Consider the following 229956-nt stretch of genomic DNA (forward strand, 5'->3'; position numbering starts at 1 on the left):
TCGATCGCGTCCCTTACCACCCCAGAGGTGACATACCCCAGTGGCTCCACGTCTTTGGGGTTCTGTGATTGGCCCTCACCGCGTACATTGTGATGAAAAAGATATCGCGCAGATGCATTGGCGATACTCTCACCATCGACAGAGTGCACAAACCGCAAACCCAGATCAGTCGCTGCGGAACCCCCGCAACAAGTGAACATCTTTCCATCCATAACAATCATGTTCTCTGACACTGTGGTATCATGGGCCATTTCAGCAAAGGCATCGATGTGCTCATAGTGAACCGTCGCTGTCTTGCCTTTAAGCAGTCCAGCAGCCGCAAGAACAATCGCACCAGTATCCAAGCCGCCAACGATTGCTCCGCACGCCTCCCACTTCTGAAGGGCCACCTTAAACTGAGAGGTTCCGTGACGTTCAGGTGACCAACTTGTACTCACCAGAACCAGCCAGGGCTTGCGCCCGGTCACGACCGCCAATGGGGCAGTGTCAACGACTAGGCCGCTGCTAGACTCAACTGGTCCACCGAGGTCCGAGACATAGGTCCAAGAAAATCGAGCCGAACCTGTCAGGTAATTGGCTATTCTGAAAGGGTCCACGAAAGACGTAGTCGCCGAAACATTGAAATGTGGACTCACCAGGACAACGATATCTAGCTTGCGATCAATTGGATGGATCATGGCCGATTCTGTAAAATGGAGTCCAAAATTGTCAATTGTGTTTCGCAGGAGTGCAAAAGTCACCAATTCATGGGCTCAGTGTCGTGATGCACACCATGACGGAATGCCTCAAATACATTGATGACGTGAAAGCGTTTGTTTGCGCGCAACCCGCGTCCATCAATGTCATGTCAAAGGTATCGTTGGACGCGATGGGGCTGGGCGCGTTTCATAACGTTCTGGGCGAAGAGATTGAAAAGATTAGTGGCTTGCCCTTGGACAAATGACCCCTCATCTTCACGCCAAAAACGTCACCATGCCGACATACATTGTGCAGAACAAGGATGATGTCTGGACGATCCCCGAAGACGTTCAGACCACTTTTGACCTGATTCCGGGTGAAGAAAAGAAGCTACACTGGATTGAAAACGGCGATACGCGACGCTTCATTGGATACAATTTCTTCGGTGAACATCCTGAAACAACGATTGAGTTTTTCGACAATCACATGCGGTGACGTCAAGGTTCTTTCGGAACCGGCCAAGCGATCCCGAAATTCATCATTCAAAATGGCAGAGGTCACGTAGTGACCTCTGCCTTATCAGTTTATCTGCCAAAGAACTCGGCAACTGCATCGGTCGACGCTTTCACAGCCTCCGGCTTGTAGTAAAAGTCCACGTGGCTGAATTCATCGAAAGCCAACTCCTCATGTTCATTCGTCAACTTCGCGACAAATTGGGTGGAGCACGGCGCTGTAAAGGCCGTGCTGCTGTAAATTGTCAGGGACGGTTGCACGATCTTATCGGCATAAGCCTCTCCAATGGAAATCAGAGACTGCATGCCCTGATCTCCGATATGCATATTGGTGTAGGTCGGAACCGCAACCGGGCCTTTTGCCCCATCACGCCCGTAATAGTCATAGGATTCTCCTGCCATCGGGTTGACACCCGATCCAACAAATTCTTCTCGGGTTTGCTCATCATTGAGGCCAAAGGGAGCGACATAATCCGGCTCGCCTGTTTCATACATCTTCTGCATCGAGGCGTTCGAGGCCGCGATTTGCTGATTAACCATGTCGCGGTCGGTCCATTGGAAGCCATCGGCTGCCATCATGCCGGAAACCATGGCAATCTTCTTGATCCGGTGATCGGTCACGGCGGCGGATGCGATGATCGAGCCGCCTTGGCAAACACCCAGACCGTAAATCTCGTAAACGAAAGGAAGCGTGCCCAGGTAGGAAACAGCGTCCCAGGTGTTTTCGATCAGCCGGAACATGTAGCGGGATTGCTTGTACTCTCCGGGCAGCGCAGGGGACGAGCCCATGCCGAGGTAATCGAATCCGAGGTAGATGAAACCCCGCGCGGCCATTTCCGGCCCGTAAGTAGCCGGAATCTGATCTTTGACCTGAGGGAACGGGCTGGCCCCCACGATGGCCTTGTAGGTCTTGGTCTCATCAAAGCCTTCGGGCAGGTAGAGATCGCCCGCCAGATCCACGCCAAAGGATTTGAAGGTAACTTCGTTTTTGCCCGCGGTGAGATTTTGGGTCGTCATGGTCTTGGTCCTTTCGGGGTCAGGAAGCTTTGCGCCTTGCTAAAGTAAATTGTTTTGTTTACTTATGGTGGGGAGGTAGCTCTTGTAAACACATCTTTTTACTTTTTGAGGTAGAAATCTTGAAACGCACTGAAAAAAAACGAAAAGATATTATCGATGCGGCCATCGATGAGTTCAAAGAGCAGGGGTTTCTGGGGGCAAAGACCACTTCAATCGCCAAAAAAGCCAACGTATCGAGTCGCACGCTCTACAATCACTTCGAGAGCAAGGAGGCCCTTTTCGAGGCGATCTCACAGATCATGCTGGAGCAAAACCGGAGCATGGAGCCAGCGCCCTATGATCCGGATCGTGACTTCGTCGAACAATTGAAGGAAGCCTTGTGGCGTTACATTGGGGTGATCACCGATGAGACCGCCATCGGATTGAACCGGATGGTCATCTCAGAATTGATCCGTGACCTTGACCGATCCCGGCAATTCTTCACTGAAACAGCAACTCACGATTACCCAATAACGAGGCTGATCAGCGAAGCCATGGATGCAGGCGTGATCCGCAAGGCGGATCCGGTTTTTGCGACCAACCAGCTTCTGGCGCTCATCAAAAACTTCTTTTTCTGGCCAGAGTTCTTCCTTGGCGAGAACCCGACGCCCAAAGATGTATTGGACGATTGCGTCGCGATGTTTCTGGCACACTACAAAGCAGACGTTTGATCGATCATCACCGAAACAGATCTTGGATGGCGGGTTCTTGCACCCACCGGGTGAATGACGGCATAGTGATGAACCGAGTAGCTCGCTGGTCATAATGTCTGATGCGAGATCTGGTTGTACCTCAGGTAAAGAGCAAGGCATCTGAAAAGCACCCCCAGTTTGAACGCTTAGCGTTTAGTTTCAAAAGGGTTACACTCCCTTTTTGCGATGCGTGTCGTGCCAAGATCATCGTCCTCAGGCCTACCGGAACTTTCAACTGCGACAAATGCGAGACCCTTTGGGATCAAACACTTGATCGATGAACATTTGACTGGATTTCGATCAAACGACTGATAACTTGCCTCGCAGCGGTTTTTGGTTGCAACAGCGTTGCACAGAAAATCTATTGGAGCGTGCTATTGGTAATTCCGTTTCATGTCCGGGAAATGCTTCAACGCATAAAAGCACGATTTGATGCTGACCAGATACCTCAGCAGATGGCGCCAAGCGATGCTGAGTTTTCAACCTTACGCCCATCTCGCAAGCCGACCAAGGAGATGGTCGCACGATTCTGGGAAAAGTTGAAACCAACGGCCAGCGACAAGGATCAGGCACAAATTGCAGATTCGGCGGCTATCGAAGATGCCGAAACCTATGGCACCAATATCGAGAATTTCATCGGGACGGTTAAGCTTCCAGTCGGGGTTATTGGCCCCTTACGCCTGAACGGAATGAACGCCAACGGCGACTTTCATGTCCCCCTCGCAACAACCGAGGCAGCGCTGGTCGCATCTTATGCCCGGGGCGCCTACGCCGCCACTCGGTCGGGCGGTATCAGTACCGCTGTTTTATACGAAGGCGTGCTGCGGACCCCGGCCTTTGTGTTCGATAGCCTGCTAAGAGCGGGGCAATTTGTGGATTGGGTGGTGACCAATGTTGACAGGCTCAAATCTGCGGCCGAAGCGACGACCCGTCATGGCAAGCTTGTATCGCTGGAGCCATTCATTGACACCAACGTCGTTTTCCTGATTTGCCGCTATACCACTGGTGATGCTGCAGGTCAGAACATGGTGACCATCGCCACCGACGCCCTTTGCCACGCAATCACGGATAGCTGTCCTGTTGCGATTGAGAACTGGTATGTCGAAGGTAATTTCTCGGGCGACAAAAAGGCCTCGGCTCTGGGGCTGGTGACGGGGCGCGGGCGGAAAGTCAGCGCCTCGGTTACGCTGCCGGCTGAGATTGTCGAAAAGACGCTGGGCACGACGGTCGCGGCGATGCTGGACTATGGCCGTGTCGCCAATCTGGGCGCACATTTGTCTGGCCAGTTTGGCGCACAGGCGCATTATGCCAATGGGCTGGCTGCGTTCTATATCGCAACCGGACAGGACGCGGCCTGCGTTGCCGAAAGTGCAATGGGCGTCACGCGTATGGAACCTAGGGGCGGCGATCTATTCTGCTCGGTCACGCTTCCGAACATCCTTGTCGGCTCGGTCGGCGGCGGAACCGGTTTGCCAAGCCAGTCAGCAGCGCTGAACATACTCGGTCTACGGGGCAGCGGGTGTGGCACGGCTTTGGCCGAAGTTGCTGCGGCCACGTGCTTATGCGGCGAAATCTCCATTGTCGCCGCGATTGCTGCCGGTCATTTCACCCGCGCCCATGAAAGTCTGGCCCGCCACAGATGAGCTTTCAGAACCGATTTTGGATTTACCAATCCGAGCGCTTTCCGCTTAAGAAAACCGTCCCCCTGTTGCTGGTGTTTTCCTCGGCCAGCATTTGTGTGTCTGCCCGTCTGGCAGACCGCCCATTGCCCGAGTGGCCTGCCTTTGCCGCCGGTTTTGTGCTGGCCATGGCGCTGTTCTTCCAGATGCGGGTCTGTGACGAGTTCAAGGACGCCGAGGATGACCGACGTTACCGACCCAACAGGCCAATCCCACGCGGATTGGTCTCACCAGGCGAAGTTTTGAGCTTGGGCTTACTGACCATTCCACTTGCACTTGCGGCTTCCTGGTTCTGGCACCCGTCGGTTTTGTGGCTGTTGGGCGCGGTTTGGATCTGGCTCGTGGCGATGACAGTTGAATTCGGTGTCCCGGCCTGGCTGAAGGCCCGGCCGGTTCTGTACCTGCTAAGCCACATGGCAATCATGCCCTTGATCGATCTATTGCTGACTGGCCTCGAATGGCTGCCGGCAGGCGGCGCAGCACCCTCACTATGGCTGTTCCTGGCGTTGTCCTTTGTGAATGGCTGCGTCCTTGAGATCGGGCGCAAACTGTGGGCGCCCGAAAACGAGATTGAAGGGGTCGACACCTATTCCTCCAAATGGGGTCCGCGCCTAGCAGGACGTATCTGGATCGGCTGCATTCTGCTATCCTACGCGCTTCTCGTCGGCACAGGCAGCGCCACCGGGGTTGGCTGGCCAAGCGCCCTGATCGGCACACTGGCGCTGGTTCCCTGCGGGGTTGCTGCATTCCACTACAGTCAGACACCCACTGTGAAAGCACAGAACAGGATGGACACTGTTTCCGGTCTGTGGGTATTTTTCTGCTATGCCACGGCTGGTTTCCTACCCTACCTGATCGGAGCCGTAGCATGACTTTCATCGTCGACCAAATGGATGCCAATGACATCTCTGTGGTTGGAGGCAAAGCGGCAGCCCTGTCGCATCTGTCACAGCACGGGTTTTCCCCGCCCGCATTCTTTGTCATCACAAATGACGCGTTTCGTATGGGGCAATCGGGTCCGATCGCGCAAAAAGGCCTGCGACCGGCAGTGTCCACCGCGCTTGAAACACTCGGGTCCGGGCCCTACGCGGTACGCAGTTCTGGCCAGTCCGAAGATGGCGTGGACCACAGCCATGCAGGACAGTTCGCAACGGTCCTGAATGTTCCTGGCAAGAGTGTGATCGCGGCGGCCAAGCAGGTTTGGCAATCCGGTTTCTCATCAACGGTCGAAACCTACCGCGCGGTCAAATCCGGTGGCGAGGCCGAGGCCCCCGCAATCATCGTGCAACGCATGATCGATGCCAAAGCGGCCGGGGTAGCCTTTTCCGCCGATCCGGTCAGTGGCCGGCGCGATGTGGTCGTGATCTCAGCGATTGACGGGCTTGCAGAGCAGCTTGTGTCGGGGGAAGCGGACGGAGAAGACTGGGTCATCGATGCAGATGGCGTACCGGAAAGCGCTCCTGACGCCCCTGCACATTTGACCGTCACGGAGGCGCAATCCATCGCAGCTCTAGCCCGAAAGGCCGAGGTGCTATTCGTTGCTCCTCAGGACATCGAATGGGCCATTGATGCGCAAGGGCTGCATATTCTGCAGGCCCGCCCGATCACCACGGCCCTGCGCCCTGCCCCGCTCGAAGATCAGACGCTTACCATTTTCGACAATTCCAATATCGTCGAAAGCTATCCGGGCATCGTCAGTCCGCTGACTTATTCCTTTGCCCTGCACGTGTATTCTCAGGTATATCGAGCTTTCGTTAGGCTGCTGGGCGTGTCCCGGCACACGGTCGCGCTGAACCCCACTGTGTTTGACAATTTACTGGGGCGGGTGGACGGGCGCGCCTATTACAATCTGATCAACTGGTATCGCGCGCTGGCACTGTTGCCCGGGTTTTCACTGAACCGCGACTATATGGAAACGATGATGGGCGTTTCTGAACCGATGCCGCGTGAGGTCACGGATGCTCTTGCCCCACCCCCCACCACCGGCTGGCGCAAGGTCGTGGAGTACGCGAAACTGGCCAAGGTTGCGGGCGGCCTGATCTGGCAGGCCATCCGCCTACCGCAGACCCGGCGTGATTTTTACCGCAGGCTGAACGACATATTACAGACGAGGCTGAACGTGGATGCCTCTAACGCGACCCAACTGGCTGCGGAATACCGGCGCATTGAAAGCACTCTGCTGGATCGGTGGGATGCCCCGCTGATCAACGATTTCCTGTGCATGATTGCCTTTGGCGGCTCGCGCAACCTGCTGCAAAAGTGGCTGGGCGAGGCCGGGTTGAGCCTGCACAACGACCTCATGATCGGGCAAGGTGATATCGTTTCGGCGGAACCCGCGCAACGCATCGCCCGGATGGGAGAGTTGGTTCGGCAGGCAGGGCTTGCCGCTCCTTTGAAGGCCAATGCAAATCTGTCGGTTTTGTCAGGACACCGACAAATCGCAGCCGAGGTTGATGCGTATCTTGAGAAGTTCGGCGACCGGTGTACGGAAGAGCTCAAGCTGGAAAGCGTACCGTTACGCGATGACCCGACCAGTCTGTTGCTGGCCATTGCAGCCAGCGCTGAACGTCCACCTTCCGGGCGTCAGGACGGCGATGAACCGGACTGGAAGGCTCTGTTTCCGTCAAACCCACTCAAACGGTACTTCGCCAAATGGATTTTGGGCTGGACCAAGGCGCGGGTGCGCGACCGAGAAAACCTGCGCTTTGAACGCACGCGCATATTTGGTTATGCGCGGCGCGTGTTTCTGGGCATCGGCCGCGAATTCGCTGCGCGTGACCTGCTTTCATCGCCAAAGGATGTATTCTTCCTGACAACACATGAAGTTCTCGGAGCAGTCGAAGGTTATAGCCTGTCACCCGATCTGAAAGGCATCGTTGCGCAGCGCAAACTGGAAGACGAAGCCTCGTCCCGACGCCCAGATCCGCCGGAACGCATCGAAATCCGTGGCCCCGCCATCGCGCCGGTCTGGTCCGAGAGCGCAGAAGCCGAGGTGGACCCTGCACGGATGAAGCAGGGCACGGGCTGTTCCGCAGGTCAGATCAAGGCGCGCGCGCGCGTGATCCGCGACCCGCGCACCGAGGCCTTAAACCCCGGAGATATACTCGTGGCGCGCCACACCGATCCGGGCTGGATCGCCGTATTCTCGAACGCATCCGCCATCGTCGTCGAACGGGGATCTCTGTTGTCACATTCTGCGATTGTCGCACGCGAACTAGGTATCCCCTGCGTGGTTGGCCTGAAAGGCGCCACCAACTGGATCGAAGATGGTGAGATGATCCGGGTCGACGGGGCAAGCGGCGCGGTGGAGCGGTGCGATGGATAGCAGTGAGATTGAGAAAAAGGCGGATTTCGACCATATCCGCTATGCCCAACTGTGGGAAGACGCGGATGTTCTTACCTCCGCCCTGGGCGATTGTGCGGGCAAGACATTGGTCTCCATCTGCTCTGCCGGGGATAATGCGCTGGCAATGCTAACACTCGATCCCGCGCGCATTGTCGTTCTGGATCTTTCACCGGCCCAGATCGCCTGCCTTAAGCTTAGGATCGCGGCCTACAAAGTGCTGACCCATCCCGAATTCATTGAACTCACCGGCTCGCGGCGAAGTAGCCGACGGGGCGCATTGCTGAACCAGGTTTTGGAAGCCACAGATGCCGAAACGCGCGCTTTCTGGCGGACTCTGATCACGGAAGTCGAAAAACACGGCATCGGTGGCGTCGGCAAGTTCGAGCGCTATTTTCGCATCTTTCGAACTTGGCTACTGCCTCTTGTGCATTCACGCCGAACCATCGACGCAGTGTTTGTTCCCCGCTCGCCCGCAGAGCGACTGACATTCTTCGACACGCGGTTCAACACGGTGCGATGGCGTCTTTTGCTGAACATCTTCTTCTCTCGCCTCGTCATGGGTCGCATGGGCCGGGACAGTGCGTTTTTCGATCATGTCGAGGGTAGCCCGGCCCAACATGTCGCCCGCCGCATCCGTCATGCGGGAGTCACCACCGATCCCTCGCAAAATCCCTATCTGCACTGGATTCTCAAAGGCGATCATGGCGACGCGCTGCCGATGGCGTGGCGTTCCGAGCATTATGAGACAATCCGATCCCGGTTGGATCGTCTCGACATCCGCCTTGGATCGCTTGAGGCTTTTGTGTCGACCGACGAAAAAGCCAGAGGATTCAACCTGTCCGACATCTTCGAGTACATGTCGCCCGAGACCTTCCATCAGGTTTACGGGTCGATCCTGACCGCTGCAGAGCCAAATGCCCGACTAGTCTATTGGAACATGATGGCACCCCGGAGGGTTCCGCCGGAATTCAGAAACAAGGTTGAAACCCTGACCGACATCGAAACACAGCAGAAGGCCCGCGACATGGCATTCTTCTATTCGGATTTCGTCGTCGAAGAGTTTCAACCGTGACTGTTATTGGGCAGATTCTGCTGGCGGCGGGGTCGGTGCTGGCTCTGGTCGGCGTAATGATGATTATACGCAATCTGGCTAATACAGCGGGCCTGAAACCCGAAGTGCAGCGCAAGCTTATGCATGTCAGCACCGGCCTCTTTGCGTTGTTGCTGCCCTGGTTGTTTCCCGATCGCTGGCCGGTTTACATGCTGATTGCGGCCACAATCCTGGTGATGCTGGTGCTGCGCCTGCCTCGTTTTTCGTCGGGTCTGGGTGCAACTTTGCATGGTGTGGATCGTACGTCCTACGGCGACTTTCTGCTCGCCCTGTCAGTTGGGCTTTGCTTTCTGCTAGCCGGGGAAAACACACTGTTCTACATACTGCCAATCGCCGTTCTGACACTCGCGGATGCAGCCGCTGCGCTTGCCGGGACCACGTATGGAACCAAACGCTACGTGGTAGAAGATGGCGACAAGAGCTTAGAAGGATCAGTGGTGTTTTTTGTCGTAACACTATTGGTTGCGATCATCTGCTTTTTGTTCTTATCGAAACTCCCGCCATCTAACATCATGATGTTGTGCCTTATGGTTGCGGCTTTTGGTACATTAGTCGAGGCACAAAGCTGGCGCGGGTTTGACAACCTGTTCCTGCCGCTTGGCTTGTTGATTTTCCTAAACGGCCACTATTTCAGCTCTTTGGCGGAGCTCGCGCTGTTGGCCGCCATGTTCTTTGCCGCCCTTGCGAGTTTCGGCGTAGTGGGAACCAAACTGGGCCTGACCAAACATGCGACCCGTGTCTATGTTGTCGCGGTTTTTTTGCTGCTGGCCGCCGCAAAGCTGCAGAACACAGTACTGCCGATCATGGTTCTTGCCGCACATGGCTGGGCGCGTACCGCTTCTCCTAGTGACAGTAAGTACCCCGATCTGGATATCATAGCCGCCTTGGGGCTTTTGGGATTTGGTTGGCTTGCGGTGGGAAATGCAACGGGATGGGATGCAGTTTCCTTTTTTGGGCTCAGTGCGATGGGGCTGGCTATGGGCCTCGCTGCTGTGGCGCTGCGTCCCATTCCTGTTGTTATACCACTTGCTGCGGCTGTCCTTTATTTCATTCGAACTTGGGCTGTTTCCCAGAATTCTGAACAGTCGAACTGGGCTGAACCGTTGACTGTACTGGCCCTGTTCTCATTAGCTTGTTCAGCCGCAGCGCCGTTGCTCCGACCACATTGGTTCGAAAAAGATAGGGTGCTCAGGCTGACGCTGTTGGCCCTCGCGCCGCCGTTGCTTTACTACGTTTGGATCGTTGCTGGATCGCTAAGTGCTGGGTTCTTTGCCGGAGTTTTTTCATGACCAATGAGATCATCAGAACGGCGGATGCAAAGCTGACCGTTTATCTGAACGGTCCGATCTGGGAGGGCGCGCGCGCCGCGACCTTCGGCGATTTTTCCTGCAAAACGCCCGAAGCCGGTGCCGAAATCCTGTGCAAAGGGATCGAGAGGGTGAAAGACGCCGGCCTCAACCGCATTATTGGGCCAATGTCGGGCGACACCTGGCACAGTTACCGGTTCGTCTCGGATAGCGACGGGTCCGCTCCGTTCCTGATGGAGCCTACCAACAAACTTCATGAGCCCAGGGTTTTCCAGTCGGCGGGATTTTCAGAGATCAGCCGGTATTTTTCGGCCCGGGTGTCGTTGCGGACCGCCGCTGGATCAGCACCGCCAGTAACCGATGGTTTTGTCGTGGAAGAATGGGATGGAACAGACCCCGAGGCCCTGTTTCGTCAGGTCTTCAAACTTTCAACCCGTGCGTTCTCAAACAACGCGTTCTACAAGCCGATTGCCGAGGCAGATTTTCTGGCCATGTATATGCCAGTTGTGCCGATGATGAAGCGCGATCTGATCCTTTTTGCGCGCCGCCATGACGGGACATTGGCCGGGTTTCTGTTTGGCATTCCCAATTATGCCGAAGGCCCCAATCCGGCATCCGCAATCCTCAAGACCTATGCAAGTCTCGAACCGGGCGCCGGACGGCATCTGGCTAACCGGTTTCACAAGGCGGCGCTCAGGATGGGGTACGAAACCGCCATTCATGCGCTGATCCATGATGACAACACCTCCGCCGAGCGCAGTGCAGCGGAAGGCGCGACAATATTCCGGCGCTATACTTTGCTTGGACGGAAGCTGAATGGCTGACCTGCTGTCCCAATTCGCCGCGGCGGTTAAACGGGTTCCTGACCGGACAGCCATAGTGGACGGCAAGGGCCGCGAGATCACCTTTCAAACCCTGCACACGCGCGTTCAGCACTTGGCAGGTCGGTGGCAGGACAAGGGTATCCAGTCAGGTGATCGCGTGTTGTTGGCCATGCCTGTCAACGCGGACCTATATGCGAGTCTGGCTGCGCTTTGGACCCTTGGCGCAACCGTTGTCTTACCAGAGCCAGCCTTGGGGCTGGCCGGTCTGCGCCACGCCGCCCGAACAACGAAGCCAAAAGCGTTCTGTGCAGCGGGTGCGTATTCTTTGCTGAAGTTTCTGGTTCCGGATCTCTGGGCATTGCCCCTGCTGACGCCTGGTAAAAGCCGCAGCAACCCGGTGGCGCAAAAGGTACAACCGGACGATATCGCCCTTATTTCCTTTACCTCTGGTACAACTGGCTTGCCCAAGGCCATTCCGCGCTCACATGCGTTTCTGATGGCGCAGCACGATGCCATCGCACCCCTCCTCGACAGCCGCAAGGCCGAGCGCGATCTGGTGGCCTTTCCGGTGTTCACGCTGATCAATCTGGCGGCCGGGCGCACAAGTGTTTTACCCAACTGGAGGTTCAGCAAGCTGGACCGCATGTCGACTGTGCAGTTGGAAAGCTGGCTTCAAACGCAACAGATCACCCGGGCCCTCATCCCACCATCGCTATGTGAAAAACTGGTTCAATCCGACGATACCGGTCCGTTGCACACGGTGTTCACCGGCGGCGGTCCGGTGTTTCCGAGTCTTGTCGAGGCGTTGAGAACCCGGCACAGCCTGTCAGTTGTGTGCGTCTATGGGTCGACCGAGGCTGAACCGATTGCCCATCTTGACGCCGCGGATATCACGGTGAAGGATCACCGCGACATGGCTGTTGGAAGGGGTCTTCTTGTGGGATACCCGGTGCCCGAAATCACGCTCCGCATCCGCGACAATGAAATTCAGGTCGCCGGCGCACATGTGAATGACGGGTATTTGAACCCGACCCACTCAAAGAACAACAAAATCAAGGAAGGTGACGTCATTTGGCACCGGACCGGTGACGCTGGCGCGCTGGATGATGACGGGCGTTTATGGTTATGGGGGCGCGTCGGGTCCGAAATTGAAGTCTTTTCAGGTACGCTCTTCCCCTTTGCTATCGAAGTCGCGGCACAGAGATGGCCAGGTGTAGATCGATGCGCGCTCGTCAATACCAAAGCAGGCCCCACACTTTGCGTCCAAGGTTCCGCGGATCACATCGACGATTGGACTAAATCTGCGCTTGGTTTTGGCGTTCCAAATGTGATTTCGATTAAGCACATTCCTATGGACAAGCGTCATGCCTCCAAAGTCGATCGTACGAAACTTACACGCATAATAGAAACCTGACGCAATATGGCTCGTAGGCCACTGAGCCTGCACGCCACTACCCAAACTGCGATACAAATTGGGAGAAAGGCCAAGCATAACCTCAGTACGATATGAAGTCCTTCACTTGATCAAAACTATTCTCCGCTCAAGGCAGGGGTCAGCGAACGACGGTATCTCAAAAGGAAAAACTGTTAGTACTTAACATGTTCGTAGGGTCAAACTATTTCCCGAACTAAATCAGGATTTCATCCTTCAATTCCGAAACCAATTTCAAGTATCAGCACTAGACTGTTACAGCCTGCAGCAACTCATCGCGTGTCACGTCTTCCCTGGTGCCGTTGATTATGACTTCTCCTCGTCGCAACGCGATAAATCTGTCGGCAAGTTCATAGGCAAAGTCAAAGTATTGCTCCACTAGAATGATTGCCATTCCGCTCGTGGTTCTGAGGTGTCGGATGACTTCGCCTATCTGTTGGATGATGTTGGGCTGAATACCTTCGGTCGGCTCGTCCAACAGAAGCAGGCGTGGTCGTGTTATCAATGCCCGTGCAATCGCCAGCTGTTGCTGCTGACCGCCAGAAAGGTCACCTCCGCGACGGTTTTGCATCTGTTTGAGGACCGGGAACATATCAAATATATCACCTGGAATGAAATGTTCGCTGGCAGGCAGGCAGGCGTACCCCGTTTCAAGGTTTTCGCGAACTGTGAGCAAAGGAAATATCTCACGACCTTGTGGGACATAGGCCACACCTTTCCACGCCATTTGATGAGCAGGCAGGACGCCCAGAATTTCCCCGTCCAGTTCCAGACTGCCGCCCGATCGCGGATGCGTACCTGATATTGCTTTCATCAGGCTGGTTTTCCCGACACCATTGGTCCCCATCACGCAAGTCACTTCACCTTGTCTGGCTTCCATGGAAATCCCGTTGAGGATTTGCGAATGCCCATAATGCAAAGTCAGATCTGTTAGCTTCAGCATTGTTTAGCGCCCTAGATATACGTCGATGACATCCTGGTTAGATGTCACGTGATCAAGACTGCCTTCAGCCAAGGCGGACCCTTCATGTAGAACCGTGACTTTGCAATTCAGGCGTCGGACAAATTCCATATCGTGTTCCACCACAACAACGGCACGGGTTCTGGCGGCTTGTACTAGCAAGTCGGTGGTGTGTTCGCGCTCCTGCGGTGTCATGCCGGCGGCGGGTTCGTCCACGAGCAAAAGTCGTGGCTCCTGAGCCAGCAGCATGCCAATTTCCAGCCACTGCTTTTGACCGTGGCTCAGTTCACCAGCTTTGCGGCTTAGATTCTGATACAGGCCGATTTCGACAGCCAGATCTTCAACTTTCTGCAAATCGTCAGTGGAGGTTCGATAGAAAAGCACGTGAAGCCAGCCACGTTTGTTCTGAAGCGCCATCAGCAAGTTTTCCTGCACGGTCTGGTCTTCGAAAACCGTGGGTTTCTGAAACTTCCTTCCGATCCCAGCCTGCGCGATCTTTGCCTCGGACAGCCCCAACAAAGATACCGATTTCTCCCCCCAGATGACACGTCCTTCATCGGGCCGGGTTTTACCTGTAATGATGTCCATGAATGTGGTCTTGCCTGCCCCGTTCGGGCCGATCACGGCGCGAAGCTCGGCCTCGCCGATCTGAAAAGACAAGTTGTTGATAGCTCGGAAACCATCGAAAGTGACCGAAACGCCGCTAACCTCAAGCAAAGTGCTCATTCGATGGCCTCCTTCTCGCGCAGGGCGCCGTCATCCGGTCCCAGATTTGCCCCATGCCTATCCGGGTGGCGGCTGTCGGTCCACAAGTCGAACAATCCTCCGATGCCCTGCGGAGCGAACAACGTAACCAACACAAAAGTTACGCCCAGTAGCACCTGCCACCAGTCGACCCATTTGATCGTGTAAAACCCAAGCGGAATATCGGGGGCCTGCCCACCCGTGAACCACGTGCTCAGAAGGCTTACAAAAGCTGCACCAATTACCGCACCATACAAGCGGCCTCGTCCACCGATGGCGACCCAGACGGCCAAATAGATCGAGGCGATGGGGGCCATCTCCTCGGGATTAATGATGCCAGCTTGCGGGTAATAAAGCGCGCCAGCAATGGCTGCGATACAAGCAGTCAGGGTGAAGATAGCCAGCTTGAATTCCTCGACTGAATAGCCAAGGAAGCGCACCCGTGCCTCGTTATCGCGAATGCCGCGGATGACCGAGCCGAACTTGCCTGACACGATCCACGCCGCCAGCATATAGCCCAGCCCCAAGGCCAGCGCCGAGGCCCAGAGGAACCAGATCGACACCACGTCCTGCGAGGCGGTGACGCCTGGCAGGTTCTGCAGGCCAGACAAGCCGTTGTTCCCACGCAATCCGCTGTCGTTCTGAAACAGATACAGGGCCAGTGCCAACGTCATCGCTTGTGTCAGGATCGATAGGTACACACCGGTGACACGGCTCCGGAAAGCCAACCATCCGAAGACCAGCGCCAACAGACCCGGGACCAGTACAACCAGGATCAGTTGCAGGGTCAGGCTGTGGGAGAACGCCCAGATCAACGGAAACTCCGACGATCCGACAACGCCAAAGACTTGTGTTCCAATCGCGTCCACCACTTCGGACGACGTCGGTGGAATTTCGGCCTGTGCCAGCGAGTCGACCACGATCAGGCGCGTGCGTTCGTACATCAGCCACATGCCGATCATGTAGCCCCCCAGCCCGAAGAAGGCGAAGTGGCCCAGTGACAGGATGCCGGTGAAGCCCCAGACCAGATCCATCGCCACTGCGATCAGGCAAAGGCACAGGGTTTTGCCCAGCGTTTTGACGAAACTAGTCGAGATTACACCGACCCCGAAACCCTCGGACAGGATGGTTACGCTCAGGGTGAACAGGGACAGGATGGCAAGAAAGACCAACACGGATGGGTTCTTGGCGATAAAGCTGCGTTCCATGGCTCAATCCCCCGCCGCGCGACCCTTGAGGGCGATAATGCCCCGCGGCCGAAACTGGATGAAAATGATGATGAAGATGATCATGTAGGTTTGGGCCGCGAGGGTGTTCGACGGGTTCATCCACTCGATCCCCTTCTGCAGGAAGCCGATCATGCCCGCACCTGCAAGCGCGCCCCAGATGTTACCAACACCACCCACAACCACCGTCATGAAACTTTGCACGATATAGTCGCTGCCCAGATCGGACGTGACCTTGGCGAATAGGCCAATCGCGACCCCGGCGATGCCGGCAATGCCGGAGCCAAGCCCAAAGGTCAGCATATTCACTCGCCCGGGATTAATCCCCATTGACGCCGCCATGCGCGAGTTCTGCGTTACTGCACGCATCTCAAGCCCTAGCCTCGTCCGTTTGATGATGTAGAGGAAAAGTCCCAGAAAAATAAGCGCCAGAACGAAGATCGCAATGCGGATGTAGCTGATTGAAACCACGTCATTCAGCATCCACGAACCATCCAACCAATCGGGAGCAGTCAGCGGGCGCGCCTGCGTGCCAAAGATATTCTTGGCCAGCTGCTGTAGGGCAATTGAGATGCCGAACGTCGCCAGCAACGTCTCCAACGGGCGAGCGTAAAGCCAGCGGATCACCAACCGCTCCATAGCGACGCCCATCGCGAAGGTGACAGCAAAAGCCATTGGAATAGCGACCATGATCGAAAGCGTATGATCAGGGATAATCTGCTGCACCACGTATCCGGTATAAGCACCCATCATGATGAACTCGCCATGGGCCATGTTGATCACGCCCATCACGCCGAAGGTGATGGCCAGACCGATGGCGGCGAGGAAATAGATCGACGCCAGTGAGATCGCGTCCAGCGTCAGGTCGAGTGCTTGGTTCAGGCCGACCTTCAGTTCGATCTGTTGCAGGGCTTTCTCTGCTGCTTCAGTGACCTCGGCAGATGGCTCACTGTAGGTTTCGAAGAATACATGCGTGTTAACTGCAGCGTTGACATCCGCGTTCGTGACTAAGGCTGGCACAGCCCCCGCCTCTGCCAGAGAGGTATACGCACGCGCGCGCATTGCATCTGAATTCAGCTGTGCGACGGGAGTACCACCTACACGACCACCTTCTATATTGGCCGCCAGTGCCGATCTGATATCTTCCGCCGAAACACGCGGTGCGGCCAGGTTTCCTGCAACGAGCAAGTCATATGCTTCGTCAGATTTTAAGGCGTCTGACCCCGCTTCAAGAATAACGGCGACGTTCAGGTCCTGGGGCAATTCGGTAGCGGCTTGGCGGGCAGTGACGACCAACGGGTTCAGAGCCGCACGAACGTCTACGCCCAGATCGCCGGACATTTCTTTGATCGCCGCCACGCGGGCTGCGGTATCTTCGTCAAAACCAATCGTCAGCAACCGTTCCAGCCGCTGCTTTTGCGCCTTCAATTCTGCTTCGGGTTCATCCCCTATCGAAGCGCGAAGTGGCTCCAAGAGTGCACTTTCGGGATCACGTTGGATGGATTGCAATGCGGCCAAACGTTTTGCGCGATCCGGATCGGTCAGTTGGAACTGGACCAGAGCGGTCCCGATCATCGCGCGGATACCGCTGTTGGGCTTCAGCTGCCTAAGCTCGGATTTCTCAAATGTACCGACGACTTCTCCGGTATCGAAGTCGGTCAATTCATACGACCGCCCCTCTCCTTTCTGGCCAGAAAAGAACAGACCGTCCGACTTGCGCATCCACATGTTCTTGGCTGCCCATGTCTCAAGCATCACTTGCGCCTGAGGCAAGCCGCTTGACGCAATCGCATCAATCGCCGGTTTGATCGTCTTGCGCGAGCTTTTGGCGATGATCTCCTGATGCTCTTGCAGGATCGGTTGTAGACCGACCTCTTGAGCGTTGGCAGTCAGGCAGGCGCACAGGATTGCGAGGCCCGCAAGGAAAAGTCGTACCATGTGGTGAAACCCGAATGTCTTTTGTGACAAGGCGGGCAAACAAACCCGCCTTGCGTGGTCTGTTAGTAGTTCGACAGGGTCTGAACGCAGGTCTTGGTCTCGGTGTTGTACATACCGCAACCCAGCTCTTTCCAATCCGAGACGAGCACAGCCGACTCCGGCAGGAAGTCGGTCCAGGCGTCACCCGGCACGACATCAGTCTCACTGATGATATCGAACTGGCCGTCTTCCTGAATCTCGCCGATCAGAACCGGTTTCGCGAGGTGATGGTTCGGCAGCATCACAGCGGTGCCTCCGGTCAGGTTCGGGAATTCCTGCCCATACATCGCGGCGCGCACGGCATCGACTTCGGTCGAACCGGCCTCGGTCGCGGCGTTTACCCACATGTTGAAGCCGATGTAATGCGCCTCCATCGGGTCATTGGTCACACGTTCATCACCCATGGTGGCTTTCCAGGTGTCCACAAATTCCGCGTTGGCCTCAGTATCCGCCGACTGGAAGTAGTTCCAAGCGGCGAGGTGACCGACGAGGTTGGTGGTATCCAAACCGGACAGTTCTTCCTCACCGACCGAGAAGGCCACGACCGGAATGTCATCTGCCGAAACACCAGCCGCTGCCAGTTCCTTGTAAAAACCAATATTGGCGTCACCATTGATGGTCGAGATCACACCGACTTTTTTACCATCCGCGCCCAGCGCGACCACGTCCGCCACGATCTTGGACCAGTCGGAATGGCCGAAAGGCGTGTAATTAACGAAGATATCTGCTTCCGCGATACCTTTTTGCTTCAGATAGCTTTCCAAGATATTGTTGGTGGTCCTGGGGTAGACATAGTCTGTGCCGAGCAGAGCGAATTTCTCGACCCCGAGTTCCTCCAGGAAATAGTCCGTGGCGGGGATGGCCTGTTGGTTCGGAGCGGCACCGGTATAAAAGACGTTTTTAGAGCTTTCTTCGCCCTCATACTGGACCGGATAGAACAGAAGACCGTTTAGTTCCTCGATCACTGGCAGAACCGACTTGCGGCTCACCGAAGTCCAATTGCCAAAGATTACATCCACCTCGTGGACGGTTAGCAGCTCACGCGCTTTTTCGGCAAACAGAGGCCAGTCAGAGGCCGGGTCGACCACGACAGCTTCAAGCTGTTTACCCAACAGACCGCCCTTGGCGTTTTGCTGGTCAATCAGCATCAGCATGGTGTCTTTCAACGTCGTTTCCGAGATCGCCATCGTACCGGAAAGCGAATGCAGCACTCCAACCTTGATCGTGTCTTCGGTCGACAAGGCGGCGGTGGCCATGACAGCAAATACTGCCGATCCGGCGAGTGTGGATTTGAGCGATTTCATGTGATCCTCCTGGCGGGGCCGGGAGAGAGGGCTTGCACAAAGGCACACTCTTCTTCTACCTGATCCCCGCAACTGTTGTTGCGTTCCGTGTGGCGGTTGTGTTCGAGGTCCAATTCGCGCAGCCGTCACACACCCCCGGGTCATCTCCGCGGTGGCACCCATACGGTTTCTGCATCGCAGCAAGCTTGGCAACTTACCTTTAACCCAATTTGGAAAATCGGCGCGATCCGCCTATTTTTTCATCCAAGACCGAGGTCGCTGTCTAAAATTTAGCCGCGCGATGTCGAATTAAGCAGATTTCGACTCTGTAGATTAGTGTTCCGCCCCTTCAACAGAGAAACAAGTGGCACTAATCAAAGCTCCAAAGGTGCCCTATTACCCACGTTGCAGCCATATTGCCCACGCACAGTGCTATTCCACCGCGCGCTGCAGGCGCCGTCAGTTTGAGTACCAAGCAATTGGGTGACAGGACGGTGCTGAACAAGTTTCGCCAGTCCGGGTCTTATAAATGTCTGTTCCCCAGAACCAACACACCTGATCTTGACGCGGTTCTTCTTAACACGGCAGGCGGCGTAACCGGAGGCGACTCATTTCGACTTTCCGGTAAGGCAGCAAAAGGAACGGCGCTGACTTTGACAACACAAGCCTGCGAGCGCGCCTACAAGGCCAAGCCGCAAGAATGTGGCCAGATTACCAATCATCTGACTGTTGAGACTGAAGCCCGGCTGAACTGGTTGCCGCAAGAGACTATTCTGTTCAATGGCAGCGCTCTGGAGCGACGCCTGAAAATCGGGATGGCGCCAGATGCCGAGATGCTGATGGTAGAGCCGCTGGTCTTCGGCCGCATTGCGATGGGCGAGACGCTGACCGATATCCGTCTAAACGATCGGATCGAGATACGGTACCAAGGAAAAAAGGTGTTCCTTGACGCGATCCAGTTCTCGGGTGATTGGCACAAACATCTGTCCAAACCGCATATTGCAAACGGCGCGGGTGCGATGGCGTTGATCGTCTTTGTATCGGAGTCAGCCGAAGGTCATCTGAATGCTATTCGTCAGATGCTGCCCGACACAGCAGGTGCGACTATGATCCGCAATAACCTGTTGGTTGCTCGTGTTCTTGCCGAAAACAGCTTTGCCCTCCGTCGCACATTGATGCCGATCTTGCGTCGGTTGAACAAAGACACGCTACCTCGATGCTGGATGCTTTGACATGAACCTGACCCCTCGCGAAAAAGACAAACTGTTGGTCGCCATGGCCGCCGAAGTCGCCCGCAAACGGCTGGACCGCGGCGTCAAACTGAACCACCCCGAGGCGATCGCCCTGATCACCGATGCCGTGGTCGAAGGTGCACGCGATGGGCGTTCAGTTGCTGACATGATGCAAGCCGGGGCCGAGGTGATCACCCGAGAGCAATGCATGGAAGGTGTGCCCGAAATGATCCACGAAGTTCAGGTCGAAGCCACCTTTCCAGATGGCACCAAGCTGGTGACCGTCCACAACCCCATTCGCTGAAAAGGAAACCAATATGACACGCATGCTTTTCCCCGCCCTGATCTTCGCTGGCCCGGCAGCCGCCCACAACGGAACGCATATCCACGCGCACGGCACCGATTATGCGGCGATGGGCGTTGGGCTGGCGGTTGTTGCGCTGGCTGCTGTCGCGCTGATCACAAAGCTGAACAAATGATCCCCGGGGAGCTGTTCCCGGCTGATGGTGAAATTACCCTGAACCCCGATACTAATGCGATCACTTTGATGGTCGCCAATACCGGCGACCGCCCGGTTCAGGTCGGCTCACACTACCATTTCGCCGAAACCAACCCGGCGCTCGACTTTGACCGAACTGCCGCGCGTGGCCTGCGCCTGGACATTGCGCCAGGCACCGCTGTGCGGTTCGAACCGGGGCAGGCCCGCGAAGTTTCGCTGATCCCGATCAGTGGTGCGCGCAGGGTCTACGGCTTCAATCAAAAGGTCATGGGGGCACTCTGATGCCAGCAAAAATCAAGCGCGAAGACTACGCCGCGATGTTCGGCCCGACCGCAGGGGACAAGCTGCGGTTGGCCGACACCGATCTTGTGATCGAGGTCGAACATGATCTGACCAGCTATGGCGAAGAGGTCAAGTTTGGTGGCGGAAAGGTAATCCGCGACGGGATGGGGCAATCTCAGACCACGCGCGCCGAAGGCGCTGTGGATACGGTCATCACCAATGCTCTGATCGTTGATCACTCGGGCATCTACAAGGCCGACGTTGGCCTGAAAGACGGGCGGATCGCCAAGATCGGCAAGGCGGGAAACCCCGATACACAACCCGGTGTCGACATCATCATAGGACCCGGAACCGAGGCCATTGCTGGTGAGGGTCGTATCCTGACAGCAGGTGGGTTCGACAGTCATATCCACTTCATCTGCCCGCAACAGATCGAAGACGCGCTGCATTCCGGCCTGACCACCATGCTGGGCGGTGGCACCGGTCCTGCGCATGGGACATTGGCCACCACTTGCACCCCCGGTCCATGGCATATCGGGCGGATGTTGCAGGCGGCGGATGCTTTCCCGATGAATCTGGCCTTTGCGGGTAAGGGCAACGCTTCGCTGCCTGCCGCGCTCGAAGAACAGGTCAAAGCCGGAGCCTGTGCCCTGAAACTGCACGAGGACTGGGGAACCACCCCGGCCGCCATTGATTGCTGCCTGTCGGTGGCCGATGCGATGGACGTGCAGGTGATGATTCACACCGACACGCTCAATGAATCAGGCTTTGTCGAAAATACCGTGGCGGCCATGAAGGGTCGCACTATTCACGCTTTCCACACCGAAGGCGCAGGCGGCGGCCATGCCCCGGATATCATCAAGATCTGCGGCGAGAACCACGTTCTGCCGTCCTCGACCAATCCCACGCGGCCCTTCACCGTGAACACGGTTGAGGAACATTTGGATATGCTGATGGTCTGTCACCACCTCGACAAATCCATCCCCGAGGACGTGGCCTTTGCCGAAAGCCGCATCCGGCGTGAGACAATCGCAGCCGAGGATATACTGCACGACATGGGCGCATTTAGCATCATCGCGTCTGACAGTCAGGCCATGGGTCGGGTCGGAGAGGTTTTGATCCGCACGTGGCAAACCGCTGACAAGATGAAGAAACAGCGCGGGCGCCTGGCCGAAGAAACCGGTGAGAACGACAACCTTCGCGTCCGTCGCTATATCGCCAAATATACGATCAACCCTGCTATTGCCCATGGGCTCAGCCACGAGATCGGGAGCATCGAGGAAGGCAAACGCGCTGACCTCGCCCTTTGGAACCCGGCCTTTTTCGGCGTGAAGCCCGAGATGGTTCTTCTAGGCGGCACCATAGCCTGCGCGCAAATGGGCGATCCCAACGCGTCGATCCCTACACCGCAGCCGGTTTATAGTCGCCCAATGTTTGGCGCTTACGGACGGTCGGTGGAAAACTCGGCGATCACATTTGTCTCGCAGGCGGCCCATGCAGATGGGATCGGTGATACACTGGGATTGGCAAAGCAAACCGTCGCCGTCCAAAACACACGAGAAATTGGCAAGCAGGATCTTCTGTTGAACAACGCGACACCGCATGTCGAGGTCGACCCGGAAACCTACGAGGTGCGTGCGGATGGCGAATTGCTGACTTGCCAACCCGCCGAAACGCTGCCGATGGCGCAACGATATTTTTTATTCTGATCAAAAAATGTGCTGCGTTGCGGCGCGTGCAAGGCAGCAATGACCAAATACGCACTTCTAAGTGAGGCCAATATGACAGATATAAAAACCCATGGGAGGACCAACGTTTACGAGGGTCCAAATGGCACACTCAGCAACACATACAAACACGCGCTTTTCGCTGGCCGGTTTAATCGTATCCATCGGGTCGTCAATTTACTCGGCCCTGATCAGCGTAGCCGAAGCTCAATCTCGCGTCCGGCAAGTCGAATTCCTGCAATCGCTCAGCGACGAAGAGCTGAAAAACCGCGGTCTGACGCGCGAACGGATCGTGCATCGGGTGTTCTCGGACTCAATCTGGCTCTGACTATTCCCGCTGCAGAGGAGGTGATGGTATGACCGCCCTGCTCTGCACTGCGCGCCAGTATTCGGATCACACGCATGGCGATCCGGCAGACTGTCTCTCGTTGACCTACGACGACCGTTTTTTGCGGCGTAAGGTTCTTACCTGCGAAAGCGGCGAACAGATTCTCATCGATCTCGCGCAAACGACCTCACTGAACCACGGTGGCGCGTTGGTTTTGGACGACGGTCGCGAAGTGGAAATACAGGCAGCACCGGAAGTGTTGCTGGAGGTAAAAGCACCGGACCTGACACGTATCGCCTGGCATATCGGCAATCGGCACACGCCTTGTCAGATCGAAAAGACCCGCCTGTTGATCCAAGTCGATCACGTCATCCGTGATATGCTTCTTAAAATCGGAGCAAAGGTGCGAGAGGTGAATGAACCATTCAACCCCGAAGGCGGGGCCTATGGCCACGGCAGGACCCATGGCCACACCCACTGACGCCAATATCCTGACGCTGACACAATGGTTGTCCCCTGCCTATCCTGTTGGGGGGTTTGCCTACTCTCACGGGCTTGAAGCTGCGATTGACGGGGGAACTGTCGCGAATTCTCGGGATACTGAAGCCTGGATTTCAGATGTGCTTGAACATGGCTCTGGGTGGAATGATGCTGTGTTCGTTGTGGCGGCCTTCAACGCGCATGACAAAGAAGAACTGATCGACGTCGATATCGCGGCGCGCGCCTTTTGTGCGACATCCGAAAGGCTCATGGAAACCGAGTTGCTGGGACAGGCCTTCGGAAACGTCACTAAAGGTGTCTGGGAATTGGACCTTGGGCAATTCACCTACCCCGTCTCGATTGGACGGGCTGCAAGACTAGAAAACCTTCCTTTGCTGCTGACGACCAAGATGTTTCTGCAAGCATTCGCAAGCAACCTTGTCGCCTGTGCGACGCGCCTTGTACCACTGGGACAGACCGATGCGCAGCGGTTGATCCGCCAGCTGACACCGTTGTGCGCCCAGATTGCTGAAAGGGCAAAAAAGGCGAGCCTGGACGAGTTAAGCTCTACCGCGTTCTTGGGGGACATTGCGGCCATGAGGCACGAAACACAATATTCGAGGATTTTCCGCACATGACCAGTATTAACGGCCCGCTTCGCGTAGGTATTGGAGGCCCAGTAGGAGCCGGAAAAACCACTTTGACCGCCGCCTTGTCTGAAGCGCTGCGCGATGTCTGTTCGGTGGGAGTTATTACTAACGACATATATACGCAGGAAGATGCCGAAGCGCTGATGCGCATGCAGGTCCTGCCGCGGGACAGGATCATCGGCGTCGAAACTGGCGGTTGCCCGCATACAGCAATTCGCGAAGACGCCTCGATCAATTTGGCCGCCGTCGCCGAGATGCAGACACGTCATCCGGATCTCGATATTGTTTTGATTGAAAGCGGAGGCGACAATCTATCGGCCACATTCAGCCCGGAGCTGGCGGATCTGACCATCTACGTGATCGATGTCGCTGCAGGCGAAGAAATACCCAGGAAAGGCGGGCCGGCGATTACGAAATCAGACATCCTTGTAATCAACAAGACCGACCTTGCACCGCATGTTGGCGCTTCGCTGCAGGTTATGGAACGTGATGCGAAAATGATGCGTAAAGGAAGGCCCTTCTTGTTTTCGTCACTTCGTCACAGAAGCGGGGTCGACGCAATTGTGGATCTGCTTGTGAAAGGCGGAGGTTTAAGAATTTCGGAAGCGAATTGGACCCAGAGATGAAAAGGCTAAGATAGCTCGCCAATTAGCCCATTCCCAAGCCCTTTACACCAGTGCTTTATTAAGAATCCTTGGAGAGCGTGACCAAAAACGCAACTAAGTCTGCAATCTCCTGCTCAGACAAATTCAATTCCGAAAGAATGGCTTCACCGTCGGCGTGCAGCCTTTCAGTATCAATTTTGCTGTAATGCCGTATCACAGATTTCAGATCATCTAAGCTGCCGTCATGCATGTAAGGAGCGGTTTCAGCCACTCCCCGCAGGCTGGGCGTCCGAAAGGTTCCAAAATCAGAATGGCTCCTGCGTACATTTCGCACGGCCCAGGCATCTTTCTTTTCCGGATCGTCGTTCCAGTCGCCGTCCAATGTGTAGGGGCTAGAGAGTAAAATGTTCAATCCTCCGAACCGACCTTGGTCAACCTCGGTTTCATTCAGAAAATATGGCACACCAGCGTTATGGAACTCGTTGTTGGAAAACCTCGGACCGTTGTGGCAAAATACGCAATTCCCGCGCCCTAAAAAGAGCTGAAGACCTCGCTGAGCTGCTTCGGGGTATTCCTTAGCCGCTGCAATATCTCGGCGCTCCAAAGCATCGCGAAAATCGTCAAATATCGTCCGGTCGGTGGCTAAGGTCTCCAAGTAAGCAGAAAGAGCTTTTGCGGTATTCACCAGAAAAAGTTCAGGGCTTTGATCCTGGAGGTGACCAAATATGGCTTCAAAATCATCTATGTAGGTACTTTCAGAGATAGCTATCTTTAGGCTTTCGGCACTATGTGTTTGATTTGTTCGGAGCTGAGTTGAGTAGACGTCGTCGCTTCAATCGTCATCGCCTTATCGGCTCGCCACCAATTCCGCTCGTTGATATACTTCGGACAATTCCCAAAGGTCTGATGGATATCGACTGCAAAGCCATCCTTGGTTGGACGCGACTTACCGCTGAAGCGGTTGCGGCGGCGCGTAGCGAGTTCGATGCCAACCACGCCTATATCGGTGCCAGCCATAATCGATTCGCTCAGCGGATCTTTTGGATCAATCCGTGTTGCAAGCGTCAGCGTCTGAGAGTCCGGTGACCCAATGAATCCTTCCTCGCCTTCGATGATCGTCGCCCACACTCGTCCCTGGTTATCGCTGGAGGCAGCAACCAGAAACGGTTGTGCATAATAAAAAGCGCTGTGTTGATCTGGCATGTGATTTCGGATGAAGGGCGCCACGCGTTTGGAAAGCCCCCTAACACCCGCGCGTTCTTGTGCAGCCAGTTCGCCCGGATGAAATGGGGTTTCTTCGTCCAACATCGTTTTGTCCTTCTTTCTCAATCTTGTCATCAAAGACGCTGTACACTCAGGTCCGGGTTATCGTCCGCAAGCAACCCCATGACCCAAAAGTCCAAGCGACTTTCGGGGTGCTCTGCACGGTTGCGTCAGTTGCCGCCTCGCGTTTATGCGGGCGCGACCTTAGCTACGTTGCGTCCATTCATGCCGACTTAGTCAAGGCGCGCGTTTTCAATCACGGTTTCCCGAGTCGATGATGAGACGGCGCTTCGTTCGCCTTCGCAAATGTCCATTGAACTACTCGGCAGCAAGACCAACGGCGGTGGCTGGCATCGCTTGAAAACCGGTCAGCGCTTCGAACCTTGCAATCCAGGCACGGACATTCGGGTACGGCGCGAGCGAAATATTCCCTTCTGGCGCATGGGCTGTGTAGGAATAGGCCGCAACATCAGCGATGGTCGGTTGATCACCAACAAGCCAGTCGCGACCGTCCAGCCCAAATTCCAGTTTTTGCATTGCTTTCGCCGCGGTTGCAGCTGCAAAGTCCTCGTCCAGAGGTGCGCCAAACACCGTAATCAACCTTGCAGCACATGAGCCAAATGCAATTTCACCTGCAGCAAGTGTCAGCCATTGCTGAACGTTCGCTTCTCCTACGGCATCACTTGGTATCCAGTCGGGTGCGTATTTGCGGGCTAAGTAAACTAATATTGCGTTTGAGTCAGAAATGACGGCGTCGCCATCTTCCAGCACGGGCACCTGTCCATTCGGGTTCATGGCAAGGAAGTCAGGCGTTTTGTGCTCACCAGCGGCGAGATCTACTAAGACAGCTTCATGGGCAATCCCTGCGAGCTTAGCAAAAACCAAAGCGCGATGCGCGTGACCTGATTTGGGGAAGTGATGAATACGAACCGGGTTTGACATTTAAGGGCTCCTGCTGGGGTTGGTCATTTACCAAAACAGATACGACTTGCACAGTTGCGCGATAATCGTCAATTTTGGAGAAAGTTTAGGCCCTGAGGGGGCGGAATAAGCTATGGATAAGATTGACCGCATGCGAGCCTTTGCGCTTGTCGCAAAGAACGCCTCTTTCACACTTGCCGCACAGCGTATGGGACGATCCGCGCGGCAGGTCAGCAAATACGTCGCGGATCTGGAAGAAGCGCTAGGCGTTCAGCTTCTGAACAGAACCACACGCAGTGTATCCCTGACGGATGTCGGCGCCACGTATCTGGCGATGTGTGAACCACTTCTTGACGGGTTCGACGAGTTGGAAGAAACCGTCAGGAACCAACAAACGGCTTTACACGGTGTCATCCATATCTCGGCTCCGACGGGATTTGGATCGGTGCGGCTCGCGCCTTCTCTTGCGGTATTCGCCGCACAGCATCCGGAAGTTGAAATCGACCTTCGTCTCTCGGATCGAAGGGTGTCAATTATTGACGAAGGTTTGGATCTCGCGATCCGCATCGGACCGATGAGAGACAGTTCACTTAAAGTACGCCAGCTTGGCCCAATGCCTTTGCTAGTCTGTGCATCTCCAGACTATTTGAAGCGCACAGGTATGCCGGCGCATCCGCGTGCACTGGAGACGTATGAGTGCATTTTAGACGGCAACATGACGGATCCTACGATCTGGCGCTTCGATTTAGAAGATCGGGAATTTGCGGTCCATGTTAACGGTCGACTTCGCGCCAATGCACCGGCAGCATCAGCACGGCTGGCAGCCACGGGAATAGGGGTTGCCCGTTGTCCGGCCTACACCGTTTCAGAAGCTCTAAAGACAGGAGAATTGGTCGAGCTCTTCGCCGAGAATCGCGTTACACCCTATGTGGTCGCCGCACTTTTTCCGCAGAATCGCCGACTGACGACCCGCGTGCGCGCCCTTATTGATCATCTTGCAAGCGACACGTCGCTTTGCTCTGACTTAAAGGGGTAATGGTGCAAAACCGGTTAATAAAAACCGTTACGGTGTGCGGCTTCCTTTGAAGCTCCTGCTTCCAGTATATCTTGAACAACTTACGCTTCAGGTTGAGACTTGCCGCCAATGCGACTTGTTGGGACGTCGACAGTAAGCCCAAACTGGAAGCGTCCAAAGAACTGCGCGTGCGCTCGCAGCAATCCCTTCACCGCAAAGCAGATAGAATTCAAGCCGTTTCACAGTGGGAATAGGGGGAGAAGTGTCGTTCAATGCGGTTCACGTCATTAGTGGCAGGGTCGCGGATCAATTGGTCCTCCGATTCAAAGGCATTTACGGTGCTTCCCGTTTTGGCGCCAGCTGAATCAGGATGCGCCTACGGACAATCTCCAGTGTTATTGAATAACAATTCACAGAGAAACTATTCTCGGATTTGGATGTAAGTGTATCGAAGATTACGATCTCTATTTCGGTATTCTCGTTCATTGGAAGGTTGTATTTATGAAGCGAACTGTATTGGTACTAGTTATTTTGATGCTGGCGGGATGCATGTCATCCGCGCCTCCCCCCTCTGCACCCGTCCCAATATCAAGTCGCGTAAGCACCCCAGTCAATTCACAGCAGGCACAAGTAAGATTCCGTCAAGTCGCCTCTCGAGTTGAGCCCGTGGCAGAGCGAGAATGCCGCCGCCGTACAAAAGGTGCGAATTGCGATTTTCTGATCCGAATACATCCTAACAAGCAAGCACCCTCTAACGCGTATCAGAGTTTGAGCAAGTCGGGGCGCCCGGTAATAACAATGACGCAAGCTTTGATAAAAGATGTGAACAACACCGATGAACTTTCATTTGTTATGTCACACGAAGCTGCCCACCATATCCAAGGGCATTTGGCACGCCGTGCTCAAAATGCGGCAGCTGGTGCGATTATTTTTGCTGGTCTAGCAACAATCGCCGGGACTGGACCAAATGACATCGCCGCAGCACAAGACCTTGGAGCCTTTATTGGTGGTCGCAGCTATTCGAAGGACTTCGAATTGGAAGCTGATCGGCTAGGCACGGAGATAACTTACAAAGCAGGCTATGATCCACTCAAAGGTGCGCTCTATTTCGTACAAGTCCCTGATCCTGGTGATCGTTTTCTAGGGACGCATCCTCCCAATGCTCAACGATACTATGCAGTGCAAAACACAGTGGCTCAGATCGGTCGTTGACTAATTTGAGATCAGGTTCTGCACGACCGCAAAGCTTGAGATCGAGCATGCCATGATTCCGCGGCTGCAGAGAATGATCAACCTGACGCACCATGACGCAGCACCGTCATCGCCAATTCACCACAGCTGCCGGCCCTTCAAGTGGTCGGGCTCCTGGAATTGGAGAAACGGGTGCGCTATTACGGATATCGCACTTGGTTGTGGCGAACGGGCTGTTTCAAACGTAAGTAAACAAGGTGCTTTGAATGACGGCTCTTATGACACACGCGATACTTCCGCGATGGCAGCGTTGTCTCCGCGAGCGAATACTGAGTCAGTAACAGCCGCTCCTGCATAGGGCAGCTTTGGTGCGCGTATCGCCACTTCAATCAATCCATGATCTCGCACAAGCACCGAGTGGAAGGTTCGACGGGCCGCGCTGCAGCATTCACATGTCGCGTTAAACGGCAGAATTGGGTCGGCTGTCATTTTTGCAGTTTAGCAATACGTAACAATCGAATTTGGTGGCGTTCATCCTCTCCGTCGCTTCCCTTTCTTGGACCAGCAGGATTTATGCAAACCAAACGCCCTAGACCGTCACGGGGAGGGCACTGCCCTCTCACTCGGGCAACCCTATCGGGCAGGGCCGAGGCCGCACCACCCCTATCGAATAGCCTCACCTCCCCCCGGCGTTCACCACATTGCAGATTAGCTGCGACAAGCTGCATCGCTGTCTGAACTGCAATTCAGCTCTGATTATCCGAAAGGGAAGCCGGATCAAACGAAACTGCCTGCGGTAGTCCTAAATGGTGGGTTTGGATTGAAGTATAATACTAAGGGTCATATTTAGTAGATGTCCGACTTCGAAGTTTCATCTGATTTCGAACATTCACTACAGTGTAGTCCGACTATGACGGTTGGGTAAGATAAGTGTGACCTTCAACAGGAAACTGTTCAACGTCACTGGCCTTAAACTCGATCGATGCCAAAACATAAACAAATCAGTGAATCGCGTCATCCAAATCCGCCACAAACCTCAAGCGTTTCTAACCCAGAACTACTAGTCGGCTTTCTTCTATGCCGCTGCAAGAATCTCAATTAAGCTCACCCACACAATCACGACTAAAAACTGCGCGCTCGCGAACTTTGCTGCTCTACATTTTAAATTGAATAAGCTGTTGTAATGCGTCGATGAACATAAAAGATTGAAATAGAGTTCTCTTGGCTCGGTAGCTTCAGATACCCAGGAGAAACGAGTATGGGGAAAGCAGATATGACAAAACCTACTTCCGCTCAGAAAAAACTCTCGGAACGGTTACCAGTTTATCTATCGTTGGCCTGTATCATATGCAGCTACCTTGTCTCCGCCGCTTCATTGCAAGCTTCTGAGCTTCCCTGGATCAAACTAGATAGAGAGGTTCAGGCGCCATCGGGTGCCAAATCACTCTGCAAAGATTATTCGTGGGCGTGCGCGAATACTCGTACTTCTGGTCTGCCAGAAGCGCGGGAGAAACAGATCGTTAAAGCGATTAACTTGCGCGTCAATCGGAGGATCCGCGCCGTTTCGGATCAAAACCAATACGGGACAAAGGAATACTGGACACTACCAATGCAGGGGTCAGGGGATTGCGAAGATTTCGCTTTGCAAAAGAAGTTTGAACTAATGCAGAACGGCTTGGATCCTACGAAGCTACTTATTGCCACTGTCTTAGACACCAATCGCAGTGGCCATGCAGTTTTAGTTTATCGCTCGAGTGAAGGCGATTTGATTCTGGACAATGTCACCAACAGGATCAAATCGTGGAAGGAAACGAGGTATCTTTTCCTACGAATACAGGACCCAAATCACCCTGATCGTTGGGTACAGGTTTCTAGCGGCTAAAAACAATGTGGCGCGCCCTAGAGACGCGCCACAATAGAATTTTGGTCCTGCGACTACTGGTTGTTTCGCGGCAACCCAAGTATAGGACACCGCTTCAAACTTTGGTCAAGCTTTCGCAGCGTTGTACAAACGCGGAGTCACCAGACCTGTACTGTTCAAACCGCGCATTGCCTTGGCTGCCGCAAGCACTGCCAGATCAGCAATCGGCTCAATGACGATTACCAGCATATAAGCGCCGCCAAAGGACAGAACCGACGCCATGGTTTCTGCGCCGAAACCCTGGCCGTAGAAGGCCCAGAACCCAACCCATGCGACTACTCCTCCCTGATACGTCGCACTTAGGGCAAGAGCTTGGCCATATTTGAGGTCAACATATGCTGTGCCGGGTGCGATGATGCGGCTGGCCAGTGCCTGTAGCGCAAATAGCGGCACCAGCAGAGTGGTCAGGTTGATGAAGTACTGCGGAAGATCGAACGGGGCAAAAAACACACCCTGAATCAGGAGACCAGCTGCCAATCCAAAAGCCGCGGGTGCAGCACCGAGAAGCAGAAACAGCGTCGACCCCAGGATGAAGTGGACTTCAGAGACACCAACCGGGAAATGCGGCAGGACTTCGAAGAAAAGGAAAACCCCAACGGTGGCGAGCACCGAGCGCATAACAAAAGATGCAGGTCCATTCGCACGCAATGTGGAAAACGTTTCTTTCGCTGCGTAAGTAGCCGCACCTGCGGCGGTAACATAGGAAAGCGCGATTTTGGCACCATTCACGATGCCCGGTTCGATATGCATGTTCTTTCTCCCTACCGCCTCACCCGGCGGCTTGTCAGGTTGAATCGACCGTAAGGCCGACAGGTTCAGTCTGGGCATAGCCCGGCGCTTTACGGCAGGTCTCCTGACTCGCGGGTGCTCGCTCCGCCAACCTTCCCGGTTCCATTACAAACCAGTGGTGTCTTGGCATCGCTCTCCGCTCACAGTTGCGGGGGCAGTTACGGAATTGGCGCCATTGAAAACACCGAACCGTATTCCCTTTTAATCCTTTTGGCTTCCGCCATCAGGAACCGAAAACAATTCACCGCTACAATGGCGGCTTCGCCTGTGTCAATTGTCTTTGCGACCTATTCCAATGTAAACTCGACCGAAGCAGGATTCACGCAACCGGTCACTTGATCGACAGGGTAAACCAAGCGTTACCTGAAACCTCTTGAAGCTCTAGCTGCTAGAGGCTTTAAGATTCGGATTAATTCGCGATAGTGCGATCCAAATACGTTAAACTTGTGAACCAGGACGAGACCTATGCTTACAAGGCGCCATTTCATTCAATCCACCACAGCGCTGTTCTCGGCGTCTGCGGCCAGTCCATTGATCGCCAAAACCTGGCCAACCGCATCGCAGAAGACCTATTGGGACAGTCAAGTCACGCCAATTGGTTACGATCCAATGACCTCAAATCCGTGGGGTGTTCATGACCGTTTTTTACCAAGACGCGTCGCGGCAAATGATGGTTTGGTTCCAGGTGACATCCATGTGGATGCCGTCGCGCGCTATCTCTATCATATCGAAGAAGGCGGGACCGCAATGCGCTATGGCGTAGCGATCGCGCGTGGGAATCTTTACGAGCCCGGCACCTATGTTATCCGCCGAAAGGTCGAATGGCCACACTGGACACCAACCGCTTCAATGATCGAGCGCAACCCCGAATACGCGGAATTCCGGAATGGAATGGAGCCCGGGCCGAATAATGCTCTCGGCTCTCGTGCCCTTTATCTATACGTTGGAGACCGAGACACATATCTCAGAATTCACGGCACGCCTGAGCCAAGAAGCATCGGCGGTCGCGCAAGTTCTGGATGTGTGCGAATGATCATGGCTCATATCAATGACCTCTACCCAAACGTGAAAACCGGCTCGACCGCTTTCCTATACTCTGCCGAAGATAGCGTCACAGCCCGCTCATGAATATTGGGCAGCGTACATGGACGTCGCTGCCCTCATTTCGATCAGGCGTCGCGCGCAATGCAGATCGGAGCGCCATTCGTCGCGCGCAATGGTACCAATGTCGTCTCGACGGGTCCGCTGTGCTCATACCAAAAGCAATTGTCTTCGGGCAGGAGGCGCGCTGTGGTCAAATCCTGCGCCGGCCCTGCCAGCGCTACGACCGAATCTGGCACGTTGCCTGGTTCAAATGCTTTGCTTTTGGCCCCAGTGAACTGGGCTGAGCAACCAGCCGTAATCGAGACTAACGTGATGGTAAATGCGATCCGTTTCTGCATTGATCTATTCCAAATTTTTTGCGTCATCTGCAATTAGATTGCATCCACACGGCCGGCCCGCAAGACGAAATGAACTAACAATATCGCAGGCCAAGAACCCGGATGAAAAAAATATAAAAGGTATTGAAGCTCTAGTTACTGTAGGAACTATTTACAAAGGACCATAGAGATTCTTGAGGTCCAATCATGTCATCCGATACCCATAGCCACGACCATGGCCACGAAAACAAACATGGTCACCACGCATGCGGTAGTGGCGGGTGTGGCGACATCGCCCCCGCCGGTCCAATTCCTGAAGGTGGTAGAAGCTTTCAGGTCTCTGGCCTTGATTGCGCCGAAGAGGTGGCGATCCTGAACCGTGTCGTCGGCCCGAAAGCAGGTGGTGAAGAGCATCTCGCATTTGATGTGATCAACGGTCGGATGACGCTTCTTGAAAGTGCTTCCAAGTTATCTGACGAAGATGTCATGATGCTGGTTGCCAGTACTGGTATGACCGCCAAACCATGGGATGACGGAAATGCCGCCCAGGACCAGGCGGCGCATATTGCACGTCAGCGGCGGTTCACCACTCTTAGCGGAGGGTTTTGGGCAGCGGGTTTTGGCTGGCACATTTTCGAAACCGGCATGGGCGGTGCGCTCGGGCTGTTCTCGGGACATGGTGAGGTTCCGATGCCTTTGCCCGAGGCAGCTTTGTTCGCGGTCGCGATCTTGTTTGGCGTCTGGCTGGTGGCCCCTAAGGCCTGGTCTTCGGCGCGTCGACTTTCGCCGGATATGAACCTTTTGATGGTTGTTGCCGTCGCTGGTGCCATCGCTCTGGGTGAGTTTTTTGAAGCCGCAACTGTAGCATTTTTCTTCTCGCTCTCTCTTTATCTGGAAAGCTGGAGTGTCGGACGTGCTCGGAACGCGGTATCCGCACTGCTTGATCTGGCCCCCCCGACGGTTCGGCTGGTTCGTGCTGACGGTTCTGAGGCAACGGTCCCGGCGGCGGATGTCTTTGTCGGTGACAGCTTCATCGTTCGGGGTGGGGATCGCATTCCACTTGACGGGGAAGTCATCGAAGGAGCTGGTGCCGTTGACCAGGCTCCAATCACAGGTGAAAGCGCGCTGATTCCCAAAGAGCTGGGTGATGAGGTCTATGCCGGCACAATCAATGGTGAAGGCACCCTCAAAATACGTGCGACGAAAACAGCGTCCGATACCGTGCTTGCCAAGATCATCCGGATGGTCGGTGATGCTCATGCTCGCCGTGCGCCGGTTGAGCAGTGGGTTACAAAATTTGCGCGGATCTATACGCCCATCGTTATGGTCGTCGCAGTGGCTATCGCCCTGATCCCACCGCTTACATTTGGCGCATCGTGGGGCTTCTGGTTTTACAACGCACTTGTTCTGCTGGTTATCGCCTGCCCCTGTGCGCTCGTCATTTCCACACCGGTTTCAATCGTTGCGGCTTTGACCTCTTCGGCCCGGGCTGGGGTTCTGATTAAGGGCGGCGCATATATCGAGGCCCCCGGGCGTACCACCGCACTGGCCATGGACAAGACAGGCACGATCACCATGGGCGAGCCTGAAGTGGCCAATGTCTATCCGCTGGGCGCCGCATCCGAGCAAGAGCTGTTGGCGAACGCTGCAAGCCTCGAGGTTCGGTCTTCACACCCGCTGGCCCGCGCCATTTTGACCCGGGCAGAACAGACCGACATTTCGATATCGGCGGCTGAAGACATCCGAACCGTTCCCGGTCGTGGTCTGGAAGGCCGTACCGAGCGTGGAGATATCTGGCTTGGCTCCGACCGCTTCGCTGTAGAGAAAGGCTTTGGCGCGTCCATCCCTGCCGAGTTGCGCAACCAAATCGAAAACGCGGGAAGCACACTTGTTGTTGTCGGGGATGAGAACGGGTTAACCGGTTTGCTTGAGCTGCGGGACCGCATTCGCCCCGAAGCCAAGAACATCGTTGCCCGGCTTCACGCGCAGGGCGTGAAGTCAATCATCATGCTGACTGGTGACAACGAACAAACAGCGAGAGCGGTAGCAGCCGAAGTCGGCATCGACGAAGTCCGGGCCCAACTTCTGCCGGAGGACAAAGTCGCTGCGATTGAGGAACTGGCAGAACAGCACGAGATGGTTGCGATGATCGGCGATGGCGTCAACGACGCGCCTGCGATGGCTCGGGCACATTATGCAGTTGCGATGGGTGCAGTTGGATCTGATGCTGCTATTGAGACTGCAGACATTGCTCTGATGACTGATGACATCGGCAAAGTACCCTGGCTGATCGATCATTCACGTCGAACCATGTCGATCATCCGTCAGAACATCGGCTTCTCACTTGCGACCAAAGCACTGTTTGTGACCCTTACCGGTTTTGGATTGGCATCAATGTGGGGTGCAATCGCCGCAGATGTCGGAGTGTCCTTGCTGGTCGTGGCTAACGCCTTGCGGCTTCTGAAAGCCTCGGAGGGTAACATACACTCAACAGGAACAGAAACCGTTGGAACGCCAGGTGAAAATGCTGAATTGGCGCATGGGCAGTAATCAGGCGCGCGGAACCTAAGATCGCGTGTGCTGTGGGATGCCCATTGAAATCAGCATCCCACAGCCGATTTTCGCAATTTATCACTGTGGCGTGGTGCCCGATATATCAATCAGTCCTGGGCTTTGAGTGGCATTTCATCCTGAAGATGAGGGACATTGACACTGATCAGGTTTCCCGGCGCCGCACTTTAATCAGTCAACTTCATCCTGAATGTGGGGGGTTAGTTTGGATCGCCCCACTGCTCCACCCTCTGCTACTGCCAGATCCATTGTCATCATCCTGTAATCACCGCGCATCCATGAAGAAAACAAGTTCTTGTAGAACCGCGAAAGCGGGTGTCCCGACTGCCCGGATGGTGTCAGAAAAAAGAAGCCTTTGTCTTCTGAAACAGACATGACGGCCTGAAAATTCGTGCCGATATTTGTTGCAAACGGTTTTTCGTCAGACATCCCGAATTGAAACGAGAGCAATGAATAAGGTCCTCCGGACTTCGGTTCCCGCACAGATAACAACCCATTGAGGAATCCGGCTGGGCTAACCGCAGACCAATCCAGATTCACAATGTGTTCAGCTCCCCAGCTCCACGAAGAAAGGTCGGGACCGTAGCGCTCGGTTATCCAGACGAGCGCATCGTCGAGTGCGAGAACGATCCACTCGTCGCAGGTTTCGACACGAGTTGAGGTGCGATTGTCACACCAGATCGCGGCCTCGTCTCTATTTGAAAGAACCGCGGCAAGAAAATATGGATTCGGATTGGTCCACAAATCACGCGCCGCAGGAAATTCATCCTGTAGAAATCGGCGTTGCAAAGCACGCGCCCATGCCCAGAATATCAATGGCTCCGGCGAAAAACGATCCATTTCACCGTTCCATTCAGCCAAGCGGTTCAAGGCATCCTGTCGGACTCCATCGAGCGGGTCGTCGGTTGCGGGATCATGGGTGCAGAACGCCACAAGTCCGCTGCCATCAGAGGCAACAAGCTACGCGCTGCTGAACTAACGGTATCTTGTTGTACCGCCATAACACCATCAACTGAAAAAACGCGTTGGCGCGCATCAAGTTCTTTGAGCCTTTGCTGCCGAAGCAAGATTGTATCTTCATCGGAGATGCCCGGCCAGGTCATGACGTCTTCTTTGTCAATAACGACGGTCTCCAACCCGAACAGAGGCATTTCAGAGATCAACTTCACGGCGTCTTTTGCGGTGACTACCTGTGTCAGTCGGTAAAGAGTTTTCAAAAAGATATCGCTATCTACCCATTCGGATGTGCCGTTTTGCAATTCAGGTTGCCTGGCATTTGAGTCCAAGGCCCAAGCAACGTCATTTGAACGACCCAGAACAACGAACGGAACGCCGGGCAAAGTCACCCCTGCTACTGCCCCCGAGGGAAATTGAAGATCAGCCATGTACCAGGTTGATGGGAGCGAAAGCGGCCCGCTAGTCTCGACCGCGAGAATTGGGGAATTGGAAACCGTTCGTTCACTGGTCAATGCCCAGGCACCCAGCCGAGCTTTTGGCGTGCTCTTGAGCAATCCAGGTGTTTTCGGTCTGTCGCCTGGAATTGACGCGCCGCCACTCTCGGCCTGCCGCAGATTGCCTAAGAATTGTTGAGTTATTCTGAGACTATCCTCTGGCCGCCAGGCCATGATGGTCTTTTCATCGTACAACAACAGTTCTGGTGCCCCCCGGCCACGCCGGTCTTTTGACACCTCCCCGATCCAGGCATTGACGCCAGCTGCATAGGCAATCAGCATTTCGGACAAAACTGGATCCATATCGCGATATCGCGGAACCGGCACTTTGCCCGAAGCGGACCGCCGTTCCCTTAACATCTGACCCAATCGATCCTGCGCATGAACGAAACCAAGTGCGAAATAGGCATCGGATGGGGATGAAGCCGAGATATGTGGGATCGCCATAGAGTCCCTCAGGACGTCCACAGAATCTTTCAAACCCTCTAACCTAAAATCTTCCTCATAGTCCGGAAGAGAAGCCAGCATGAGATATGTAGCCGTGCCGAAACAGATGGTAGCGATGAACAGGGCTGCAAGAACCAACCCAAGCACAATCCTGAGCAGCGCTTTCAATTTCAACCACCATTCGGATAAGCCTAGGAAATCAGACGCACAACTGCGATCGACAGAAAGAACGCAATCAGGCCACAAACGATGGCGTATCCTGCAGCATACTGAAGAATATCAAGGCTGTTGCCATTCCGGCGCTTTGCCAGGACCCCACCCCAAACGGCGCCAACCAAGGCACCCGCGATTGCCATCATTTTATATCCTCTGATTTTGTTCATTTGCGGTGCAGTTCACTTCAGGCGTTCAAACCGTCAAACTGATAGCCGCGCGCCTGAAGGCGTTCCGAATAAACTCTCACGAGTTAGCTTCGCGTTTCTTTGCGGTGAGATCGCCCAGCTGCTTCTCAAGCTGTGCCCGTGCACTACTTAATCGCTTTTGCGCTGCTTCGTTTTCTACCTTGTCATTCGCAGCGGCAGCAAGTCGATCGTCAGATAGCGGGTCCGTCGGACGCCCGTCGACCAATACCTCATAATGAAGATTTGGGCCGGTCGCGGTGCCGGTCGACCCGACACGACCAACCACCTGGCCCGCCTCCACGCGCTGACCTTTGGTCAGACCATCGGCGGTTGCGCTAAGATGCGTGTATCGCGTAACCGTGTCCGATCCATGAGCGATTTCGACCACACGCCCATACCCCCCGCGCCAACCAATATAAGACACGCGGCCCGGGGCCGTCGCATGCACCGGAGTACCACGTGCGGCAGCAAAATCGACACCTGTATGCATCCGAACATTTCCGTAGACCGGATGTTTCCGCCGACCAAAGACAGAACTCAGGCGCGCGCCCTCAACTGGTTGCGAGAAGACGCGAAGAAGCTCACCATCGACATAGATTGTGGCGCGGCCATTTTCGGCGTCTGGCCATGCTATTTCGTAAAGTTGGTCATCCACTTCCAACGCTGCAAAAATGAGCTCGGACTGGCCTACCTTCTTGCCATCAATGCTCTTTTCACGCCAGAGAAGACGGAGAGCTTCACCACCTGTCAGGTCCCTCCGAAAATCCACTGTCCCGCTCAGCATCTGAGCGAGATCCACCGCAAAACGAACCGGGATATTTGCGCTGCTCAGAGCATTTGAGATCGAAGTTTCGATCTCTGTTTTGCGGGCCAGAATGACAGTGTCGGGTTCCGGTGAGACCACGCGCGTGGACAACGTCTCGTTAAGTGTCACTTCAATTCTCACGCCATCTTCCACGGCGAGCTCCACACTCCGCAGTTGATCCGCTGCCGTTGCAACGACTGTTATCGAGTGACCCGGCCGCAAGCGCCGCAAGTCGTATTCAGCGCCAAGTGCAATTGCGATTTCGGCGCGATCGGTTGCGTCGATCCCCGCGTCAGACAGCATACTGTCGAGTGTGTCACCCACCGCAAGCTCGCGCGTCCATGTTCGTGAAGGTGGTTCAACAGGTGGCAAAGGTTCCTCTGCCTGAATGGGTTCCGGTTGAGCAGGTCGAAACGAAACGGCGCTTGGAGCGAGTTCTGCTGATGGTACGTTCAGCAACGGAGCCGATGTGATCTGCGGTTCCGCAGGAAGCTTGGGCACCGGAAAGACCGTGGGCGCAGGCGCCGTCACTTCAGACCGGTTCGAGGCAATGAACACGATCGAAGCAATTGAGACGCTGCTGATCGCGATTGCCGAGGTTGCTAGAAACCGTGCGTTCATGATGTTTTATCCGCTCCACTTTTCAAAGCACGACGGATCTTGGGCACAGCGAGTTCTCTCTGCTCATGATAGTCGATGGTGCTGACAAATTCGCCTGTGGGGCTAAACAGAAATACACTTGCAGTGTGGTTCATTGTGTAGTCGCCATCTTCCATTGGAACTTTTTCATAAGTGGCGCGAAAATCGTCTGCGGCCTGAGCGATTTGGTCCGAAACGCCGACCCACCCTCGGACAGCGGGATGAAAGTAGCTGACATAGTCGGCCATAGATTCGACTGTGTCTCTTTCAGGGTCTACGGTTATGAACACGACGTTCAATTCATCCGCGTCATTGCCCAGATCATCCAGCCAGAGGGAAATATCCGAAAGTGTCGTCGGGCAAACATCCGGGCAGTAGGTAAAGCCGAAGAACACCATTGTTGCACGTCCGACGAGCGATTGCGGGGTGACGGTGGTCCCTTCATGATCAACCATGCGAAAGTTCATGTCTGACAACGCAAGGGGACGAAGGCGATCAGATTGAGCCGCTCCCGGCCCATCCACTTGCCACCATCCGGCAAAGAGTGTCAGGCCGATTACACCAAGTCCAGCAGCCCCGAATTTGAGAACGCGTCGCCGCTGCATCAGTTCTCGGGGCCTCGCGCAGCAATACCAAATATCGGCACGTTGACGGTCTTTTCTGTGTCATCGGCAAAAATCAGAGTCAGCGTAAAGCTCTCGCCTTCGGTCATAGGGCGTTGCAGCCGCATGAGCATTGCGTGGAGCCCGCCCGGCTCAAGCGCTACGGAACCGCCCGGCGCAATTTCCAGCTCGCCAGCTGGTGCCATGGAACTGACGCCCTCTGCATTGGTCGATGTCTGATGGATCTCGGGCATCATCGCAAGATCGGTGCGGATAGACGTCAGCGTGACGGCCTCATTGCCGGTGTTGCTGATCGTCATGTAAGCGACGCCAGGTCGGTTGGTGCCAATTGAAGCGCGCGACCAGGCATCTTCAACGACAACATCGCCGCCCCCTGCCAGTGCAGGTGCCGATAGATTGGCAGTGGTGCCGAATGCGGCAAGCACACCTGCCAGAAGTGTATTTTTTGCGGTGAGTCTCATGGTACCTCTCGCTACTGCTCAGCTTTGTAGTGCTGCAACTTCTGCAGCGACCAGGCGTCTCAATTCAGCCTCACCAAACGGATCCAGAGATTTGCCATTGACGAAGAATGTCGGAGTTTGCCTTATACCGACCGCTTCGACATCAGCGCGATCCTGATTGAGAACACCAACTGTCTGGGGCGCAAGCATTTGTGCCTGCGCTGCCTCGGCATCCAGTCCCGCCGCTGCTGCAATTCGAATAATAAGACCAGGCTCAGGCGCACCATGCGCGGCCCATTTGGGCTGCTCTCGCAGCACGGCTTCCAGGACCGGTTCAAAGACCCCCTGCATGCGTGCCGCTTCAAGCACGCGGATCGCCTCCTCTGAGCCTTCGCCATGGAAAGGGGTGTACCGGATCACAACGCGCACGGCGTCTCCATGCTGTGCCATGATGTCCTTCACGACCGGATGAAAGGCGCGGCAGGCTTCACAAGCCGGATCGAAAAATTCGACGATTGTAACCGGTGCGTCCTTTGGGCCGAGAACAGGCGAGTAGGAACGGATAAGTGTTTCAGCGATTTCGGGTGCAACAGGCTCGGTGTTGCCTGAAGCAGCCGGACGGTTCACGTACCAGGAAGCGGCTCCGAATCCGGCACCACCGAATGCGAGAACGGACAAAATCAGGCCACGTCTGTTCATACTTGTTTCTCCTTGAGTGAAAGGGCGCACAGAACGCCGATTAGCGCGAATGAAACGAGCGCCATCAGCGGAATCGGGATGCCCAAAACAGTTTGATTTGCATCCGTGCAGGACGGACCGCTGGCCGAGCATGGTTGGATTTTTTCGGGGATTAGACCAGCATACAGGCCCATGTGCCACAAGGCGACAGCAGCGCCCCCCAATGCCAGTGCTATTCCGTAGCGGCCCACGTTCTGGTCCTGCCACCACAGGCCAAGCCCCAGTACGATCGCCAATGGGAACATGAACGCACGCTGGAACCAGCACAGCACACAGGGCGTCTGCCCCAGGATCTCTCCAATGAACAGAACAGAAAGAGACGCAACCAGAGCAATCGCCCAGGCCAGGCCAAGAAGTGTATCTTTAGAAAACCGGGACATGGTGCTCAGAGTCTCTGTTTCAGATCCGCAAGAATTTCTTCGGCAGGCGTGCCATATGACCAGGACTGGACGAATCCAGCGTCCTTGTTGAACAGAAACAGATGAGAGGTATGCCCCATCGTATAACCGTCCGGCGCAGTGGCTTGTTCGATCCGTTCGTAGAAAATTGGAAAGGTCTTGGACGTCTCCGCAATCTGCTCCGGCGTGCCTGTAAGCCCAATGATCCCCGCATCGAAAAGTGGCACGTACTCGGCCAGCACGGCCGGAGTGTCGCGCTCGGGGTCGATGGATATGAAGATAGGTTGCACTTGGGTTGATTGATTTCCCAGACCTTCCTGCACTGCTGCCACCTCGGACAGTGTTGTAGGGCAAACGTCCGGGCAGTTGGTGAAACCGAAAAACACCAACATCCACTTGCCTGCAAAGTCGTTCTGGGTACGGACAACACCAGAGTGATCTGTCGGTTCGAACCTGGCTTCGAACGGAACAGACCCCTCCTCAATCCGCGCAGGTCTATATTCTGACCACAGCATCAGATATGCAAATGCCGCCGTTGCGACACCAGCCAGTGCCCATAAGATTTTCTGAAATACGGTCAGTTTCAAAGCTAGCCGTCCGCCTGTGATTCTTGGTTCAGAACGGCATGTACACCCTCTACCTGCTAGAGGTTCAAAGGGGATTTTGAGCCTGCGGCTGGGTGTCACAGGTCCAACGTCTGGAAGGTGCTATTGTGCGGCGTCAACCCGAGCCTACATAAGCTGTAGCTTTGTAAGGAGACCCAGATGCTGACGATCGGAACGCTTGGAAAAAAGACCGGAACCAAGGTTCAGACGATCCGCTACTACGAGCAGATCGGACTTATGCCGGAACCGGGGCGCACCGAAGGTGGCCAGCGGCGTTATGGCCATACCGAACTGGATCGCCTGGCTTTTATCCGTCACGCCCGCCAACTGGGGTTTTCGCTTGAAGCGATACGCGAACTGCTTGATTTGTCCGACGATCCGGATCGCCCATGTCATGAAGCCGACAGTATTGCGCGCCGGCAACTCAAACAGATTGAGCAAAGAATGGCGCGGCTAGAAGCGTTGCGAACCGAGCTGGAGCGCATGGTGCATGAATGCAGTGGCGGCAACACCTCGGATTGTCGTGTACTCGAAGTTCTACGCGATCATTCCGAATGTCTTACTGATCACGAAGACATCGGCGCGTAACCCTGGGCAGCGTTGTTGCGAACTGGAAATAGCCTCTTGAAGCTACAGTCACTGTAGCAATTACAAGTCTTTCTGAGTTGATTCGACGAGAGACCAAATGCTGAACCGAGACCCGTTGTTAACCGCCACACCTCTGCTTGATTTTGAAACACCCGCAATTTTGGGACTCATAACGGAACGGCGCTGGCCCGATCTGCCTGTCTCGGATCGAATTGGCGCTATTTATGATTTCGTGCGTAACGAGATTGCCTTTGGTTACAACCGTGCTGACGATATCCCGGCTTCAGAGGTGCTCGCTAACGGCTTTGGGCAATGCAATACCAAGGGCACGCTTTTGATGGCACTGTTTCGCGGCAGCGGTATTCGATGCCGTTTGCATGGCTTTATGATCCACAAAGATTTGCAGAGGGGTGTGGTCCCCGAATTGATTTATCCGCTGGCGCCAGAAGAAATCTTGCATTCGTGGGTCGAAGTTGAAGTAGGCGATCGTTGGGTCAACCTCGAAGGATTTATTCTGGATCAGCCATACCTGGAGGCGTTGCAGCGTAACTTTGCAGAAACAGAAAGCCTGTGCGGTTACGGGGCGGGCACCGGTTGTTTGAGCGACCCTCAGGTCGAATGGGAAGGTCGTGACACGTACATTCAGAAAACCGGCATCGTGCAGGATTTTGGCGTTTTTGATACCCCGGATGCGTTCTATGCTGACCATGCGCAAAGTTTCGGGAGCATTCGTGGTTGGCTCTATCGCTTCATATTCCGTCACTGGATGAACGCGCGCGTACGTTCCCTGCGCAATGGGAAGCTGAAGGCTCGAATGGCCGCCACGCATACACACGGAAATGCATAGCGGGGATTCAACTGAAGCGCTTTTGCAAGGCCGTATTCAGTGCCTCTGACAATAAAACCAAAACGATGATTGCCAACGTCACGGTCGCAGCCTTTTCATACTGAAACGACCGTACGTAGGTTTGTACATACAACCCGATGCCACCGGCACCGACAATGCCCAGTATCAGGCTTTCGCGCAGATTTAGCTCAAACCGAAATACGGTATCGCGCACGATCACAGGCGCCATCTGCGGCCAGATTGCCCAACGCAACTGTTGAATTCTGTTGGCCCCTGCGCTTTCAAGCGCCGCCACAGGAGCGGTGGCAACATTGTCGATGGCTTCTGCATAGAACTTTGCCAACATGCCGGTCGCGTGAAATGTGATTGCCAGTATACCGGGAAGCGGGCCCAACCCAACAGCGCCCACCATTAGCATAGCGACCAGGATCAGTGGGATCGACCGGATAACCGCAAGCAAGGCACGGACGGGACGCCAGATCGCTGCTGGCACCATAGTTTCAGAGGCCAAAACGGCCAGTCCCGCCGACAGGATCACAGCGAACAATGTTCCCAGAATGGCGATCCTCAGTGTCTCCGCCAGCCCGGTCAGAACCTCGCGCCAAACGGACAGGTCAGGTGGGATCATGCGCCCCAAAAACTCTGCCAGACGGGGTCCCGCGCCTGGCAGCTTGCCCAATCCCATATCTCCGCTGGTCAGCGACCACAGGATCGCCAGCACCAGCATGACCCAAATGACGGATCGACCCATCAACTGACTACACGCAGCCCCGATGTGACACCGGCACCGTGATACAGTTCATCGATGTCCCCGCTGGTCAACTGAGCCGACGGTTTGTCGAACAATACCACGCCATCTCGCAGGCCTATGATGCGCTCAGCAAAGCGGCGTGACAGGTCGGGCTGATGCGAGCTGAAAATGACGCCGATTTCGCGGCTACGTGCAGAGCTGGTGATCAGGCTCAGAATGCGTTCGGCGTGAGCAGGGTCCAAATTGCTGACGGGCTCATCCGCAAGGATCAACTCGGGTTCTTGTGCCAGACATCTGGCAATCGCAACGCGCTGCCGTTGTCCACCCGACAACTGATCGGCACGGCGGCTTGCCAGATCGGACAGCCCCGTATCCTGAAGCGCTCGTGTCACACACATATGGTCCTCTTCCCGAAACCGACCCCAAAGTGAGGACCAGATAGTCATCCGGCCCATCCGACCGTTCATCACATTCTGATAAACACTCTGCCGATCAACCAATGCGAATTCCTGGAAGACAAAGCCAGTATTGGCACGGTCCTCGCGGGATGGAATTACTGTTGCCAAAAGTGACTTGCCCAGCACCTGGGCCTCGCCCTGCCAACCGCTCGAACGACCATCCAACAACGCCAGCAACGTTGATTTGCCCGCACCCGAAGGACCGAGTAGCGCGACGCTTTCACCAGGCTGCACCGACAGCGAAACATCTGAAAGAGCTGCCGCACTGGCAAAGTGCTGCGATACCGCGTTGAGTGAAACTATAGGGTTCATTTCAGAAACCCATACCGCCGCGCAGTCTCGCGCACGCCTTCGTAAACCGACGGGTCAGCAGGAAGATAGCCGTCTGGGCCATAGAGGTAGGCCAACAGATGACGGTTCTCACTCTCGTTGAGGCGCAGCATGGTTTCAATGAACTTTGCCTGCAGCCCGGCGTCCAGATCAGGGCGGGCAATGATTGCGTGGCTGGGAATTTGTTCTGATTCCGCCAGCACCTTGACCTCGGCCTGCTGATCCGGGGTCAGATAGAGATCTGCATACTGGCTCGCGCCTGCCGCATCGACCAGTCCGTTGGCCATGGCCTGCATCGCTTGCTGATATCCGCCAGCAAAGAATTTCTGCCCGAAAAAGCTGTCGGCATCGCCCGTGCCCGAGAACAGCCCGGCGCGCACAAACAGATCAAGCGGATAGATGTAACCGGATTCCGAGACCGGATCGGAAAAGGCAATGTCACGTCCCCGGAGATCGGCCAACGTTTCGATTCCGCTGTCACGCCGAACGAAGACCCGGCCCGAATAGCTGGGTTGCCCGCGATATACCTCGGACAAAAGCGGTACGGCGCCGATCTGGTCTTCGGCCAACACAAAGGGCAACGCTCCCATGAACGAGATATCGGCATCACCGTTGCGCAGCGCCTCAACGGCAGCAGCGTGGTCGAACGTGACAAACCCCGTGACCGGGACGCCCATCTGCTCTGAAAGCCAGCCGGTGATGACGTTGATGTCACCCAATAGCTTTTCGGGGTTCTCCTGCGGGATGAAGGCCAGCTTCAGCCCCTGATCAGTTGCAGCCATTACGGGCAGGGCTGCAGATGCGGCTGCAGCGACCAGAAAATTGCGGCGCGACAACATCAGAACATCCTCTCGTCAATTTCGGCCTGCATGGACTTGAACAGTTCCCACTGGCGGATGGCTTCGGTCCAGTTTCCTTCGGCGCTGGCATCGCCAACCGCTCGCAGGATCGCGGCGAATTCGTAGATTTCGGGCTTGGCGTTCTGATTGACCATGACACTGGCATCCGCGGCCAGATCAGGAGCTACCGTGTCGATCAGAACCGCTATGTTTTCGGCATCCTGCATCGGCAGCAGGGTATCGAGCGTGCTGGCGAATGTCGTCAGCTCCTCCCAGGACAAGCGGAATACGCTGTTGCGACCTTCGAATACTTGATAGGGGTCTTCGCCGTCTCCAACAGCTTCGACGTAGGCCGTCAGATCTGCGCGCTGTGCTTCGTCCAAACCCAAATTTTTGGTATCATTGAACCAGTCAACAACGCTGGCCAGCGTCGGCAGCGATCCGTCATGCATGTAAGGTGCAGTGAAATTGACGTTGCGCAGCGTCGGGGTTTCGAACGCAGAAGCCGTGCCGCCGGGGAATGGTGGTTCAGCGCTGCCGATATCGTAGGTCAGACCATCGCGGAACTGACGGTCAGGCCTGTGACACGAAGCGCAGGATTTGTCACCAAGTCCGGCAAACTTTGAGTTGAACAGCACCTCCCCGCGCTTGGCGGCGTCTGACGCCAGATCGGTCAGCTTGCCGGACCGATCGATCTTAGGGTTGGGAAGAAAGTCGAACTGTTTGACATAGGCTTCCAGCGCATCCAGTTGAAACGGCGTTGGCTCCTTTCCCGCGAATTCGGTCACAATCACATTTCGGATGAACCGGCGCAGGCTGGGTTCGCGCCCGTCGCGGCCATAAGGTGCGGTAAAGCGGATGCCACGCATGGAAGGCGTGTCCAAGTGATCATCGGTCCGGTCATTGAACATTGGATTGAAGAACGATCCGTCCACATCCATCCCACCCGGATGGGATGAAAGGCCCGGAATGAAGAAATCCCGGTTCACGTCGGAGCGGTTGTGGCAGGTCGAGCAGGCGATGCCTAACTCGCGCGCCGGGCCGCCGAAGATTTCAGGGCTATCGAACAGCATATCGCCATAGGCCACCAGCGGTAGATTGGCTTCATCCTCACCCGCCTCTTCAAACTGAAGAACCAGCCGCGGCAGCTGCGCCTGATCTCCGATGTTCGACCCTGGCGGCAGCGTGGCGGGCATTGTGATTTGTTCGCCGGAAAGCACAACTGTTTCAGGCAGCGGTGTTAACTTGTCGCGTTGGGCATACTCGGATGGCAGATAGTTGGCACGAATATAGGCAGCGACAATGGCCTGAGCCTCCGCAAATTGGTCGACATCCACCGTTTGTGCACCATTGCCCAGTACTCCTGCGCTGCCAAGGGTGGAGTTCAGAACCAGCCATGCCCGGCCCAGATCGCGAGCCGCCGACGCATCCGCAGCCTTGATACCATCTTCGAATGCGCGGAACAGAGCTGCCGCTTGTGCAACCTCGCGTGCCGCTTCAGGCTGACCCAACGCGGTCTTTGCGACATCCAGATGGCGCAGGATTCCTTCAGCAATGGCAATTGTGCTTGCTTCGAACAGCGCCTGGAGATCTTCGGCTTGCATAGCTTGGTTGATCGCAAGCGCCTCGTTGTCGGAAACGCGTGACAATGGAGCGACCTGAATGCCACTGCCAGGTGCGGGCGAGGTCCAACTCCTCTCAATTTCATCCCAGGGAACCGGGGTTAGATTTCCCATGAACAAGGTCAGTCGATACGCGGCAGCGCGCGGAGCCCAAGGAGATTCTTCAATCGCCGTGGCATCCGCGATCACTGGCAATGCACAAAGAAGTGTGGACGCTATCAGATATTTCATAGCACTGTCTATTAAAGTTAGCCTTGTCTAATTTATTGATGAAGGCATGCTCATTGTCAAGTTCGGCTTTCAGGTGCATACACTAGTGACTGGATTAACGACCTAATCGTGAGCCGATGACTGAAACGACACCGCAAGATTCAGATCGTAGTATTGATACCCAGGCGAGCGGGTTTGAGGCTGTACGACAGGCGCACCAAAGCGAAATGGTTGAGGACTACGTTGAACTTATTGCGGAGTTGATCCATCAGAATGGCACGGCGCGCCCGGTCGAAATAGCCGAGCGGTTGGGCGTAACCCAACCTACGGTTTCGAAGAATTTGGCCCGTTTGAAACGAGAAGGTTTCATAGAACAAATTCCCTACCGCTCACTTCAACTGACCGATGCCGGGCGTCAATTGGCGGAAGCCTGTAGAAGGCGTCACCGAATTGTCGTGGATTTCCTGATCGCCTTGGGTGTTTCAAAGGAAGTCGCAGAGCATGATGCTGAAGGTATTGAGCATCATGTAAGCGAAGAGACACTTGCAGTTTTTAAAGGGTTCGTTGGGCGGACTGAGGAAACAAAGTAGAAACTAAAAACCTAAGTTGTGCTGGCGAATTCTGACACTCTTAGTTTTAGAAAGACTAAGACCACTTAAACCTTTGTTGGGCCGTTACACTAGCCCCGCACGAACACTTGTCGCATCTGAAAAGCGAAAAATGAGCGGATTTAGTGATTGAATCTTTTCCCAAGCGGCCAAGGTAAAAATCGGTCTAGCTCATTTTTTTTCATTGGGGATCGAAACCTTTAGCCGCAGTGGCCTTACTACAGCAGCTATCCCCCAACTGAATTGGCGGACACGGTACAGTTGCGTAGGAACAAAAGACACAGCAATCGCCCTCCAACGGTTTCAAAACTGCCTCGCATGATTTGCATTCATAAAACCACTGGCACGAGTCAGTTGGCATTTTCTCGGTTTCAACGTGCCCACACCGAGGGCAGGTCAAAGTACTATTCAGCACCACAGTTTGTTTTGTCATTCTCTCACATCTGCATGATTAAATAATCGTTGATTTGAGCCTCATTGAACACGATGACCCATGCCAACGCGGTAGTCGCCGTGCTTCCGACAAGCCACCATTTCAGATTTGCTGACGTCCCGTTTCGATGCGCTACGAACCACGAAACTGCAACCAGCACTGTTGCGATGGCGAGAACATAGTAGCTTGCAGCCGCTATTTTTCCGAATATCGCCAACCAACTGCCACCCAAGCCGAGCAACATCATGGCCATTGGAAGAACACAGCATGTCGCGACCCCCAGAGCGGAAACCGATCCCAGGTAGCTGAGGGTCACATATTTTTTTATCTTTCGCTCCCTGGGTAGGCGATTTGATTGAGTTGAGGCGCCGGCATTCAGTACGTATAACTCCTGTAATAACTACAGGATCAAGTGGAGGCTCTTCACATGATTGCGATAGGTGAGGCTTCCCGGCAATCCGGGGTCGGCATAGAAACCATCCGCTACTATGAACGCGAAGGTATCGTAACAAGACCCGCACGAGCTCCGAATAATCGTCGCCTCTATTCAGCGAGCGATGTTGGAAGACTTCGATTTTTGAAGAAATGCCGCGACCTGGGGTTTCCTCTCTCAGACGCAAAGGCGCTTTTGGAGCTGTCAGAAGGAAGTGTCGAAGACTGCCGGTCAGTGAAAGAGCTGGCCGAGGCACACATTGCCAGCGTTCGAAGCAAAATTGATGAGCTCAGACGCCTGGAGCAAGCTTTGAGTGAGCTTACAGCCAATTGTGATAGCGGAAACGTTCAATGCCCGATGCTGCAAAGACTGAGAACGATGGATGATATCTGACTCTGGCCACTATGTGGAAGCTCAGGATCTGAGATTTAGCCTGATCACGTCAGACCAAGGTCTGTGGTGCGATAACAGATTGTAGTTCATAGTCGATTTCACGATGAGAGCGAAAGTAACTGACCTGACGATTGGCAATTGGTCGTTGTCGCGAGTCTTTCTTGCGGCCTGCATTTTAGTGATGGGTATTGCTACCGCAATCGTCGGGGTTTGGGTGTCAAATCGAATCCAGAACGCAGTCGTACAAAACTCCGCCAACTCTGCCGCGCTATATATGGAAAGCGTAGTATCCCCGCTCAGTCAGGAATTGGCACATGGCGACCGCCTTTCAGACCAGGCAAGCCTGGCGTTGGACGAGATTTTCATGACCCAGCCAATGCGTGACCGTATCGTTTCCTACAAATTCTGGAAGCAAGGCGGTGTGATTGCGCATGCCTCGGATACAGACATCATTGGAAACCGTTTCAATCCAACGGATGATCTAAGGCGGGCGTGGAACGGTGACATCTCCGGCTCTTTCGAAGAGCTTGATCATGCCGAGAGCGCCGCCGAGGCGGCATTGGGGATACCACTGCTTGAAGTTTACAGCCCCATCCGCGAACTCTGGTCCGGCGAAATCATCGCAGTTGCGGAGTTCTACGAAAGAGCTGATCAGCTTGAGTTAGACTTGGCCAAGGCCAAGCGAACAAGTTGGTTGGTCGTCGGTTCTGCATTTCTGGCAAGTACTATCGTTCTGTATTCCATCGTCGCAATTGGTGACAAAACAATTCGACGACAGGGGGCTCTTCTTAATCAGCGTCTGACAGAAAGTGAGAGGATGGCCGAGCAGAATGCCCGGCTGCGTTTGCGTGTGGTCGAGGCGTCAGAAAGATATGCCACGCAAACAGATCGGTTCCTCAAAAAACTCGGTGCCGAGCTACATGATGGTCCTGCGCAATACTTGTCGCTCGCCGCCCTTAGACTGGAGGCGGCGTTTTCCAAAGAGTCCGAAAGGCCTAAAGAGGCAGTGGAAATTCAGCAGTCTTTGCAAAAATCGCTGGCTGAAATTCGTGCAATTTCGCGAGGGCTGTCCGCGCCAGATATCGATAGCCTGTCACTCGTCGATGTTGTGAAGAGAGCCGTAGAGGATCACGCCGAACACAGCCCGTTGCGACCGGATATTTCATTCCTGGGCAGCCAGGCCCCGGAGTTGTCATTGTCCGACAAACTGTGCGTTTTTCGGTTCCTCCAGGAAACGCTTTCCAATGCGGCGAGATATGCTCCAGCTTCCAAGTGCACTGTTATCGCTGAGGCGCAGAACGACCGCATAGTTGTAAAGATCACAGACGACGGACCAGGATTTGACAGGTCAGAAGAAACCGCGTTGCGAGACGATGGTGGCCAGGGGCTTATGGGCTTGCGAGATCGGGTCGAGAGTATTGGTGGCAGGTTCGACGTCGCATCGAGACCGGGCGAAGGCACCACCATAGCTATGACACTATTTCCCAGAAAGTTAGGCACATCATGACTACATCTGTCGTAATAGCCGATGATCACCCGATATTCAGGGATGGTTTGCAACGCACGTTGGATGAAGCAGATGGCTTCGAAGTTTTAGCCGCTGGGTCCAGTGCTGAAGAGGCAGTATCGCTGGTCGGCACGCATCAGCCGGACATAGCTATTCTTGACCTCTCGATGCCCGGTGGCGGGATAAGCGCGACACGTAAAATCGCGGCAATGGCAAATCCACCCGTCATTGCAATCTTGACGGTCTCAGAGAACAGCGGCGATGTCGCGGACGCCTTGGAGGCGGGTGCGATTGGGTACATTGTGAAGGGAGTAACCGCGAGCGAACTAACCGCTTCTTTACGCAGCATCGCCGCAGGTGAAGGGTTCGTTTCTCCGGGCTTGGCCTCGCGGGTACTTCTTCAAATCAACGCTGACACCGGCATGTCTGTTAACAGCAGCATTCTAGATGACCTTACACATCGTGAGGAAGAAATACTGAGACGTGTGGCCAAAGGACTGAGTAATCGTGAAATCGCTGACGAGTTAGACCTCCAGGAAAAGACCGTGAAGCACTACATGACCGCAGTTCTGTCCAAGCTTCATGCGCGAAATCGGGTAGAGGCCGCGCTCATTGCACATGATGTTTGGAACAAGGGAGAATAGCTGCGGTCTCTTTGACGACGATGGCGACCTCTCACTAAGAGAAGCCGCCAACGATTATCGACTGAAGTTGCTGTTCAGTTAGCAACCGACTGTAACCTCCGGCGATCAGAGGCCGTTGCGTTTCTTTCAACAACAGTCCGGTTGTAAGGGTCTTTCAACTCGTAACGCCCAAACTCGATCTCCTCTTTCCAACCATTGGCATAATTTACTTCGATATTGTTGCCTTGGCGTTCGATTTTCGTGGGTCGACTTCCAGCAGTGCCGCCTTGCCCAGATGAGCGTACATTGTCGATTGAGATACCATTCGCCAAGGACCGAAGCCTTGAAACGTCAGCACCGGTCGCGGCGCGCTCCTCAACAGTCCGGTTCTGAGCATTCTTTCTCTCATACCGCCCGTTTTCGATCTCTTCCTTGGTTCCGTCGGCGTAACGCACTTCAATGCCGTTGGCGTTCGTTTCGACCTTTGTTATCCCAGCCGAACCCGACGATTTACCCCCTGATTGAGACCGATCCTTCTTTCCGCTGCCCTTATTGGAGCGTTTGGAGTCATCATCGTCATTATCGTCATCATCATCGTCGTCGCGAGCACTTTTTCCTGATCCCGAATTGTCGTCCCGGTCATCATCTCTGTCGTCGTCTCGATCATCGTCTCTATCGTCATCACGATCATCATCTCGGTCGCCACCACGGCCGCTATTACCCGACCCCGAATTATCATCCCGATCGTCGTCGCGATCATCATCCCTGTCATCGTCACGATCATCATCCCTGTCATCGTCACGATCATCCCCGTCTTTCCCTTTGCCGCTTTTGGCAAAGGCATATGACGGTTCAAAAAGTAGGCGACCATCCTTATAAAAGGTTGGCACATAAGGCGTCGCGGCAATCAACGAAGCCAACGCCGCGGCACCTAGAAGTTGACCCAGCTTTCTTTGAATTTTCATTTTCGCCTCCAATTTTGATCGTCACGCTTCATGACATTGGAGACAGGCTACTACCGGCCCGACTTTCCCACATCGGGCTTAGGTCTGACGAATTTCAAGCCGAACGTCTTAATCAGATCAGTCAAACCAATAGATTCTTTGCAGATCCAAATGAGCAGTTCAGTGGGGATTAACCCCGTCGCCTTTCAACTCGTCATCAGGTTCGAGGTGAATGACAAAGACGGAACCCGGGTACAGACACTCTAGTTCTTCCTCTATGTCGTTACATATATCGTGCGCTGCGCTGACTGGCATTGTGCCGTCCACAACAAGGTGAAACTCTACAAAGATAACATTCGCGGATCTGCGCCCTTTTAGGTCATGATACTCTAAGGCTGCGCCGAGGTTTGCTTCGATTGCATTAGAAACAGTCTGCAAGTCATGTTCCGACAGGCTCACATCCATCAGGCCATCGACGGATGCCCGAATAACTTTCCAACCCTCCCACAAGATGTTCAGCGCAACAAGAATTGCCAGGATCGGGTCAAGGATCAACCAGCCGGTGACAAGCGCTAGTATCAGTCCTGCGACGACACCAACGGAAGTCATAACATCCGTAAAAATGTGGCGGGAGCTCGCTTCCAAGGCAGGCGATCCCTCGCGCCTACCTGTCCTAAGCAAGAGGTAGGCCCATGCACCGTTCACACCCGTTGCAACGATATTGACGGCAATTCCAAGCAGCGGCGCATCCTCAAGATGCGGGTTCGGGAGCACCAGTACAGCTTCTCTGATGATCAAGAACGCCGCCAACACAATCAGCGCGCCCTCAACCACGGCTGAAAGATACTCCGCTTTTTTATGACCAAAGGGGTGGTTTTGGTCAGGAGGCTTATTGGCAACCCGAACTGCGAAATAAGCCAACAAAGCCGCGACAACATTCACGGTTGATTCCATTGCGTCTGACAACAAAGCCACCGAACCTGTCAGCCACCAAGCCAACAGTTTCAGGGCCAGTACCGCAATGGATATCGGGATAGACCAAAGAGCGATTTTTTGTGTCATTTGGCCGCGACCCTCAGTCAATTATGAACAGAAACTCGGGTGATTGGTGAGCTCCGATGTTCAAAACGTAAAACAGGTGTTTGGCGAAAAGGGAATAGGTCTTACGGCATCCTATTGGCGACAGCATCTGGTCGCCGCTGCGTGGCGCCAAACGACTGTTATTCGGATGAAAGCCCGGTCGACGAAACAGGAACAGCCTTGAGATAGGCGGCAATCGCCAAACGGTCCTCATCCGTCAGCCGTGAGGTGTTCTCGATGACGTCCACCATCTCACCACCCGCACTGTCATAGTCTGGTGTAAAGCCAGATTTTAGGTATTCGGCAATGTCTGCCTCTGACCAATCAAGCTGGTCTGAGGTTAAGCCGGGGATACGACCTTTCCCGTTTGGATTTGGTGCACCCGTCAGCCAAAGGTCTCGTTTCAGGCCCCCTAAACCATTTCGCGGGGTATGGCATTCAGCGCAATGACCCAGCGCCTCGACCAAATACCTGCCATGTTTTTGTTGGTCGGTCAGATCACCTTCAACCACCCAGCCTGATGACATGAACAAGAGCTTCCATCCCCCCAATCCGCGCCGAACGCTGAAAGGAAAACCTACGTCATGCGCAACACTTTCCGTTGCGGCCGCTGGCAGCGTGCCGAGGAATGCGTGTAGCGAAACCACGTCTTCGGCCGACATGTTGGCGTAAGAGGTATAGGGAAACGCTGGGAAATAGTGCTGCCCTTCGGGTCCGGTCCCATGGATCAAGGCATTGGCCAGATCCAGGGCAGACCAGGATCCGATACCAGTTTCCGGGTCACTGGAAATGTTGGGGGCAATGAACGTGCCGAATTCCGTCTCAAACCGGCGACCACCAGCGAGCATGAGCTTGTCTTCACCGACCGCATCCGGCGCTGAATGACAGGATGCGCATCCTGCCGCGTGGAACACGATTTCACCTCTGGCAAGATCTGGGTTCGAACCGTCGAGTCGTGATTGCTCCATTCGTTGAGGTCGGGTCAGGACCAAACCGGCCAACCCGACCAACACAATGACGATTGCGACAAAGAAAAGAAAGCGCCGCACCGTCAGTGCCCAATCAGTTCTTTGGAGCTCTGTATGCTTTGTGACATGCCGAACAGCTTCCGCCCAGATCGCCCATCGCTGCTTTTAGGGCATCAACATCTTGACCTGCCGCAGCCTGCATCGCAACAGCGGCGTCTGCCATGGCCTGCCCTTTCGCACCAACGTCAGGGAAGTTCTCCCAGATCGCAGGCAATGCACGGGTGGTCGGATCGGACACATTGTCAGATCCCTGGGGCCACATCGCGGATTGGTCGATTTGTGTCAGTACAACAAGATTATTCGCGGCCCGAGTTGCGGCCTCGGCATCATAATCGACCTCTCCCTTAGCCATTCCGCCAAGTGTACCAAGATTGAAGGCATAGAGTTGCATGATTGAGGTACGAGCTTTCACAGCCGGGTTTTCACTTTCATGGGCGATTGCTGTGCCAATTGCGGCCAATGACAAAAGACCTGCCGCGAATACTGAGAACTTCTTCTTCATGATGTGTCTCCCTGTTTAATGCTCCGAATGTTAACTTGAACGATTTTTCTTGTAATTGTTTGTTATTGGTCGTCACTTGTTAATTTATGAACAACGCAAACTGGGATGATATTCGGTACGCGCTCGCCGTAAGCAAATACGGCTCACTCAATGCAGCTGCAGCGGCACTGGGCGTCACGCATGCGACTGTGTTGCGAAGGGTAGCCGCATTCGAAGAGCGCAATAGCTGTGTGATTTTCCAGAAAAGCCCTTCGGGATACTCTGCCCTGCCCGAGGCCAGAGCAGTTCTGTCGGCTATGGAAAGCGTCGAAGATGCGGTGCTATCGGTCGAGCGCGCGCTTGTAGGAGCAAACCGGTCTCCAGTAGGTCACGTACGTATCGCGTCAACTGACAGCCTTTGCCAGCTTGTTTTGCCCCAAATACTTAAAGAGATATCCCAGTTGTACCCTGGCTTGGAGCTGACTTTATTGAGCGGCAACAGCCATCATGATTTATCGAGATTAACTGCGGACATCGCCGTAAGGCCCTCCATAAAACTTGAAGAAGGGCTTGTTGGGGAACGCGCAGGTACACTGTCATTTGGAGTTTTCGACGACGGCGGCACCAATCGAAAATGGTTGCGGCTTGATGGGGCTTTGAGTCGTTCTCTTCCAGCCAAATGGCTAGCCGATCATGTCAGTGCGGATGAAATGACGAACGGAGCAGATAGCTTCTTAGTGCTTCAGCAGATGGCTGCATCCGGGGTGGGCAGAGCGTTTCTGCCCTTGTTCATCGGGAACGCGGACCCTCGGCTTCAGCTGTCGAGCGAGATGGATCCTGGAATTGATGTGCCACTGTGGGTCGCGACACTTGATGAAATAGCACACACTCCGAGGTTTGCCATTGTACAACGAGCTTTGGTTGATCGCATAGCCAACAAAACTCTCTGCCGCTGAGAACAACGGGAAGTCGCGCCCTCGCTCAGGCGTACTGTACGCTTTCAGGCCTTCAAGGGTTTCGTCCGGCGGCAGGAAGCGCGCGATCATTTAGGTTACGAACGTCGCAAAAGGCGCGGCTGACCTCTAAGGCAACCCCATTGGATAAAACCGTGTCCTCAGCTTGCGTCTGCGGGCTGCAGTACTATTGCCGAATAGCTTTACCTCGTCCCCAAGACAGCTTCGCTGCCTGACCTACAAATCAGCCCTGATTTTCCGAAAGGGAAGTCAGATCAAACCAAACAGTCCGTCGGAGCATGAACTGGGGGCGGTGGGTTAGTTTATGAAGCAAATGTCAAATTCAACTAATGTCTAACATTTGGGGCGCCTTCTGATGTCGAACTTCCACCGCTTGTCTGGTCCAACTATGACGGTTAGGTCAGGTTCGCGTGACTTTAAACAACAGGAATGTGGGGAGACACATAGCTTTGCCATTCGATATAGCTTAACTTACTGTTTTTATATGTTTTTTTCCTCAGAGGGGTGCAGACACAACATTCGCAAGTCAAGGCATTTCCGGTAAGTCAGCGCCCTTCTTAGAATTGATCAGGTATTCGCTGCGTCTCGACCAATGAGCAAACGCGCTTCTCTCTGACATCCACCGTGGTTTGTGCCGACTGGCGATCAGAGCCCGCACTAGGCCTTCGGCATCATCAATAGCGTTGTTCGTTTCGCAAACCCTGATGGCCAAGTCGTCCTAAATTCGTTTTGTGGAGCTCCGAACAACGAGTCGTGTGGCGAGCTCTTCGGATTTAGGTGCCTGATCAGAAGCGATCCAATCGGCTAGCGCGTCTGCTGCTCGTTCACCCATCTTAGAAACAGGTAGATGCACGCTTGTCAGTGGCGGAACGGTCACGGACGAAATTGGAAGGTCGTCAACGCCCATCATAGAAATCTGGTCCGGGACGCCGATGTTTTGCGCTTGAAGACCAAGCAAAACCCCAAGCGCAACGACGTCAGATAGGCATAAAATTGCATCTGGCTTGGTGTTTAGACCGCCGAGGTGTTTTGCAACGTTTACTCCGCCCTGATGGCTGATCTCGGTTTCGAAGGTTGAAAGATTTCCAGCGAAGGGAAAGGTTGTAATGCCTGCAAGGCGAGCTCGTGTGCGATCATTGTCGTGAACCGGGCCATGTACGACAGCAATGTCCCGATGTCCGAGATCTGCAAGGTGCTGCAATGCAAGTTGCGCCGCGGCTGCGTTATCATACCCGATGGTCGGCAACGGGTTTTCGGGGTCAAAGAAAGACGTAATGATTGTTGGCAACATAGTGCGCTCGATCAGATCGAGCAGCGCGGCATTGTGTGTGGCTCCGGTGATAATCAGCCCCTCAGCTCCGATATCCAGCAGGCTTTTGGCTTTCTTGGCTTCGATATCCAGATTTGCCTCGGTGGTTGCTACGATCAGTGACAATTGGTGGTCCGACAGCTTGCGCTCTAGCGCCGCAAGAAAGCGGGCAAAGATTGCGTTGTCCAGAGTTGGGACCAATGCGCCGACAAATCTAGTGCGTCCGGAGTTGATCGCGCGCGCGGCCGCACTTGGGACAAATTTGAGGTCAGCGATGGTGGCTTGAACTTTTTCCAGAGTATCTTTCTTAACCACACTCGGTTCGTTCAACACGCGCGACACCGTCGCGACAGACACGCCCGCAGCCTTTGCTACATCTCTGAGATTTGCGCGTTTTTTAGGCTCTGGGGCTTTTTGCATCGTAGGATTTGGTGTCCATTTCGCGGATTTCTGAGTAAAGAGTTGACATATGTAACTAGTTTCATCAACCTCTGTAACTAGTTACATTTTGGGAATTCAGCAGCGATATGCAGGGGTCATCCGTCTTACACGCGTTTACCAACTCGGGGTTTGACAGCCCTGGCCGCCTGTTTCCTGGGTTTCAGAACGCTTCTGACACCCGCATGCACATCCTTACCGCACGTGAGGCTGTTCGACTGGTCGTAAAGCACGGTGATTTGCTTTCGATAGAAGGGGTTGGTCCAAAGCAAGCACTGGATGTTGTGGCGTTCACCAATGATGGAAAGTCGGGACTGGCGGCGCTGAGTTTGACAGCAACCGGGCACGTCAAATGGGACGATTTTGATAGTACACAGCTCCTGACTTGGGTTACGGCGCATGGCGGCAGTCGGCAGGTTCCCTGTCACAGGCTGGACCATATACCCGAGCCGCTGATTCTCCGCGCAGACCACACGGTTACTGTCTGGGTGATCCGTACAACCGCGGTCACAGGGTTGATTGAAGGCAGTGCGACCGGGAACATCACAGTCTTGCACAAACCAGCAATGGTCAAAGGGCCGCCTTTGCCACCTTTGCTGGGTGATACACGGGACGAATTCACCGTGCAACGCGGTAGCGCTCTGGCCTATGAACTGAAGGCTGGAGAATTTGTTCAAATCATCGACATTGAAGGCCAGCAGTGTTCTGACTTCATGGCGCTGCGAACTGATGGGCTGGATCGTGGCCAGGAATGGATGATCGATTCAACTGCCACTCGGTCGATGGTGCGCCGTGCCTATCCCGGCCCCGGCTTGCTGGACAAGTTCTTTGATCGTGACATGCGCCCGCTGTTGAACGTAGTGCAGGATACCTGCGGTCGGCATGACACATTCGGACTAGCCTGTACCGCTCGCGGGTATGAAGAGCGAGGGTTCCCCGGCCATCTGAACTGTTCGGATAATATGTCAAACGCCTTGGCCCCTTACGGCGTTTCACAGCGGGCTGCGTGGCCTGCAATCAACTTCTTCTGGAATACATGGATCGACCCGACGAACCATCACATACTAACCGAGGAATCCTACTCGCGTCCCGGTGACTATGTCGCCATGCGCGCGCTTGAGGATCTGGTTTGCGTCTCGACCGCCTGCCCGGACGACATTGATCCCATCAATGGCTGGAACCCGACCGATGTGCATGTACGCATCTACCGCCCCAAAACGCCCATCCGCCGTGCGGTTGCCTATCGTGAAAAGGAAGACGCGCCCATGTCGATCAGTCAGGAGTCGGCCTTTCACGACCGTCTGGCCCCGTTAACCCAGCATTTCGCACCTGCGCGCGACCTATGGGCGCCCGTCAGTTACCCTGCCCACGGCACGTTGGGTGAATACTGGGCCTGTCGCGAGGCGGTGACTGTTCAGGACATGAGCGGGCTTCGCAAATTCGATATTGTCGGCCCGGATGCCGAGGCTCTGATGCAATTGGCCACCACGCGCAATGTGGCGAAGCTACCGGTGTGGCGCGGGTCTTATACATTGATGTGTGACGAGAGCGGCTCGGTGATCGACGATGGCACCCTGTTCCGACTTGCGCCCGAAATCTTCCGTTGGTGTTGCGGCACCGAGGAAAGCGGGCGCGCGTTGCAAGAACTGGCCGATGCGCGTGGCCTGCAAGTGCGGATCCATGCGCTGCGTGGAGCAATGCCCAACCTGGCCATTCAAGGGCCAAAGTCGCGCGAACTGCTACGCAAGATCGCCTTTACGCAACCGCATGTGCCAGGCTTGGATCATCTGAAATGGTTCGGCGTCACCGTCGCGCGGCTACGTGACCGCGAGGGTGCGCCGTTTATGCTGTCACGCTCGGGGTATACCGGTGAGTTGGGGTATGAGGTCTTCTGTTCCAAATCCGACGCCGTTGCGATCTGGGATGCGGTGATGGCGGCTGGGGAAGAGTTTGGGATCACGCCAATGGGCTCGGCCGCCTTGGACATCATCCGGATAGAGGCAGGGCTGGCCGCGGCCAATGCCGAGTTTGCGCCGGGTGTCGATGCCTTTGAGGCTGGTCTTGGCTTCGCCGTCGATCTGACAAAAACTGAATTCACTGGAAAAGCCGCACTGGAACGCAACCTGCGCGAGCCACGTCGGGCGCTCAAAGGGCTTTTAATCGGATGCGATGATGTGCCAACGCACGGTGCACCCGTCTATACAGGTGAACGGCAAGTAGGAGTGGTAACGTCTGCCACCCGATCACCGACGCTGGAACACGCAATCGCAATGGCACGGTTATCCATCGAACACGCGGAAAACGGCACTCAACTTGAGATCGGTCAACTCGACGGGCGGATGAAACGCCTGCGAGCCACCGTCTCGGATATTCCATTCATAGACCCGCAACGTAAGCGGGCGCGCGCCTGAAGGCGCATGCAACTCAACGCAACGGGAGAAAGTACATGAAAAAACTGAAACTTATTGCAACCTTGACCTTTGCTTTCGGCGCAACAACGGCGATGGCACAAGAAAAGGTTATGGTGGGCGAGCCCAGCTGGCCCGGTGCCAAAATAATGAGCCGTGTGATCGGCCAGATCATTGAGACCCGCTTGGGTGGAGAAGCTGGCTATGCCCCCGGAGCAAACGCGGTGATCTTTGCCGCCATGGATGGCGGTCGTGGTGACATCGACGTACACCCGGATGTTTGGCTGCCGAACCAGTCGTCCTTTACGGATGAATATGTCGATCAGAAAGGCACCGTAGGTTTGTCCTCAGGCAGTTACGAAGGCCGCGCTGGGATTTGTGTGCCAAACTACATGGTCGAAGATCACAACATCCGTTCGATCTACGACCTGGCGACACCCGTCGCGCAAGAGCTGTTTGACTCCGATGGCGACGGCATGGGTGAGGTCTGGGTTGGTGCCTCGGGCTGGGCCTCGACCAACACGTTCAAGGTGCGGGTGCGGGATTATGGGATCGAGACATTTCTGACGCCGACCACCGAAGACGAAACCGTGTTCTATTCCCGTCTGAAAGATCAGATCGACCAGAAGAAAGGCGCGGCCTTCTACTGCTACGCGCCACACTACGTGCACGCCTTATATGATGTGACCATTCTGGAAGAGCCCGAGCACGACGCGGCCACCTACAAGATGGTTCAGCCCGATCAGGATGCCGATTGGTATAACAAATCCCATGTCAGCACGGGTGAACCGGTCAAAACCGTGACAGTGGCGCATTCGAAATCGCTGGAACAGCGCAACCCGGCAGCGGCCTCTTTCCTTGCCAATATCGACATGGATGCGGGAGAGCTAAGCGGTCTGACTTATGAAGTCGTAGTCAAGGGCCGTGACACGGATGAAGTCGTAGCCGAATGGATCGCCGCCAACGGCGATATCGTCGACGGTTGGCTGGGACTGACGACCAACTAAAGCCCATGCGCCCCTGACTATCGGGGGCGCGAACCAACACAATTCCAATGGGGCCAATATGACAGCGGAAATAGCAATCGACGCAAAAGGCGTGTGGAAAGTTTTCGGTACACGCTCGCAGGAGGCTTTGAACGCTATCCACAGCGATGGCCTGAGCAAGGCCGAGGTGCTGGAACGCTTCAACTGCGTTGTCGGCGTGGCTGATGCCAGCTTTGAGATCGAACGAGGTGAACTGTTCTGCGTCATGGGCCTGTCGGGTTCGGGTAAATCGACCCTTGTGCGTCATGTGAACCGTCTGCTGGAGCCCACTGACGGGCATATCTATCTGGATGGCGAGGATGTGATGGGCCTGAACGATGAAGGTCTGCGCGATCTGCGTAACCGGCGCGTTGCGATGGTGTTCCAGAACTTTGGCTTGATGCCTCACCGCACAGTCCGCGACAATGTAGCAATGCCGCTGGAAATTCGCGGAACCGGAAAAGCACGCCGCTGGGAAGAGGCCGACCGGGTGCTGGAGCTGGTCGAGCTGAACGGTTGGGAAGACAAATACGCACATGAGCTGTCAGGCGGTATGCAACAACGCGTGGGACTGGCCCGTGCGATCGCTGCAGACCCTGAAATCCTTTTGATGGATGAGCCGTTCTCGGCCCTAGACCCGCTAATCCGCAAGCAGTTGCAGGATCAGTTCATGGACCTCAGTCACAAGCTGAACAAAACCACGATGTTTATCACCCACGACCTGGATGAAGCAATCCGCATCGGCCACCGCATCGCGATCATGAAGGACGGGCGCATCGTGCAGATCGGCACACCGGAAGAGATCATACTCAACCCCGCTGACGACTATGTGGCCGACTTTGTGGCGGGGATTTCGAAACTCAATATGATCTTCGCCCATGCGGTCATGAAACCGGTCGATGAGTTCGAGGCGCATCACGGCGAACTCCCGGAGGATGCCAAAGAGGCTCACCCAGATATGGATCTGTCCGACCTGATGAACCTCTGCGTGGACGGACATGGAGTCGTAGCCGTGACGCAGGATGGCAAGACGGTAGGTGTTATTAACCGTGCGGGTTTGATCCGCGCAATTCAGGACAGTCAGGCGTAAGGGCAACGATATGAAACATGTTGATACGCAACAGATCCAACCGGAAACCGCCGACCGTCTGAATGGGCTAATAGGAGATTTTGTCGGTCAGGGGAACGCCTATTACCAGAAGACCTTCGCCTATATGATGCAGGCCCCAGGCTATCGCTTTACATTAAACACAGCTGCAGCAATCCTCGGGCCGATCTGGTTTGGTGCACGCGGGCTGTGGTCGTGGTTTCTCGGGTTTTTGGTTTTGGAAACGCTGGCCTACATCCAGATCGGTCTGGGTTTGTTTGGTGATCTTGGGCGCGAGTTCCGCGAGCGGGCGATACAGATCGAGCAGACACTGGAGCTGCGCCGACAGCAGATTGCAGCGGCGGAGCAATCCGGGTCGACCACGTTGGAGTCGTTGAAACGCGCGGCGGAATCACTTGAAGGAGCTCTGGCTGGCGCGCAGGAGGCCGCACGCACAGCGGACTCTACCGGTGTCACGTATCTGATCATTGGGATCGCCCTTCTGCTGGCAGTCAAGTTTTTAGCTGCTTCTCTGGCCAACTGGACGCTTGAAGGTCAATTCGCGCGCTGGCGTTCAGACCCAAGTGTAGCCCACGGCTGGTCTATCTCTCGGCTGATTGTGGCGACGGCGTTGACCGCTGTGGTGGTGATCCTGTCTATGATCAAATTTGCACAACCGGACGCGGTGGCTGTGCTCAAGACCTTCCCAACCAACCGGGACTGGCGTCTGAACGTAGGCGATGGTGTGCAAGCGGTGTTCGAGTGGACCAAGACTGCCGGGCGCGGCTTCTTTGATGGGCTGACCTATGGGATGCGCACCCTGCTGGACTGGATCGAGGTTGTGCTGGTCGATACCCCCTGGCCGGTCGTAGCTTTGGTGATCATCATGCTGGCTTACCTGTCGGCTGGTCCCCGTGTGGCGATCTTCACCGGAGCCGCGCTGGCCTATCTAGGCCTGCTGGATTTTTGGGAAAAGGCGATGACTACAATCGCCCTGTTGGGCGCCGCGGCGCTGATTTCGATCACGCTGGGCATTCCATTGGGTATCTACTGCGCCCGTCGCCCACGTGCTTTTGCCATCGTGCGGCCCATTCTAGATTTCATGCAGTCAATGCCCTCCTTCGTCTACTTGATCCCGGTGGTGGCTTTTATTGGATCTGGAAAGCCTGCAGGCGTAGTTGCAACCATGATTTTCGGTAGCCCTCCGGTAATCCGCTTTACCGTACTTGGCCTGCAACAAGTCCCTGAAACTGTGCGGGAAGCCGCTTTGGCCTTTGGAGCAACGCCTCGTTACCTGCTATGGCGGGTAGACCTGCCCTTGGCGCACAAAACCATCATGGCAGGTGTGAACCAGACTATCCTGATGTCTCTGGCAATGGTTGTTGTCGCCTCGCTGATCGGTGCCAAGGGTTTGGGCGAGGACGTGCTAGAGGCACTGCAATACGCAGCGGCGGGACAAGGAATTCTGGCCGGTTTGGCAATCTTGTTCTGCGCGTTAATCTTAGATCGGATTGTGGCCGGACGAAAATAACAATTGTGGCAAACGCACGATCATCCGTCTGAAGTTCTAATTGTGTTTTCAAAGCCAATTGGTAGAGGGCGCTGTCTGAAGAGCAATCCGATGCTTTGCCCATACCTCTCAAAAAAGGCTGAGAAACATCCGGTTCATTAATCTAAAGAAAAGTCCAATAGTGTCCTCGGATCAGTACCGGGTTACAACAACTGCGACCGCAGCGAACACCACACCAATCAAAAGAGCCTTTGTATTCATTGAAGAACGATCGGGCAGTTTAACCCGAAGAGATAGAGCTATAATCACGCCCCCCGTTAACCCGGTCGCGATTGAATAGAGCATGCTACTTTTGTCCGCGTTGAGACCGATCAATATGCCGACCGTAAGTGAAGCGACAAAGTATGCACGTAGCCATCCAGACATATGCCCGGGGTGGGTTTTGTAGAGATAAATATTCACTCCAAATAAATGCAGCGAATAGGCCAACGTTCCTATGACGTACAGTTCAGGCGAAGTTGCGGTTGCTTGCATGACTGTAATGGCAAGCAAGCAGTTATAGGTTCCGAGTGCCACTGTATCCAAGCCAAGAGACAACCTGTTGTCGACCCCTATCTCGCGACCGGCTTCCAACAAATAGTAAGCGAGAAATCCTAGCAGAGAGTAACCATACAGCGAGTGTTCCCATTTCCCGGTTGCAGCTAAACCGGCTGACAATTCACCGATTTTTGGCAGCAAGAAAAGGAAAGCATAGCCAAGTCCGATCCCTGATGAAAAATCAGATAGCCAGCTTGCCGGGGCCGGGAATCTGCGGAAAAAAGACACGCAGAAGACGTGAACAGTACCAATGACTGCAATCGATGTTATCGCGAGGTATGTCGGCGCTTCGAACACGGCTAAGATCCAACGAACATATTACAAGCAGATGAGACACTCGTTGTGATCAAAAGCACAACCCAGAAAGTGAAGAAGGTGCGATAGCGGCTTTCTCAGAATGCCCACCGACTAGTTTTTTGAGTACCGATCGTACTGAACGATCAACGGCAGCTTTTGTCTGCTTAACAGCCAATTATTCAAGTTTGCCAAACACGTGCCTCGAGCCCATCGCGCCCAATGACGCAAGGTTTGCCAATGAAAAAGAAGCACGGAAAGCGAGAATTACATGGTTGAAGGCGTGCCTTGAAACAAACACTTGTACAGGCGCTCGGCCTTGCCGAATTGAACCCGGTGCGTTCACAAGCGCATGGCCTTGTAACCCCCAAGAGAGCCTGGACCATGCGTCTCTTTCGGAAGCCTTGCTGCCAGTGAGTTAAATAAACTCAGATCAAAACGTTATTTGGCCTCAAAAACCATCTCGCCCTCGACGAACGTCTTTAATATCTGCGTCTCACTGACCTCCGAGATCGGAATTTCAAATAGGTTGCGGTCAAGCACGATGAAATCGGCAAGCTTGCCGGTTTCGATTGAGCCAAGCTCTTCTTCCGCAAAATCCAAGTATGCAGAGTTGATTGTGCGGGCATCAATTGCCTGCTTCAGCGTGATCGCTTGGCCCACCGCAGGATCGGGTGGACTCGTGTCAGCCACAGGATCGATACGGGTCACGGCCGCCTCGATCGATGCCAATGGGGTCTGCATGAACAACGGACCATCAGAAGCGATAACGACCCGTCCTCCGGCGTCAGCCACAGAGCGCATTGGGAAAACCCTCTGCGCGCGTTCCGGGCCAACCACGCGGTTGACGACATCGTTGTGGGGGTTCGAAAACCATAGTACTGGCGAGAATTCCGGTGTCAGATCGAGTTCTACCAGTCTTGGCATGTCATCTTCCGATATGAAAAACGAATGGGCAAGCTGGTAGCGGCCTTTCAGCTCGCCCAGTTGGTTTCGTGCGATTTCCATTGCGTCCAGAACAAGCCTAGCACCGCGATCACCCACAGTGTGGAAAACCATGCCTTTCATACCTTGTTCTTCAAACCGGATAATGTCGGCCACAAGTTCCTCTTCGGTGAAAAAGATTAGCCCATAGTCGCCCTGACCAGAAGCAAGAGGATCATACTTTGAAACCGCGTCAGATTGGGACTGTTCCGCTTTCGAGGCGTTCGTTAGGAAAGGTTCCAGCATCGCACCGGTTTCAGTCGGAATGCCATCGATATTGACCTTAATAAAGGTTGGGTCCAGCCGTGGCGCGATCAAGTCTTGAAACGTGTCGATTGCAGCACGTTGGTCTTCCACGGATTGATATGCCCGCGTCGGAGAATCGTAGGTCCACGCCACACTAACCCTGATCGGAAGCCCCTCGGTCGTTGCAAGCCGATGTAGCGCCTGCACATTTATCAATTCGCTATGCATGTTTCTGGCAGATGTCACACCCATTGAGGCAAGCAAGTGTAGCACGTCCCTTGCGCCATCAACGTGGGTTTCGATATCCAGCCCGCGTAGAAATGGCATCGCGTAAAGACCCATCGCGGCCTCTTTCATGTAGCCTGTTGCTTCTCCTGTTTCTGGATCCCGCACAATGATCCCGTTCCGTGGGTCCGGTGTATCGACATCAATACCGCTATCGATCATCGCCGGTGTATTCAGCACTGCCTCGTGCCCAGTTGCAGTGATAATATAGGCCGGAATATCAGAGACTGCCTCATCAAGCCAAGTAGTGTTCGGTTCTCCATCAAACAGCTCGTTGGCCAATCCAGATCCAAAAAGGTATTCGAGATCTGGGCGCGCAGCTACAAATTCGCGAATCAACTCCGTTGCCGCTTCCGGGTCGGCATCGCCCGGGAGTAGGATCACCTCGTCAGACAATGCCGCAGCAACGTACCAATTGCGGAAATGAACATGGATGTCATAAAGGCCCGGCAATACCATCGCACCCGCAAGGTCGATCGTTTCAGTCTCGCTCCCAGCCAGCGCAACGACTTCTTCTGCAGAACCGACAGCAATGAAACGTCCATCCTCAATCGCAAACGCCTGGGCCCATTCTTGTTCAGGGTCGACCGTTTAGACCTGCGCATTGGTGTATATGGTGTCGGCGGTTTGAGCGTGTACTGCCGTCGTCGCAAGGGCGATTAATGCAACGGGCGCTAACAGGAAGCGAAATGAGAAGGCCATGGGGCTATCCAATCATTGTGCAAACATTGATCCTCGCCAACGCAGGGATTGGCTGAACGGGACCCTCAAGCAAGCTTCCGAGCAATGCGCGCGCGCCCATCTGATGCACAGCGTTGAATATCTTGATACTATTAGCAACTTAAATTACCGCGATTCAGTTCTGAAATTTACCCTCGCTTTGTCCGCAAGCGGGGCCTTCAGCTCCGGGTCGTCGAAGGTCAGCTTTCCTTAGCCTGACCGCTTTTTTTGCTTTCTTCTTTGATCTGAGAGCGGACATTAAAACAGTTAATCGCTAATAGCGGCAAAGTCTGCAAAGCTAGAATTGCAAGGCGTAGGTTTGAAGGCCTGGTTTGGGCTGCGGCGAGTTGCTGATCTTAAATCATCCCAAGATCCATCTCAGGCCTTCATCTTAAAGTTAGATGGCTGCTGCAATGGAGGGCGGCCGAGCATTTGCCAATCCTAACGGTGCTGAGTCGCAATTTCTCTAAAGCTTCCGTTATCGATGTTGAGCACAACAATCTAGGAGATGGCTTATGGAGTTATTGTTAGACCAACTTCTTCAGACAAACTCCTAAGTGTACCATCGTGACAATGCCAAAAGCGGAATATCCCCACAAACGGAAAATTGATGTTATATAGATAAATAGGAATATAAATTCTTGAGTTGTAGGTCATCGGCACCACCGCGCTATCTTGATTTAGGAGTTCCACATGCTTCGAGCTTTTGTTTGTTCTATCTCACTAGGGCTGACATCATCGACTGTCCTTGCAGATGCTGTTCCAAGTGAAGAAGCCGCGGCAGGCTTGTTCTCAGATCAACCGTATTCCCCGTATGCCGAACGCACTTTCCCCGAGCGACCGCTGTGGGGAGACACGCATCTTCACACCGGGCTTTCGCTGGACGCAGGTGCTTTTGGGAACACTCTGTTGCCTGATGAAGCATGGCGTTTTGCAAAAGGTGAACAGGTTACTTCTTCAACGGGTCAACCAGTAAGACTGGCCCGGCCTTTGGACTGGATGGTTCTCACGGATCACACTGACCTAATGGGATTCGCCCCTGACCTTCAGGCTGGCAAGCCAGGCGTTCTTGCCGATCCGAAAGGTTTGGAATGGTACGAAGGTTACAAGGCAGGCGGCGAAGAGGCCGGCAAAGCGGCGTTCGATATCATCACCAATTTCTCGCAAATGACCCTGCCAGAAGTCCTTCTGGACTCCTACAGCCCGGGTGCTGACGCTTTTGCTTTTACATGGGAGCAAATCGTTCTGGCTGCGGAAGAACATAACGACCCCGGCAATTTCACGGCGTTCATAGGGTTCGAGTGGACTTCTGTACCCAAGGGCTTCAACCTGCACCGGAATGTTATGCTGCGCGATGGGCCCATCAGGGCGCTTCAGATGGTGCCGCCAGTCACGCAACCGCCATTTGGTGATACCGACCCAAGAACACTGTATTCATGGCTAGATGACTATCAAGAAAAAACGGGTGGTCGCGCGGTAGCTTTCGCCCATAATGGCAACCTGTCGAACGGATGGATGTTCCCGACCGAAGACACCTATCACGGTGGCAAGGTCGACGAGGAATATGTGGCTGCCCGCGCAAAATGGGAGCCCCATTACGAAGTCACTCAGATCAAGGGCGACGGCGAAGCGCACCCCTATCTGAGCCCCGACGACGAATTCGCGGATTACGAAAACTGGGACGTTGGCAATCTCGACATAACCGAGCTGAAAACCGATGACATGCTGGCCGGCGAGTACGCCCGAGAAGCCTTGAAGCGCGGTTTGTTGTTGGAAGAGAAGTTCGGCGTGAACCCATATAAGTTTGGCATGGGTGGCGCGACGGACAGCCACACGTCTCTGGCAACTGCTGAGGAAGACAACTTCTTTGGAAAATCCGTCAGCGTTGAACCTTCGGCCACGAGAATAAAGCATCCTTTCATCGCCAACGATCTTGGCGAAATTCCTGGCGACCTCCTTGTAGCTTCCGGGTACACGGCCGTTTGGGCGACCGACAATACTCGCGCTGCGATCTTCGATGCATTCAAGCGGCGCGAAACCTACGCGAGCACTGGACCGCGGATTGGTCTGCGGTTCTTTGGCGGATGGGATTTCCTCGACGCTGATGTCGAAACTCGCTTTCTTGCAGATGTGGGCTACACCAAAGGTGTTCCAATGGGTTCGGATCTGCGACCTCGCGAGGGTGAAGGTCCGCCCACATTCCTGATCGCTGCTCTGCGCGACCCGGTCGGGGCCAACCTGGATCGCGTACAGGTGATAAAGGGATGGCTCGATTCCGAAGGTGCTTTGCAGGAAAACGTCTATGACGTGGCATGGTCGGACAACCGTGTTGCTGATCAAAACGGCAAGATCCCTGCGGTTGGGAATACCGTGGATCTGGAAACCGCCAGCTGGACCAATACAATTGGAACCGCTGAACTGGTAACCGTTTGGTCTGACCCTGATTTCGATCCAAATGCGCGGGCATTCTATTACGTACGTGCGCTCGAAATCCCAACCCCACGCTGGGTGTTGTACGACAAACTGAGGTTTGGTGCGGAGCTGCCAGAAGATGCGGTACTTACGCATCAGGAGCGCGCGTATTCCTCGCCGATTTGGTACACGCCGGCAGAGTGACCTTACTTCGTGCAGATTTGGGGACCCAGGTCGCAATCACTAACTCGGGACGCTCTTATGATAAGCGGCGCGCCTTGAGTTGCAATTCCTTGTGTTACTCAACTGCCTGATGCCAGCATAAAACATAATGCCGTATCGCGTTTCACGCAGGAGCCTTCATGCGAATAGTGAAAGAACCTCTGTTCCATTTCTTCTTGATCGGAGCTGCCATATTCATTTGGTTCCACATAATATCACCAGATAACGACGCCGCTGCAGATCCGGAGACGATAGCTATAAGCGAAAGTGATGCCGCGCTGTTAGCTTCACAGTTCGAAGCAAGGTGGAAACGCCAGCCAAGCGGTTCCGAGCTACAAGCGTTGGTCGACGCTTCAATTCGCGAAGAAGTTTTAGTTAGGGAAGCAAGAAAGCTTGGCTTGGAACGCGGAGATAGCGTGATCAGGTCGCGGCTGAGCCAAAAGATGGATTTTCTGACCGAAGCCATCGCCGCTTCAGTTATTCCAGAAGACGAAGATCTAGAGGCTTTTCTCCAACAAAACACGGACCGCTACGCGACACCCAATAAGGTCGCGTTCACTCAAGTTTTTCTTGGTGAAGGACCAAGTGAGACCGAGATTGAAAGGGCACTGGCCGCCTTGCGTGCGGAACAGGAGACTTCCGGCTTGGAAAGCGCGACACTACTGCCTGCATCAATGCCCCTAACCGCGACACGGGTAATCGACTCGGTCTTTGGAACCGGATTTTCCAATGGTCTCTCCAATCTCGAAAAAGGTCAGTGGATGGGGCCGGTCCAATCAGGTTACGGCATCCATCTGGTGAAAGTGCTTGCCATTGAACCAAGCCGGATACCTCGCTTGCAAGAGATCCACAGTGTGGTGCTTCGTGATTGGCGTCGCGCCATGAGCGAAGATTTGGCGCAGGCGCAATACAAGGCTCTTGCCGACAATTATGAGATCACAGCACCCGATCTCACAGGTCAGGTCAAATGAACTTCATCTTCAGCTTGATGTTTGCTCTGCTGTTCACGTGGCCCACGGGGTACGCCAACGCGCATGCGCTTGATCCGGGATACTTGGAAATTCGACAAATCACTACGGACACTTGGAGTGTTCATTGGCGAAAACCAGATGTGTATGGTCAACCAATGGCGATTGATGCGGTGTTACCGGATGGCTGTACACCCTCACACGGCCCTGACCCAATCTCCGATGGGCGAGCGTGGGTTTCTTCCTGGGTTGTCGAATGCCGTGCTGAGATCGCGGGCCAATCCATCGAGATCGACGGACTGGCAGCACAAAAGAACGACGTTTTGGTCCGTGTGCATCCTCTGCACGCCGAGCCTGCCACGCTTCGTTTCACCCCGGATGCTGCCATCCAAAACATACCTTTTGAACAGACAACATGGTCTGTTTTCATAGCCTATTTTCAGTTGGGTTATGAACACATACTAGAAGGCTGGGATCATCTGCTCTTCGTCTTCGCCCTATTTATTTTGGTCCCTGATCCGTGGAGACTGGCGGGAGCAATCACGGCATTCACCTTGGCACATTCAATAACACTGGCACTGGCAACGCTGGGATTTCTGAATGTCCCCGGCCCGCCGGTCGAGGCCGTCATTGCGCTTTCTATCGTTTTTTTGGCAATGGAAATTGTTAAGGGCGGTGACGGGCGTTTTCGACTTTCAAAACAAAAGCCCTGGATCGTTTGTTTCGGATTTGGGCTTTTGCACGGCCTTGGTTTTGCAGGCGCTTTGGCCGAGATAGGACTTCCCTCCAACGATATTCCTGCAGCCTTGTTTGCCTTCAACCTAGGCGTCGAAGCTGGTCAGTTGAGCTTTGTCGGAGCTTTGGCACTTCTTGTCGCGATCTGGCGATTGATGGCACGTCCAGTTAGCCAAAGGGCGACTGTGATTGCCGCTTATGGCATCGGGTCGGTATCGATGTACTGGCTCATAGAACGCATAAGTGGGTTCTAAAGCGCTAAACCTCGATTTCGTTGAGGTGGTAGATCGGCTCAAGGCACTAGTCGATTGCAAAGCGCGCAAATTGACCGGATGCAGGTGCAACCGCGCAGAATAGGTTGCGAAAAAAAGCCCACTTCATCGCATGCCCAACGTTAGTTTACCTATGCGGCCATAGTTGCTCCCTGTCCAATCTGCGGATCTGGTATGTGCGCATTTGGTTGCGAGCGTTCATTGAAACCAAACAGGTGAAGGGCAGCTTTGTCCGCGAGGCAGCCCTTCATATTCGCTCCACCGAACAGCCATCACTCAACCAGAGATCGCTTGACATAAAACCGCTTCAGCGATGTTCGCGGTTTGCCATGACGCTGCAATTCGAGCGATGGTTGCAAAAATCGGTCAAACGGGAACTCTGCTGGTTTCAGCGCCAAGCTTTATCGCAACTAACTTCATGGAGTCGCCTGGCGTTCTTTTTCTGGCCAGAATTCATCCACCACGACATATGCGATAATTACAAAGAAAGCGGCGCTGGCGACTTGCAATACGCGAGTGATGCTCTTGACGTCAGCCTCGTCTGAAAACGGCGCAACCGAACCGCCATATACAATCAGAGCTGTTGTAATCGCGGAACCGGCGGCGGCGGCGAGCGGGACTTTTGACTTTCCAAGTGCTCCGAGTGTTAGGCAAAAGAAAAAACACAGCAGAATGGGGGTTAGAATAACCGGAGCTATTACGTTTATTTCATAGCATATGATGGAGACTGCCGCCCCAAGTAGATTTGCCGTCAGCATTGCTTTTGCAACTGCTTTGCCTGCAGCTGGCATTGCCGCAAGTTGCTGGCTCAGCAGGGCGACAAAAAACAGAACCAACAAAGCAGAAGCGCCGGAAATAAAGAACGCCATAGCAAAGGGCACTGTGACAAGAGACATCCTGACTATTCGGCGATGTGAGTCGAAGTCCGGCGATGCTGCAGCTTTCTTTTGAGGTGCCGTTTGAGGTGCAGCGGGTATCAACACGAACATCAGCGTCGATACGAAGCCAGCAAACAGCAGGTTCAACGGGATCCAATACACAAGCACCAAAGCCAGATCCTGTGATTGCAGCACCAAATTCGGAATCATCAACGCCCCCATGAGAGCGATGACACCCGGCAATACTCCGGCACCGGAAACTGACCAAATGAAAGACAGGATTATTCCAATGGCCACCAGAATGAGAAACACAAGAGGATAAGGTGAGAAGATTGACGACAAAAGGAATGAAATGAACATCAATCCAATCGAGAAGACAAACAGCTTACCAAATGCTGCCAAAGGTAGTGCCGCAGGTGCTTGAAGGAAAAGGGCAGTGAACACCGCCCCAACAACGGCAAGGGGCCACCCAAGAAATAGGCCCAATGCAAAGACACCGGTAACACCCAGCGCAAGCCGGGTGACAGAGCTTTGATCCTCAGTACGCATAGGAGAAGATTGAAACTACGCGGATGTAGGCGCGGCCTACGAGGTTCAGCAACGAGTTGTCGCTTAGATACATGATCACATCGGCCTGCCCGTTCAGTTGAAAGCGAAGATCGTCTTCGGCACTTCCAGCTTCATAGCCGGGTAAAACAATCCTGACCGGAAACCTTTCAGGCTCCCGCAAAAATCCCTTGGTGCTTGGCGGGCTCGCCAATTGCCCCGGCTCATCACCGCCACTCAAAGAAACAGCAGCACTAAAGCTCTCAATGACGCCCGGAACAATCTTACCTGGATGCATATCCAACACCACATCAACCGGAGACCCTATTGAAGCTCTTCCCAGATTGTTCTCGGTAAAATACGCCTCTATCCAGACGTCGGTTGCATCCAGAAACGTCAAAAGATCCTGACCGGATCGCGCATACGTTCCGGGGGCAATCAGCAGATTAGAAATGACACCTGTCGCCGGAGCACGCAGTTCGGTCCATTCAAGGTTCAGTTCCGCATCCGCCAAGGCCGCCAGTGCGCGCTGGATTTTCGGGTTTTCAATCCCATCGTCACCAAGCCTTTGCTTCGCTTTTTCCAGATCAGCTTTTGCGTTCTCAAAGTTTGCCTCAGATTCTGCCAGTTGTCCTCGTGCATCATCGGCCTTTGAGACGGCAATCAACCCTTTCTTTTCGAGCGCAAATACACGTTCCGTCTGAATGCGCATCGTATCCAGATCGCTCTGCGCCCTTGCGAGTTTGGCTTGTGCCGCACTTACCTCTGCCGAAGACGCACCCACCTCTTGGGTTGCCGCTTCAAGATCAGCTTCCGCCTTTGAACGCTCGATTTCGTAGGGTCTGGAATCTATTCGAACCAGAACATCACCTGCCGAAACGACTTGGCCGTTTTCTACCAAAACTTCCGTTACCGTTCCGGTCACCTGAGGCACGATTTGGGTGGCCACCGCTTTTACTCTGGCGTTCCCGGTAAATGGCGTTTTTCGATCAGCGACCAGATACCAGACAAGAAAAATCAGAATGACAGCCAGGGTTGTCCATATCGTTTTCCTCATTTCGCCGCGCCTTCAACTGTGCCCTCGGCTTCAGGTGAGGTATCAATCCAAACCTTGAACAGCTCATAGAAGACAGCAAAGAGAACCGGCCCCATAAAAACGCCAATCAACCCGTACGCCATCATACCTCCGAGAACACCGATGAGGATGACCAGCATGGGAGTCTCAAGGCCTTTTGAGATGAACACGGGTCTTAGGAAACTGTCCATTATCATGACGGGAACGGCCAATATGGTGAAGATCAGAGCAGTTCCGCCGGACATAGAACTCCAAGCGTAGATAATAACGGGTATCAGAACCAGTCCGGGCCCGATTTGGATAATCGAGAGTATGAGGCAGACAAATGCCAGCGTGGCGGCCGAAGAAATCCCAAACAACGCCAGCAGTATCCAAACGAAAACAGCCTGAATGGCTGCTACGCCAATCACGCCTTTTGTAACGTTCCGGATCGTTGCGCCTGCCAGTGTCACGAATTCACCGCCGCGTGGTGCAAAGACACGGTTGGCAAAGCGCTGAAGACCCTGGACCAAATTTGGCCCCGGGCTGAACAATGCCCCCATAATCAACACGGACAGAGCTAAGCCAAGAAGCCCGATACCAATGCCCAGCACCTTTCCGAAGAGCGATTTGGTTATCTCAAGGATTTGCGCGCCGTATTTTGCAAGCGCGCCGTCAAGATTGCGCTCAAACATTCCCCAGACATCGGAGATTTTATTTCCAACCAACGGCAATTCCTTGAGGCCCTCGGGCGCAGGGGGGATTTTCAATTCACCCTTGTCTGCTTGTTCCGCGAAATCAGACCCTAGTTCTGCAGCACCAGACACCGCAGTTGCGACTGGCCCCAGGGTCAGAACAAGGCCCAACAGAACGATAATTGTTGTGGCAAGCTTCTTACGTCCTCCCAGCTTGGATTGCAGCCAATCAAATGCCGGGTAGAGCGCGACGCAGAGTATCGTTGCCCAGATAACCACACTTGCAAGCGGAGCCACCATGACCAGGGCGCTGTAGAGGAATAATCCGAGAAAGAGCAATCGTATCGCGAGGTCGACAATCTTCGCGTCCTGGGTCTTTTCCATTCCATCCCTCCACTATCTGTTTTCCAAACAATACACTCAAAAAACGTAATATGTATATTTTTTGAGTTTTCGGCGATCATCTATCAGTTTGAAGGTACGAGTGAATCCGAGGCACGGCTTCAGATGCGCGGTCGCACTGATACCTGCGCATGAACTCAAATTGCCTCAATTGGGGATAATCTATTTGTCCGTTTTTTCGTCGTCTTGGGACAAGATTGTATCTGCCACTGTGGTCGCCGCAGTCACGAAAACACCCAAGCCTACAATGATATACACCATTGTGAAGATTTTCCCCGCCGCAGTTTCAGGTGAGAAGTCACCGAACCCTACGGTCGAAATTGTCACTACGGAAAAGTAGATCGAGTCTAGCCAACTCCAACCTTCGACAAAGTGGTAGAAGACCGAGGCCCATAAAATCATTCCGACTGTGAAGGCAAGAAGGCCTTTCACTCTACCGTCCTTGAAAGCGACGCCTATCCCACGTGTTATTCTAGTTAGCGAATTCATTGTGTCCCCGTCGTTTGAAGAATTCACATATAACAGTAATTAGATGGATGTGGGAAATTGAAGCATTTTAACCGCGTCTAGTTTAATTGGGGCGTCCAGGCGCAGTAGTCAAAGGTAATGCAATGTGCTCGTTTATGAAACATTAAACGCGTTTCAAGCCAGCTATTTTGAAACTGGGTCAGCAGCACATCCTAAATTTGGTCCTTTAACCGTCTCTTGGCCGCCCCACCAATTCCGCAAGAGAAGTCGGCTAAATGGTCAAGGTCATTTAGGGTTCAGCAAAATAAGAAGCCACATATTCCATTAACATGATGCTTTAATGGTCTAGTCTGCCCAAGAAAGGAATCAGAACCTTAGGAGAAAAGCGTGCGGTTCATCACAAGAGGTGTAATGGTTTGTTGCGCTGTCGCGTTCGTCGCGGTTGTTGTGGCATGGCTTTTCCTGTCCTCTGCGTTGTTTTCTTCTGTCAGAACCACTTTTGTTAAAAACCTGATCTCGAAGAAACTTGGTCAGGACGTGTTAATAGAAGATGAAGTGCGTCTAGGCCTTGGCCGGCAACTGCAGGTATCCGCAGCGGGATTGGTACTACGCGGCGCGATCAAGACCGAAGCGAACCTGGCAGCAATCGACAAACTTGAGTTCAAAATTTCCGCCCGCGACCTTTGGAACAGCAAATTGTCGCTGAGTGAGCTTTCTCTCTCGGGTGTTCACCTCAACTTGATCACGGACAAAGACGGTGTCGGAAACTGGCAGCCCACTTCCCAAACGGGCGCTAAAGCCGGGGATCCGGCCAAACCTGCAAACCTGTCTGTTGCTGGAATCCTAACGGACCACAAAATTGACCTGACCGATGTCACCGTTCTTTACCAGAACGATCTAAACGGGCTTGGTCTGGATCTGCAGCTTCCTGAGCTGAATTTAAAGCGTGATACGGAAACCGACGTTGTGACCGCGGTTGGGGCTGGTTCACTAAATGGAGAGAAGTTTGATCTGAACGCGAGCATTCCCGCGGACGACCCGTTTCAGGTCGCTGTGAATTTCGAACAGATTGCGATTGCCGCCGAAGAAGTCCCTCAAGAGAACGGGCTACAAGTGAATACGACCATAGAGGTTGCCGAACTTGGTCAGCTTCTTGATATCCTGAAACTCAATCGCGTTTTGGAGGGTTCAGGAAGCATTGGTGCAACATTCAAATCAGTCGACGGCGTAGCCCGGATTGATGACCTGGCTGTATTGACTGAATTGGATGGTGGGCAAAGCCTTTCGCTGACGGGACAAATCGGAGAGTTGGGAAACCCAGAAGACGTATCCCTGACAACCCGCATTCGGTTGTACCCTGAAGATGCTGAACCCGCCCCAGCCGCGTCGCGGTATGATCTAAAACTAATAGCAGTTGACATGGTTATCGATAGCGTACCCGGGCAGGTCCCGCAGCGGCAAATGGTCATTGAAACCAACGGGTTCACATTGGATACCTCTGGTGAAGGGCCGCCCCCGATTAAGTTTTCCGAGCTTTCCAGAACACCCGAAGGCGCCTTGAGTGTTGGAAACATCAATTTGAGAATTGGGAACCCTGCTGATCCATTTATCATTTTGGACGGTTCGGTCGAAGACGCGTTGCAATTACAAGGCATATCGGCCGACGGGTTAATGGATATACCCGCAAGCAGCTTGATCTCACCAGAGCTTCTGGGACCGGATGATCAACTTGGTCGATTTTCTGGTAACTTTCATTTGAACGGCGACATCAATCAGCTTTCGCTGACAAATTTGGATGGCCAGACAAGCAAAACGGAACTTTGGAACCTTGAGGTGCATGGCTCTGTAAAAAATGTGCTCAAATTCGAGAACCTGGATTTGGCAATTCAAGTAGAAGTCCCCTCCGGAGCGGACCTGTTAGAAGCCCTATCGCTTGATCGGGTGGAAACTGGGCAGGCTAACTTTGAAATTGGCCTTGCCAGCGAAGGAGCCGATTGGGATGCGAATGCCAAAATCAAGGTTGCTGACTCTGTCTTGCAAATTGTGGCCGATCTTGATGATGCAACGAGTGATCCTGTACTACAGGGTTCCATAGAGAGCGACTTGATAAAGATAGATCAGATCCGAACCATCGTTCAGGCCGCTGCACAATTGAGGAAAATAGGCGGTCCAGAGCCCGACGAGGAAGACGTCATTGAGGAATCCGGCGACACTAGTCCTCTAAGAGACGTAACACTTAAACCTATTGGGCGTTCAATTCTCTTGTCCGGTATGGATATGGATGTCGACGTTGACCTTCGGCACATAGAGGGTGCCAAAGGCATCAGCAGTTTGCAGAGTGAACTGACGCTCAACGAAAATGAACTCAAGGCCGGACCTTTGAATTTTGAATACGGAGGTGCTCATTTCGATGTCAGCGGACAAATGGATCTATCGAACGACGCGCATCTGCTCACGCTGACCGGCACAGCAGGCGGCTGGCAGCTTGATGAAATTCTTCACAACCTGAACTTCAAAAAGGGCGCAAGCGGTACCATCTATGCAGATTTTTCGGTGACCGGCGGAACCGATTCACCTAAGCATTTTGCCAACAGCATGAACGGCAATGCCACGGTCTCAATGCGTGACGGCTCGATCGAGACCCAGCTTTTGGATCTGGCAGGGCTAGGGATACTACCTTGGGTGTTTACCAAAGAGAAACAAAAGGTTGCTCCGATCATATGTTTGCGTGCACCGATTAGTATTTCCAATGGAAGTATTTCGACGAAACAAACCACATTGGAGACAGATCATGTCCAAGTCGTCGTCTTTGGCGGTGTTAATGTAGCGGGCAAGGTTTTGGACTTAAACCTGCAGCCCCGCAAGATTGGCGAACCTCTGTCGAAGAGCCCCTGGCCCGTGACCTTGAAAGGCCCACTAGCGAAGCCGAAGATCAAGGTAAAAGACGGTCCCAAGCGACTGAAACGATCGGATGGTGCGGACAAAATGCCGGCAAAAAGAAAACTTTGTGTTCCGGATATTTTACAACTGCAGTAGTGGCGAAGGCAGTCGATATAAGAACACAAATAAAGTTCAAAAAGAATGACATCGCTTTCTGGATGCGATCTTTGCTTTGGGTTTTCTCTCGATATATTCCGCACTTTAGGCGCGAACCAACCCGGCGTCACAGGGGATCGTCTCGATTTCTCTTCGGTCCAGCGCCAGAGCCAGATGGGTCGCTGCGGGCTCAATGTGCTCTGCAACTTGGCCAAGCTTCACACGCCTCTGCAAACGCTTGAATACTCTCTTCAGTTATGTCCAACGTTGGAGTCACATTCCGATCTCGAACGTTCACTGCACTTCTGTTCCAACTGTGACGGTTGGGTCAGGTTCGTGTGACGTTCAACAAGATATTTGGAACTTCACTGATCTTTGACTCAATCGACGGCCAAAACCTCAACAAACAGGTCAATCAAGTCATTCAATTAAGACCCAAACGTCAAGCATATCTGACCCAACGAGATTAACGGCTATTCACCGGCGCTGCTTTCAAAGTCTCAAAAGAGTACCAGTTTGTTATTCGTCTGACCTAACGACATGACGGCTAACCACGCGTTTCGGTTCCCGAGACCCAGAACTCGTTTCGCCGGGATCGGACCCGTTCGGCCAAAAAGTCTACGAATAGCCGGACACGGGCTGTATTCCGAAGGTCGCGATGCAGCAAAAGCCAGATGCTCCGATACGGCATTGGTTTTTGGAACGGTGCACGGATCAGATCAGGATGGCGGTCACCCAGATTGCAAGCAAGATAGGCCATCCCCAAACCGGAGGCCGCCAGTGTGATCAGAGGTACCAACTCAGAGACACGGTGCTTCACCACCAGTCCAAGCGCACCACAGTGAATGGCCGCAGCGAGTCCATACTTTCGACTGCCGCAATCCAACCGAATGGCCGCAAACAGTGTTTCAAGGTGGTGAGCGATACCAGCTCTCAATTCAGAATGTCGGCGATTGCCCCTATCAGGTTCAGCACCTCATGTGTTTCACGGTTTACTTCGTAAACATAATCTCCGGCACGCACGTAATATCCGTTGCGCCGTAGTCCCCAACGGCTGGGATCATCAATGCGGACATACCCATCATAGATGTAATCGCCACGTCGATATTTCTTTGCCTGTCCAGGCGGTACGCACGGGATTGCCTTTTTTGCCAAGCCCGGCGGACAATGTCCGGATTTGGATTTCACATGGATCGGCGAGGTAGCGCCGGTTCCGCTAACGTGCCCCGTGCTAAGGCTCCACAAGCTGACACTGGCGTTCGCAAATGACGCGCCTTGCACGGTCAGTGCCACCGCCAGAATCCCAGCAATCTTTTTCATTCCCAGCGCCTTTTTCAGCTTCTTAGCCTAGATATGATCTTGAATGGGCCTTGGCGAGTTCATAAGCGAAGAGTCGCTTTCCGATGCAGCAGTTTGTTCACGAGCTGAAATCATCGGCTGCGATTGTCATCGCAAATTCAACTAAAGCATTAAAACGGGATGTTCTTCCTCCACCTGGTCGCCCGCCTATTCGTTTGTCTTTATTTCGCGAACAACATTAACTGAACGTGAACAATGTATTCTCAGAGTGTTCAAACAGTCTCAGGCATAGTGATGGTGTTGGATCATTCGGGACGTTGTTCCGTTTGATCGCTGACAAGGGGAAACGCATGATCAAGTCTGCCTTTGTGACTGAAGAGTCCAGCACAACAGCTGTGATGCAAACCTCCGGCAAAATCGCCGAAGAACGTTTGCCAACCACGACCAAATCGAGCAGTGGTCGCTTCCCTCCTATCGATAATGCATTAACACAGATCGTCAAAAACAAGCGGCTTTCCGAGGCACATAACAACGTCTGAAGGCAGTTCAGCAGACCCCCACACAATTCCCGGTATTCGTCCTAGATATTGGAATTGAAAACTAAATCCCGCTCCAGTTATGGGGCGGGGTTTCTTTATTATGCCTTTGGGAAAAAGGGCGTAGCCTTTGATATGCAAAAGTATCCGGCCAGCTGCTACCCATTCTGTGAAGCCTTTGGCCGACCCGGGTTTCAGTACTTCCGTGAGTGGTCAGTACTGAGGGTTGATTGACGCAGAGAGTCGTTGTCTTTCGTTACAGACCCAACAGCACCTTTACCTCGTGTTCAACGGCGTCGGTCACGGGTTTGTTGGCGGCGGCTTCCAGGGCTTCCCGTTCGGTCAATTCCTGTTCCTCGACCTGGTCAGCCAGTTCTTGCACTTGTTCAGTCGCTTCTTCGTATTCGACGGCAGCCTGACGTTCATCGTTCAGGTCCTGCGCTGCTTCGATCGAAGAGTCCAAATCAGCGCGGGCTTCATCCAATTGCTCCTCAATCTCTGGGTCAGTTCCGCCTGCGTCTTCCAGAGCTTGTTCGAGATCCTCGACGCGTTCCTGGTCTTCCTGGACTTCACTCAACGCGGCTTCCAGGTCTTCTTCAATCTCAGGAACAGTCCGCTCCGGCGGCTCCAAGCCAGCGAGCTCTTCCAATTGTTCCTCAAGCTCTTCGCGCAAGGGTTCTCCGGCCAACACGGTATCTCGATAATTGGCAATTCGGCCTACGCGGGAATTGGGTGCTGCATTTTCTAATGCAGTTGCGCTGGCGTTGGCGGCATTGAGCGCCCCTAACTCAGACGGGTGGGCACCAAGAAGTGCCGCCATCTTGTTCCCCTTTTCCCTGACCGCTGGGCGAATGGACTCTTCGACAATTACTGTTTTCGAAGGCTTCTTGTACGTCCTGGGCTTTTGTTTGCTTCCGCTGGTGGTCGAGCGTTTTCCAGATGTGGCGACCGTTCTCGACTTGCCTTTGCCGCTAAAGATATCCTTCAAGGAAAAACGACCGCCCTTGCCCAAAGCAGAGCGCGAAGATTTTGTCTTGGATTTACCGGTGTTTCGGCCACCAAAACTTTTGTCGGCACCTTTCTTTCCGCCTTTGTTACCGGCGAAACTGTGGTCATCACGATCTCCGCTGGCGGAGTTCCCTTTGCCACCGCTATTGCCTTTTCCGCCGCCGTTGCCTCCACCGTTTCCTTTATCGCCGCCTTTGCCGTTGCCTCCACCGTTACCCTTTCCACCGCCATTGCCTTTGCCCTCCTTTGCAAATGCAATATCCGGCACCGCAACGGTGGCTACGATGGCTGTAGATCCCAACAACGCGATTGCCAGGGTCGATGCTTTTAGCAGTCTCAAACTGGTGATTTTCATATCGACCTCCTCGGTGGAAATCAGCGGGTATCAGTTTTCTGAAACAACTCGCTATGTTCAATAGTCTCGATTCACGCACGAATCCCCAATGCTTCTTGCCATTTAACTTGAGGGTGCTTGAACGCAGGGCTAACTGCTTGTTCATCATCGGTTCATGTCGAAAGACGTAGTCTCTAGCCGCGAAATACGAGGACTTTCATGCGCGCGAAGGTGATCTTGGTGGTAGCAAGCCTGATTGTTGCTTTGCCTTTTAGGGAAGCGGCTGCCCAGACACGCGAGCTCAAGCAAGGTGAACTGCGCAAAGCGACCCTGACCGGGGACACCATTCGTTTGAAACGGGTTATCAAAGGTGTCGAAAAAGCCTATGGCGGCACCCCTGTCGATGCGCGCGCGTTTCAGGCTGATCAAATTTACTATCGTATTCTAGTCAAAAAGCCCGATGGAAAAATTGTCAGTGTCATTGTGGATGCACAGACCGGTACAGTCGTTTCCAATCGATCCAGTGTTGGGCGTCAAATATCGAAAGCAGCCCGTTCGAACCCCGCCAACGCCAACAACAGCCGCGACACCAACAGCAATCGTGGAGCTTCTGCGAGCCGTGGAAACAACGGCAAAAGCAGTGGCAATAGCAATGCTGGTGGAAACGGCGGTGGCAATGGCAACGGCGGCGGCAACGGCGGCGGCAATGGAGGTGGAAATGGTGGTGGAAACGGAGGAGGTAATAGCGGTGGTAACGGCAGCGGCAATGGTGGCGGAAACAGCGGTGGAAACGGCGGCGGCAACTCTGGCGGGAACGGCAAGGGCAACGGTAAAAAATAGGGCTTAAACCAAAGCAGTTGTGACTGTAGTTTTTGAATATGAGAGTACTTCTGGCCGAAGATGAACCGCAGCTATGCGAGCAGATTAAGAAACTTCTTAGCGCAGAAGGCCGCGTGGTAGATGTGGCCAAGAATGGTACTGACGCCCTGCACCTGGGTGCGACCGAACCTTACGACATGATCATCCTCGACATCGGGTTGCCGGAACGCGACGGTATTTCTGTCCTGCGCGAATGGCGCAGCGCGGGCGTTAAGACACCCGTGTTGATCCTCACCGCCCGCGATGGGTGGAGCGAGCGCGTGGATGGTCTTGATGCAGGTGCTGATGACTACATGACGAAGCCATTTCACATGCCCGAGCTGGCCGCTCGTGTACGGGCCATCCTGCGCCGACAAAGCGGTCAGTTAAACCCGGTTATCGAAATGGGGGACGTTATGCTCGATACGCGAAACGGTCGCGTCAGCGTGGGCGGCGTTCCTGTTGATCTGACGGCGCAAGAGATCGCAGTTCTGACATACCTTGCCCACAACATCGGACGCATGGTGTCACGTACCGAGTTGTCAGAGCATATCTATGAATATGACGGTGACAGGGATTCGAACACCATTGCCGTCTTCATAACCCGGCTGCGTAAGAAACTGGGCTCTGACCTCATTACAACGGTCAGAGGGCGCGGCTATATGATCGATACGGCCTGATGTTATCGCTGCGCCAGCGTGCTTTGCTTGGGGGTCTCGCCACGGGAGCCCTTTCTGTCGGCGTCGGAACATTGGTTGTGTTTTCGTATATCAACACGCGTGTTCTGGTGCAGTTCGACGAGGCTCTGCGCGAACGGCACACGCAACTTGTTGTCGGGCTGAGCGGCACCACCAATAACCCCGAAACCTTGCGTGATCTCATGTTCGACCCGGCCTACGGAACGCCGTACTCGGGCAGGTATTGGCAAGTGACCGATGGCAGCGGAACCACATTTACGTCCGCCTCGCTGTTTGACGAAACAATTTCCGAACCTACACGTCTGAGGGAAGAGGCAGTCGTCTGGAACACCACTGGCCCGGATAATGAGGCGGTTCGCAGCGTCTATCAGAAAATCACATTCGAAGACGGAACCGAGTGGGGCGTGACGGTCGCTGAAAGCAGGCAAGCGCTGATCAGCGAACGCCGGGCCGCACAGAATAACCTGCTTCCGGTTTTTGGGTTGGTCGGCCTGATCGGGGTTGCTGGCTCGCTGCTGTTGATGTCTGCAATTATCGGCCCCCTCAGGAAACTGCGCGCAGATGTGACGCATCGCTGGGACAAGGGAGATGACCTTAGGCCGAAAGACTATCCCGAAGAGGTTTCGCCACTTGTCGAAGACCTCAATCAACTTCTGCACAGAAACCGCGAGATTGTATCGGGCTCGCGGCGGCAAGCGGCGGACCTGGCGCATGCGCTGAAAACGCCGACAGCAATCCTCAGAAATGAACTGACAAACTTGTCGGAAACCGGAGCCGATACCATTCAAGCAGAAGAGGCTTTGGGTCGGATCGATGCACAGCTTGGCCGCTCCCTCGCGCGCATGCGTGCGACCAATACTGGAGAATTGACACATTCAAAAACCGATCTTTCGAACTCAATAGGGAGATTGTCCAGACTGTTTTCAGTCATGGCAGAGCGCGAAGGGAAATCACTTACTTCAGACCACGAGGCCGGTCTCTGGGTGCGAATGGACACTCAAGACATAGAAGAAGTGATTGGTAACCTTCTCGACAACGCTCTCAAATGGTGCCAATCAACAGTTCAGATCGCTGCAAAGCGTGTTGAAGACGGCATTCAGATCTGCATTGAAGATGACGGGCCTGGAATTCCTGAAAATGCACGTGAAGGAGTGCTTCGTTCGGGAGGTCGTTTAGACACTTCTGTCAGCGGAACCGGTTTAGGTTTGGCAATCGCCGTTGATCTGCTGAATGCATATGGCTGCAATCTGACACTAGATACATCCCAAAAACTCGGCGGCTTGGCTTGCCAAATTCTGGTTTCAGAATAGGCACAATTGCGTAAAGGCGCACAACGGCCCTTGAATTCAGTCAATCAAATGGCAGTTTTTTGCTCAGACTATAAGTTCGGACAGTCTTCTGCTCTTCCTGTGCTGGGAATAGCATCAGCATGGGCGCCGACCGCGATATGGAAGTTCGATGTAGAGTAACCGCTTTGAGCCGCAGCATCGGTCGCTTCGGGCTCATTGCCGTCCTATTTCGCGCGCACCGAAATTGCCTCGAAATACGTTCCCCTCATCTCGTCTGACCTAACAGTCAAAAAGCCCAGCCAGCCCGCGCTTGTTATGCGTGGGGTAGAAACAAAACTGCACCGCTTCCGGGTGAGGCCGGGGGGTGGGGTGCGACATTCCGACTCAATCCGATATCGAGCGGACGATCCGGCAAGCGATTTGATTTTAGTGGCAGATCAGGGGCAGGAAAACGTCGATGGGAATTTATTCAATGTTTTCAGCACCAAGTGGCGGACCGAGGAGGATTGATACCGATTTTGTAACACCTCTTATTTCCTATTATTTTCAATATGTTAGCCAACATATTTCCTTCACGGCAGGTCAAAAATGTTGCGGGATTTGTTGCGGGATCAACGCCAACGTTTCGAGCAACAAACCTAAAGCCCAGAACTCGCTGGTGGCGTCACATCCTAACTCTAGGAGTTTCCAAACCGATGCGAGCGAAGCAATCATTTAGCGCAGAAAGCGCAGCGGCGGATCCGCCTAAAGACCACACAGCTATCGAACGACCACCACCGGGAGTCTTCAGGGCGAGTGCATTTCCGCTCCACAGGTCTGTCAGGAAGTTTTTGAACGCGCCGCCCTTCTCCCAGCGGAAGATAATCGTATCCATGCCCACATTGCCGATGAACTCAGCATCGCGCAGATTCCACCGCTGATAGTCGATGTCGACAACCGCATCCTGCTGGAAGTTGCCCTCCCAGCCTTCATAATCCGGGGCCATGAAGATGAACATGATCACTCCGCCATCGGCATATGCGGTCATACTCACTACATCGCCACTACGATTACTAGTCTTGGCTGTGCAGTACATCTGACTGTCATCGGGCACTTCTAGATCGACGGACCATGCTTTGTGCCTATGCAACTCATAAGTTTCGGCTTTTGCATCTAGACCAAAAGCCAGAAGCGCTGATGGTAGCAGTGTGGACCCAATTATGTGTTTCATTGCGTCTCCAGTCCGTAGCTTTCGTGCTTCCTATATGGCCCCTTCCTAAGTGTCGCTTTCTTTAGTCACTAGTTGCTCTGAGCCGCCAACTCGACATTGGTGACTAGGTCAAGTCTGGAGCACATTGCAAAACTGGAAACCACCACAAAGCTGATTGAGCCCTCTAATGTGAAGAATAGCCAACAGAGACACTCTCTGTTGGCAAGCCTTTAGCCTCTGCCAAGGCACTGGTAAGTTCTAGAGATAGTTGCTTCTAAGCACTGCCCATAACCGTTTCGAGAATGGCACTGTTCAGAAGTTCCTTGGAAAGGGTCCGCCTTGGTATAGCCCCATGCTTTGCACCGCGCATTAGCCGAAGCCTGAGCTTGGGCCCAATCCGGCGTGGTTGGTGCGTATAGTCCGGTATTGTAGGAAAGCACGACATTAGCGTCGTCTCGACTACCTGAAGTAGGCACAGGAACCACCGTCTGCGCCTCACATGCTGCAACCAGACTAGCAACAGCTATAAACATATATTTTAACTTCATTTTATTGTCCCTCGTTGACGAAAAACGAGTATCGAATCCACTTATATAGTGTCAATATGGCACTTATTTCGCCCTTAAGGTTTTGTTGCAAATTAGCGCTCGGCTGTTCGCTACAAGTCGTTTTTGGTGAACTTGCTGAAATACAAGGCCGGGTTTTGTGTATGTACTAGGTTAAAGAATTCCCAGCGAATTGTGCGAACGAAATAGAAGCGCCATTACTTACGCTGGACTTATGAAAGAGTTTTCGCCGACCGCAAACTATCAAGCAAGTTTTCACTATCAATAATGGAAATCGACGAACTGAAGCTAAGCCTGTCCGAGGGAGATAACTATCACTTTTCAATAGTTCATGAGCTCTAAAACCATCGGCGCACGTCAAGAATGTTGCGGGATTTGTTGCGGGATGGGTTCGAATCTCCCCAAAAAAAATCGGAGCTAAAAACAAAAAATTATTTATTTTCAATATGTTAGGGGAATGTCGGGCGACACATAGTTTTGCCATTCCGAGAGGCTTAAGCCATTGATTTTGGGTCATTCGATTTTCGATGGGCGCACGGGTTTTACCATTTGCGACTCAAAGGCTTTCCATCACGTTGGAGCAGCCGAGCAAAAGCTAGACTGAATCTTTATCGCCTTCTTCGGCGCAGATCGTAGGTAAATCTATCAAAATCTCGGCAAGTTCTTGTCTGTTAAGCCTCAGCCGTCCTGCCGATATCGCTTCGATACATCCCGCCAATTCGAGTGCAACTGTGAGAATTGTGGGCCGTAGCCAGCGAATTGAACTTCAACGACAACGTTTGGCTTCGTACTGCAAATCCCTCAAGAAAGTAGCCTTCTCGTCGTCCCATTGCTGCGAAGTGCAGTTTTGAAGGTCATTCAACTTGGACCAAAGGTCGGTTTGCCCGAGTATCGCAGCAGAGCCACATAGTTTATGCGCCGCTTGCCTGTGTGTGTCATTTAGCTCATTGGAATTATTGAGACTGTCAATAAGACCAACAACTTCGTTGTTCAATTCCCTGCAGGCTTCACGGAATTTGTCCGCTCCAAATCGAATCCTGAAGTCATTGTCTGGCTCCATAACCTCAACCCTTTGCACCTTCACAACTTTAGACAGTTCTGACTGTAAAGCCGCCAATGGAACGGGTTTCACCAGCAACCCCTGAAATTCTGCTGCTCGTATGACTTCGTGATCTTTTGGGGCTGCGTGAGCCGTAACTGCTATCGCTGGCAAATTGCCCCACTCGATATTCAGTTCGCGAACTTTTCCGAGTGTTTCGATACCATCGATACCCGGCATGCTGATATCCAACAAAAGTACATCAAATCGCTCGGACCCAAGACGTTCTAAGGCGGCGTAACCACTTTCAGCCTCAGCAACCGAAAAGCCAAGATCTTCAAGCATATCGGTCAAGATCATTCGATTGATTTCATTGTCGTCTACCACCAGCGCTTTCAAACCCTGATAAAGCTCTGCCTGTGGCGCGTCTGTGGAATCCGGTTCGCTCATGACATCAGATCTTGAGGTTGGCAGCGGCAGTCGCATTGTAAACAGGCTGCCTTCTCCAAGCACACTATACGCCGTGATGTCGCCACCCATCGCCTCGACCAATCTTTTGGTAATAGCCAGCCCTAATCCCGTTCCGCTCGTCTCACGTGCAAAGGCGGTATCGATCGTGACAAATTCGTCGAAGATAACGTCCAGATAGTCAGATGATATCCCGACCCCGGTATCTGCAATCCGAAACTCAATCAGATCATCATGATGAAGTCGTTCGACTTCGATCGTGACTGATCCATCCCGCGTAAATTCGATTGCGTTACCTAACAGGTTCACCAAGCATTGCTGCAGCGCAGTCCTGTATCCAAGAACGTCGATAAGCTCTTCAGAGAGAACATCGACCTTCAAGTCGTTGCCACGCGCATCTGCATTCGCCGACAGACTGTCGGCAACTTCGTGGACAACCTCCATAACGTCAAAACTTGATCTGTCACGCAAGGCATTGCCTGAACCCAGTCTGGAAAAATCCAAAACATCAGTCACATGAGACAGCAGCAACTTACCCGACACCTCAATAGAACGAAGATACCGCTTTTGTCTGTCCGTCAGATTGCTCTGATCAATCAATGCCGCAGAGCCGAGTATTCCGTTCAACGGAGTACGCATTTCATGGCTCATCACTGTCAACAGATCGGATTTGGCCTGTTCACTTTCCCGCGCCTTGTCTCTTGCAGTGCGCAAGTCTTCCTCGGCTTTGAGTTCCTCAGTTATATCCCGAAGGAATGAGACAAAGACTTGCTCTCCATCCGTTTCAGCTAGCGATATGGACAGCTCCACGGGAAAAGTTTCCTGCGATTTGCGCAAACCCTCTAACCTGACGCGCCCAGCGCCGATTACCTTTTGCTCGCCGGTCTCGAGAAATCGTGTCATGCCTTTTCGGTGCAGGGCGCGCAGGTGTTCTGGAACGATAAGTTCAGCCATATCAGCACCGATTGCCTCGGCCTGACGGTACCCAAAGACATCTTCGGCGGCACCGTTGAATTCAAGAATTCTTCCAGAAGTATCGACCACCAACACCGCATCCAGTGACGAGGTAATGGCCGCTTCAAATCGGTTGCGAGCCGACTGGCTTTGCCGGGCAAACAACTGCCCTTGCCGGAATAATTTGATGAGAACTGCAAAAGCTAAAAGCAGTGCAACGAAAAGTACAACAAGTAATGATGCCATTCGGGTTAGTGTGCTGGCCAACTCAGCACGTCGGGTTGCGTTTTCCTGGGCAAATCCCTGAATACCGCCCAGCGCAATCTCGCGCACTTCAGGTCGCAGTGTTTGAATCTGCGCCCGCAGATCAGGAAGTGCTGCGCGCAGCTGGTCATCCGGCCCATCGATCAATGGTGTCAGCCGGGATAGAAAATCTTCAGTGGCTTGCAGGGCTGGTTGCGCGGCGGCACCCCCTCGCAGAAATGAAAACAGCTCGCTACTCAACAGCGTATCCGCTCGGCTATAAAAGATATCGAAACGGTTGCGTACAGTGGACAAGTCACCATTGGAACGTGATGAAGCGTCAATGACCGAGACTTCGAACCTAAGCAGCTCGACTTCGAGCTGAGACATCAGCCAGCTGACGTTGTCTGTTTTTGCGGTCGAGAGTGCGTCGAGATCTGATTTCACCTCGCGCCCAAGGGAAAGCACGATAGCCAGACTCACAACCAGCAATCCTACAAAGGCAAAAATGGGCCATCTCTTCATGCTCATTAAAGGCGCTTTAGTGTCGATGGCCTTCTCCTCGGTACTTACTGTGCTACGACTTCCAATCGATTGAGTTGCCAAATGCTGCGGGCATAAATTTCTTCGGACTGATAGGCCTCGTTAGCATCGTAAGGGTAAATTATCCACAAAGGTCCTTTGTCGCGTACTGACATCGCCTTGCCATCGCGCAAGTAGGCAACGATCGGGCCACCATCTGTTGCATCACTGGTGGGAATGGTGACGGCGTAGTCATTCAAAGCCACCGCTCGTATGATCCCCTGCTCTGCCTGGACATGGTCCAGAAGCACATCAAGGGAAACTCCTTCAAAGCTCTGCGTACCCTCTGTCCAGATCGTTGTTGTATCGATTGACTTACTGGGCAATGCCTCAAGGGCTTTCCTGTCGAACGTCCAAGTGTTCTTGTTTCCATTGAGACCGACATCGCCCGAGACCGTAAGAAGTACTTCATTCGCATATGCCGCACTCGCAAATGAAATGGCGAGTGCGGCGCAAAGTGATTTTAGAGTTTTGAGCATGCGAGATTGTGTCCGTGAGTAGGTGAACCTTTGTCAAAACGCTTTTGACACAGCCCCGCGAAACGTTCTTAGACGCAATAGAATAGCTCGCTATACTTTAGGATAGTTCAGCGCACCAAAGGTCACACCATCAGCCTAATTTGCGAACTTTCGACGTCCCAAACCATGCAATCAAAGTTGTCGCTGAGTGCGATAATGAGGCTTTGGCAGCCAGCGTCAAAGAGTAATAGTTTAGGAAAACAACATGAATTTGCAAAGTTCGTCAAATAGTAACCCTTTTGGTGGTTCAACTATTCCGGGTGCGATAAAATCGGATCAAAGCATTTGTTCAAGGTCACCGATATCGATGCGAATTCTATTGGCTGATGATCACGGTTTGGTCCGTGACACGATCTCATCCTACCTCGAAACCGAGGGGCGCGCGGCAGTTGTTGCCGTACCCGATTACATGGCTGCGATGAAATTGCTGTCATCCGAAGATCCATTCGACCTTGTCCTGTTAGACTTTGATATGCCGGGTATGAACGGGATCGAAGGGCTTTCAGACGCAATTCGTCAATTCCCTGAACAGGCTTTTGCGATATTGAGCGGGACCGCACCAAACAAGATCGCACAGGAAGCGGTCGAAATGGGCGCCGTTGGTTTCTTGCCCAAAACCATGGGCGCCAAATCTCTGGTCAACGCGGTGCGATTTATGATCGCCGGCGAAACCTTCGTCCCGGCCAGCGTTCTAAGTATGGATGGCGATGTTAAAGAAAGCGACTTTTCCCGTCAGCTCAGCCAGCGGGAAAAACAGGTTCTACGCGGATTGTGCCGTGGGCAGTCCAACAAGGAAATCGCGCGAGAGCTGGATCTTCAGGAGGTGACGATCAAGCTGCATGTTCGGACCCTTTGCAAGAAACTGAATGCAAAAAACCGGACCCAGGCCGCTCTGATCGCTCGGGATGCAGGGTTCGAGTGACCCGAGTCCGCAGGGGGGGGGACTTCAGAATAGAAAGTGATCGTAGAGTTGGTCGAAATCCGACGCTACGCCTTCAAGGATTAATGTCGTATCCGGTGACAAAGTTACGTAGACATCGGTCCCGCCCACGATTTCCGCGTTGGCATCAAACCAGTCAGACGTATCAGCTCCGCCACTATCGATGTTGAGCGCGCGCAGATCGAGTAAATCGCCATCACTGAGCGAAAAGTCAGTGATCGTATCGGTCGACCCATCCAGATCCTCATCGCGGAAAATGAACCTGTCTGCATCAGCGCCACCGGTGGCTTGATCATCTCCTGCACCAAGGTAAAGCCGATCTTTCCCTGAACCTCCGTCCAGAACGTCGTCACCGCTGGAGCCATTCAGATAATCGTTGCCAGCGCCCCCAATCAACTCGTCATCGTCAGAACCACCCTTCAGCGTGTCGGAGCCCTCACCGCCAGCTAATGTGTCGTTTCCGGATCCGCCATCCAGAGTATCCGCGCCGAGACCGCCTATCGCGGTATCATCACCTGAGCCCCCAGAGAGGCTGTCGTCGCCCGCACCGCCATCTAGGTCATCGTTGCCAGATCCTCCGGACAGCGTGTCTTTTCCGTCGTCCCCGGAAAGAAAATCATCACCGGATCCACCTGACAAATTATCATTGCCATCGCCACCGTTCAGGACATCCGCGCCAGACCCGCCATCGAGTTGGTCATCGCCTGTGCCACCGAACATCTCATCATTGCCCGAGCCACCGTCCATAACGTCTTGGCCGTCTTCACCTCGCAAACTGTCAGCTTCGGATCCACCGCGGAGTGTGTCATCGCCCTGACCACCGATGAGAATGTCAAAGCCTGAGCCTCCATCCAAAATGTCGTTGCCGATCCCACCATCCAGCATGTCGTGCCCAGCCGAGCCCATCAGGTGATCGTCGCCCTGCCCGCCGAACAACGAGTCATCGTCTTCTGTAAGAACATTGCCAAACTGGTCGTACCGCACACCGTCTTCGTCATATTGCGAGACAATGCCGCTGGCGGCACCGACGCCCGCTCCACCGTGCAGCAGATCGTTGCCGTCATCCCCTTCGAGCACGTCCCCTGAACTACCACCCGTCAGGGTATCAGTGCCAATCCCACCGTATAGGGCATCGCTACCTGCATTGCCCGAAAGGTCATCATCGTAGCTCAACGCGCCTTCGGTGGTCGCAACAAGTGTCAGATCCTTAACCAAAACGCTTGCATCCAAATCGACGGGCGCAAACGGACTGGTTGCTGTCGGGTCGGCGGCACCATCATTCGAATACGATTTCGGCGCCTCTTCGATAAGGTGCAACCTAGCCTCGCCGGTCACATCATCCACGATGACCTGGAAAATCGCGCCTGTTGCAGGTGTCGAGTCATCCATGTCGTGGTCGCCTGAGTTGCCACCGACAAACAGGTTTCCGTCTACGTCAATGATTGCAGCTCCAAACGTCATTAGCGGGACCCCATTCAGGACTTCGCCGTTAATCACTGTCGATGTGACTGAAACCGTTCGAAACTCTGGTTCGCCCGAAGAGATATCAACGATCAGCATAACCGTAGCTGCACCTTCGGAACTTGGGCGAGAGACACCGTAGAACGACTGTGAGGCCGCGTCGAACGCAACATCGTAGACTTTGAAATCCACAAGATCGGATGGCAACTTGTATACTGTGGTTACCGGATTTCCATCCGTATCAAACTGATCAACATCGATGACTGCGATACGATCCATACTGGATTGAAACGACCAAAGGTTGCCCTGATCATCAAAATCCCCGGTCCAAGACCGATATGGTGTGCTGCCAACACGGTAACTGTTTCCTTCGGCGTCCAGCATCACCAAATCAGAGCGGCTAACCACCTGCCCCAATGAATCCACTCCGTCACCTACTGCGATGGCATACAGAAGGTCGTCTTCCGTATTGTAACCCATCGAGTTCACATTGACCGTGCCCTCGACGCCCGCCATTTCATAGGCTTGGGTTTCGATATCAAACACATGCAGTGTTCCATTTAGAACCTGATAGAGATTTGATTGCCCATCGGCGAATGCGGAAACCGTCACGGTTTGTCCACCAATCTCGACATCCTTATCATAGTGAAACGCAGGACCGGACGTATCAATTGTTGGACCGTTGCCTGACACATCAATCGATCTGATCGTAATGGTCGAGCTGTCATCGTCAGCTGTGAATTGAACGGAATGAGATCCGAAGGCACCGCTTTGAGAAGAAAACTCTGCGAACACCTCACCATCGACCAGAACTTCGACGGCAGCCCCGGAACGACCTGCAGCAAAATTTGTCGCGAGATCCAGGTTCAGTTCATAGACCCCGCCCGCTTCGGTCGTAATCTGCTGCTCCATCTGTTGGTGGCCGTTTGCAAGATCAATCAATCCCCATTCGCCGTTCTCGGCGTAGTCGGAAAAACTGACAGCACCTTCTGTGCCGTCCAGCAAGTTTGCCTCGGCATAGTCACCGTGCAACACATCATCGCCAGCTTGCCCTTGGATCTCATCGTTTCCGGCAAGCCCTATCAGGGTCTCCTGCTCACTTCCGCCAACAAGTTGATCGGACAAACCCGTTCCTGAAATTACATTTGAAGATACCGCAGGCATCATTTCACCTCTTACTTTCAGCTATTTGGAGTAAAAATTTACCAACCGATGCCGTCGATCCGACGGTTCACCGGGTTCTCGGGAAACAAGCGCACCACATCCACGACCGGCATCTCCGGTTTACTGGAAACGGCGTTCTGATAAGCGGGGTTGCGATGGCAGACGATGACGGCCTCGGCCTGTTCCATTACGTCTTCTATGCTGTCGCATAGCATCGATTTGATGGATTCCGCGAGACTTCGAATGCCAGAGCCCGCGTGATGCATGTAGGCTTGCAACCCACTCAGAGGGGTTTCTTTTGTCACCGCCGGATCATGCAGGACCAACTCCACCCCCTCGGCATGGAGCTCGGCCATGACTTCCAGAATAGGGCTTTCGCGCAGATCGTCGGTGCCGGGTTTGAAAGCCAGCCCCAGTACCCCAACGCGCTTGGCCCCCGTTTTGCGAAGCATCTCGGTCGCTTGATCGATCTGCTCTCGGTTTGAGCGGTCAAGGTTGCCGATCATGGGCAGTTCGACACCCAGTTCTTCGGCTATATGTGTAACCGCCCGCACTTCTTTCGGCAGGCATGAGCCGCCATAGGCAAAGCCCGGCTTCAGATAGTAAGGTGAGAGGTTCAGCTTTGTATCTTGGGTAAAGACATCCATGACCGCGTGGCTGTCCACGCCCAGCGGCTTGCACAAGCGGCCGACTTCGTTGGCAAAGCAAACCTTGGTCGCGTGCCATACATTGTCGACATATTTGATAGTCTCAGCCACTTCGACTGTTGTCAAAATGGGATTTGGATCAACCGGTGCGAAGATGCGCTTCATGACTTCCGCCGTGCGAAAATCGTTGGTGCCAAGCACTGTTTTCGGAGGGTTATGGAAGTCATCTATGGCGACGCCTTCCCGTAGAAACTCAGGATTGAAGCACACCCCAAAGTCCTGGCCCATCTTCTTTTCTGAAAGCCTTTCGAGGATCGGAACCATCACATTCATCGTGGTTCCGGGCGGGATCGAGCACCGCATGGCAAAGATGTGGAAACCATCTTTTTGGCGAAGGCCGACCGCCATCGAGCGCGCAGCCTGTTCGATATAACTATAGTCGCAGCCCCCATCCGGGGCGGTTGGAGTTCCGACCGATACAAAGGTAACGTCGGTTTCGCGTACAGCTGCGCTCAGATCGTCGGTTGCAGAGATCAGCCCTTTTTGAACGCCTTGCTTGAGAGTTGAACCAAGATTTTCTTCGTGGATCGGGCTCACTCCGCGCGCGATCTGGCTCACTTTGTCAGGGTCGATGTCAACACCTACGACCCGATGCCCAAGTGAGGCCAAACAGGCGGTTGAGACAGCGCCGACATAGCCCAGCCCGACAACACTGATCCGGGGTTTTTGCGAAGACGTTGGTATGACAATTTCGGCGTCTTTCTGAGTAATTTTTCTGAGTTCCATAGATTTACCTCCGATTTAAATCCAAGGTAACGCGCTGATAATTTTGAGAAATGTATCGGCAGACTATCTGGAATGCGCAAATGACGCCGGATATATACGAATGGTCATCAAACCCATACGACAGAAAAAACCCGCGTGAAAATCCACGCGGGCCAGTCTTCAGGAGGGTGGTGCAAGTGAATCTAAGCTACAGCGACACGGTCATAGATATCCTCGTATCTCACAATGTCGTCTTCGCCTAAGTAACAACCGGATTGAACTTCGATCAGATGCAAAGGCAGTTTCCCCGGGTTCTCCAACCGATGGACAGCACCCAGCGGGATGTAGGTCGATTCATTCTCGGAAAGCAGGCTGACTCTGTCACCAACCGTCACGGTTGCCGAACCACTGACGACAACCCAGTGTTCGGCTCGGTGCATATGGCTTTGCAGGGACAGCTTGGCACCAGGCAGAACCATGATCCGTTTGACCTGAAACCGAGGACCCAGCGACAGGGTTTCGTAGTAACCCCAGGGACGATGGCACCGACGGAACATCTCGGCCTGGTCGGAGCCTTCGTTGCGCAACGCTTCCACTACCTTGCCGACTTCAGCACTGTGCGACATGTCCGCGACCAGAATTCCATCGTCGGTCGCGACTGCAACGATGTCCTTCAAGCCTAGTCCGACCAACTTGATATCCGGGTTTTCCGACCTCAGCAGGCTGTCGCGGCAATCAATGGCTGTCGAATTTCCAGAAGTGACATTCGCCCCCTCATCTCCCTGACCCTGATCCTTCACCGATTTCCAGCTGCCCAGATCGGACCACCCGCAGTCCAATTCAAACGCCACGACACCGTTTTCGATATGCTCCATTACCGCATGATCAAACGAGAGGCTCGGGCAGCGGGAAAAGGCGTTTTGATCCATTCGGTAGAAACCCAGATCCTTTAAACCAAGAGCCAACGCAGCCTCGACCGGTGCAGACATGTCAGGGGCAAAAGCTTCAAATGCCTTTAGAACGGTATCAACTCGGAACATGAACATCCCGGCATTCCACAGCCAGTCACCGCTGTCCAACATGCCCTTGGCGGTTTCGGCATCGGGCTTTTCCGCAAACGCAGAAATCAGCAGAGATCCTTGGTAACCGCCTGCAACCCGTAGGTACCCGAAACCCGTCGCGGCATGATCGGGTTTGATCCCAAAGGTGACGATCTTACCGCGTTTGGCTGTTTTTTCAGCGCGCACCATAGTCCGGCGAAATGCCGGCACGTCATCGATTGCGTGATCGCTGGGCAGGACAAGCAGGATCGTTTCCGGCTCTTCTTTGTACCGCAAAGCAGCTGCCAGAACTGCAGCGGCGGTATTGCGGCCAACAGGTTCCACGATCAGTTCAGACTTTTCGGCATCAACATCTGCCAATTGTTGTTGAGCAATGAACCTGTAGTCTTCGCCCGTCACGATCAGTGGTGCCGAAAATCCAGGCTCGGCCACACGTTCAACTGTTTTCTGAAACAGGCTGTTGTCGCCATCCAGTTCGACGAACTGCTTTGGGTAACTCTTACGAGAGACGGGCCAGAGACGGGTGCCGGAACCACCAGCAAGGATAATTGGCTGAATCATGTGAAACCTCATCATTACAAGTCTGATTCCAGATTATCGGCCCCCGCTCTTATTGCTGTGTGTCATAGGCTTAAGCTCACTATCGAAAGGATAGGTCTATTAGCCGAACTGCATCTCGATCAGACCGACATAGGTCAGGATGGCGGTTAAAAACGTCAGGATAGCGGTGACCATCTGGAACTTGGCAAATCCGCTTTTTAGTGTCTCGGCAAAGCCCGATCCACCGCCAGAGCTTTGGTTGCCTCTGTTCGACCATTTCTGTTTGGATAGGTGAAAGATCATGTAGATCTTGACCGTCGCGTTGATCACTTGATTGAGATACAGGATGAACGGCCAACTCATATCCGCGCGCCTGCTGTATCCGAACAGGAACAGACACAGCACGATCCGAGAAAACAACACCCAGATGATGCAGTTCCAGAAGTAACCCGGCGCAATCAGGCTGCCGACAACGGCCATGACCGGACTGACCATCATAGTCCACATGGCGATCCGTTGATCAACGACACACCACCAGATGAAAAACGGCATTGCAGTCGGCCCAAGTGCGATTGCGCGACTTCCGTTCCGCAGCATGTTGCCCGACCAACGGCGGAAATTCTGGACCATCCGCATGAGGCCATTTTCCTTGATGACCTCAATTGTGTAGACCGTCGCATCCGGCACATAGGTCATTTTCGCACCCACGCTCAGCAGGCGATACCAGGTTGATTTGTCATCCCCGGACAGAAACCGGAAATTACCCCAAAGCCAGTGATGCAGGTGATCCGCCTCGATCGTGCGAATGAATTTTTCGTCCAGAATATGGCGCGCGCGAAACACGCTCATTCTCCCCGTCAACGTCAACACACGACCCGACAAAGCATGGCTTTGCATCGCAAGGCGACGCTGGGCGAACCGCATGTCCAGCCATTTTGCGATCCAGGCCGGGCCATAGCATATGACCTCTTCATCTGTGGTCAGCGCCTGTAATTCTGGATCGCTTGCAAACATTGGCAGGGTTTTACGTAGAACATCCCCGCCAAACAGGGCGTCGCCGTCCATAAAGATCACCAAATCATCAGGCGAAGCACCGGATCGACAGATCGCCCGCAGGATCAGACCAATCGCCATTCGCTTGCCCGGCTGGTTCTGACGGATGAATACAAGCGTCGCCAGATCATCCGGGATATCCTGCGCATAGGTTTCGACAAAGTCGCGAATGACCTGCTCATCATATGCACTGCCTGTACCGATATAGATCGTCGTCGGAATCCGTTCGCGGCGGATTTGTCCAAGGATGGACCCCACAACACGTTTGGTGATGGAGGGTTCCTCAAAATAGGTCGTCATCTGAATATGAAGGCGTTTGGGGCGCCAGCCCGCATCCCAAATTGCATCCGCCCGGCGCCGCATGCCCGGCCATTTGCCTTTCGCATAAATCTGAGCCCTTAACGCATGGGTAAACCACCAACCAAATCGCCAGAACCCAAGTGTTCCAAGGACCATCGTGACGTGCAAAACACTCGGGTTGAAGAACCGGTTCGGTACATTCGCCAACAGCCAGAGCAGCCCCATAAACAAGAGCAAAAACAAGGTGAACTGCGGTAGTGACCACTTGCAAAAATAGTTGGGAACATTTGTTTGCAGCTCCCTTAACCGCCAAGCCAGATCCTTGTCGAACTCATATTCAGTCATCGGATCGGCCCACACGTGGGTCCATGGACTTTATCCAGGTACGGAAGTGTGTCCCCAACTGTCGCTTTGCTTCCAGATTTACCGGGGCTCCCAACCGTAATTGGCTCTTTGTTTGTTTCGAGGACAGGCCAATTGCGCGAACCGTAACAATGATTCCGAATTCTCCGGGTCGTTCAGGATTGTCCCCTGCGCGCACGTCCCAGACCTCACCGGGAATGGTGATCTTCTTTCCCTTCTCATTGAAGCCGATCGTTGCGGGCATGCCGATGTAAATCGTTTCAGCAAACCGTTCCGACACCCACCCGATCGTCATACGAGGCTCAGCCGTTTCAAAGACCAACTCGTTTGCCGTACCACCGAACGGCTGCCCCTTCCGAACGATGAAGTCCTGAACAATCCCGTCTGTTGCTGCGCGAACGTGATTGTTTTCAATTTTCTGTTGCTGAGCTTCTTTTGTTGCTTCCAACGCCTTTACCGCGGAGGCGCGATTGCGTTCTTCGGCTTCCAGCAAGTTTGTTACGATCAATACTGGATCGACCGACTGCGCCAGCTCAGGGTTGCGTTCACGAAGGCTAAGCCATTGGCGCCGTAGATCGTCAAACCCGCCGTCCTGCACCAACTCTACATAGAAGCGCATGGCTGCCGCGACGCGTTCGGATAATACCTCCGAGTTTGATAGGGACCGAAGTTCTTTCAAAGCCTCGGAGATTTTGACATCCTCGGTGCGGGCAAGCGCCAGTTCCGCCTCGGTGCGTTTGAGCGCCGCCACAGCTTCCGCATCGTCCATCAAGAATAGAAGATCACCCTCGCGCACCTCCTGCCCAGCCGTGACTTCAATGTGTTCGATATAGCCGTTGGCTGAAGGGAAAGAAGAGATCATTGGGGCCAACACGCGCCCGTGTTGGATGTCAATTCGGTCCAAATTGGTGAAAATGTTGTTTCCAATAACGCCAATCACCGCTGCTGCGATCAGCAGATAGGTCGCCACATTGAGTACAACACGCAAAGATCGTGGAAGAAATCTCGCAGGTTTCCGGGATTGTTCGCCTTCCGTTTCCTCCATCGGCACCAAGTCAACCGGAGTGTCGAGACTGGTTATCACATCTGCGCTGCTTGCCATTCGCCCAGACAACAGAGAGCGATAAAACAGAGCCAACGTCTCGCGTTGCCGACCGCTTAGACCTTCCAGCTGCACTGTGGAATTGGGACCTGGCTTCGACAAACGTACCGGGAAGCGGATATCTACGCCTTGAAACGGAACGCTAAGTGTCGCGGTTTTGGGGCATTCAGGCGCGTCGTCCGGCCATTCCAGCCCCGCAAGCGACCAGCGTTCAATCGCGACCACCGCGCCAGAGGGGGTTTCCACGACCAGCGGTGCTTTGACCTTCCAATCCAGGTCCGACCCCGGTGTTTCGTGCAATATACGCAATGTCGCCTCAGAAACTGTTGACAGGACTGAGGTAGCAACAAATCACAGCTTCTGACGGACACACGGACGCATATTTGTACGCAAATAAGATCGCTTCCGATACGAAAGTATATCAGGAAAATCTTCCTGGACCGCGCCAGAGCCTCTTATTGTGTTCTCGAACTTCTGCATTTGCGCTTTAGTTCAGAGGCGCGAGAATACAGCCTTGAGTTGAAACGCTTCACAGCAACAAACCGCAATCACCCTTGAGGCGGTTTTATGTGAAGCGATCTTTGGTTGAGTAACGGCCGTTCAGTGGAACAAGTACGAAAGGCTGCCTCGCGGACTTTGCAGTCATTCGCCTTCTCACTACAGATGAAGGCACAGCCCCGAAGCTGACATCGGAGGCGGTGCAGGATACTAAGTGGGAGGCGATCTTCAGTCCCCCCACTCACGGCCCAAAGCCGACTTTGAGCACAGCCGCCGAATTTTGCGTCCGCAGCGCGCTTAGCGGCCCTTCGCAGTCAGGCACAGCTTCAAGGCTGATGCCTTATCAAGACTTAACAATCGCTCTTTTTGGAAATGTGTGTTCGGCTAGCGCATCTGGCCTAGAAGCAATTTTGCGTTTAGCGTTGTGCCCACTGTGGGAGTTCAGTCTTTGGAAAGACGTCTAGCAGCGATACTTGCCGCCGATGTGGTTGGTTATAGCCGTCTTATTCGAAATGACGAGGCCGGCACGCTTGCAAGGGTCAAAGCCCATCGCGAACAGTTTTTTGAACCAATTGTCGCTTCGCGACATGGGCGCATCGTCAAATTGATGGGCGACAGCTTGCTTCTTGAGTTTGCAAGTGCAGTTGAGGCCGTTCGGTGTGCGTTGGACATGCAACACTATGTAGGCGTCGCTAATGCGGACCTGCCGCAAGATTCGCAGGTGCGATACCGGATCGGTCTCAATGTTGGCGACATTGTCGTCGATCAGGATGACATTCACGGGGATGGTGTAAATGTCGCCGCACGCATTGAAAGCCTGGCTGTCCCGGATGGCATTTACATGTCGGCTAGCGTTTTCGAACAGGTCCATACCAAGCTCGATCTCACCATCGAAGATTTGGGGATGCGAAAGGTCAAGAATATCTCCGAACCCGTTCACATCTACCGCCTTGCAATGGATGAAAAGGCAAAAGCCATCGTTTCTCCTATCGTGCCACTTACGAACAAGCCTTCGAAAAATCGCCTGATCACGGTTAGTTGCACCGCAATTGTCCTGGCGTTAATAGTCGCGGCATGGCTTCAACCTTGGTCCGTGGTGCAATCCCCGGACACGGATGAACAAGCCGCAGCCCTGTCTGGCAAACCCTCCATCGCGGTCATGGCGTTCGACAATCTCAACAACGACCCAAGCCAAGATTACCTCAGCGACGGACTGAGTGAGAACATCTTGACGGCCTTGTCCCGTTTTTCAGACTTCTTCGTAGTCGCCCGAAATTCGACATTATCATATAAGGACACTCCGGCAGATATACAGAAAGTGTCAGAAGAATTGGGTGTTCGCTATGTTGTTGAGGGGAGCGTTCAAATTGCCGGTGAGCGTTTGCGCGTGACGTCCCAACTCATTGATGCGACGACGGGCCAGAATATCTGGGCAGACAGCTATGACCGAGACCTACAGGACATATTTTCAGTGCAGGATGAGATAACGCGAACCATAGCTTCGCTTCTCTCCACAAATATCGATCTGGCGGAGTACAGCCGCCTCAATCATCAGCCTACTGATAGTCTTGGCGCTTACGAATTGCGCAAACGCGCGCAGGAGGAGTGGTTTACCTTCACAAAAGAAGGAAACATCAGGGCGGAAGAGCTAAGCGCAAAAGCCATTGTTCTCGATCCGAACTATGCCGGGGCGTATGTCGAAAACGCTTGGGCACATATAAACGGGTATCGTTGGGGGTGGACGAACTCTTTAACGCGCGAGGAATCACTGGAGCGTGCATTTGAGATGGCGCGGAAAGCCATTGAACTGGAACCCTTCAATTTCAAAGGTCATTGGGTCTTAGCCAATGCAACTACTCAAAGCGGTAACCTTGAACGGGCTGCTTCGCTTTACGACAAAGCAATTTCTCTGAATCCAAATTCGGCATCCGTTCTGGCAGATTCCATCGACCCGCTCGTCTATGGCGGCAAGGCGCCTGAAGCCGTTGAGCGCATGAAACTGGCGATCCGGCTGAACCCACATCACCAAGACTGGTATCTTTGGAATCTGGGTTGGGCTCAGTACTTCGCCGAGGAGTATGAAGATGCAAAGGCTTCAGTTGAACAAATGAACGAAATACCCGACGGCTTGAAACGCACCTTCGCGCCAATTCTTTTACGCCTTGGTCTTCCCAGTGATGCGCAGACTATTATCGATGAGTTTCTAGTGGCCAATCCCGAATTCACTATCCAAGAGGCGATGAATGCGCCATTCGAGAGTGAGGCGTATCTCAATCGGTGGGTAGAGGATCTGCAAAAATTGGGTGTGCCTGATACCAAAGAATGAACGATTTTTCGAGTTTCGCTTTGCGGGCGTCGCCACCAGACTCAGACACCCACAACTATCGCGACAAACTTTAATCCTGCGATTTGCGGCTGTGGCTTTGTAGTATTTTCAGCCCAAAGCGGACCTCCAAATCCAAGCATGTTGACTTACGAGATACGGACGAACTGACGTTCGCTTTCATCCGCGTAATGCCTGCATCCGGTAAGCGATGTTCTCTGCGGAAAGGCTCAACTATTTGGGAAACAGAAAGGTAGCCACAAGTCTCGCGCCCCAACCGTCGGGCCCACTATCGGGGCCGTCAGCCCAATAGCGTACTCCTCCGCCTACGCTGATAAGTTGATCGCCGAGTTGGGTAACTTTGGCGACAACACCGTTGATTGGCGCAGACCATTGATCGTTTTCCCAGTCGTAGGTGGACTCAGTGTTTAAAGTGAACGTCCACGCGTTCGAATTTGTGTAGGAAATAAATGGCTGTAAGAACGTCTGGCTGATGTCGGTATCACCATCAATGTCCCAGATGTGATTTGTCAGGCCGCCATATGTCCACGGACCCTGCTGTTTGAGTGCCACGCCGGTAACTCCTGCACCCCACGCTCCGAGACCTAAGCTGTTATCTGTCGACGTTGGCAGCAGAAAAACGGGTCCAGCCCCCCAGATCCAACCGCCCGCACTTGGTTTTTTGGGCGAAAGAAATAAGCTTTGAACAGTATCTCCTAGCCCAGTCTCGGATCCAGAACCCGGAAAGCTACCATCTATAGAGGCAATTGGGAGAATTGTTCGGGATATGACGTTCCAATCGTCCGTAAGATTAAAGGGTACAACCGGCTGTACATTCAATATCCAACGCGAACCGTTTCTGTCGGCACCCAAATTCTGATCATAGTTCAGCTGGAATGGCACACTAATCAGAGCGGCCACGGGGTTGGCAAGTTGCTTTGCTAGTTCTTCTTCCTGGGACTCTGCCCACGCAGTACCAGAAAGGACACCAACCCCGGCAAGTATGGAGCAGCGTAGCAACCTTAGTTTCATAGGCGGTCTCCTTTCAACTGGCCGTTTCCTCATGGGTGGCTTGCACTTGAGATCGCCAGATTGGCAATGACGTCAATGGCCCACTCACAGTCCGCCACCGCCGAACTGGATGAAATTATCCAACCTGGTTGACTTATAGCCAAAATACTTGGTCGAAACTGGCTTTCAGACTGTCTCCATAAGCGTGTCCGAAAGCACATCCTCGGAGAGCGCCCCCGGTGCGCCTATTGCGACAAGCCTTGTTTCGGGTTTGCGGTCACCCCAAGCACCATCCCGTGCGATGTCCATTCGTTTTCCAACCACCTGAACAAGAATGCGATGATCTGGATCCTCCTCGCTGAAAACAAAACCCTTGAGGCGATAAACGTCGCCCGGAAGCTTCCGAATTGCACTCCGGAGGGAAGACAGGCTTATTGGGCGTTCAGCTTTCATCATGGTCGTAGAAAAGCTGTCTGAGTGATCAGACTGGTGGCAACCACAATCTGGCCCATGTTCGTGATGATCGGGTATTTCTGTTTCGAGCTGTTCGGCGGCAAAGCGACCGACTGAAAGAAGTATGTCCAGAGGGACGTCTGCGTTTACAGCTTCGACAAGACGATAGCGACGGAAGCGAGAGCCAAGCCAGTCGTGCACCTTCTGAACTGTGGCCCTGTCGACGAGGTCGACCTTGTTCAAAATAACCATGTCCGAGAACGCAATTTGACGGAGCTTTAGTTCCATTTGTTCCGGCGCAGCAAATAGCTGATCCGCATCGACCAGACACATAAGGCTGTCCAAGCGGATCATGTCCCGAAACTTCTGATCGGTAAATGTCATCGCAATTGATGACGGATCCGACACTCCACTTGCTTCAAGGACGATGTATTCCGGTTTCTCGGGCCGGGCGAGAACGGCTTCCACCGTTTCGATCAAGTCATCTCGTATCGAGCAGCAAACGCACCCATTTGCCAGGCTCATAACGTCATCTTCGAGGCCGACCACCAAGTCTGCATCGACGTTTATGGATCCAAAGTCATTTACAAGAACCGCAACCCGCAACCCGTGATTGCCTGTTAGGATCCGGTTCAAAAGTGTTGTCTTACCGGCTCCAAGAAAGCCGGTAAGGATCGTGACAGGGATCGCAGAAATCGAACCAAATTCAATCATTGTTCGATCTCCTCTCAATCTTCATCACGCGAGCCGATTACATCCGAAACTTTGATGGTAAAGTCCTGCGGCCAGTCCCCGCCGGGTGCTCGGAAAACGTCAGTTGGATAGTATTCGCGTGGATCGATCTCCATATCACGGTACTTCTGGTCTTGCTGATCTGCTCGGGTGAGCCTCGGATTCGGTAGTGTTATTTCATCCGGAAGCTCAATACGCCCGGCCTCGGCTGCCGCAGCCAGTTCGCGAAACGGTGGTACAGTGCCGGATTTTCCGGGCAGTGCAGCTTTTCTGTACCAGATTGCATCCTTGGTCACATTCACAACGGCAACATCGAGACCCCATTGGAAAAGACCGTCGTAGTGGGCGCGAATACCAGCCAGCATTTCTGCATCGATGTCTTCGTCCTGGGTATAGTGTGTCACCATTCCCAAACGCGGCCTTGTGTCAGCAAAGAGCTTACCCACGGCATAGTGGGAGGTGTGATGCGTATCGATAGTGTAGTTAAAAAGATCCTGTGGGATACCGTATTTGTAGGTCATCAACTGACCAATATCCTGTCCCGACATTTCGGTTACAAAGACATCAACGCCTTCGCCGTATTTCCGTGAAAGCTCATCCGGGCGACCATCGCCGGTCCATACAAAGCTCAGCCCGTTCCAATCGAGCCGATAGCCAACCGCACCGTCCTTGGCATGGCTTCGAGGCCAAGACCGAACAGTCACGCCATCTTCGTCATAAACGATTCCGCCTTCCTGACGGAAATCAAACTCGTTGACTTCGATCTCGTAGCCGTCCCCAATCGGGAACACATCAAAGGCCTCCAGATGCCACTTGAGCATCTGTTGCATGCCTTTGACCATTCCAGCTGTCCCAAGTTCGGGTGTCCGACCAGAGGGACCATGGATGCGTAGTGGCGTGTAACCACCCGACCAAGCACGGAACGGATAAATATAAGGAATATCGGCGTAGTGGTCGACATGAAGGTGAGAGATGAAGATGTCGTTGATCAGCTGCCCCGGCACTTGCATGGCAATGATATTGCGCACACAACCGGATCCAAAATCGAAGAAGAACCTTTTTCCGTTACCCAGCTCGACCATAATACAGGTGCCCGCTTGATCTTCGCGCGGCGGATATGGTGTTGAGCCACAGAATGAGATGCGCATCTCATCTGGCCCCAACTCCTCACTCAGTGGAAAATAGTTCGCGTTTGAACCAGTCATGTATTTCGTAGGACGGAAGTACTCCGGCAAAGATATGCCGCCTGCGGGTCGACCACCATATGGGTTTTTGAGTGTTTCTCCTAGAGGGCCGTCTCCTTCGTGGGCCTCGGCGCTTCCTGCTGCAAACCCAGCTGCCCCTGTCGCAGCTGCTCCAGTAGCCAAGCCCTTTAGAACACTCCGCCGCGACGGGTCTTCAATTTGGTCTGACGCCTGAGCCTGTTTGTCGTCCTGGTCTTTTCTATTGTCTTCCTTGGTCATGGATTGGTCCTCAGTTAAAAGTATCTCACAGTTTGCGCTTCAATATCCGGCGAAGCTCGTTGATGAGTTCAGATTTGATGTGGGCCCATTCGGCGCGCTCTGAGGCCGTGATCGATGCGTCTTTCGAAAACGCAGATGCTTTCTTCAGGTCTTCGATGACCTCGCCGAGAAGCGCGTCCGTTTCGATGCGCCTCGACAGCACATCGGAAAGTTCTGGAATTTCTTCAATCAGGTCCACCGTCACTGGAAAATCCCGAAACCCACTATCTATTCTCAAATCAAGATGAGTGCGGTTGACCGCAAAGGCCAAGTGAGTCACCGTGAGTTGGGGGTGAGTTGACATTGAACAAATCCAACGAATTACCAATAAATCAACATGTTGGACAGCCTTCTCCGGAGCTCATCCGGGAAGCTCTGAGTCGAATTGTATCAAGCGACGGGTTTCAAGCTTCACCCCGACTCACGCAGTTTCTCACCTATATAGTCGAGGAAACTCTATCTGGTCGAAGCGCTCAGATTAGAGGCAAAGCTATCGCTGTTGAGGTCTATGGGCGGCGCATAGATGGTACTGGTGGTCAAAACCTGGTTCGCGTTGAGGCTAGGCGACTGCGTCGTCTTTTACATCAGTTCTACGAAGATCACTGGGACGGCAACGGAGTTCGCATTTTTGTTGATCCCGGCGGATACAAGCCGCGGTTTTCATACGAATCTACAATCGAAGACCGTACATCAAGTGAACTGAAGAGCGACAATCCAGTTGGCCGTTGGCGTTCGCGGCAACTGCTGCCTGGTGGACTAGGTGTTGTTGCATTAGTCACTGTGCTTGGCATCTGGATGAGCCAGGATAACAGGGAGGTTGTGCCGACAACTCGATCCATCGAGAAAGCAGAACGTGTGGCGCTTGGTGAACAATCATTGACGAGACTCCAGGCGGCCAACATTGCAGACCAAGCCCGAGGCATGTTTTTTCCCGTTTTTGATGTCAAACGTCAGCAGATAGCACTGGGAATGTTCCAGCACGCGATGGAACTCGACCCGGCTCTGTCCGACGGCTATGCCGGATCAGCGCAGGTCCTGGCGATCTTAGCGGTGTTGTCGCCGGATGAATCACAAAGGGATGATTTCTCCAATCAAGCTTCAGAAATGTCTGAAAAAGCGCTTCAATTGTCCCCGGCCGGCGCGTGGGCAAACAGCGCAAATGGTTGGGTGCTGGCTGTCAAAGGCCAGCCTAACGAGGCATTGAAATACGCAAGGATGTCGGTCGAACTGGCGCCGAATGATGGCCATATTCTCGATCTTGCAGGTATCTCCGCCATCTTGGCTAACGCCCCGGAATTTGCCGCCGAGGTTAGCAACCCAGATAGACCCAAATCAGGATCCGGGAGGTTTGGTGCGAGAAACATCTGGGGCGTCTCGCAACTTATGCTCGGGAACTACGAAAATGTTGTTGAAGCCTTTCAGGGAGCGCCAGCTGCTGGAGCGCCAGTAAGTGCTCCTTCGCTCTTGTTCCAAGCCGTTGCGCACGATCAGTTGGGAAATTCAGAAGAAGCACGACGGCTCGTTGCTGAAATGCGCAGGACATGGCCTGAGTTTCCGTCCGAATTTCTCGCCGACAGGATTTTCCACAACGACATCAATACGCGGAACATAATACTAGAGGCACTGAGCAGATACTGACGAAACGTATCGCGACTATTGCCTCGAAAAGAGCGTCAAAACCTTTTCAAATAGTTCCGCTTTGAAAGCACAAGGGGATGATAAAATCGGCGGTAGAGCCGGACCACGCCGTCTGTGGATTGAGGGTGGGTTTTGTAGATTTGCAAAGTCTGCTTACTGCGCGTTGGCGACCTTGGTACTGTCCGCAGCAATGGTCCGTTTAGGCTCGCAACTGACTTTCTCTGCGATGTGCCCCAACCAGAAGAAAGAGCCCTGAGCCGTCATTGCTGATCCAACATGGCGCTGCCTACGCATTCGGCAGATCGCTACGCATTTCTGTAATTCGGCCATCCTCAGTTTTTTGGCAAATATCGATCCAACAGAGCGTCGACCAACCCATCCTGAAGTTGGTAACCAGTTGCTTCGTCCACACGCAAAATGTCTTCAAGAATGACAAGTTGTTCCATGCCGGTCGTCATGGACAATCGCTTCGCCAAGTCGTCAATTTCCTTCGGCTCCATCAATGGGTGAACTGGCGCAAGTGCTTCCGAAAAAGCCGCCACTCTTCTGGCGCCACGCATTTTGACAGTTCCATCCTCAAGAGATGCCTTGAGTGATTCAGCTAAAAACTGCCGGAAGTGCGCCTCATGAACCCGAGAAAAATCCAGATAGTAACGCGCAACGACATGTACACGGCTGCTAACGTCATCCAGCCCCTCGAGAAGTTCTGACGTTGGAGTAACTTCAAGATCGAGCGTCGCGTCCAAAGCCAAGACACTTGGGTCAGAAAAGTAGCGATAGACCGTCGCACGGCTGGTTTTGGCGCGTTCAGCGACTTTTGCCAGCGTGACTTCCTTGCCTTCCGACATCAGGTCACGTGCTGCCGAAAGAAGTGCTTCTCGCGTCCGGTTGATTTGATTTGTACGAGGCGCCAATCTCAATCCCTTTGTGATACACTTGTCTCATAAGTAGATATGTGTATCATAAGCGCAGTGTTATTCAAGTAAAGGGAGTCGCAGCAATGACTGAACCTCGCCCGCGAATTTATCATCTTCTTGGGAACCTGCTGACCTTTCACGCCTTTCCCAGTGAGACCGGAGATCGTTGTACTATCATTGAGATAAAGACGGCGCCTGGTGCCGGTGCGCCGCCTAATCATCACGCAGGCGAAGATGAGAGCTTTTATGTGCTCGATGGTGAATTCGAGTTCTTTTTGAATGGCGAGACAGTCAACGTCAAATGTGGTGACTTCGTTAAGGTTCCGGACGGCGCAGTGCACGCCTTTACATGCACCGGAGAGCGGCCTGGCCGGCTACTTTGCATTAACGCCCCCGGCGCGATGCATGACACTTTTTTTACCGAAGCCGGTGAAGCAATGCCTGACGGCACGACTGATATTCCGGCGCCAGATGGACCACCAGACATTCCGGCGATCATGGCTGTGGCAGGTCGAGTGGGAATGACGATCCTGGCGCCTGCGGACGTTCCCAGCTAACGAACGCGCGTGCATAACTCCGGGATGCGAAACGGAGGCTTTGGAACAAAGCTTCTGCCGTACACCCTAACTTGTAATACTGGCTCAGCCCGAAGCCGACATTCACGACGAGACCTTGCGATTCTGGATAGACGACATTGGCGGCGCTTTCCAAAAAATGTCTTCTATGTGAACCAGAGCAATCGTTTAGGCGCAGGTGTGACAGCGGCTTAGATCGTCTGCTATGAGTGCTTGGTTGAATTCGTTTTAGTGTGAGAACGCTCAACTCAGCATTCTTTCCGAAACGTCCTCAAGAAGGGTATGAAGATCGAATTCTTCACCTTTCTCCGCAAGCCCTTTGTCATGCAAAATGAAGGACAGCCCGTGCACGAAACTCCACAACAAAAAACCACGGCGGCGAACTTCGTCTGTGATTCCCGGTTCACCGAGACATTTTGCTACTTCAGTCAAAAGAATCCCGAAACTTTGCTGGCCGCCTTCCTCCAGCCGGGGATCCGCGATGCGGTCTGTGAAGCCGCCAAATTTCAGTCTGAAGATCCCGGGCTCATTTAACGCAAAGGCAATATACTCCATCCCTATGGCAGTAATGCGCTCGGGAGATCCTTCAGGAACGCCTTCCAGCGCAGTAAGCATTTTGTCTCGGTGCCGATCCATTCCCTCAAGGACAGTGGCGACCAGCATTTCTGTCTTGTCTTTGAAGTGCTTGTAAGGTGCCGCAGTCGATACGCCCGCGCGTCTGCACGCCTCGGATACGGAAAAACTGTCCGGACCTTTTTCTTCTACCAACTGTCGGGTTGCTTCGATCAGTGCAGCGCGGAGATCACCGTGATGATAGGCTTTCTTGCTGACGGAAAGACCAGCCGTTTGTCTGCTAGTCGAATGATTTTTTTCGGTGCTGCTCATGATCCAACATGTGCCAGATCACGTATCTCTTGTCAAAGTGAGAACTTCTAACATATGTTAGAGGCGCTAACTTGATGAGGTCCCCAAATGCCGAATCCTGCCAATTCATCTACTGAAGCGACCAAACCGAGCCTATTTGCACATGTGTTACGCGGCACTGTGCGTTTGGGAGTGACCGTCAGTTTTATAGCCGTTGCAGCGGCCGCCGTTCACTTTGGCGCATCCGAGCTCACCCGTAGAGCGGAGGCGGTGCCCGCACCGGATGCCGCCGCTGTGACCCCGGTATCCGTGACGCCGATAACGTCCGAGAGCGCTTACACAGTCGACCGTGTGTTCATCGGGCAGGTCGAACCTCAGCGTTCGGCAGATATCTCTTTCGAGCTGAACGGGACGCTCGATCAAATTCTGGTGGATGAGGGTGACAAGGTTGCCAAAGGTCAACTTCTTGTGACACTGGACATTGCACTGCTGGAGGTCGAACGCGACCGTCTGACAGCATCACGCGATGCCATTGCAGCCCAGCTTGCATTTGCAAGAAAGACGGTCGAGCGAAACGCGAAACTCATTGAACAAGGCTTTACCAGTCAAGCCCGTTTGGACGAAGCCGTTTCTCAGCAAGATGAATTGTTATCCAGAATTGGCGAGTTGGATGCGGCCTTGCGCGATGTTACCGTTCGGATCGAGAAATCCAGTATTGAGGCCCCATTTGCCGGTCAAATAACCGCGCGACACGTGGACGGCGGCGAAACTCTGCGCTCGGGCGAGCTGGTTCTGGGAATGGTCGAGGTCGTGTCGCCGCAGGTTCGGATCGGTGTTCCTCTCGATGTTGATCCGGCGCTTCTGACTGATGTTGAGATCGAAATATCAGCTAAAAGCTACCGGGCTGAGCTTGCAACCTTGCGGCCCGATATTGACCCGGTGACCCGAACCCGCACTGCGCTGTTCGATCTGAAAAACGCTCCCGACGTTGCTTTCGGACAAACCGCACGTGTGCATGTACTCGATCCTGTCCAAAGTGCGGGAACCTGGGTGCCCACAACATCGCTGAAGGAAGGAACGCGCGGGCAATGGACACTGCTGGTTGCCGACGCGCAAAAGACTGTGCGCCTGGCGACGGTCGAAGTGCTGCATGCCGAAGACGACCGCGTCTTTGTGCGTGGCGCGTTTCCGGAAGGCACCGTCCTGATCGATCAGGGTCCGCAGCGGGTGAGCGTTGGTCAGCGCGTCGCCTTCGACACTGGCGAGTAACGGAGCGATCTGATGGAAACCCTTACCTTTCGCCATCCCCGGCTGGTTGCCCTCATCATTTTGGTGCTTGTGTCTGCAGGGCTGTCTTCGTTCCTATCGCTTGGGCGACAGGAAGACCCCACGATCACCAACCTCTTCGCAACCATAACCACGCAGTTTCCTGGCGCAGACCCCGAACGGGTTGAAGCACTGGTTACCGCAGAAATCGAAGAAGAACTGCGAAAGATCGCCGAGGTGGATGAGATCAGTTCTGTCTCCCGCTCGGGCGTGTCGGTCGTTTCTGTTGAATTGCTGGAAACACTAGACGAAGCCACCATTGAGCAGGTTTGGGCCGAGGCTCGGGACGCCGTGGAAGATGCGCGCCAGAACTTCCCGGCAGGAGTATTGCCACCGGAATTCGATGCCGAAGGTATTGCTGCCTATTCCGCTGTCATTGCAGTTGCGGCCGAGGACCTCGACTTCCCGATAACTTTGCTGTCTCGTCATGCCGAAGCATTGGGTGACAGATTGCGCGCGATACCTGCGACACGAGCCGTCGACTATTTCGGTCAGCCAGAGGAAGAGGTGCTCGTAAGTGTCGATATGGACAAGGCCGCTGCGCTTGGGCTTGGCGCCGCCGAGATTTCCCAGCGGATCGCCGAAGCAGATGGGAAGGTTCAGTCTGGGCGGCTGCAATCCGATGTCGACCTAACCATTGGCGTCAGCGGAGAAATTGAGAGTCTGGATCGCATTCGGAGCATCGTCCTGCGTGAAAACGCGGACGGTGCAGTGGTGCAGCTCGGCGATATTGCCAGCGTAGACCGGGGCGCACGCGAACCGCAGTCCTCAATCGCTTTTGCCAACGGGACGCCCTCCGTTTTGGTCGGAATTCTGGCGCAGGACGGCGTGCAGATCGACCGCTGGACAGGCTTTCTACGGGATGAGCTTGAGGCCGGCGCCGCAGCGGTACCTTTGGGCATGCAGGAAATACTGCTGTTTGATCAAAGCCAGTACACGACGGATCGTTTGTCAGAGGTTGGGGTCAACATGGCCATTGGCGTGGCTCTGGTTGTGGCAGTTTTGTTTGTTACGTTAGGTGTTCGGGCAGCCGCGATTGTGGCTTTGGTTTTGCCGGTTGTCTCATTGGCGACCCTGGCGACGATGAACATGATCGGTTTGCCCATTCACCAGATGTCCGTGACGGGTCTGATCGTTGCCCTCGGTCTGCTTGTTGACGCAGCCATCGTGATGACCGATGAAATTCGACGTCGTCTGCAGGATGGGATGGAGCGACTTTCAGCCGTGCGAGATGCTGTTCGCCGGTTGGCCGCGCCTTTGCTGGCGTCGACCGTCACTACAGCGCTTGCCTTCACGCCGATGATCTTGCTGCCGGGACCCGCCGGCGACTTTGTCGGTGCTATCGCTATCGCCGTGGTGCTGATGCTTGTTTGGTCCCTGGTTGTGGCCTTGACTGTGACTCCAGCGATTGCGGGCTGGCTACTGTCCGATCGCCCAGACGCAGGAATGCTGAGCCGCGGTATCAGCATCCCGCCACTTGCCCGTATGTTCGAGGCCTCAATTCGATTGTCAGTCACCAATCCGGTGCGATCTATCGCGTTGGCATTGATCTTGCCGGTGCTTGGCTTTGCGGCCTTTCCAACGCTGACCGCGCAATTCTTCCCGGGCGTCGACCGCAACCAATTCTATATCGAAGTCGACATGCCGGGTGGAACGTCAATTGCCACCACCGAAGCAACCGCCCGCCAAATCGATGAAATGCTGCTGGCTGACGACGGCGTCAAAAGTGTCTACTGGACCGTCGGAGAGTCCGGCCCGGCATTCTACTACAACATCGTTGGAAACCGCTCACGAGAGCCTGGGTTTGCACAAGCTATGATCACGACCGGCACGGCAGACGACGCCGCCCGCCTTGTTGGAACGTTGCAGAGTCGTCTGGATACCGACTTTCCTGACGCGCAGATCATCGTTCGCAGTCTTGTTCAGGGCCCTCCGGTCGCCGCACCGGTTGAAGTCAAAATTCAGGGGCAGGACATCACGGTTTTGCGTGATCTGGGCGACGAGGTGCGTTCAGTCATGGCCAATCTCGATCTGGTAACCCAGGCGCGCGCCAGCGTGAACGGCGGCAACCCACAAATCCGGTTCGAGATTGATGAGGTCAAGGCGCGTCTGCTGGGACTGGATGTGGCGGATATAGCTGGTCAGCTGGACACGGCGCTTGTTGGCATTACCGGTGGATCACTGATCGAAGGGACCGAACAGTTGCCGGTGCGTGTTCGACTGGGTGACGAGGTGCGATCAGACCTAAGCGCCATTGTCAGTATGCCCATCCTGCTGCCCAATGCTGCCGCCGTATCCGCCACAAGTGTTTTCCCTGCTGTGCCGTTGTCGGAACTAGCCAGGCCGGTGATCGAACCAGCGGAAAGCGTCATAACCCGAACGGATGGCGTGCGCGAAAACACTATCCAAGCGTTTATCGTCCCCGGTGTTTTACCCGAAGAGGCGTTGCAAGACGTACTAGAAGCGCTTAATGCGTCCGGATTTGTGTTACCGCAAGGCTATTCGATGTCCTTAGGTGGCGACAGTGATGCCCGATCCAACACCGTGGGCAATCTGCTTGCCTCTGTTGGATTGATTGTCACACTCTCCATTGCGACCATCGTTCTCACCTTTAACTCGTTCCGGCTGACGCTCGTGACCTTGGTCGTGTGCGTGTTGTCTGCAGGCCTTTCAATGCTGTCGCTTGCCGTTATGCAATTCCCGTTCGGAATAACGGCGATTATCGGTGTCATCGGCTCGATCGGGGTTTCGATCAACGCAGCGATAATAATTTTAACCGGGTTGCAACAAGACGTTGACGCAAGCCAAGGCGACCGGGTGGCGATGGCGCGTGTTGTGACTGGTTCAAGTCGGCATATCATCTCGACAACGGTCACAACCTTTGGTGGTTTCCTACCCCTGATCATAGCTGGAGGAGCATTTTGGCCGCCATTCGCCGTTGCAATCGCTGGGGGCGTACTATTGTCGACTGTCGTATCGTTTTATTTCACTCCGCCAATGTTCGCCTTGGTGCATCGTGGAAAGCTTGACCAACCGCTTGAGGAAAACAACCAGCATTCCCAGCCTCAAGAAGCTATTGTTGCGCTTGTGGCAGAGTGAGGATCGAGACTACTTCTCCTTGCAAATTGGTATGTTTCAAAGCCGTCGTTGTTCGAAGCGGGGTTCACTTTCTGCTATGGGCCGCACGCCGGACTTTGCAAAGTCTGGTTTCTGCGCATTGCTGTAATTGGGGCATCGCGCAGCATCGGTCAAAGTGGGCTCAATGCTCTCATCGGAGGCGACGCGGTATCCTGTGGTATGACGTCCGTGTCAACGTCGGGTTGTCGCTTTGGGAGGGCATGGCGGATTGGAGGATCAGTCATGGAAACACCAAACTTACCGGCCATTCGCGCGCTTCGCCCAGCCTGGAATAAAGGTCGCATCGTTGGCCAGAAACGACCGCTGAAGCCAAAGCACGTCTTGGCAATCCGGGTGCGGCTTGAATTGGCGAAGAACCATCGTGATTTAGCTCTGTTCAATATGGCAATCGACAGCAAGCTACGCGGGTGCGACCTTGTGAAGATGAAAGTTGTGGATGTTATGGCGTCTAGCCAGATCAAGGAACGCGCCTCAGTGCTGCAGAGCAAGACGCAGAAGCCAGTCCGGTTTGAGATATCGGAAGGCACCCGCGCGTCCGTCGAGAAATGGATGGAAGACGAATTGATGGTCGGATCAGAGTATCTTTGGCCAGGTCGTTTTCATGAGCGCCTTCATATATCGATCCGCCGGTATGCACGGATTGTTCGGGACTGGGTTACGTCGATCGGACTGGAAACCAGTGCATACGGCACACATTCAATGCGCCGCACGAAAGTTACCCAGATTTACAAGAAGACTGGCACCCTTCGCGCTGTTCAACTTCTGTTGGGACACACAAAGATGGACAGCACGATCAGGTATCTTGGTGTTGAACTAGAGGATGCCCTTGCCATTGCTGAAGCCATTGAAATCTAACTTCTCTGGGTCGTCTAGATGGGCGGCCCAGAGCGGCCTTTCAAACACCAATTCGACGCTTCTAAACCGATCCCCAAAGTGGTCGTTCATAACACAAGCAATAACCGATTGGCAGTAGGCCAGCGTCTTTGGGCGAAGCTGACCTCAGCCGTATTTCCTGTCAAAAAAAAGCGTTTTCGCCACATCCCGAGCAAGTCAAGAGCGCTCTTTTTCCACAACAATGCTTGGTTCATCGTGTATCTCCATATCATACCATTTTGTCTGGTTGGCCGAACCCACCTCCACCTGGCGTCTCCATTACGAAAACATCGCCCGGAAACAGAACTGATTGGTCGTTACCGCCAAGCTCTTGGACCAACCCACTGCTACGGACAATTGCGTTCTGTCCCGTCGCACCCGGGGCGCCGCCAGAGGTACCGTGTGGATGGGTATCCCGGTGGGACGAAAGGACGGTCACGGTTGTTTCTTCCAAGAACCGCAACCGCCTGCGGATACCATCGCCACCCTGGAACGCACCGTTCCCGCCCGAACCAGAGCGGATCGAAAATTCCTCCAACCGTACCGGGAACCGGCTTTCCAGTACCTCCGGGTCCGTCATGCGGGTGTTTGTCATGTGGCTGTGTACTGCGCTGGTACCGTCAAAGCCCTTGCCAGCTCCGGTCCCTCCGCAGATGGTTTCGTAATTTTGATAGGTGGCATTGCCGTAGACAAAGTTGTTCATCGTGCCCTGGCTGCCTGCAACAACCCCAAGTGCACCATAAAGGGTGTCCGCAATGGCTTGCGAGACTTCCGTATTGCCGGAAATGACAGCCGCAGGCGCGTTGGGATTGATCATCGTTCCCGCTGGAACAATCAGATTCAGAGGTTTCATACAGCCTTCGTTCATCGGGATATCGCTGCCGACCAACGTTCGGAACACGTACAAGACAACGGCACGGCAAATCGCCAGTGGTGCATTGTAGTTGAGCGGCGATTGACCGGATGTGCCCGAAAAATCGATGGTGGCGGTTCGGGATGCCTTGTCTACCGAGATTGCAACTTCGATTTTTGCTCCTCCGTCCAATGGGTAGGAAAAGCTGCAATCTCGCAAGACGTCGAGAACCTGTCGCACGCTTTCCTCAGCGTTGTCCTGCACATGCCTCATGTAAGCGTGGACCGTCGGCAGACCAAACTGTTCCGATATTTTGCGCAGTTCAGCTGCTCCGGTTTCATTCGCCGCAATCTGTGCAGCAAGATCCGCCATGTTCTGATCGACATTGCGACATGGGTAACGCCCCGACGCCAACAGATCGCGCGCCGCATCGGCTTGCAACTCACCCTGATCGACCAGCAAGAAATTGTCGATCAACACGCCTTCTTCTTCTATGTGGCGACTATCGGGTGGAGCCGACCCAGGAGTTTTACCTCCGATATCAGCGTGATGGCCGCGCGAGGCGACGGTGAACACAATATTACCACCTGCTTCGTCAAAAACCGGGGTTATGACGGTAACGTCGGGAAGGTGGGTGCCGCCATTATAGGGGTTGTTCATCATGAACACATCGCCAGGACGGATTTTGCCCTTGTTTTGACATAGGATCGTACGAACACTTTCCGACATCGAGCCCAAGTGCACGGGCACATGCGGTGCGTTGGCAACCAGATCACCGTTTTGGTCAAATATCGCGCAAGAAAAGTCGTACCGTTCTTTGATATTCACTGAATACGCCGTATTCGCGAGCGTTGCCCCCATCTGTTCGGCTATAGACATGAAAAGGTTGTTAAACACTTCCAGCATAACCGGATCGACATTTGTGCCGACTGCTTCAACCCGCTGCAGCGGTGTTTCACGCGTCAGGACCAGGTTGCCACCGCTCAGACAGGTGGCGGTCCAACCGTCTTCAACGACATTTGTTCCAGTTGGTTCGGTCAAGATCGCCGGGCCTTTGATCGATTGACCAATGCCAAGCTGCGTCCGATCAACAAGGGGAACCTGTTGGTGGTGCCCGCTGCAATAAAGCGTCACCGGAATCCGAGCGGCATTAGTTGCGTCACTATCGGGCAAAGTGACCTGCTCACCCGTCTTTCCAATAGCCTCTGTCACCAGCATTTCGATGATCAGATCGCTGGTATCCGGCGCGAATCCAAAGCGCTGCTTGTGCGACACGACAAATGCGTCGCGCATCGAAATCGGGTCGGAAAATGGCACCGACAGACTTTGCTGAGCGTCCGCGGGACGGATATGGGCAGTTGCTGAGATCGAGATATCTACCTCTGCCACGCCCTGCGCCGCAACCTCAGCCCTGGCGGACTTCGCCAGAACATCGCAGATGTTCTGTGCCTCTGGATCCAGAATAGAGGACTGGAACTGATGTTCCCGGATCGCTGTGATGTCCGCCAAACCCATACCAAAGGCTGACAAAACGCCTGCATACGGGTGAATGAATATCCGTTCCATCCCCAACGCGTCGGCGACCAGACAGGCGTGCTGTCCCCCAGCGCCGCCAAAGCAATTCATAGTGTATTTGGTGACGTCGTAACCGCGTTGCACACTGATTTTCTTGATCGCGTTCGCCATGTTCTCGACAGCGATCCGCAAGAAGCCCTGGGCAAGTTCCTCAACTGATTTATCCGTGCCCATTTCAGCCGCCAGAGCTTCAAATTTTCTGCGCACAATTTCCTTATCCAACGGTTCGTTGCCTTCATGGCCGAAAACCGAAGGAAAATGCTCGGGCTGCAGTTTACCAAGCAAAACATTGCAGTCGGTGACGGTCAGCGGGCCACCGCGTCTATAGGCAGCAGGTCCGGGGTTGGCACCGGCACTTTCCGGCCCGACCTGCATCCTGCCATCGCGAAAGGACAGGATGGAACCGCCACCTGCAGCGACCGTATGGATTGACATCATCGGAGCGCGCATCCGAACGCCGGCAACTTCGGTTTCAAAGGATCGTTCATATTCACCGGCATAGTGACACACGTCCGTAGACGTGCCGCCCATGTCGAAACCAATCAGTTTGTCAAAGCCATGATCGGCAGCGGTGCGTACCATCCCGACGACTCCGCCCGCTGGTCCGGACAAAATGGCATCACGACCCTGGAAGAGATCCGCGTCGGTCAAGCCGCCGTTAGACTGCATGAACATCAATTGATCACACCCGCCTTCATCGGCGCCCAGAGCTGTCGCTACCTGCTCTACGTATCGACGAAGAATGGGTGACAAATAGGCATCAACCACTGCGGTGTCTCCGCGGCCCACCAGTTTGATCAGCGGGCTCACCTCGTGGCTAAGCGAGATTTGTGGAAACCCAACGGCACGCGCCAGCTCACCAATCAGTTTTTCATGACTGGGATGCTGAAAGCTGTGCATAAGCGCGACAGCGACGGAACGATATCCTTCCGAATAGGCCTTTTCCAACGCGGTTTTCGTTTTGTCGATATCCAGCTGTGTCACGACCTCGCCATCTGCCGCGACACGTTCCTCGACTTCGACTACGTCTTCGTACAGAAGCTCGGGCAGCTGGATGTTCAGGTCGAACAGGCGCGGACGGTTCTGATACCCGATCCGCAAAAGATCGCGCAGCCCCTTCGTTATGAACAGAATGGTTCGTTCGCCTTTCCGTTCCAGCAGCGCGTTGGTCGCGACCGTGGTTCCCATCTTTACCGCACGAATTGACCCTTTTGGGATGTCCTGATCGCTTTCCAGACCCAGCAATTCACGAACACCTTGTACAGCGGCGTCGGCATAGCGTTCAGGATTCTCGGACAGCAACTTATGTGTCTGCAAACTTCCATCCGGCTTGCGTGCAACGATGTCGGTGAACGTGCCACCCCGATCTACCCAAAACTGCCACATGGACATAACTCCTCTGCTTGCCGGCCAAACCGGCATTGAATTTCATGAAGGGGGAAGGAAGCCTCGGCGGTTTAGTACACCAAGGAAGGCAACCAGGTTGCGAGCTTCGGAAAAACCAAAAGAAGCCCGAGCATGACGAACATGGTAACAACAAATGGCAATGCGCCGCGGATCACATCCATCATCGGTCCTGCTTTCCTGATCCCTTGCACCACATAAAGGTTGATCCCTATCGGCGGTGTGATCAGAGCGGTTTCCAGAAGTACCATCAACAAGATGCCAAACCACACCGGATCAAAACCCAGCGCCACAACGATCGGGGTAACCAGCGGCGCCATGGTCAACAGCATGGACAACGTCTCCATGAAGCAGCCGATCAGGATCAGCACCGCGACGATCATCAACATGGTTTGCATTGGGCTCCAGCCCAGCCCTGTGACAAAATCGGTCAAAGCCTGGGTCAGGCCGATTATTGAAAGGACAAAGTTCAGGAACACCGCAGCTATAATGATCAGCATGATCATGGCGGTCGTGCGCATTGTGCCTTCGATTGCGTGACGCATGGTTTCCATCGACATCTTGCCGTTGAACGCCGCAAGCGCCATCGAGGCAACAACGCCCAATGCTGCGGCTTCGGTAGGCGTAGCCAGACCTGCGTAAATCGAGCCGACGACCACCATGAAGATGCCAAGAGGGGGGATCAGTGCAGGAAGCGCAGCAAGCCGCTCTGCCCAGCTGTGGCGTAATTGGTCCCCGCCCCATTCCGGCCTGATCATGCATGCCACAACGACGGTTGCCATGAACAACAGTGCCAGCAGAAATCCAGGCAGAAAGCCCGCCAGATACAGTTCCGGCACCGAAGTATTGGTCAACAAACCATATAGGATCAGGTTGATCGAAGGCGGGATGAGAATGCCGAGCGTTCCTCCGGCAGCCACGGTGCCGAGAAACAGCCGCTCGTTGTAACCCCGTTTTTTGATCTGCGGCACAGCCACCGTTCCGATGGTTGCGGCTGTGGCTACGGATGACCCAGACGTGGCCGCGAACAGGGCCGAGGATCCGATATTGGAATGCATCAACCCACCCGGCAACCATCCAAGCCATTTGACAATACCGTCGTACATCCGTTCGGTGATGCCAGCACGCAAAAGGATCTCTCCCATCATTACGAACATCGGGATTGCCACCAGCAGAAAGTCCGTGCTGGTCTGCCATGCCATATCCGATATTGCGCGGTGCAACGGCATCGGGCTGTCGGTCCATTGCAGGATCAGGCCCAGCCAACCCAACGAGGCGGCAATAGGAACGGCCAAACCGATGAGGGCAAGTAGGATCAGGAGTGTCTTGATCAGCATCGGTCTATACCGTCTCGTCTTCTATTTGTTCGTCCAGGGATTTCACGCCGATCAGGTCCTGCACTCCGGCCAGATCGCCTCGTAAGTATTGTCTGATCGCGGCCAGAGCGATCAGAACGCCCGAGCCTACAAAGAACATCCAACCCAAGAGCCACGGTATCTGGGGAATGGCCAACGGTACGCGCATCGGAGTAATCGACCGGGAACCGTTAGCCAGCGTGTCGGCCACCATACCCCACACCATCACAACGATGACCAAGGCAAATCCTGTCAAAAGCACGAGGCCAAACAGGTTGATAATTGGGTGCAGCACCTTGGGAATTGCTCCGAGCAGGGCGTCAACCCGGATATGCGCGCGTTCAAACAGCGCAAAAGACATCGCCAACGCGGTTGCCACACCGAAGGCATAGCCCGAGATTTCGTCCGCCCCGCCCAGCGAGATGTTGAAAACTTTGCGTAGAAAGACTTCGAGAGTGATGAGGAAGGCCGAAAACACGATCAGTGTACCACCCAGCCACGTCATCCAAAGGCTCAGCCTTCGCGCGCCGCCTAAGAGCTTGTCTAACATTTTGATTACCTGATGTTTTGTGGTGGGGCGGCGGGAGTTTGACCGCCCCACTGAATCGGCCGGATTACTTGGCTTCGGCTTTCAGGCCAAGGATCGGGCCAACGGTTTCATTCCAGTTTGCAGCACAATCGGCGCCGCAGCGTTCCGCCCAACGGGCCAGCACGACATCGGTCGCGATCTTGTCCCGTGCGGTCAAATCGTCTGCCGTGGGTTCGACGAGCGTCATGGATCCGGCTTCACCGATTTCACATGTGCCGCCGGTGATGCAGGAAATCGCAATATCATCTTCGGTTGCCGTCTCTGCCCACATGGAGTCCGTCAGAACCGCGAGTTCGGTTTCCAAGAGTGCCTGTTGTTCTGGCGTCAGGCTGTTCCATTTGTCCAGGTTCATGGCTCCGAATGCCAGACCCCAGCCAACACGCAAGGTATAGGCATGAGTGGCCACCTGGTTCCACTTGGCCGTATAGGCTGACATGGTGCCGGTGATCGCGCAGTCTACGACACCTTTTTCCAGCGCCGGAATAACCTCGGAGAAGGCGACAGTTACGGATGTGCCCCCGACACCTTCTACAAAATCACCCAAAGTCGTCGAGTAGACGCGGATCTTTTTGCCTTCCAGATCGGAAATTCCGTTCACTTCAGCGTTGCACCAAAGGGTTTGGCTTGGGAACGGGTACAGCATAAGCAGCTTGGCGTTGTAGATCTCTTCGAACGCCGAGGACAACGTGTCGAAATAGGCGTCGGCCACCTTACGCTGCGTGTCGATGTCCTGTGTCAAAGTGGACAGATCAGCGCCTTCGAAAATCGCATTTTCGGCGGCGACGTAGCCGGGCAAGCCAAAGGCAAAGTCGAAGACACCGTTCTTGACCATGCGCATGATCTCGAAGCCCTTTAGCCCCAAACCGGATTGCGACTGGATTTTTCCGACTATTTCGCCGCCCGATGCCTCGTTGAGCCGTTGGTTAAAGAATGGCTCTTCGTGTTTTTGGTAGTTGGTCAGGCTGGACCACGTTCCTACTGCGTTCAAAACCACGGGGTTGTCGGCAATGGCTGCGGTTGCTGAAACAGCGAGCGCGCCGAGCGTTGTTGCGAGTTTCTTCATCTGGTTTCTCTCCTGTTGTATCATCTTGATTGGTAGATTGGTGTTTCGGCGTCATCAGCGATGTCGGTGATCAGCATGTGACCCGGCTTGTGTGTGATCGCGATTGAAGGTTTGGCATTCTTGATCGCAGCCTGAGGTGTGACGCCACAAGCCCAAAACATTGGCGTGGTTCCGTCCGGGACCGGAGCCGGATCGCCCCAATCCGGGCTGCTAATGTCGGCAATCCCAATGATCGCAGGATCGCCCCAATGCACCGGACCGCCGTGCGCCAAAGGAAACTTGCGCGAGATTTCGACAACCTCGTCGACCCTTGCATTAGGGATCGTCCGCATACTGACAACCATTGGCCCCTCGAAAGGACCAGATTTGATCGTTTGGATATTGGTCACGAACATCGGCACTGTGCGGTCGTTTTCGATGTGCCAGAGCGGTACGCCGGCCTGTTGCAATGCATGTTCGAAAGTGAATGAGCACCCCAAAGCGAACGCCACAAAATCATCGCGCCACAGTTGCTTGAGATCATGAACCGTGTCGACGTGGATGCCGTCGCGATATACGTAGTAAGCCGGAGTATCGGTGCGGATATCGATATCACTGCCCAAGGTGTCCATGTTCGGATTGCCTGTGTCGGAAACACCAACAATCGGACAGGGTTTTGGATTTCGCTGGCAGTAGCGCATGAAATCCAACGCGTAAGGTTCAGGCAAAATCGCCAGGTTGGCCTGCAGGGTATTTCCGCCCAAACCGGCAGTGTGCCCGCGATAGGCCTGTGACCTGATCTGCGCGCGCACAGACGCAGTTGTCGCAGATTTTAGTGGCTCAAATAGATCGTTCATCACGACGCCTCCCTCATTTGGAATACGTTCGTGTGACCGAGGCATAAAATCAAATTGTATTATTTTTGGTTTCTACATAAAAGTTTTTTATGCTTTTCGAAGTGCTATTTCCTTGGCAATACCCGCTGCAGCCTCAAGCAGATGGTTGCGTGGATCACCCAGATAAGACGCAGAAAATTGAAGGGGTTCGGGAACCCATCCCGGGTTGAATTCGACCAGTTTTCCCTCTTGCACCATTTTTTTCGCCAGCGAGATCGGGAGGGCGCCTACGCACAGCCCAGCCTCAACCATCCGAAAACAAGATGACAATGAGGAGGACGGGAACAGGGAGATTCCGGAACCGAATCGTTCGAACAGAGCGGCCCTCAATTCCCGGTACGGCCGAGTGTTCTTGGCGTAGGTCGCGATAGGAATGCCAGCCAGATCAACATCTTTTCCAACAGGTCCACCCGACGCTTGGAACCATGCCAGTGGCACATCCGGCAATACCACGTTGTCAACCGTGTAGTCTGAGATCGGCCCGAGCAGGATACCCAGGTCAATTTCACGCCCCAGCAACTGGTCCCGTAGGTTCAATGAAATGTCGACGCTGATCTCGATCTTGAGAGAGGGGTACTTTGCGCGCAACGCTCCGACGAATTCGGGCAACCAGCTTTGTGCGATGGTTTCGGACACGCCAAGGCGGATCAACCTGTCAACGGCACTCGTGTCCACAACGTGCTCTTCGACCAGATCGGAAAGGTGCTGAAATTGCTCGGCATAGTGGACCAGCATATCCCCACGCTTGGTCAGGCGCATCCCGGCGCTTTCACGTTCGAACAACGACGTCCCCAAGGCGTCCTCCAGCGACTTAATGCGCGTAGTCACGGCAGGCTGCGTCAGGTTAAGCACTTCCGCTGCCTTGCTGACGCTACCGAAGCGTACAACAGCAAGAAACGTCTGTAGATGTTCGAGTTTGAGCCGAGACACGTTGATCGCTTTCTGGTGAGACCGGCCTTGATCTTACTATCGTATTGTCGACGTTCAAATTGTCTGTGGTTAGAGATGATGAAGTTGCTAAAGTTTTGTCGAAAACTGAACATTTCATTGAGTGTAATATGGGAATTGATCCGTTAGTGAACCAAGGGTTTTTGCTGTCATGCCCTCGCAGCTAATTGACTGAGTAAAAACCCTAAATTGAATGGCAGCTTTCAATCTTGTGAAGACCTGTTTGCTCACGCAGCGAACTACCGCTTTCCGCCGATTCATTAGAATAACAACGCGTTCTTGCGCAAATAGTAAAGGCGCAGCCTGCTCCGCTGCACCTGTTTTGGGGCAGCGGGATTTGGACAAGCCAAACGCCCCTGGCCATCAGGGGTAAGGCGCTGCCTTCCCCCTCGGGCAACCCTATTAGACAACACCGTGTCCTCGGCTACGCTTGCGGGCCGCACCACTATTGTCGAATAGCATTGCCTCGCCCCCATCCGCGTTCGCCACGTGGCAGATTAGCAGGAACAGGCGCCTTCGGCGTCTGATCTGCAAATCAGCCCTGATTTTCCCAATGGAGAAGTCAGGATCATTGAAACCGGTCTAGGTGCTGGATGAAGGAAGTGAGGCGAAAATGGCAAGGTTCTGTCGCTGCTGGCAGAACTATGTGTCGCCTGACAGGGAAATGTGGGACGTCACTGATCTTTGACTCAATCGACATCCAAAACCTCAACAAATCGGCCGATCACGTCATCCATTTCTGACCCAAACGTCAAGCAATTCTGACCCAGAGCGAGCAGAACCCCCTCATCGGCACTGCTAACGATAGTCGCCGAACCAGCTTGCCAAATAGCCCGTTTCCGGGCTTTAAACACAAGCGCTTTAGTAAGGCGCCTTTGACAGCGTCATCAAAAAAGCAACTAAGTCTGCAATCTCTTGCTCAGACAAATTCAATTGCGAGAGAATGGCTTCACCGTCGGCGTGCAGCCTTTCCGTATTGATTTTGCTGTAATGCCGGATCACAGCGTTCAGATCCCTTAGGCTGCCGTCGTGCGTGTACGGTGCGGTTTCAGCCACTCCGCGCAGGCTGGGCGTGCGGAAGGTTCCAAAATCAGCGTGGTTCCGGCGTACATTTCGAACCGCCCAAGCACCTTGCTTATCCGGATCGTCATTCCAGTCGCCGTCTAGTGTATAGGGGCTTGAGAGCAAAAAAATCAATCCACCAAACCGACCTTCGTCAACCTCGGTTTCATTCAGAAAGTATGGTACACCGGCATCGTGGAACTCATTGTTGGAAAACCTCGGGCCGTTGTGGCAAAACACGCAATTCCCGCGCCCTAAGAACAGCTGAAGACCTCGCTGGGCTGCTTCGGGGTAGTACGCAGCCGCTGGAAAATCTCGACGCTCTAAGGCATCGCGAAAATCGTCAAACTGCGTCCGGTCGGTAACCAAAGTCTCCAAGTAAGCCGAAAGAGATTTTGCAGTATTCACCAGAACAAGCTCTGGGCCTTGATCTTGGATGACGCCAAAAATAGCTTCAAAGTCATCAATGTAGGCACTTTCAGAGATTGCTGTTTTTAGGCTTTCGGGGCTGTGCGCCATCTCTTGCTCTTCGATGATCGGATGCAGGCTGGCTGCCCAAAGGTTATCGCTTTTGCCACCCCACCCATACCAGCGGAGTCCGGCCAGGTTCCGCAGTGATGGAGTGTTTCGATCTAACAGTACACGGCCGAGCGCCCGCGCCTCTGGAGTTGTAAATGCCTGTTCCGGATCATGACAACTTGCGCAAGAAAATGCACCGTCGACGGACAACACCGGATCGTTGAATAAGGCCTCTCCAAGCGCGATCGCTCTGGCATTGTTCGAAACTCTATTGCTTGGGTCCGAATGGAAGGATGGTGGCCAAGGCCCAAAGGAAAGCGTTTGTTCAATTTCGTCTGCAGACAACAAGACCTCTGCACGCACTGCACCTGTCAGGGCTATTAGCGCAGCTGTAAACCACAGTTTCATTTCAGCGTAATTTCTGACGAGTAGAAAATTGATTGGCCATTGATGTCGACATCGACCTGCAGCTCCCACAAACCCGGCATGTGAAACAGCATATCATCAACGCGGAACGCTCCGCCGCCCAAGGCGGTAACTTTGGGGGTATAGTTCATACCGTGTCGATGAGCGGGCATGGTTGCATCCACACGCATTTGGCCCACGGCAGTTTCACTACAAATAGAAACCAGTACGGAAAACGGTCGAGCCAACGGGATTTCATCGACGGACAGATAAACCTCGGGTGCGTTTTGAACTTCCGAATTCATACGTTGCCCAGTTACGTCACAAGCAAAAGCCGTGCTGGACCAAATCATAAACCAGACAGCGCTGCGGATCATTCTGATGCCAGCAAACGTTCTGCGTTGGCATAGGCGATGTTGTCCGCAATCTGGTCCGGCAGCAAATCCAGCCATTCACGCGAAAAATCTGCGTGGGGGCCGACATAGTACCAGCGTTCCGGCGCAAATGTATCCGTACCGACCATAAACCGATCGGGATGGGCTTCGAACGCAGCCTTCCAATTCGGGTCGATACTGCCTCGTGAGACCATGTCTGAACGAAATGCCAAATCGGCCCAAAGCCTGGGATAGGTGTCCAGCGCGTCAACAACACTCGCCGGATCATCAAAGCCAGAGTGGGCCCACAGTACCCGAGCTTCAGGCCAGGTTTCGAAGATCAGGTCAACTGCCTCTCGATCGCCGTGGTGGTGTAGAATGAGGTTCCGCTCTTTCGCCAGTGCAATCATGCGCTGGATAACCGGCGTCTTAATGTCGTCTCCGTAAGCGTGAAACTCGCCTATGGCTTCGTAGTCGTTCTTGGCTAGGTTTTCTTCCAAATAGTCAATTACAGTTTCATCGTGCATCCATGTGTTGATTTCACCGCGACGACGGTACGGGCGCAGTGCTGGAACGACGATGTCCGGTGCCGCGGCTAACAAAAGCTGAGTGCCATTGTCATCCGAGCTGGAAACCAGTGCTTTCCGCACGCCCGCATCCCGAAGGATTTTAGCCACCTGTTCTGGTGGCACCAGTTTGACGGCGTCGTGGCTGTAATGAATATGCGCGTCAAAGATCGGGCGCTCTTGTGCGATGGCACTGCTGCAAAACAGCGCGGCACTCAAAATGCAGATGTGTTTCAGCACCACATGCCTCCTCGAAACTATTCAGAATCTGGCAAGCGTCACGTCGAATTTCACGTGCAAGAATGGTTCGGTGATCGTACCAGAAAGCTCCATGCCGTCCGGAAATTCTGAAGCCGGCCGTTCGACATAGGTCATCACCAGATCGTCCCGAACTCCAAACACCGTGTCCTGATCTAAATAAGGATCGTCGTCGGGGAATATCTCGGTCACCAAAGAACGGTAGCCAGGAGCCTTGACGATGTAGTGTAGGTGCGAAGGCCGCCAAGGATGGCGCCCACACGCCCGTAGGATGTCTCCGACGGGTCCATCCGACGGAACCGTGTATTCCACCGGTTTGACCGTGGTGAACGCATATTTTCCATCCTCCCCAACCGTCATCAGAGCGTGGAATGAATAGGTGTCCTGTTCTTCGTCCTGGCTTGCATACATTCCATTCGGCGCGGTTTGCCAGATATCCAGTTCTGCACCGGAAATCGGATTACCATCGGTGTCCCGGATCACGCCTTCAGCAAGCAGCACAGGTCCGCCGTAGTGGCGCTTCATATCCCCGCCGAATGGCAGAGGCGGCGCGCCAGAGACATGGAAAGGGCCAAGTACGGATGAACTTGTTGCATCAGAACTTGAATGCAACATGTCCACCAATGACGAAAGGCCTAGCACATCCGAGGCGAGCACGAACTCATGCCTGTCCTCTGATTCCACGGCGGCGCATCCCTCCAGAAACGCAATCCCGGCGCGCCATTCGTCATGTGTCAAGTTGGTTTCCCGCGCGAAGTCATGGAGGTGTTTGACCAGAGACCCCATGATTTCTCTCATCCGCGGATCGGTGTCCTTGGACAGGTATCCCATGAACACGTCGGTGATATTGTCTTTGGTAACAGAGCGCATCTGCGCCTCCTTAAATCAGGGCAAGGCTGAGGATCGGGAACTCGATCAGAATAAACAGAACGATCAGCATCACGAACGCGAAGGGAAGTGCGCCCATGAACACATCCTTGAGCGATATTCGGTCATCGTTGATCGTCGATTTGATGACGAAGCAAGATATGCCCAAAGGCGGGGTCAAAAGCCCGATTTCGGCGCCGACCACAGTGATAATGCCAAACCAGATCAACGACATGTCCAGGGCTTCGGCCATGGGCAGGAACAGCGGGACGACGATCAGAATGATGGACGCCGTATCGAGCAAAGTTCCCAGAAAAAGCATCAAGAGAACGTAGAGCAGCATGATCGACCAAAAGGACGCGGAATTTCCCGCGAGCAAATCCTGCAACTGATTTGGCAGCCCGGCCAGCCCCAGCATGCGACTATAGATCGAAGCCGCCGTAATCAGGAACAAGATCGCCGCTGTAATGTGACCGGTTTCCAGCAACGCGTCCCAGAACGCTCTTGGTGTCATGGACTTGCGTACGACTGCGATCACGAGCGCAACCAGTGCCCCGGCGGCGCCCGCCTCGACAGCGGTTAGCCATCCTGTGTAAATGCCACCGAGCACTACCGTGATAATGAACAATGTGGGCAGGGTCTTGGATGCGATCTCGCGCCCGGACATCCATTCGGTGTCTTCGACGACCCGGCCGCCCACAAATGCAGGTGTAAAACGGCCCATCAACCAGATCGCGCCCACATAAGCTATTGCCAGCATGATACCGGGTATTACTCCCGCAAGAAACATGTCCCCTACGGACTGTTCGGCGACAAAGGAATAGATGATCAGCATCGCCGAGGGTGGAATAATCATCCCCAAAACCGACGACCCGGCCACAACCCCAACCGCAAAACGTGGGTTATATGCCTGCGCCATCATCTGCGGGACCGAGACCTTGGTGAACACTGATGCGGACGCAATGGACGACCCGGTAACGGCCGCAAACACGGCATTTGCTCCGACGGTCGCCATTCCGATACCGCCTTTGACCTTGCGAAATCGCATGGTCATGACCTCGTAAATGTCCCTACCTAGCCCCGCTTTTGAAACGATGAGGCCCATAAAGGTAAACAGCGGGATTGTCGCGAAACTGTATTCCATCGCGCTGTCGCCGACCGCAACCTTCAGCAGGTTGAGCGCAAGCGTGAAGTTGTCCCGCATCAGCCAGATCGACACGAAGGAGACCACGCCCAAAGCAATCGGAATGTAGACGCCCGCGTAAATCAGAAAGACTATGGCAACGACCGAGATCAGGCCAATCTCAATCGGCGTCATTCTGCGGCCTCGTCATGCTCTGGGGTGCGAATAAGTTGCGGGCGGTCCTGCGCCGTGACGACCTTGAGCAGGAAGATCACGCAGGCAAGCGCAGTACCGCACGCGATGACCAGTTTGACCGGCCACCAAGGCAATGTGAAAAGACCGGGCACTCCGAAGTAGTCCTGCGTTTCCCACATGTGAAGAAATTCTGGGAAGGTTACATAGGCGATCAAGGCCATAAAGATTGCCGAAATGGCGTTGATGATGCGCCTCAGGTTAGCTGTCAGACCGGGGCGACGATGGTGTAGCAGGTTCAGAAACCCATCTGAGCGCGTCAATCGATCCACTCTGACAACGTCGGCCAGCTGCAGGAACACGATCATCACGACCGAGAATTGCACCATCTCGTAGGTTCCGCGCAGCGGGGCCGAAAACAGGCCCCGCGCAATGACGTCGACATTCAGAATGACCACCAATGCAAGGACGACAAGCGTACCCAATGCGTTGGCGGCGATAGCAAGCGAATTGGCGACCCGCGACAAGCCAGCAACTGCGGTCTTCAGCATGAAAGGCCCCTTTCGTGGATCGCCAGCCAGTTATTCGGCCGTCCAGTCGCGTACTCCGGTGAAACCGGCGTCCTGCAGCTTTCCAAGATAGGCGGCTAATATCGCGTCGCCTTGTTCGCCGTTTTCATTCAGCGTGGCAGCCCATTCCTGTGCAACATTGGGCATTGCGTTGGCCCAAGCCGCTCGTTCTTCGTCCGAAACTTCGACAATCGTTCCGCCGGCTTCGGTATAGGCATCCCTTGAGGCCGCGGCGCGGTCCATAGCGATACCGGCCACATGATCACGGTAGTCAATGGCGACGGCCTTAAGAACGTCTTTGACTTCGTCGGGCAACTTTGCCCAGTAGTCAGAATTCACAGTGATCGTCTTGGAATTCACCGCACCCAAGTCAGCTTTGAGCATGTAAGGAGCTACTTCGGCGATCTTGAATGTTTTGGCAGCCTCCGGCCAGAGCATCGCACAATCAACCAAGCCGGTTTGAAGCATATTGTAGAAATCGGTCAGACCGCCACGTACTCCGGCCGCGTCTTTGATACCTTCAAGGTATCGAAGGTTAAGTCCAGCTCCGGCCACTTTTCGCCCTTCCAGGTCAGAAACAGCCGAAACCGGCTCCGTACAGAAAACCTGGTAGGTATCGAGTACGACGCCAGTTGCCAGGTAAACTTGGTTCTGCGCAGCAAACTCGTTCTGCATCGCCGGATATTCACGCGCGATTTCATCCACGGCTTTGGCTACGGCACGGGAGTCGGATGCCACGAAGGGCGTCGAACCTGAAATACCCTGGCTGGGCAGCTTAGAAGAATGGAAGATTGTCGTGACGATCCCAATGTCGCCAAGGCCAAGTTGGACACCTTCCAAAACGCCCTTCGGCTTAACGATCGAACCGCCGTAGTTCTCTTGCCAGTTCATCTTGTAGTTACCGGACTCAGCCAGCCGCTTGTCCACTTCTGGAATAAAGAAGTTGGTGAATTCCTTCACCCATAAGGCCCGATCTGGGTACCCATCAATCACAACAGCTGAAATAGTCTCTTCTGCCGCAAGGGGCATCGCCATGACGCCTGCCAGAGCAGCGCCCACTAGGCTGCATTTGGTCCAGTTTTTCATTTCTCTCCTCCCAGAAAGACAGGTCGTTTCATTATTTGTTTGTTTTGACCCAGTTTACGGTCAGGTCCGTGCCTGCCGCTTCAAACAGTTTTGCGATGGCGCAATACTTGGCTGTCTCCTCGCCCACGCGCGTCAGTTCCTCCTGACTGGCGGGCGTCTCACAATTCACGGTGAGTTCAATTTCCGGAAACGGAACATCGATCTCCTCCTCCATCAGCACACCACGCCGGTCCAACCTGCATTTCGCGTCGATTGTCACAGTGCCGAGGTCAACTCCCAACCGATGTGCGTTCTTGTGCCCGATGACATTCGTACAGGCGATCAGGGCTGCCATTGCGGTTTCGGTCGGAGACGGACCAAGATTTGTCCCGCCGCGTTCGACGGGTTCATCGACAACAACATCTAGATCGCGAATTGGTATTTCAGTCCGCGCATGAGTCGCGCACTGAGCTGTCGTGCGGTAAGTCACGACGGGTTTCACTTTCATAGCCACAGCGTCCCCTCCTCATGCATAAGAGCAAACTTTTTCGAATGGAAAACGTGGAAGCTTCTGGAACAATCCGGTCTCGTCCGCGTAGCCCAGATTGCAAAGAAAATTGGACTTGAGCGTCGTGCCCGCGAAGAACTCCTCATCCACGATCTTGTTCGAAAAACCTGACATGGCGCCGACGTCCAACCCGACCGCCCGGGCCGCAATCATGAAGTAAGCGCCCTGAAGCGTGCCATTTCGAAAGGCCGTGTCTGCCACGTAGTCGGGCTTGTTTTCGAACAATTGCCGACGGTCTTCGTGCGGGAAAAGAAAGGGCAGTTCCTTCCAGAAGTCCATGTCATAGGCAATGATCGCCGTGACCGGAGCATCCATCATCTTTGGCACATTCTTCGGCTTTAAAGACTTTGCAAGCCGCTCTTTCCCTTCGGGACTTTTCACGAAAACGAAACGCGCAGGCAAAGTATTCATGCTGGTCGCGCCGTTGATCGTGATGTCGTAGATCTCTTCAAGTATGTCGTCAGAAACAGGCTTGTTGGTCCACGCGTAGTGCGATCTGGATTCGCGCAAGATCAAGGCGATCGCGTCATCCGACAAGCGTGGAATGCGCTCGCGCAGATCGCGGTGATCTTGCTGCGCCTTGGCGCGAAGTGCCTCCAGCTCTGCTCCGGTTGGTGCGCTCATGCTGCAGCCACCTTGGATTTGGCGTCCTTTTCGTCAATGATTGGGCTGGCGCAGATTCCGATGCCTTCAATCTCGACCTCAACGGTTTCGCCGGGCTTCAGCCAACGGGGATTGGGCTTTTTGGCGTGTCCGACACCGGGCGGCGTACCCAGCGCAATCAAATCCCCCGGCTCCAGAGTAGTATATTCCGAAATCGTCGCGATGACCTGACGAACCCCCCAAATCATGTTGGCGGTATTCGAGCTTTGAAGGATTTCATCACCCACACGGCTTTCGATCTTCAGACCTGATGCCCCTTCGGGCAACTCATCCGGAGTCACGGTGAAAGGGCCGATCGCGCCCGTGTCATCAAAGTTTTTGCCGGGCGTCCACTGAACGGTTTTGCGCTGATAGTCCCGCAGCGAACCATCGTTAAATACAGTGTAGCCAAAGACATAATCCAGTGCGTCCTGCTCCGAGATATGGCGTCCGCGCTTTCCAACGATCAGCATAAGTTCGGCTTCGTAGTCGAGCTTCTCGGAACAGGCAGGCCGCACCATGGGTTGCCCCGCCGCCATGATCGAGTTCTTCCCGCGCATGAACAGCGTCGGATACTCCGGAATATCATACCCGCCTTCCTTGATGTGGTCCGTGTAATTCAACCCCATGCAAATGATCGTTCCTGGAGCGGTAACGGGCAATGCCGGAGTGATGGAAGACACGGGCACACTGTCTGCCGCGTCAATTTTGCTGGCAAGTGAGTCGGCCAGCTCAGGCTTGGCTATCAAACCCATCAAATCCGAACCGACAGCAGGGTCCAAAGCCGTTAGATTCACTGCGTTTTCACCGTCTACAGCAAAAACCGCTGTGCCTTCCGAAGTCTCCCCCACCAGGTATTTCATTTTCACCATCCATGTCAGTTCGCTTGATTTTTGACGACTATTTTGCCATATGTCAAATAATATCGATATTTTTGGAGGCGGCAAATGGTTGCTTGGGCAGACTACAAATCAGAAGCAAAAAGCCGCGGTGCGCTTGCTTTGGAGCTTTACGTCGCGCTGAGCACGCCAGCCAAAGCGCCCGAAGATGTAAAGGCGTCACTACCAGATCACTTGGCATATCAGGCGCAGTTGGAACGTTCGGGGCAGCTGGCTTTTGCAGGCCCCATGTCGGATGAAACAGGCGAGCATTTGCAAGGAATGGGCCTGATCATCTATCGCGCCGACAATCTTGAATCCGCCCGGAAGCTGGCCGAAGACGATCCTATGCACAAAAGCGGGGCACGTAGCTTTGTACTTCGGCGCTGGTTGATCAACGAAGGCTCGCTGAACCTTTCAGTTGGTCTATCGACTGGAACGAGTGCCTTCAGTTAAGTGCACTCAAGAGTATTAGCCGCGAAATAGGAACAGTCGGATATGGACGCCATGCTTGACACTGAGGGCAAAGAGACATCAGCCACTCATGGAGCGTATCGAAGGCTGCGTGAAATGATCCTGACAGGAGAATTACCTCCGGGTCAAAAACTCAAGATCGAACAGCTTCGCGGACTTTTGGACACTGGCGCCAGTCCGGTTCGTGAAGCGCTTAGCCTTTTGACTTCGGACATGTTGGTCGAGCGGATTGATCAGCGCGGATTTCGGGCAGCGCCAGTCAGCAAGTGTAACTTTGAGGAAATACTTCTGTTGCGCTGCAACCTTGAGGAAACCGCGTTGCGCGCTTCCATCACCAATGCGGATGCACCTTGGGAAGATCGGCTTGTGTTACGACACCATCATATGAAAAAGGCCAGCCAGAACGGGGCGCGGGACTTTGAGAACGCTCACAAGGCGTTTCATATGGCCTTGTTGGACAATTCGAAACTGCCGTTGCTGCTGCGGTATTGCTCGCAGCTTTACGACCTGAACATTCGCTACCGCTATCTGGCGGCCGGCGGGTCGAGCTACAAAAAGCGAGACATCGCCGCCGAACATCAACAAATCCTAGACGCCGCATTAAATCACGACGCGGACAGCGCAACTCGGCACCTAATCGATCACTACCGCCGCACAGGTGAGTACCTTAGCAGCCAGATGGAGCCCTGAAATGCAGCGGAATTGGTTTCTCGGTGATCTACTAAACCAATTGCTGGACCGTCCCGACAAAAGGCGTGGCAAGGATGACAAACGGTCCATTGCCGAACTATGTGAGGCGCTTTTGTCCGCGGAAGGTGAAGTTTCAGGATTCACGCTCGCGTCTACGATCCTTGAGCGCTACCACACCCTGAATGATGCGGAGAAACTAGACTTTTTTGTCTATTTGAATGACAAGCTAGAGTTGGACGCAATTCAGCTTTCTGAAGCAGCCCGCCTCTACGCCAGTGACCAAAGTGTCAACCTTTATGAAAGGCTTAGCCAAGTTTCAGAGCCACGGCGGCAAGAGTTATTGCGACGGCTGAACCAGCCGTCTGGTGCGACGCAGGAACTTGTAGCCATGCGCGTTGATCTGCTGCGCTTTCTCAAATCCAAACCGGAACTCAAGCGAACAGATATCGATTTCGTCCATTTACTGCGCAGCTGGTTCAACCGGGGCTTTCTGGTCCTCAAACAAATCAGCTGGGACACCCCTGCCCGCGTTCTGGATAAGATCGTCGCCTATGAAGCAGTGCACCAGATCAACGATCTGGACGATTTGCGGCGAAGACTCTACCCGCCAGACCGTCGTTGTTTTGCGTTCTTCCATCCTTCGATGCCAGACGAGCCACTGATTTTTGTTGAGGTCGCTCTGGCCGCCGAAATCCCGGATGCAATAGATACGCTTCTATCCGAAGCACGAGAACCGATCGAAGCCGAGCAGGCAAAGGTCGCGACGTTCTATTCCATTTCAAACTGCCAAAAGGGTTTGGCGGGCATCAGCTTTGGGAATCTATTGATAAAGCAGGTTGTGACCGAGCTTTCGCGAGAGCTTCGCGGGCTTGATACCTTTGTGACATTGTCGCCGATACCGGGGCTAAACCGGTGGCTGGCTGGTGAAACAGACCACCCGGAACACGGGCATGCCGCCGAGGCCGTGCTTGCAGAAACAGCAGCACCGCAGGACGTGCGCGCGATGGCCGCCCGGTACTTGATGTTTGCCAAGCGCGAAGATGGGATGCCGCTGGATCCTGTGGCGCGCTTTCACTTGGGCAATGGCGCCGAACTTCATGAACTGCATGCCGAGGCAGATCAGTCGCCAAACGGACGCGCCCAGTCCGGAGGTGCGATGGTCAACTACCTTTACGATTTGAACAAAACAGAACGTTATCATGAAGAATTCGCGACACGTGCCACGATCCAAGCCTCGCGTTCAATTCGCGCGGCTTCAACTGCGACGCTTGCGGTAAAGCCTAGGGAAAATAAAGCGTGACTAATACACTTTACGACAGTTTGTTTGCCCGTCACGAGGGCAACATGGCTCCATTCCTGCAACTCGATAATGGCCAGGTAGTCTCTTATGACGCGTTTCTGCAGCGCACCGCCCAGATCGCGCATGTCTTGCAGAACAGCGGAGTTTCCCCCGGCGATCGCATCGTTGTGCAGGCCCCCAAGCTGGCCGACACGATTGCTCTCTATGCCGCTTCGGTTCAGGCAGGTGCTGTCTACCTGCCCCTAAACACCGCCTATACCATGGCAGAGTTGGACTATTTCATCTCTGATGCGGAACCTACGTTAATCGTTTGCGACAGCCACGACGAAGTTAAATTCGAGCAATTGGCAACCCGGTCTGGTGCAAAGCTGCTGACCTTGGGTGGCGAAAATCCAAGCTTGAGCCGCGAAGCGGACGCACAGCCTTGTGTATTCGAAACAGTGGATCGCGCGCCGGACGACCTCGCGGCGCTTCTATACACATCAGGTACCACGGGCCGGTCCAAGGGAGCGATGCTCAGCCACCGAAACCTGCTGTCCAATGCCCAAGCCCTTGTGGATTTGTGGGGTATCACCGACGCTGATCGCTTGATTCACGCGTTGCCCATCTTTCACACGCACGGGCTTTTCGTGGCGATGAACACATCACTACTCGCCGGTTCCAATGTGCGTCTGATGGAAAAATTCGACGCTGGTATGATCTTGGAGGAATTGCCCCACTCGACCCTTCTGATGGGTGTCCCCACTTTCTATACGCGATTGCTGGCGGATGAAGGTTTCACCGATGAGATCACAGAGAACATGCGCCTATTCATTTCCGGCTCAGCCCCGTTGCTGGCCGAAACCCATGTGGCGTTCGAAACGCGCACCGGGCACCGCATCCTTGAGCGCTACGGTATGACCGAAACGAACATGAACACCTCGAACCCTTATAGCGGTGAGCGTCGCGCGGGAACTGTAGGCATGGCTCTACCCGGCGCCGAGGTGATCGTAACCAACCCCGAAACAGGAGAACCGCTGCCCCAGGGCGAGGTTGGAATGATCGAAGTACGTGGCCCCAATGTTTTTCAGGGCTATTGGCAGATGCCCGAAAAAACGGCTGAAGAGCTTCGAGAAAATGGATTTTTCATCACCGGAGATCTGGGCCAATACAGCGAGGATGGCTATCTGTCGATTGTCGGCCGATCGAAGGACCTAATCATTACCGGTGGTTACAACGTCTATCCCAAAGAAATTGAAGACATCCTGAACGACATAGATGGTGTTCTTGAATCGGCAGTTTTCGGCGTCCCCGACAACGACTTCGGTGAAGCAATCATCGCCGCTTTGGTTGCTGAGCCAGGCCTAAAACTTGACACGGTTCAGATCGCGGAGACCATCAGGGATAAGCTGTCGCGCTTTAAGCATCCGCGCCGCTACGAACTTGTCCCGGAATTGCCACGAAACACTATGGGAAAAGTTCAAAAGAACATGCTGCGCGAACGGTACGCGAACAAGGAACTGTCACCGGCGGTATCTTAGGAAGCCCATCCAGACGCTCAATAAAATCAAGACCTTCAGATCGGATACTACCTACCCTTCAGACTGCCAAACTCATCAGGAGATTGACCATGACTCGCATGACGGCAAAAGACTTCGACCAGGAACTACTGGACCTGTACGATTTTTACGCGCACGGCAAAATCACTAAACGTCAGTTTCTGGATCGCGCAGGTAAGTTCGCGGTTGGTGGTTTATCTGCGGTCGCGTTGCTGAACATGCTCAGCCCGAACTATGCATTGGCCGAGCAGGTGTCATTCAACGATCCCGATATCCATGCAGACTACATCACCTATCCCTCGCCAAATGGTACCGGCGACGTACGGGGCTACCTTGTCCGGCCTGCCGGTGTGGATGAGCCTCTGCCCGCGGTACTGGTGATCCACGAAAACCGCGGCCTTAATCCCTACATCGAAGATGTGGCGCGACGCTTGGCGAAAGCAGGCTTTATGGCTCTGGCTCCAGACGGTCTGACGTCGGTTGGAGGATACCCGGGCAACGATGCTGATGGGCGCGAGCTTCAAAAGACGGTCGATCGGGTCGAGCTGATGAATGATTTTTTCAATGGCTTTGAATACCTTTTGAACCGAGAAGACTGCACCGGGAAGGTTGGCGCTGTGGGTTTCTGTTATGGCGGTGGTGTGGTCAGCGCAATTGCAGTGGCCTACCCGGAACTGGCAGCGGGCGTGCCGTTCTATGGCCGCCAGCCAGCAGCCGAAGATGTAGCCAAAATTCAGGCACCGCTGCTGATTCAGATGGGAGAGCTTGATGACCGCATCAACGCAGGTTGGCCGGATTTTGAAGCCGCTCTGCAATCCAACGGAAAGGTATACGAAGCCTACATCTACGAAAATGCCAACCACGGTTTCCATAACGACAGTACGCCTCGTTATGACGAGGAAATGGCAAACCTAGCCTGGGACCGCACTATTGATTGGTTCAACACCTACCTAAAGTAACTACAGTGTACGGCGAAGCGAGCATTGTGTTTTCGTCGCTTCGTCGCAACCCACAGTTTACCGGGGCCAAGTCATTTGAAGCCCCAGTATTCTATTTCTCATGATCCGATAGATCGACAGGAACGCTTGACTAAAAGGCTTGGGTGCAAAGAACATTTGATTTGAGCCCCAAGGCAGCAGTCTCAAATTCAATGAATCACTTTGAACGCTTTAAACAGATGGCAATCCCAATCAGATTAGAATTGCGAGCATTTTCGCAATACCGTTTGCATCGCGGAGAAAACGCAAAGTGTCTGGGTCAATCCAGGATAGGTCAAAACTGCATCTCCGAAATCGGGGCTAGAGATCACCTTTTGTCGAATGACCTGTCAGGTGCTCCGACCAAGCAGTTTAGCACCCACGGGTAGCTTGTCGTGACATAGTATCCGTATTGGCCATCCACAGTCATGCCATTGCACTTATCTAGATCGCCAGCCTCTGTGAACTCGTAGTCGTCGATATATGTCCCGTCCGGCGTACCACCCGGCCCTGTAGGTGGAGCAGGTCGTGGTGTAGTTTTGAGTTCATAGCCAGAGATCGCAGGTCTAATTTTGCCGTCGCTGTCTTTGAAAATCGTCCCGTAGATCGGAAAGCCGTCAGCTGCGAAGCCAATAACAGGTGACGGTTTATCAAGGTCGTGATCCAAAAACAGAGCATTTGGATTGGAATGGTAGTGATATCTCCCATCGGGCTGGGCGTGAGCATTGTGAAGATCTACGCCAAAATACTGATCGTAGGACGGCGGATCGAGCAGCCAAGGATCAGTGTCTCGACACCCTGCCAACACATTGCCGTTCTTATCTGCTCGCGGGCCGCTCGGGCGATAACACCCCGCCGAAAGCAAATCGACCGGCACGCCATTCAACAAAATGGCGTCGTAACTCCGTTGCGACAGCGCGGTTTGGTTACGGGCCTTTTCCGGATTTCTGGGAATCCGAAAAGTGCCAGGCAATTCGCGTACATTGTTAGCGAAGTTGGCTGTAGGCCCGTTGAAATCATGATTGGGGATACCGTTGGTCTTAAGGGTGCAGTGCTGGCTATTTGCCGATATTTCGATTTCAGAGATAAACTGTTTTTGGCGCGTTACGTCCTCCACAGAAGCGGCATACACTCCCGCATAATCCGCACAGTCTCCGGACCGGTTGCTGAACAATAGATTGGTGATGTCTTGTGGCGCGTTTTGCGCATGAGCCTGCACGGTTGCAAATCCTGTCAGAAGCGCACTGAATATCAGAACTTTCAATCGCATGGCTCAATCTCCTTGGGCTTTCGTAAAATCCAAAAATGTAAATTGACTAGAGTTGATTTTGGTCATCCTACCTTCAGAAGGCGACGCGGTCTCCTCCCTTTAAGTCTAGGATTTCCCTTGCTTCATCAGGGGTCGCGACCTCACTGCCCAGATCTTCTACAATACGTCGAATCTTAGCGACTTGCTGAGCATTGCTTTCGGCCAGTTTACCGCGAGAGATGAACAAACTGTCCTCCAATCCAACGCGAACGTTGCCGCCCATCTGACTGGCCGTCGTAGCAAGCGACATCTGTGCTCCACCTGCTCCCAGCACTGACCACCGGTAATCGTCACCAAACAGCCTGTCGGCCGTCCGTTTCATGAAGATCAGGTTGTCGACCTCGGACCCGATGCCGCCGAGAATGCCAAAGATGAACTGAATGAAAATGGGCGCCTTGAACAGCCCAATGTCCATGCAGAATTTCAAGTTGTACAAGTGACCGACGTCATAGCATTCATGTTCGAATTTGATGTCATGTGGCGCGAGTGTTTCAGCCGCCTCGCGAATGTCCCGGAACGTATTGCGAAAAATGTTCTGATCGGAGTTCGCGACATAGTCCTTCTCCCAATCAAATTTCCAATCGTCATCGCCATACCGGTTGGCCAGCGGGTGAAACGAAAAGTTCATCGACCCCATATTCATTGAGCACATTTCGGGGCTGAAAGTCTTGGCCGGATTGATCCGCTCCTGAATCGACAAAGTCAGCGATCCTCCGGTGGACAGGTTCACTACGGCGTCTGTCGCCTGTTTTATGCGGGGCAGGAAAGGCGCAAAGTCATTCGGATCAACGGATGGCGATCCGTTGTCAGGGTTGCGAGCATGCAGGTGCAGGATCGACGCACCAGCCTCGGCAGCTTCGATCGCCTGCCGCGCGATATCATCATAGCTGTACGGCAGCGCATCCGACATGGTGGGCGTATGTATTGCACCGGTTACGGCACATGTGATGATCGTTTTTTTCTGATGGGCCATAGGTTCAGTTTTCCTTGGATTGTCCGATGTGCTTTACGCGATAGCCCAACGGGAAAAGTTGCAGATCATAACGGCTTCGGATCACTCCCCAGATGCCTTTTGGCGCTCTGAGCATGACGACAATCGCAACGACGCCGAGAACAATAAGGTAAGTTGTTCCGAGGTCGGCTAGCGTTTCGCGCAGCGCAAAGAAGACAAGTGTGCCGATGATTGGCCCTTCGATAGTGCCGATACCGCCGATTACGACGATGAAGATGACGAAGGCGGTCCAGTCATTGACGCTGAACGCAGCATCCGGCGATATGCGTAGCTTTTGCAAAAAGATCAGAGCGCCGATCATTGCCGTAAACGCCGACGTGACAACGTACACGATGAACTTCGTGCGCCAGATATCGATGCCGAGGCTACCGGCTGCCAACTCGTTGTCGCGAATTGCCGTCAACGCCAAACCTTGGCGAGACCGCAAGAAGAGATACACGGCAGTCACCACCAGCACGGCAGCTCCGAGCGCCAGCCAATAACTAAGCGCCTCTCGCATCGCGCGCCCGGACGCCAGAGATTTGACGATGGCAACGGGCAGCGAAGATCCTGATCCCCCACCAAGCGCTGAGATTTGCGCGAAGCTCAGCCGAAAGACTTCAGCGATGACCCAGGTACCTATGGCAAAATAAGCGCCTCGAAGCCTGAAGATCAGAACAGCCACCGGGATCGAGATCAAAGCCCCCATCACGCCTGCGGCCGCAATAGCAACCAATGGGTTCAGCCCACCCAGCATCGTCAGTGCAAAGAGCATATAGCCGCCAAAGCCCACATAGGCTTGCTGACCAACAGAGACGAGTCCAGCATAACCCGCCATGAGGTTCCAGAGAGAGGCCAGGGACAGGTAAAGAAACAGCTCTCCCATCAGGCGCATGTCGGCGCGGCCTGCCCACCAGGGCGCTGCAATCAGAACAAGCAAACCGATTGCGGCAAGGATCGCGACAACTCGTGCTGCTTTAGACGATCGAGAAACAGAGTAGTCCTGCAGGTTCATCCGGAAACCCTCGGGAAGAGGCCGTTCGGACGAACGGCAAGAATGACAAGGAAAGCGATATGTCCGGCAAGCACTTGCCAGCCCGGATCAATCTTGGCTCCGATGGTTTGCGCGACGCCAAGTATAACGCCGCCAATTAATGTACCCCAAAGGTTACCAAGCCCACCGATGATAACGGCCTCAAAGCCAAAGATCAGGCGACCTCCACCGATGGAAGGGTCAAAGCTTGTCCGAATGCCAAGCTGGATACCAGCGACAGCTGTCACTCCGAGAGCCAGCGCCATGGCCAGCCCGAAGATGTGCCGGCGATTGAGGCCCATAAGCTGGGCGATGTTTTGATTGTCGGAAACAGCCCGAAATGCTCGACCAAGTGCGGTGTGATAAAAGGTCCATTGCAGCCCCCAGATCACAGCGATGGCGATCCCGAAGGTCAGCAGCGGTAAGATCCCAAGGGTCACACCGCCTACTGCAACGCTGGCTGTTTCCAGCGCACCGGCATTCAGTGTGTGGGGGTCGGCCGTGTAGACCTCCAGCAATCCGTTCTGGATAATTACACTCAGCCCGAAGGTCACAAGCAGCGGCGGAAGAATATCGTCGCCCAGAGTTTGGTTCAGTAGGCCGCGTTGAAGGGCATACCCAATCAGCGCCATAGCGGGAACGACAATCACCAACGCGGCCATTGGGTGCATCCCGGTCGCGGTCGTCACGGTCAGTCCGAGATATGCGGCCAACACAATCAGATCGCCATGGGCAATATTGACGAGCCGCATGACCCCAAAAATCAACGACAGACCTGCGGCAAACAGGGCGTAGAGTCCACCAAGCAAAGTTCCCTGCACGATAGCGTTCAGCCATTCCATATTATTCGATCCCGAAATACGCGCGCGAAATCTCTTCGCGCGAAACGGTGTCAGACGCGCTTTCCAACGAAACGCGCCCCTCCTGCAGGCAATAGACCCGGCTTGAGACCGAAAGTGCCTTAGTGATGTCCTGTTCGACGATGATCGCGCTCATGCCCTCGCCGATGATGCCGGGCAGCGCCTCATAGATGTCTTTGATGATGATCGGTGCCAGCCCCAGGCTAATTTCGTCGAACAGGATCAGATCAGGATTGGCCATCAATGCGCGCCCGATGGCTACCATCTGCTGTTGACCGCCTGAAAGCGATGTTGATGCCTGATCTTTGCGCTCTTCGAGGATCGGGAACAGATCATAGACAGCTTTCAGATCCCAAGGGCCCGAGCGACCAACTTGGGCTCCGATCATCAGGTTTTCTTTGACTGACAAAGATGGGAATAACTGGCGACCTTCTGGAACCATGGCGAGGCCAAGCTCTGCAACCTCGTCTGCGCGAAGCCGGCTGATATCCTGACCTCGGTAGTGAATCTGATCCACTCCGTTCGTCAGCAACCCGGTGATTGACCGCATCAGGGTCGTCTTGCCTGCGCCGTTTGCACCAATGATTGCGAGAACTTCTCCCTCGCCGACGTCCAATTCGACATCATAGAGCGCTTGGAAATCGCCGTAGTAGGAGTTCAAACCGCGTATCTGAAGAATTGAGTCAGGCATCGGCTTCGATCCCCAGATAGATTTCTTTGACTTCCGCGCTTTCCATGATTGCCTGCGGCTCGCCCTCGGCGATCTTCTTTCCGAAGTCGATAACGATCAGGCGGTCAACAACAGCCAGCAGCGCGTGAACAACATGCTCGATCCAGATGATGGTGACGCCAGCGGCGTGGATGTCCTTGATGGTCTGAACCAGGGACTTGCACTCGGCTTCGGTCAAGCCACCGGCAATCTCATCCAGCAACAGCAGTTTGGGCTTAGCGCAAAGCGCACGTGTTAGTTCCAGGCGTTTGCGCTCCAGCAAAGTCAGGCTACCGGCAAGAACGTTTGCCTTGGGCAGCAGTTCCGTTTGGTCCAGAACCTCCAGACAAAAGTTTTCGGCCTGGTGTCCATGCATGCCAGCTGACTGCGTGGCGGCGATCATTGCGTTTTCGAAAACAGACATGCCCGAAAACGGCTGCGGGACCTGAAAGGAACGCGCGATGCCTGCATGACTGCGCTTTGCCGCGCTCCATTTGGTGACGTTCTGCCCACTGAATTCTATCACCCCGGAATTGGATTTGAGCGTTCCGGTGATCAGGTTGAACATCGAGGTTTTGCCAGCGCCGTTGGGGCCTATTACCCCAAGTGCCTCGCCTTGCTGGACCTCATAGCTCATGGCATCGGCGACAGTAACTGCGCCAAATGCCTTGCTCAGGTCTTGGAGTCTCAAGATTGTCGTCATGCTTCTCTCGGATGGAGGGTTCGGCGCCAAGATCGGCGCCGAATGTCTGGTTAGCCCAGCAATTTCATGTCTGCCGTTACCGGAACTTCGGGCGCGGTGCTGTTTGCAACGATCTGCAGCTCGTATGTGTCGCCCGACTTTTGCCACTGGCCACCGACCAGCGGAGTTTTGGTGACGTTGTTCATCGGCCCATCACCCCAGTTCACCGGCCCGACAATTGTGTTCAGGTTGGTGGACGTGATTGCCGAAATGATCGAAGAAGGGTCTTCCAAATCATCCGCCCGTTTGATGACATCCGCAACGACCTCGAACAGCGCGTGCTTAAAGCCGAGCGGTTGGGTCCATGGACGCCCGGACTCCGCCGTGTAGCCTTCTGCCAGATCTTTCGAAGAAATGCCGGTGAGTGAGGACGAGAAAGGGTGATGCGGAGACCACCAGACCTCGGTCGATAGCCCGTCACCACGGTCGCCCAGCGATTCAATGACGGATGGGAACAGAAGTGCCTTGCCAATGGTCACGACCTTCGGGTTGAACCCTTGCTGGGCGGCCTGGCTCCAGAACGTAGCGAAATCAGGTGGGATCATGTTGCCAGTGACGATTTCGCAACCAGCTGCTTTGAACGCTGCGATCTGGTTTGAGAAATCGTCGGATAATGGCTGATAGCGACCGGGATCTGCCAGCGAGTACCCGGCGGCAGCGAGCGGTTTAGGCAGGCCGAGCTCCGCATCACCCCACGCATTACCGTCGGCATCGTTGGGGAAAAGACCGCCTACGGCTTTTGTGACACCCGTTTTATCCCACATATCAAGGAACGCTGCGATCACGTCCTCCAAACCCCAGAAGAAGTGATAGGTCGTTTCAAAACCTTCACCCGGAACACCATTGCGACCAAAGAAGTAAGGCTGCCACGGACAGTCAGTTGTTATGCAGGGAACCTCATTAATCTCTGCCTGATCGGCGACAGGGTTCACCGTGTCCGGCGTTGAAGCCGCCACGATCATATCGACCTCATCGCCCAGAATCAGATCTGCGGCAACCTCCGCTGCGCGGTTCGGGTTGGACTGGCTGTCTTTCGAGATGATCTCGACATTCCAGGTTTTTCCGTTGTTTTCCAACCCGGCCGAAAAGACCTGCTGTATAGCTTGAAGCGCGTACTCGTCGGCCTCAGCGAAACCAGCAAGCGGTCCGGTGCGGGGGCTAACGTTGCCGACCCGCAGCGTTGGGTTCGCCGCGTAAGCGCGCGTAGCCCGAAGAATGGCCGGCGCGGCAATTGCTGCCGTGGCTCCGGCCAGAAAACTGCGCCTTGTGGCCGATCTTAAAGTCCTTCTCATTGCGTCCTCCCTTCACCGGCCTCTGGCCAGTGTTTGATTGATCTTACAAAGTCTTCTCGAGATTTTTCAGATGCTTCGCGACACGTTGGCGAACCTGATCCGCCTCGCCCTCAGCCCATTTCCTGAAACCTTCGCCGGATTTCATGCCGAGCTTGCCCGCTTCAACGAGCGACTTCAGATAGGATGAAGGACCCTTTTGCGCCTCAAGATCGTGCAGCACGTTTTCGTGGATATCGAGGGTCAGGTCGGTACCCACCAAATCCGCGTTTTCCAATGGACCGAGAACCGCCAATCGCCGCCCAAAGCTGGACTTGATCACAGTATCAACAGCTTCCGCGTCGCAAATACCGTTTTCCACCAGACTGACCGCTTCGCGCCACAACGCATGTTGAAGACGATTGCCAATAAAGCCGGGCACGTCCTTCTCGACCATCACCGGAGTTTTTCCAGCATCCTTCAACAGATCGAACATCGTCTGTGCAATCTCAGGGTCTGTCCATTCCGTCTTGATGACTTCGACCAACGGGATCATGTGCGGGGGGTTCCACCAATGTGTTCCGAGGGCCCGGTTTTTCAGCCGCAGCCCAGACATGATCTGAGTGATCGGCATGACCGATGTATTTGATGCGAGAATGCAGGTCTCTGGTGCGTGCGCTTCAATCTCAGCAAAAATCGTTTGCTTAAGCTCCAGTTTTTCGGGCGCGGCTTCGAATACAGCATCGGCATTTTGAACCGCACCTTCAGTCGTCGCGAAGATCTCAATCATCTTGAGAGTCTTTGTGATTGTAACCTCGTCGTCCCCCACCGCGGCCATGCTGGCGCGGATGCGGTCAGACACGCTGGCTCGTGCCTCCTCAAAGGGATCTGTGATGGCCACATACTGGCCTGCTTTCGCCAAAGTCAGGGCAATACCATGCCCCATCAGGCCTGCACCAATTACCGCTATTTGCTGCTTCTTGCGCACCATTCTTTATCCCGCCGTATATCCGCCGTCGGCATGAAGGATATGCCCGGTGTAAAAATCAGAGGCGCGTGAGGCGAGAAACAGGAGCGGACCGGCAAGGTCTTCAGGCTCACCCAGTCGTCCTTTGGGAACACGGGTTAGGAAGCCATCGCGCACTGCCTTCGCATCGTCGGTGTCTTCAAACATCCAAGCCGTCAAAGGTGAACGGAATACCGTCGGCGCGATCGCGTTGACGGTAATCCCTGTTGGACCCAGCTCACATCCCAAGGCTTTGGTTATCCCGTTCACGGCAGCCTTTGACGCGCAATACGCCGTGTAGCCAGCAGGGTGTCCAAGGATGCTGCGCGCAGAACTGACGAAAATGATCTTGCCATATTCGCTTTGCTTCATGTGTGCCGCCGCCGCGCGCGCCAAAAGCCAACTCTGGTTCACATTGGCGTCCATCACTGCGTCAAAGGTTTCCGGCGCCATGTCGTTGATCGGTGCAACTTTGTTCATGCCGGACGCGACAACGAGAATGTCAAGCTTACCAAAGTTGTTAACGGCTTCGTCGACCAATGCGCCACAGGACGCTTCATCAGTCGGGCGCATATTTATTGCAACTACGGTCGCACCAAGCGCCTCGCACTCTTTGGCAATCTCGTCGAGCGCTCCTTGATTGCCCGCAGCCAAAATCAGATTGCACCCGGCACCAGCAAGAACGCGCGCAGCAACCATGCCAAACGCGCCGGATGCTCCGGTGATCAGTGCGACATTGTCTTTTACGTCAAACATCTTGAGTGGATCAGACATTCTTTTTGTCCTTAGTTTTCTGGTGGATACGGAATGACCACCAGCATTTTGCAGATGTGGTTGGCGCGGTTCTCAATTTTGCGCACTTCGTCCGCTGCGATCGTGCAGCTGTCCATGGGTCCAAGAGTGGATTCGGCACCATCAACGATGACGGTCATTTCGCCTTCCAGAACGACGTAGACTTTCTCAAAAGGCGTAGAGTCCGGCCCTGCGCCACCGCCTGGTAGGAACTGGCTGAAGCCGATCCACTGATTTGCCGGCCCGCCTTTCTCAAACCCCTGCAGACGAAGCCCATGACACCCAAAATGGTTCGGTGCTTCGTAGGGTTGGGCGTCTTGAAAGCGCTTCAGATGCATGTCCGTCTCCGCTCAAGGTTATTGACGGCCACCGGCGAACCGGCGACCGGTCCGTGAGTGTTCAGAAATTTTCGCCAGCTTCGATGCGGTAGGACTGGTTCTTGTCGATCATCGCAACCAATCGGATAATGCAGCCGTCGCCACGGTCCCAATTCCAAGGGAAGAACGCGAAGGTGCACCGCTTGCCGGTCACCGCCTCCAAATCACCACCGACATTTTCAATTCCGAGAATACCCTTGGAGAACAGCATGTTGTGCACTGGCTCCCACTCGGGGAAATCAACCTCCCACGGTGTCCCGCCTGACCACTCAAGATACTCTTTCTCAAGATGAGGCATGATCGGACCGTTTCGCTGCGGACCAATGGCAGTCGCCAGCGGGTGATCGTTCGCCTGGGTATCGTGGCCAACGACTTTAACACCTTTTTCGATCATCCACTCAGCAGCGGAAGGAACGAGACCCGGGCAGTAAGCAAAGTAGTCACCGTCTTCGTATTGCTTATGCCAGCCGGTGTTGATGATCAGTACATCGCCTTTGCGGATGGCATGACCGCAGGCCTTTTCCAGATCATCTCCGGTGATTTGCTCCCATTTCTTTTTGGGCACGGAAACCACCAGGCCCGAGCCAAAGAAATGGGGGAGCGGAACCTCATCGATGAACGGCGTCCCCTGAACGACATGCGCTGGTGCATCAATATGAGTGGTCACGTGCATCGTAGTCGTGATCGTCTGAGACAACACACCGGACTTAGCCATATAGTGCTTTCGGTCGATCTGGACGTCCTTGAAATAGGGCCAGTTGGGGCACTGAAACCCGTATCTGTGGCTCAGGTTGTAAAACTCAAGCCCCATGTCATTGTCGGTGTCTGCCTGAAACTCAATGCCGCGGATTTCGACCATTGGGCATATCTCCTCTGTTCGCCGGCAAGCGGCGGTGTTCGCTTTTCAATTGTCTGGGTGGCCTCCCCACCTGTCCCGTATGATGATGCATGCGCACCGCATTATGGTCAACTAAAAACTCACTATACGGTTGACTTGCACCGCATTGTGATACAACACTAAAAATCGCCAGGCATCTCTAGCTACGATGCCAAGACAGAATGGGGTAGGTTAAATGTCTGAAAAAGCGGATAAAGGTGGCATTCAGGTCATTTCCAGAGCGGCCTCGATTTTGCGTGTTCTAAAAGAAAACCAATCCGGAATGAGCTTGGGAAAAATCGCCGAGCGTGTTGACCTGCCCCGCTCTACGGTACAGAGAATCACAAGTGCACTTGCTGAAGAAAAACTTGTCATAGCAGATGCAAATGGAGGTGGCTTGAGGCTCGGCCCCGAACTAAGCGCTCTCGCAGGCGCCGCGCAGTACAGCATCGTCGAACACTGCCGACTGCTTTTGACGGAGCTGACCCAAAAGACCGGGGAAACCACAGACCTCGCTGTGATGCGTGGGATTGGTATGGTTTTTCTAGATCAAGTTCCGGGCGTTTACCGTTTGACTACGGTCTCGCAAGTAGGAGAGGTTTTTCCACTGACCACCACTGCAAACGGAAAAGCTTGTCTCGCTCAACTCGATGAACGAGATGCGACAAAGCTTATTCAGAACGAATGGGAACGGAATGGTATCCAAAGGAATTTGGATGAGTTCCTTTCCGAACTGGACAAGGTCCGCGAACATGGCCTTGCCTATGATTTGGATGAGCATTCTGCTGGTGTATCGGCGATCGGATTTTCTTTCGTCGATTGGGTCGGAGACCTGCACGCAATCTCAATTCCAGTGCCAACGACGCGATTTGCGCGACAAAGAGCAACCATCGAACAAGCGCTTATCGAGACATCCACGAATATACATCAAACCTTCCAATAAGCTTGTGAAGCTGACTTGAGGCAGATTGGTCTCGCGACCGTCCTTGTCTGGCAGCCCGCGCTTCCAACGAAAAAAGTCCATACACTGCAACAAACGGATTGCGGCTAGTTCCGCATGGTCGCGAAGGTTGGCATTCGTGTCGGATCGCAAGATTTGCAATCATTGGATGTTTGTCGATATCGTAACGAACCGCGAACGTCGCTGAACGGGTGTTATGTGAAGCGATCTCTGGTTGAGTGGACCGTCCGTTCACAGCCTACCGGCTCAATCACCTAACACCATATTAAGCGGGTTTTTCCCGCCCCATTGATCTTGTTCGCCCAGTCCGATATTCAGACCGGCTGCGTTTTCGGCCATCTATCCGAGCCCAGCCCAAAACCAACGAGCCAACCGATGGAGGGTGCCATGTAGTTCAGAAACTGCATGAAAGGCCGATGACATGGCCCATTACAAACGCAAACGTCCCCGTACCGTGCTTGGGAACGAGTACTCACGCCTAGGTCTGAGCCGTCGTCTCGGAAAAGACCCGGATGATGTCCGCTGGCTCGGCAATTGGCCACGCTGTCACGACATCGCCTTTCACACGCGTCCAACGAGACGCAAAATGTAATCCATTTGATCACTGTGCATTCCAAGGAATTGGTCGAACTCGAAGAATGGAAGCAACAGCTTCCCGGTTTCAAAGGCAATTTAGACGGAGATATAGCTAGCGACGGCATCCCCATCGAATTCGCCGACGCCTTTAACCGCCGCGCAGCGAACTTGAACATATTGATCTCGGAAATTGTTGAGCAGACCGATGACACCTTGGAGCTTCTTCCTAAAGTGTTTCAGGAGTACGTTCAGGTATGCCGAGCTGAATTCAAAGGAGGTTTTCCACAGATTTCGTTTCAGTACCCCAGAGAACCCATTACTTATGAAGCCATTCGAAGCGCCTGTCTCTCTAGTTCCATTCCGTTCAGCATTAGCACTGCGCAGTCTAGCGAAAATGGCAATGACGAGGATAATACGACCGGTACTGGAAGATGGTCACCTGCGAAAAATACCCCAGAACATCAGCAATGATATTAGGTTCTAGACCGCCAGCGCAATGTTGCTGATTCTGCTGCCTAAGTATAGCTGCAGTTTGGGAAGATCGGTGCTGCACTAGCAGCGACTGGCAGCTTTGTAGCCTTCGCTACTGCAGCGAAAAACACCTAGACTGAAAAGCAGAAGTTCGCTGCGTATGCGATATGGGTTCTTAAGAATTCGAAAAGCTGCCTTAGTGTCGGGCTCCACAAACTCGCCTCCTCATTGCTAGTAAACGATGTTGGCAACCACTATATAGAGTGTAGCGCGGCGCAGCGATGACAAGAGATAGACGATGAGTGATGAAAATTCCGACGATGAGAAACCCAAGGGGTTCGACATTTCCAAGCTAGGCATGGAAATGAGCGATGAAGAACGCGCGGATACGGACAAACGGCAGCGCCGTAAGTTCAAAGACTCGTCTTCTGGTTTGGACAGCATCGGAGCGGCCCAGAAAGCCGCTCTTGGATTAGGTGCGTCGGGCGTTTTTGCAGCCATGGAACGTCAGTCTGAACTATTGAAGCGCATCGTGGACCCGGTTGGGTTACGCAGTCTGACCATGGGAATAGATCGTGCGTCTTTTGGAGTTTCAACGTCAATTCTGGACGGCCTGGAATTAGACAATCCTTTCAGCCGTTTGGCGGCCGATATGGAGCGGCAATCCAAAATCGTCGACAGCCTATCTCTGGGTGTTGATCGGCAATTAGGTTTGATGCCCAGTATCTTGCAAGACTTCGAGTCCAGTTATGCTCTTGGCATTACGCGAACGCTGGACCTACCGCGTATCGGGGCCACTTTTGCAGCCTTAGATATCGGCAAATATGGCCGCATTTTCGACAGTGTAAATGCATTGCGAGATTTGGGACTCGGTGCAGAGTTCGGGGACCGTTTCAACATCCTTGCCACCGGCCTTACTGAGCAAATGCAGGCTTTTGGCCAAATTGGCAGCATCGCGGCGACGGCGCAGATAGGACTAGGCCTGTCCGGCAGCATCGAAGAAATGCTCGCCCGAACCATCGAAGCGCAAGAGTCATTGGCGGAACAGGAACAAGCGCCGGTCGATGAGACAACGCGCCAAAGGCTCGCACGTCAGTTGCAAGTTCTGTGCAACATCATCACCATTCTGTCTTTCTTCATGATGGTGGCGCTCGAAATAGAAGATCGTCTTTCAGACGATGAAGACGCTGCTATTCGAGCAAACACAGAGACGATGGAGCAAATGCAAGTTTCAATCGACACGCTCACCTCGCAGCTACAGGAAATGACCGCAGCGCAAGAGGCTGCAACAGAACAAGACAGGGCCGCTGACGCGGCTATCGCAGACCTTCTGCGTAAGATTGCCGATAGTTTGGCAAACGGACAGTCATCCGTCCTGACGGATGCAGAGCAGCCTTCTGGCCTGTCAGAGCAAACGGATAGCAGTGGAAGCAAGCCGCCATCGGAGAACTAAAGGCATAATCTGCCTTCTGCCTCAAAGCCGTTTGGATTTTCCCACGAAATAGCTGATGTACTTCCGCGCTTGTCATTCGTAAAGCTGCCGTTAGTAGCGCTTCGCACTGCGACAGCAGCGAAGGTCCGCTTGTGTGGCGACTATTACTTTTTGAAGTTTGACAGAAGGGTTCGATCGCAAATAGCGGTAAGCCCTCTTTCCCATCACCTTCCATTCGTGGGCCAGCGGGATTTGGACAAGCCAAACGCCTTTGGCCGTCAGGGTGAGGGCGCGGCCCTCCCCCTCGGGCAACGCTAGCCCTCCCCCTCGGGCAACGCTATTAGACAGGACCGTGTCCTCGGCTGTGCCTGCGGGCCGCACCACCCCTATCGAATAGCATTGCCTCGCCCCCTCCCGCGTTCGCCACGTGGCAGATCGGCAGAAACAGGCAGCTTCGCTGTCTGATCTGCAATTCAGCCCTGACTTTTCATAAGGGAAGCCAGATCAAACAAAACTGTCTGCAGGAGCCTTAAAATGGGAAATATGGGTCAGTTTAAGACTCGAAGGCCAAAATCAATTGTTGTCCAACATCGGGGGTGCCTTCCGGTGTCGAACGTTCACCTCGTTTCTGGTCCAACTGTGACGGTTGGGTCAGGTTCGTGTGACGTTCAACAGGAATGTCGGGCGACACATAGTTTTGCCATTCAACGACAGCTAAGCCATTGATTTTGAGTCATTCGATTTTTCATGGGCGCACGGGTTTTGCCATTTGCGACTCAAAGGCTTTCCATCACGTTGGAGCAACCGAAAGAGTCTATTCTGGTTTTTGATCGCCCTCATCGGCGCAAATCGTATCTAAATCACTCAAAATTCCGGCCAGTTCTTCTCTGACAAGCTTTAGCCGTGCTATCGAAATCGCCTCGCTCCGTCCCGCCAATTCGAGTACAACCGCGAAAACTGTGTCTGAATGCTTCATCAATGCGATCAGGTTTTCGCCTGTTGGTCCGTATGAGCCAGATATCCAGTTCTTAGCCGTTCGTTCACTTGCTCCAGTCCACCGCATCGTTGATTTTGTAGCTCGCCCTGCCCCACCCAGTTCTTGAGAGAGAGCGTTGCTGATCGCCTCCCTGTATTCTGAAGCCGAAAGGCGCTCGTCGCACTTTCGATGAAACGTGTTGCCCTTTTTATGAAACATGTTTCCGGACCTCTCCCTTTAGGATTGAGAAAGGAATCGCAGAGTTCCCGTACAGGTTTGCAAATTTGAGTGGTGGGAGCCGCAGCATTGAGTTGGCCGAAGAACAAGACAGACAGGGAAAACCGCCGGAACGCCGCACAGTACGTTCGCATGTCGACAGAGCATCAGCGCTACTCGACCGAAAACCAGGCCGATGCTATCCAACGCTATGCCGATGAACGCGGCTACAGAATTATCCGGACTTATTCTGATGCAGGCAAAAGCGGATTGAGAATTCAAGGCCGCGCAGGCCTATCGCAATTGATCGACGACATCGAAACTGGCCAGACCGAATTCGGAACTGTTCTCGTTTATGATGTCAGCCGTTGGGGGCGCTTTCAGGACGCCGATGAAAGCGCCTACTACGAGTATATCTGCAAACGGGCGGGCATTTCAGTCGAGTACTGCGCGGAACAATTCGAGAATGATGGCAGCCCAATGTCCACCGTCGTCAAAGGTTTAAAGCGGGCAATGGCAGGCGAATACAGTCGCGAGCTTTCGCAAAAGGTCTTTGCGGGGCAGCAGCGGCTGATCGAGTTGGGCTATCGACAAGGCGGCGCAGCTGGGTTCGGGTTGCGGCGGATGCTGATTGATGAAGCAGGACGTACCAAGGGCATTCTTTCGCGAGGTGAACACAAGAGTATTCAGACCGACCGAGTAACACTTGTTCCGGGTCCTGCCGATGAAATCGCAATAGTGAACCAGATCTTCTTGAGGTTTGTGAACGACGGTTGGTCTGAAGCTGAGATTGCGTCAGACCTGAACCAGCGCGGACTTCGAACCGATCTGGATCGGGATTGGTCACCGGCGGTTGTACGCCAAATTCTGACCAACGAAAAATACATCGGGAATAATCTCTGGAACCGCAATTCCTTCAAACTCAAGAAACGCCATGTTCGGAACGATCCGGAAAATTGGGTTCGCGCTGTTGGTGCCTTTGAAGCAATCGTTGACGCCAACCTGTTCGACGCTGCCGGAGCAATTATTGCAGCCCGCTCCCATGTGTTGTCCGACGAAGAAATGCTAGATCGGCTAAAGGAGGTTTTGGAGGAAAACGGGTATCTCTCGGGCTTTGTCATCAATGAAGCGCCAAAGCTTCCATCCAGCGGGGCCTATCAGAACAGATTTGGTAGCCTGTTGCGCGCTTACAGCCTCGTCGGCTTCAAGCCTGACAGAGATTACCGATACATTGAGATCAACAGACGATTACGCAGCCTGCATTCCGACATCATCCGGGACATCATCGCTGGAGTCGAAGCCGTTGGCGGAGATGTCGCTCGTGACCCCAATACAGATACCCTCACCATCAATGACGAGTTCACCGTTTCAATTGTCATTGCGCGCTGTCTTCAGACAGGCGCAGGTGCGTATCGCTGGAACATTCGTTTGAACACCGGTCAGCTCCCCGACATGTCCATCGTCGTCAGGATGGGGCAGTCAAACAGAACGCCGCTCGACTACTACTTGCTGCCTACCTTTGACATGACCAAATCAAAGCTGCGCTTGGCGGAAAACAACGGTTTGTCCCTTGATGCATTCCGCTTCGATAACCTGGCTCATTTCTTCGACATGGCCGCACGTACGCCAATACTGGAGGCAGCGTGATGGACCATGCGCCGGTCGGACGCACTGTTCTTGTTCCTGTCGATGCAATTGCCGTCGTCAACCCAAGGCTCAGGAACAAAAAGGTTTTCGACGAGATTACAGCGAACATCGCGGAGCTTGGGTTGAAAAGACCCATAACGGTTGCTGCGCGTGGGACTGAGAACGGAAGTGAGCCAGCATACGAATTGGTCTGCGGCCAGGGCCGTCTAGAGGCATTCAAGGTTCTTGGCCAATCTGAAATACCGGCGATCGTCATAGATGCCAGCAGCGAAGATTGCCTTGTTATGAGCCTGGTGGAAAACCTGGCGCGCAGGCACCACCATTCGCTGGACTTGCTCAGAGACATTGGTCGCCTCAAAGAAAGGGGTTACTCTGAAACTGAAATCGCCGCCAAGACTCAGCTGTCCAAGAAGTATGTCCACGGCGTCATCAAACTTCTGGAAAGTCACGAACACCGCCTTCTGCGTGCAGTGGAGAGCGGTAAGATTCCGGTCAGTGTTGCCGTTGACATTGCGGACGCGGATGACGTCGGCGTGCAACGTGTTCTGAGGCAAGCTTATGAGAAAAAGCTTCTGCGCGGCGGTAGACTCCTGGCGGCCAAACGTCTTGTTGAGGCGCGCCAGAAGCATGGCAAGGGCCGCGCGCCCACTAGCGAACGACCGCGTAAAAGCCTGTCGGTCGAAAGCCTGCTCAAGACTTATGAAAACGATGTCGAGAAAAAGAAGGTGTTGCTGAGAAAAGCAAGTGCAACGCGCAGCGAACTGCTCTTTCTGACAGAAGCACTCAAGACCCTGATGACTGACGAAAACTTCGTCACATTGCTTCGCGCCGAAGGCTTGATCAGCCTGCCAAAGCAGGTTGCAGATCGCCTGGCAAAATCCGAGGAGATATCCACATGACGGTGACCAAGGAAGAACAGAAGATTGCAGCGGCTTTTGAACAGGAGCTGGTGACACTCTCATTCGAGAACATCGCACCGCTCTATGTTGTCACGCCGCAAAAAAAGGCCAGCATCAAGTTCAAACAGATCATCACATCTGTTCGGGACGTCGGTCTTGTTGAACCTATTGTTGTGTCCCGCGACCCATTCAACGCTGGTCAATACACTTTGCTTGATGGGCATCTACGCCTTGAGGTTCTGAAAGACCAGGGTCAGACACATGCGCGATGTCTCGTGTCCACGGACGACGAAGCCTTCACCTACAACAAACGCATCTCTCGTCTCGCGACCATTCAAGAGCACAAGATGATCCTGAGAGCCCTCTCTCTTGGCGTACCGGAAGCCCGATTGGCGAGCGCGCTTAATGTCAACATCAAGACCCTGAAGCAGAAACGCCAGCTTCTTAACGGTATCTGCGATGAGGCGGCGGAACTTTTGAAAGACAAACAAGTGGCTTTGACCGGGTTTCAGATTCTGAAAAAGATGAAGCCAATCCGCCAGATTGAAGCGGCGCAACTCATGGTCGCCATGAACAAGTTCACGATCAACTATGCCCGATCACTTCTGGCCGCGACACCAGAGAGCCAGTTGGTGTCAGCGGCAACGCCGAAAAAGATCAAAGGCATTTCGCGCGAACAGCTTGAGCTGATGGAGCGCGAGTCTGCCAATCTGGAACGCGAGGTGCGCCTTGCCGAAGGCAGCTACGGCGCGGATCACCTCGATCTGGTCCTGACACGCGGGTACATCGCGAAACTGATGCGCAGCAAGCAGATCACACGTTACTTGTCGCTGCATCATGACGCGTTCTTACCCGCGTTTGAACAGATCACAGAAAACGAGTCCTTCACTTCTTGAACCCTCACGGCTGATTGGAATTGTTTTTGGGGACCCGGACCCATCAAGCGCGGGGACCGCAGGAGACGCCGCACGGTGGGGCGGATCAAGCGCGGCGATGGGGAGGGCGGCGGACCCGTCGGAGCCCATCATGCCGGGCCAGACGCCCGGCAGGTTTCTCGATGGTCTGCGCGTGTCTCCCGATACAGAGGCACGCGCAGACAACTTTTGGCTGAAATGCCTCACCATAACGAACCGCGAACGCCGTTGAAGCGGCATAATGTGAAGCGATATCTGGTTCAGTGGTTCTTTCATCTGCTTGTCAAAATGCTCCAGCAAATCAATGCGCTTGATAACGAGCATTGATAGCGCATGCAGATACCAACTGCGATGAGCCAGTCTCAATTGATGCTGCGATCTGTATTTGCATCAGCTTTGGGTCGGGCTCTATTCTTGTCGTATTGAAGCTTCTTCGAGCCGTGTTTTGAGACGACCAATAACATTTTGCGCAGTGGCAATCTCATCTGGCGACAGGCCCTCCGACAGTTCATTCACCCATGGGATTTGCCTCGCAATCGCGGCTTCGTACAACTCCTGCCCCTTTCGAGTCATGACAACCAAGTGCGCCCGCTTGTGGTGTGGGTTCGGCTGAAACTCCACCATGCCTTCTTTGCTCAATTCATTGATGATCCGTTGTACGCCTTGCCGGTGAACACCCATCGTCCGTGCATGCCACGCAACGGATTCCGGTCGATCAGAATAGGCGATGGCGCCAAGGATCTGCCATCGAGCACTTGTCAGACCGAGTTCTGATACAAGGCGATCACCGGCAAGCTGCAAACGACCGTTCAGCCGAAACACATCCAGTATCAAGGCCGTCACAGCTTCTCCTTCTTCGGTCCTTCGCGCATCCGGCATGTCGATTCCTCATTTCATTTGACAACGTGTTGTCATTGTGTTTGATGCTTCCTAAATATGACAACATGACACCAAATTGAAGCAACTTTCAAGGAGCACCGAAATGGTAAGTTTCAAACCCCTCGACCCGGAGTTTCCAATTGAACGGCAATTGGACATCGACGCTGGACCCGTCGTTCTCGTCAATCTCTTCACAGTCGATCCCGTTGACCAAGTCGCCTTGGTAGAAGCTTGGAAGTGCGATGCCCAATGGATGAAGAAGCAACCGGGTTACATCAGCACCCAACTGCGCAAAGCCGTTGGCGACGGCAGCATGTACCTGAACTACGCGGTCTGGGACTCTATTGCGGACTTCCGCGCCGCATTTTCAAACCCCGAGTTTCAGCAGCAGCTCAACCACTATCCCTCAAGCGCTGTGACAGCACCCCACCTATTCGAAAAGGTTGCGGTGCCGAATTGCTGCACGGCCTGACGAAATCCTTTCCAAAAGCCAATTTGAGTGAACCGCTATGAAAACAAAGATTCACGCCATCGCGGGCGGTATCGGCTTTTTGATGATCCTCCTCTTCTGGACATCAACGATCACCAGCGAACTCTTTGCGAGCCATGAAACAGTCGCAACCGTCAAGGCATTGATCCTGAAAGGCATGTTCATCCTCATCCCGGCAATGGCGATTGCTGGCGGATCGGGCATGGCAATGGGCCGGAAACGCAAGGACGCGCTTACGAAGGCCAAGAAGACCCGTATGCCGATCATTGCGCTAAACGGTTTACTGATCCTCGTACCAGCGGCTTGGTTTCTGGCCGGTAAGGCTGCCGCTGGCGAGTTCGACAGCATCTTTTACATCGTTCAGGTGGTTGAGTTGATCGCCGGGGCAGCGAACCTGTTCATGATGGGGTTGAATATTCGTGATGGTTTAAAGATGACCGGCAAAATTAAGCGCCTACACTGAAAGCTCGATTCTAATCCAAGTGCTAGCGAAATTGCCGACATTCGAGCGAAGGCGACGAATTGGTGCATTGTTGTGCCAAGAGGATATCAAGATACACCCAATACAATGTCGGCCTACTGGTCGCTTAGAACAACCAAAGCTTGAAAGTGCTAACCTCAACAAACCGCGAACATCCTTGTAGCGGTTTTATGTGAAGCGATCATTGGTTGAGTGATCATCGCCCCAGCGGACCCAACGCACCTTTACTTAGATCTGTCTAGCAGCAGACGTTGATCCCAATTGCAGAGATCGGCCGTCTCGAGCCCAAAATACAAAATGCTTCAGCGCGCTTTAAGGTCAGCGATGCGCAGAAAGCGGACTTTGCAAAGTCCCGCTTTGACATCAAAACGGACGCTTATCGCTGTCTCGCATGTTGCGGGATAGATTCCCAAAAGCGGTCATTGATCTTTTGTACCTCCTACCCAAGCCGCCTTCGCGTTTGGATCGCAGAGCAACAGCGTCATCTCAACTTGTCGGGCTCTAAGCCAGACAGGCTCGATTTCTCTGTTGCCCTCCACCGCATCAAGACTTGTATCGTGGGTACTCGAAGTCCATATACACAAGGCTTACGTTTTTCTTTTTCGACCTGCTGTCTCCTCAATTCGGCGTTCAGTCTTTCGATTCAGACCGACCACGCCGAGTCGCCGCAATAATGCGGGCGGCAAGTATTTGGAGACTTCCACCATGGCAAATGGCACAGTAAAATGGTTCAACTCGACCAAAGGTTTTGGCTTTATCGAGCCTGAAGATGGCAAGCGCGACGTGTTCGTACATATCTCAGCAGTCGAACGTTCCGGCCTTAGCGAATTGAAAGACGGTCAGAAGGTTACTTTTGACGTCGAAGCTGGCCGCGACGGACGCGAAAGCGCCGCCAATCTGGCACTCGCCTGACCTTTTAAGGGCACCCTTTTCGGGTGCCCTTTTGAACAATGGGCTACTATAAGCCGTTGGAGAACAAGTAACTTGCAACCTAAAGATTGGACGCGGGTGCTCGCGCAATACCGTGTTGCCGATGCGAAGCGCAGTGTTTTTGAACTTGCGATCACTGTTGTTCCCTTATTCGCGCTATGGGTCCTAGCGTGGTTTGCGTTGTCATTTAGCGTCTGGATCGCAATATTGCTGGCCATCCTGAATGCCGCATTTCTGGTCCGTATCTTCATCATTATGCATGATTGTGGTCATGGATCTTTCTTCAGAAACCGCAACGCATGCAATTGGACCGGCCGGGTTCTAGGTGTTCTTACCGTGACACCCTATGACGTTTGGCGGCAAAGCCATGCGATTCACCATGCCTCAACCGGTAACCTTGATCGGCGTGGTATGGGTGATATCCCTACATTGACCATTGAGGAATACCTGAAACGGAATTGGTTCGGGCGTGCCGCGTATCGTCTGACCCGGATTCCCATCTTCCTATTCGGTGTTGCGCCGATCTATACGTTCTTTCTTCAAAACCGTTTACCTCTTGGTTTCATGCGATCAGGCTGGCTGTACTGGGCAAGTGCGATGGGAACAAACGCCGCAATTGCGGGGTTATTGGCTCTGGCTTTTTGGGCCGGAGGCTTTGAGGTGTTGGCGTATGTTTTCCTGCCAACCATGATTGTCGCCGCGTCGATTGGTATTTGGCTTTTCTACATTCAACACCAGTTTGAACACACGACCTGGGATCGGGAAGAGAGCTGGAATCTTCAGAACGCCGCATTCTATGGAAGTTCTCATTATGCCCTACCAGGCATCCTGCGTTGGTTCTCTGCCAATATCGGCGTACACCATGTTCACCACCTTGCCAGCCGCATACCGTTTTATCGGCTAAACGAGGTTTTGCGTGACCATTCTGAGTTGGAAAATTGCCAGCGTATTACTCTATATGAGAGCTTTCATTGTGCACGATTGCATCTTTGGGATGAAAAAAGTCAACGTCTGCTAACATTTTCCGAGGCTTTGTCGAATGCCAATTCCAATAGGTATTTAGTGTAGTCTGGCGCGAACCAGATAGGCTTCGACCGTATCACCGCCCAAGGCGCGAATGGCCTCTAATCGGTGAAGGCCTTCAATTAGCACGAACCTCTTGTTGTCCGAGCGTATCTGGATCGGGGTCTTCTGGCCGTTCTTCAGGATATCTTCGGCCAGCGTCAGAACTTTTTGTTGATCAAGCGTTTTCGCCCGTTTCACAGGTACATAGATCAGGTCGAGCGGATATGGTCTTTTCTCCAACATAAGCTAAGTGAGCAACCTCTCGTGCATTTGTTCCGGTTCGAAGTTCGCTACAAAAGCTGGGGCTGGAACGTATGTCATAGAACCGAACGAACAGCGTCGCGAAGTTCCTGATGCATGATCCAGGTTGCTGGCTCATCTTCACTTTCGATGTGAGAAAATGCCAGGACCTGCGCGGATCCATCATTGTGTGCCGATCCGGCTTCAGGAAGTTCGAGCTCCAGATATTCCGCAATCAATAGTCCGATTTTCTTGAATACCTTGATGGCGGCCTCGCGCGATTTGTAACCGGCCGCCTGAGATAAGTGACCAATGGTCAGACCTTCCTTACCAGCGATTGTAAGTGCTTTGAGCATTGTGACTTGCGCAGGGGTGAGCCTGATCTGGCGCAATGCCTCGGTATATTCTCTTTCACTGGGAACGAGGGTGCCAGAGTTTCCCTCCAAACGGCGTTGACCGCTACGTTTCCTGTCTCGTTCTTCGAGAATTTCTTTTAACGCTTCAATGGCCAATGCTGGTGTTTCACCAACTGCATCGGCAATCATTGTCTGCGTTTTGGCTGGTGGCTTGGGAAACGCGCGCGCAACGCTGTTACCGCTCAGAATGCCAGCCTTAATCAAGTACTTTCCAAATTCTTCCTCAATCACACCAGATACGTCAGCGTTTCGCGCCTTACGAACACTGCGATCCTGAAATGCTCTTTGGTCCTGACCACGAGCTGACATCTTTGAGTCCGGAAGGGTCACTTGAGGGGCATTTTTACGCATCAGAGAAACACCACCACAATTATCGCTGCAACGCACACTGCTGACGCAATAGATATCTTAATCCCATAGGACCGGCGACGCACCTTTTCGGCTTTGAGACTTTTGCCCAGATTTTCGTCAATCGAGTTATGGTTCACGGCTTAGTCCTTCCGGATTTGTCAGGCGGTATTGATTTCCACCAACCTATTGTCGCGGCACATTTTCGGCGCACTTGTCATTCTGTCTCGTGAACGGCCGATTACATTCCCAACCGTCACCTCTTCGATTTAAGTGAGCGTTGAAAGGGACAAGGATCGCAACGCACCTGTCCTGGTTCGCGCGAAAACCACGCTCACACTTCCATCCAGAATATGTGTCAGACGCGAGGTATGCGTGATCGGGAACGATCACAAAGTCACAGCCACCTTCCGTCGCTTTGAACCCTCTCAGACACACCCAGCCATCAGCGCTTCGCCTGTCAGATAAGCGCCCGTTCTCGGGAACTTCTATTGTAACGCACTCCCGGCCCTCTTTGCGAAAACCCCAGTGGCAATGTGCTTCCTGAGCACCAAATCGTGTTTCGACGAACCCGTTTTCAGGCACAAACACTTCTTCACATCTATCCTCGACACGTTGGAACAAGCGATTGCACTTCCATCGATCTCCGGTCGATGCAAGATAGGCGTTCTCAGGAACATAGATTTCATCGCAAAACTCCCCAACTTGCTTGAATCCATGATTGCATTCCCAGTCACTGCCATAGGAACTGCCCGTCAAATACGCGTTTTCGGGTATGTCAGTTCTTTGACACGATCCATTCTTGTTTTCAAAACCTTCGTCACAAACTAATCCGTCGGTATTACCTGCGGTTTGAGCAGGAAGCTGCGTTCCTGAGAGCAACACCAAAAGTGTCGGGATCAAACAAAGAATGCGGCGCGTAAACACGATGAAAGACTGATTGAAACGGAGCCTGAGACCTGATCTATCGGTCATTAGGCACGCAATTTATGAGCCATGTGCTCTTCATACGGCGCCTTCTTTCATGGGTCACGCAATGACTGATGCATGTCAGGTGACAATTGCGAATGCTTGCGAGGAACGAGCTCATAGCGAAGACCCCAGCGAAACCCGTTCCTATGCTGGGGCACATGCTACAATTAGTCTGAAGGCCATTGGATCATCGAAGCCGGCAGCATCGCGGCGACGAGTAACTTTCACCAATGCACTTTTGTGGTCCTTAGCCAGAATAGAGTCAAGGAAGTTTCCCTTGTCGCAATGCAAGTACCGCCAGGGCAGGTTGTTTTTGAAACTGCCGGTGACCAAGATCCTTGGTGAACTACCGAAAGAAATTGTCTGGCCTGAGTGCGGCGAAAGAGGAGTATGTGATCAAGGCTTCCCCGTGACTATGAATGACTGGCCTGATAACATTGGCTGCAACGCAGCGATTTTCGCGCCGCTTCTGCACAAGTACTCGCGGCGTGATCAAATGGCCGCTCGGTCCCGCACCCTGTAAATTGCGCCTGAGCCGAGAAAACTGTGCTGCGAGCGCACGCAACAAGATTTTGACACTTCCGCTCAGGGCACGCTACGTCCCACTCCTGCGTAAAAGAACTAGAACCACTATGGATTGGCGACCGACAGCGCCGCTCGCCAAACTGTCTCAGATGTCTATGCGCTCTGCAATGCTTAGCGCGTCTTCCAATTCAACGCCCAGGTATCGCACGGTGTTATCGACCTTTGTGTGCCCAAGCAGAAGTTGGACCGCGCGGAGATTTCCTGTCTTGCGGTAGATCTCAGCTACTTTGGTTCGTCGAAGCGAATGCGTGCCATATCCGCTCGGTTCCAATCCGATTGCGGTCACCCAGTCTCGAACCAGCCTGCCATACTGGCGCGTCGAGATGTGTGGTCGATCATGGAATCGGCTTGGAAACATGAACCGGCTAGCAAACATTTCCGGTGATTTTACCCATACCAATACAGTTTCTCGCGTGTTTTCCGTCAGTTCGAATTGAACAGATCGCTTGGTTTTGCTCTGGATCACCGAAACACGCTCACGGACGCGATCGTCTTTGACAAGATCGGTCACAGCGAGTTTGACCAGATCGCAGCCGCGTAGCTTGCTATCAATCGCGACGTTGAACATTGTGAGATCACGCAGATTTCCAGAAAGTTCGAGCCGGGCACGGATCGCCCAGACCTGTTTTGGGAGTAGCGGTCGTTTCTGACCGATGAGCCAGGTCAGCATGGGTGTTCGGATCAAGGATATGGAGCACGAGATTCCAGCATCGCGCATACGCATGATATTGCTGATCCGCGCGTCCGCCAGCCCTGTCGCGCCGCCTTCAAGCATAGCATTCGCAATCTCAGGGTGACCGCACACGGCTTTTGTCACGCCTGTAACCGTAATTCCACGGGGTCTAAGGCGATCGACAAGGAACCGTGTGTTGTAAAGAATTTTGCTCAGATCAATGTCGATACGCAGCTTGCTCATTCAATCGTCGTTACAGGTACGTGCTGCAAACGCGGAAAGGCAGAAAGAACCATGTTCACCAAGTTTGATGAAGGACGGTTCAGAGCGTCAGTGACCGGGAGGTACAATTTGCAGTTATAATCTGTGATGGCCTTTGAAATCTCAACATCATTCATTCCTTCATGGTTGATCGTCATGCCAATTACCTCTGTGTTCGCAAAAGCCTCGATCAGGGTGATTTCATCGCAAGGGTCGGGCATAGTCATGTTGGGGAAATCACATCGACGTTTTCGTTTAGGCGCGTGTTGAAGAATAACTGCATGTGGCTGACTGCCTCGCAGAATGAATGCTGATGTGCAAAAGGCCGGATGGCTTAGCGCGCCCTGGCCCTCGATCACTATGACATCCGGGTGTTCATCTTCAGATGCTGCAACAACAGCGCGCTCAAGCTCGCCACAGCAAAATTGCGGCGGCACCGAATCCATCGCGACACCATACTTGGCGCCCTGCATCAATCCTGTCTGGCCGGTACCGACCAAAACTGTTTTGATCCCATGCGCGTTAAGGGCACTTGTCAGGATTGTCGCGGTTGTACGCTTTCCAATTGCACAATCGGTGCCGAACACCGCGATGCGGATCGCCTGGACGTCTCCAACACTGCCATCTAACAGGCGCAGGTCGCGATTAGGCCGCGGCTTGCGAATGTCGCGTATCGTGACATCGTGAATTTTGGCAAATCCGGCGAGCTCTTTGTCATCGCAAAGAAATTCATGCAGCCCACTGACGATGTTCATTCCGAGCGTTATCGCATCCACAACAGCTTCGCGATCTTCAAGGGACATTCTGCCGCTGGCCGGCGCCATTCCGTAAATAAACGTGTCGGGGATAGTAGCTTCATTAGCGACGGCGGCATCAAGATCATCGAAGATGGGAACCTGATTTGCGACATTATCAAGCACTTTGCCACTGTCACGACCGCCATACGTGCTGTCGATCACCGAAAGAACGCGATAGGCCTGTGAATGTCGAACGAGACCATTAGCCGTCTTGCCATCGATCTTTGCGAAGTTTCCTTCGCAATACACAATTGCAGTCGGTGTATCTGTCACAAGTGTCTTGCGGTGAAGCTCTGGAAAAACTGCTTGTTCAGGCGGCAGCTTTTGCGCATTGCTGGCAATGAACTTCCTGTCATCCGACGCAATGGGTAGGGGTTTCATATCTGTTCCTTTTGGGAGTGTGAAACGCGCCGTCCTTGGTAAGAACGGGCACAAATTGTGAAGTTTGGAAAAATGGGCTCTCTGCCTGAAACCTCAATTGTTCAGAACACACTGACCTTCTGACTGATGATAATTTCTGTGGCATTCCCACCTATTACCGGATCGGTCGATATGGGCATTTTCTGGTAACTCGATTGCATTGCAGCGATCACCGGACGCCTCGTAACCACGTTCGCATTTCCATCCAACTCCATGGATCGCGTCATCGTAGAAAGCATTTTCAGGCACAAACACGGCATCGCACTGTCCGTCGCGCTCAAAATACCCACGCTCGCACGTCCAGGGACGCCCGCTGGTTGATGCGTTCAGAAAAGCGTTTTCCGGCACCGCTACTGCCACGCATGCTTCTCCGTCTTTTTCGTAGCCACGGTTGCAACGCCATGCAGATCCATAAGTGCTATTCGTTAGGTAAGCATTATCCGGCACCACGATTTTCTCGCAGCTATCGTCTACTCTTGTGTATCCACGCAGGCACCGCCACCTCTCACCTGATGGATCGAGATATCCACCCTCAGGCACAATCACTTCAGTGCATGAGGTGCCGCCAACTTCAACAAAGCCATGCATACATGCCCACCCTGAGCCATAGGTTCTGTTTGTGGGGTAGGCATTTCCCGGCACGACAATGGCCACGCATTCTTCGCCTTTCAACCGATAGGACAAATCGCATTCCCAACCGTCGCCATACTTTTTGGGATGCGCGTTATCCGGGATCGAATTTGTTTCGGCCGATGCGGGACTTGATGAGATAAAGGAGCCCGCCAAACTGCTGAAGACGACAACAAACAACGCAGCCATTAAGTGAGCGCAAAACCGGTACTGATTTTTTCGATTTGCCCTGATGCAAACGGCGTTGTCCGAATGTTGAGTGATTGAGTTACGATCCATCCAGGTTCAGCCCCTCGATACAGGCCTGCGCCAGGTCTTTGTTAGGAGTTTGGGATCCCGGCACCGTTGCCCAGCCAGCCGCCATGACGGCATCCTTTTGCTTGAAAGAAGAAGCCTCTTTGATCGTCGTTATTTTTTCGGCGCGTTGGGCGTCAGTTCTCGCCATGTCGACGCAGACCGGAACCAACGCAGCGATTACATTATCGCGGGACATGGCGTTGGCCATCTTGTCCGCGCTACCGCCGGTCATCCATCCACCCCATGAAAATCCAACGACGCCTACGAAAACCCCGCCGATCAGAGCACCGTAGATTCCGGGTTTAAGCCATTCGGGCGTGTTCATAATCTATTCCTCCTGCGGTGAAAGCGCCGCATCGCTGTCATTGTTAGATGTGGCCAAGGTCTGGTCGTGCTTGAGCGCCAGTTCAAAATCTTCTGGGTCAATTGGGCGCATTTCCGTGCGGCCTGGCTTGCTGCCTTTGCCCCGAACTGTCAGGTAGGTTCCGGTTCTGCGATATGCTTCGAAACTCAGGCCCTGCAGTAGCTCTTCTTCGACAACTACTTCATACTCGCCTGCAGGAAGTACATCCGGGTAGCCGGACAAAGAGAACGGATTTGAAAACGTCACCAAAGAACTGGACGATCTTGTGCTCACCTTTGTCCTCCATTTAGTTTGTTGGATCTTCCCCGCGCAGTCTGCCGCGGTACACGCTCGTAAGCGCCGCGGTAGTACTGGCGTTGTAATTTAGAATAATGTGCAAATGGCAGGCGCGCGCTGATCGATGTTAGTCGGCGGCCAATGACCTGAGATTTTATTGGAATCTCAAATGCATTTGGTGTCCGAGGATCAGGTGACGCCGAAAACGAACTAACCTGCGTCAGTGCAACGATGTTTGGATTCCGGCAACGTGATGTGTGTTGGCGGGATATTTGCTAGCGTGTTCTTAACGAGTATTTAAGAAGCGCAGGAAATCCAGTACCGCAATCGGACTGTATTTATCTTGCGCTTCTTTTTCAGTGAAATCCCAAATCTGCCGAAGCGAATTCCGTCTCTAACAGGCAACGATCATCAAAATCCCGGCATCGCTGTAGGGGTGAACTTATTGCTTCAACAGTGGCCCGGCCTGATCCAGATAAGTGGGGTCAAAACCGGCCAACGTCACCAGTCCTTCATAATCATCAAATACCACTTGCCCGGATTGAAAAGTAACCAGCCCCTTCTCCCGCAGTTGCCGTAGGACACGATTAACATGCACGGCACTCAGTCCCAGCGCATCGGCAAGGTGGTATTGTGTCAGGGGGCAAGTGTATCCCGTCTTGTTTGCCATCCCGACCTGAGTCAGCCTCACACCAAGTTCCAAAAGAAAATGCGCCATGCGCTCACCCGCATCGCGCCGTCCTATGTTGACCAGGTGCTCAACCACCATCGCTTCATCTCGGGAGACCGCCCAAAGAATTGCTGTCGCCAGCCGGGGCGTCTGCGCAAATGCTTCCAGGAGATCATCCAATACTACTTCGATGGCTTGGATTTCCATGATTGGTTCTATGCTGTGATCCGAGGTGTGCAGCAGAACGCTTCGCAAGCCCAGAAAGTCACCCGGTATTTGGAAATCGACGATCTGACGCGACCCGTCAGTCTGGGTTTTGTAGGAACAAACCCAGCCCGAGGCCAGAATGTAGGCAGCCTGCTCTGATTGCCCTTGATGCACAAGGTCACGTCCGGCTTCAAAGGTTCTGCGACGCTTGTGCAGGCGTGCCAATGCCGCAAGTTCAACCTCAGTCAGAGCGACGAAGTTTGAAAGCTTTCGGGTGAGTGGACTGTTTTTGATAGTGCGCAAGTGTTCTTCCTTCATCGATGAGCAGCCCGCGAAACTATCCGACGCCAAGACTGCTTTCGATCAGTTAAGTATACAGCAATCTATGCCAGTATGATGCAATTCATTGTGGCGCTTCCTTGCTTGGACGCCTGTTAAAAAAGGACGTCTACCATGGCTGACCGGCAAGACCACTCAGGAATGGCCGCACTCTCAATTTGTGAAGCGCTTTTGCTTGCAATTAAAGATCGTGAGCTTCTGCCCGAACATGAAATTGTGGGAGTTCTGCATGACGCAGCTGCTGTCCACGAAACAGCGGTCGGCAATAACGATGAAAAGGACATGCACCAGGCCGCCGCTGTTCTGATAAACAAGATCATTGCTTCCGGCTGTCGCGTTCGGCAGTAACGTTAATTTCCTGTCAGAAAAACAAGAATACGCTCGTCAAAAAAGCATAACAACAAATAGAAGCACTATTGGTGCTTCGTTCCCGATCAATTCAAACACGAAGCAAGAACCAAAGATCCAATCTCTGCAATATCTCAACTTAATGAAAAATTCCACGACCGCGAATTACTCCCTCTTCCCCGCCACCTGCATGAGCCACAACGAGAATTTTCTTACTGGCTGAAGGCCCGCATGGCCTGTCCTGCTGCACTGCCTGCGACAACGCAAACGTTGGCTTTGTTCGGCGTCTAAGTTGCTGATCCTATGTGCCTCGAAACTACAGTTTGATAGTATCGCATCATCATAGCTTTGAATGACCGGTCTGGCGACAACAGCTGCAACGCAGCGATGAATGTGCTGCGACAGCAAATCAATGCCGCGTCAGCAATTGCCGCAATCGCACAAGTCCGGTTTGTCCGCGTTGCAGTCTTTGTCGATCCGGACCTCGAAAGGCAGATTTTCGCAACCAACGGATGATTGACAGCGTCGTAATAAACCGCACATCTCACTGAAGCGGTGTTATGTGAAGCGATCTCTGGCTGAGTGGTGGCCGTTCAATGGAACAAGCACGAAAGGCTGCCTCGTAGGCAAAGCTGCCGTATGAAAAATCAGGAGGCTTCCCAATCTACTTATATCCGTCTGGGTCGTTAGGAGTTTGTAATAGGATACCTTCAAACGCGTCGAGATCATCAGTCATTTGCAGCCAAGGTAACTTGCTTTGCTTGTTGACGTGAAAAGTCGGTTTGAAATCTTCCGGGTTTTCGAGCGATGCAGCATAGAGGTGCATACCACCCGGATAGTGATCGGCTTCAAATCCAATGGGTGATCCGCACGTACCGCAAAAATGCCTGAAAACGCCTTTGGAACTTTCATAAGTGCGGGGTTTATCACCGGTCCACTCAAAGTTTTCTATTGGCGCACCGAGCCACGCAACCACCGGCGCGGCACAATTCCGACGGCAGTCATCGCAGTGGCAATAACATGCCCATGTTTGATCTCCTTGGTAGGCCCAGCTTGTTTTTTTACAAAGACAATACCCGCGCGTCGCCATTCTATTTTCCTCCAAACCTCCGCTAACGTAGGACGCAGGCGGGTTTTGAAATGGATAATTTAGGACGTATTGTCAGCAGAAAACGTCGAAGCTCGGGGGCAATCTACGCTCACAGCAGTAATGCCCGCATTTCAGTGTTTTCCAAAACGGCAGACGAACTTTCGTTGTTGATCACCGTTCTGATCATAGCCTGTGCTAGTTCATCGGATGCCACACCTATAGAAGGTACTAGCGTATGAAGCGGCGCGAACAGATAGTCTAATGGTTTCCACCTGCTTCGTTCAGATGGGGCGATATAGCCGGGGCGAAAGGCAAACTTGCGTTTGATATGGGAGGCGAAAAGAACAGTCTCGGCTTCACCTTTGACTTTCAAAGCAAATGACATGCCACCCCCGTCTGTTCGCGCACCTTGGGCCGAGAAGAGGCAGAATGTTGCTTCCGGCACTGTTTCCTCACAAGCCCGTACAAGGTTGATCAACCAATTGACGGTGACCTCTGAATAAGTCTCCCTACTGACGCGGGCTGAGTAGGTCGCAAGACAATGAAACACCGTGTCGATACCGATCAGATACTGGGTATATGAGGCTGAGTTCCCGAAATCCGTAAAGCTGATGTCGGTCAGCTTGGCGTGAGTTCGACCCGAAGACCTCCGCCCAAGGGAAACAACCTCTGTTACGCTCTCCTCCTCCAGCAATGCAGCCAGAACAGATGACCCGACCATGCCGGTTGCCCCAGTAAGCAGAACGCGCCCGAGAGCTCGTGCGGTGGGTTCATCCGACATTACCGCGTCGCTCCGCTTCCGCCTTCAGGCTGCGATTGAAAACCTGGTAGCCCTCCAGATACAATTTCGCCAACCGTCCACCCATCAGGAGAGTCATGCCACCGATGATCTCGTCCGATTGTACGAACCGGGTCTTTCCATCTGCGGCAGCCTCGACCTTGAAATGGTGGTTATCGCGGATGCCGCCGGGTCCTCTTTCAGCCCAGTAGAACTCGTGGCCGTCTACCACAGTGATCTTGTGATCAATCCGTGTGAGCTTGTCCTTTTTGGGGTTCAGCTGGAAGGCAACATTGATGCTTTCACCGTCCGCGATCTGGCCCTCGACTCTCACAAGGAACGCAGCCCAGGAGCTATAGTTGGCAGTATCGGTCAGAACCGCCCAAACGGCTTCGGGCGCCGTGTTGATAATGATGTCAGTGTGGATTTTGTGATGCGAGAAGTTGACCTTCTCAGTTCTACCAGTTTCCATGATCTTCCCTTTTTGATCGGTTCAAGCCTTTAGAGGCGCGGTGCGCCGTCTCAACGGTGATCCGCCCGAACCGCTCGCGCATGCGCTGCGCCCGGAAGAGGTAGACGGAAATAAGGGTGTAGTTGATGCACTCAACCAGGAAGTTGCGGTAGCGATCTGGGTTTTGCAGCATGTCGAAGGTTTGGACCGCGCACATCGTGGCAAGTGCAGTGAACATCACAAGCATTGCGATGGGCGTGTAGCGCCAGCGCACGGCGTAACCGGCAAGGAACGTGGCCCCCGACACAGTGATCAAAATCCAATGGAGGGTCTGCATGCCAATTGGAAATGTCTCGTTTTGTAGCGGCATCAGCGGGGCAAGTCCCCAGAAGTATTCCAGAAAGCCTAGAAGTCCCCAGCTGAGCATGATCAGTGCGGCGAGGATCAAGAATAAACTGAAGATATGTGAAAGTAACTTTTGCATGATCTACCGCCTTTGGAGATACGGCTCCCAAATGATCGATGTGGTTTGGAAGGCTACCTAGCAGGGCCTAAGCCCCGCCGCCGACATCTCTAGAAAATTGCGGATGTCGTATTCGATGTCGCCGTCGTATCGCGGGGCGTAGGTGTCATAAGCGCGCGCGAGTTTTCCATAGCGGTCATCAATCCGAACCTTGTTGTAGGCATGACTGACCGCGAAAAATTCACCGGCTTTCAGCTGATTAAGCACCCGCTTCACAAACTGATCCGTCGGCATGCCCAGGCCCTGGCTCATCTCGGAAACTACCAAGCCAGGCATGATCAAGGCCACGTCCATAAAGTCCGGCGTCTCTTCGGCCAGAAGTTCGGTGATGGCTAAAAGGGCATGCTTGGACGAGACATAGGCATGTGACGATGGTACGGCGGTGAAGACACTGTTTTCGGAGCCAATGTTGTAGATCGCGCATGGTGTTCCGCGGTCGAGCATTTTGCGCCCAAAGACCTGAATTCCGTTGAGCGTTCCGAATATGTTGATCTCATAGACACGCCGGAACACATCCAGATCCATGTCGATCAGCGGCTTGGGGTCCTGGCCGATACCAGCATTGTTGATGAGCACATCAACCGGACCAAACTCAGCCTCGGCAAAGTCTGCCAGCGCTTCTACTTGTTCGCGATCCGCGACATCGCAGGCAGTTCCCGCCGCCTTGATCCCTTCGGCTTTCAGTTCTGACACTGCCTCCTGAACGCGGTCCAAACGGCGACCGCAGATGACAACCTTTGCGCCTTCCAGCCCCATCTGGAGGGCGAGTTCTTTACCGATCCCCGTCGCGGAGCCGGTGATGACAACGGTCTTGCTTTCAAAATCTTGCATGATCTTTCCTTTTAGGAGGTCAGCACTGTCGCTTCTGGAATGAATGGCGGGATCAGATTTTGAAGGATTGGCCGGTAAGCACTTCGGACAGGGTCCATAACCGGGTAGCAATCTCGATATTCGCGGTTATCGGATCGCGGGTGGCCACGCCGACTTCCCCGCTCATTTCCTGCGGGCCGGTGGGGCCGTAGTAATCGCCTCCTTGGACATCCGTGGACAGGGCGGCGTACAGGGTGGGTTTCGCGGCTTCTTCTGGAGAATGAAGGAATTGTTCAACTTGCGCTTTCATCTGCGCGAGCTGATCCGGGGCAACGTTATGGAACAGACCGGACTCAGAACCGCCGGGATGGACGGACAGTGCTTTTAGCCTACGCCCAGAAGCCCGTAGGCGACGGTTTAGCTCGTCCCCAAACAAAAGGTTCGCGAGTTTCGACTGACCATAAGCAATGCCGCCATCCTGGCCACAGGTCAGATCATCAAACTGGATGGTGGCCCCCTTGTGCCCGAGGCTTGAAAGCGCCACGATCCGGGATGCCGGATCGTCTGGCACGAGGTCAATCAGCAACGCCGTCAAAAGAAAATGACCGAGGTGATTGGTCGCGAATTGCAGTTCGATCCCATCGCCATTCGTCTCAGCGGTGTAAAGCAGTATGCCTGCATTGTTGATCAGCACGTCGAGCTTCGAATAGCGCGCGCGGAACGCCTCGGCAAAGCTTCTGACAGAGGCAAAATCGCCCAGGTCTAGCGGCATCACATCAAGCGAGGCTGACGGCACGCGTGCCAGCACGTCGTCCCGAGCGGTTTTTGCCTTTTCGAGATTGCGGCAGGCCATCACTACGTGGAACCCAGCTTCGGCGATGCCGATTGTGGTTTCAAACCCAATGCCGTTGTTGGCACCAGTGACGATGGCAATTTTTTGGGAAGTGGCGGTCATGAAAGGCTCCACAAAGTTTACATTTGATGACTGATTGTAAATATTGACAGTCACCCACGTAATGTCAATATGCCCTTTATGAAAAATCGCGACGCCCACATCCTAGAAGCAGCAGTCCGTCTCTTTCTTCGGTTCGGGGTTAAACGGACAAGCATGAACGACATTGCGGAAGAAGCAGGGTTATCGCGACAGACGCTCTACAAAGCATTCGCCAATAAAGATGAAGTGTTACAGGCCACGATCCGATCCATGGCGGACAAGGTTGTGGTGGACATTGAGGCCGGGCTGATGAAGACGACGGGACTCAGTGCGCAATTGGATGTAATCTTCCAGCACACCGTGATTGAGCACTACGATGTACTTCAATCCTCGCCGAATGCCGAAGACATCATTGCTGGCGTAACCGCTTCTTCACAGAAGGAGCTTGAAGCAGGTGCTCAACGGAACACTGAGATTATTGCCCGAGTTCTAGAGCCATTCTCGGATGACCTTAGGGCTGCGGATCTGTCTGTGGACCAGTATGCAGATTTTATTCAACGCACTGCGACGGCGGCAAAATACACGGCGAAAAACAGAAAGCACTTGGTACAACTGCTCGATGCACTCCGCGTCTCTGTGCTGAAGGTAGTCGAAGCGAATTAGTTCAAAGAATGTCCAATGCGGAATTCGATGCCCGCCGCGGCATCGGGCAAAATGGACTAACTACTGGCATTTTTCGCAACGCGCTTCAGCGACTTTTCCCAAGGCCTTAGATAGAAGCCCTTGGACATTGCTAAACGGGTGTTAAGTGAACCACTGACTGGTTATGTCGTCACCCATCTTTGTCCTCATCACTCCAGTGTCCAATCTCATAGACGCCTTGCTTTTTCATGCGACGTATGAACGCTAGGTAGTTAACTACGCGGTCGATCTCATCCAATTCTCCAGTGGCATAGGCGACTGCAATCATCTTGAATTGGACCTCAAGATCTTCCGCAATTTTTTCGTCTTGTCGATCGAGACCCTTTCCAGCCCCCAAAGAGGCAGTAGTTGTTTCGTCTTCGCTCCACATCTCATCGAGATAGGCCTTTAGATTTAGCTCGGGACTGTTCGCGCCCAGCTTGCCTACAGCCTCCCATATTGGTTGAAGCTGTTCAGTAAGATTTCTTCGACTGCTAGTCATGTTTCTTCACCTCGCAGTTCAGCAATTCAACGTAGTTGGCCCAATCGAGAGACCGCCACTAAAACTGATGAGCATGAGCGGCGGAGTATCAACTTAGCTCCGCCACCAGCTTTTGTTGACTCAAACAGTCAGTTTAGATTGACGATTTACCCCCCAATCGTCAGTTCCCGAACCACATCTCTTGTCTCGTTCGGGTAGGCACGAACAAACCCAGCCTCGCAGGGGATTGTTTCAACTTCTCTACGATCCAATGCCGGACCCAAATGGACCGCTGCTATCTCAAACTGCCGCGCCATTTGGCCCAACGTCACATAATGTTCTTCAAAAGCCTGAATACTCTCTTCAGTGATGTAGCAACGGTAGTGCTGCGTGTCCGGGTTTCGCATTTTTTTCTGCTTTAGGTATCCACCATCCCGCAACCGCCGGATCGACCCGACACTAATTCTCAAGCGCGCCGCCGCATCCATCAGAGACAGATCGCCGGAAAACACGCGCTCCGATTTCTCCAAGATCTCAGCGCAGTCGATAAGAATTCCAGCTAACCCTTCCACGTCCGGATCTCTCCATACGCCGGTCAGTCGGCCTGCTACCCAATCAGCGACAACGCGAGCCAGGGCCACCTTGCTCTGTCGGCTGTACTCCGAGAGACGCAACCTATGACGTGCCCGAGCGGCAATGCGTAGACCTTCAAGCCTAGTCAGCAGGGTCTGTACCGAGGACGATGGCACATAGCGCAGAGACGTTCCAAAACGATAGGATTCCAGAACGTTATGCCGGATCAGCGCCTTCACCTGGACCGGATGGATATTCAACTGAGTCGCGGTGGCTTTGATATTCTGCAATCCAGACCAAAAGTCGAGCACGGCGACCAGATCTTCATGGCTGACATCTTTCATATTTGAAAGGTCGCTCGCGTTTTGACTTCGAAGATGGGCGAGAATGCCTCGCACCCGAACCTCGCCGACCCCATGTAGCTCCCGCGCGCGTTCAAGCGTGATAAGTTTGGGTGCTGTGATCTTCGTGCCGAGGACTCTTGCGCCGGTCTGCAGCGGATAATTCTCCCGAACAAAACCCTGCACACAAGCCCTGAGGACTGCTGTCGCCGGGTCTTCTTCAGTGTCTTTCAGCCAGGTATAGAACTCGCCCATATCTGTTGTGAAATATGACCGCTTGGAGGGAGACTGGCGCCTGGCACGCTCCAACTCAGATTTCAGGGCTTCCGGCCCACTCTTCAAAACCTCGAAACCAGCCGACATGCAAGCACGCTCTTGTTCGAAGTCCAAGTCCGAACGGTAGACGCCCCGGTCCATAGCAATCGCCATACCTAATGTCAGAGCGGCCTGATGAAGATGCGTCAGCTCCAGCGAGTCTAACCAGTCATCAGCGACCCCAAACTCAATTCGGCGGCTCAGGTAGGTTTCAAACGAAGATCGCCCAAGATTTGTTGCGTCTTGAGCGGCCTCAAAGATCAGATCCTGGTGACGCGTCACTTGCTCAACCACGTCGTAGGTGAGATGCGCATGCGACGCATTGGGAAGCTGGAGCAACGGTACGCCATGTTTGGCACAGGTCTTGATCGGCAGCACCAACCATTCAAGAGGTTGGAACGCGTTCTCAGGACCAGAAGCCTCCTTGGCCTCCACAATACATCTCGGACAAATACGGGTGGTAGCCCGGCGGAACGAACCGGAGGTGGCAAAGGAATGCCCGACGCGGTACCGACAGGGGCCAACCAATCTGGCCGCCGCCAACTCCAACGCTTCAAATGACACTCCAGCCAGTTGTGACAGCCGCTCAAGCTGATCCGGATGGGCCGAGCAGATATGGGGCCATCTCAGACCCAGATCTGAACAGAACTCCCTCGTAACACTAAGATTGCGACGTGACAGCCGGGCGACATAGGAAGCGGGCGTCTCCATGTGATGATGAGGCAGAGTCAGAGCAAGCTGTGCTTTCATATTCTCGCTCCGCTACTCGAGGGATCATTCAATTCCAACCACCCCATCACGGCTTTGACGTCGATAGTGCGGTAGTCTTCGGCAAGAAACGGATTGAACGCCGGGATACAGCCTGACTTTCGCCGGAATGCCTCGGCAAAGTGCGCCAGCTTGAGTTGATCGGACTCCACGTAGAGCGCTTCTTCAATACCACAGAGGATCATATCGATGATCAGACCGAACTCGTTTCCACCGGCGTGAACTAAACGTTTCAAAAACGCATCCTCGCCCAGTTCAACGTCATTCCCTAAACCAGACTTTGAAACAAACCCCGCAAAAAGACCTTTGACATCCGCTTCATGCGAAATCCAGCTCACTGCACCCAGATGCACAACATCTATGCGCCTTTTAAGCTGAACATCCGAATTGATCATCTTGATCAGATCAGGCGTGCCAGACAGAACAAGACCAACCGGCCAATCCTTATCGTTCATCAGCGACTTCAGGGTGTTCACTACGTCATTGCGGGCTTTGATCCCCTTGCTGATGTAAAGATCCTGTGCCTCGTCCAGATGCACAAACATTGTACGACGTAACTGGAGAAACTGGCGGACTTGCGTCCAGATGATTGCAGCAGATTTGTCCCGAGCGAGCGGATAACCCAGACCAGACAGAATCGTTGCGCCAACATTCTTTAGAGTGGCTGGCGATGGCACCTGAAGCCGGATCACTTCTGCCACATCTTGCCCTTCAGTCGGCAGGATCAGGCTTGGGTGGTTGTCGAACAAACGGTCCGCAGCCGTGGATTTCCCACTACCAGAGGCCCCAATAAGCGCAATGCCCCGAGCTTCACTGCGGTTTCCCAATCGGATGGCCGCCCTCCGTCGACGGAGATGACGGTCGAAGATCATTTCGAGATTTTGAAACGCTTGGTGAGACACAAAAGCGCTACGCAACTCAGCAATTTGAAGGTCAATATCGTCGCAGTTAGTTTTGTGTTGATCAGTCATCTTCGAACCTCCAAGTAGAAGTTCTGGGTTGCTCCTCAGAAGAGTTTTGGATGTCATCTACCGCAGTTTCTGAAACTTCTCGGTGCTCGTCTGAAAACGGGATCAAGTACCCAAATAGGTCCGGCTCTGGTGGTAATTCAAAGCCTTCGGGATCACCTGACTTGATGCTCAATCCCACGAACAAGTCTTCTCGCGCTCGTTTTAATCCCGCAGGCGTCTGACGCTTTAATACTGCGCCAAATCTACGCCGCTCTTCAGCATCTCGTTGGATAATGGCATCCAAGGCATCGGACACTGTCTGCGCATGTAAAGCGGCCTCAGCTTTGTGTTTTTGGCGCAATTCACGCGCCGCCGCTTCCCATTGTTCGTAGGACACGCCTTCAAACCGTTTTTGCAGAGCTTGTGCGACAACCCAATTGTCACCGACCTGGACCATGATCCAACCAAGGTCATTGAGATCAACTTTGATATCCACGTGCGTTTCGCGGCTATGCAGGTGGAAGTTGCGCAATTCAGCACAAGTATAGTCGATACCGAACACGCGGACACCTTTGCCGTTAACACTCCGGTTCTGTTTCACACCGAATGCCCTGCGTCGGGTCGTTTCTGCGAGGATCGGAACAATGCCTACCTTGTCAGCGAGACGTTTCCAGCAATTGTTCGGTGTCTCGCCGTTCAAGCCACGATGCGGCAGGTTGTGATACCTATCCACAACAAACCTAATGAGCAATTCCATTAAGACATCGTCAGTGAGAGACGCCATTTCTTCCGAAGGATAGTCGCCACGTTCCCTGGTGTTGGAAAACGTTCGTCCAGCTAGACGCGGCATTAACAACGTCCCGAAAGTTCGAAAAATACGTTCCACCCGCGCGCGCAGGTGAGGTAGGCCGCCACGTGGAGTCTCAACAATTCCATGAGCTTCGAAGACGGCCTGGCGAAAACCAGAGTCTACAAACGCAACACCCAAGTCTGTGACGACAGAGCTTAGTCCGCCATAATGATGCCAAGTCGATTTGCAGCCTGCAGCAATTGCCATATCTGTTTTGTCGCGCGTGACATCAGACAACAATAATACCGCATCGGTCAGGTTAGGTTTTGCTGAGAGGCGCATTCCGACGACGCAGCGAGTGGCGCAATCGATTGCGAGATAGAGCCAGCGGCGCCCACGATCCAGCTTAGCGAGTGCCTCCGGGCTCAGATGATCCAGCGCGCCACGTTCGGCCAGAATCGTGATCAGATCAACGCACCATTCGTCGATCTCAATCCGCTCCATCGGATAGCTTGCGTCAATCCCTTCTTCATAAAGCGCAAATGCCCGGTTCGCGGCATCAACACCTTCTCTTTGGACGCATGTAAAATAGGGATCCAGTTTTGCGATGTCTCGCTCAACTTTCCGGCTGCTAGGAGTTCTAAGCTCATGTTTTCCCTCAACTAACCTTTCAGCATTTACTTCGGTGAAACGCCTGATGCAGTCCTCTACTACGTTGCCCCTTTTTGCTTGATCTCGAGTCAAATAGCCCTCAATACACTCACCCATCAGTCGAGTGGCTTCTAAGCAGAATCTTGGGCTCCGATTGCCGCACCTATGGGTCTGAGGAACCAATCCAAATGGCGAATACCCAGCATTCTCAAATCTCTTGACCCATTCACGGAGTGTTCTGGGACTCGGTGGATCTTTGAGTTTGCTTTCGTTCCCAGCCCGTGGCTTGCGCCACTTTCTCTGAGCTGCGCGCATTTGCCTGTTCACATGCACCTCAAGCGAGGGCATCGCACGCGCTATGGATTCGTCTGTGCGCTTCAATTCGCCAGATGACTGGAACTGCAAAAAGGCATCAACCCAAGCGCTTCGCCAACCAACAATTTCACATAAGTGCTCAGGCATACTCGCAAGGGTGTCCAAACCAGCACTCATCCGAGCTTTCTTACTTTCCAAAAGGAAATATCCAGGCTCGAACTCTACATTCGGCTTTTTTAACAAGTCATGCAGCTCATCGAAGGTGAGAGAAAGAACATGAGCGGTCTCATCAACGGCTTCAAAATGACATCCCAGTTCGGTTTTTTCGGTGAGACGGTGCTCGCGGCCATCAACGGACAATCGGTCATTCACAGTCACTCTGAGAGGAAGTTTCATTTCAAACCTCCGCTGCACACCAAAGTATCGAGATCGATCAAGTGTCTCTTGTCGGTTTTGAGCAAACCCTCATAGATAGCGATCACAACGGCACGGAAACCGTGACCACCTAAATTTAGCAACTGCGACAGCTCACCAACTGTCCTCGGAAATTCGTTATCTCTGACAAGGGCTTCAAGTCGTTTCTGATGGTCGGGATTTCGTGATCTCGAAAATTCAACAAAACGCTGCGCGTTGAGTGCTTCGGCACGGGTAAAGTGCCTATCGGTCACAAGTACAACTTCGTGGGCAAATTCCTTGGGTGTTGCTGCACGAATTCGCCTCAACTCGCGGGGGAAGTCGCTTTTCTGTACAATTTTCCATGGCTTTACGGCGAGCGCCAGGCGACGACCATCTTTAAGTACTACCAAGAAATCGAAAAAGTGGTGCTTTCGCTTTCCAGCTTCATCACGATATCTGATGAACGGCGGCTGTTCCCAAATGTCGACGACATCATGATTGGCCAAGTAAAGAAACAGGACGCGCTGTTCCAGCTTGCTCTCAAACTGCACGACCCTCGGGCGCTTATTGCCCGGCAAGTCAACGACTATCCCGCCTCTGGAGCTGTGCTTGGATCGTCGCGAAATACCCCGCGTCGCACGGCTAGGCTCAGGCGACATCTCGCCCGTCAACGTGAACTCTTCATCATTCATGTCTGCGATTTGGAGCGCCGACCAGCTTGGGCCGATCGTGCCACTCCACCCTCTTTTGGTGTTCCTCGGGCAATGCCAAGCCATCTCATCGCCAACACAGACGACGAAACAGTTGACTTTGCGATGTTGGCGGGGGAAGAAGGTGTATCGGTTCTCAATCGATACGGAATAAAGGGTCTCGCGGTGTAGTGGCTTGCGAGGCCTTTTTCCTTTCTTCCTATGAAATTTTTACTAGCTCATATTTGGGTACCTCCGTTATCCATAACGTTCCGGCCACAGAGCCTCGGGAGTGGTCCCAAGCTTCTCTGCTATGGCTTTCTGGACGTAGTCAGAGCGCCTATATCCTTGTGACACAGTAGACACTGAGCTGATGGAACGGCCGATATCTCGGCTCAGCTTAGCCAGTGAACTACCCTTGAGCCGAAGATCACACTTGATCTGCTCATGTTTGGCGAGATCGACAATCAAATTCGCTGTCATGTCAAAGATTCCGACTGATTCCAGTTAACGAAACCTAGCAAATGACCTTGCTGATGTCATTTATATTGTTTAATAGCAATAAGTTACACATTCATGCCTCAAAGTATCAATGCCATGTCGGAAGACAATCAGCTAAGCTGCTGAAACGCCGACGGCTTTGCGTCAAGTCACGCAAATTGAGGTATCTGACGTTGAAGGAACTGGGCAAAGCTTGAAAACAGTAGTCGAAATAAGGTGCGGGAGAGTTCCGACTATTTTCTTGAGAGAAACGCCAAATGCGTGGCAGCCGTACCTGCGTCGCAACATCCTCGCTTTGCTGAAACAAAGTAAAACCCATAGGGACTTTGCTCAGCGGCTAGGAGTTAGCCCGTTGGTTGTGCGACGGCTCTTGGATTTGCTTGGCGTCGACTATGTTCAACGCCTCTACAGGCAATATGAAAGAGGAAAGAACTGTTCAGATATTGCCAACGCAAACGGAATTAAGCCAGCAACGCTTTCCAGGCTCTTTAGGGAACGCGGCTTCGAAGTGCAGCGCGGGGTTCGTAAACCCAAAGTGCCAAAACAAAAGCTGCGCCGCATCTGGATAGAAACCCAGATAATCAACAGGGTGGCGCGAGAATTCAAAATCCATTGGAAAACGGCGCTGCATCTGCTTGAGGACGAAAAGCTAATCGTGGGATACAAAGTCAAACCAAGAAATTATTTGGTTGGGTCCTGACCACCTTGAGTCCTACTCAAAGAGTGCGCGAGCGTAGCAAACTGGGATACTCAAAATTATCAGAATTTCAATAAATGCACATCTTGGTTCGGTTCAAGTTAGACAGACTTCACTGTTCAGACGAGGCTCCAACAGCTTAGGTGGCATCAAATTCTAGTCAGGATAAGGCCAGAGCTCTGCAAGTAGATTGGAAGCTGAAAGTTCGACGCGCTCACTCTTTCGTCACGCCCTCAAGTACCAATTTGATATAGGCTTGTTTCGCTAGATTAAAACCACTTCTGAAAGCGCGCTGCCGGCCTTCCAGCAATCGCTTCCGATACGCATCGCTTGCTCCATGCACAATTGCGGATCTTACATCATAGAAGTGTTTTACCGCGTTGCGGACTTCTTCGGCGTGTTCCTCATCGAGAGCAAGCAAGTCCACCATCGCTTTCTGCAGCTTCTTCCCTATACCAGTTCCCTTTATCTCAAACATTAGCTCTATGGATTGAGACACATCCAATATCCGATCATCAGCGCCAAACCGCCCGTCCCTTGCAAGAGCTTCAGAGAGCCTGCGAACTACTGCAGAAAGCCTAATCTGATCAACATTTTCCCGACTTTTGTAAACTTTCATAGCTTGGTGAACTGCTGACTTATGAAGCTTAGGTGGGCTTCTGAACGGGTCGTACCGCTTCCCAACTAAACGACAAGGATGGATTCCACCATGACTTTGCCGCACGCCAAGCAAATTGCATGCTGTGCGATGTATACAACCGCGTAATAGTACAAACGGGATTATTGGCGTTTGATTGGCCACCGCTAACAGATCAATAAACTCAAAAGCGTCAGCCTCAAATTCAACCGGCCAAATTGGAGGCCTGTCGTAGAAGTCGGTTTTTCGTTCGAATGCTGGACGCCAACGAAAAGGCCGGACTACAGCCCCTATCTGACGCCAATCTCGGTGATCGATATTTTCAGGAACGAAGTCCCTTAGCCACTCAACCTCGAGAAAATTACGGAGATCTGCGGCGGGCTTGATGAAAAGGCCATCTTGTAGATCGATTTCAGCGTCGATTCTTGGACCGTGAAAGAGGAGTAGATCAAACCCAATATTTAAATTATTGGGAATATTTGTTTTTAAAGTGTGCGTGCTCAGATCAAGGAGCGCACCAAGTTCTGCTGAAGCGGTTTCAAAGCCACTTATGTGTTCTTCATTTGCTCGTTCCATCAAGCCACAAATCAAACGGGACAACCAAGTCAGAGAAGAACCGTTCAAGATTGTGGTGCGAAATTTGTCGTTGCCGATCACTGGACCCAAAGCTCGTCCAAGAGCAGGATGGGATCTTAATATCCCCCGAACTGGGTCTAATGCAGAACGGAGGGGTTCGTAAAACTTGATCTCACTTGACTGTATTGCTCTACGCGCAAGATCATACACTTCGCATAAGTCATCCTTGGGAAACGGTGTTTCATCTTTTCCATTGAACGAAATCTGTTCGGGATAAGAGTTCGTTTGCCAGTACTTTTCGAGGAACGGGCGTTGAACTTTTTCCAAACACTGCAATGCAGCGGCTAAGCGAGCACACCATGTACCGGTCGAGTAAGTCATTGTTTTCATACAGTGGCCTTTCCGAACAGTTGCGCGAGTTCGCGGTTAAAGCAACACAAGAGAAAACAAGAGATCGCCGCAGTTGAATCAGGTCGAATTATTGAAGCGAGAGTGCGTCACAAGCGAAGAAGATATCGAGTTTGCCTTTGGAATTGAGCGTGTCGTCAATTAACCCGGAGAATGCGAGCGGACGACACAACAGCTACAAATACGAAACCTGTTCTACTTCAAATAAGCCTGCATCGATCAGCTCCGCTCCCGCCGCCTTGGCATCTTTGGAGAAAAACAAAACTCTCAAATTCACTTCAGCGCGAGAGAAGCAAACGTAGGCGAGTTTTTCTGTTAGCTCTCGTTGCCGATCCGTTGGGTCACCAGCGACCTTCGGCGTGAGGAATTTCGAGAAGCTATACGTGTTCCAGTTCGCTTCTATATCATCAATCATAACAAGGACGTTCTCGTACTCTTCTCCTTTTGCACCATGCTGCGTACTAAATGGAGAACTCTCATCAAGAAACTTGAAGTAGCGCTCTAGCTCTTCGGTCTCTAGCGTAAAAAACTGATCAGCCAGCCAGTCCCCCTTTTCACGTTGATGATCTTCGTTTTCCCGATCAAATTCTTCCCGAGATTTACGGTCCATTTGATACGCAAGCCGCTCGGATATTGAGCACAGATCATTGTCTCGGCAGTATTGAAGAACCTCCTTCACAGTCCGAGTGTCCCATAGCTCATTCAGTTTTTGTGTGTGCTGCACAGCGTGATCTAGCATCGCCTTAAGCGATTTGGTCTTGTTACTTCCATCGTTGGAAAATGCGGGGCTGATCCTACGCAGCGTTTCTATGATCCTCTTTGCATCGCCCGTTCGCGAGGCCTCAACGAGTTCAAAAACACCATCCACAAAAGGCTTGAAAAGATAGTGGGTGCCATCCTCGTAGTCCGATTGCGAACGCGAAGACGAATAAGTGCCGGTAAATAGAGAGTGTATTTCTACAAAACTCAATCTACGTGCAATCATCCGCCTGGCTAAAAACAGGTTCTTCACTGACGGCAGATCTTTCCAGCCCCATTGCGCGACGGCGTCGCTGTACTTGGAAGTAACAATATCAAGCTGTTCAGCTGTATATGTGTTTCTTGGTCCTGCGGGGTCAGGGGCTTGAACAACCGTAATTTGAACACTGCCTTCGATATCCGCGTTCTGCCCGCCCGCTACCTGCTGCAGGTCCGATCTGAAGTTGTTGAGCAGATCGATTACCGATGTCGAGCACCTAAAATTTTCTTCCTTGGGTATGACTTGTGAGCCCTCGGGTCCCGCGAAACTTCCCGCACGTTTGTCGTAGATTTGCTGCATCGGGTCGCCAAAGTACCCAATTATCGGAAGACCTTCCTTTGCGCAGATTGCGTTCAACGCGGTCATTACTTGGGGGAAAGTGTCCTGCGCTTCATCGACAAAGAAGTAAGGGAATTTAAACCCAAGACCTTTTCGCAGGATCGGTTTGTTGGAGATCAGGAAGGAAGCAACATCGATAACGTCGTCGTGGTTCAGAACGCACTTGGCGTAGTCACTTATTGTCGTTTCCTCGTATCTGACCGGAGGTTCCGCCTTGAGAGCATCCAACTCTTGGGAAAGTCGTTGAACCTTTTCCCGTGCATTTCTGGCTTTTTGGGAGTTACCACCGTTGTCATCGTTCAGCGCTTTTTCGATATGTCTGGGAATTACATCATCGCAAAGTGCTTCCCGCATCGCATCTTGAAATCGAAAAATCTCGCCCCACAAGAACCCATGAAGTGTGGTCACAAGAAAAAGGTCGTCAAACCCGAGTTTGGAAGAAATCACATCAACGGCTCGGTTCGTATAAGTTATGCACACGACGCGTTGTCCATTTTTACGGAGCTCTTTTCCGTGTTCTTCACGGATGTTTTTGAGAGCTTCGACAAGTGATGTGGTTTTTCCAGAACCTGCGCCGGCAATTACTGAAAACGATCTTTCTTCAGTGATGCACTCCACAATTTTTTTGTCTGCCTCTGTTGGCTTCAATGCGATTTCCATTCACTCCTCCACTATGTTCTGGGAGAGTTGTCCATCCAGCCAGACCAGACCCTCAGCGATGTATTGCGGTACGCGCCAAGGAAGCAACGCGTTGCCGTCGTTGTCAGTTTCCTCTTCATCCTGTTGCTGAGGCGGCTCGTATGCCAGTACATTCATCGCAAATTCGGTTTTTTTGAATGTGGAGCTTTTGATACGCTTCCAGACATCTTGGTGTAGTTCGATAGGATCATCCGGCAGATCAATTCCGATACTCAATGCACCGTTGCGAAAGAGGTCGAGGTTCTCATAGACAAAGGCCTCTTCAAGTGTCCTCCCGTGGAAGTTGTGTGCTTGTTCTTCTACGTTTAGCGAGACAGGCACTTGATAGCTGATGAAACGCATTCCGTCCGCTTGTTCACGTTCGGTTTCCGTTTTGGCGGCGAGTGCTTTCACGCTGTTTTCCCCGAAGAAGTATCCAAGTGTCGCATTCGAAGACACCGCGTTTTCAGCGGTCGCAATGCAGTTTTTGCGATTATTTGCAGGATCAACAGAATCGATGTCTGTGATGACAAGGTAGGGTATCTCCAGAAACTCCAGTAGTCCGGCAAAACGCATTCCGTATGCACCGCCCACTTCGAGAACGGTCAAATATTTTTTGTTTAGGTTCTCGGCTGCGAAATCAATCATTCGAGGCAACAAGAGCTTTTCAACTGACCCTTCTACAAGAATGGCTGCGTCTGAAAAGAATAGGTCGCAATGGGTGAGGCGTAGATACTTCTTCAAAAAGGAAAGAGCTGCTTCTGGTGAAACAATTTCGCCACCCAAATCGATTGGCTCCGGTTGAAACTGACCGAGGCTGTGCACAGTGGTTCCATGGAATGCTTCTCCATTTTGAGCATCATTAACAGGCTTGCGGCGGAAGTACCGAATTTTGGAAAAATCGACAGTATCCAGAATGTGTGAAGAGTGTGTTGTGATTGCGAGCTGAGGGGTGCTTTCGCCGTCTGGTCTGCCTTCTGTCAACACGTCCCACATTTGCCGAATAAACGTCTGCTGAACTTGAGCGTGAAGGTGAACTTCAGGTTCTTCAACAAAGATGACCTGACATAAGGGGCGGTCTTCCTCGGTCGCAAGCCATTGCCTGTAGAAATGATCAATTTGAATTGCCATGAAGACAAGGTTCTTGAACCCTAACCCGTTGTAAGCTTCAGGAAGCTCATGGCTCGTGTTGGCGTCTACGTAGAATAGCTCTGTGTTTCCGCGCAATGCATCTTCTGAACTCAGCGTCGAAACAACTTTCATTGCGCGATCATTGTCAGAGGGAAGCCCAAGCCCTCCAATCATCGTCATCAAGGGTTCAAAGCGTTGACGGTAATGGCTGGTCAGGTTTTCATTGTTTTGCTCGATGACAGCTATGGCTTCATCTGCAAGTTCCGCTTGCTCAAGATTGCGCCTGTAGTAGGTCGCAAAGGCTTCGGAAAGCCTGTTACTTCTCGCAGCATTCTCGTCGTCGATGTTTCGCTGCGCATCCACAAAATCGACGCGTATTAGAGAGCTAAGAATTTTCTTTCCATCTTTCGGGTCTAGTGGCGTTGCGCTGGAGTCGTTTTGCGTACGTTCCAGCGATGAAAACTGAACACTATAGTGCTTTTTCAAATTGCCCTCTAAATCCAGAAAATGGCTTAGCGAGCGTTTGCGTTCACCGTTCTGATCCACCGGAAAAGCAATATTATAGTGCCTCCAGAGTTCGTTGGCATCATCAACTGCCAGGGCGCACCGAATTCCGATTTCAGTAAAATCAGTCGATAGAGTTGTGGCAAGAGCGAATACCCGCCCGAACGATACTGCCTCTGGATCAACTTTGAACCACAGATCGAGCTCGATCGGTGGCAAGTTTTCCCCTTCGCCATTTAAGTAAGCATCAATCGCCGAAATACTGCTTACCGAGAAGTCGTGTATCTTAAAATCACGATTTCCAAGGAAACTCCGCATGACTGCGGTTGCCGAAGTTTTTCCACTGTTGTTTGGACCAACAAACACCGTCTCCTTTTCTTCGAAATCTAGATCAATGCTCTTGAGACGGCGAAAGTTTCTTACAGAAATGCTGTGTAAGCGCATGCAAAACCTCATTTTTTCTTGAGGCCATAGTATCATCATGAGAGACTCTGAAAAAGGGAATAGCGAGCTTTTTGATCTATTTCAGGTTGCCAGCTTCAACATGCCGCAGCAGAGTTGTCAGGTCCCGGTAGAGGCGAGCCTCCCGTAATGGTCACGGCTATCCGGCATCCATCCCTGAAAAAAATTGTAAGGAGGGAAAGACCAAAAAAACTATCAAGTTTCAGGTGGCAGGACTGACGCCCCGCCGATTCTGTTTCGTGAGCCAGCGGGAATTGGACAAACCGGACGCCTCTGGCCATCAGGGGTAAGGCGCTGCCTTCCCCCTCGGGCAACCCTATTAGACAAAACCGTGTCCTCGGCTGCGCCTGCGGGCCGCACCACTATTGTCGAATAGCATTGCCTCGCCCCCATCCGCGTTCGCCACACGGCAGATCAGCAGGAACAGGCGCCTTCGGCGTCTGATCTGCAAATCAGCCCTGATTTTCCAAAAAGGGAAGTCAGGATCATTGAAATCGGTCTGGGTGCTGGACGAAGGAAGTGAGGCGAAAATGGAAAGGTTCTGTCGCTGGTGGCAGAACTATGTGTCGCCTTACAAGGAAACCAGTGGCGGACCGAGGAGGATTCGAACCCCCGACCCCTTGATTCGTAGTCAAGTACTCTATCCAGCTGAGCTATCGGTCCGCGTTGGTGAGGCGGTGTTTAGACCTGAGGCCGAGGGCGCGCAAGTCGATTCTTCAAAAAAAACTTCAAAAAGTCATATCGCCGCGTGGAAGCCTTATTTCAAAGGTGGTTCCATCAGGCCCTGTGTCTTTCAGAAACAGGTCTCCGCCGTGACCCCGCACCAATTCTTGCGAAATCGCAAGCCCAAGTCCCGAGCCGCCTTTGCGAACACCACCCTGAAATGGTGTAAACAGATTCTCTCGGGCCTTACGGGGCAGGCCTGGACCCGTATCGCTGATTTCGATGCACCAGTCGGCTTCAAGTTCAGATGCAGACACCGTTACGCGCCCCGCCTTACCCGAGACCAGAAGTGCCTGACGGGCATTACGCACAAGATTCATGACAACCCTGAAAATCTGTTCCGGGTCGGCACGGATAACAAGATCTTCGGGTACGTCGTTCACAATCTCAACGCAGGCATCGGCAATGGCGAGTTGCTCGCTGGCGACAACATCTGCGGTAACGTCCCGCAAGCGCACCATGGTCAGGGTTGGGGCTGGTTCTTCGGCGCGTCCGAACGCCAAGGTGCTTTCGCACAAGGAAACCGCCCGCGTGATCGAATTGACAAGTTTGGGTGCCATTCGCGCCACTAGGGGGTCATTGCTTGCCTCAATTCGATCGGTAAACAGCTGAGCAGACGTCAGAATGTTGCGCAGATCGTGGCTGACCTTGGCCACCGCCCCGCCCAACTGGGCCAGACGTTCACGTTGTTTCAGGGCCTGGGTCAGATCGGTTTGAAGCATCTGCAGGGCCTCTTCGGCCTCGCGCAGTTCGGTCACCTTTGAATTGGGGGAGATGATGCCGCGCGCATCCTCAGGTGCGCTGGCATAGCGCTGCATGTAGCCAACAACGCTTTTGATCGGACGCACCAGTACCACGCGCACAGCCATAAACAGGAACGAGGCCGTTATGATTGAGATCACCAAGGACAGCCCAAGGATGCGGAGCCCATAATCCGTCATGGCCATGCGCAAGGGCTCACTGTCCATTGTCACCTCGATCAACAGTCCTGCGTCTTTGACCGGCGCGCCGATCACACGAATGACCTCGTTTTCGGGGGTAAACAGCCTCGAGACCGCATCACGGATCAGCACCCAAGCGCTGGCATTACGCAAATCAAAGGTCTTGGTGATCTGGGTCGGGATCGGTGAAGACAGCATGAGCTGACGCACCTCGTCGCGGCGCAATACGACGTTATAGACCCCCGCATTTGACAGCAATTCCGCTTCAAGCTCATCAGCCAGCATATCGTCGGCCAACAAAGCAAGCGAGGCGATCTGGGCGCGTTCCAGCCGGTTCAGCAGAAAATCTTCACGGAAGCGCGCGATCGAGGGCACAAAGATCAGTACTTCGGCCAACATGACGAAGACCGTCGTCAGGATCAGAAATCGGCCCGACAGCGAGTTCACTTTGCGCACCTCCTTGGGTCAGGGAATCCAGCGCTGGACGAACCTGACCACTCTTTTAACCATTTGATTCTCAAACAGCCTTGGAGAGAAATAGGCCCCTGCCACACGTTTGTTAAGCTCTCCGACCGTTGGGTAAGGCGAAACCATCGCTGCGATCTGACCCATCTTGAGATTATTGGCCAGCGCCAGCGACCACAAGTTGATCAATTCTCCGGCCTGATACCCGACGATTGTCGCGCCCACAGGTCGGCCCTTTACGACCATCACCTTGATGAACCCCTTGGTCTTGCGCTCGGAAACTGCACGGTCATTGTGGTGATAGTCGAACCGGGCAACCTCCACCGCGTCGCCATGCTGTTCACGGGCTTGTGCCTCGGTCAGGCCGACCTGTGCCAGTTCGGGATCTGTATAGGTGGCCCATGGGATATGAGCGGTCTTCGCTTTCGACGGAAGCCCAAATAAGGCAGAGCGGATGATGATCCCCGCATGATATCCGGCGACATGGGTAAATTGCAGCCCACCTGCAACATCACCAATGGCATAGACCTTGCGATTGCTCGTGCGTAAAGAGTCGTCCACCTTGATGCCTGCCCGCGTGCTGTCGATCCCGGCAGCGTCGAGGTTCAGACGGTCGATATTGGCCTTGCGTCCGACGGCCAGCAACAGATGAGAGCCCGCGTAGACCTCATCATTCTCAGTGACCACCTCAATGGTGTCTGCATTTTCTCGGATCTGGGACACCATGGCGTTTTCATGGATTTCGACACCTTCAGTCCGAAGGCTGTCCAGCACGACGGCTGCAGCTTCAGGGTCGTCTTTGCCCAGCGCACTAAGGCCCTCGATCACGGTCACTTTGCAGCCCAGCCGGATATGCGCCTGCGCCATTTCCATGCCGATGGGACCTCCGCCGATGATCAGCAGGTGCTCGGGCTTATCGCGCAGGTCGAATATGGTCTCGTTGGTGTAATACGGCACTTGATCCAGCCCGCGCAGCGGCGGCACCAAGGGCGATGAACCTGTGGCCACCACGACGCGACGGGCGGTGATCAGGTGATCTCCGGCCTGTACCTGCGTGGGTGAGATGAATCGGCCGTACTCCCGGATTACCTTGACGCCAAAGCCTTCAAAACGCTCCTGACTGTCCATGGGTTCGATCTGGGCGATAACACTCTGCACATGATCCTTGGCAGCTGCGTAATCCACTTGTGGCATCGCATCCGCGACGCCAAAAGCCGACGCGTGGGCCTGAGCATATGCAGCCTTGCCGCTGGCGATCAGAGCTTTGGATGGGACACAGCCGAAGTTCAGGCAATCCCCACCCATCTTGTGGCCTTCCAGCAGGATGACATCCGCACCCATCTGGCTGGCCCCGGCGGCTACAGACAACCCGCCTGACCCGGCCCCGATCACCAGGATATCGGTTTTCAACTCTTGCATGGATCAGGAGCCCTTTCGACCACGGAGGGATTTGATGACAATCGGCAGCGCTGCCAGCGCGCACAAGCCAATAATTGGCCCGATCACGAAGGGTTCCCATAACAGCGAGACATCCGGGGTTTCGCCGCGATCAAAGACACCACCCAGCCCAACACCGATCCAGGTATAGACAATCCCACCAGGGATGATGCCCAGCGCCGTCGTAATCAGGAAGTTTCGGAACTTTACCCCAACCAATGCGGGCACCAGATTGGCAACGAAGAAGGGCACCACAGGTACAAGACGCAGCAGGAACAAAACCGAGATTTCATTCTCACGCAGCCCGTCCTTCAGTTTCTTGACCGTCCCTTCCGAGGCTTCAAGCTTGGCGGTCAGAGATTCACCCAAACCCCAGCGTGCGGCCAGAAAGATCGTCGAAGCGCCTATGGTTGCGGCAAAAACATTAAAAGCCGTTCCTGCAAGCAACCCGAACAGGAACCCGCCGGTCATCGAAGCGACCGCAGCACCGGGTAACGAGAAGGCAACAATAATGATGTAAATCCCTACGAAAGCTGCCGCCATCGCCCAGTAGTTTGAATCGCGCCAGGCCAGCAGAGCCTCGCGATTGTCACGCAGGGTTTCAAAGGTCAGATAGTCGCCCAGCGCAAAGAACCCCACGGCGGCAACGGCAAGAATCACCGCCAATGGGATATGACGCGCCAGCCCGTTGCGCGGGATCTTGGTGGTTTCGTTCATCTGGGTAGCAGGTTCTTGTTCATTCATCTTGCCCACAACATGCGCCGCCCGCGCGCGCTGCAACAGAGGCCTCACGGGGCCTTGATGTTTATGGCACTTAATGTGAGGGATACGCGCTCTGAACCCGGTTTTTGAAATCTTTTGCCCGGGCAGATTACAGATTTGTTGCAAAACGCACCAAAACCCCCACCTAGGGGTTTGACTTACCCCCCGCTACCCAGTAGAGGACGGGCTTCGAACACTAGGGCTAGGCGAATCCGCGCCGCACCCACCGCTATAGATTGGAGACGGAGCGATGAAACGCACCTATCAGCCTTCGAACCTGGTTCGCAAACGCCGCCACGGTTTCCGCGCGCGCATGGCCACCAAAGCCGGCCGCAAAATCCTGAACGCACGTCGCGCACGCGGCCGCAAGTCGCTGAGCGCATAAATCGCTCGACCTTTCAGGTTATGAACATGACGCCGCCGGAGGCCCCTGAGGATGGTAACAACCAGCCGAGGGTGATGCCCCCGGCGGCGTCCGTTTGCGCATCTGAATCATTGACCGTACTGCAGAATCGCTCGGACTTTCTGAAAGCCGCGCGGGCCAAACGGCAAGGCACTGCATCGATGATGGTGCAGGCGCGTAAACGTGGCGCTGATGAGGCTGCGGGCATTCGCATCGGGTTCACCTGCTCAAAGAAGGTCGGCAATGCCGTCGCCCGCAACCGCGCCAAACGCCGCCTGCGTGAAGCCGCGCGAGCCGTATTACCTATTCATGGGCATGCGGGCTGGGACTACGTGTTGATCGGCCGCGCCGAGGTTACCGCCACCCGGCCCTTTGATGCGCTGAAAGACGATTTGCGCTATGCGCTGCGCAAAATACACGGGGGTGGCAAATGAGCCTCTTTGCCCATCTCCTCGCCCTGCCCGTCCGGGCCTACCGGTTGATCTTCAGCCCCTGGGTTGGATTTAACTGCCGCTATCAGCCGACTTGTTCCGCCTATGCACTGGAAGCGCTTGAAAAACACGGCGCCATCAAGGGCGCATGGCTGGCGGCGCGCCGGATCGGGCGCTGCCATCCGTGGGGTGGCGATGGCTATGACCCTGTGCCCGACGACGAACGACCCTGACCCTTGCCCGGTTCACCCAACTGCGATAGGCCCCGCCCATGTTTGATGAAGCCGACGATATCCATCCGCTTTTTGCCGGTGCGCCTTCAACCACCGAGTTCAAGAAGCTGCGCAAGCGCATCGTGCGCCAGACGCGCGAGGCCATTGAGCAGTACGGCATGGTGGACCGCACCGCCGAAGGTAAAACACCCCGCTGGTTGGTCTGCCTGTCGGGCGGCAAGGACAGCTATACCCTTCTGGCGGTGCTCTACGAACTGAAATGGCGCGGTCTGCTGCCCGTGGATCTTCTGGCCTGCAATCTGGATCAGGGGCAACCGGGGTTCCCGGCAACAGTCCTGCCAGAGTTCCTAGACCGTATGGGGGTGCCACATCGGATTGAGTATCAGGACACCTATTCCGTTGTGATGGACAAAGTTCCGCAGGGCCGCACCTATTGTGCGCTGTGTTCACGCCTGCGTCGGGGCAACCTCTATCGTATCGCGCGCGAGGAAGGTTGTTCCGCAGTTGTGCTTGGCCATCACCGCGATGACATCCTTGAAACCTTTTTCATGAACCTGTTCCATGGCGGTCGTCTTGCAACCATGCCACCAAAACTGGTGAATGAAGAAGGTGATCTGTTCGTCTATCGCCCACTGGCCCATGTGGCCGAGGCGGATTGCGAGAAATTCGCCAAGGCGATGAACTATCCCATCATACCCTGCGATCTGTGCGGCAGTCAGGACGGGCTGCAGCGCCAGCAGGTCAAGCAGATCCTCGATCAGTGGGAAAAGAACAGCCCCGGCCGGCGGCAAGTGATGTTTCGGGCATTGACCAATGCGCGGCCTTCGCATCTTCTGGACCCAAAACTGTTTGATTTCGCAAATCTTTCGATCGATCCGATTCAAAAAGACGAAAATTCAGACGATATTCCCCAGTTACGTTAACGCCTGACTCAGATTGATTTCCTACGGTTGGCTTGCGCGATCCTAGCCCAAGCTGAAGGCCGTAAAACCTATGCGGAAATTCCTCTTTGTCGACCGTTGTTCCGAAACGCTGCGGATATTTCTCACCGGACCGCAGGTTCTGGCATTTATTCCCGCGGCGTGTTTAGCCGCCTTCTGGTTGGGCGGTGAACGTGCACTTGTTACCACGGCTTTGGGTTTGCCCCTTGCTTTTGCCGTCATCGGAAATTGGGGAAGCCGTTCTTATACAGCCCGCAGTTCAGGTATGCGCCCCAGCGGCCTGGTTCCATATGACGTATTCCAATCAGAGTTGGAGGCGTTGAGTGAATCGGTCAGCAAATCAGGTGAGAATGCCGCCTGTATCGCAATTGCTTTGGACGGCTATGCCGAGCTTCAGGATCTGCACGGTCAGGCTGCCGCCACTCATGTAAAGCAGCAATTCAGTGATCGCATCCTGTCGATCATCCGAAATCAGGACATCTTTTCGCAGATCGATCAGAACCGGTTTCTCATTGGCCTGCATCCCTCCCCACATCTTGATCTGGAAGCTTGCATTCAAATGTCCGGCCGCATCCAAAGCGCAGTCGAAGAGCCGCTTTTGTTGAATGGCACAGGAGTTTACCAATCCTGCTCGATCGGGTTTTGCCTGCATTCAGACCTGCGACAGGCCGAGGCTGATGAGTGGATTGGCGCCGCCACCGCTGCACTGTCCGAGGCGCAAAGAAGCGGTCCCTCGACCATACGCGCCTATTCAACCGCGACCCGTCGGCGATCCCTGGTCCGAGCCAATTTGAGAAAAGAGTTCGAGGCGGCATTGGACAATGGAGAGATTCGGCCCTGGTTTCAGCCTCAGGTTTCAACGGATAATGGGAACATCACAGGGTTCGAGGCTTTGGCAAGGTGGGAGCATCCAATAAAAGGTGTTCTCAGCCCGCAGGTATTCCTGCCCTTCGCCGAGCAAGCCGAACTGATGGAGCGGCTAGGCCAAATCATGCGTCACCATGCTTTTGAAGCGATGCAAGCTTGGGATCGTGCAGCATGCGTTGTGCCCCGGATCGGTATCAATTTCTCATCCGATGAGTTGCGCAATCCCGGCTTGATCGACCGCCTGAAATGGGAGTTGGATCAGTTTGATTTGACACCGGATCGGCTGGCGGTTGAGATTCTGGAAACCGTGTTCTCTCGCAGGCCGGATGACGTGATCACCCGGAATGTAACCGGCATGGCTGCGCTTGGATGTTGTATCGACCTGGATGACTTTGGCACCGGACATGCTTCAATCGCCTCTATCAAGCGGTTTGACGTCTCGCGGATTAAAATTGATCGGACGTTTGTCACCAAATCGGATCAGGATCCCAGCCAGCAGCAACTGGTCAGCGCCATTCTGACCATGGCTGAACGCCTGAACCTCGAGACGCTCGCCGAAGGCGTGGAAACGCCCGGCGAGCACGCGTTGATGGCGCAATTGGGCAGTAACCACGTTCAGGGGTTCGGAATTGCAAAGCCAATGCCATTTGAGCAGACCCTGGATTGGATCGCGGCGCATCGTGCCAAGATCAGGGGGGCATCCAAGATCGGTCGCAAAATGGGATGAAATCTGCAATTACGGTGCGCCAAATCCAGCGTCTGGGCGATTCAACGGGCGATTCCGCTTGACCTTTGGGGCTGCACTCTGTTGAACCCACCGGGTGTGTTTCACTGCTCAAGGTGGCTGTCCCCGATGGACGATCAGAACAAAAATCTCATCCTTGCAACCGCGCTCAGCTTTCTGGTGATCCTTGTCTGGTTCGTGCTGTTCCCACCGCCGGAATCAACCACGACGCAGGACGCTGCAGAAATTGCAGCTCTGGAAGGCGACGAGGTGCAAACACCCAGCGCGACCAGCACCGTGGGTGAAGCCACAGCGACCGCCGAGGAAACACTGCCAGAGGAACAAGCCCCTCGCGTCAACATTGACACCCCCCGTCTGAAAGGCAGCCTGTCCCTGTCCGGCGGGCGGATCGATGAGCTGTTTCTGAAAGATTACAAAGTCTCGATCGAAGAAGGCGCGCCTATTGTTGAGCTGCTGTCTCCGGTTGGTTCGGAATCGGCTTATTATGCCCTTTACGGCTGGGCACCGGGTACAGGAGTTGCAGGTGCGGATGTCCCGGGCCCCAACACGCTCTGGACATTGGAAGAGGGTGAGACGCTTGGCGTAGACAACCCCATCACGCTGGCCTGGGACAATGGCAATGGCCTGACTTTCCGCCGCACCATCGCGGTCGACCAGGACTACATGTTCACAGTTACCCAATCGGTTGAAAACGCGACCCAATCCGAGGTGGGCATGGCCCCCTATGGCATTCTTGCACGCCACGGTATTGGTGAAGATGGCGACCTTCCGGGCCTGAAAAACTTCTTCATCCTGCATGAGGGTGTGATCGGCATGGCGGACGGCACGCTGTCAGAAGTTGACTATGGTGATGTCCGCGATTTTGACATCGACCCGAACGAACGGGCGCAGGCCGAGGTCTATCAGGTCAAGGAAGATGGCTGGATCGGCTTCACGGATCACTACTGGATGACCACGCTGATCCCAGAGCCGGGCTCGACCTTCAAAGCAGCCGCAAAATATGACTCGCGCCGCAAAATCTATCAAACCGAAACGGTGCTGCCGACGCTGACTGTAGCGCCGGGTGAGACTGCCGAAGTGACCACACGCCTGTTCGCTGGTGCCAAGGAATGGGAAGCCATTCGGGAATACCAGGCGGAAGGCGTACAGAAATTCATCGACAGCATCGACTGGGGCTGGTTCTTCTTCCTGACCAAGCCGATCTTCTGGCTGCTGCACAACATCAATCTGCTGATCGGCAATATGGGCTGGTCGATCATCGGCCTGACCCTGATCATCAAGGCGATTCTGTTCCCGCTGGCTTTCAAATCCTACGTCTCGATGGCCAAGATGAAGGAACTGCAGCCCCAGATGGAAGCCTTGAAAGAGGCCGCAGGGGATGACCGCCAGAAGATGCAGCAAGGCATGATGGAGCTGTACAAGAAGGAAAAGGTTAACCCGGCCGCAGGCTGTTTGCCGATCCTGATGCAGATCCCCATCTTCTTCTCGCTGTACAAGGTGATTTTTGTCACCATCGAACTGCGTCAAGCCCCATGGTTTGGCCCGTTCCAGGACCTCAGCGCTCCGGATCCGACCTCAATCTTCAACTTCTTTGGCTGGCTGCCTTGGGCGGCACCGCAGCCTGAAAGCTTCATGGCGCTGATCTTTATCGGTATCCTGCCACTGCTGCTGGGTATCTCGATGTGGCTGCAGCAGAAACTGAACCCGGCACCGACCGATGCAACACAGGCGATGATCTTTGCCTGGATGCCATGGGTGTTCATGTTCATGCTGGGCGGATTTGCCAGCGGTTTGGTGGTCTACTGGATCGCGAACAACACGATCACATTTACCCAGCAATACCTGATCATGCGGAGCCAGGGCTATACGCCCGATGTATTCGGCAACATCAAATCAGGCTTCAAACGCACGCCAAAGACGGACGACAAATGAGCGGTTCGGTCACCAGCATTTGGCGGCACCCGATCAAAAGTCACGGGCGTGAACGCCTTGATCGCATTACCATGATCCCCGGGCATACCATGCCCGGGGATCGTGTTTGGGCGGTTGCACATGAGGCGTCGAAAGCGGATGGATCGGAATGGGCACCCTGCGCCAATTTCAGCCGAGGCGCGAAGGCCCCTCAGTTGATGGCAATCTCGGCGCAGCTGCAAGGCGACTCGGTCACGCTGAGACATCCCAATCGCCCCGATCTAAGCTTTGAGCCCGACACGCATCAGGATACCTTTCTGGACTGGGTCAAACCGCTGATGCCTGCAGATCGCGCTGCGTCTGCCCGCATTATCCGCGCCGCTAATCGCGGCATGACGGACAGCGATTTTCCTTCGATCAGTTTGTGCAACATGTCATCGCATCGGGCGGTCGAACAGAAGCTAGGCAGGGATCTTTCTATCGCTCGCTGGCGCGGAAATATCTGGTTCGATGGCCTGCCGCTGTGGAATGAGTTCGACTGGATTGGCCGCGACATCCGGATCGGCGAGGCCGTTTTTCATGTGCGCGAACGCATCACGCGGTGTTTGGCGACAACCGCCAACCCTGAAACGGGTGAGCGGGATGCCGACACACTGGGTGCGCTGAGCAGCTGGGATCATCAGGATTTTGGCGTTTATGCCGAAGTTCTGGAAGGCGCCACCATTCACACCGGTGACGAGGTTCAGGTTCTATGACCACACTTCCCTTTCCACTAGCTGAAACTCCAGATGAATTCGCAACGGAAACCGGTCGAAAGCTGTTTGCCGGGCCATCCGAATTCGTCAAAGGCGTCGTTGCCATGGATGGCCTGCCTGCCCCCGATCGGCTGGAGGTATGTTTCGCCGGGCGTTCGAATGTCGGTAAATCCAGCTTGATCAACGCGCTAACGGGCACCAAGGGGTTAGCACGTGCCTCGAACACGCCGGGGCGTACACAAGAGATCAACTTTTTCACGCAAGGGCCTGAACTCTATTTGGTCGACCTGCCAGGGTACGGCTATGCGAACGCGCCGGTGAAGGTCGTGGAAAAATGGCAACGTCTGCTGAAACAGTATCTGAGTGGACGTCAGACCCTGCGCCGTGCCTTCGTCCTGATCGACTCGCGCCACGGGGTGAAACCTGTGGACGCCGAGATCATGAAGCTGCTGGATACCAGCGCAGTGACCTTTCAATGCGTTCTGACAAAGGCCGACAAGGTCAAAGCAAAAGACCGGGAAAAGGTGCTGGACCAGGTACGCGCCGCGCTTTCAAAACATCCTGCGGCATTCCCGGAGATCGTGTTGACCTCATCCGAGAAGGGCGACGGCATTCCGACCCTGCGTTCGATCATTGCGCATCTGGAGTGACGCTGTTCAGCAATATACAAGTCATGAGCTAAGGAAGCCGGGCTGCGCCCATCGGGTACGGCCCGTTCAGATTGGCTGTTTCCGCGATCCGGTATTGGCACCATCCTCCAAACACCCTAACACAGGGTCCCAGAGGGACAATCAGCCATGAAGACACGAGATATGAACCGGGATTGGATCGCCACCGCCGCCACATTGAACAGCGCCCTGCCCTATCTACAGCGATACGACGGTGCGATTGTCGTCATCAAGCTAGGTGGCCACGCCATGGGCAGCGACGAAGCCATGGAAAGCTTTGCGCGCGATGTGGTGCTTATGCGTCAGGTTGGCGTAAACCCGGTCGTCGTGCACGGCGGTGGCCCAATGATCAATGCGATGCTCGACAAACTGGATATCCAGTCCGAGTTTGTGGGCGGTAAACGCGTGACGGACAAAGCCACAGTCGAAGTGGTCGAAATGGTCCTGTCGGGCCTTGTGAACAAGCGGATCGTGCAGGCGATCAATGCGCAGGGTGGCATGGCTGTGGGTCTGTCGGGCAAGGATGCCCATTTGATGATGTGCGAACAGACTGACGCCTCGCTCGGGTTTGTCGGCACTCCGTCCGAGATGAACCCCAAAGTCCTGCATGACCTGTTTGCGCATGATGTTATCCCTGTGATCGCGCCGCTGGGCGCAGGTCGGAATGGCGAAACCTTCAATGTGAATGGCGACACTGCAGCCGGGGCGATCGCCTCAGCTCTTAAGGCAGACCGCCTGCTGCTGCTGACCGATGTAGCGGGCGTCAAGAACGCAGCGGGCGATGTCGTGACCGAGCTCAAGGCTGGCCAAATTCGTGAGATGACGCGTGAAGGCACTATTGCGGGTGGGATGATTCCAAAAACCGAAACTGCGCTGGACGCGCTGCATAATGGCGTTCGGGCGGTCGTTATTCTGGACGGGCGCGCGCCAAATGCGGTGTTGCTCGAACTGTTTACGGAACACGGTGCTGGATCCTTGATCCGTCCTGATTAACGCCATAGTGATCTTCAACATCTTGCACCGGGCATTAACATGCCCGATTGTGAATGTATGGAGAACGAGCCCCTATTTCGCCTAAGCGTGTTTTTGATCCTGTTTGTTTTGTTTGCGGCGGCAGAGACAATTGCGCCAAAACGCTTACGAACCTGTCCGCGAAAAAATCGGTGGCTAACCAATCTATCAATCACTGTTTTGAACACACTGATGCTCAGGACTATGGCGATTGGGTTGCCCTTATTGGCAGTTGGCGCTGCCATTGATGCCGGGAAAAATGGATTGGGCGTTTTTAATTGGCTCGCCTGGCCAGGGTGGGTTGAGCTTATTCTGTGTGTGCTGATTCTGGACTTTGCAATCTGGCTACAGCATCTGATTACCCACAAGGTGCCAATCCTTTGGCGGCTACATCGTGTGCATCACGCCGACCGAGACATGGACGTCACTACTGCAGTCCGCTTTCACCCTGTTGAAATCGCGTTGTCCATGATCCTGAAAATCGGGCTAATCTATCTGCTCGGCGCCAGCGCCCTGGCTGTGTTCCTGTTCGAGATCCTTCTTAATGGCACAGCGTTGTTCAATCATTCAAACTTGAAGCTCCCCCTTGCCGTTGACGCTGTGGTACGTAGGATTCTTGTGACACCCGATATGCATCGCGTACATCATTCGGTATTCCGAACAGAGCATGACAGCAATTATGGCTTTGCACTGTCTATCTGGGACCGAATGCTGGGGACTTACATCGCACAACCTCGGGACGGGCACGAACAAATGAGCGTGGGATTGGAATGGCAGGACGATCGACCAACAAAACTGGGCTGGAGCCTGGCTCTGCCCTTCCGCCGTTGATGACCTACGCCAATGTCGAACGAGCAGCCACTCAGGTTGGGCTGATAGTTATGGGTGCACTTCATCCAAGGCCCAGTGAAGCAAAGCAACTTGATGACGGAACCCTAATCCTTCTGGGGGCCGCGGGGGCATTCTGGCCTGCTCTGAAGGCCTCGGCTGAGTGGCAGGATGGCCAACCCGACCCGGTTGATCGCTGGTCCAGACGGGTGATCGGCCAGCTTGCGCGGGACTTGAGGGGCACCGCCTACTATCCGTTCGGCGGCCCACCATACGCACCCTTCATTGACTGGGCACTTAAGTCCGGTCGCACCTTCAGCAGTCCGGTCGGGGCCCTGGTGCACGATACGGTAGGGATGATGATATCATTCCGTGGTGCGTTGCATTTTGCGGATGAGTTTTCAATTCCATCCGTGTCTCAATCGTCACCTTGCATAGAATGCCCCGCGCCTTGTGCAACAACCTGTCCGGTTGGGGCATTGAACACCCACAGCTTCTATGACGTGGCAGCCTGTCATGATCATCTCGATACCAAGGCGGGACACAGCTGCATGAACAAAGGCTGCCTCGCCCGGCTCGCCTGCCCTCTCAGCGCCGGCGCAGAGCGCCAGCCAGAGCAATCTGCGCATCACATGAAAGCATTTCACCGATCATGACCCGCACACTGATCCTAATGCGCCATGCCAAGTCCAGTTGGGGCGATCCCTTTGCCGAAGATCACGACCGCCCGTTGAACAATCGAGGACGCAAATCGGCCCCCGCGATTGGGGCGTGGCTGCAAAGCAATGGCTGGCTGCCGGATGACGTTATCTGCTCAAGCGCCAAACGCACCCGGGAAACGTGGGACAGGCTGGGGCTGAGCACCCCGGAAATCCGCTTTACCCCCGCCTTGTATCTGACAGGCCCCGATGAGATGTTCGCCGAATTGGCCACAGCCACCGGCAATACCGTACTAATGCTGGGGCATAATCCCGGCATCGCTGCATTTGCAAATCGGCTGGTACGCAACCAGCCCGATCATTCGAGATTCTACGACTATCCGACTTGTGCAACGACTGTAATCCGGTTCGATATCCCCGACTGGAATACACTCGAATGGCATCAGGGTGAGGTTCTGGGCTTCACGATCCCACGCGAGCTGCTGGAATAGAAAAAGGCGAGGTCGACACCCCGCCTTCTTGGTTTTCTGATCCGAATTTAGTGTCCCAGAATCTGGCTGAGGAACAACTTGGTCCGTTCGCTCTGCGGGTTGTTGAAGAACTCTTCCGGTTCGTTCTGCTCCACAATCTGACCGGCATCCATAAAGATCACGCGGTTGGCGACCTGGCGGGCAAAGCCCATCTCGTGGGTCACACACAGCATGGTCATGCCTTCCTCGGCCAGCTCGATCATGGTGTCGAGCACCTCTTTGATCATCTCAGGGTCCAGCGCCGATGTAGGTTCATCGAACAACATGATCCGCGGCATCATGCACAGCGAGCGGGCAATCGCCACACGCTGCTGCTGACCACCCGATAGCTGACCGGGATACTTGTCGGCCTGCTCAGGGATCTTCACCTTTTCCAGGAAATGCATCGCGCGCTCTTCGGCCTCTTTCTTGGGCGTCTTGCGCACCCAGATCGGGGCCAGCGTGCAGTTTTCCAGAATGGTCAGGTGCGGGAACAGGTTGAAGTGCTGGAACACCATGCCAACCTCGGACCGGATTTTGTCGATGTTTTTCAGGTCATTCGACAGCTCGGTCCCATCCACAATGATCGTGCCCTGCTGGTGTTCCTCCAGCGCGTTCAGGCAGCGGATCAGGGTAGACTTGCCCGACCCCGACGGCCCCGCGATCACAATCCGCTCGCCCTGATTGACGGTCAGATTGATATCGCGCAGCACGTGGAAGGCACCGTACCACTTGTTCATATTGGTGATTTCGATGGCGATTTCGTCGCTCACCTGCATTTTGGAGCGGTCGATTTCGCGTTCAATTGCAAGTTCAGACATGTGTTGAACTCCTTAACGGTGGCCAGTCTGAAGCTTGCGCTCCAGGTACATGGAATAACGGGACATGGAGAAGCAAACCACGAAGAACAGAACGCCGATAAAGGCAAACAGTTCCCAGTAGACGCCGTTCCAGGCGGTATCGGCGCGGATGCCGTTGGTCAGGCCGATCACGTCGAACAGACCGATGATCGAAACCAAAGTCGTATCCTTGAAAATACCGATGAACGTGCTCACGATGCCCGGGATCGAGATTTTCAGCGCCTGTGGCATGATGATCAGCCGCTGCGCCTGCCAGTAGTTCAGGCCCAGACTGTCTGCGCCTTCGTACTGACCACGCGGCAGGGCAGCCAGACCACCCCGGATCACCTCGGCCATATAGGCGGCCGAGAACAGAGTCATCATGATCATCACCCGCAGGATGATGTCAAAATTAGTGCCCGGCGGCAGGAACAGGTTCAGCAACAGCGATGCCACAAACAGCAGGGTAATCAGCGGCACGCCCCGAATGAACTCGATAAAGCCCACGCACAGGTATTTGACGATCATCAGATCGGACTGACGACCCAGCGCCAGCACGATACCGATAGGCAGCGAAACACCAATGGCCACGACACCCAACAGGATCGCTAGCATAAAGCCACCAAAGTCGCGGCTTTCCACCGGCGCGATACCGATCGGAATGATTGCATTGATTGCGTCAGCCACGGAACCGGCAGCAAACAGCCACCATAGTATGGGCAGCGCAATCGCAAGGATAATCGCGGCAAGAGACCCAGCAACCGGAAGCGCAAACTTGTACGCGAAATACCCGATGGCAAATCCGGCGGCGACCATGAGCGGCCCCCAGATCGACCCACCCCACATCAGCCAAGGCAGCAGGAACGGATAAGCCGCCGTTACAATCAACAGCTTACGCGGCACCTTAGTGAACAACACTGGCGCAATAGCAACCAACAACAGGATGAAGGTCAGGTTCGGACGGAAATAGGCCGGCCATGCCCCTGTTTCAGGCGGGTTCGACCATGTGGCATCCGGATGCGCCGGATACGGCGGATAGAACCCATATAGCAGCTGTAGCCAACGATCCTTGATCACACCCCAGCAGGCATGACCATGCGTATCGCCCCACGTAGCCATCATGATCTCACGACATTCCGACAGGGAATTGGCGTTCCAAACGGATTCGAACGTCCATGACAGGATGTTGGAGAGCACATAGTAGATGAAGACCAACGAGACGATCGTCAGGATCGCGTTCAGCCAGCTTGAAAACAGGTTATGCTTGATCCAGCCCAGTACACCGACCTCGGAGGCGGGTGGTGCCTGTTCCGGCAACATTTCCGTGCGGACAAATGAAACATCACTCATATTACCGCTCCACCAGTTTGACACGGTTGTTGTACCAGTTCATCACCGCCGAAATGCTCAGCGAGATGGACAGGTAGACCAGCATCAGCAGCAGAACGCATTCCAGCTCGCGACCGGTCTGGTTCATTGTGATGCCACCCAGCGTACCCGTGATGTCCATATATCCGACCGCGATCGCCAGCGACGAGTTCTTGGTCAGGTTCAGATAGTTCGAGATCATTGGCGGGATGATCACCCGCAACGCCTGCGGCAAGATCACCAGACGCATGGTCCGGCCCGGGCGCAGGCCCAGTGCGGATGCAGCCTCGGTCTGACCCTTGGAAATAGCCAGAATACCAGCGCGCACGATCTCGGCGATGAATGCCGCAGTGTACAGCGACAGGGCCAGCCACAAGGCAATCAGCGAGTTACGAAGGTGGGTACCGCCGCTGAAGTTGAAGCCTTTCAGCTCAGGGTAGCCCAGGTGAAAACCCAGAACGCCCAGCAGGATAGCTGACGGCACGAACAAAAGGCCCAGTTGGATGTGCCAGATGGTCGGGCGATCGCCGGTCTTTTCTTGCGTTGAATTGGCCCAGGCCGAAACCTTGCGCATCGCAAAGATGCTGCCGCCAAACACGATCAGGAAGGCGATCAGGTCAAGCGAAACATCAAAGCGCAGGCTTGAGGTACCGAAAAGGTGGATATCGCCCAATCCGCGCGAGAACAGAAACTCGGGGATATAGACCCCGCGATTTGTGACCGCGACCGTGCCAAAAAGATCCATCGTGGCTTCTGGGTTTTCACCTCGGAAGGCGCGCGGTGCTGGCAGGCTTTCAATCAGGATCGCCATGGCGAACACGATCCAAAGCAGCACTGGAACGTTACGGAACATCTCGACATAGACTGTCATGATCCGCGCGATCAGCCAGTTATTCGACAGGCGCAAAACACCGACCATGACACCGATGATCGTTGCTGTGATACAGCCCAGAACTGCAACAACCAGAGTGTTTAGCAGGCCTATAAACGCTGCGCGCAGATGGGTATCGCGCGAGTCGTATTCCAGCAGGCGTTGGTTGATGTCATAGCTGGCCGGTTCGGCAAAAAAGTCGAACCCGACTGTTCTGCCCAGCGTTTCAAGGTTCTGAATGGTGTTGTTGATAATCCAGGCTGCCAGAAGCATGAAACCGATCATCGCTATGACCTGAATGGTCGCAGATCGGTACCGCGTATCATAAAGGAGCATGGACAGCCGGAAGTGCTCCTTCGGCGGGTCAGTGAGTGTCGTCATGACCTATGTATATCCCCGTGCATCCCGGATGTTGGCAGAGTTTGCCTCTGCTCAGATCGTTCCGGGCGTGTTTCTTATGGAAGGAAAAAGGGCGCGGGTTCCCCCGCGCCCTTTTCCGTGGATCTTAGCGGAAAGGCGGTGCGTACAGCAGGCCACCATCGGTCCACTGTGCGTTCAGGCCGCGTGCCAGACCGATCGGGGTTTCCTCACCGATGTTCTTGGCAAACACTTCGCCGTAGTTACCGCCGACTTTGATCGCACGCTGTGCCCAGTTCGCGTCCAGACCCAGCATCTCACCCAGCGTACCTTCGGTACCCAACAGGCGGTTTACCTCTGGGTTGTCGGTGGCACCGCTGGACATCTCGTCGATGTTCGCCGAGGTTACACCCAGCTCTTCCGCTGCGATCAGTGCGTTCAGGGTCCAGCGGACCACATCGCCCCACTCGTGATCGCCGTGACGGACCAGCGGGCCCAGCGGCTCTTTCGAGATGATTTCGGGCAGGATCACGTGGTCGCCTGCGTTTTCAAAGGTGGCGCGCGTAGCAGCCAGACCCGATGCGTCGGTGGTGTAAACGTCACAGGCACCAGCCAGATACTGCTGCTGCGCTTCGGCGTTGGTTTCGATCGGAACCGGCTCGTAGCTCATGTTGTTGATGCGGAAGAAATCCGCCAGGTTAAGCTCGGTGGTGGTGCCGGTCTGGATACAAACTGTTGCACCGTCCAGTTCCTTGGCCGAGCTGACGCCCAGTGCCTTGGGAACCATGAAACCCTGACCATCGTAGTAGTTGATGCCGACGAATTCGAACTTCAGGTCGACGTCGCGGCTGAAGGTCCACGTGGTGTTACGGGCCAGCATGTCAATCTCGCCCGAAGCCAGCGCGGTGAAACGTGTTTTACCGGTGGTCGGGATGAACTCAACGGCGCTTGGGTCGTCCAGAACGGCAGCGGCTACCGCGCGGCATACGGCCACGTCAAAACCCTGCCACTCACCATTGGCATCGGGGCTGGCAAAGCCGGGTACGCCGGTTGCAACGCCGCAGTTCAGCTTGCCGCGGGCTTTCACGTCGTCAACGGTACCCGCTGCAGCTGCGCCAGCAGCCAGGCCGGCAATGGTTGCCACGCCCAAAATTACGGATTTTTTCATTTTTACCTCTTCCTGATTTTCCATCCCTGAATGGAACGGTTCGATCCGGCGCATAGGCGCCAGAAAGGTTACCCAAAAGGTGTCTCCCCTTTAGTGGCCCGAGTTTGGGCGTATTCATCAACAAACGTCAAGGGCTGGATCAGGGAAAACGATAGGTCTTTTCGGGCAGAATCGGACACAAATTCACGATTTGACGAGAATCCGTCTCAGAACGAGAGGTCAAAGAACTGCTTTGCGTGCAGAAAGGCGGCCCGTTTCACTTCGGCGGCAGCATGTGCCTCATCGTCGTGGCCCCATTGTTCGATCTGCCAAAGCTCGTCCAGCCGAGAAATGCGCCATATCTCGTCCGGTTTGCGCCAATTCTGGGCTGCCGCGAAACCAAGAATCAATGATCCCGACAGGCTGACGAGGTCATGAAACGCTGCCAGTTGGAACGCATTCAGTCCATGCACCCGGTCACGCAGGCCTTGCAGCACCTCGGCAGCTTGCGGTTGATGCACCACCCCTGCACGCGGGATCAACCGTGCGCCCAGCGCGTCCGCAGCCCAATCCAATGCAGGATCCCAGGCCTCGGATTGGCGCTGCTGCAACGTTTCGGGATGGGTCGCCCGATAACACAGCAGATCCGAGTCGCCGTAATCGGCCAGCATATCGGCAACCTCACCATGCTGGTGCCGCACCTTGTCGATCGCCGCATTGGCCGAACGGGTGAATGGCATCGTGGTCGGATCGATTTTCTTTTCCTGCGCATCCCATTCCCGTGCAACGGCCTCGGCCATGGCACGCGTGGGCAGGTCCAGCGCAGCCTTGGCGGGCGTTTTGACCCGCCGACCATCCAGTTCAACCGTATAGCCCCCGTCGGTCTCAACGACCGTGCTTGTCGTCCAGAAGCGTTTGGGTTTCCAGTCGCTCATCTCTTTAGCCCCAGATCTTGGCCAGTGCGCCTGGCAATTCTTCGAATGTTTCGATCACATGTGTTGCGGTCGTCAGTGCCCGACGATCGTGATAACCCCAGCTAACACCGATCCCGGCAACTTGCGCGGCTGCGGCCATATCCATGTCAAAGCTGGTGTCGCCCACCATGACGGCTTGCGCAGCCGGCACGCCCGTTTCAGCCAAAGCTGTTTCTATCATCGACGGGTGCGGCTTGGACGGGTGGTGATCTGCAACCTGACGAGTAATAAAATGCTGCTGCAACCCATGCCCTTCAAGCAGCGCATCAAGCCCGCGCTGAGATTTGCCTGTGGCCACTCCCAAAAGAACCTCGGGCTGAGCGTGAAGAGCCTCAATCACTTGGCGCGCACCGGGATAAAGCGGCGAACTTGCGGCGCCCTGCTCCAACCTTTGCGCGTGATAGGCCTGCTTATATCCGTCAACCAATGCGCTTTGTATCCGTTCGGACTGATCTGCTGCCAGACGCGCCATTGCATGGGGCAGAGATAAACCGACGATGGACAGGATGGCGTCACGATCCGGGACCGGCAGTGACTGCGCCTGAAAACAGGCGGTCATTGCCGAAACAATGGCACCCTGACTATCGACCAGAGTGCCATCCACATCAAACAGGACCAGCCGCAATGGAGCGTTCATCGCAACTCCTCAAACGGATCATCTGCAGCGAGGTCTTCGGCCCAGCCCAGCGTATCCCAGCTGTGTTTCATATGATCCGGTAAAGGCGCCGTAAGCGAGATAGGTTTGCGGGTCATCGGGTGTTCAAAGGACAGGCTGCGGGCGTGGAGGTGCAGCTTTTTGCTGATGATACCTCCCAACTGCGCGCCCCAGCCATCGCCGAGGTTTTCCTGCCCCGAGCCGCCATATTTCCCATCGCCAATGATCGGGTGGCCGATCGCCGCCATATGTGCGCGCAGCTGATGGGTCCGCCCCGTCACCGGCTCCATCGCGACCCAGGCTGCCCGCCCTGCAACGCGATACAGCGTTGCATAGAGCGTATGCGCGCGTTTTGCGCCGGGCGTATCGTTCACTTCGCTCGGATGAACAGCGATCATCTTCTCGCCTTCGCCATGCTTACCATGCCCCGGTGCCTTGACCAGCCCGGTCTTGATTTCGCCCAGGTACGGAGTTGGAACACCAGCTACCAGCGCCCAATAGATTTTCTGGGTGCTGCGATGCCGGAACGCAGCGGTCAGCCCCTTGGCAGCCTCGCGCGTGCGGGCCAACAGCAGTACGCCCGAGGTGTCCTTATCCAAACGATGCACAAGGCGCGGGTTCTCGTCATACCCAAAACGCAATGCCTCAGACAGGCTATCCACATGGCGGGTTTGACCGCTGCCACCCTGAACTGGCAAGCCATGCGGCTTGTTCAGCGCCAGCACGTGATCGTCTTTATAAATCACGCAAGACTGGATCATCTTTGCGTCAGCGTCCGAAACACGATGCTTTACGACAGCGGGCTTATGGTCGGCGTCTGGCAGCGGCGGCACGCGCACAGACTGCCCGGCCTCTAGCCGCGTCGAAGCTTTGACCCGACTGCCATCTACGCGCAGTTCACCCTTGCGGCACATCTTCTCGATCCGGCCCTGGCTGACATGAGGAAACAGGCGGCGCAGCCAACGATCCAGCCGCTGGTCGCCATCCCCCTCTGCTACGGTGATCACCTGTACGCCGCTCATGCCATTGCCCCTTGTTCCGCACGGCTGATCCGCCCGGATAGTGCTTGTTTCAGTGCCTTAGAAATCATGCGCGTCTGTCGCGCGCATCGCGTGCAGAGTCAAGTCTAGCCCTGATTGCGTTGCGTTCTCAGCTTGGCGAAGTATTCCAGCCGTTTTTTCAGCTCGCGCTCAAAACCACGCTCTACCGGCTGATAGAGAACCGGGCGCTTCATATCATCCGGGAAATAGTTCTGACCCGAGAACCCATCTTCGGCATCGTGGTCATAGGCATACCCTGCACCATATCCCTGATCCTTCATTAGCGATGTCGGAGCGTTCAGGATATGTTTGGGTGGCGGTTCACTGCCCGATTGCTTGGCCAGCCGCATCGCCGCCTTATACCCCACATAGGCCCCGTTCGATTTCGGAGCGAGCGCCAGATACACCAACGCCTGCGCCAGTGCCAACTCGCCCTCGGGCGAGCCCAGCCGTTCATAGGTTTCCCAACTGTGCAGGCAGATCGATTGCGCCTGAGGATCGGCCAAACCGATATCTTCAACCGCCATCCGCGTGATCCTCCGCGCCAGATAGCGCGGGTCTTCGCCGCCGGTCAGCATCCGCGCAAACCAATACAGCGCCGCGTCAGGGTCCGATCCACGCACCGATTTGTGCAGGGCTGAGATCAGATTATAATGCTCATCCCCCGATTTGTCGTATTTTGCGGCCCGCCGCATCAGGCGCGTCGACAATGCATCCGGGTCCAGATCGGCGTCCACTTTCCAAGCAGCTACCTGTTCAATCAGGTTCAGTAGAGCGCGACCGTCGCCATCCGCCATCTCCTGCAGCGCCTCGCGGGCGGCAGACGTTAGTGGCAAGGCGCGGTCAAGCTCTTTCTCGGCGCGTTGTGTCAAACGCTCAAGATCAGCAAGGCTAAGGCGTTCCAGAACCAACACCTGAGACCGGCTGAGTACCGCCGCGTTTAGCTCGAAGGAAGGGTTTTCGGTCGTCGCGCCAACCAGGAGGATCGTGCCGTCCTCCATATGCGGCAGAAACCCGTCCTGTTGCGCTTTATTGAAACGGTGGATTTCGTCAACAAATAGTAAGGTGCCCTGCCCGTTCTGACGACGGATTTTAGCAGCCTCAAATACCTTCTTCAGATCCGGCACGCCGGTAAAAATCGCGCTGATCTGTACGAAATGCAGATCGGTCTCCTGCGCCAGCAACCGGGCGATGGTTGTCTTTCCTACACCCGGCGGGCCCCAGAAGATCAGGCTGGACAGGCTACCTGACGCGAGCATCACCCCCAATGGCGCATCTGGTCCCAAAACCTGCTCTTGCCCGATCACCTCAGACAGGGATTGTGGGCGCAAGCGATCCGCAAGCGGCCTGTGCGGCGAAGCGGTTGGTTCCGCAGAACCGGTATCGAACAAGTCACTCACGGATCACAACCGAAACCGCAATGAGATTAACCGGCTTCCCCGCTCAATCTCCATCTGTACCCGGCGACCTGGATCGGTCAGGGCCTGAACGATATCCTCCGGTGTCTCGGTTCTGGTTCCGTTGATACCTTTTACGACATCGCCCACACGCAATCCTGCGCGGCCGCCATAGCGGTTCGGATCAACCACTACGACGCCGGTCTGAGACAGCGACAAGCCAAGCTTTACGATCACCGCCGGATTTACACCCGAAACGATCAGACCTGGCATGACCGTATCCTCGTCCAGCGTAGTCTCATCCGCCGCAGGCGTTTCAGGCGGTTTGATCAGCGCCACTTCAATATCCGAGCGGTCTTCGCCCCGCAGCCGAGTCAGGAGCGACTTTCCACCCACCCCGGCAACAGCCATGCGAAATTTCATCTCGGCCGGAGAATTCACCTCGTCCCCGTCGACATGAGTGACAACGTCCCCGACCCGCAGACCCGCTTCTGCCAGCGGACTCAGTTCATGTAAGTCAGAAATCACCACCCCGAGAGGGATGGCCATACCCAGAGACTCGGCTATATCCGCGCTCATGTGTTGACCGGCCATTCCTGCCCAAGGACTTACGAAGCTTTCGTTGCCAGACTGCGCCTGCCGCAGGAATTCGGCTACCAAATTGGCCGGAATGGCAAAGCCGATACCGTTCGACCCGCCCGAGCGGGTCAGGATTGAAGTATTGATACCAATCAGATCACCATTCACATCGATCAGCGCGCCACCGGAATTGCCCGGGTTGATCGCCGCATCGGTTTGAATGAAGTACCCTCTTGCGTTTCCGGTTGCGGTTCCTGTGCGCGCCAGCCCTGAAATAATACCTGACGAAACAGTTTGGCCAACGCCGAAGGGGTTGCCAATCGCCAGCGTCAGCTCTCCTACTTCAACCTGATCGGAATCGCGCATCTGCAGGAACGGCAGATCGCTTGCCTCATTCAGCCGCAAGATTGCAATGTCGCTTTCTTTGTCACCCAGAACGACTTCGGCAGTGAATTCACGACGGTCGGTAGTCACGACCTGAATTTCCGATGCCATCCCCACAACGTGGTAGTTTGACACCACATACCCATCACCAGTGAGGATCACGCCGGAGCCGAGCGAATTCTGCACACGGGGGCGTGGCGTCCCAAATCCACGGCCAAAGAAGTCCTGAAAGAACGGGTCAGAAAATAGCGGATTTGCCCGCCCTTCGCGAACAATCTTGGCGTAGATGTTCACAACCGCCGGGGCAGCCTGCTTTACGACAGGGGCGAACCCGAGGCTGATTTCGGTCTGGCTTTTTGGTACCTGCGTCTCTGCGGCTGCCGGTATTGCGCCCATCAGCAATACTAGGGAACACAATAGTCTTAGCATCATCGGCCCTCCGGCAATATCGCCAACCGGATATGCGGGGCCGATGCAAAGATTGCAAGCGACATAACCCGCTGCCTTCGACAATGCAGAGGACCTACCGCTTTCTTTTGAGCTATTCGCACAAATATCCTGCTTGAGCATTATGGCTTCGCAAAGCGTTGCAAAAGTTTCACAGGGAGTTGTGCTATGTGTTGGACTTGGCGCTGAATCCAATCAGAGGGAACGACCATGCACAAAGACCGGGAATTGACCTTTGCAACGGCCCTTGCCTCTCATCATCGAAATAAGAGCTTTGTGCGGGAAGAGCACGCCCACGAGTATTACCAGGCCTCACTACTGAGTGCCGTCATGCAGGGAGTCTATGACGGGACTGTTTCCATCGGTCAGCTGCTGGAACACGGAGATTTCGGTCTCGGTACCTTCAACGCCCTGGACGGAGAAATGGTGGTGCTGGATGGTGTCGCTTATCGCCTGGATGGGGAAGGCAAAGCGACAATTGCGGATAACGGCGCGCTGACACCATACGCAGCCGTCATTGACTTTGAACCGACGATTTCGCTTGCGTTGGATTCTCCTGTCAACAAATCCGGTTTCGAGGAGGGTTTGGATGACATGGCCGATGCAAAGAACTTGTTTTATGCGGTTCGTTTCACCGGATTGATCAAACACATTAGGTATCGAAACGTTTTGAAACAGGAACGGCCATACAAACCTTTGCTGGAAGTGGTCAAAACGCAGGCCGAGTTTGAATTGGAAAACGTGGAGGGAACTATTCTCGGGTTCCGCTGCCCTGACTACGCAGTCGGGATTGGCGTACCGGGTTACCACTTGCATTTCATCTCTGACGACCGGACCACCGGTGGGCACGTACTTGATTATACATTGACCCGGGGAAAGATCGAAATCGATCACACGTCGTCTCTTCATCTGGAACTGCCAGAGACAGAGGATTTCTCTGACGCCAATTTGTCCGCGGGAGCGTCGGCGGATGGTATTCTGAAAGCCGAAAGCAATTAAATTTAAACCGCCTTGGATTTTCACACAGAGCAAAAGAAAACCCCCGCGTCTGCGACGCGGGGGCTGAAACTCAGATATAGCCAAGGCTTATTCTTCGTCTGCGGCCTCTTCGGCGGCAACACGAGCTTTGTCAGCTGCGCCTTTGGCGTCGATGTCGCGGTCAACGAATTCGATGATCGCCATCGGTGCCATGTCACCATAGCGGAAGCCTGCTTTTAGGATACGGACATAACCGCCCTGACGCTCGGCGTAACGAGGACCCAGAACTTCGAACAGCTTGGCGACGTCTTTGTCTTCTTTCAGCTGTGCTGCGGCCTGACGGCGGGCGTGCAGGTCGCCGCGCTTGCCCAGAGTGATCAGTTTTTCAACGATCGGGCGCAGTTCTTTTGCCTTGGGCAGAGTTGTTTTGATTTGCTCATGCTCGATGAGCGAGCCAGCCATGTTTGCAAACAGAGCTTTGCGGTGCTCATGAGTACGGTTCAGGCGGCGATAACCACGTGCGTGACGCATTTTCTAGTTCCTTCTTTCGCGTTTTGCTTTGTCTGGCCGGCGATGCGTGTCACCGGCTCTCCTTGGGGCGGAAGTGCCCATATGGTCCCCGGCAGCCCGGGCATTTGTGAAGACGCGCTTAGAACGCGTCTTCGAATTTTTTGGCCAGATCTTCGATGTTGTCGGGCGGCCAGTCCTCGACATCCATGCCGAGGTGCAGACCCATACCGGACAGCACTTCCTTGATCTCGTTCAGCGACTTGCGGCCGAAGTTCGGAGTGCGCAGCATCTCGGCTTCGGTCTTCTGGATCAGATCGCCGATGTAAACGATGTTGTCGTTCTTCAGGCAGTTTGCCGAACGGACCGACAGTTCCAGCTCGTCCACTTTCTTCAGCAGCAGCGGGTTGAACTCCAGACCATCGTCTTCGTCCTGGCGGCCAGCCGATTCCGGCTCATCGAAGTTGACGAAGATTGACAGCTGATCCTGCAGGATGCGTGCGGCAAATGCCAGCGCATCCTCGGGCGTGATCGAACCGTCGGTGTCGATTTTCAGGGTCAGCTTGTCATAGTCCAGAACCTGACCTTCACGGGTCGGCTGAACGTCATAGGCAACCTTTTTGACCGGCGAGTAGATCGCGTCGATCGGGATCAGGCCGATGGGTGCGTCTTCGGGCTTGTTCTTCTCAGCCGAGACATAGCCCTTGCCGGTGTTGACGGTCAGTTCCATGAACAGGTCTGCGCCATCGTCCAGGTGGCAGATGACGTGATCGCGGTTCAGAACCTCGATGCCAGCGCTTTCGCTGATGTCGCCAGCGGTGACAACTGCGGGGCCTTTGGCATTGATCGACAGGCGCTTGGGCCCTTCGACTTCCATGCGCAGCGACACGCCTTTGAGGTTCAGGATGATGTCGGTGACGTCTTCACGTACGCCCGCAACCGAGGAGAACTCGTGCAGGACGTTGTCGATTTGAACGCTGGTGATGGCCGCACCTTGCAGCGAGCTCATCAGAACGCGGCGCAGCGCGTTGCCCAGGGTCAGACCAAAGCCACGCTCAAGCGGCTCGGCAACCAGGGTTGCCTGACGTGCAGGGTCGTTGCCCGGCTTGCCGTCCAGTTGGGTCGGCTTGATCAATTCTGCCCAATTCTTGTGGATCATGTAATCCCTCCATTCCTGTCCGCGCCCCATGACCAACAAGGTGCAGACGCCCGAGGTTCAAAATGACGTGCTGGGGCCGTGCAAAAACACAGCCCCAGCCTAATTCAAAATCGCTTAGACGCGACGACGCTTCGGCGGACGGCAGCCGTTGTGAGCAATCGGTGTCACATCGCGGATCGACGTGATGTTGAAGCCCACTGCAGCCAGCGCACGCAGAGCCGATTCACGACCCGAACCGGGGCCCTGAACTTCGACTTCCAGCGTCTTGACGCCATGTTCCTGCGCCTTTTTGCCTGCATCTTCTGCAGCCATCTGAGCGGCGTAGGGGGTCGATTTCCGCGATCCCTTGAAGCCCATGGTACCGGCAGACGACCACGAGATGGCGTTGCCCTGTACGTCCGAGATCAGGATCTTGGTGTTGTTGAAGGTCGAGTTCACATGGGCAACGCCCGATGCGATGTTCTTACGCTCTTTGCGCTTAACGCGAGTCTTGTCACGTGCCATCAGTCAGACCCTCCCTTATTTCTTCTTACCGGCAATGGCCTTTGCGGGGCCTTTGCGGGTACGAGCATTGGTGTGGGTACGCTGACCGCGAACCGGCAGGTTGCGGCGGTGACGCAGACCGCGATAGCAGCCCAGGTCCATCAGGCGCTTGACGTTCATCTGAACTTCACGACGCAGGTCACCTTCGACGGTGAAGTTTGCATCGATGTGCTCGCGGATGGCCAGAACTTCGGCGTCGGACAGTTCGTTGACGCGACGGTGCGCTTCGATGCCTACGGCTTCGCAGATTGCTTTGGCCGAGGTGTTTCCGATACCGGTGATATATGTGAGGGCGATTGGTACCCGCTTTGTAGTCGGGATGTTTACGCCGGCAATACGTGCCACGTGTCACTTTCCTTTTTGTTGCGGTTCCGTAACTCCGGAACCTTTTTTCACAACACTTGACCGTGGCAGTGACGCCAGAGGGTCCAGTATTATTCGAGGTGGTCGGGGCAATTGGGACGAATCCCGCATGCGGTTTTGATTCCCTTTAGGGATGGGGGTCGATATGGGCTTTTGGCGGTGCCGTCAAGCCCATATTGATATCAGCCTAGAACGGCCTCGATCGACGCGGTGACTTCCTTGATATCCGCCAGCCCGTTCACCGGGCGCAGATCGCCTTTGGCGTAGTAATAGCCAATCAGCGGCGAGGTCTTCTTGTAGTATTCCATCAGGCGCGTACGAAGGCTGTCTTCGTTATCGTCGGCGCGACGGACGAAGTCATTTTCCTTGCCGCAATTGGTGCATTTTCCATCCGCCGGGATCGGCTTGGTGTTGTCATTATATACCTCACCACACTCGCCGCAGGTTGACCGCGCCGTGATCCGGTCCACCAGCGCGTCATCGTCCACACGAATCTCGATCACCGTATGCAGCGACTGGCCCAGCTTGGTCAGCAGAGCCGACAGCGCGTCTGCCTGTGCCAGCGTCCGGGGGAAGCCGTCAAAGATGAAACCGGCACCTTTTTCGGTGGTCAGTTTCTCTTCAATCAGGCCGATCACGATCTCATCGGTGACCAGCTTGCCCGCGTCCATGATCGCAGCAACCTTCTGGCCCATTTCCGTGCCCGAGGTTTTCGCCTCGCGCAGCATGTCTCCGGTGCTGAGTTGCACCATACCGCGGGTTTCAACCAGGTGACGCGCCTGCGTTCCTTTGCCTGCCCCCGGGGGGCCGAGAAGAATGATGTTCATCGACGAGCAGCTCCCTTTCTGCCGCGTTTCTTGCCTTTGCCGCGCAGCTGGGACTTTTCAATCAGCCCTTCGTATTGATGCGCCAGCAGGTGGCTCTGGACCTGTTGGATCGTGTCCATGGTCACAGAGACGATAATCAGAACCGAGGTGCCGCCGAAATAGAACGGGATAGCAAACTGGCCCCGCAGGATTTCAGGCAGCAGACAAACGGCCGCCAGATAGGCCGAACCCAGAACCAGCACGCGGTTGACGACGTATTCCAGATACTCGGCGGTCTTCTTGCCGGGACGGATACCCGGCACAAAACCGTTCTGCTTTTTCAGGTTGTCCGCCACATCGTCCGGCTTGAACGAAACGTTGAACGTGTAGAAATAGGCGAAGAACACGATCATCGAAGCGAAGAACAGCAGATAAAGCGGCTGTCCGGGGCCGAAGTTGGCCAGCAGCCACGACATCACCGGGCCATTTGTGGCGCCCGACGAGAAGGTCGAGATCGTTACCGGCAGCAACAGCAGCGAGCTTGCAAAGATCGCAGGGATCACACCCGCCGGGTTCACTTTGACCGGCAGGTGGCTGGAGCCGCCTTCGTAGACTTTCATACCAGCCTGACGGCGCGGGTATTGGATATGGATCTTGCGCAGGGCCCGCTCCATGAACACCACAAAGGTGATCACGGCGATGACCATGATGATCACACCCACGATCACGGCGGGGCTGATTGCACCGCTGCGGCCCGAAGCGAAGAACTGCGCCAGAGCGGCGGGAACCTCGGCGATAATGCCAACGAAGATGATCAGAGAGATACCATTGCCGATGCCGCGTGCGGTGATCTGCTCGCCCAGCCACATCAGGAACATGGTGCCGCCGACCAAAGTGATCATGGTCGACATACGGAAGAACATGCCCGGATCGGTCGCAAGATCGCCCGATTCCAACGAAACCGCCAGACCATAAGCCTGAACGGTGGCCAGAGCCACGGTACCGAAACGGGTGTATTGGTTGATCTTCTTGCGCCCTTGCTCGCCCTCTTTCTTAAGCTGTTCGAGCGCGGGAACCATCGATGTCAGCAGCTGCACGATGATCGAGGCCGAGATATAGGGCATGATGCCGAGGGCAAAGATACCCATCCGCCCCAGCGCCCCGCCGGTGAACATCGAAACCATGCCGCCGATGCCCTGCCCCGCTTGCTCCATGAACTCACGCAAGGCTTGCCCGTCGATACCTGGGACCGGAATGAAGGTGCCCAGACGATAGACGATCAACAAACCCAGCGTGAACAGGATGCGGTTGCGCAGATCGGTGGCTTTGCCCAAAGCAGCCCAGCTTGTGTTGGCTGCCATTTGTTCTGCTGCTGATACCATAAATCGGTCTCTCTTATGAAAACACCGCCCGGAACCGTTTTCCGGCTCGGGCGGCGTCTTGGAAAACTCTGAGGTCTATGTAAGCGGGTCTGCGCCCGCTCACAAGCGCTTACTCTGCCGCAGCAGCATTTGTGACCGTAAGTGAGCCGCCCGCTTTCTCAACCGCTTCCACAGCAGCTTTCGAAGCACCGGTGACTTCCAGGTTCACTTTGGCACTGATCTCACCTTTCGCCAGAACGCGGATACCGTCTAGCTTGCGACGGACCAGACCGGATGCAACCAGCGCGTCCTCGGTGATCGCAGCTTTGGCATCCAGCTTGCCGGCGTCGACAAATTTCTGGATCAGACCCAGATTGATAACGGCGAATGCCTTGCGGTTCGGCTTGTTGAAGCCACGCTTGGGTAGGCGCTGGTACAGCGGCATCTGGCCGCCTTCATAGCCGTTGATGGCCACACCCGAACGGGATTTCTGGCCTTTGATACCACGGCCACCCATTTTACCTTTGCCGGAACCGGGGCCACGGCCAACGCGGGTGCGTTTCGGTGCGGCGCCAGGATTGTCGCGCAATTCGTTCAGTTTCATTTCGCTTCTCCTAAGCCGGATGTGACCCCCGAAGCGTGATGGGCCAAACACGGCATTTCTTGATTTTGATTCTCGTGGACGGAAATCCACCGGAGCGCTCTACAGCGTTGTGCCCTGCGTTGCAAGGTTTGATCCATCACAATTGCCAAAACCAAAAGAGGCGCCAGATTGGCGCCTCTTCATCGATGAGTGGTTGGGGTATTACGCGCAATATGCGTGGTCGCGTGCAATATCTGCGATATCACAACGGCGAACGCCGATATCGTCCAGCTCGCGATTGCTCAGGCTTTGCAGTTCGCGATAGGTGCGGCTGTATTCTGCAGCCTGAGCGCGGTTTTCTTTTACGCGCTCAACAAAGCTCGCAATACGAGCGCTCAGGTTGAAACCGCCATGTGTCAGTGTTGCTGTATGTGCCATATCTAATTTCCTTTCTGTTCCGAGGCGTATTCCCCGGGCGTTTCCATTTGTTCCTTTGTGCACAAGGCTCAGATAGGAGTGTTCGATATCGCTAACAACGCGCGTTTTGGTCTAGCCGATATGCGGTGGGGGAATGGCAAGCGGGAGTACGCAGGCTACTCTGAATGCAACGTATGTCCACTTTGCGGACAAAGCTGCCGATAAGTCAGTTTGTTGGGATGTGTGATAACGGCCCCTTAGCTGCCATTTGGCCCGGCCATCTGATGCCGCGGCGCGGCCCGTCGAACCTCCCGTTCGCTGCAAGCGCAAAATCTCAGGCCAGCCAATTTCGCACAATGCGGACAAAGTCGCCTTCAAAGGCAAAACATCAAACGCGTGCAGCCAATCAGCCAGTCGTGTAAATCTAGAACGCGGTGGCAAGAGCCGGAATTGTAGAGTGACCCGAAGATAAATGAAAGCAGACTCCATTCATTGAATAGTCAGTTCATTTTGAAAGCGTTTTCTTGATTAGTGCCGCGTATCTCAGCATGATCCAAAGATGTCGGCTGAAATAGACAAATGGTTAATTGATCTCGACCTGAGTCAGTACGCAGATGTTTTTGCGGAAAACGATATTGATGCGCGTGTTCTGCCACTACTATCTGGCGACGACTTAAAAGAGCTCGGAGTAAGCCTTGGTCACCGCAAAATCATCCTCGCTGCAATTCACGAGCTAGTCGGCCAACAGCAGGCAGCCTCGCCTTCACAAGCAGCTCGTGAACAAGCGCCCACCTCCGTCAATTCACAAAGTGATGATCCGCGCAAACAGAAGCATGTCGAACCGCCTACTGCAGAGAGGCGTCACGTAACTGTTTTGTTTGCCGATCTTGTCGGTTCGACTGAACTCACCAATCGCTTTGATCCCGAAGACATGCGGGACTTGCTACAAAACTATCAAGATGCCGTTGCAGGAGCCGTGAGCCGATATGGTGGCTACGTTGCAAAGTATTTGGGCGATGGTCTGCTCGTGTTTTTCGGATGGCCGCGGGCTTTCGAAGATCACGCAATTCGGGCGGTAAAAGCTAGTCTTGAGTCTGTTCACCGAGTCAAAGAACTCAAAACGCCTGACGGAGAGCCTTTGTCAGTCAGACTGGGAGTTGCGAGTGGTGATGTTGTGGTCGGCGATACCATTGGCGAAAATACATATGAGGAGGGGGCCATGACTGGTCCGGTCGTCAATCTTGCAGCACGGATTCAAGAACATGCAGAGCCAAACTCAGTCGTTTTGTCAGTTGAGGAAACCGAGACAGCTTTACATCGGATATTTGAGTTTAAATCTCTTGGGCAGGCAGAGCTTAAGGGGTTTGCTGAACCACGTAGTCTTCAGAAAGTGATGTCAGAACGCAGCGCGGAAAGCCGGTTTCAGGCCTCACATCGAGACGATGTCGACAGCGTCATGGTTGGCCGGGACTACGAAAAGGGAATTTTGCTGCAATCATGGCAGCGTGCTCAGAATGGCCACGGAGAAGTTGTTCTGCTCTCCGGTGAAGCCGGAATAGGAAAGTCGCGGCTTACAGAGGAATTCCTTGCTGAAATCACCGAAAACGACGAAGTCGATGTCATAAGGCTGAACTGTTCCCCCTATCTCAGCAGCAGCCCCTTTCACCCGGTAGCCCAACGAATATCCCAGGATGCGGGTGTTGAACCGGACTTTGATGACAATCTGATCCTTGAGCATGTCAGAAAAATGCTTGAAGGACGACCAGGGTTGGACTGGGAACAAGTTCTGCCTGTCTTTGCAGCGTTGGTCGCACCGCGTAGTGCGCTTGCCCAAAAGGTGCTCGAGATGTCACCGCAGGAGCAGCGCGACATAACAATCCAAACATTGATCCACACGGTGCAGGTGCGGTCAAGCGTACGTCCGGTTATGCTGTGCGTAGAAGATGCTCATTGGATCGATCCTTCCACACAAGCATTGTTGGAGCGGTTTAAGTCGATATGCACCGATCTTCCTCTGATGATCTTGATAACCCACAGACCCGGGTGGGAATTGGCCCGTGATGATGGGGACACACACGTTCAGTCTCTGGTTTTGCGCCGTTTCGATTCTGCGCATGTCTCAAACCTTGTCGAAAATATTACAGGCAAGAGACCGGACGAAGCTCTGATCTCTACAATAATTGAAAAAACCGATGGTGTTCCGCTATTCGTGGAAGAAGTGACCCGAGCCATTGTCGAATCCGGCGAGCAGGGGCAAGGCTACATACCATCGTCATTGAAAGGCGCGTTGATGGCGCGGCTCGACGCAGTTTCGCCAGAGGCAAAACAGGTTGCCCTTACAGGATCGGTTATTGGCCGGGAGTTTGAGCCGAGCATACTATGTGCCGCGAAAGGCTTTGAAGAATCTGATATCAACAAAAGCCTCGAAGAGCTTTCGCGAACAGGCCTGATCTTTGAAAGCGGGCACAATCGCGGGCACTTCGTTTTCCGCCATGCCCTTATTCGCGATACCGCCTATCAATCCATGTTGAGTTCAACCCGGAGGCAACAGCACGCAGACGTCGCGCGTGCTTTGATGCGGATAAGGTCATCTGAGATTGAGCGCCGCCCTGAACTGATCGCGCGCCACCTATCTGAGGCTGAGGACTGGAGTGCCGCGTTTGAAAAATGGCAGATTGCGACAGAAATGGCGTTGGTGCGATCCGCGAGCCAAGAAGCGATGACGAACGCCAAGGAAACTTTAAGAGCTGCCGAAAAACTTGGCTCAGACACCAATTCAGAATTGATCAAAGGCAAGATTCTAGTCGGCCGCAGCCATGACAGTCTGGGCCAATTGCCAGAAGGGATAGCAGTTCTGAAGGACGCTTCCAACGCGGCCCTGGCGGTGCGCAACGTGGAGCTAGCGGCTGACGCAGCCAATCACTTCGCTGACTCTTGCATGATGTCCAGCGAAAGGCACAGCGAGGCGATCGAACTCTGTGATAATGCGCTGAAAGGTTTGCCCGATGATGATGAAGTCCGTCGGTGCAGATTGATGAGCCAACTTGCGCGCGCCCATATGTTTGTAGGTCAGTTTTCCGAAGGTGCCCGCTTCGGCCAGCAATCCATGGAACTGGCCGCAAAATTGGGCGACTATAAATCCCAGTTCTCAGTAATGATGATGCATTTTGGGGCACCCTTTGTTGCGCGTAAGGGAAGAGAAACCCGCCATTGGCGCGAAAATCTGGAGGCTATGCATGGTGTGGCCGAACATCTTGGCAGTATCGATCAGGGTCGAGACCGGACTCTCAGCTTGTTTGTAGGTGCCGAGATGGCAGACCGTGAGTTGATGGACCATTCTCTGGGCTTGCTCACCGAGATTTCGGAAAAGGACAATCATTTGCAACTCTACTGGGTTCAGAAACACGCACAGGCCATGGTTGCAATTATGGACGGCGATTTTGGCCAAGCGGAAAAACACGCCACCGAGGCCGTGAAGATCGGTCGAAAGACCCATGGGGAGCATGTTGAGGGCGTCTACGGGGTTCAGATGTTCACTATCCGCCGCGAGCAAAACCGGCTGCACGAGGTCGCGCCTGTGATCAAGAAATTGATGACGGACAGTCCCGAAGACATTTCGTGGAGACCAGGATTTGGCCTTATCGCGGCCGAGCTCGGATACAAGGAACCCGCTGAACGTATACTGAATGAAATGGCCGACAATGGCTTCAATCTTCCACTCGACGCTATGTATTCAACGACCTTATCTTATCTGACTGACATATGTGTCGCCATTGAACATCAGGAACATGCCAAGACGCTCTATGATTTACTGGCTCCGTACGAAGAACTGACGATTACTGCAGGGGCAACTACGGTGTGCGCAGGTGCGGCGGCGCGACGCCTCGGCAGTTTGGGCACGGTTTTGAAAGACTGGGATGCTGCTGAGATGATGTTCCAGAAGGCTATAGAAATTGACACTCGCATGAAATGCCCACCTTGGATCGCTCACAGCAAGGCAGCTTATGCATCCGCATTGAGGCGAAGGGGACGCCCGAAGGATGTGGAACAGGCGTTTCAACTGGAAGGGGAAGCGTTGGCAATTTCGCAAGATTTGGGTATGGTTTCCCTAACGTCAAAACTCGAAGGTGTAGCGAGTTAAGGCACTTGAATTATTTGGGGGACTTTATGCCTAGGTACATAATTGAACGAAACTTTGCCGAGCAACTAAACGTCAGCGATGATGACAAAATTCACATCAAAGAAATCAATGACGAAGTCGGCGTTGAATGGATATTTTCATTTCTCAGTGCAGATAAGCGCAAAACATACTGCTTGTACGAAGCCCCTGATGAGGAGAGCCTCAGGAAGGCGGCTGAGCGCCTGAATATTCCTGCCGATGTCATAACACCCGTGGATCGGATTGATCCGGCAATATTCGCCTGACCAGCAGCCAATTTTACCCTCCTCAATGAAACGACTTCGCGAGACAACGCGACGGAATTAACAATTAGCTGAGGCAGCCCTGCAAGAAGCCTGACCTGACTATTGGGAGGCTTACGCATGTTTGACCTGAAAACACTCGACGGAAGTACAGCTATTGTGCATCAAGACACCTTGGACGCTCTTGATGCATCACTTCGCGGCGGGGTCTACCAGAAAGGCACCCCGGAATACGAAGACGCAAGAACGACGTGGAACAGCATGTTCGAACGTTACCCAGGTTTCGTGATCCGCGCTCTGGGGGCAAGCGATGTGCAGAAGGCAGTGAATTTCGTGCGAGAGACCGACCTCGTTATGTCAGTTCGGTCAGGTGGGCATCAGATTGCTGGGCACGCTGTCGCAGATGAAACTGTGATGCTCGATCTGTCCCAGATGCGATCTGTTCACGTCGACCCTGTCAACAAGACCGCTCGGGTTGCGCCGGGAGCACTGCTTGGAGATGTGGATCGCGAAACTCAGGCCCATGGGCTTGCCGTTCCCGTTGGCATCAACTCAACCACGGGCATCGCGGGCCTCACCCTTGGCGGCGGCTTTGGATGGACCACTCGGAAATTTGGCATGACGATCGACAACCTGCTCTCAGCGGAAGTCGTGACTGCGGACGGAGCTATTGTAACTGCATCCCTTACAAGTCATCCTGAACTTTTCTGGGCTATCCGCGGTGGGGGTGGAAACTTCGGTGTCGTAACCTCATTTGAATTCCAACTGCATGAGCTAGGACCCGATGTCCTGTCCGGCCTCATAGTTCATCCGATAGAAAATGCGCCAGAGCTCCTCGCTGAATTTGCTACGATTGCAGACAATTCCCCGGATGAGCTGACCGTCTGGAGCGTGATGCGGAAAGCGCCTCCTCTACCGTTTCTGCCAGCTGAGTGGCATGGGCGAGAGGTGCTGGTCTTTGCAGCCTGCTATAGCGGGCCGATGGAGGAAGGTGAAAAAGCTATGGCAGCATTACGCGCGCTAGGTGACCCAATCGCCGATGTGATATCTCCCCACAAATTCGTAGACTGGCAGGCCGCTTTTGATCCTTTGTTGACGCCAGGCGCCAGAAATTACTGGAAGAGCCATGATTTCGATGCGCTTTCTTCGGATGCAATCTCAGGACTCTTGGGAGCGATTTCCAGCCTTCCTGACCCGGCGTGTGAAGTTTTTATTGCCCATGTGGGCGGAGCAATGGCGCGCGTCGAGGCCGGTTCAACCGCTTATCCCCAAAGATCTGCTCACTTCATCATGAATGTTCACACGCGTTGGGAGGACCCTAGCAAAGATGCTCAATGTATCGAATGGGCGCGCAAGCTATACGACCAGATGCAACCGCATGCGAGCGGTAGTGCATATGTCAATTTCATGCCGGAAGACGAAGCAGATCACATGACCGGAGCGTATGGCGAGAATGGCGAGAAACTGTCTAAGATAAAGCGTAGTTATGACCCCACCAACTTGTTCAGGGTTAACCACAATATCTTGCCTGCTTGATGGAATTCAGAACTGCATAAACTGATCCAGATTGATGTTGAGAATTTTGCCTTGGCGTCGCGCCGCATTTCTAGTTGGCTAGTTTTCAGGCCAAGTGGAGCATCCAAGCGACGATCGCGCTGATAATCATGCAACCAATGGGTTGTGGTTTCCGTAGATACGGCCAAGAATTTCAAAATGTGTCCGCTTTGGGCTCAAAGCGGACAAACACAATCGCAAACACGAAAAAAGCCCCCGAATCTTCGGGGGCCTTTCAATTCGCGAAAGAGACTGCGCTTAGCCGCGCTCTTCGATGATCTCAACCAGATGCGGGATCTTGTTGACCATACCGCGGACCGAAGGTGTGTCTTCCAGTTCACGGGTTTTGTTCATCTTGTTCAGGCCCAGGCCGATCAGGGTTGCGCGCTGTTCGGCGGGGCGGCGGATCGGGGAGCCGATCTGCTTGACGACGATGGTTTTTGCCATGGGTCGCTCTCCTTATGCTTCTGCTTCAGCAGCAGCCGGTGCTTCGTCCCGCTTGGGCAGGATGTCAGCAACCTTTTTGCCACGACGTGCGGCAACCGAACGCGGGCTCTGCTCTTTTTGCAGGCCGTTGATGGTGGCACGGATCATGTTGTACGGGTTCTGCGAGCCCAGCGACTTGGAAACAACGTCCTTAACGCCCAGCATTTCGAACACAGCACGCATCGGACCACCGGCGATGATACCGGTACCTTCAGGTGCGGTGCGCATAACCACTTTACCGGCGCCGTGACGGCCCTCGATGTCGTGGTGCAGCGTACGACCTTCGCGCAGTTGCACGCGGATCATCTGACGCTTGGCTTGTTCAGTCGCCTTGCGGATGGCCTCAGGTACTTCTTTCGCTTTACCTTTGCCAAAGCCGACGCGGCCTTTCTGATCACCGACAACCACCAGAGCGGCGAAGCCAAAGCGCTTACCACCTTTTACGGTTTTCGACACGCGGTTGATTGCGACCAGACGATCTGCAAATTCCGGCGCTTCTTCACGATCGCGGCCACGGCCCCGACGGTTTTCACGTTCTGCCATTTGGCATCCCTTTTCTCATGTGGCGCATGCGGCGCCGTTTAGTTCAATCCAAGTGAGCCCCGACTGTCGCCGAGGCCCCCGGATCATCGGGGCAGCCGCAAAGCTGCCCGCAAGTCTTAGATCTTCAGACCACCTTCACGCGCGGCGTCGGCCAGAGCCTTCACCTTGCCGTGGAACAGGAAGCCGCCACGATCGAAATAGGCCTCTTCGACGCCTGCCTTTTTGGCGCGCTCGGCGATGGCCGCGCCCACTTTGGTGGCCGCTTCGACGTTGTTCTTGCCCACAACGCCCAGATCCTTTTCCAGGGTCGAGGCTGCGGCCAGGGTCACGCCACGTACGTCGTCGATCAGCTGAACAGAGATGTTCTTGTTCGAACGGTGTACGGACAGACGGGGACGACCCGCGTTGACCTTGCGAAGTTTGTTCCGAACGCGCAGGCGGCGCTTCAGAAACAGGGTTCTTTTGCTGTTTGCCATTGTCTGCGTCCTTACTTCTTCTTGCCTTCCTTGCGGAAGATGAACTCGCCCTTATAGCGGATGCCCTTGCCTTTGTACGGCTCGGGACGGCGCCATTCGCGGATTTTGGCCGCGACTTCGCCCACCTGCTGCTGGTCGATACCTTCCACAACGATCTCGGTCTGCTTCGGCGCGGTGATGGTGACACCTTCCGGAGCAGTGAAATCAACATCGTGGCTGTAGCCTAGGTTCAGCTTCAGGGTATTACCCTGCATCTGAGCCCGGTAACCAACACCCTGGATCTCCAGCTCTTTTTTGAAGCCGTTTGTTACGCCTTCAACAAGATTAGCGACCATGGTGCGGCTCATGCCCCACTGCTGTCGCGCACGCTTGGACATGCCACGGGGATCGATCTTGACCACGTTGTCTTCAACCGACAACGTAACGTCGTCGGTGGCGGTGAAGCTACGAGTGCCTTTCGGACCTTTCACTTCGATGGTCTGACCCGACACAGAGGCGGTAACGCCGCTGGGCAGCTCGACCGGTTTTTTACCAATACGAGACATTGCAGACCTCCTTAGAAGACGGTGCAGAGCACTTCGCCGCCAACATTGTTGGAGCGAGCGTTTGCGTCCGACATCACACCTTTCGGAGTGCTGACAATCGACACGCCCAGACCCTGACGGACCTGCGGGATGTCATTGACGCCCATGTAGACGCGACGGCCAGGCTTGGAAACCCGCTTGAGTTCGCGAATAACAGGGGTGCCTTCGTAGTATTTCAGGCTGATTTCGATGGCCGGATGACCGTTTTCACCGGTCGTCGCTTCGTAGCCACGGATGTAACCTTCGTCCGCCAGCACGTCCAGAACCCAGCCGCGCAGCTTAGAAGCCGGGGTGGAAACGGTGGACTTGCCGCGCATTTGCGCGTTGCGGATACGGGTGAGCATATCGCCGATAGGATCATTCATATCTATGTCTCCCTTACCAGCTCGATTTCACCATGCCGGGGATCTGACCAGCAGAACCCAGCTCGCGCAGCGCGATACGGCTGACCTTCAGCTTACGGTAGTAAGCGTGGGGACGACCGGTCAGCTGACAACGGTTGTGCAGACGGGTAGCCGAGCTGTTGCGCGGCAGTTTCGCCAGTTTCAGACGCGCTTTGAAACGCTCTTCCATCGGCTTGCTCTCGTCATTCGCGATTTCTTTCAGCTCGGCACGCTTTGCGGCATATTTGGCCACCAGGCGTTCGCGCTTCTTCTCGCGTTCGATCATTGCTTTTTTAGCCATGTCTCAATCCTCCCGGCGCTTACGCGTTGAACGGCATGTTGAATGCTTTCAACAATGCCTTTGCTTCAGCGTCGGTTTTCGCTGTGGTGGCAATTACGATATCCAGGCCCCAGACTTCATCGACCTTGTCGAAATCAATCTCAGGGAACACGATGTGCTCTTTCATGCCCATGGCAAAGTTGCCACGACCATCGAAAGACGGCTTCACACCGCGGAAGTCACGAACGCGAGGCATCGCGATAGTGATCAGACGATCCAGGAATTCGTACATCCGGTCACCGCGCAGGGTCACTTTCGCACCCAGCGGCATGTCTTCACGGACGCGGAAACCCGCGATCGACTTCTTCGCCTTGGTTGCAACGGCCTTCTGGCCAGCAATCGCAGTCAGATCCTCGACAGCAGCTTTCGCTTTCTTCGAGTCTTTGACGGCCTCAGCACCACAACCGATGTTCAGAACGATTTTTTCCAGCTTGGGCAGCTGCATGTCGTTCTTGTAGCCGAACTCTTCTTTCAGAGCGGCACGGATGGTTTCGGCGTACTGAGCTTTCAGACGCGGGGTGTAGGTTGCGTTATCAAGCATCGATCACGTCCCCCGTGGTCTTGGCGAAACGCACCTTCTTGTCGCCTTCCATGCGGAAGCCAACGCGGGTTGCTTTGCCGTTCTTGTCCAGCAGTGCCAGGTTCGACAGTTCAACCGGGTTTGCCTGAGGCAAACGGCCGCCCTGGCTGTTCTGGGTCTGGCGGGTGTGGCGGATGGCGATGTTGATGCCATCAACAACAGCTTTACCGGCTTTAGGGTCAACCGAGGTGATAGTTCCCTCTTTGCCCTTGTCCTTGCCGGCCAGCACGACGACCTTGTCGCCTTTGCGGAGTTTAGCAGCCATGATTACAGCACCTCCGGAGCCAGCGAGATGATTTTCATGAAGTTCTTGCCGCGCAGTTCACGAACAACGGGGCCAAAGATACGGGTACCTACGGGCTCGTTGTTGTTGTTCAGGATGACGGCGGCGTTGCGATCGAAACGGATCGCTGTGCCGTCTTCACGACGGACTTCCTTGGCGGTGCGTACGACGACGGCCTTGCGGACGTCACCTTTCTTCACGCGGCCGCGCGGGATGGCTTCCTTCACCGAGACGACAATGATGTCGCCCACGGAGGCGTATTTACGCTTGGAACCACCCAGGACCTTGATGCACTGAACTCGGCGTGCGCCGGAGTTGTCAGCGACATCCAGATTGGTCTGCATCTGGATCATGTGGTTTCTCCCGACCTGTGGGGGCTGGTCTCGTTAAATCCCCCAGGGTTTCGACAAATGAAAAGTCTTGGGGGCTTACGCCTCCAGAACCTCCCAACGTTTCGTCTTCGATTTCGGCGCGCATTCGATGATGCGTACGGTGTCACCGACCTTGAAGGCGTTCTTTTCATCGTGAGCCCGGTATTTCTTGGACTTACGGATGGTTTTCTTCAGAACCGGATGCGTAAAGCGGCGCTCGACGGATACGGTTACGGTCTGTTCGTTGGCGTCGCTGGTCACGGTGCCTTGCAGGATACGCTTGGGCATCTGATTACTCCTCGGATGCCGCAGCAGCGGCCTTTTCGTTCAGAATGGTTTTGACACGGGCAGCGTTGCGGCGGGCCGCTTTGATGCCGGCTGTGTTTTCCAGCTGACCGGTTGCCTGTTGAAAGCGCAGGTTAAAGCTTTCTTTCTTCAGGTTGGCCAGTTCCTCGCGGAGCTGGTCCGGGGTCTTGTCACGCAGTTCTTGGGCGTTCATCGCCTTTTCCTTTGCTCAAAACACCAGAAGGCCCCCTTACAGGGTCACCTTTGACCTGGTGGATGAATGATAGACATACGAATCGCCCGACAACGCCGGGAGATCGCAGGATGCCGCCGTATAAGGGTTTGGGGGGTGGGTGGCAAGGGAAAGTTTCAAACCGTGTTCGGGCAGATGAAACTACCTGTTTCCAAATTACCGCCGCCCTCTGAAACCGGGCAGCAGATCACTACTGCGACCTTTCTGGATCCCGACAAACGCGGCCAAGTGCTCAGGCACCTTTCTCCTGCATTTTCCGAACCATTTTCAGGCGCGCGCGTCGCGGCAGCAACGGCATGACCCAACCCAGCACAAACGCGAGCGACTTATCGTTGATCACCGTGAGCTTCCCATCGATCATGGCGTCATAGCCCACTTTGGCCACGGCCTCAGCGGTCGCCCCTTTTTGGGCAACTAGCTTCGTGCCCTCAAGATTTGCAGCAGCAGCAAATTCGGTCACGACATAGCCCGGCTCCAGCGCCGTCACAGTGACGCCCTTACCTTTCAGCTCCTCCGCGAGCGCCTGACTGAAACTCGAAACATAGGCCTTGGTGGCAAAATAGGTCGCCTGCAATGGACCCGGCATATGCGCCGCAGTCGAACTGACATTCAGTATCTTTCCGCCACCGCCACTGATCATATCCCTGCCGAACAGATGACACAGAGAGACAAGGGCTTCGACGTTCAGCCGGATCATATCCAGATCGTCCGAAAGGCGGCGATCCAAAAAAGCCCCATGCCCTCCGAATCCAGCATTGTTGATCAGGTAGTCGACCGTCAGGTCTTTGCACTTGACGGCCTCATAAAGTTTTTCCGCGCCTCCAACAGCACCCAGATCAAGCGGAATGGCAGTGACAGTAACATCGTGGGCTGCCTCAAGCTCTGATCTGAGGGCATCTAACGCATCTCCGCGTCGCGCACTGATGATCAGATTGCCGCCTCGCGACGCATGATAACGTGCCAATTCCCGACCAATTCCGGCTGATGCGCCTGTGACGAGAGCTGTTTTGGTCATAGTATCCTCCGACGAAGTAGCTGGAGCGCTTTCACCTTGACGCTTTAAGACGCTTCACTCCCATTTATAGTTGAAGCTAACAGAAATCCGCTCGTCCTCGGCCATATTCATCGGCACCTCGTGGCGCAGCCAGCTTTCCCACAGCAGGACGTCGCCCACCTGTGGCTTCATGTAGATGAAAGGCTGTAATTCCCGACGCCCGCCTTTCAGCCTCGTCGGGGCGGCCATCATACGGCCCGAACGCGGGTCTTCCAGTTTCAGTGCACTGGCCCCTTCCGGCATGGACACATAGGTCGTGCCCGAAATGACACTGTGAGGGTGCAGGTGACTGGCATGCATTCCGCCCTCGGGCAGGATATTGATCCACAGATCCTCAAGCTTCAACGCGCGGTCGTCCAGATCAAACTCCAAATCCTTGGCGAAAGCCGCGACGTGCTGATCCAGCACTTTGACAAGATCGGCAAATATCGGAAATCGCCAAGGCAAATCGGTCAGCGAAGCATAACTGGTGTAGCCGGGA

227 protein-coding genes, 1 tRNA gene, 1 pseudogene and 1 riboswitch (2 of these 230 only partly in view) are annotated in these 229956 nt (G+C 54.0%); of the genes and pseudogenes, 85 read left to right on the forward strand and 144 right to left on the reverse strand.

The genetic code is table 11. The features are described 5' to 3' along the window. Nucleotides 1-677, reverse strand: partial view of a GlxA family transcriptional regulator gene (locus ACR0JG_RS03415; RefSeq protein ID WP_480567525.1) — the 5' portion only. Its footprint begins 355 nt before the window's first position; only the first 677 of its 1032 coding nucleotides appear in the window; the start codon lies at nt 675-677; its stop codon lies off the left edge, out of view. A gap of 50 nt (nt 678-727) precedes the next feature. Here ACR0JG_RS03415 and ACR0JG_RS03420 point away from each other — a divergent pair, with 50 nt between their 5' ends. Together ACR0JG_RS03420 and ACR0JG_RS03425 are read left to right on the forward strand one after the other, a co-directional pair. Then, the gene (locus ACR0JG_RS03420; protein WP_480567526.1) at nt 728-943 is read left to right on the forward strand and encodes a hypothetical protein; all 216 of its coding nucleotides are present in this window, start codon (nt 728-730) and stop codon (nt 941-943) included. Further along, the gene (locus tag ACR0JG_RS03425; protein WP_480567527.1) at nt 940-1173 is read left to right on the forward strand and encodes a hypothetical protein; all 234 of its coding nucleotides are present in this window, start codon (nt 940-942) and stop codon (nt 1171-1173) included. The genes ACR0JG_RS03420 and ACR0JG_RS03425 overlap by 4 nt, the downstream gene beginning before the upstream one ends. 89 nt (nt 1174-1262) lie before the next feature. Here the strand turns inward: ACR0JG_RS03425 and ACR0JG_RS03430 are convergent, their stop codons facing one another. Continuing rightward, nucleotides 1263-2207 (reverse strand): alpha/beta hydrolase, encoded by a 945-nt coding sequence (locus ACR0JG_RS03430; protein WP_480567528.1) that lies wholly within the window; start codon nt 2205-2207, stop codon nt 1263-1265. A 29-nt stretch (nt 2208-2236) separates the two neighbouring features. Here ACR0JG_RS03430 and ACR0JG_RS03435 point away from each other — a divergent pair, with 29 nt between their 5' ends. From ACR0JG_RS03435 to ACR0JG_RS03470, 8 genes are all read left to right on the forward strand, one after another. Then, complete coding sequence (locus ACR0JG_RS03435; RefSeq protein ID WP_480567529.1) at nt 2237-2917, forward strand: TetR/AcrR family transcriptional regulator; 681 nt, start codon at nt 2237-2239, stop codon at nt 2915-2917. 536 nt (nt 2918-3453) lie between these two features. Then, on the forward strand, nt 3454-4581 hold the full coding sequence (locus ACR0JG_RS03440) for a hydroxymethylglutaryl-CoA reductase (RefSeq protein ID WP_480567530.1): 1128 nt from the start codon (nt 3454-3456) through the stop codon (nt 4579-4581). After that, nucleotides 4578-5489: a UbiA family prenyltransferase gene (locus tag ACR0JG_RS03445; protein ID WP_170508607.1), complete on the forward strand. Its 912-nt coding sequence runs from the start codon at nt 4578-4580 to the stop codon at nt 5487-5489. Before ACR0JG_RS03440 ends, ACR0JG_RS03445 begins: the two co-directional genes overlap by 4 nt. Beyond that, nucleotides 5486-7942, forward strand: a complete 2457-nt coding sequence (locus ACR0JG_RS03450; RefSeq protein WP_480567531.1) for a PEP/pyruvate-binding domain-containing protein — start codon at nt 5486-5488, stop codon at nt 7940-7942. The genes ACR0JG_RS03445 and ACR0JG_RS03450 overlap by 4 nt, the downstream gene beginning before the upstream one ends. Further along, nucleotides 7935-9035 (forward strand): BtaA family protein, encoded by a 1101-nt coding sequence (locus ACR0JG_RS03455; RefSeq protein WP_223116988.1) that lies wholly within the window; start codon nt 7935-7937, stop codon nt 9033-9035. The genes ACR0JG_RS03450 and ACR0JG_RS03455 overlap by 8 nt, the downstream gene beginning before the upstream one ends. Next, the gene (locus tag ACR0JG_RS03460) at nt 9032-10363 is read left to right on the forward strand and encodes a hypothetical protein (protein ID WP_480567533.1); all 1332 of its coding nucleotides are present in this window, start codon (nt 9032-9034) and stop codon (nt 10361-10363) included. Before ACR0JG_RS03455 ends, ACR0JG_RS03460 begins: the two co-directional genes overlap by 4 nt. Continuing rightward, a complete protein-coding gene (locus tag ACR0JG_RS03465; RefSeq protein ID WP_480567534.1) occupies nt 10360-11205 on the forward strand; it encodes a hypothetical protein in 846 nt (281 codons plus the stop codon). Before ACR0JG_RS03460 ends, ACR0JG_RS03465 begins: the two co-directional genes overlap by 4 nt. Next, nucleotides 11198-12619 (forward strand): AMP-binding protein, encoded by a 1422-nt coding sequence (locus ACR0JG_RS03470; protein ID WP_480567535.1) that lies wholly within the window; start codon nt 11198-11200, stop codon nt 12617-12619. Before ACR0JG_RS03465 ends, ACR0JG_RS03470 begins: the two co-directional genes overlap by 8 nt. A gap of 265 nt (nt 12620-12884) precedes the next feature. Here ACR0JG_RS03470 and urtE read toward each other — a convergent pair whose 3' ends face one another. From urtE to urtA, 5 genes are all read right to left on the reverse strand, one after another. After that, nucleotides 12885-13580: an urea ABC transporter ATP-binding subunit UrtE gene (urtE, locus tag ACR0JG_RS03475; protein ID WP_480567536.1), complete on the reverse strand. Its 696-nt coding sequence runs from the start codon at nt 13578-13580 to the stop codon at nt 12885-12887. A gap of 3 nt (nt 13581-13583) precedes the next feature. Continuing rightward, the gene (urtD, locus tag ACR0JG_RS03480; RefSeq protein WP_170392779.1) at nt 13584-14324 is read right to left on the reverse strand and encodes an urea ABC transporter ATP-binding protein UrtD; all 741 of its coding nucleotides are present in this window, start codon (nt 14322-14324) and stop codon (nt 13584-13586) included. Next, on the reverse strand, nt 14321-15550 hold the full coding sequence (gene urtC / locus ACR0JG_RS03485; protein WP_480567538.1) for an urea ABC transporter permease subunit UrtC: 1230 nt from the start codon (nt 15548-15550) through the stop codon (nt 14321-14323). The genes urtD and urtC overlap by 4 nt, the downstream gene beginning before the upstream one ends. Before the next feature lie 3 nt (nt 15551-15553). Beyond that, nucleotides 15554-17506 carry an urea ABC transporter permease subunit UrtB gene (urtB, locus tag ACR0JG_RS03490; RefSeq protein WP_170402572.1) on the reverse strand — a complete coding sequence of 651 codons (1953 nt, stop codon included), beginning with the start codon at nt 17504-17506 and terminating at the stop codon, nt 15554-15556. A gap of 62 nt (nt 17507-17568) precedes the next feature. Then, complete coding sequence (gene urtA / locus ACR0JG_RS03495) at nt 17569-18849, reverse strand: urea ABC transporter substrate-binding protein (protein WP_170392782.1); 1281 nt, start codon at nt 18847-18849, stop codon at nt 17569-17571. 443 nt (nt 18850-19292) lie between these two features. On the opposite strand from urtA, the gene ACR0JG_RS03500 reads away from it, so the two are divergent. From ACR0JG_RS03500 to ureG, 9 genes are all read left to right on the forward strand, one after another. Beyond that, nucleotides 19293-20060 carry an urease accessory protein UreD gene (locus ACR0JG_RS03500; RefSeq protein ID WP_480567539.1) on the forward strand — a complete coding sequence of 256 codons (768 nt, stop codon included), beginning with the start codon at nt 19293-19295 and terminating at the stop codon, nt 20058-20060. Nucleotide 20061: 1 nt separating this feature from the next. Next, nucleotides 20062-20364 (forward strand): urease subunit gamma, encoded by a 303-nt coding sequence (locus tag ACR0JG_RS03505; RefSeq protein WP_170392784.1) that lies wholly within the window; start codon nt 20062-20064, stop codon nt 20362-20364. Nucleotides 20365-20377: 13 nt separating this feature from the next. Further along, complete coding sequence (locus ACR0JG_RS03510) at nt 20378-20539, forward strand: peptidase M23 (RefSeq protein ID WP_170392785.1); 162 nt, start codon at nt 20378-20380, stop codon at nt 20537-20539. Then, nucleotides 20536-20841 (forward strand): urease subunit beta, encoded by a 306-nt coding sequence (locus ACR0JG_RS03515; protein ID WP_170636296.1) that lies wholly within the window; start codon nt 20536-20538, stop codon nt 20839-20841. Before ACR0JG_RS03510 ends, ACR0JG_RS03515 begins: the two co-directional genes overlap by 4 nt. Then, nucleotides 20841-22550 (forward strand): urease subunit alpha, encoded by a 1710-nt coding sequence (ureC, locus tag ACR0JG_RS03520; protein ID WP_480567540.1) that lies wholly within the window; start codon nt 20841-20843, stop codon nt 22548-22550. Before ACR0JG_RS03515 ends, ureC begins: the two co-directional genes overlap by 1 nt. A 121-nt stretch (nt 22551-22671) precedes the next feature. Next, complete coding sequence (locus tag ACR0JG_RS03525; RefSeq protein ID WP_170392788.1) at nt 22672-22896, forward strand: DUF1127 domain-containing protein; 225 nt, start codon at nt 22672-22674, stop codon at nt 22894-22896. Nucleotides 22897-22924: 28 nt separating this feature from the next. Beyond that, entirely contained in the window at nt 22925-23377 is a 453-nt protein-coding gene (locus ACR0JG_RS03530; RefSeq protein ID WP_170392789.1) for an urease accessory protein UreE, read from the forward strand. Then, a complete protein-coding gene (locus ACR0JG_RS03535) occupies nt 23361-24014 on the forward strand; it encodes an urease accessory protein UreF (protein ID WP_480567541.1) in 654 nt (217 codons plus the stop codon). Before ACR0JG_RS03530 ends, ACR0JG_RS03535 begins: the two co-directional genes overlap by 17 nt. Further along, nucleotides 24011-24652 carry an urease accessory protein UreG gene (gene ureG / locus ACR0JG_RS03540; protein ID WP_170513221.1) on the forward strand — a complete coding sequence of 214 codons (642 nt, stop codon included), beginning with the start codon at nt 24011-24013 and terminating at the stop codon, nt 24650-24652. The genes ACR0JG_RS03535 and ureG overlap by 4 nt, the downstream gene beginning before the upstream one ends. 58 nt (nt 24653-24710) lie before the next feature. Here ureG and ACR0JG_RS03545 read toward each other — a convergent pair whose 3' ends face one another. The 3 genes from ACR0JG_RS03545 to ACR0JG_RS03555 all read right to left on the reverse strand — a co-directional run bounded on the left by ACR0JG_RS03545 (nt 24711) and on the right by ACR0JG_RS03555 (nt 26836). Next, nucleotides 24711-25316 (reverse strand): cytochrome-c peroxidase, encoded by a 606-nt coding sequence (locus ACR0JG_RS03545; RefSeq protein WP_480567542.1) that lies wholly within the window; start codon nt 25314-25316, stop codon nt 24711-24713. Between the two features lie 86 nt (nt 25317-25402). After that, nucleotides 25403-25939: a pyridoxamine 5'-phosphate oxidase family protein gene (locus ACR0JG_RS03550; RefSeq protein WP_480567543.1), complete on the reverse strand. Its 537-nt coding sequence runs from the start codon at nt 25937-25939 to the stop codon at nt 25403-25405. Between the two features lie 273 nt (nt 25940-26212). After that, the gene (locus ACR0JG_RS03555) at nt 26213-26836 is read right to left on the reverse strand and encodes a glutathione S-transferase family protein (RefSeq protein WP_480567544.1); all 624 of its coding nucleotides are present in this window, start codon (nt 26834-26836) and stop codon (nt 26213-26215) included. 112 nt (nt 26837-26948) lie between these two features. Here ACR0JG_RS03555 and ACR0JG_RS03560 point away from each other — a divergent pair, with 112 nt between their 5' ends. The 3 genes from ACR0JG_RS03560 to ACR0JG_RS03570 all read left to right on the forward strand — a co-directional run bounded on the left by ACR0JG_RS03560 (nt 26949) and on the right by ACR0JG_RS03570 (nt 30903). After that, nucleotides 26949-27851, forward strand: coding sequence for a LysR family transcriptional regulator (locus ACR0JG_RS03560; protein ID WP_480567546.1), 903 nt, complete (start codon nt 26949-26951; stop codon nt 27849-27851). A 528-nt stretch (nt 27852-28379) separates the two neighbouring features. Beyond that, nucleotides 28380-29042 carry a M48 family metalloprotease gene (locus ACR0JG_RS03565; protein WP_480569010.1) on the forward strand — a complete coding sequence of 221 codons (663 nt, stop codon included), beginning with the start codon at nt 28380-28382 and terminating at the stop codon, nt 29040-29042. A gap of 1237 nt (nt 29043-30279) precedes the next feature. Further along, the gene (locus ACR0JG_RS03570) at nt 30280-30903 is read left to right on the forward strand and encodes a transglutaminase-like cysteine peptidase (RefSeq protein ID WP_480567547.1); all 624 of its coding nucleotides are present in this window, start codon (nt 30280-30282) and stop codon (nt 30901-30903) included. Between the two features lie 105 nt (nt 30904-31008). Here the strand turns inward: ACR0JG_RS03570 and ACR0JG_RS03575 are convergent, their stop codons facing one another. Further along, entirely contained in the window at nt 31009-31692 is a 684-nt protein-coding gene (locus ACR0JG_RS03575) for an energy-coupling factor ABC transporter permease (RefSeq protein WP_170392744.1), read from the reverse strand. Between the two features lie 76 nt (nt 31693-31768). Then, nucleotides 31769-31981, reverse strand: a riboswitch (cobalamin riboswitch). A gap of 215 nt (nt 31982-32196) precedes the next feature. On the opposite strand from ACR0JG_RS03575, the gene ACR0JG_RS03580 reads away from it, so the two are divergent. Next, the gene (locus tag ACR0JG_RS03580; protein WP_170402530.1) at nt 32197-32859 is read left to right on the forward strand and encodes a L,D-transpeptidase; all 663 of its coding nucleotides are present in this window, start codon (nt 32197-32199) and stop codon (nt 32857-32859) included. 41 nt (nt 32860-32900) lie between these two features. Here ACR0JG_RS03580 and ACR0JG_RS03585 read toward each other — a convergent pair whose 3' ends face one another. Further along, on the reverse strand, nt 32901-33173 hold the full coding sequence (locus ACR0JG_RS03585; protein ID WP_480567548.1) for a hypothetical protein: 273 nt from the start codon (nt 33171-33173) through the stop codon (nt 32901-32903). Nucleotides 33174-33359: 186 nt separating this feature from the next. On the opposite strand from ACR0JG_RS03585, the gene ACR0JG_RS03590 reads away from it, so the two are divergent. Continuing rightward, complete coding sequence (locus tag ACR0JG_RS03590) at nt 33360-35702, forward strand: heavy metal translocating P-type ATPase (RefSeq protein WP_480567549.1); 2343 nt, start codon at nt 33360-33362, stop codon at nt 35700-35702. A gap of 192 nt (nt 35703-35894) precedes the next feature. Here ACR0JG_RS03590 and ACR0JG_RS03595 read toward each other — a convergent pair whose 3' ends face one another. From ACR0JG_RS03595 to ACR0JG_RS03635, 9 genes are all read right to left on the reverse strand, one after another. Next, entirely contained in the window at nt 35895-36563 is a 669-nt protein-coding gene (locus tag ACR0JG_RS03595) for a penicillin acylase family protein (RefSeq protein WP_480567550.1), read from the reverse strand. A gap of 26 nt (nt 36564-36589) precedes the next feature. Then, nucleotides 36590-37789: a penicillin acylase family protein gene (locus ACR0JG_RS03600; RefSeq protein ID WP_480567551.1), complete on the reverse strand. Its 1200-nt coding sequence runs from the start codon at nt 37787-37789 to the stop codon at nt 36590-36592. 23 nt (nt 37790-37812) lie between these two features. After that, a complete protein-coding gene (locus ACR0JG_RS03605; protein WP_480567552.1) occupies nt 37813-38004 on the reverse strand; it encodes a hypothetical protein in 192 nt (63 codons plus the stop codon). 76 nt (nt 38005-38080) lie between these two features. After that, nucleotides 38081-39448 carry a peptidoglycan DD-metalloendopeptidase family protein gene (locus ACR0JG_RS03610; protein ID WP_480567553.1) on the reverse strand — a complete coding sequence of 456 codons (1368 nt, stop codon included), beginning with the start codon at nt 39446-39448 and terminating at the stop codon, nt 38081-38083. Then, on the reverse strand, nt 39445-40071 hold the full coding sequence (locus ACR0JG_RS03615) for an SCO family protein (protein WP_480567554.1): 627 nt from the start codon (nt 40069-40071) through the stop codon (nt 39445-39447). The genes ACR0JG_RS03610 and ACR0JG_RS03615 overlap by 4 nt, the downstream gene beginning before the upstream one ends. After that, on the reverse strand, nt 40071-40550 hold the full coding sequence (locus ACR0JG_RS03620) for a copper chaperone PCu(A)C (protein ID WP_480567555.1): 480 nt from the start codon (nt 40548-40550) through the stop codon (nt 40071-40073). The genes ACR0JG_RS03615 and ACR0JG_RS03620 overlap by 1 nt, the downstream gene beginning before the upstream one ends. An 18-nt stretch (nt 40551-40568) precedes the next feature. Beyond that, complete coding sequence (locus ACR0JG_RS03625; protein ID WP_170516106.1) at nt 40569-41228, reverse strand: thioredoxin domain-containing protein; 660 nt, start codon at nt 41226-41228, stop codon at nt 40569-40571. After that, nucleotides 41225-41647 carry a disulfide bond formation protein B gene (locus ACR0JG_RS03630; RefSeq protein WP_170663591.1) on the reverse strand — a complete coding sequence of 141 codons (423 nt, stop codon included), beginning with the start codon at nt 41645-41647 and terminating at the stop codon, nt 41225-41227. The genes ACR0JG_RS03625 and ACR0JG_RS03630 overlap by 4 nt, the downstream gene beginning before the upstream one ends. A 5-nt stretch (nt 41648-41652) precedes the next feature. Beyond that, a complete protein-coding gene (locus tag ACR0JG_RS03635; protein WP_480569012.1) occupies nt 41653-42216 on the reverse strand; it encodes an SCO family protein in 564 nt (187 codons plus the stop codon). 213 nt (nt 42217-42429) lie between these two features. Here ACR0JG_RS03635 and ACR0JG_RS03640 point away from each other — a divergent pair, with 213 nt between their 5' ends. Next, a complete protein-coding gene (locus ACR0JG_RS03640; RefSeq protein ID WP_170392752.1) occupies nt 42430-42858 on the forward strand; it encodes a MerR family transcriptional regulator in 429 nt (142 codons plus the stop codon). Between the two features lie 97 nt (nt 42859-42955). Further along, nucleotides 42956-43705: a transglutaminase-like domain-containing protein gene (locus ACR0JG_RS03645; RefSeq protein WP_480567556.1), complete on the forward strand. Its 750-nt coding sequence runs from the start codon at nt 42956-42958 to the stop codon at nt 43703-43705. A 7-nt stretch (nt 43706-43712) separates the two neighbouring features. Here the strand turns inward: ACR0JG_RS03645 and phnE are convergent, their stop codons facing one another. The 4 genes from phnE to ACR0JG_RS03665 are packed head-to-tail and all read right to left on the reverse strand — an operon-like array spanning nt 43713 to nt 47936. Then, a complete protein-coding gene (gene phnE, locus ACR0JG_RS03650; RefSeq protein WP_223116998.1) occupies nt 43713-44456 on the reverse strand; it encodes a phosphonate ABC transporter, permease protein PhnE in 744 nt (247 codons plus the stop codon). After that, nucleotides 44456-45226, reverse strand: a complete 771-nt coding sequence (locus ACR0JG_RS03655) for a phosphonate ABC transporter ATP-binding protein (protein WP_480567558.1) — start codon at nt 45224-45226, stop codon at nt 44456-44458. Before ACR0JG_RS03655 ends, phnE begins: the two co-directional genes overlap by 1 nt. Beyond that, complete coding sequence (locus tag ACR0JG_RS03660) at nt 45223-46083, reverse strand: phosphate/phosphite/phosphonate ABC transporter substrate-binding protein (RefSeq protein WP_480567559.1); 861 nt, start codon at nt 46081-46083, stop codon at nt 45223-45225. The genes ACR0JG_RS03655 and ACR0JG_RS03660 overlap by 4 nt, the downstream gene beginning before the upstream one ends. Beyond that, nucleotides 46083-47936 (reverse strand): cytochrome c peroxidase, encoded by a 1854-nt coding sequence (locus ACR0JG_RS03665; protein WP_480567560.1) that lies wholly within the window; start codon nt 47934-47936, stop codon nt 46083-46085. The genes ACR0JG_RS03660 and ACR0JG_RS03665 overlap by 1 nt, the downstream gene beginning before the upstream one ends. A 116-nt stretch (nt 47937-48052) precedes the next feature. Between ACR0JG_RS03665 and mntR the strand changes: the two genes are divergently transcribed. Continuing rightward, entirely contained in the window at nt 48053-48505 is a 453-nt protein-coding gene (gene mntR / locus ACR0JG_RS03670) for a manganese-binding transcriptional regulator MntR (protein WP_170565619.1), read from the forward strand. A 199-nt stretch (nt 48506-48704) separates the two neighbouring features. Here the strand turns inward: mntR and ACR0JG_RS03675 are convergent, their stop codons facing one another. Then, nucleotides 48705-48956, reverse strand: coding sequence for a GDCCVxC domain-containing (seleno)protein (locus ACR0JG_RS03675; RefSeq protein ID WP_480567561.1), 252 nt, complete (start codon nt 48954-48956; stop codon nt 48705-48707). Between the two features lie 4 nt (nt 48957-48960). After that, entirely contained in the window at nt 48961-49209 is a 249-nt protein-coding gene (locus ACR0JG_RS03680; protein ID WP_480567562.1) for a hypothetical protein, read from the reverse strand. A gap of 174 nt (nt 49210-49383) precedes the next feature. Between ACR0JG_RS03680 and ACR0JG_RS03685 the strand changes: the two genes are divergently transcribed. The 3 genes from ACR0JG_RS03685 to ACR0JG_RS03695 all read left to right on the forward strand — a co-directional run bounded on the left by ACR0JG_RS03685 (nt 49384) and on the right by ACR0JG_RS03695 (nt 51933). Beyond that, on the forward strand, nt 49384-49782 hold the full coding sequence (locus tag ACR0JG_RS03685; protein WP_480567564.1) for a MerR family transcriptional regulator: 399 nt from the start codon (nt 49384-49386) through the stop codon (nt 49780-49782). A gap of 181 nt (nt 49783-49963) precedes the next feature. Next, nucleotides 49964-51289, forward strand: a complete 1326-nt coding sequence (locus tag ACR0JG_RS03690; RefSeq protein ID WP_480567566.1) for a sensor histidine kinase — start codon at nt 49964-49966, stop codon at nt 51287-51289. Then, complete coding sequence (locus ACR0JG_RS03695; protein ID WP_170392761.1) at nt 51286-51933, forward strand: response regulator; 648 nt, start codon at nt 51286-51288, stop codon at nt 51931-51933. The genes ACR0JG_RS03690 and ACR0JG_RS03695 overlap by 4 nt, the downstream gene beginning before the upstream one ends. Nucleotides 51934-52007: 74 nt before the next feature. Here the strand turns inward: ACR0JG_RS03695 and ACR0JG_RS03700 are convergent, their stop codons facing one another. The 4 genes from ACR0JG_RS03700 to ACR0JG_RS03715 form a co-directional block, all read right to left on the reverse strand. After that, nucleotides 52008-52877, reverse strand: coding sequence for a hypothetical protein (locus ACR0JG_RS03700; RefSeq protein WP_480567567.1), 870 nt, complete (start codon nt 52875-52877; stop codon nt 52008-52010). 159 nt (nt 52878-53036) lie between these two features. Then, nucleotides 53037-53918, reverse strand: a complete 882-nt coding sequence (locus tag ACR0JG_RS03705; RefSeq protein ID WP_170565368.1) for a cation diffusion facilitator family transporter — start codon at nt 53916-53918, stop codon at nt 53037-53039. A 158-nt stretch (nt 53919-54076) separates the two neighbouring features. Next, on the reverse strand, nt 54077-54985 hold the full coding sequence (locus tag ACR0JG_RS03710) for a c-type cytochrome (protein WP_480567568.1): 909 nt from the start codon (nt 54983-54985) through the stop codon (nt 54077-54079). 13 nt (nt 54986-54998) lie between these two features. Next, nucleotides 54999-55466: a cytochrome c gene (locus ACR0JG_RS03715; RefSeq protein WP_170610631.1), complete on the reverse strand. Its 468-nt coding sequence runs from the start codon at nt 55464-55466 to the stop codon at nt 54999-55001. An 86-nt stretch (nt 55467-55552) separates the two neighbouring features. On the opposite strand from ACR0JG_RS03715, the gene ACR0JG_RS03720 reads away from it, so the two are divergent. Further along, nucleotides 55553-56401 carry a LysR family transcriptional regulator gene (locus ACR0JG_RS03720; protein WP_480567569.1) on the forward strand — a complete coding sequence of 283 codons (849 nt, stop codon included), beginning with the start codon at nt 55553-55555 and terminating at the stop codon, nt 56399-56401. A gap of 736 nt (nt 56402-57137) precedes the next feature. Here the strand turns inward: ACR0JG_RS03720 and ACR0JG_RS03725 are convergent. Next, the gene (locus ACR0JG_RS03725) at nt 57138-58148 is read right to left on the reverse strand and encodes a LacI family DNA-binding transcriptional regulator (RefSeq protein ID WP_480567571.1); all 1011 of its coding nucleotides are present in this window, start codon (nt 58146-58148) and stop codon (nt 57138-57140) included. A gap of 203 nt (nt 58149-58351) precedes the next feature. On the opposite strand from ACR0JG_RS03725, the gene ACR0JG_RS03730 reads away from it, so the two are divergent. From ACR0JG_RS03730 to ACR0JG_RS03745, 4 genes are read left to right on the forward strand one after another with little or no spacing between them, the layout of a single operon-like run. Further along, complete coding sequence (locus ACR0JG_RS03730) at nt 58352-60577, forward strand: DUF1989 domain-containing protein (protein WP_480567573.1); 2226 nt, start codon at nt 58352-58354, stop codon at nt 60575-60577. Between the two features lie 35 nt (nt 60578-60612). Then, a complete protein-coding gene (locus ACR0JG_RS03735; RefSeq protein WP_170392767.1) occupies nt 60613-61581 on the forward strand; it encodes an ABC transporter substrate-binding protein in 969 nt (322 codons plus the stop codon). A 58-nt stretch (nt 61582-61639) separates the two neighbouring features. Beyond that, nucleotides 61640-62689, forward strand: coding sequence for a quaternary amine ABC transporter ATP-binding protein (locus ACR0JG_RS03740; RefSeq protein WP_480567575.1), 1050 nt, complete (start codon nt 61640-61642; stop codon nt 62687-62689). 10 nt (nt 62690-62699) lie between these two features. Next, nucleotides 62700-64217 carry an ABC transporter permease gene (locus ACR0JG_RS03745; protein ID WP_170392769.1) on the forward strand — a complete coding sequence of 506 codons (1518 nt, stop codon included), beginning with the start codon at nt 62700-62702 and terminating at the stop codon, nt 64215-64217. Nucleotides 64218-64388: 171 nt separating this feature from the next. On the opposite strand, the gene ACR0JG_RS03750 is transcribed toward ACR0JG_RS03745, so the two are convergent. Together ACR0JG_RS03750 and ACR0JG_RS03755 are read right to left on the reverse strand one after the other, a co-directional pair. Further along, nucleotides 64389-65090, reverse strand: a complete 702-nt coding sequence (locus tag ACR0JG_RS03750; protein ID WP_170625026.1) for a hypothetical protein — start codon at nt 65088-65090, stop codon at nt 64389-64391. 438 nt (nt 65091-65528) lie between these two features. Beyond that, nucleotides 65529-67154: an amidohydrolase gene (locus ACR0JG_RS03755; protein WP_480569015.1), complete on the reverse strand. Its 1626-nt coding sequence runs from the start codon at nt 67152-67154 to the stop codon at nt 65529-65531. Between the two features lie 861 nt (nt 67155-68015). Between ACR0JG_RS03755 and ACR0JG_RS03760 the strand changes: the two genes are divergently transcribed. The 3 genes from ACR0JG_RS03760 (at nt 68016) to ACR0JG_RS03770 (ending at nt 71913) form a co-directional block, all read left to right on the forward strand. After that, nucleotides 68016-69938, forward strand: coding sequence for a DUF3604 domain-containing protein (locus tag ACR0JG_RS03760; protein WP_480567578.1), 1923 nt, complete (start codon nt 68016-68018; stop codon nt 69936-69938). A 158-nt stretch (nt 69939-70096) separates the two neighbouring features. After that, on the forward strand, nt 70097-70927 hold the full coding sequence (locus ACR0JG_RS03765) for a peptidyl-prolyl cis-trans isomerase (RefSeq protein WP_170647190.1): 831 nt from the start codon (nt 70097-70099) through the stop codon (nt 70925-70927). A 155-nt stretch (nt 70928-71082) separates the two neighbouring features. Beyond that, nucleotides 71083-71913 (forward strand): HupE/UreJ family protein, encoded by an 831-nt coding sequence (locus ACR0JG_RS03770; protein WP_480567581.1) that lies wholly within the window; start codon nt 71083-71085, stop codon nt 71911-71913. A gap of 434 nt (nt 71914-72347) precedes the next feature. On the opposite strand, the gene ACR0JG_RS03775 is transcribed toward ACR0JG_RS03770, so the two are convergent. From ACR0JG_RS03775 to ACR0JG_RS03790, 4 genes are all read right to left on the reverse strand, one after another. Further along, entirely contained in the window at nt 72348-73358 is a 1011-nt protein-coding gene (locus ACR0JG_RS03775; RefSeq protein WP_170424669.1) for a DUF2955 domain-containing protein, read from the reverse strand. After that, the gene (locus ACR0JG_RS03780; RefSeq protein ID WP_170403695.1) at nt 73348-74412 is read right to left on the reverse strand and encodes an HlyD family secretion protein; all 1065 of its coding nucleotides are present in this window, start codon (nt 74410-74412) and stop codon (nt 73348-73350) included. The genes ACR0JG_RS03775 and ACR0JG_RS03780 overlap by 11 nt, the downstream gene beginning before the upstream one ends. Continuing rightward, nucleotides 74409-75488, reverse strand: coding sequence for an AI-2E family transporter (locus tag ACR0JG_RS03785; RefSeq protein ID WP_480567583.1), 1080 nt, complete (start codon nt 75486-75488; stop codon nt 74409-74411). Before ACR0JG_RS03785 ends, ACR0JG_RS03780 begins: the two co-directional genes overlap by 4 nt. Nucleotides 75489-75668: 180 nt before the next feature. Beyond that, nucleotides 75669-75938 carry a potassium channel family protein gene (locus tag ACR0JG_RS03790; RefSeq protein WP_480439390.1) on the reverse strand — a complete coding sequence of 90 codons (270 nt, stop codon included), beginning with the start codon at nt 75936-75938 and terminating at the stop codon, nt 75669-75671. 423 nt (nt 75939-76361) lie between these two features. Here ACR0JG_RS03790 and ACR0JG_RS03795 point away from each other — a divergent pair, with 423 nt between their 5' ends. Next, the gene (locus tag ACR0JG_RS03795) at nt 76362-79010 is read left to right on the forward strand and encodes an AsmA family protein (protein WP_480567585.1); all 2649 of its coding nucleotides are present in this window, start codon (nt 76362-76364) and stop codon (nt 79008-79010) included. Between the two features lie 547 nt (nt 79011-79557). Here ACR0JG_RS03795 and ACR0JG_RS03800 read toward each other — a convergent pair. After that, nucleotides 79558-79947 carry a LysR substrate-binding domain-containing protein gene (locus ACR0JG_RS03800; protein ID WP_480567587.1) on the reverse strand — a complete coding sequence of 130 codons (390 nt, stop codon included), beginning with the start codon at nt 79945-79947 and terminating at the stop codon, nt 79558-79560. Then, nucleotides 79944-80330, reverse strand: coding sequence for an excinuclease ABC subunit A (locus tag ACR0JG_RS03805; protein ID WP_480567589.1), 387 nt, complete (start codon nt 80328-80330; stop codon nt 79944-79946). The genes ACR0JG_RS03800 and ACR0JG_RS03805 overlap by 4 nt, the downstream gene beginning before the upstream one ends. Nucleotides 80331-80659: 329 nt before the next feature. Here ACR0JG_RS03805 and ACR0JG_RS03810 point away from each other — a divergent pair, with 329 nt between their 5' ends. Continuing rightward, complete coding sequence (locus tag ACR0JG_RS03810; RefSeq protein WP_223117590.1) at nt 80660-80848, forward strand: hypothetical protein; 189 nt, start codon at nt 80660-80662, stop codon at nt 80846-80848. A gap of 253 nt (nt 80849-81101) precedes the next feature. Here ACR0JG_RS03810 and ACR0JG_RS03815 read toward each other — a convergent pair whose 3' ends face one another. Next, nucleotides 81102-81665 (reverse strand): hypothetical protein, encoded by a 564-nt coding sequence (locus ACR0JG_RS03815; protein WP_480567591.1) that lies wholly within the window; start codon nt 81663-81665, stop codon nt 81102-81104. Nucleotides 81666-81696: 31 nt separating this feature from the next. Between ACR0JG_RS03815 and ACR0JG_RS03820 the strand changes: the two genes are divergently transcribed. The 4 genes from ACR0JG_RS03820 (at nt 81697) to ACR0JG_RS03835 (ending at nt 85053) form a co-directional block, all read left to right on the forward strand. Then, complete coding sequence (locus ACR0JG_RS03820) at nt 81697-82272, forward strand: hypothetical protein (RefSeq protein ID WP_480567593.1); 576 nt, start codon at nt 81697-81699, stop codon at nt 82270-82272. Between the two features lie 134 nt (nt 82273-82406). Then, nucleotides 82407-83027, forward strand: coding sequence for a PepSY domain-containing protein (locus ACR0JG_RS03825; protein ID WP_480567597.1), 621 nt, complete (start codon nt 82407-82409; stop codon nt 83025-83027). Nucleotides 83028-83065: 38 nt separating this feature from the next. Continuing rightward, complete coding sequence (locus ACR0JG_RS03830) at nt 83066-83725, forward strand: response regulator transcription factor (RefSeq protein WP_480567599.1); 660 nt, start codon at nt 83066-83068, stop codon at nt 83723-83725. Then, nucleotides 83725-85053, forward strand: coding sequence for an ATP-binding protein (locus ACR0JG_RS03835; protein WP_480567601.1), 1329 nt, complete (start codon nt 83725-83727; stop codon nt 85051-85053). Before ACR0JG_RS03830 ends, ACR0JG_RS03835 begins: the two co-directional genes overlap by 1 nt. Nucleotides 85054-85696: 643 nt before the next feature. Here the strand turns inward: ACR0JG_RS03835 and ACR0JG_RS03840 are convergent. The 4 genes from ACR0JG_RS03840 to ACR0JG_RS03855 all read right to left on the reverse strand — a co-directional run bounded on the left by ACR0JG_RS03840 (nt 85697) and on the right by ACR0JG_RS03855 (nt 90552). Then, nucleotides 85697-86242, reverse strand: coding sequence for a hypothetical protein (locus tag ACR0JG_RS03840; protein WP_480567603.1), 546 nt, complete (start codon nt 86240-86242; stop codon nt 85697-85699). Between the two features lie 209 nt (nt 86243-86451). Continuing rightward, nucleotides 86452-86769 carry a YecR family lipoprotein gene (gene yecR / locus ACR0JG_RS03845; RefSeq protein WP_480567606.1) on the reverse strand — a complete coding sequence of 106 codons (318 nt, stop codon included), beginning with the start codon at nt 86767-86769 and terminating at the stop codon, nt 86452-86454. A gap of 784 nt (nt 86770-87553) precedes the next feature. Next, nucleotides 87554-90097, reverse strand: coding sequence for a hybrid sensor histidine kinase/response regulator (locus ACR0JG_RS03850; protein WP_480567608.1), 2544 nt, complete (start codon nt 90095-90097; stop codon nt 87554-87556). Next, entirely contained in the window at nt 90061-90552 is a 492-nt protein-coding gene (locus ACR0JG_RS03855) for a putative pterin-binding protein (protein WP_170402696.1), read from the reverse strand. Before ACR0JG_RS03855 ends, ACR0JG_RS03850 begins: the two co-directional genes overlap by 37 nt. A gap of 346 nt (nt 90553-90898) precedes the next feature. On the opposite strand from ACR0JG_RS03855, the gene ACR0JG_RS03860 reads away from it, so the two are divergent. Then, nucleotides 90899-91513, forward strand: coding sequence for a response regulator transcription factor (locus ACR0JG_RS03860; RefSeq protein WP_155150329.1), 615 nt, complete (start codon nt 90899-90901; stop codon nt 91511-91513). A 24-nt stretch (nt 91514-91537) separates the two neighbouring features. Here ACR0JG_RS03860 and ACR0JG_RS03865 read toward each other — a convergent pair whose 3' ends face one another. The 5 genes from ACR0JG_RS03865 to ACR0JG_RS03885 all read right to left on the reverse strand — a co-directional run bounded on the left by ACR0JG_RS03865 (nt 91538) and on the right by ACR0JG_RS03885 (nt 100287). Beyond that, on the reverse strand, nt 91538-94117 hold the full coding sequence (locus ACR0JG_RS03865) for a calcium-binding protein (protein ID WP_480567610.1): 2580 nt from the start codon (nt 94115-94117) through the stop codon (nt 91538-91540). Nucleotides 94118-94194: 77 nt separating this feature from the next. After that, nucleotides 94195-95589, reverse strand: a complete 1395-nt coding sequence (locus ACR0JG_RS03870) for a nucleotide sugar dehydrogenase (protein WP_480567612.1) — start codon at nt 95587-95589, stop codon at nt 94195-94197. 182 nt (nt 95590-95771) lie between these two features. Continuing rightward, complete coding sequence (locus ACR0JG_RS03875) at nt 95772-97190, reverse strand: mannose-1-phosphate guanylyltransferase/mannose-6-phosphate isomerase (RefSeq protein ID WP_170402708.1); 1419 nt, start codon at nt 97188-97190, stop codon at nt 95772-95774. Between the two features lie 99 nt (nt 97191-97289). Further along, the gene (locus ACR0JG_RS03880) at nt 97290-98867 is read right to left on the reverse strand and encodes a glycosyltransferase (protein ID WP_170402711.1); all 1578 of its coding nucleotides are present in this window, start codon (nt 98865-98867) and stop codon (nt 97290-97292) included. Next, the gene (locus ACR0JG_RS03885) at nt 98860-100287 is read right to left on the reverse strand and encodes an HlyD family secretion protein (protein ID WP_480567614.1); all 1428 of its coding nucleotides are present in this window, start codon (nt 100285-100287) and stop codon (nt 98860-98862) included. Before ACR0JG_RS03885 ends, ACR0JG_RS03880 begins: the two co-directional genes overlap by 8 nt. A 631-nt stretch (nt 100288-100918) precedes the next feature. Between ACR0JG_RS03885 and ACR0JG_RS03890 the strand changes: the two genes are divergently transcribed. Next, nucleotides 100919-102811 carry an adenylate/guanylate cyclase domain-containing protein gene (locus ACR0JG_RS03890; RefSeq protein WP_480567617.1) on the forward strand — a complete coding sequence of 631 codons (1893 nt, stop codon included), beginning with the start codon at nt 100919-100921 and terminating at the stop codon, nt 102809-102811. Nucleotides 102812-103042: 231 nt separating this feature from the next. Here the strand turns inward: ACR0JG_RS03890 and ACR0JG_RS03895 are convergent, their stop codons facing one another. From ACR0JG_RS03895 to ACR0JG_RS03910, 4 genes are all read right to left on the reverse strand, one after another. Continuing rightward, nucleotides 103043-103840, reverse strand: a complete 798-nt coding sequence (locus ACR0JG_RS03895) for a transporter (RefSeq protein WP_480567619.1) — start codon at nt 103838-103840, stop codon at nt 103043-103045. Nucleotides 103841-104005: 165 nt separating this feature from the next. Further along, nucleotides 104006-104986 (reverse strand): CobW family GTP-binding protein, encoded by a 981-nt coding sequence (locus ACR0JG_RS03900; RefSeq protein ID WP_480567621.1) that lies wholly within the window; start codon nt 104984-104986, stop codon nt 104006-104008. 14 nt (nt 104987-105000) lie between these two features. Beyond that, nucleotides 105001-106467, reverse strand: coding sequence for a guanitoxin biosynthesis MBL fold metallo-hydrolase GntH (gene gntH / locus ACR0JG_RS03905; RefSeq protein WP_480439619.1), 1467 nt, complete (start codon nt 106465-106467; stop codon nt 105001-105003). Nucleotides 106468-106492: 25 nt separating this feature from the next. Next, complete coding sequence (locus ACR0JG_RS03910) at nt 106493-106777, reverse strand: hypothetical protein (RefSeq protein ID WP_170425473.1); 285 nt, start codon at nt 106775-106777, stop codon at nt 106493-106495. Nucleotides 106778-106809: 32 nt separating this feature from the next. On the opposite strand from ACR0JG_RS03910, the gene ACR0JG_RS03915 reads away from it, so the two are divergent. Further along, nucleotides 106810-108144, forward strand: a complete 1335-nt coding sequence (locus ACR0JG_RS03915) for a tetratricopeptide repeat protein (protein WP_480567624.1) — start codon at nt 106810-106812, stop codon at nt 108142-108144. Between the two features lie 153 nt (nt 108145-108297). Here ACR0JG_RS03915 and ACR0JG_RS03920 read toward each other — a convergent pair whose 3' ends face one another. Both ACR0JG_RS03920 and ACR0JG_RS03925 read right to left on the reverse strand, forming a co-directional pair. Beyond that, nucleotides 108298-108438, reverse strand: coding sequence for a hypothetical protein (locus ACR0JG_RS03920; protein WP_480567625.1), 141 nt, complete (start codon nt 108436-108438; stop codon nt 108298-108300). A 38-nt stretch (nt 108439-108476) separates the two neighbouring features. After that, the gene (locus ACR0JG_RS03925; protein ID WP_480459829.1) at nt 108477-109064 is read right to left on the reverse strand and encodes a TetR/AcrR family transcriptional regulator; all 588 of its coding nucleotides are present in this window, start codon (nt 109062-109064) and stop codon (nt 108477-108479) included. An 80-nt stretch (nt 109065-109144) separates the two neighbouring features. Between ACR0JG_RS03925 and ACR0JG_RS03930 the strand changes: the two genes are divergently transcribed. Continuing rightward, nucleotides 109145-109618: a cupin domain-containing protein gene (locus ACR0JG_RS03930; RefSeq protein ID WP_480459832.1), complete on the forward strand. Its 474-nt coding sequence runs from the start codon at nt 109145-109147 to the stop codon at nt 109616-109618. A 261-nt stretch (nt 109619-109879) separates the two neighbouring features. Here the strand turns inward: ACR0JG_RS03930 and ACR0JG_RS03935 are convergent, their stop codons facing one another. Then, complete coding sequence (locus ACR0JG_RS03935; RefSeq protein WP_170734049.1) at nt 109880-110521, reverse strand: TetR/AcrR family transcriptional regulator; 642 nt, start codon at nt 110519-110521, stop codon at nt 109880-109882. A 171-nt stretch (nt 110522-110692) separates the two neighbouring features. Here ACR0JG_RS03935 and ACR0JG_RS03940 point away from each other — a divergent pair, with 171 nt between their 5' ends. The 3 genes from ACR0JG_RS03940 (at nt 110693) to ACR0JG_RS03950 (ending at nt 115819) form a co-directional block, all read left to right on the forward strand. Continuing rightward, nucleotides 110693-111769, forward strand: a complete 1077-nt coding sequence (locus tag ACR0JG_RS03940) for an efflux RND transporter periplasmic adaptor subunit (RefSeq protein ID WP_170734048.1) — start codon at nt 110693-110695, stop codon at nt 111767-111769. A 12-nt stretch (nt 111770-111781) separates the two neighbouring features. Continuing rightward, nucleotides 111782-114925, forward strand: coding sequence for an efflux RND transporter permease subunit (locus ACR0JG_RS03945; RefSeq protein ID WP_480567628.1), 3144 nt, complete (start codon nt 111782-111784; stop codon nt 114923-114925). Between the two features lie 261 nt (nt 114926-115186). Beyond that, nucleotides 115187-115819 carry a tyrosine-type recombinase/integrase gene (locus tag ACR0JG_RS03950; RefSeq protein ID WP_480567631.1) on the forward strand — a complete coding sequence of 211 codons (633 nt, stop codon included), beginning with the start codon at nt 115187-115189 and terminating at the stop codon, nt 115817-115819. A gap of 247 nt (nt 115820-116066) precedes the next feature. On the opposite strand, the gene ACR0JG_RS03955 is transcribed toward ACR0JG_RS03950, so the two are convergent. The 16 genes from ACR0JG_RS03955 to ACR0JG_RS04030 form a co-directional block, all read right to left on the reverse strand. Then, nucleotides 116067-119651, reverse strand: coding sequence for a hydantoinase B/oxoprolinase family protein (locus ACR0JG_RS03955; RefSeq protein ID WP_480567634.1), 3585 nt, complete (start codon nt 119649-119651; stop codon nt 116067-116069). A 71-nt stretch (nt 119652-119722) separates the two neighbouring features. After that, nucleotides 119723-121006 carry a TRAP transporter large permease gene (locus ACR0JG_RS03960; protein WP_010441863.1) on the reverse strand — a complete coding sequence of 428 codons (1284 nt, stop codon included), beginning with the start codon at nt 121004-121006 and terminating at the stop codon, nt 119723-119725. Nucleotides 121007-121010: 4 nt separating this feature from the next. Next, entirely contained in the window at nt 121011-121574 is a 564-nt protein-coding gene (locus ACR0JG_RS03965) for a TRAP transporter small permease subunit (protein WP_480439428.1), read from the reverse strand. A gap of 64 nt (nt 121575-121638) precedes the next feature. Next, a complete protein-coding gene (locus ACR0JG_RS03970; RefSeq protein ID WP_480567638.1) occupies nt 121639-122676 on the reverse strand; it encodes a TRAP transporter substrate-binding protein in 1038 nt (345 codons plus the stop codon). Nucleotides 122677-122696: 20 nt separating this feature from the next. Next, nucleotides 122697-123512 carry a putative hydro-lyase gene (locus tag ACR0JG_RS03975; RefSeq protein ID WP_480567641.1) on the reverse strand — a complete coding sequence of 272 codons (816 nt, stop codon included), beginning with the start codon at nt 123510-123512 and terminating at the stop codon, nt 122697-122699. Nucleotides 123513-123599: 87 nt separating this feature from the next. Then, nucleotides 123600-124481: a LysR family transcriptional regulator gene (locus ACR0JG_RS03980; protein WP_480567644.1), complete on the reverse strand. Its 882-nt coding sequence runs from the start codon at nt 124479-124481 to the stop codon at nt 123600-123602. A gap of 879 nt (nt 124482-125360) precedes the next feature. Next, nucleotides 125361-126488 carry a cytochrome-c peroxidase gene (locus ACR0JG_RS03985; protein WP_480567647.1) on the reverse strand — a complete coding sequence of 376 codons (1128 nt, stop codon included), beginning with the start codon at nt 126486-126488 and terminating at the stop codon, nt 125361-125363. Beyond that, nucleotides 126485-126862 (reverse strand): hypothetical protein, encoded by a 378-nt coding sequence (locus ACR0JG_RS03990; protein ID WP_170716473.1) that lies wholly within the window; start codon nt 126860-126862, stop codon nt 126485-126487. The genes ACR0JG_RS03985 and ACR0JG_RS03990 overlap by 4 nt, the downstream gene beginning before the upstream one ends. Next, complete coding sequence (locus ACR0JG_RS03995; RefSeq protein WP_480567649.1) at nt 126859-127665, reverse strand: amidohydrolase family protein; 807 nt, start codon at nt 127663-127665, stop codon at nt 126859-126861. The genes ACR0JG_RS03990 and ACR0JG_RS03995 overlap by 4 nt, the downstream gene beginning before the upstream one ends. 21 nt (nt 127666-127686) lie before the next feature. Continuing rightward, a complete protein-coding gene (locus ACR0JG_RS04000) occupies nt 127687-128553 on the reverse strand; it encodes a dioxygenase family protein (protein ID WP_171614803.1) in 867 nt (288 codons plus the stop codon). 10 nt (nt 128554-128563) lie between these two features. After that, nucleotides 128564-129868 carry a TRAP transporter large permease gene (locus tag ACR0JG_RS04005; protein ID WP_010437378.1) on the reverse strand — a complete coding sequence of 435 codons (1305 nt, stop codon included), beginning with the start codon at nt 129866-129868 and terminating at the stop codon, nt 128564-128566. Next, a complete protein-coding gene (locus ACR0JG_RS04010) occupies nt 129865-130416 on the reverse strand; it encodes a TRAP transporter small permease subunit (RefSeq protein ID WP_170475503.1) in 552 nt (183 codons plus the stop codon). The genes ACR0JG_RS04005 and ACR0JG_RS04010 overlap by 4 nt, the downstream gene beginning before the upstream one ends. Before the next feature lie 30 nt (nt 130417-130446). Then, complete coding sequence (locus ACR0JG_RS04015) at nt 130447-131520, reverse strand: C4-dicarboxylate TRAP transporter substrate-binding protein (RefSeq protein WP_480567652.1); 1074 nt, start codon at nt 131518-131520, stop codon at nt 130447-130449. Between the two features lie 31 nt (nt 131521-131551). Further along, nucleotides 131552-132007 carry an OsmC family protein gene (locus ACR0JG_RS04020; RefSeq protein WP_480567654.1) on the reverse strand — a complete coding sequence of 152 codons (456 nt, stop codon included), beginning with the start codon at nt 132005-132007 and terminating at the stop codon, nt 131552-131554. A gap of 18 nt (nt 132008-132025) precedes the next feature. Then, a complete protein-coding gene (locus tag ACR0JG_RS04025) occupies nt 132026-132691 on the reverse strand; it encodes a malonic semialdehyde reductase (RefSeq protein ID WP_480567656.1) in 666 nt (221 codons plus the stop codon). Then, entirely contained in the window at nt 132688-133572 is an 885-nt protein-coding gene (locus tag ACR0JG_RS04030; protein ID WP_480567658.1) for a fumarylacetoacetate hydrolase family protein, read from the reverse strand. Before ACR0JG_RS04030 ends, ACR0JG_RS04025 begins: the two co-directional genes overlap by 4 nt. Before the next feature lie 84 nt (nt 133573-133656). Here ACR0JG_RS04030 and ACR0JG_RS04035 point away from each other — a divergent pair, with 84 nt between their 5' ends. The 5 genes from ACR0JG_RS04035 to yghX all read left to right on the forward strand — a co-directional run bounded on the left by ACR0JG_RS04035 (nt 133657) and on the right by yghX (nt 138548). Continuing rightward, the gene (locus tag ACR0JG_RS04035; protein ID WP_480567661.1) at nt 133657-134043 is read left to right on the forward strand and encodes a YciI family protein; all 387 of its coding nucleotides are present in this window, start codon (nt 133657-133659) and stop codon (nt 134041-134043) included. A 51-nt stretch (nt 134044-134094) separates the two neighbouring features. Next, nucleotides 134095-134751 carry a GntR family transcriptional regulator gene (locus tag ACR0JG_RS04040; RefSeq protein ID WP_480567663.1) on the forward strand — a complete coding sequence of 219 codons (657 nt, stop codon included), beginning with the start codon at nt 134095-134097 and terminating at the stop codon, nt 134749-134751. A 1-nt stretch (nt 134752) separates the two neighbouring features. Further along, nucleotides 134753-136051: a malonyl-CoA decarboxylase gene (locus tag ACR0JG_RS04045; RefSeq protein ID WP_480567665.1), complete on the forward strand. Its 1299-nt coding sequence runs from the start codon at nt 134753-134755 to the stop codon at nt 136049-136051. After that, on the forward strand, nt 136048-137571 hold the full coding sequence (locus ACR0JG_RS04050; protein WP_480567668.1) for a malonate--CoA ligase: 1524 nt from the start codon (nt 136048-136050) through the stop codon (nt 137569-137571). The genes ACR0JG_RS04045 and ACR0JG_RS04050 overlap by 4 nt, the downstream gene beginning before the upstream one ends. Nucleotides 137572-137660: 89 nt before the next feature. Then, nucleotides 137661-138548, forward strand: coding sequence for a YghX family hydrolase (gene yghX, locus ACR0JG_RS04055; protein WP_480567671.1), 888 nt, complete (start codon nt 137661-137663; stop codon nt 138546-138548). 346 nt (nt 138549-138894) lie between these two features. Here yghX and ACR0JG_RS04060 read toward each other — a convergent pair whose 3' ends face one another. From ACR0JG_RS04060 to ACR0JG_RS04110, 11 genes are all read right to left on the reverse strand, one after another. After that, entirely contained in the window at nt 138895-139836 is a 942-nt protein-coding gene (locus ACR0JG_RS04060) for a YHYH protein (protein ID WP_480567673.1), read from the reverse strand. A 73-nt stretch (nt 139837-139909) separates the two neighbouring features. Beyond that, a complete protein-coding gene (gene kce / locus ACR0JG_RS04065) occupies nt 139910-140848 on the reverse strand; it encodes a 3,5-dioxohexanoate:acetyl-CoA acetone transferase (RefSeq protein ID WP_480567676.1) in 939 nt (312 codons plus the stop codon). Between the two features lie 4 nt (nt 140849-140852). Continuing rightward, a complete protein-coding gene (locus ACR0JG_RS04070; RefSeq protein ID WP_480567678.1) occupies nt 140853-141881 on the reverse strand; it encodes a branched-chain amino acid ABC transporter permease in 1029 nt (342 codons plus the stop codon). Next, nucleotides 141878-142741 (reverse strand): branched-chain amino acid ABC transporter permease, encoded by an 864-nt coding sequence (locus ACR0JG_RS04075; RefSeq protein ID WP_480567681.1) that lies wholly within the window; start codon nt 142739-142741, stop codon nt 141878-141880. The genes ACR0JG_RS04070 and ACR0JG_RS04075 overlap by 4 nt, the downstream gene beginning before the upstream one ends. A gap of 1 nt (nt 142742) precedes the next feature. After that, a complete protein-coding gene (locus ACR0JG_RS04080) occupies nt 142743-143450 on the reverse strand; it encodes an ABC transporter ATP-binding protein (RefSeq protein WP_480567684.1) in 708 nt (235 codons plus the stop codon). After that, the gene (locus ACR0JG_RS04085; RefSeq protein WP_480567687.1) at nt 143443-144171 is read right to left on the reverse strand and encodes an ABC transporter ATP-binding protein; all 729 of its coding nucleotides are present in this window, start codon (nt 144169-144171) and stop codon (nt 143443-143445) included. The genes ACR0JG_RS04080 and ACR0JG_RS04085 overlap by 8 nt, the downstream gene beginning before the upstream one ends. A 50-nt stretch (nt 144172-144221) precedes the next feature. Then, entirely contained in the window at nt 144222-145502 is a 1281-nt protein-coding gene (locus ACR0JG_RS04090) for an ABC transporter substrate-binding protein (protein WP_480567690.1), read from the reverse strand. A 43-nt stretch (nt 145503-145545) separates the two neighbouring features. After that, nucleotides 145546-146469 carry a 3-hydroxyacyl-CoA dehydrogenase family protein gene (locus ACR0JG_RS04095; RefSeq protein ID WP_480567693.1) on the reverse strand — a complete coding sequence of 308 codons (924 nt, stop codon included), beginning with the start codon at nt 146467-146469 and terminating at the stop codon, nt 145546-145548. A 3-nt stretch (nt 146470-146472) separates the two neighbouring features. Then, on the reverse strand, nt 146473-147258 hold the full coding sequence (locus ACR0JG_RS04100; protein WP_480567696.1) for an SDR family NAD(P)-dependent oxidoreductase: 786 nt from the start codon (nt 147256-147258) through the stop codon (nt 146473-146475). An 11-nt stretch (nt 147259-147269) separates the two neighbouring features. Beyond that, entirely contained in the window at nt 147270-147614 is a 345-nt protein-coding gene (locus tag ACR0JG_RS04105) for a cupin domain-containing protein (RefSeq protein WP_480567699.1), read from the reverse strand. Nucleotides 147615-147675: 61 nt separating this feature from the next. Continuing rightward, complete coding sequence (locus ACR0JG_RS04110) at nt 147676-148512, reverse strand: cyclase family protein (protein ID WP_480567702.1); 837 nt, start codon at nt 148510-148512, stop codon at nt 147676-147678. A gap of 214 nt (nt 148513-148726) precedes the next feature. On the opposite strand from ACR0JG_RS04110, the gene ACR0JG_RS04115 reads away from it, so the two are divergent. The 3 genes from ACR0JG_RS04115 (at nt 148727) to ACR0JG_RS04125 (ending at nt 151991) form a co-directional block, all read left to right on the forward strand. Beyond that, complete coding sequence (locus tag ACR0JG_RS04115; RefSeq protein WP_480567705.1) at nt 148727-149473, forward strand: IclR family transcriptional regulator; 747 nt, start codon at nt 148727-148729, stop codon at nt 149471-149473. A 639-nt stretch (nt 149474-150112) separates the two neighbouring features. Continuing rightward, on the forward strand, nt 150113-150538 hold the full coding sequence (locus ACR0JG_RS04120) for a hypothetical protein (RefSeq protein ID WP_480567708.1): 426 nt from the start codon (nt 150113-150115) through the stop codon (nt 150536-150538). A gap of 298 nt (nt 150539-150836) precedes the next feature. Next, the gene (locus ACR0JG_RS04125; RefSeq protein ID WP_480567712.1) at nt 150837-151991 is read left to right on the forward strand and encodes a hypothetical protein; all 1155 of its coding nucleotides are present in this window, start codon (nt 150837-150839) and stop codon (nt 151989-151991) included. Nucleotides 151992-152784: 793 nt separating this feature from the next. Here the strand turns inward: ACR0JG_RS04125 and ACR0JG_RS04130 are convergent. Next, a complete protein-coding gene (locus tag ACR0JG_RS04130) occupies nt 152785-153165 on the reverse strand; it encodes a hypothetical protein (protein WP_480567715.1) in 381 nt (126 codons plus the stop codon). 72 nt (nt 153166-153237) lie between these two features. On the opposite strand from ACR0JG_RS04130, the gene ACR0JG_RS04135 reads away from it, so the two are divergent. The 3 genes from ACR0JG_RS04135 to ACR0JG_RS04145 are packed head-to-tail and all read left to right on the forward strand — an operon-like array spanning nt 153238 to nt 156604. Then, complete coding sequence (locus ACR0JG_RS04135) at nt 153238-154809, forward strand: recombinase family protein (RefSeq protein ID WP_480569018.1); 1572 nt, start codon at nt 153238-153240, stop codon at nt 154807-154809. Beyond that, a complete protein-coding gene (locus ACR0JG_RS04140; protein ID WP_480567717.1) occupies nt 154809-155708 on the forward strand; it encodes a plasmid partitioning protein RepB C-terminal domain-containing protein in 900 nt (299 codons plus the stop codon). Before ACR0JG_RS04135 ends, ACR0JG_RS04140 begins: the two co-directional genes overlap by 1 nt. Further along, a complete protein-coding gene (locus ACR0JG_RS04145) occupies nt 155705-156604 on the forward strand; it encodes a plasmid partitioning protein RepB C-terminal domain-containing protein (RefSeq protein ID WP_480567720.1) in 900 nt (299 codons plus the stop codon). Before ACR0JG_RS04140 ends, ACR0JG_RS04145 begins: the two co-directional genes overlap by 4 nt. Before the next feature lie 426 nt (nt 156605-157030). Here ACR0JG_RS04145 and ACR0JG_RS04150 read toward each other — a convergent pair whose 3' ends face one another. Continuing rightward, nucleotides 157031-157501 (reverse strand): MarR family winged helix-turn-helix transcriptional regulator, encoded by a 471-nt coding sequence (locus tag ACR0JG_RS04150; protein ID WP_480567723.1) that lies wholly within the window; start codon nt 157499-157501, stop codon nt 157031-157033. 103 nt (nt 157502-157604) lie between these two features. Between ACR0JG_RS04150 and ACR0JG_RS04155 the strand changes: the two genes are divergently transcribed. The 4 genes from ACR0JG_RS04155 (at nt 157605) to ACR0JG_RS04170 (ending at nt 160470) form a co-directional block, all read left to right on the forward strand. Continuing rightward, nucleotides 157605-157973: an antibiotic biosynthesis monooxygenase family protein gene (locus tag ACR0JG_RS04155; RefSeq protein WP_480567726.1), complete on the forward strand. Its 369-nt coding sequence runs from the start codon at nt 157605-157607 to the stop codon at nt 157971-157973. Nucleotides 157974-158010: 37 nt separating this feature from the next. Then, the gene (locus ACR0JG_RS04160; protein ID WP_480567729.1) at nt 158011-158454 is read left to right on the forward strand and encodes a hypothetical protein; all 444 of its coding nucleotides are present in this window, start codon (nt 158011-158013) and stop codon (nt 158452-158454) included. A 723-nt stretch (nt 158455-159177) separates the two neighbouring features. Further along, complete coding sequence (locus ACR0JG_RS04165; protein WP_170328727.1) at nt 159178-159384, forward strand: cold-shock protein; 207 nt, start codon at nt 159178-159180, stop codon at nt 159382-159384. Between the two features lie 72 nt (nt 159385-159456). Beyond that, entirely contained in the window at nt 159457-160470 is a 1014-nt protein-coding gene (locus tag ACR0JG_RS04170; RefSeq protein WP_170403730.1) for a fatty acid desaturase, read from the forward strand. Here the strand turns inward: ACR0JG_RS04170 and ACR0JG_RS04175 are convergent. The 9 genes and pseudogenes from ACR0JG_RS04175 to ACR0JG_RS04215 all read right to left on the reverse strand — a co-directional run bounded on the left by ACR0JG_RS04175 (nt 160462) and on the right by ACR0JG_RS04215 (nt 167941). After that, entirely contained in the window at nt 160462-160710 is a 249-nt protein-coding gene (locus ACR0JG_RS04175) for a ParB N-terminal domain-containing protein (RefSeq protein WP_039524390.1), read from the reverse strand. The two genes, ACR0JG_RS04170 and ACR0JG_RS04175, sit on opposite strands and share 9 nt — an antisense overlap. 74 nt (nt 160711-160784) lie before the next feature. Continuing rightward, nucleotides 160785-161474: a hypothetical protein gene (locus ACR0JG_RS04180; RefSeq protein WP_170403725.1), complete on the reverse strand. Its 690-nt coding sequence runs from the start codon at nt 161472-161474 to the stop codon at nt 160785-160787. A gap of 1639 nt (nt 161475-163113) precedes the next feature. Next, entirely contained in the window at nt 163114-163698 is a 585-nt protein-coding gene (locus ACR0JG_RS04185) for a tyrosine-type recombinase/integrase (protein WP_480569021.1), read from the reverse strand. Nucleotides 163699-163713: 15 nt separating this feature from the next. Then, nucleotides 163714-163944, reverse strand: a pseudogene (locus ACR0JG_RS04190) (alanine racemase); the annotation flags it as partial. Continuing rightward, the gene (locus ACR0JG_RS04195; protein ID WP_480567732.1) at nt 163941-165140 is read right to left on the reverse strand and encodes an N-acetyltransferase DgcN family protein; all 1200 of its coding nucleotides are present in this window, start codon (nt 165138-165140) and stop codon (nt 163941-163943) included. The gene ACR0JG_RS04195 and the pseudogene ACR0JG_RS04190, both read right to left, overlap by 4 nt. 93 nt (nt 165141-165233) lie before the next feature. Further along, on the reverse strand, nt 165234-166088 hold the full coding sequence (locus tag ACR0JG_RS04200) for a hypothetical protein (protein ID WP_170565484.1): 855 nt from the start codon (nt 166086-166088) through the stop codon (nt 165234-165236). Continuing rightward, entirely contained in the window at nt 166078-166431 is a 354-nt protein-coding gene (locus ACR0JG_RS04205; protein WP_170329075.1) for a hypothetical protein, read from the reverse strand. The genes ACR0JG_RS04200 and ACR0JG_RS04205 overlap by 11 nt, the downstream gene beginning before the upstream one ends. A 3-nt stretch (nt 166432-166434) precedes the next feature. Beyond that, nucleotides 166435-166743 (reverse strand): hypothetical protein, encoded by a 309-nt coding sequence (locus ACR0JG_RS04210; RefSeq protein WP_170329073.1) that lies wholly within the window; start codon nt 166741-166743, stop codon nt 166435-166437. Nucleotides 166744-167188: 445 nt separating this feature from the next. Then, nucleotides 167189-167941, reverse strand: coding sequence for a Crp/Fnr family transcriptional regulator (locus ACR0JG_RS04215; RefSeq protein ID WP_480567736.1), 753 nt, complete (start codon nt 167939-167941; stop codon nt 167189-167191). Nucleotides 167942-168076: 135 nt separating this feature from the next. On the opposite strand from ACR0JG_RS04215, the gene ACR0JG_RS04220 reads away from it, so the two are divergent. After that, entirely contained in the window at nt 168077-168310 is a 234-nt protein-coding gene (locus tag ACR0JG_RS04220; RefSeq protein WP_480567738.1) for a hypothetical protein, read from the forward strand. 664 nt (nt 168311-168974) lie between these two features. Here the strand turns inward: ACR0JG_RS04220 and ACR0JG_RS04225 are convergent. The 6 genes from ACR0JG_RS04225 to ACR0JG_RS04250 form a co-directional block, all read right to left on the reverse strand. Next, nucleotides 168975-169400, reverse strand: coding sequence for a GFA family protein (locus ACR0JG_RS04225; protein WP_480567741.1), 426 nt, complete (start codon nt 169398-169400; stop codon nt 168975-168977). A gap of 109 nt (nt 169401-169509) precedes the next feature. Further along, nucleotides 169510-170181 (reverse strand): NAD-dependent epimerase/dehydratase family protein, encoded by a 672-nt coding sequence (locus ACR0JG_RS04230; RefSeq protein WP_170755642.1) that lies wholly within the window; start codon nt 170179-170181, stop codon nt 169510-169512. Next, a complete protein-coding gene (locus ACR0JG_RS04235) occupies nt 170171-170650 on the reverse strand; it encodes an SRPBCC family protein (RefSeq protein WP_480567744.1) in 480 nt (159 codons plus the stop codon). The genes ACR0JG_RS04230 and ACR0JG_RS04235 overlap by 11 nt, the downstream gene beginning before the upstream one ends. Continuing rightward, nucleotides 170637-171113 (reverse strand): hypothetical protein, encoded by a 477-nt coding sequence (locus ACR0JG_RS04240; RefSeq protein ID WP_480567747.1) that lies wholly within the window; start codon nt 171111-171113, stop codon nt 170637-170639. The genes ACR0JG_RS04235 and ACR0JG_RS04240 overlap by 14 nt, the downstream gene beginning before the upstream one ends. Nucleotides 171114-171170: 57 nt before the next feature. Next, nucleotides 171171-171983, reverse strand: coding sequence for an SDR family NAD(P)-dependent oxidoreductase (locus ACR0JG_RS04245; protein ID WP_170755675.1), 813 nt, complete (start codon nt 171981-171983; stop codon nt 171171-171173). Between the two features lie 52 nt (nt 171984-172035). Then, entirely contained in the window at nt 172036-173016 is a 981-nt protein-coding gene (locus ACR0JG_RS04250) for an oxidoreductase (RefSeq protein WP_480567751.1), read from the reverse strand. Here ACR0JG_RS04250 and ACR0JG_RS04255 point away from each other — a divergent pair. Further along, entirely contained in the window at nt 172996-173559 is a 564-nt protein-coding gene (locus ACR0JG_RS04255) for a TetR/AcrR family transcriptional regulator (protein ID WP_170424605.1), read from the forward strand. The genes ACR0JG_RS04250 and ACR0JG_RS04255 overlap by 21 nt on opposite strands. A gap of 169 nt (nt 173560-173728) precedes the next feature. On the opposite strand, the gene ACR0JG_RS04260 is transcribed toward ACR0JG_RS04255, so the two are convergent. The 6 genes from ACR0JG_RS04260 to ACR0JG_RS04285 form a co-directional block, all read right to left on the reverse strand. Beyond that, complete coding sequence (locus tag ACR0JG_RS04260; protein ID WP_170424603.1) at nt 173729-174079, reverse strand: hypothetical protein; 351 nt, start codon at nt 174077-174079, stop codon at nt 173729-173731. A 146-nt stretch (nt 174080-174225) separates the two neighbouring features. Next, nucleotides 174226-176037 (reverse strand): TniQ family protein, encoded by a 1812-nt coding sequence (locus tag ACR0JG_RS04265; protein ID WP_170755638.1) that lies wholly within the window; start codon nt 176035-176037, stop codon nt 174226-174228. Then, on the reverse strand, nt 176034-177026 hold the full coding sequence (locus ACR0JG_RS04270; protein WP_480567756.1) for an ATP-binding protein: 993 nt from the start codon (nt 177024-177026) through the stop codon (nt 176034-176036). The genes ACR0JG_RS04265 and ACR0JG_RS04270 overlap by 4 nt, the downstream gene beginning before the upstream one ends. After that, nucleotides 177019-179157, reverse strand: coding sequence for a Mu transposase C-terminal domain-containing protein (locus ACR0JG_RS04275; RefSeq protein WP_170755636.1), 2139 nt, complete (start codon nt 179155-179157; stop codon nt 177019-177021). The genes ACR0JG_RS04270 and ACR0JG_RS04275 overlap by 8 nt, the downstream gene beginning before the upstream one ends. After that, nucleotides 179154-179849 (reverse strand): TnsA endonuclease N-terminal domain-containing protein, encoded by a 696-nt coding sequence (locus ACR0JG_RS04280; protein ID WP_170755635.1) that lies wholly within the window; start codon nt 179847-179849, stop codon nt 179154-179156. Before ACR0JG_RS04280 ends, ACR0JG_RS04275 begins: the two co-directional genes overlap by 4 nt. A 255-nt stretch (nt 179850-180104) precedes the next feature. After that, the gene (locus tag ACR0JG_RS04285) at nt 180105-180329 is read right to left on the reverse strand and encodes a helix-turn-helix domain-containing protein (protein WP_170755634.1); all 225 of its coding nucleotides are present in this window, start codon (nt 180327-180329) and stop codon (nt 180105-180107) included. A gap of 211 nt (nt 180330-180540) precedes the next feature. On the opposite strand from ACR0JG_RS04285, the gene ACR0JG_RS04290 reads away from it, so the two are divergent. Continuing rightward, nucleotides 180541-181047, forward strand: coding sequence for a hypothetical protein (locus ACR0JG_RS04290; protein ID WP_170755633.1), 507 nt, complete (start codon nt 180541-180543; stop codon nt 181045-181047). Nucleotides 181048-181258: 211 nt separating this feature from the next. On the opposite strand, the gene ACR0JG_RS04295 is transcribed toward ACR0JG_RS04290, so the two are convergent. The 7 genes from ACR0JG_RS04295 to ACR0JG_RS04325 all read right to left on the reverse strand — a co-directional run bounded on the left by ACR0JG_RS04295 (nt 181259) and on the right by ACR0JG_RS04325 (nt 191107). Then, nucleotides 181259-182647: a hypothetical protein gene (locus tag ACR0JG_RS04295; protein ID WP_480567761.1), complete on the reverse strand. Its 1389-nt coding sequence runs from the start codon at nt 182645-182647 to the stop codon at nt 181259-181261. A 193-nt stretch (nt 182648-182840) separates the two neighbouring features. Further along, nucleotides 182841-184682, reverse strand: coding sequence for a UvrD-helicase domain-containing protein (locus ACR0JG_RS04300; protein WP_170755631.1), 1842 nt, complete (start codon nt 184680-184682; stop codon nt 182841-182843). Beyond that, the gene (locus tag ACR0JG_RS04305) at nt 184683-186779 is read right to left on the reverse strand and encodes an ATP-dependent nuclease (protein WP_170755630.1); all 2097 of its coding nucleotides are present in this window, start codon (nt 186777-186779) and stop codon (nt 184683-184685) included. 604 nt (nt 186780-187383) lie between these two features. After that, nucleotides 187384-187460, reverse strand: a tRNA-Arg gene (locus ACR0JG_RS04310). A gap of 65 nt (nt 187461-187525) precedes the next feature. After that, a complete protein-coding gene (locus tag ACR0JG_RS04315; protein WP_480567766.1) occupies nt 187526-188908 on the reverse strand; it encodes a sensor histidine kinase in 1383 nt (460 codons plus the stop codon). Nucleotides 188909-188926: 18 nt separating this feature from the next. Beyond that, complete coding sequence (locus tag ACR0JG_RS04320) at nt 188927-190345, reverse strand: dihydrolipoyl dehydrogenase family protein (RefSeq protein ID WP_480567769.1); 1419 nt, start codon at nt 190343-190345, stop codon at nt 188927-188929. A gap of 3 nt (nt 190346-190348) precedes the next feature. Further along, on the reverse strand, nt 190349-191107 hold the full coding sequence (locus ACR0JG_RS04325; protein ID WP_480503723.1) for a TVP38/TMEM64 family protein: 759 nt from the start codon (nt 191105-191107) through the stop codon (nt 190349-190351). 268 nt (nt 191108-191375) lie between these two features. On the opposite strand from ACR0JG_RS04325, the gene rpmH reads away from it, so the two are divergent. The 12 genes from rpmH (at nt 191376) to ACR0JG_RS04385 (ending at nt 201068) form a co-directional block, all read left to right on the forward strand. Further along, on the forward strand, nt 191376-191510 hold the full coding sequence (rpmH, locus tag ACR0JG_RS04330; RefSeq protein WP_005980833.1) for a 50S ribosomal protein L34: 135 nt from the start codon (nt 191376-191378) through the stop codon (nt 191508-191510). Between the two features lie 26 nt (nt 191511-191536). Then, entirely contained in the window at nt 191537-191962 is a 426-nt protein-coding gene (gene rnpA, locus ACR0JG_RS04335; RefSeq protein WP_480567772.1) for a ribonuclease P protein component, read from the forward strand. After that, nucleotides 191959-192192: a membrane protein insertion efficiency factor YidD gene (gene yidD, locus ACR0JG_RS04340; protein WP_480567775.1), complete on the forward strand. Its 234-nt coding sequence runs from the start codon at nt 191959-191961 to the stop codon at nt 192190-192192. Before rnpA ends, yidD begins: the two co-directional genes overlap by 4 nt. 38 nt (nt 192193-192230) lie before the next feature. Beyond that, nucleotides 192231-193115: a tRNA 2-thiocytidine(32) synthetase TtcA gene (ttcA, locus tag ACR0JG_RS04345; RefSeq protein ID WP_170402750.1), complete on the forward strand. Its 885-nt coding sequence runs from the start codon at nt 192231-192233 to the stop codon at nt 193113-193115. A 70-nt stretch (nt 193116-193185) separates the two neighbouring features. Next, a complete protein-coding gene (locus ACR0JG_RS04350; RefSeq protein WP_480567779.1) occupies nt 193186-194727 on the forward strand; it encodes a putative bifunctional diguanylate cyclase/phosphodiesterase in 1542 nt (513 codons plus the stop codon). A gap of 126 nt (nt 194728-194853) precedes the next feature. Further along, complete coding sequence (gene yidC, locus ACR0JG_RS04355; RefSeq protein ID WP_170737482.1) at nt 194854-196677, forward strand: membrane protein insertase YidC; 1824 nt, start codon at nt 194854-194856, stop codon at nt 196675-196677. After that, a complete protein-coding gene (locus ACR0JG_RS04360; RefSeq protein ID WP_480567783.1) occupies nt 196674-197411 on the forward strand; it encodes an MOSC domain-containing protein in 738 nt (245 codons plus the stop codon). The genes yidC and ACR0JG_RS04360 overlap by 4 nt, the downstream gene beginning before the upstream one ends. Then, the gene (yihA, locus tag ACR0JG_RS04365; RefSeq protein WP_170392875.1) at nt 197408-198061 is read left to right on the forward strand and encodes a ribosome biogenesis GTP-binding protein YihA/YsxC; all 654 of its coding nucleotides are present in this window, start codon (nt 197408-197410) and stop codon (nt 198059-198061) included. The genes ACR0JG_RS04360 and yihA overlap by 4 nt, the downstream gene beginning before the upstream one ends. A gap of 147 nt (nt 198062-198208) precedes the next feature. Then, entirely contained in the window at nt 198209-199072 is an 864-nt protein-coding gene (argB, locus tag ACR0JG_RS04370) for an acetylglutamate kinase (protein ID WP_170508738.1), read from the forward strand. Nucleotides 199073-199129: 57 nt separating this feature from the next. After that, nucleotides 199130-199921 carry a sterol desaturase family protein gene (locus ACR0JG_RS04375; RefSeq protein WP_480567786.1) on the forward strand — a complete coding sequence of 264 codons (792 nt, stop codon included), beginning with the start codon at nt 199130-199132 and terminating at the stop codon, nt 199919-199921. Beyond that, the gene (locus ACR0JG_RS04380) at nt 199921-200574 is read left to right on the forward strand and encodes a ferredoxin (protein ID WP_170516038.1); all 654 of its coding nucleotides are present in this window, start codon (nt 199921-199923) and stop codon (nt 200572-200574) included. Before ACR0JG_RS04375 ends, ACR0JG_RS04380 begins: the two co-directional genes overlap by 1 nt. Continuing rightward, entirely contained in the window at nt 200571-201068 is a 498-nt protein-coding gene (locus tag ACR0JG_RS04385; protein ID WP_170636985.1) for a histidine phosphatase family protein, read from the forward strand. The genes ACR0JG_RS04380 and ACR0JG_RS04385 overlap by 4 nt, the downstream gene beginning before the upstream one ends. Nucleotides 201069-201115: 47 nt before the next feature. Here ACR0JG_RS04385 and ACR0JG_RS04390 read toward each other — a convergent pair whose 3' ends face one another. The 9 genes from ACR0JG_RS04390 to ACR0JG_RS04430 all read right to left on the reverse strand — a co-directional run bounded on the left by ACR0JG_RS04390 (nt 201116) and on the right by ACR0JG_RS04430 (nt 211126). Further along, nucleotides 201116-201907 (reverse strand): amino acid ABC transporter ATP-binding protein, encoded by a 792-nt coding sequence (locus ACR0JG_RS04390; protein WP_304621965.1) that lies wholly within the window; start codon nt 201905-201907, stop codon nt 201116-201118. A gap of 12 nt (nt 201908-201919) precedes the next feature. After that, nucleotides 201920-203275, reverse strand: a complete 1356-nt coding sequence (locus ACR0JG_RS04395; RefSeq protein WP_170392880.1) for an amino acid ABC transporter permease — start codon at nt 203273-203275, stop codon at nt 201920-201922. A gap of 1 nt (nt 203276) precedes the next feature. Next, nucleotides 203277-204545 (reverse strand): ABC transporter permease subunit, encoded by a 1269-nt coding sequence (locus tag ACR0JG_RS04400; protein WP_170392881.1) that lies wholly within the window; start codon nt 204543-204545, stop codon nt 203277-203279. 124 nt (nt 204546-204669) lie between these two features. Beyond that, nucleotides 204670-205689 carry an amino acid ABC transporter substrate-binding protein gene (locus ACR0JG_RS04405; protein ID WP_170392882.1) on the reverse strand — a complete coding sequence of 340 codons (1020 nt, stop codon included), beginning with the start codon at nt 205687-205689 and terminating at the stop codon, nt 204670-204672. A gap of 206 nt (nt 205690-205895) precedes the next feature. After that, a complete protein-coding gene (locus tag ACR0JG_RS04410) occupies nt 205896-206603 on the reverse strand; it encodes an ATP12 family chaperone protein (protein ID WP_170515919.1) in 708 nt (235 codons plus the stop codon). 4 nt (nt 206604-206607) lie between these two features. Beyond that, nucleotides 206608-207279, reverse strand: coding sequence for an HAD-IA family hydrolase (locus ACR0JG_RS04415; protein WP_170465253.1), 672 nt, complete (start codon nt 207277-207279; stop codon nt 206608-206610). Then, a complete protein-coding gene (locus ACR0JG_RS04420) occupies nt 207276-208319 on the reverse strand; it encodes an RluA family pseudouridine synthase (RefSeq protein WP_170663161.1) in 1044 nt (347 codons plus the stop codon). The genes ACR0JG_RS04415 and ACR0JG_RS04420 overlap by 4 nt, the downstream gene beginning before the upstream one ends. Before the next feature lie 104 nt (nt 208320-208423). Beyond that, nucleotides 208424-209737, reverse strand: coding sequence for a replication-associated recombination protein A (locus ACR0JG_RS04425; protein WP_170392886.1), 1314 nt, complete (start codon nt 209735-209737; stop codon nt 208424-208426). Nucleotides 209738-209740: 3 nt separating this feature from the next. After that, nucleotides 209741-211126: a trypsin-like peptidase domain-containing protein gene (locus tag ACR0JG_RS04430; RefSeq protein WP_480567791.1), complete on the reverse strand. Its 1386-nt coding sequence runs from the start codon at nt 211124-211126 to the stop codon at nt 209741-209743. A gap of 228 nt (nt 211127-211354) precedes the next feature. Here ACR0JG_RS04430 and budA point away from each other — a divergent pair, with 228 nt between their 5' ends. Then, the gene (gene budA, locus ACR0JG_RS04435) at nt 211355-212143 is read left to right on the forward strand and encodes an acetolactate decarboxylase (protein WP_170663165.1); all 789 of its coding nucleotides are present in this window, start codon (nt 211355-211357) and stop codon (nt 212141-212143) included. Between the two features lie 87 nt (nt 212144-212230). On the opposite strand, the gene rplQ is transcribed toward budA, so the two are convergent. From rplQ to ACR0JG_RS04475, 8 genes are all read right to left on the reverse strand, one after another. Next, entirely contained in the window at nt 212231-212653 is a 423-nt protein-coding gene (gene rplQ, locus ACR0JG_RS04440) for a 50S ribosomal protein L17 (protein WP_170392888.1), read from the reverse strand. 118 nt (nt 212654-212771) lie between these two features. Then, complete coding sequence (locus tag ACR0JG_RS04445) at nt 212772-213788, reverse strand: DNA-directed RNA polymerase subunit alpha (protein ID WP_010437127.1); 1017 nt, start codon at nt 213786-213788, stop codon at nt 212772-212774. Between the two features lie 114 nt (nt 213789-213902). After that, nucleotides 213903-214292 carry a 30S ribosomal protein S11 gene (gene rpsK, locus ACR0JG_RS04450; protein WP_008757289.1) on the reverse strand — a complete coding sequence of 130 codons (390 nt, stop codon included), beginning with the start codon at nt 214290-214292 and terminating at the stop codon, nt 213903-213905. A 15-nt stretch (nt 214293-214307) separates the two neighbouring features. After that, entirely contained in the window at nt 214308-214676 is a 369-nt protein-coding gene (gene rpsM / locus ACR0JG_RS04455) for a 30S ribosomal protein S13 (RefSeq protein ID WP_480562673.1), read from the reverse strand. Nucleotides 214677-214876: 200 nt separating this feature from the next. Continuing rightward, nucleotides 214877-215521, reverse strand: coding sequence for an adenylate kinase (locus tag ACR0JG_RS04460; protein WP_480567794.1), 645 nt, complete (start codon nt 215519-215521; stop codon nt 214877-214879). Further along, on the reverse strand, nt 215518-216882 hold the full coding sequence (secY, locus tag ACR0JG_RS04465) for a preprotein translocase subunit SecY (RefSeq protein WP_170392890.1): 1365 nt from the start codon (nt 216880-216882) through the stop codon (nt 215518-215520). Before secY ends, ACR0JG_RS04460 begins: the two co-directional genes overlap by 4 nt. A gap of 109 nt (nt 216883-216991) precedes the next feature. Continuing rightward, nucleotides 216992-217465: a 50S ribosomal protein L15 gene (rplO, locus tag ACR0JG_RS04470; RefSeq protein ID WP_480567797.1), complete on the reverse strand. Its 474-nt coding sequence runs from the start codon at nt 217463-217465 to the stop codon at nt 216992-216994. Between the two features lie 201 nt (nt 217466-217666). Next, nucleotides 217667-217882 carry a DUF1127 domain-containing protein gene (locus ACR0JG_RS04475; protein ID WP_480567800.1) on the reverse strand — a complete coding sequence of 72 codons (216 nt, stop codon included), beginning with the start codon at nt 217880-217882 and terminating at the stop codon, nt 217667-217669. 538 nt (nt 217883-218420) lie between these two features. On the opposite strand from ACR0JG_RS04475, the gene ACR0JG_RS04480 reads away from it, so the two are divergent. The 3 genes from ACR0JG_RS04480 (at nt 218421) to ACR0JG_RS04490 (ending at nt 223819) form a co-directional block, all read left to right on the forward strand. Next, nucleotides 218421-222002 carry an adenylate/guanylate cyclase domain-containing protein gene (locus ACR0JG_RS04480; protein ID WP_480567803.1) on the forward strand — a complete coding sequence of 1194 codons (3582 nt, stop codon included), beginning with the start codon at nt 218421-218423 and terminating at the stop codon, nt 222000-222002. Nucleotides 222003-222028: 26 nt separating this feature from the next. Further along, nucleotides 222029-222286 carry a DUF4242 domain-containing protein gene (locus ACR0JG_RS04485; RefSeq protein WP_058283661.1) on the forward strand — a complete coding sequence of 86 codons (258 nt, stop codon included), beginning with the start codon at nt 222029-222031 and terminating at the stop codon, nt 222284-222286. A gap of 117 nt (nt 222287-222403) precedes the next feature. Beyond that, nucleotides 222404-223819, forward strand: coding sequence for an FAD-binding oxidoreductase (locus tag ACR0JG_RS04490; RefSeq protein ID WP_480567806.1), 1416 nt, complete (start codon nt 222404-222406; stop codon nt 223817-223819). A gap of 276 nt (nt 223820-224095) precedes the next feature. On the opposite strand, the gene rpmD is transcribed toward ACR0JG_RS04490, so the two are convergent. The 13 genes from rpmD to ACR0JG_RS04555 form a co-directional block, all read right to left on the reverse strand. After that, nucleotides 224096-224284 carry a 50S ribosomal protein L30 gene (gene rpmD, locus ACR0JG_RS04495; RefSeq protein ID WP_170402795.1) on the reverse strand — a complete coding sequence of 63 codons (189 nt, stop codon included), beginning with the start codon at nt 224282-224284 and terminating at the stop codon, nt 224096-224098. Nucleotides 224285-224296: 12 nt separating this feature from the next. Next, a complete protein-coding gene (rpsE, locus tag ACR0JG_RS04500) occupies nt 224297-224866 on the reverse strand; it encodes a 30S ribosomal protein S5 (RefSeq protein WP_155148691.1) in 570 nt (189 codons plus the stop codon). 116 nt (nt 224867-224982) lie between these two features. Next, nucleotides 224983-225342 carry a 50S ribosomal protein L18 gene (gene rplR / locus ACR0JG_RS04505; protein ID WP_170392895.1) on the reverse strand — a complete coding sequence of 120 codons (360 nt, stop codon included), beginning with the start codon at nt 225340-225342 and terminating at the stop codon, nt 224983-224985. Nucleotides 225343-225353: 11 nt separating this feature from the next. Further along, on the reverse strand, nt 225354-225887 hold the full coding sequence (rplF, locus tag ACR0JG_RS04510) for a 50S ribosomal protein L6 (RefSeq protein WP_170392896.1): 534 nt from the start codon (nt 225885-225887) through the stop codon (nt 225354-225356). Between the two features lie 11 nt (nt 225888-225898). Further along, on the reverse strand, nt 225899-226291 hold the full coding sequence (gene rpsH, locus ACR0JG_RS04515) for a 30S ribosomal protein S8 (protein ID WP_010437099.1): 393 nt from the start codon (nt 226289-226291) through the stop codon (nt 225899-225901). Between the two features lie 13 nt (nt 226292-226304). Further along, entirely contained in the window at nt 226305-226610 is a 306-nt protein-coding gene (gene rpsN / locus ACR0JG_RS04520) for a 30S ribosomal protein S14 (protein ID WP_010437098.1), read from the reverse strand. A gap of 19 nt (nt 226611-226629) precedes the next feature. Then, complete coding sequence (rplE, locus tag ACR0JG_RS04525) at nt 226630-227190, reverse strand: 50S ribosomal protein L5 (RefSeq protein ID WP_170392897.1); 561 nt, start codon at nt 227188-227190, stop codon at nt 226630-226632. Beyond that, complete coding sequence (rplX, locus tag ACR0JG_RS04530; RefSeq protein WP_170419374.1) at nt 227183-227494, reverse strand: 50S ribosomal protein L24; 312 nt, start codon at nt 227492-227494, stop codon at nt 227183-227185. The genes rplE and rplX overlap by 8 nt, the downstream gene beginning before the upstream one ends. Nucleotides 227495-227496: 2 nt before the next feature. After that, a complete protein-coding gene (gene rplN, locus ACR0JG_RS04535) occupies nt 227497-227865 on the reverse strand; it encodes a 50S ribosomal protein L14 (RefSeq protein WP_008757934.1) in 369 nt (122 codons plus the stop codon). 75 nt (nt 227866-227940) lie between these two features. Continuing rightward, entirely contained in the window at nt 227941-228171 is a 231-nt protein-coding gene (gene rpsQ / locus ACR0JG_RS04540) for a 30S ribosomal protein S17 (RefSeq protein ID WP_068340771.1), read from the reverse strand. A gap of 4 nt (nt 228172-228175) precedes the next feature. Further along, nucleotides 228176-228382, reverse strand: coding sequence for a 50S ribosomal protein L29 (gene rpmC, locus ACR0JG_RS04545; protein ID WP_010437082.1), 207 nt, complete (start codon nt 228380-228382; stop codon nt 228176-228178). A 271-nt stretch (nt 228383-228653) separates the two neighbouring features. Continuing rightward, a complete protein-coding gene (locus ACR0JG_RS04550) occupies nt 228654-229436 on the reverse strand; it encodes an SDR family NAD(P)-dependent oxidoreductase (protein WP_170597784.1) in 783 nt (260 codons plus the stop codon). A 54-nt stretch (nt 229437-229490) separates the two neighbouring features. After that, nucleotides 229491-229956, reverse strand: the 3' portion of a protein-coding gene (locus ACR0JG_RS04555) for a 2OG-Fe(II) oxygenase family protein (RefSeq protein ID WP_170609980.1). 155 nt of this gene lie beyond the right edge of the window; only the last 466 of its 621 coding nucleotides appear in the window; the start codon falls outside the window, past its right edge; the stop codon is at nt 229491-229493.

Source organism: Ruegeria sp. AD5 (assembly GCF_056542345.1).

Coding starts and splice junctions, on each gene's coding strand:
- ACR0JG_RS03690 (WP_480567566.1), top strand. CDS start 49,964: ATGGGTATTGCTACCGCAATCGTCGGGGTTTGGGTGTCAAATCGAATC.
- ACR0JG_RS03585 (WP_480567548.1), bottom strand. CDS start 33,173: ATGCAGAAACGGATCGCATTTACCATCACGTTAGTCTCGATTACGGCT.
- urtE (WP_480567536.1), bottom strand. CDS start 13,580: ATGCTGAAGCTAACAGATCTGACTTTGCATTATGGGCATTCGCAAATC.
- ACR0JG_RS04000 (WP_171614803.1), bottom strand. CDS start 128,553: ATGCGCTCTGTTACCAAAGACAATATCACCGACGTGTTCATGGGATAC.
- ureG (WP_170513221.1), top strand. CDS start 24,011: ATGACCAGTATTAACGGCCCGCTTCGCGTAGGTATTGGAGGCCCAGTA.
- ACR0JG_RS04550 (WP_170597784.1), bottom strand. CDS start 229,436: ATGACCAAAACAGCTCTCGTCACAGGCGCATCAGCCGGAATTGGTCGG.
- rplN (WP_008757934.1), bottom strand. CDS start 227,865: ATGATCCAGATGCAGACCAATCTGGATGTCGCTGACAACTCCGGCGCA.
- ACR0JG_RS03555 (WP_480567544.1), bottom strand. CDS start 26,836: ATGTCAAACCCGGTTCGTATTCATCACTTCCCCAAATCAGGTCACGCG.
- ACR0JG_RS04265 (WP_170755638.1), bottom strand. CDS start 176,037: ATGAAAGCACAGCTTGCTCTGACTCTGCCTCATCATCACATGGAGACG.
- ACR0JG_RS03760 (WP_480567578.1), top strand. CDS start 68,016: ATGCTTCGAGCTTTTGTTTGTTCTATCTCACTAGGGCTGACATCATCG.
- ttcA (WP_170402750.1), top strand. CDS start 192,231: ATGTTTGATGAAGCCGACGATATCCATCCGCTTTTTGCCGGTGCGCCT.
- ACR0JG_RS04275 (WP_170755636.1), bottom strand. CDS start 179,157: ATGAAACTTCCTCTCAGAGTGACTGTGAATGACCGATTGTCCGTTGAT.
- ACR0JG_RS03785 (WP_480567583.1), bottom strand. CDS start 75,488: ATGGAAAAGACCCAGGACGCGAAGATTGTCGACCTCGCGATACGATTG.
- rplO (WP_480567797.1), bottom strand. CDS start 217,465: ATGAAACTGAACGAATTGCGCGACAATCCTGGCGCCGCACCGAAACGC.
- rpmH (WP_005980833.1), top strand. CDS start 191,376: ATGAAACGCACCTATCAGCCTTCGAACCTGGTTCGCAAACGCCGCCAC.
- ACR0JG_RS04390 (WP_304621965.1), bottom strand. CDS start 201,907: ATGTCTGAACTTGCAATTGAACGCGAAATCGACCGCTCCAAAATGCAG.
- ACR0JG_RS03535 (WP_480567541.1), top strand. CDS start 23,361: ATGGCCACACCCACTGACGCCAATATCCTGACGCTGACACAATGGTTG.
- ACR0JG_RS04215 (WP_480567736.1), bottom strand. CDS start 167,941: ATGAAGGAAGAACACTTGCGCACTATCAAAAACAGTCCACTCACCCGA.
- ACR0JG_RS04040 (WP_480567663.1), top strand. CDS start 134,095: ATGCTTGACACTGAGGGCAAAGAGACATCAGCCACTCATGGAGCGTAT.
- ACR0JG_RS04385 (WP_170636985.1), top strand. CDS start 200,571: ATGACCCGCACACTGATCCTAATGCGCCATGCCAAGTCCAGTTGGGGC.
- ACR0JG_RS03900 (WP_480567621.1), bottom strand. CDS start 104,986: ATGATTGAATTTGGTTCGATTTCTGCGATCCCTGTCACGATCCTTACC.
- ACR0JG_RS03590 (WP_480567549.1), top strand. CDS start 33,360: ATGTCATCCGATACCCATAGCCACGACCATGGCCACGAAAACAAACAT.
- ACR0JG_RS03595 (WP_480567550.1), bottom strand. CDS start 36,563: ATGGATCGTTTTTCGCCGGAGCCATTGATATTCTGGGCATGGGCGCGT.
- ACR0JG_RS03440 (WP_480567530.1), top strand. CDS start 3,454: ATGGTCGCACGATTCTGGGAAAAGTTGAAACCAACGGCCAGCGACAAG.
- ACR0JG_RS03805 (WP_480567589.1), bottom strand. CDS start 80,330: ATGAAAAAGATTGCTGGGATTCTGGCGGTGGCACTGACCGTGCAAGGC.
- ACR0JG_RS04015 (WP_480567652.1), bottom strand. CDS start 131,520: ATGAAAAACTGGACCAAATGCAGCCTAGTGGGCGCTGCTCTGGCAGGC.
- rnpA (WP_480567772.1), top strand. CDS start 191,537: ATGACGCCGCCGGAGGCCCCTGAGGATGGTAACAACCAGCCGAGGGTG.
- rpsH (WP_010437099.1), bottom strand. CDS start 226,291: ATGAATGATCCTATCGGCGATATGCTCACCCGTATCCGCAACGCGCAA.
- ACR0JG_RS04165 (WP_170328727.1), top strand. CDS start 159,178: ATGGCAAATGGCACAGTAAAATGGTTCAACTCGACCAAAGGTTTTGGC.
- ACR0JG_RS04100 (WP_480567696.1), bottom strand. CDS start 147,258: ATGTCTGATCCACTCAAGATGTTTGACGTAAAAGACAATGTCGCACTG.
- ACR0JG_RS03630 (WP_170663591.1), bottom strand. CDS start 41,647: ATGTCCCGGTTTTCTAAAGATACACTTCTTGGCCTGGCCTGGGCGATT.
- ACR0JG_RS03975 (WP_480567641.1), bottom strand. CDS start 123,512: ATGAACGATCTATTTGAGCCACTAAAATCTGCGACAACTGCGTCTGTG.
- rpsQ (WP_068340771.1), bottom strand. CDS start 228,171: ATGCCCAAGCGTATCCTGCAAGGCACCGTGACCAGCGACGCCAACGAA.
- ACR0JG_RS03960 (WP_010441863.1), bottom strand. CDS start 121,006: ATGCTGATCAAGACACTCCTGATCCTACTTGCCCTCATCGGTTTGGCC.
- ACR0JG_RS03700 (WP_480567567.1), bottom strand. CDS start 52,877: ATGAAAATTCAAAGAAAGCTGGGTCAACTTCTAGGTGCCGCGGCGTTG.
- ACR0JG_RS03445 (WP_170508607.1), top strand. CDS start 4,578: ATGAGCTTTCAGAACCGATTTTGGATTTACCAATCCGAGCGCTTTCCG.
- ACR0JG_RS03770 (WP_480567581.1), top strand. CDS start 71,083: ATGGCGATTGATGCGGTGTTACCGGATGGCTGTACACCCTCACACGGC.
- ACR0JG_RS03935 (WP_170734049.1), bottom strand. CDS start 110,521: ATGAGCAGCACCGAAAAAAATCATTCGACTAGCAGACAAACGGCTGGT.
- ACR0JG_RS03655 (WP_480567558.1), bottom strand. CDS start 45,226: ATGAACCCTATAGTTTCACTCAACGCGGTATCGCAGCACTTTGCCAGT.
- ACR0JG_RS04400 (WP_170392881.1), bottom strand. CDS start 204,545: ATGACGACACTCACTGACCCGCCGAAGGAGCACTTCCGGCTGTCCATG.
- ACR0JG_RS03640 (WP_170392752.1), top strand. CDS start 42,430: ATGCTGACGATCGGAACGCTTGGAAAAAAGACCGGAACCAAGGTTCAG.
- ACR0JG_RS04075 (WP_480567681.1), bottom strand. CDS start 142,741: ATGGAATGGCTGAACGCTATCGTGCAGGGAACTTTGCTTGGTGGACTC.
- ACR0JG_RS04130 (WP_480567715.1), bottom strand. CDS start 153,165: ATGTTTCATAAAAAGGGCAACACGTTTCATCGAAAGTGCGACGAGCGC.
- ACR0JG_RS04300 (WP_170755631.1), bottom strand. CDS start 184,682: ATGGAAATCGCATTGAAGCCAACAGAGGCAGACAAAAAAATTGTGGAG.
- ACR0JG_RS03880 (WP_170402711.1), bottom strand. CDS start 98,867: ATGACTGAATATGAGTTCGACAAGGATCTGGCTTGGCGGTTAAGGGAG.
- ACR0JG_RS03825 (WP_480567597.1), top strand. CDS start 82,407: ATGCGCGCGAAGGTGATCTTGGTGGTAGCAAGCCTGATTGTTGCTTTG.
- ACR0JG_RS03735 (WP_170392767.1), top strand. CDS start 60,613: ATGAAAAAACTGAAACTTATTGCAACCTTGACCTTTGCTTTCGGCGCA.
- ACR0JG_RS03570 (WP_480567547.1), top strand. CDS start 30,280: ATGGGGAAAGCAGATATGACAAAACCTACTTCCGCTCAGAAAAAACTC.
- ACR0JG_RS04320 (WP_480567769.1), bottom strand. CDS start 190,345: ATGCAAGAGTTGAAAACCGATATCCTGGTGATCGGGGCCGGGTCAGGC.
- ACR0JG_RS04490 (WP_480567806.1), top strand. CDS start 222,404: ATGTTTGACCTGAAAACACTCGACGGAAGTACAGCTATTGTGCATCAA.
- ACR0JG_RS03840 (WP_480567603.1), bottom strand. CDS start 86,242: ATGAAACACATAATTGGGTCCACACTGCTACCATCAGCGCTTCTGGCT.
- ACR0JG_RS03610 (WP_480567553.1), bottom strand. CDS start 39,448: ATGAACGCACGGTTTCTAGCAACCTCGGCAATCGCGATCAGCAGCGTC.
- ACR0JG_RS03765 (WP_170647190.1), top strand. CDS start 70,097: ATGCGAATAGTGAAAGAACCTCTGTTCCATTTCTTCTTGATCGGAGCT.
- ACR0JG_RS04105 (WP_480567699.1), bottom strand. CDS start 147,614: ATGCATCTGAAGCGCTTTCAAGACGCCCAACCCTACGAAGCACCGAAC.
- kce (WP_480567676.1), bottom strand. CDS start 140,848: ATGGCCCATCAGAAAAAAACGATCATCACATGTGCCGTAACCGGTGCA.
- ACR0JG_RS03580 (WP_170402530.1), top strand. CDS start 32,197: ATGCTTACAAGGCGCCATTTCATTCAATCCACCACAGCGCTGTTCTCG.
- ACR0JG_RS03895 (WP_480567619.1), bottom strand. CDS start 103,840: ATGAAACTAAGGTTGCTACGCTGCTCCATACTTGCCGGGGTTGGTGTC.
- rpsK (WP_008757289.1), bottom strand. CDS start 214,292: ATGGCACGTGACAAGACTCGCGTTAAGCGCAAAGAGCGTAAGAACATC.
- ACR0JG_RS04480 (WP_480567803.1), top strand. CDS start 218,421: ATGTCGGCTGAAATAGACAAATGGTTAATTGATCTCGACCTGAGTCAG.
- ACR0JG_RS03945 (WP_480567628.1), top strand. CDS start 111,782: ATGGAAACCCTTACCTTTCGCCATCCCCGGCTGGTTGCCCTCATCATT.
- ACR0JG_RS04245 (WP_170755675.1), bottom strand. CDS start 171,983: ATGCAAGATTTTGAAAGCAAGACCGTTGTCATCACCGGCTCCGCGACG.
- yihA (WP_170392875.1), top strand. CDS start 197,408: ATGACCACACTTCCCTTTCCACTAGCTGAAACTCCAGATGAATTCGCA.
- rplQ (WP_170392888.1), bottom strand. CDS start 212,653: ATGCGTCACGCACGTGGTTATCGCCGCCTGAACCGTACTCATGAGCAC.
- ACR0JG_RS04035 (WP_480567661.1), top strand. CDS start 133,657: ATGGTTGCTTGGGCAGACTACAAATCAGAAGCAAAAAGCCGCGGTGCG.
- ACR0JG_RS03550 (WP_480567543.1), bottom strand. CDS start 25,939: ATGTTGGACGAAGAAACCCCATTTCATCCGGGCGAACTGGCTGCACAA.
- ACR0JG_RS03680 (WP_480567562.1), bottom strand. CDS start 49,209: ATGGCCATGATGTTGCTCGGCTTGGGTGGCAGTTGGTTGGCGATATTC.
- ACR0JG_RS04280 (WP_170755635.1), bottom strand. CDS start 179,849: ATGAATGATGAAGAGTTCACGTTGACGGGCGAGATGTCGCCTGAGCCT.
- ACR0JG_RS03620 (WP_480567555.1), bottom strand. CDS start 40,550: ATGAGACTCACCGCAAAAAATACACTTCTGGCAGGTGTGCTTGCCGCA.
- ACR0JG_RS04270 (WP_480567756.1), bottom strand. CDS start 177,026: ATGACTGATCAACACAAAACTAACTGCGACGATATTGACCTTCAAATT.
- ACR0JG_RS03920 (WP_480567625.1), bottom strand. CDS start 108,438: ATGCGTAGGCAGCGCCATGTTGGATCAGCAATGACGGCTCAGGGCTCT.
- ACR0JG_RS04415 (WP_170465253.1), bottom strand. CDS start 207,279: ATGAACGCTCCATTGCGGCTGGTCCTGTTTGATGTGGATGGCACTCTG.
- ACR0JG_RS04475 (WP_480567800.1), bottom strand. CDS start 217,882: ATGGCACATACAGCAACACTGACACATGGCGGTTTCAACCTGAGCGCT.
- ACR0JG_RS03725 (WP_480567571.1), bottom strand. CDS start 58,148: ATGCAAAAAGCCCCAGAGCCTAAAAAACGCGCAAATCTCAGAGATGTA.
- phnE (WP_223116998.1), bottom strand. CDS start 44,456: ATGGGTCGATCCGTCATTTGGGTCATGCTGGTGCTGGCGATCCTGTGG.
- rpmC (WP_010437082.1), bottom strand. CDS start 228,382: ATGAACGCCCAAGAACTGCGTGACAAGACCCCGGACCAGCTCCGCGAG.
- ACR0JG_RS04395 (WP_170392880.1), bottom strand. CDS start 203,275: ATGAGTGATGTTTCATTTGTCCGCACGGAAATGTTGCCGGAACAGGCA.
- rpmD (WP_170402795.1), bottom strand. CDS start 224,284: ATGGCAAAAACCATCGTCGTCAAGCAGATCGGCTCCCCGATCCGCCGC.
- ACR0JG_RS04185 (WP_480569021.1), bottom strand. CDS start 163,698: ATGCTGACCTGGCTCATCGGTCAGAAACGACCGCTACTCCCAAAACAG.
- secY (WP_170392890.1), bottom strand. CDS start 216,882: ATGGTATCAGCAGCAGAACAAATGGCAGCCAACACAAGCTGGGCTGCT.
- ACR0JG_RS03470 (WP_480567535.1), top strand. CDS start 11,198: ATGGCTGACCTGCTGTCCCAATTCGCCGCGGCGGTTAAACGGGTTCCT.
- yghX (WP_480567671.1), top strand. CDS start 137,661: ATGACTCGCATGACGGCAAAAGACTTCGACCAGGAACTACTGGACCTG.
- ACR0JG_RS03860 (WP_155150329.1), top strand. CDS start 90,899: ATGCGAATTCTATTGGCTGATGATCACGGTTTGGTCCGTGACACGATC.
- urtA (WP_170392782.1), bottom strand. CDS start 18,849: ATGAAATCGCTCAAATCCACACTCGCCGGATCGGCAGTATTTGCTGTC.
- ACR0JG_RS03425 (WP_480567527.1), top strand. CDS start 940: ATGACCCCTCATCTTCACGCCAAAAACGTCACCATGCCGACATACATT.
- ACR0JG_RS03810 (WP_223117590.1), top strand. CDS start 80,660: ATGATCAAGTCTGCCTTTGTGACTGAAGAGTCCAGCACAACAGCTGTG.
- ACR0JG_RS03990 (WP_170716473.1), bottom strand. CDS start 126,862: ATGATCCGCAGCGCTGTCTGGTTTATGATTTGGTCCAGCACGGCTTTT.
- ACR0JG_RS03870 (WP_480567612.1), bottom strand. CDS start 95,589: ATGGAACTCAGAAAAATTACTCAGAAAGACGCCGAAATTGTCATACCA.
- rplR (WP_170392895.1), bottom strand. CDS start 225,342: ATGGCAAACAGCAAAAGAACCCTGTTTCTGAAGCGCCGCCTGCGCGTT.
- ACR0JG_RS04255 (WP_170424605.1), top strand. CDS start 172,996: ATGAAAAATCGCGACGCCCACATCCTAGAAGCAGCAGTCCGTCTCTTT.
- ACR0JG_RS04375 (WP_480567786.1), top strand. CDS start 199,130: ATGGAGAACGAGCCCCTATTTCGCCTAAGCGTGTTTTTGATCCTGTTT.
- ACR0JG_RS04430 (WP_480567791.1), bottom strand. CDS start 211,126: ATGCTAAGACTATTGTGTTCCCTAGTATTGCTGATGGGCGCAATACCG.
- ACR0JG_RS03705 (WP_170565368.1), bottom strand. CDS start 53,918: ATGACACAAAAAATCGCTCTTTGGTCTATCCCGATATCCATTGCGGTA.
- urtC (WP_480567538.1), bottom strand. CDS start 15,550: ATGGAACGCAGCTTTATCGCCAAGAACCCATCCGTGTTGGTCTTTCTT.
- ACR0JG_RS04260 (WP_170424603.1), bottom strand. CDS start 174,079: ATGACTAGCAGTCGAAGAAATCTTACTGAACAGCTTCAACCAATATGG.
- ACR0JG_RS04195 (WP_480567732.1), bottom strand. CDS start 165,140: ATGAAACCCCTACCCATTGCGTCGGATGACAGGAAGTTCATTGCCAGC.
- ACR0JG_RS04405 (WP_170392882.1), bottom strand. CDS start 205,689: ATGAAAAAATCCGTAATTTTGGGCGTGGCAACCATTGCCGGCCTGGCT.
- ACR0JG_RS03455 (WP_223116988.1), top strand. CDS start 7,935: ATGGATAGCAGTGAGATTGAGAAAAAGGCGGATTTCGACCATATCCGC.
- ACR0JG_RS04005 (WP_010437378.1), bottom strand. CDS start 129,868: ATGACGCCGATTGAGATTGGCCTGATCTCGGTCGTTGCCATAGTCTTT.
- argB (WP_170508738.1), top strand. CDS start 198,209: ATGAAGACACGAGATATGAACCGGGATTGGATCGCCACCGCCGCCACA.
- yidC (WP_170737482.1), top strand. CDS start 194,854: ATGGACGATCAGAACAAAAATCTCATCCTTGCAACCGCGCTCAGCTTT.
- ACR0JG_RS04160 (WP_480567729.1), top strand. CDS start 158,011: ATGAAAACAAAGATTCACGCCATCGCGGGCGGTATCGGCTTTTTGATG.
- budA (WP_170663165.1), top strand. CDS start 211,355: ATGCACAAAGACCGGGAATTGACCTTTGCAACGGCCCTTGCCTCTCAT.
- ACR0JG_RS04030 (WP_480567658.1), bottom strand. CDS start 133,572: ATGAAATACCTGGTGGGGGAGACTTCGGAAGGCACAGCGGTTTTTGCT.
- ACR0JG_RS03820 (WP_480567593.1), top strand. CDS start 81,697: ATGGACTCTTCGACAATTACTGTTTTCGAAGGCTTCTTGTACGTCCTG.
- ACR0JG_RS03780 (WP_170403695.1), bottom strand. CDS start 74,412: ATGAGGAAAACGATATGGACAACCCTGGCTGTCATTCTGATTTTTCTT.
- ACR0JG_RS03955 (WP_480567634.1), bottom strand. CDS start 119,651: ATGTGGCAGTTTTGGGTAGATCGGGGTGGCACGTTCACCGACATCGTT.
- ACR0JG_RS03715 (WP_170610631.1), bottom strand. CDS start 55,466: ATGAAGAAGAAGTTCTCAGTATTCGCGGCAGGTCTTTTGTCATTGGCC.
- ACR0JG_RS03950 (WP_480567631.1), top strand. CDS start 115,187: ATGGAAACACCAAACTTACCGGCCATTCGCGCGCTTCGCCCAGCCTGG.
- ACR0JG_RS03745 (WP_170392769.1), top strand. CDS start 62,700: ATGAAACATGTTGATACGCAACAGATCCAACCGGAAACCGCCGACCGT.
- ACR0JG_RS04025 (WP_480567656.1), bottom strand. CDS start 132,691: ATGAGCGCACCAACCGGAGCAGAGCTGGAGGCACTTCGCGCCAAGGCG.
- ACR0JG_RS04380 (WP_170516038.1), top strand. CDS start 199,921: ATGACCTACGCCAATGTCGAACGAGCAGCCACTCAGGTTGGGCTGATA.
- ACR0JG_RS03695 (WP_170392761.1), top strand. CDS start 51,286: ATGACTACATCTGTCGTAATAGCCGATGATCACCCGATATTCAGGGAT.
- ACR0JG_RS03685 (WP_480567564.1), top strand. CDS start 49,384: ATGATTGCGATAGGTGAGGCTTCCCGGCAATCCGGGGTCGGCATAGAA.
- ACR0JG_RS04110 (WP_480567702.1), bottom strand. CDS start 148,512: ATGGTCGAAATCCGCGGCATTGAGTTTCAGGCAGACACCGACAATGAC.
- ACR0JG_RS04200 (WP_170565484.1), bottom strand. CDS start 166,088: ATGGATCGTAACTCAATCACTCAACATTCGGACAACGCCGTTTGCATC.
- ACR0JG_RS03965 (WP_480439428.1), bottom strand. CDS start 121,574: ATGTTAGACAAGCTCTTAGGCGGCGCGCGAAGGCTGAGCCTTTGGATG.
- ACR0JG_RS03510 (WP_170392785.1), top strand. CDS start 20,378: ATGACACGCATGCTTTTCCCCGCCCTGATCTTCGCTGGCCCGGCAGCC.
- ureC (WP_480567540.1), top strand. CDS start 20,841: ATGCCAGCAAAAATCAAGCGCGAAGACTACGCCGCGATGTTCGGCCCG.
- ACR0JG_RS04125 (WP_480567712.1), top strand. CDS start 150,837: ATGAGTGATGAAAATTCCGACGATGAGAAACCCAAGGGGTTCGACATT.
- ACR0JG_RS04010 (WP_170475503.1), bottom strand. CDS start 130,416: ATGCTGAAGACCGCAGTTGCTGGCTTGTCGCGGGTCGCCAATTCGCTT.
- ACR0JG_RS03930 (WP_480459832.1), top strand. CDS start 109,145: ATGACTGAACCTCGCCCGCGAATTTATCATCTTCTTGGGAACCTGCTG.
- ACR0JG_RS04080 (WP_480567684.1), bottom strand. CDS start 143,450: ATGCCTGACTCAATTCTTCAGATACGCGGTTTGAACTCCTACTACGGC.
- ACR0JG_RS03625 (WP_170516106.1), bottom strand. CDS start 41,228: ATGAACAGACGTGGCCTGATTTTGTCCGTTCTCGCATTCGGTGGTGCC.
- ACR0JG_RS04145 (WP_480567720.1), top strand. CDS start 155,705: ATGACGGTGACCAAGGAAGAACAGAAGATTGCAGCGGCTTTTGAACAG.
- ACR0JG_RS03875 (WP_170402708.1), bottom strand. CDS start 97,190: ATGATTCAGCCAATTATCCTTGCTGGTGGTTCCGGCACCCGTCTCTGG.
- ACR0JG_RS04095 (WP_480567693.1), bottom strand. CDS start 146,469: ATGGTGCGCAAGAAGCAGCAAATAGCGGTAATTGGTGCAGGCCTGATG.
- ACR0JG_RS04295 (WP_480567761.1), bottom strand. CDS start 182,647: ATGAAAACAATGACTTACTCGACCGGTACATGGTGTGCTCGCTTAGCC.
- ACR0JG_RS04180 (WP_170403725.1), bottom strand. CDS start 161,474: ATGCGTAAAAATGCCCCTCAAGTGACCCTTCCGGACTCAAAGATGTCA.
- rplX (WP_170419374.1), bottom strand. CDS start 227,494: ATGGCTGCTAAACTCCGCAAAGGCGACAAGGTCGTCGTGCTGGCCGGC.
- ACR0JG_RS04205 (WP_170329075.1), bottom strand. CDS start 166,431: ATGAACACGCCCGAATGGCTTAAACCCGGAATCTACGGTGCTCTGATC.
- ACR0JG_RS03665 (WP_480567560.1), bottom strand. CDS start 47,936: ATGAAATATCTGATAGCGTCCACACTTCTTTGTGCATTGCCAGTGATC.
- ACR0JG_RS04305 (WP_170755630.1), bottom strand. CDS start 186,779: ATGCGCTTACACAGCATTTCTGTAAGAAACTTTCGCCGTCTCAAGAGC.
- ACR0JG_RS03505 (WP_170392784.1), top strand. CDS start 20,062: ATGAACCTGACCCCTCGCGAAAAAGACAAACTGTTGGTCGCCATGGCC.
- ACR0JG_RS03660 (WP_480567559.1), bottom strand. CDS start 46,083: ATGTTGTCGCGCCGCAATTTTCTGGTCGCTGCAGCCGCATCTGCAGCC.
- ACR0JG_RS04485 (WP_058283661.1), top strand. CDS start 222,029: ATGCCTAGGTACATAATTGAACGAAACTTTGCCGAGCAACTAAACGTC.
- yidD (WP_480567775.1), top strand. CDS start 191,959: ATGAGCCTCTTTGCCCATCTCCTCGCCCTGCCCGTCCGGGCCTACCGG.
- ACR0JG_RS04285 (WP_170755634.1), bottom strand. CDS start 180,329: ATGACAGCGAATTTGATTGTCGATCTCGCCAAACATGAGCAGATCAAG.
- ACR0JG_RS04150 (WP_480567723.1), bottom strand. CDS start 157,501: ATGCCGGATGCGCGAAGGACCGAAGAAGGAGAAGCTGTGACGGCCTTG.
- ACR0JG_RS03560 (WP_480567546.1), top strand. CDS start 26,949: ATGGATAAGATTGACCGCATGCGAGCCTTTGCGCTTGTCGCAAAGAAC.
- ACR0JG_RS04410 (WP_170515919.1), bottom strand. CDS start 206,603: ATGAGCGACTGGAAACCCAAACGCTTCTGGACGACAAGCACGGTCGTT.
- ACR0JG_RS04220 (WP_480567738.1), top strand. CDS start 168,077: ATGGCTGACCGGCAAGACCACTCAGGAATGGCCGCACTCTCAATTTGT.
- ACR0JG_RS04325 (WP_480503723.1), bottom strand. CDS start 191,107: ATGAATGAACAAGAACCTGCTACCCAGATGAACGAAACCACCAAGATC.
- ACR0JG_RS04020 (WP_480567654.1), bottom strand. CDS start 132,007: ATGAAAGTGAAACCCGTCGTGACTTACCGCACGACAGCTCAGTGCGCG.
- ACR0JG_RS03830 (WP_480567599.1), top strand. CDS start 83,066: ATGAGAGTACTTCTGGCCGAAGATGAACCGCAGCTATGCGAGCAGATT.
- ACR0JG_RS03855 (WP_170402696.1), bottom strand. CDS start 90,552: ATGCTCAAAACTCTAAAATCACTTTGCGCCGCACTCGCCATTTCATTT.
- ACR0JG_RS04085 (WP_480567687.1), bottom strand. CDS start 144,171: ATGACGACAATCTTGAGACTCCAAGACCTGAGCAAGGCATTTGGCGCA.
- ACR0JG_RS03515 (WP_170636296.1), top strand. CDS start 20,536: ATGATCCCCGGGGAGCTGTTCCCGGCTGATGGTGAAATTACCCTGAAC.
- rplE (WP_170392897.1), bottom strand. CDS start 227,190: ATGCTTGATAACGCAACCTACACCCCGCGTCTGAAAGCTCAGTACGCC.
- ACR0JG_RS04070 (WP_480567678.1), bottom strand. CDS start 141,881: ATGAACCTGCAGGACTACTCTGTTTCTCGATCGTCTAAAGCAGCACGA.
- ACR0JG_RS03730 (WP_480567573.1), top strand. CDS start 58,352: ATGCACATCCTTACCGCACGTGAGGCTGTTCGACTGGTCGTAAAGCAC.
- ACR0JG_RS04230 (WP_170755642.1), bottom strand. CDS start 170,181: ATGTCGGATGAACCCACCGCACGAGCTCTCGGGCGCGTTCTGCTTACT.
- ACR0JG_RS03775 (WP_170424669.1), bottom strand. CDS start 73,358: ATGCGTACTGAGGATCAAAGCTCTGTCACCCGGCTTGCGCTGGGTGTT.
- ACR0JG_RS03645 (WP_480567556.1), top strand. CDS start 42,956: ATGCTGAACCGAGACCCGTTGTTAACCGCCACACCTCTGCTTGATTTT.
- ACR0JG_RS03615 (WP_480567554.1), bottom strand. CDS start 40,071: ATGCAGCGGCGACGCGTTCTCAAATTCGGGGCTGCTGGACTTGGTGTA.
- ACR0JG_RS03450 (WP_480567531.1), top strand. CDS start 5,486: ATGACTTTCATCGTCGACCAAATGGATGCCAATGACATCTCTGTGGTT.
- ACR0JG_RS03605 (WP_480567552.1), bottom strand. CDS start 38,004: ATGAACAAAATCAGAGGATATAAAATGATGGCAATCGCGGGTGCCTTG.
- ACR0JG_RS04460 (WP_480567794.1), bottom strand. CDS start 215,521: ATGAACATCATTCTTCTCGGCCCCCCGGGGGCAGGCAAAGGAACGCAG.
- ACR0JG_RS04225 (WP_480567741.1), bottom strand. CDS start 169,400: ATGGCGACGCGCGGGTATTGTCTTTGTAAAAAAACAAGCTGGGCCTAC.
- rpsE (WP_155148691.1), bottom strand. CDS start 224,866: ATGGCAGAACGTGAAAACCGTCGGGGCCGTGGCCGCGATCGTGAAGAA.
- ACR0JG_RS03525 (WP_170392788.1), top strand. CDS start 22,672: ATGGCACACTCAGCAACACATACAAACACGCGCTTTTCGCTGGCCGGT.
- ACR0JG_RS03720 (WP_480567569.1), top strand. CDS start 55,553: ATGAACAACGCAAACTGGGATGATATTCGGTACGCGCTCGCCGTAAGC.
- ACR0JG_RS03575 (WP_170392744.1), bottom strand. CDS start 31,692: ATGCATATCGAACCGGGCATCGTGAATGGTGCCAAAATCGCGCTTTCC.
- ACR0JG_RS03430 (WP_480567528.1), bottom strand. CDS start 2,207: ATGACGACCCAAAATCTCACCGCGGGCAAAAACGAAGTTACCTTCAAA.
- ACR0JG_RS04240 (WP_480567747.1), bottom strand. CDS start 171,113: ATGCAAAAGTTACTTTCACATATCTTCAGTTTATTCTTGATCCTCGCC.
- urtB (WP_170402572.1), bottom strand. CDS start 17,506: ATGGTACGACTTTTCCTTGCGGGCCTCGCAATCCTGTGCGCCTGCCTG.
- ACR0JG_RS04235 (WP_480567744.1), bottom strand. CDS start 170,650: ATGGAAACTGGTAGAACTGAGAAGGTCAACTTCTCGCATCACAAAATC.
- mntR (WP_170565619.1), top strand. CDS start 48,053: ATGACTGAAACGACACCGCAAGATTCAGATCGTAGTATTGATACCCAG.
- ACR0JG_RS04090 (WP_480567690.1), bottom strand. CDS start 145,502: ATGAGAAGGACTTTAAGATCGGCCACAAGGCGCAGTTTTCTGGCCGGA.
- ACR0JG_RS04115 (WP_480567705.1), top strand. CDS start 148,727: ATGTCTGAAAAAGCGGATAAAGGTGGCATTCAGGTCATTTCCAGAGCG.
- ACR0JG_RS04155 (WP_480567726.1), top strand. CDS start 157,605: ATGGTAAGTTTCAAACCCCTCGACCCGGAGTTTCCAATTGAACGGCAA.
- rpsN (WP_010437098.1), bottom strand. CDS start 226,610: ATGGCTAAAAAAGCAATGATCGAACGCGAGAAGAAGCGCGAACGCCTG.
- ACR0JG_RS03835 (WP_480567601.1), top strand. CDS start 83,725: ATGTTATCGCTGCGCCAGCGTGCTTTGCTTGGGGGTCTCGCCACGGGA.
- rplF (WP_170392896.1), bottom strand. CDS start 225,887: ATGTCTCGTATTGGTAAAAAACCGGTCGAGCTGCCCAGCGGCGTTACC.
- ACR0JG_RS03465 (WP_480567534.1), top strand. CDS start 10,360: ATGACCAATGAGATCATCAGAACGGCGGATGCAAAGCTGACCGTTTAT.
- ACR0JG_RS04350 (WP_480567779.1), top strand. CDS start 193,186: ATGCGGAAATTCCTCTTTGTCGACCGTTGTTCCGAAACGCTGCGGATA.
- ACR0JG_RS03565 (WP_480569010.1), top strand. CDS start 28,380: ATGTCATCCGCGCCTCCCCCCTCTGCACCCGTCCCAATATCAAGTCGC.
- ACR0JG_RS04140 (WP_480567717.1), top strand. CDS start 154,809: ATGGACCATGCGCCGGTCGGACGCACTGTTCTTGTTCCTGTCGATGCA.
- ACR0JG_RS03985 (WP_480567647.1), bottom strand. CDS start 126,488: ATGAAACTGTGGTTTACAGCTGCGCTAATAGCCCTGACAGGTGCAGTG.
- ACR0JG_RS03530 (WP_170392789.1), top strand. CDS start 22,925: ATGACCGCCCTGCTCTGCACTGCGCGCCAGTATTCGGATCACACGCAT.
- ACR0JG_RS03815 (WP_480567591.1), bottom strand. CDS start 81,665: ATGGCGGCACTTCTTGGTGCCCACCCGTCTGAGTTAGGGGCGCTCAAT.
- urtD (WP_170392779.1), bottom strand. CDS start 14,324: ATGAGCACTTTGCTTGAGGTTAGCGGCGTTTCGGTCACTTTCGATGGT.
- gntH (WP_480439619.1), bottom strand. CDS start 106,467: ATGACCAAGGAAGACAATAGAAAAGACCAGGACGACAAACAGGCTCAG.
- ACR0JG_RS03740 (WP_480567575.1), top strand. CDS start 61,640: ATGACAGCGGAAATAGCAATCGACGCAAAAGGCGTGTGGAAAGTTTTC.
- ACR0JG_RS04420 (WP_170663161.1), bottom strand. CDS start 208,319: ATGAGCGGCGTACAGGTGATCACCGTAGCAGAGGGGGATGGCGACCAG.
- ACR0JG_RS03970 (WP_480567638.1), bottom strand. CDS start 122,676: ATGAAGAAACTCGCAACAACGCTCGGCGCGCTCGCTGTTTCAGCAACC.
- ACR0JG_RS04045 (WP_480567665.1), top strand. CDS start 134,753: ATGCAGCGGAATTGGTTTCTCGGTGATCTACTAAACCAATTGCTGGAC.
- ACR0JG_RS04060 (WP_480567673.1), bottom strand. CDS start 139,836: ATGCGATTGAAAGTTCTGATATTCAGTGCGCTTCTGACAGGATTTGCA.
- ACR0JG_RS04175 (WP_039524390.1), bottom strand. CDS start 160,710: ATGTTGGAGAAAAGACCATATCCGCTCGACCTGATCTATGTACCTGTG.
- ACR0JG_RS04445 (WP_010437127.1), bottom strand. CDS start 213,788: ATGATCCACAAGAATTGGGCAGAATTGATCAAGCCGACCCAACTGGAC.
- ACR0JG_RS04360 (WP_480567783.1), top strand. CDS start 196,674: ATGAGCGGTTCGGTCACCAGCATTTGGCGGCACCCGATCAAAAGTCAC.
- ACR0JG_RS03675 (WP_480567561.1), bottom strand. CDS start 48,956: ATGACAAAACAAACTGTGGTGCTGAATAGTACTTTGACCTGCCCTCGG.
- yecR (WP_480567606.1), bottom strand. CDS start 86,769: ATGAAGTTAAAATATATGTTTATAGCTGTTGCTAGTCTGGTTGCAGCA.